Below are 229,284 nucleotides of genomic sequence, written 5' to 3' on the forward strand. Positions count from 1 at the left end.
GCAGGCCCGTTTGTTGCTCCAGTTTTTTTAGCTGCGCACTGACCGCAGAGGTCGAGCGGTTCAGGCGTTCGGCTGCCTGGGCAAAACTCCCCAGTTCAATACCGAGGACAAACGTGCGTAACGCGTCCATGTCGAACGTCATTCGTTTAAACGGCTGCATTTACCATCCTGATTTTCGGGATTATTAATACCAATCTATGCGATTTTATAAACTATTTTTAGGCTTTATGCTGCTGACTTCTTCTCTGATAAAGGAACTCCGGCATGACGACCTCCCTCGACCGTGACAGCCTGGCCAGCGTAGCCCCTGCCCTTGCCGCTATTACCGAACACACTCTGTTTGGCACTATCTGGCAGCGTGAAGAACTGAACAAGCGTGAACGCAGCCTGATTACCGTGGCGGCGTTAATCGCCATGGGCCGCCAACAGCAGTTACCCTGGCACCTGGATTTTGCCCGACAGCACGGCCTGACGAACACCGAGCTGGCCGAAGTGATGACGCACCTGGCGTTTTACTGCGGCTGGCCTGCCGCCGTTTCTGCCCTGAGCCTGCTGCCGCAACCCAACCACGATACCCAGGAGTAACCGATGCCTTTTAGCCGTATTGCCCTGCCCGCCGGAACCACACCCGATTTCAAAAAAACACTGTCTGAGATTCTGCACCGCACGCTGGTCGATTATTTCGATGTGCCACCGGATGACTGTTTCCAGCTGCTGGATGAATATGCACCAGGCCAGCGGGTATTCTCGCGCGATTACCTCGGCGGCCCGCGCTCTGAGGGTTTTATCTGGTTTCATATCACCGCAGGCAGACCTCGTTCTGCGCAGCAAAAAGAACAGTTCTATTATCATCTGTCACAGCGACTGGCCTCTGAACTGACAGTACGCCCGGAAGATGTGATGGTCACACTGAGTTTTACCCAGCCTGAGGACTGGTCTTTCGCCAGCGGGCAACCCTTTCACTGGCCGGTGTAGAACGGTGAACGATCGCGCGGCAGCCGCTGGCATGGGCGGTATAAACACGCTAGCATGTCAGCCTCTGTTATCCGACCTTTCGGAGTTTGATCATGACATCCCGCCGTTACGATCCGGACAGCCGCCGCGCTGAATTAATGGGCCGTATTGAGGACGATATTCCCCCTGGCGTCGCCCAGGCACTGCGTGAAGACCTGGGGGGTGAAATCGACCCCTGCCAGGACATTACCGCCAGCCTGCTGGCCGCCGACACCCCGTCCCATGCGGTGGTGATTACCCGTGAAGCGGGTATCTTTTGCGGCAAACGCTGGGTCGAAGAGGTCTTTATCCAGTTGGGTAATAAAACGCAGATTGTCTGGCACGTTGATGACGGTGATGCCATCGTCGCCGATCAAACCCTGTTCGAGGTGACTGGCCCGGCACCGCTGATCCTTACGGCTGAACGTACCGCCCTGAACTTTGTGCAGACGCTTTCCGGCGTGGCAACAGAAGTCAGCCGCTACGTCGCTCTGCTGGAAGGCACCGGGACGCAGTTGCTCGATACCCGTAAGACGCTGCCAGGGCTGCGTACGGCGCTGAAATATGCGGTGCTGTGCGGTGGCGGTGCTAATCACCGTCTGGGTTTGTCCGATGCCTTTCTGATTAAAGAGAACCACATTATTGCCTGCGGATCGGTTGCCAAAGCGGTTGAAAAAGCCCTCTGGCTGCACCCGGATGTGCCGGTAGAAGTGGAAGTCGAGTCGCTGGATGAACTCGAACAGGCGCTGAAGGCCGGGGCCGACATCGTGATGCTGGACAACTTCACCGTTGAACAGATGCGTGAAGCCGTCAGAGTGAGTGATGGCCGCGCGCTGCTTGAGGTATCGGGTAACGTCACCGACCAAACTCTGCGAACTTTTGCCGAGACCGGAGTGGACTATATTTCCGTGGGTGCCCTGACCAAACATGTGCGTGCCCTCGACCTGTCGATGCGCTTTCGTTAAGAGGAACGACGCTCAGGTGACATAGCGTCTGCCAGTGACCCCGTTGTACTCCAGGCCAGCCGACCGTGCTGGCCTTTTTTCTGCCCGCGTTCTGATTTTGCGAGGCATTTTCCAGACATTATCTTCCCCGCTGCAACGTGCAAAAACGCTTTACGGCCTGCCTCTGAAAACGGCAGTTTGCCGCTGGCGTACCCTTAGCCGCCCCCGTTATGTTGCCAGCCTCACTACACAAGGAGGTTTGCCATGATCCCACAGCAGGGCTTTACCCTGATCGAACTGATGATTGTTATTGCCATCATTGCCATTCTCAGCGCCATTGGCCTGCCCGCTTACCAGGGCTATCTGCAAAAAGCGGCGCTGACGGATATGCTGCAGACGGCAATGCCGTATAAAACCGCCGTCGAACTGTGCAGCCTTGAACACGGGGGGAGCGGTAATTGCAGTGCGGGAAGTCACGGTGTCCCTGCTGAACGGACCTCGCGCTATGTTTCCGCACTGACCACAAATGCAGGCGTGATTACCCTTACCGGTCAGGAGAGCCTGCAGGGGTTAAGCGTCAAACTGACCCCGCAGTGGGACAGCAATGACGGTCAGTTAAGCTGGCAACGCAGTTGCAGCAGCGGAAATATCAGCCTGAAGGAGGCCTGTCAGGAGGTGTTCCGTTTTGATGAGGAACAGGTCCCATGATGCCAGAAACTCAGCGGGCAATAGAGACGATCTGCCAGCGGTACGGGGCGATCGTTCTTGAGTGCAGCGCACACCGGCTGCATATTGCCATGGCGGAGGCACCCGGCCACGAGATGATGGCCGCGCTGCGCTTCACCACCCAAAGCACCATCGACGTCGAATGCTGGCCCCAGGCAAGGCTTGAGCAATTTTCACGCCAGACGAACCCCGCCCCTCCTGCCACGCCTGACGGTCTGGAAGAACCGACGGGCAGCGCGGTGGAAAAAATAGATGCCCTGCTGAATCAGGCCCTGCAAAAACGGGCCTCTGACATTCACATTGAGCCGCAGGAAAACGCTGTGCGTATTCGGCTGCGCGTCGATGGTGTACTCCAGGTGCTGCCCGTCGCAGGGTTTGAACACAGCGCGTCGTTGATTGCCCGCTTAAAGATCCTTGCAGGTCTGGATATTGCTGAACGCAGAGTGCCACAGGACGGGCAGTTTTCGCGGTCACTCAATCATAAAAATGAGTCATTCCGCCTGTCGACTCTGCCGACACGTTTTGGTGAAAAAGCCGTCGTGCGCCTGCTGCAAAGCGATATCCGGGCTATTGCTCTGGAAAACCTCGGCATGTCCCCGCCGCTCCTGAAGCGTTATCGCGAGGCGCTTTCCCGCCCACAGGGCATGATTCTGGTCACCGGACCTACCGGTAGCGGGAAAACCTTTACTCTTTACAGCGGACTCAGCTGGCTGAATGTCGCCACGCGCAATTTATGCAGCGTCGAAGATCCCGTCGAGATCCCGATGGCTGGCGTTAATCAGACACAGATTCACCCCCGTTCGGGCCTGGACTTCCATCGGGTATTGCGCGCACTGCTGCGCCAGGATCCGGACGTCATTATGATCGGCGAGATCCGCGACGGTGAAACTGCTGAGATCGCCGTGAAAGCCGCTCAGACCGGCCATCTGGTCCTCTCAACGCTGCACACTAATTCGACGACTGAAACACTGGTACGTCTGGGTCAGATGGGAGTACCGGGATACCTGCTGGCCTCTGCACTTAAACTGGTGGTGGCGCAACGCCTGGTGCGTAAGCTTTGTCCGCACTGCCGCCAGACCGCAGAGGCGACAGCCCACTTTCCTCCTCATGTCTGGCCAGGCACCGTACAGAACTGGCGTGCTGTCGGCTGCGAACAGTGCTTCTCTGGCTACTATGGTCGCCTGCCGCTGTTTGAAATGCTGCCGATCTCCGCCCGGTTACAAAATGCGCTGGCAAAATCAGCACGCCCGGAAGAGCTGGCAGAAATTGCCCGGCAGCAGGGCATGAATTCCCTGTTTGTTGAGGGACTTCACTGTGTGAACCGCGGTGACACCACGCTGGAAGAGTTAAACCGGGTAACAGGGGGCAGTGATGAATGAACGCACTCTTTATCGCTGGCAGGCTATCGATGATGAGGGAAAACTGCACCAGGGTGCTGGTTTTGCCACCAGTGCGGGCCAGATTGCTGACGATCTGGCAGCATTGCATCAGTACCCTTTAAAGGTCTCTCGTGCCCGCCGTTACGGCTCCCGCCACTGGCAGTGGACTGAAAAAACGGCCTTTGTTCGCCAGCTGGCCACGCTGCTGAAAGCGGGAATGTCGCTGCCGGGCTGCTTACAGCTCCTGGGGGAAGATCATCCTGACCCTGCCTGGCAGGCCCTGCTCTTTCACTTGCAGCAGCGCATCTCAACCGGGGAGCCTTTTTCGCAGGCTTTAGCACAGTGGCCGGACGTATTTCCGGCACTGTATCCGGCGCTGATTCACATTGGTGAACTGACCGGTGAGCTGGACGAATGCTGCCAGCAGCTGGCAGATCAGCAGGAGCGGCAGCAACAATTGCAGCTGAAAGTAAAAAAAGCCCTGCGCTATCCGCTATTTATTCTGGCGGTAGCACTGTTGGTCAGTGCCGGAATGCTGGTCTTTGTCCTGCCAGAATTCGTCGCTATTTATGACACCTTCAACGCCCCGCTGCCCGCCTTTACCGCCGCAGTCATCGCCCTCTCTCAGATGCTACAGCAGCAGGCTATATGGCTGATGGCGCTGATAATTACTGTCGGGATATTGTGGAAAACTCAGCACAGGAGGTCTCCGAACTGGCAGCGCTGCGAACAGCGTCTTTTACTTCGTTTACCGCTGATTGCTGCCTTATATAAGGGCAGCCTGCTCGGCCAGATTTTCACGACGCTCGCGCTGACGCATCATGCCGGGCTGACGCTTTTGCAAAGCCTGCAGGCCGTGGAAAAAACCCTGTCTCCGCTGCTCTGGCGCGAAGCCATCGCACAGCTCCAGCGGCATATTGAGACCGGTCACCCTCTTCATCAGGCGATGAAGTCACACGCGTTATTTACACCGCTGTGTTATCAGTTAGTCAAAGTCGGGGAAGAGTCAGGCTCGCTGGATACGCTGCTGGTCAGGCTGGCAAACTGGCATGAGCAACAAACTCACCAGTTAGCCGATACGCTGGCAGCCGCGCTGGAGCCATTGATGATGCTGGTGATCGGGGGAATTGTCGGTACGCTGGTGGTGGCAATGTACCTGCCCGTATTCCGCCTGGGGGACGCACTGGGTTAACGATGGATCCCCCGACCGGCAGGACGGGGGAACAGGAGCGCCACGGGCATTTTAGCGGTTAAAAATTCGGTTTTCCTGCTCATTGACACGGATAAACGTCGTGCGCTTGGTCAGTTCTTTCAGCCTTTCGGCCCCGACGTAGGTGCAGGCTGAACGCAGACCGCCGAGAATGTCGCGCGCGGTGAGTTCAACAGGACCGCGCAGCGGCAGCCTCACGGTTTTGCCTTCTGCGGCACGGTACTGCGCCACGCCGCCCACATGCCGTTTCATCGCTGACTCTGAACTCATACCGTAGAACAGCATAAACTGCTCGCCATTCTCTTCAACCAGCGTTCCCTCACACTCGTCGTGAGCGGCCAGCATGCCGCCCAGCATGACAAAATCTGCGCCGCCGCCAAAGGCTTTTGCGACATCGCCAGGCACCGAACAGCCACCGTCGCTGACGATCTGTCCGCCGAGTCCGTGCGCCGCATCAGCACACTCAATGACGGCGGACAGTTGGGGATAGCCAACCCCCGTTTTTACGCGAGTTGTACAGACAGAACCTGGACCGATACCCACCTTAACGATATCCGCGCCGGAGAGGATCAGCTCCTCAACCATTTCCCCGGTCACGACATTACCGGCACAAATTGTTTTCCCCGGACAGGCCTCGCGAGCGCGGCGCAGGAAGGCGACAAAGTGTTCAGAGTAGCCATTAGCCACGTCGATGCAGATAAAGTTAAGCGCAGGCGACAGCGCGAGGATCTGCTGGAGCTTGAGGAAGTCGGCCTCAGAAGTGCCGGTGGACACCATGACGTGCTGAAGTACAGCAGGTGATGCGCGATCGACAAATGCCCGCCACTGTTCAAAGCTGTAATGTTTATGGACTGCGGTAAGAATGTCAAATGAAGCCAGTGCTTCCGCCATGCTGAACGTGCCGACGGTATCCATATTCGCAGCAATGATCGGTATGCCAGACCAGGCGATGCCAGAATGCTTGAAGGTGAACTGACGTTCAAGTTCAACCTGAGAACGGCTCTGTAACGTAGAACGCTTTGGCCGGATAAGAACATCTTTAAAGCCTAACTTAATGTCTTCTTCAATACGCATGACTGGTTTCCTGGTTGATGGCGTGGGTGCAAGGATGCACCTTACAAGCTACGCTTGTGGTCACAAGCTGAATGCCAGCTCCAGTGACGCTATCATACGCGCTAAAAACGCGCCGACAAGACTGCGAAACTGACTTTATTTACGTTACAATCTGGGAAATTTACCTGTGAATTTGTCTTGTGATCTGCGCCACATATTTGTGTCAACGCCGCAAAAGACAGTGCAGCAAGGCAGCGAGAGTCAGACCTATGCGCTATATCGTGGCGCTGACCGGTGGTATCGGCAGCGGAAAAAGCACCATTGCAAACGCCTTTGCCGGGCTGGGCGTTGATGTTGTCGACGCCGATGTGATCGCCCGTCAGGTTGTCGGGAAGGGGCAGCCCGTCCTGGCCAACATTCATGACCACTTTGGCAATGACGTCCTGCACCAGGATGGCTCATTAAACCGTGCCGTTTTGCGTCAAAAGATTTTCAGTTCACCGCAGGAGAAGCGCTGGATTGATAATTTGTTACATCCTCTTATCCACGCGGCTACGCAACAGCAGTTAGCATTAACGCGTTCAGCCTGGTGTTTGTGGGTGGTACCGCTGCTGGTAGAAAATAATTTGCAGCATCTGGCTAACCGCGTACTCGTGGTAGATGTGGATCGTGAAACGCAGCTGATCCGCACCATGCGCCGTGACAATATCAGTCGCGAGCAGGCCGAACACATTCTTGCTGCCCAGGCGACGCGTGAAGCTCGTCTGGCCGTTGCAGATGACATTATTGATAACTGTGGGTCACCTGATACGGTGATCGCACATGTTGCCGAACTCCATCAGCGTTATCTGGCGCTGGCGACGGCAGCCTTTCGGGATTAACAGTATGAGCACAACCGTTCTATTTGAGCACCCTCTGAATGAAAAAATGCGTACCTGGCTGCGTATCGAATTTTTATTAAAACAGCTTATCGCCAGTCAGAAAATTGTTGACCATCTTGGTGCCCTGACGTTTTTCCGCAATGCAGCCGAACTGCTGGATGTTTTTGAACGTGGTGAGTTGCGCACTGAGGTGTTAAAAGAGCTGGAGCGCCAGCAGCAAAAACTGCTTGGCTGGGCTGAAGTCCCCGGCGTTGATATGGCACGCATTGACACGCTGAGAAGTGACTTGAAGAGCTGTGGTACCGCGCTGATGGCCGCACCGCGTATGGGCCAACTGTTACGCGAAGAGCGCCTTATCGGTCTGGTGCGTCAGCGTCTGAGTATCCCTGGTGGCTGCTGCAGTTTCGACCTGCCGACGCTGCACATCTGGTTACATATTGAACAGCACCTGCGTGACCAGCAGGTGACAAACTGGCTAAACTCCCTCACCCCGATGCATAAGGCGCTGACGATGATCCTCGATCTCATCCGTCAGTCTGGTATTTTCCGCAACCATACCAGCCTGAATGGATTCTTCCAGGATAACGCGGAAGGAGCAGACCTGTTGCGTATGCAGCTGCGGCTGGATGATGCGTTATACCCTCAGATTTCCGGCCACAAGAGCCGCTATGCCATCCGTTTTCTGCCGCTGGACAGTGAACGTGGTGAAGTTCCTGCCCGCTTCGATTTCGAGCTGGCCTGTTGTTAAGGTAATCGTATGAATGATGTAACCATGGTGAACTGCCCGACCTGCGGCAAGCAGGTGATCTGGGATGAACTCAGCAGCTGGCGACCCTTCTGCAGCAAGCGCTGCCAGATTATCGACCTCGGCGAATGGGCCGCTGAAGAGAAGCGTATTCCCAGCAGCGACGGCCTGAATGATAATGAAAGCTGGAGCGAGCAGCTGCTGGATCGCGACTAAATAACACGGGTTAAGGCTGGGTCTGTTGCGCTTCGGCTTTCAGGCGCACGACCAGCTCAGCATTGGCGGGTGGAAACTCATCGGCCTGCAACTCAGCCTGTGCGACCCAGCGTGAAGGCTGGCCTTCACGCCCGTACGGTTCTCCGTTCCACTGCTCAACCATAAAGAAGTGCAGCGTCACGCGCAGATCGTCATAAGTATGATCGGCGCTGCCCCAGGCGCTGGCGCTCAGCACCTCAATGCCCGTCTCTTCCTGCAATTCGCGTTTTAACGCCTGTTCTGGTGTTTCACCGCTCTCAATTTTCCCGCCGGGGAATTCCCACATGTTTGCCATATGCGAGCTGGCAGCACGCTGTGCCAGAAAAATTTGCTGATGGCTGTTACGGATAACGCCCACCGCGACCTGGAGATGTTTCATCGTCTTCACTCTGCAAAAAAATTGAATGTTAGCCGCGCTACTTTAACACCGATAGCAGAGACTGTCCTGCGTTGGTCAGCACCCGGACTGACAGAATAAAACTTAAAGCCCCTTAGCCCGTAAGAAGATTAAGGCCGATTCTGTTTACCATCAGAAGGTATTTTCTTAGGGTGTGTCGCCAACCGCACGTGCAGTATTAATAGGAATAGTCACAGCCTGTTAATTAAAGGAGGAAAATGGAAAGGTATTCCCCGCCACAGATTTTTTGCACTGGCTTTCAGGCATGGTCAGCCTGATAACAAAGACGGGGAAATAAACATAGTGTACTGGCAATCCTGATACATATTGTCATTTACATTAACACGGTCACTGTTCTTTTTAGCGGAGTATCAATGATGACACGAGATATTAATATATTTAATCGATGGAGAATTTCAGCGCTGTCAGATGACAGAGCTCTTACCAGTTCATGCCACCAGGTACATAGTGTTTTCTGTCTAACCTTTTCCATCCTGATTACCCTTGGTGTTTTAGCCATTGTAAAACATCTCTGCTCAGGTAATAACATTCAAAAAAGAATGTGCTGGTAATGGAAAAAATCCTTTTTTTTTACATTTGCAACAAGTGTCAAGAAATCAAACGCCTTACTTGCTTCAGCCAAAATGCTTTAATGCCTTATTAATTCGTTAAGAAAAAAAATAAATTTTATAAAAATCATGGTAATGAGACAACGTAATGAAATTAACCCTCCCTGTCGTATTGCAGAAAACCGCTGGTGTTCTATATCCTGCGATTCCGACGAGGATGCAGGTCCACCCCATTACAAAACATGATGCACATTGCATGGGATATTTTTTCATAGACATTTACCTCTGTCAGAATCACTAAAAATTCATCAGGTGACGTGGAAATTAACAAGGAATATCTACAATGTTAAGCGTTGAACAATGCGAAAAGATTCTCGATATTGATCACGTCAATTTCGAGAGCATTTTAGTCGTAGATTGTCAGATCAATGTACTAAATATCCCCTGTAAAAAACTCATCATTCCTTTGAGTGAAACACAAAAAAGACTACTCAGCTGCCTGTTAAGAAAGATAAATAACAAAAGAGATCTTATTAATATTGTCTGGTATGAAAACCATCAATGCATTCGTGACAACAACTACCATCAACTTATATTTCAACTTCGGGCACTTCTTCAGAGACATCAACTTCCCGGTGACATATTGATAACCATCCCTTATTACGGATTAAAAATCAATGAACCATTACTCAGAAAAATATCCAGTGAAGCCGCTTGCCACGAGCGGCATGAAGTCACTCAGGAAAAAGTCCCGTTAAAAACAGAAAAAACCAGCTGGCCCTCCCTGCGAAAATGGTTATTAAATGCTATCCGTTAATTATTTTTGATTAATTCCATCTGCATGATGACCGAAAAAATTAGCCCGGCGGTTAACTTTATTTTTCGCCGAATGATGACGCCTGTCCGGCTGAAAGTGACCGGCGTGATATTACCTGTCGCGGCGTTTACTGCCGCGTTTAATGATCCGATACCTGCGCTGCCAGTGCCGCAATATCAGGCAATCAATACAGTCCAGGCATTAACACCACAGCGCTATGCAGCGCTGAGTGCGCTGCGCTGGTTTACCGCACCTGAGCAGCTTAGCGCGCCAGAGGACGGCGAACCTGTTGACGCGGTGCTGCTGCAGGCGCCGCCAAGCACCCTGCCGTTTGTCATAAGCGGGCTGCTGAGCAACAGCCAGCCCTCACTCTCCATGGCGGTGTTGCAGGCCGGGAGTCAGCAGGTCATCGTGACGAAAGGCAACACGCTGCCGTCAACGGATGCTGTCGTGGTACGTATTTTCCCCGACCGCGTGGTGATTAGGCATCAGGGGCGCTATGAATCCCTGTTCATTAAATAAGCGGGTTTACCAAGGAATCTTTATGAAGTTCATCGTCCCCGGCTATTGCCTCACAGGCATCAGCCCGCTGTTTTACTTACTGATTAGCCTGCTGTTTTCTCACACAGCGCAGGCAGAAGGTTACCAGGCAAACTTCCAGAATACCGATATTGACGCGTTTATCACCACCGTTAGCAAGGCGCTGAATAAAACCGTAATTATCGATCCGGCGGTGAAAGGAAAAATCAGCGTGCGCAGCTATGAAACGCTGACCGCGCCGCAGTATTACCAGTTCTTCCTCAGCGTGCTCGACGTGTACGGTTTTGCCGCTATCAGCATGGAAAATGGCGTGGTAAAGGTCATCCCGGCGAAAAATGCAAAAAGTGCAGCGATACCGTTTATCTCCGGTGACAGTCAGGCCAGCGGTGATGAAATGGTGACCCGCGTGGTGAAACTGCACTATGTCACAGCGAAAGATCTGGCGCCGCTGCTGCGCCAGCTTAACGATGCGGCGGCAGGCAGCGTGGTGCATTACGACCCTGCCAATGTACTGCTGATGACGGGCAGAGCCGCCGTTGTCCAGCAGCTGGTATCGATGGTTGAAAGCATCGATCGGCCGCAGGATAACACCATTGATAACGTGAAACTTCAGTGGGCCTCCGCAGCTCAGATCGCCGACATTCTCAATCAACTCGCCGGTGAACACCGATTTAGCGAGGGTAACAAAACCTACGCCAGAGCGGTGGCAGACCCACGGACAAATGCCGTGTTAATCACCGGAGAAGCGCTGGCGCGCCAGCGGATGATCGAGGCCGCACACAATCTGGATACCCGAAATGACAGCCACAGCCACTCGCGGGTGTTCTACCTGCAACATGCCAAGGCTGAAAACCTGCTGGAAGTGTTAAGCGGGGTTGGCAGTTCTTTGCAGGATAAGGGGGAAGGAAAAACCAGCAATGCCGTCAGCGTAATGAAAGATATTGTCGTCAAGGCGGATGCGTACACCAATGCGTTGATCATCAACGCTCCGCCTGACGTGATGGGCGATCTGGCGGAGATTATCCAGCGGCTGGATATCAGCCGTCCGCAGGTCCAGGTAGAGGCGATTATCGTGGAAGTGCAGGACGCTGACGGTCTGGCGCTGGGGGTACAGTGGTTTAATACCCGTGGAGGCGGCACACAGTTCCCCGCCACGGATACGCCCGTCAGTACGCTGCCGGGCAGCAGTTTCGCTGAAGCGATAAGTAAAACTAACGGGCTGACCGCCGGATTTTATCGCGGCAACTGGGCTGGATTATTCAGCGCTCTGCAAACAAATGGTCAGAATAATATCCTCGCCACCCCCAGCATCGTGACGCTGGACAACACGGAGGCGGAATTCACCGTCGGCCAGGATGTGCCCATCCTTACCGGTTCACAAACCACCACGGGCGATGGCGTATTCAACGCGGTGGCGCGGAAAAGTGTCGGCATCAAGCTGAAGGTCAAGCCGCAGATCAATACCGGAGACTCGGTACTGATGGAAATTGAACAGGAGGTTTCCAGCGTGGCGGAGCAGAGCAACGGGGATCCGCTCGGCGCGACCTTTAATACCCGTCTGGTGAAAAACGCCGTGCTGGTCGACAGCGGCAGCACGGTGGTGGTCGGCGGGCTGCTTGACACCTCGCACAATCGTGCCGAGAGCAGAGTCCCGCTGCTGGGCAGTATTCCCCTGATTGGCCGGCTGTTTCGCTACAGCTCCGATAAGCAGAGCAAGCGTAATCTGATGCTGTTTATCCGCCCGACGATCATCCGTCAGCAGCAGGGATTTGACCGCGCCAGTAACGATAAACGGGATAAGTTCCGCTCACACCTTGATGAAGCTGGCGAGGATCGGCCGCTAAAGCAGGCGCTGAAAGCCCAGCTGCAAACTCAGACAAGTAACCACGCACTGCTACAGATGCAGCGTGATATCACTGCTTTTTATCGGGGTGAGTGATGGATCAGCCCCTGTTACCCTTTCACTGGGTGCAGCAATATCAGGTACTGCTGCTGCCCGATGCAACGATCTGCTTTCACCGCGCCAGCCCGCTATCGGCGATCGTCGAAGCCCGGCGTTATCTGCCACAAAGTACGCTGCTGTCCCTCAGCGAAGCGCAGTTCAGGCACAGGGTGGCCGAGGTGTACCAGCAAAACAGCGCCTCCGCCGGGCTGTTTGAATCACTGGGCAGTGAATTCGACCTCGACGACCTGGTGGATCATCTGCCGCAGGATAGCGATCTGCTGGACAGCGAGGATGGTGCCCCGGTGATCCGTCTGATCAATGCCATTCTCACCGAGGCGATCAGGATGGGGGCGTCCGATATTCATATCGAACCCTTTGAAAAAACAGTGTCGGTACGTTTTCGCATTGACGGCATGCTGCGCCCGATTTTATCTCCCCCGGTTCAGCTCAGTCGCTATCTGCTGTCACGAATTAAAGTGATGGCGCGGCTGGATATTGCGGAAAAACGTGTGCCGCAGGACGGACGTATTTCACTGCGTCTCGGCGGCAGAAATATTGATGTGCGCGTCTCTACCCTGCCTGCTCAGCACGGCGAGCGCATTGTGCTGCGCGTGCTGGATAAAAACGGCCTGGCGCTGAATTTCACCGATATCGGTATGGCGTCTCATGTTCAGCAGGGTATGGCACGCCTGCTGAGTCATCCACACGGCATTTTACTGGTCACCGGCCCTACCGGTTCGGGTAAAAGCACCACGCTGTACGCCGGTCTGAAGCTGATTCATGGCGATGACAAGAACATTATGACCATCGAAGACCCGGTCGAGTACGAGCTGGAGGGCATCGGCCAGACACAGGTGAACAATAAAGTCGGTATGACCTTTGCCCGTGGGCTGCGCGCCATTCTGCGGCAGGACCCGGATGTGGTGATGATTGGTGAAATTCGCGACAGTGAAACGGCGCAGATTGCGGTTCAGGCTTCGCTGACCGGCCACCTGGTGCTGTCCACCCTGCACACCAACAGCGCCTTTGGTGCTATTGAACGCCTGCGCGATATGGGCGTAGAACCCTTTTTGCTTGCCAGCTCGCTTATGGGTGTCCTTTCCCAGCGTCTGGTACGCCGCCTGTGTGATGCCTGCCGCCAGCCGGCTGCCGCCACGCCTGCCGAGTTAAGACATTTTTCCCCCCGCTTATCCGTGGCCCGACTGTGGCGCGCGGTCGGCTGCGAACAGTGCCACCACAGCGGTTACCGCGGGCGTACCGGGATCCACGAACTGCTCACTATTGACGACAGGTTGCGCCAGGCGATAAGCGATCCTCAGCGCGAACAGCCGCTCAGCAAACTGGTGGCAGAGGATTACCTGACTCTGCATCAGCACGGATTACAGAAAGTCCTCGAGGGCATGACCACGCTGGAAGAGATCCTGCGGGTAACACGGGAGGGCGGCTGAGATGCTTTTTCGCTATCAGGCCAGTAATCGTCAGGGAGAGCGGCTCAAAGGTGAGATTGAAGCCGACAGCCCGCTACAGGCGCGCCAGCGTCTGCGCGAGCAGCAGCTACAGCCGCTCTCCTTGCAGCTAATGGGGTCGGGTCAGGGACGATTTTTCCGGCGACGGCCGCTGTCTGCGGCGGAATGTACGCTGCTGACGCGACAGCTGGCTACGCTGGTCAGCGCCGCGCTACCGCTGGAACAGGCCCTGCTGGCGCTGGAAAATCAAACCACCCGGCCCGCAGGCCGCACCATGCTGCACGCCATCCGCCAGAAAGTGCTGGAAGGTGCTGCGCTGGCTGATGCGGTGGCTCTGTGGCCTGCCATTTTCCCGCCGCTGTACCAGGCGATGATTGCCGCCGGGGAAACCTCCGGCAGGCTCGGCAGCGTGCTGGAACAGCTGGCCGACTACAGCGAGAAAACGCAGAACATAAAAAGCAAACTGACCCAGGCCCTGATCTATCCGCTGCTGCTGACGCTGGTCGCCCTGGGGGTGATCGCCCTGCTGCTGCTGACCGTGGTGCCTACCGTCGTCGAACAGTTCGTCCATATGAAACAGGTGCTGCCGCTCTCTACCCGCCTGCTGATGAGCATCAGCGACAAGGTACGTCTTTGCGCACTTCCGCTGCTGCTGGTACTGCTGCTGGCAGCGGCCTGCGCTCATAAATTACTGCAACAGCCAGCATACCGCCTGCGCTGGCACCGGGCGAAACTGCGTCTGCCGGTCGCGGGTCGCATCGTGCTCGATCTCAATCTGGCGCGTTACGCGCGCACCCTGAGCATCCTCAGCAACAGCGCGGTGCCCCTCCTTGAGGGGATGCATATTGGCGCCACGGTGCTGAGCAATCAGTTTATTCGCCAGCAGCTGCAACACGCCGCTGAACGGGTACGCGAAGGCAGCAGCCTCACGCTGGCGCTGGAGCAGACGCAGCTGCTGTCACCGATGATGCGCCATATGATCGCCAGCGGCGAAAGCAGCGGCGAAATTGACAGTATGTTAACGCGCAGCGCGGATATTCAGGACAACGCGTTTATCAGCCAGATGACGCTGGCGGTCAGCCTGTTTGAACCGCTGGTGGTGATCGTCATGGCGGCAGTGGTGCTGTTTATCGTACTGGCGATTCTGCAACCGATTCTACAACTTAACAATCTGACAGGGTAAATCATTATGGAACAATACATTACCGTGAATCGCTCACATCAACGCGGCTTTACCTTACTCGAAATGATGGTGGTTATCGTCATCCTTGGCATCCTCGCCAGCCTGGTGATCCCCAGCCTGATGGGTAACAAAGATCGCGCCGAGCGGCAAAAAGCGATTAGCGATATCGTCACGCTGGAAAATGCTCTGGATATGTACCGACTGGATAACAACCGCTACCCGACCAGCGAACAGGGATTACGGGCGCTGGTACTGAAACCGACGCAGGCCCCGGTGCCGCGCAATTACCGCAGTGATGGCTATATTCGCCGCCTGCCGCAGGACCCCTGGGGTAACGACTACCAGTTGATCAGCCCGGGAACACAGAGCAGCATCGATATTTTTTCCGCAGGCCCCGACGGTGTGCCAGGTAACAGCGACGATATTACCAACTGGCAGTCTGGCAGCGATACGCACTGATGTCGCGCGAGGCCGGATTTACCCTGCTGGAAATGATGCTGGTACTGGTGCTGATGGGCATCACGGCGCTGGCCGTCATCGCCACATTACCCCACGCCAGCACCCGTCAGCAGGCAGAAAAACTGCTGATAATGGTACGTCATGCGGCGGCTCAGCCCCTGCTGGACGGCGGTGTTATGCGGCTGAAAATCAGTGAACGCCAGGTCAGACTCGCTCGCCTGGCTCCGGGCAGCACTGGCCCTGATACGCCGTTTACCGGCTATCACTGGCAGGGGCTGAGTAACCGCCTGGCGCAGCTGGACCTGCCGGAGGGCATGCAGTTAAGTGCGTGGGTACGTGGCAGAGTGCAGCCCCTGCCCGCCACACTGCTGTTTGTACCCGACGGCAGCCAGCCCGGTTTTACCCTGCGCGTCAGCGGTGCCGGCATGACGGCCAGCGAAATCGTCAGCCGGGACGGTGAAACCCTGCTGATGGAGGCACCGTGAAGCAGCAGCGGGGTATGACACTGCTGGAGGTCATGGTGGCGTTGGCGCTGCTGGCGATTGCCGGTCTTGCGCTGATCGACAGCAGCAGCGAACAGGTGCGTAACCTTTCCCGCCTGGAACAAAAACAGGTGGCTTATCTGGTCGCGGATAATAAGCTGACACGGTTGCAGCTTCAGCAACGCTGGCCGCCACAAAGCTGGCAGCATGGCAGCAGTCTGATGGCACGGCAGCGCTGGTACTGGCGCTGGCGCGGTGCCAGCACCAGCGATCCCGCCATCCGCATGCTGGAGATCGAGGTATACCGCGATCCCTCGCGTCGCGACACGCTGGCGACGCTGCACAGCTGGCAGGTGAAACCCTGATGCAACAGCAGCGCGGTTTTACACTGATTGAAATGATGCTGACGCTGGCGATCTTTGCCCTGCTGAGTCTGTCAGGCTACTCGCTGTTACAGGGCATGATGCGTAACGGCGAGCAGACCCGTCAGCATGTTACCCGGCTGGAGGAGACCGGTCGTCTGTTCGCCCTGCTGGAACGCGACCTGGCGCAGGCAATGATCCCGGCCCGGAACCCGATGATGGCGGCGGTACACCCGGCATTTCTCAGCGACATGCCACCGACCGTGTTGCAGTTCACCCGACGCAACGGCACGTTGCCCGCAGAAGCCGGGCACCGATCCTCGTTACAGCGGGTACGCTGGCGGCTGGAAGACGACATCCTGCTGCGTGAGCTCCCGGATGACAACGAGATCACCGCACGCTTTCACGCCATTGATCGGCTGACGCTACGCTACTGGTCAGCTGGCGGCTGGCGCGATAGCTGGCCTGCCGCGTTTACCCTGCCGCAGGCGATAGAGGTGACGCTGCACACCGCCGATAAGGGTGAACTGGTGAAGGTTATTCTGCTGAGCGGGGGCCAGTAATGTTACAGCGACAACGCGGTATGGCGCTGCTGGTGATCCTGCTGATTATCGCCATGATGACGCTGCTGATCGCCACCAGCACGCAGTATGCCAGGCAGGCACTGACGCTGACTGACAGCAGCCAGGCAATGCTGCAGGTAAAGTGGGATCTGCTGGGCGCCGAGCGCTGGTTTCTCGCCACGCAGCCGCTGGACAGGCCCGCTGATGTGGTACATCAACGCCAGTTCGGCAGCCAGCCGCTGCGCTTTGCGCTGCGCGATCGCCAGGCCTGTTTCAATCTGAATGCCCTGTTACCGCAAAGCGCGCCTGACGCGGAAGGCCGGGTGACGCCTTCCGTTGCCCGCCAGGTGTTCCTGCACATGCTGGAGAACCTTGATCTGCCCGCTGCTCAGGCTAACACCCTGATGCAGCAGATGATCGCCGTGGGCAAACCGGATCCTGGGGTAAATCAGTGGCGACTGTTTGATGAAATCAGCCAGCTGCGCGTCCTGCCTGCCGTCACGCCCGATCTGTGGCGGCGGTTACAGCCGCTGCTGTGCGTAACCCCGGAAACCCGGCTGGCGATCAATGTCAACGGCCTGAAGCCGGAGCAGATGCCGTTATTCAGCGCACTGTTTGCCGGGCAGCTCTCTTCCTTTCAGCTGAGAGAAATGCTGGCTGCGCGCCCCGCTGCTGGCTGGGTGGACAGCGGTGAAATGGTGAAAAACATCAGCCATCAGGCGCTCGAACCCGCGCTGCCCACTCTGCAAAGCATCGTGGTCACCCACAGTCGCTATTTCGAGCTGCTGATCCGGGGCGACCATCCGACAATTTTCAGCGCCCTGCGCAGCCGTGTTGAGCGGCAGGATAGCGGCTATCGGGTTAGCGCCCGCCTGTACGGACTCAGTGAGTAAGATAAATGGTCAGATTCTCGCGTAAGCAACACGGATTGTTATGTTTCTATTTCAGTGGACACGGGCGCAGCCAGCTGTGCTGGCGCTATGTCAGCGCAACAGGTGAACAGCGGCAGGGTACTGAATTGAGCGCTATTCCGGCTGTTCCTGGCGACAGGAGATGGCTGGCCATTCCCGCTGAGCGCTGCCTGTTTTACCACCTCAACGGCGTTAAGATCCCCCGGCAGGCGCTGCGCTGGCAGCTGGAAGACGTGGCGCTGGGCGACATCGGGTCGCTGCATATCACCACGCTGGCAAAAGAGGCGCAGCAGCAGCATCTGGTCGCTGTCGACAGCGGCTGGCTGAGCTCCGCGCTGGCGAGTCTCGCAGCCAGCGGCTTTGCGGTGGAGTATGCGCTACCGGATGTTCTGCTGCTACCTGTCGGCCATGCCGCGCTGCTGGGGGAACAGTGGCTGGCGCGCACGCTGCCGTATGCCGGGCTGAGCCTGCCGGTTGCCGACCTGCCGCTGCTGCAAACCCACGATGCCTCACTGGCCGGTTTACCTCAGGTGGAATGGACGGCAATCGCGCTAAAAAAACCACCCTTTCCTTCTCTGCTGCACGGTAAGTTCGCCCCCTCTGTCGCCTGGGGTAACAGTCTACACCGGCTGGCGGCAGGGCTGCTGCTGTCTGCTGCTGCCCTGGTACTGGTGCCCTTGTGGCAGGGCTGGCAGCTGCAACGCGCCAGCGATCGGCTCAGTGAGCAGACGTTGCAGCACTATCACTCTTTTTTTCCGGGGCAGCCCCCCGCAGACCCGCCAGCGGCTTTCCTTCACCAGCTGCACCAGCGGGAATCCTTCCCGGCAAACACGGGGCTGCTGTCGCTGATGGCTGACTCTCAGGCGCTGCTGGTCGGTCTGAATGCCCTCCCACTGCAAACCCTGGAGTGGAATGCCGGGCATCAGCAGCTGCGCTTGCAGTTCTCAACCCCGATACCGGCAGAGCGTCTGCGGGCAGAAATCCCCGGTATTCAGCTTATTCGCCAGGGGCCGGACAGCATAACCATAGGCAGGAAACCATGAAACAAAGCGAGCATCATTTCTGGCACAGCCGGCAGCGGCGCGAAAAGATATTGCTGGTACTGTGTCTGATCGTCATGCTGACGGCTCTCCTGGGCTACGCGCGCTATTTCGCTGTTGCCTGGCAGCAGCAGGCGGCCGGACAACTGCAGCGACGCCAGCAGGCCTGGCAACAGATGCAGCAGTTGGAAGAACGCATGAAAATGACGTGGCCGGAGATTCCCGACGACCGGACGTTGCAGCGCATGACCGGCCTGCCGCTGCGGCACACTCCGGACGGAGTGCTGATAGCTGAGCCGGCAATCGTGCAGTTTCAACCTTTGCTTAACGCCATGATAGCGCTTGAGCAGCACTACCGCTTGCAGGCCTACCGACTGAGGCTGGAACAGGATGACACTACGCTGCGGCTTACCTGCCTGGAACTGCGCAACGATCGCTGACAGGGCTTATTCGCCGGGTGGCTATCCTTCATTTTTCAGGCAGCACAGGCGGATTAAGAGACCCTTTTTACGCCTTACTGGCAGTAACAAAAGCATTTTAAGCGGCAATAAGTCACGCCCTTCCTCTGTTTTTTCTTAGACTGCACCTGCCTGTCTCCACTGAAACGGACGGGCACTTACCACCTGTTATTTAATGAATTTTTGTAATTATGGAAGATTTTAAATGATGAAATTCAATAAGGTAGCGCTGACAGTTTCCTCTCTGTTAGTCAGCAGTGGCGTCTTCGCCCATGGTTATCTCACCGAACCGCTGTCGCGTGACTATATGTGCCAGAAAGGCATCAATACCCAGTGCGGTAATGCGCAATATGAACCGCAAAGCGTGGGCGAATCGCCGAAGGGTTATCCAAAAGCGAACCTGCCGCCAGAGGGCTTACTGGTCAGCGGCAATGGGCCGTCGAAATATATCGGCGTGAAGCTGAATGAACAGACCAGCGATCGCTGGGCAAAAAATAAAATGCACGCGGGTGAGAACACCTTCTCATGGCACTTTACCGCCGTACACGCCACCCAGAACTGGAAGTACTACATCACGAAACAGGACTGGGATCCGAACATGCCGCTGACCCGCGCCTCTTTTGAGTCAGAACCCTTCTGCCAGGTCGATGGCAAAGAAACTGTCCCGCCGGTCAACATCACGCATACCTGCCAGGTCCCTGAGCGCAGCGGCTATCAGGTGATTTACGCCAACTGGGAAATATCCAATACCGGGAACACCTTCTATAAGGTGATTGATGCCGAATTTGAAGATGCCGCGCCTTCCGAATGGAATAAAAGTATCGGTTATATTTCGCCTAAGCTGACGTTAAAAGCGGGCGATAGTGTGAAAACCCGCGTTTTTGGGCCGGATGAACGCCCGGAGCTGAGTACCACACTGGCTATCAACAGCGACAGCGAAGGGGATATCAACGTCTGGTCGAAAGCGCTGGCAACAAAGATCAACGCTGAGCAGCCGGAACTGCATGCCGGTCTGAAAAATAACAAGGGTGAGGTTAATCCGGTAGAGGGGATGAATACTCTCTACACCCGCTCTGGCAGCGGACTGACCCGCGTTGAGATTGAGCTGGATACGCAACAGCAGGAGCTGCCCACCATGACGGTCAGCGGACTGGAGAAAAATTACACTATCGTCAATGGTATGGCACCTGTCAGCATCAATGTGACCACCACCGGCAGCATGGTGGTCAACGCCAAGCTGTTCGACGCGTCGCAGACGCTGGTTGGATTCGGCAGCAAGCTGATTGAAGATGTGACGGACAAAATTGAGCTAGAAGCGACGCATATGAAAGCAGGAAAACACCGGCTGGTGGTGGTGGGGATCACCAAAGACCAGAAAACCTTGCAGCAGTCGTTTGATATTCAGCTTAATGAAAACACCGGCGGTGCAGATTATCAGTACACCTACCCGGATCGCCTGAAGCAATATGCCGGTGGTACCCGCGTGTTGCAGCCGAAAAATGGCAAGGTGTATGAGTGTAATAAAGGCCCAACCAGCGGCTGGTGTACGATTTACAGCACAGGGGCAAATCAGTATGAGCCGGGTGTAGGCGGCTTCTGGCAGGATGCCTGGAGCGAAACCGGAACGACCCGCTAAGTCTTCATGTTGACGTCCATGTAGCATAAATCCCTTACCGGGTAATACCAGTCAGTTAAGTCTGACTGGTATTTTCCCCTCGTCATCAGTTCCGATCCCCTCTTACTGATTGAGATACCCGCCATTACGTTTAACCGCCGCCGGATCAAAGTGCGGCGCGGCGCGTAAAACGCAATAAAACATAGCTGAAAATATGGCAACAGGATGCCGTCAGGCAACTGCTTCATTTAGGCTACACAGCAGGAATATTCACGCATGACACCGGGATGGAAACCATGAAAAAAAGAGTGAATCATGGCGGGCACTCACGCCAGCCACAGACATATTTGCAGCAACCGCTGGCGGAGTTGACCCATGCCAGATGAAGCCGCCTACTGGTTCCTGCTGGCCTGCGCCGGGCTGGCAGCAGGCAGCCTGCTAAATGTGGTTATCCTGCGTCTGCCGCTGATGGTGCGCGGGGAAGCGCCGCCGGGCTTTAACCTCTGGCTACCGGCCTCCCACTGCCCGCAGTGTAAACACAGGCTACGCTGGCAGGACAATATTCCGCTGTTCAGCTGGCTGTGTCTGCACGGTCGCTGCTTTCACTGCCGCCAGCGTATCCCGTGGCGCTACCCGCTCACTGAAGGTGTCACCCTGTTACTGACGCTGCTGGCTGGGGTGCTTTTCCCCGCCGGCACCCTGCTGCTGGCCGTATTGCTGTTTAGCTGGATAGTGCTGGCGCTGGGAGTGATTGATGCGCAGCATCAGCTGCTGCCCGATGCGCTAACGCTACTGCTGTTATGGCTTGGGCTACTGGTGACGCTGGCTGGCTGGAAGCCTGGCGTTGACCTGCATGACAGCGTGGCAGGCGCCATCGCTGGCTATCTGGTCCTGGCGCTGCTGGCACACGGGTACCGGCTGTGCCGGGGCAAAGAAGCCCTGGGGATGGGGGATGCCAAGCTGCTGGCCGCCTGTGGTGCCTGGCTCGGCTGGCAACCGCTGCCCCATGTGCTGCTGATCGCCTCGCTGAGCGGCATCTTCTGGGCACTGCTGACGCGTGTTTTTTACCGCCGCCCGCTGCAGAAACCGCTGCCGTTTGGTCCTTTTCTCGCCGCCGCCGCCTGGCTGTTGCTGATCTCAGCCAGCCTTCAGACGTCCTGACGCGAATAGTTGATAAACTCTGAAGCTGACCGGTTCAGCACCGCACACTTTTCGGCGACAGTTGGCGTATCAGCGTCCAGCGCACGGGTGCGTTCACTCACCTGACGCGCCAGCTGCTGGCGGAACGCGGAGTCGGTCGGCCATCCGCGCTGTGCGGCAATCGCCAGCGCTTTCGACGTCAGTACGTCATCAGCGGGAATATCAGTACGGTTGCAATGCTGTCTTAGCCAGCTGGCGGAGGCTACCAGCGATGAGAGCTGGGAAAGCTGGGTTGGCACACCGGCAGGACGGGGAGCTCGCTGACAGCCGGTAAACATCAGTGCAGCAAGCAGTAAAGGAAACAGCGGGAGAATACGCATCTTGATCACCTGTTTTACAAAGCCGATGATTATACCGTTGCCTGCTCTTACCGCTGGCTAATTAAGAGCGAATAAGCGTATTTGGCCTTATTTCGCATACAAAAAAGGACGGGCAAGCCCGTCCTTTTTTTCCAGTACGCTTAATTAAGCCAGACGGCCATGGCACTGTTTGTATTTTTTACCGGAACCACACGGACAGAGATCGTTGCGGCCCACTTTACGCTCGCCGGTCTGTTCGGAGAGAGACTGCGCCGCTTCGGTGTCAGCATCCACGTGGCTCAGCTGTTGCTGCTGTGCCAGGTGTTCAGCTTCCTGACGACGCTGCTCTTCCATCTGCTCAATCTCTTCCGGCATACGCACCTGCACTTTGCTCAGGGTGCTGATCACTTCATACTTCAGTGACTCCAGCATCGCGGCAAACATCGCAAAGGACTCGCGCTTGTACTCCTGCTTAGGATCTTTCTGCGCGTAACCACGCAGGTGGATGCCCTGGCGCAGGTAATCCATGGCGGCAAGGTGCTCTTTCCACAGGGAGTCCAGCGTCTGCAGCATCACGCCTTTTTCGAAGTTGCGCATCATCTCCACGCCAACCACTTCTTCTTTGCGCTGATACTGCTGTTTCGCCTCATCCATAATGCGGTCACGCAGCGTTTCTTCATGCAGATCCGGCTCTTTATCCAGCCACTCTTTGATCGGCAGATTGAGGTCGAAATCGTTGCTCAGTCGCTCCTGCAGCCCTTCAACATCCCACATTTCTTCCAGCGACTGCGGCGGAATGTAGTTGTCGATAGTCGCTTTGAAAACGTCATCGCGAATGCTGGTGATGGTGTCTGACACGTCAGACACGTCGAGCAGTTCATTACGCTGTGTATAGATCGCACGGCGCTGGTCGCTGGCAACGTCATCGTATTCCAGCAGCTGCTTACGGATATCGAAGTTGCGGCTTTCCACTTTACGCTGCGCGTTTGCGATCGCTTTGGTCACCCAAGGGTGCTCAATCGCCTCGCCCGGTTTCATACCCAGTTTACGCATCATATTGGTAACGCGGTCCGAGGCGAAAATACGCATCAGCGCATCTTCCATCGACAGATAGAAACGGGATGAACCGTTATCGCCCTGACGGCCTGAACGGCCACGCAGCTGGTTATCAATACGGCGTGATTCATGACGCTCGGTACCAATGATGTGCAGACCGCCGGAAGCCAGCACCGCGTCGTGGCGAATTTTCCACGCGCTTTTGATCGACTCGATCTGCTCAGCGGTTGGCTCTTCAATAGCGGCAATTTCTGCCTGCCAGCTGCCGCCCAGCACGATATCGGTACCACGACCGGCCATGTTGGTGGCGATGGTCACCGCTGACGGCTGACCTGCCTGAGCCACGATGTCCGCTTCGCGGGCGTGGAATTTGGCGTTCAGCACTTCGTGTTTGATGCCGGCTTTATTCAGTTCATCGGATACCACTTCGGATTTTTCAATCGAGATAGTCCCGACCAGCACCGGCTGACCGTTAGCCGTACGCTCGCGGATATCTTCAATGATCGCACCGATCTTCTCCATTTCGGTCATGTAGACCAGATCCGGCAGATCTTTACGCACCATCGGACGGTTAGTTGGCACCACGATAGTGTCCAGCTTGTAGATTGAGCTGAATTCAAACGCTTCGGTATCGGCAGTACCGGTCATCCCGGCCAGCTTGTTATACAGGCGGAAGTAGTTCTGGAAGGTGATCGAGGCCAGCGTCTGGTTCTCGTTCTGAATTTCCACGCCCTCTTTCGCTTCCACCGCCTGGTGCAGACCATCAGACCAGCGACGGCCCTGCATGGTACGACCGGTGTGTTCATCAACGATGATAACCTCACCGTCTTTCACGATGTAGTCAACGTCACGGGTAAACAGCACGTGCGCACGCAGTGCCGCCGTCACGTGGTGCATCATCATGATGTTGCCCGGCGAATAGAGAGACTCACCCTCTGCCATAATCCCTTCGCTGACCATCAGTTCTTCAACCGCAACCAGGCCGCGTTCGGTCAGGTGAACCTGACGTGATTTCTCATCAACGGAGAAGTGGCCTTCACCCTGGAAGCTGTCGGAATCTTCTTTTTCCTGACGGATCAGGTTTGGAATGATTTTGTTAACCTGGATATACAGCTCAGAGCTGTCTTCCGCCGGTCCGGAGATAATCAGTGGGGTACGCGCTTCATCGATCAGAATGGAGTCAACCTCATCCACCAGCGCATAGTTCAGCTTGCGCTGTACGCGGTCTTCCGGGCTGAATGCCATGTTGTCGCGCAGGTAGTCAAAGCCGTATTCATTGTTGGTGCCGTAGGTGATATCGGCGGCATACGCGGCGCGCTTGGCCGGAGCCGGCATGCCCGGCAGGTTAATACCAATGCTTAAGCCGAGGAACTCAAACAGCGCACGGTTGTTTTCGGCGTCACGCTGGGCCAGGTAGTCATTGACGGTAACCACGTGAACGCCCTGCCCGCTCAGGGCATTAAGGTAGGCTGGCAGGGTTGCGGTCAGGGTTTTACCTTCACCGGTACGCATTTCCGCGATGCAGCGATCGTTCAGCACCATACCACCCAGCAGCTGCACGTCGAAGTGACGCATGCCGAACACACGTTTACTGGCTTCGCGCACGGTAGCAAAAGCTTCCGGGATCAGGCTTTCCAGCTCTTCACCCTTCTCCAGACGCGCACGGAACTCAACGGTTTTTGCTTTCAGCTCATCGTCAGACAGCTTTTCGAAATCAGGTTCCATCTTGTTGATGGCTTCAACAGATTTGCGCATGCGGCGCAGTGTGCGGTCATTACTGCTACCAAAAACTTTGGTTAATAATTTAGTTAACATAATAAATAATTTCTCTCTGCCACCGTCTGCAACGATGGACGCTTAATGTTTGATTTTATACAGACTGTCTTTTATGAATTAAGAGATGAGAACGGCCCGGCACGAATGCCCTGAACCTGAGCCAGCCACAGGCCGGTTTGATAACGCGGAGCGGCTTCAACCTGACGTTGTGCCGTATAACGAATAATAACCGGGGGTTTCGCCTCGTGAGTCAGCAAGGCATTCAGAGTGTCGAGCAGCGCCAGCTTGTGAGCCTGTAGCGGCTGTGCGGCTTCAGCCGCAGGCGAAACCGATGGCGTCAAAGTAAAGGACAGATGGCGAATCACCGTGCGAATCGCATGCTGATGCCAGTAGTCAACGCTGAAAGAGGATCGGCGGGCTGTGTCGAGCAGCGCCAGGCTGTCAAAGCGAGCTACGCTGCCAATATCCAGGCTTCGCGCAGAGGTTTCTGCTAAGGTAGTGCGATCGTGTGCTGACGCCTGCGGCAGGCCAAGACTCGCCGCGACCATCCCCAACAGGAGATGCGGCCAGAAATAGCGTCTGCCAAATTGTCGCCAACGATTTAGAATACCGATCACTGTGTTCCGCCGGAGCTTGTTATGCGAGATAGTCGCCCACAATCAATTGAAATTTTTTTCGATATGGCTCAGGACAAGAGCGTACTGCAAAACGTGCAGCAGCGTGCTATTGCTCTGAACAAGCTGAATCGCGCAGTGCAGGGGATTCTTCCCGCTCAGCTGCATCCCTGGTGCCGTGTGGCAAACTTCCGTCAGGGGATTCTGGTTATCGAAACGGCTAACGCCAGCTGGTTGATGCGCTTACGCTATGAACAATCCAGCCTGCTGTCAGCTTTGCGTGCGCAAATATTACCATCATTGACGTCAATCGACATCAGGATAAATCCGTCGCTGGCCGCAAAAGGTCAGGAATCTGTGCAAGAAAACAACACTCAGGCAAAAGACGCAGAGAAACCGCCGTTAAGACAGCTTAGTGAACACAGTGCAGAGATTTTACGAAGCGTCGCGAGCCAGAGCCCGGAAAAACTGAAGAAGATATTAGAACGACTGGCCTCGCTGGCCGGAGAGGGTACCAGCTCAACCAGTCGTAATAAGTAGGTTCAGGCTTACGCCAGAACCAGATTGGGTGCCTTGAATTTCACCGGGAGTGCAGCTTCGTCTTCAAACGTTGCCCATTCCCAGGCTTCCTGTTTCGCCAGAACAGCCTGTAACAGCTTGTTGTTCAGCGCATGACCGGATTTGAATGCGGTAAACGCACCAATAATGTTATGGCCACACATGTACAGGTCACCGATAGCATCCAGCATTTTGTGACGAACGAACTCGTCTTCAAAGCGCAGGCCATCTTCGTTCAACACCCGATAGTCATCGACTACGATGGCACAGTCAAAGCTGCCGCCGAGGCATAAGCCACGGGACTGCAATGCTTCGATGTCACGCATGAAGCCAAACGTACGTGCACGGCTAATCTGACGCGCAAAAGCATCGGCAGAGAAGTCCATGCTGTAGCGCTGAGAGCTTGAGTCGATTGCCGGATGGTTAAAATCAATGGTGAAGTCGAGAGTAAAACCATTATGCGGCGAAAGCTCAGCCCATTTGTCACCATCTTCAACCCGGACAGGCTGTTTGATGCGCACAAATTTCTTAGCGCTGTTCAGTTCTTCGATGCCTGCGTCCATCAGCAGATAGATAAAGGGTGCGGCGCTGCCATCCATAATAGGAATTTCAGGCGCGTTCACTTCCACCACGATATTATCAATACCAAGGCCCGCAAGGGCTGCGTTCAGGTGTTCAACTGTTGAAATACGTACGTCATGCTCGTTAACCAGGCAAGTACAGAGCATAGTATCACGCACGGATTTGGCATCAGCCGGGAAATCGACCGGTGGATTCAAGTCAGTGCGACGATAGATGACCCCGGTATTAGCCGACGCAGGGCGTAACGTCAGCGTGACTTTTTTGCCGGTATGTAAACCGACGCCAGTCGTCTGAACTATACGTTTTAGTGTCCGTTGTTTGATCATCACATTATCTCGCAAAAATTATCCGTCCGACCATCAGTTTACTCCACTGACGGGCGAACAGTTTAACACAAAGAGCGAAGAATCCCAATTTCTCGGGTTATTCTTAGTCTGCCTGCTTACGCAGGAAGGCTGGAATATCCAGATAGTCAGGCTCTTTGTTAGTTTGTGCACCCGGATCGTTGACCACTTTAGCGGCAGGTTTTTGTTCCTGCGGCAGCGGGGCCATACCGTGCTGCTGATAGCGGTTGTCAATCAATGGCTGAGTAGTCTGCTTGCTGGTCACCAAAGTTATCTCAGGACGCTTATCCATGCCGATGCCGGTTGCCACCACGGTGACGCGCAGTTCATCGTTCATCTCCGGATCGAGCGAAGTACCGATAACCACAGTAGCGTTGTCTGAAGCGAAAGCACGGATAGTGTTACCCACGGTTTCAAACTCATCCAGACGCAGGTCAAAGCCAGCGGTGATGTTAACCAGAACGCCACGCGCGCCTGACAGGTCGATATCTTCCAGCAGTGGGCTGGAGATTGCCATTTCAGCGGCTTCTTCCGCACGGTCTTCACCGCATGCCACGCCTGAACCCATCATCGCGTAGCCCATTTCGGACATTACGGTGCGCACGTCAGCAAAGTCGACGTTCATCAGGCCCGGACGGGTAATCAGTTCTGCAATACCCTGCACCGCGCCTTTCAGCACGTCGTTAGCCGCGCCGAACGCGTCCAGCAGGGAGATACCGCGACCCAGCACTTTCAGCAGCTTGTCGTTTGGGATCGTGATCAGTGAATCGACGTGCTTGGACAGCTCGGCAATTCCCTGCTCGGCAAACGCCATGCGCTTTTTGCCTTCGAAGTTAAAGGGCTTTGTCACTACGGCAACGGTCAGGATGCCCAGCTCTTTCGCCACTTCCGCCACAACAGGCGCAGCGCCGGTACCGGTACCGCCACCCATACCTGCGGCAATGAACACCATGTCTGCACCTTCCAGTGCCTGACGCAGTGCTTCGCGATCTTCTTCTGCAGAGTTACGGCCCACTTCCGGGTTTGCACCCGCACCAAGGCCTTTAGTAATGCCATTACCAATCTGAATGGTCTGGCCTACGGCAGTTTTGCGCAGTGCCTGGGCGTCAGTGTTTACGGCAAAGAACTCAACGCCTTCAATACGCTCACGCACCATATGCTCAACCGCGTTACCGCCGCCGCCACCGACGCCGATGACTTTAATCACCGCGTCGTTGGTTAATTCCATAGGTTCAAACATAATTTCTCTCCGTTATGTGCCTGTTCGCCTGGAGATCACTAAAGTAAGTCTAGCATGATCCCCTGAGGTAAAAATTAAAACTCTTTTCTCAGCCAGCTGTTGATTTTCTTGAACCAATTACCCACTGAGGCTCTTTTTTCTACTTCTGCCTCACCGTTAAGGTGAGATTCTTTTCCGTAGTGCAGTAAGCCCACCGCCGTTGAGTAGTACGGCTCCTGCGCGTAGTCCGTTAATCCAGTAATATTCAGCGGCTGTCCGATACGGACCTGCGTGTGGAACACACGCTGGGCGCAAGCCGCTAATCCTTCAATTTGTGCCGCGCCGCCGGTCAGTACAATACCGGCCGCGAGGTGATGTTTAACGCCCTGCTGGCGTAACTGCTCCTGCAACTGCAGGATTTCGTCGTTCACCAGATTCAGCAGCTCGGTATAACGAGGCTCAATCACTTCAGCCAGCGTCTGACGCTGCAGGCTGCGCGGTGGACGACCGCCTACGCTTGGCACTTCCACGTTCTCGTCTTTACCGACAATCGAACCCAGTGCGCAACCGTGACGTACTTTTATTGCTTCAGCATCTGTCGGCGGTGTGCCGAAGGCGTAAGCGATATCGCTGGTGACCACGTTACCCGCATACGGGATCACTTTGGTGTGACGCAGCGCACCGCCGGTGTACACGGCGATATCCATGGTACCGCCACCGACGTCGACCACACAGACGCCCAGCTCACGCTCATCTTCGGTCAGCACGGCAAAACTCGATGCCAGCCCGGCGAAAATCAACTGGTCAACTTTCAGGCCACAGCGCTCAACCGCTTTGACGATGTTCTTCGCCATATCGTTGTGACAGGTAATCAGGTGTACTTTGGCCTGCATACGCACACCGGATAAACCGACCGGGTTTTTAATCCCTTCCTGATAGTCGATCGCATATTCTTGCGGAATAACATGGAGGATGCGGTGCTCATCACGAACACGGACGGATTTAGCGGTGTGTACCACATTCTCCACATCTTCCTGTGTCACTTCCTCTTCGGAAATAGGAACCATCCCTATTTCGTTCTGACAACTGATATGTTTGCCCGATAATGCAAGGTAAACCGACGAAATCTGGCAGTCAGCCATCAGTTCGGCCTGATCGATAGCGCGCTGTACGCATTTCACTACCGACTCAAGGTCGTTGACGCCGCCTTTATCCATCCCACGCGACGGGCAACTGCCCACCCCGATAATATTAACCATGCCATCAGGCAGAACTTCCCCTACCAGGGCGGCGACCTTCGCGGTGCCTATCTCGAGTCCAACTACCAGTTTTCTGTCCGTCGACTTGATCATTGTTGTTTAGCCTGTGCCTGAGTCTGTTGCTGTTGCTGATTACTGTCAGCGGCCGCTACGGGTGCTGGTGCCCATCCTACTGCCGCGCCTGAGTCGTAACGCAGGTCAACATAGGTGATCAGTTTGTTTTCCGCCTGCGCCTGCTGTTGCAGAGTGGGGTATAACTCGATGAAGCGCTGTAAACGCTTCATGTCTTCGTTACGCCCCAGCTCAAGGCGGATGTCATTGTCTAACACCAACTGCCACGAACGCCGTGCGGTCATAGACGCCGCTTTCAATTTCAATTTACTGGCCGCCAGTGCGGAACTCATCTGGTGGAAACCGGTTAACACTTCAGACTCGCTGCCCTCCGGGCCGTACAACATCGGCATCACTTCTTTGCCGAGATGACTGGCCGGGACGCTGAACGATTTTCCATCCGCGTCAACCATATGCACATCATTCCAGCGTGCAACCGGGACATACTCAACCAGATGAATTTTTAATTCGTCTGGCCACTGCTTACGTACGCTCACCTGTTGGATCCACGGCAAACGCTCAATCTGCTGCTGAATAATATCGACATCCTGCGACATAAACGTGCCCGGCTCTCCGAGCGATAAAATCGCCTGGCGGATATCATCGTTGGTGGTGAAGTGCGTCTGCCCGGTGACCACCAGCTTTGACAGCGGCAGCCGCGAGGCATCATTCATCCACTTCAGCACCACTAAGCCCCCGGCCACCATCACACCGATCACCATCAGCAGAAAGACGATCCCTGCCAGGCGAGAGCCGTTACTACGCCCGGTACGCGCTTTTTCCTGCGCTTCACGGTTACGGACATTCAAAGCAGCCTGAGACATATCAGTCGGCCAGTTCCAGAATGCGCGCTACTAACTGAGAGAAGCTCATACCCGCCTGTTTTGCCCCCATCGGCACCAGGCTGTGGCTGGTCATTCCAGGGGAGGTATTCACCTCCAGCAGATAGAAGCGTCCATCGCCACCCATCATGACGTCAACACGGCCCCAGCCGCTGCAACCCAGCGCACGCCAGGCGGCAATCGTCAGTTCGCTTAATTCGGCTTCCTGTTCAGCGCTCAGTCCTGACGGGCAGAAGTACTGAGTGTCGTCAGAAATGTATTTCGCCTGATAGTCATAGAACTCACTGGCGCTCTGGATACGGATCGACGGCAGAATTTCGTCGCCAATCACACCCACGGTGTACTCTGGCCCGCTGAGAAACGCTTCCACCAGCACTTCATCGTCGTGACGGAACGCTTCATCCAGTGCCGCCGGGAACTGATAGGCTTCATTAACCCGCGAAATACCGACGCTGGAACCTTCACGGCTCGGCTTGACGAATAACGGCAGCCCGAGCGCGTCAATACTTGCCAGTTCTTCCGCCGTCAGGCCCGCATCCATCTGCGCACGTGTCAGCGCGACAAATGGCGCAACCGGTAAGCCACAGCCCTGCCACAGATACTTGCTGCGCAGTTTATCCATGGTGATCGCCGAGGCCATCACGCCGCTGCCGGTATAAGGGATGTCCAGATATTCCAGCACCCCCTGTAACGTACCGTCTTCACCCCCGCGACCGTGCAGGGCGATAAAGGCTTTATCAAAGCCCTCGTCTTTCAGGCGCATCACCGGGAAATCACGAATATCCACCGGATGTGCATCAATACCCGCTTCCTGCAGGCCTTGCAGTACCGCAGCACCCGATAACAGTGATACGTCACGTTCTGCGGAGGTTCCACCCAGCAATACCGCTACTTTCTCAGCCATGATGTTCCTCTTTAATCATCTGCAGTTGTAACTTTTGGTCAGCCAGAGTGCGGGCAATACGCCCGACGTTGCCAGCACCCTGTACCAGAATCAGATCGTTGCCGGAAAGTTTCGGCAACAACATTTCCAGTACCGCATCGTGGTCAGAGACCAGAATAGGGTCAACTTTGCCGCGACCTCGAATGGTACGGCACAGGGAGCGGCTGTCGGCACCGGGGATCGGTGACTCACCGGCGGCGTAAACATCCAGCATCAGTAACACATCGACCTGCGACAGGACGTTAGCGAAATCGTCATACAAATCGCGGGTACGGGTATAGCGGTGCGGCTGGAAAATCATCACCAGATTTTTATCCGGCCAGCCTGCACGTGCAGCTTTAATTGTGACATCCACTTCGGTCGGATGATGGCCGTAATCGTCGACCAGCATCGCGGTGCCCGCCTTGCCGTTCACTTCCGCCAGCGGATATTCGCCGAGGAAATCAAAGCGGCGCCCGGTGCCCTGGAAACTCAGCAGCGCACTGAGGATATCTTCATCGTCGATATTCTCTTCGGTGGCCACTGCCACGGCGGCTGCGGCATTCAGCGCGTTATGGCGACCCGGTGCATTCAGCGTAACGTGCATCAGCGGTTTGTCGTGACGCACCAGAGTAAAGTGCCCCTGCGCACCGCGCTGTTCGTAATTCTCTACGCGTACGTCTGCATCTTCGCTGAAGCCGTAAGTGGTAATCTGGCGACCTACGCGTGGGATCAGGTCACGGATCACCGCATCATCGACGCACAGCACGGCACGGCCATAAAACGGCAGGTTGTGCAGAAAGTTGATAAACGTCTGCTTTAAATTTTCGAAGTCACCTTGGTAGGTATCCATGTGGTCAGCTTCAATATTGGTGACAATCGCCACCATCGGTTGCAGATGCAGGAACGACGCGTCGCTCTCATCGGCTTCTGCAATCAGGTAGCGGCTGCTGCCCAGTCGTGCATGGGTGCCCGCCGCTTTCACCAGGCCACCGTTAACGAAAGTCGGGTCGAGACCGCCCTCAGCATAAATGCTCGACACCATGGCCGTGGTGGTGGTTTTGCCATGCGTACCGGCAATGGCGATGCCATGACGGAAGCGCATCAGTTCAGCCAGCATTTCGGCACGGCGGATCACCGGGATACGCGCTTCGCGCGCGGCCACCACTTCCGGGTTGTCCTGTGATACCGCGGTGGAGACAACCACAACGCTGGCATCACTGACGTTCTCAGGGCGATGGTTAAAATAAATGGTCGCCCCCAGCGCGCTCAGATGCTGCGTCACCGCGTTCGGTGCCAGGTCTGAACCACTGATTTCATAACCTTCGTTCGCTAACACTTCGGCAATACCGCCCATGCCAGCACCACCGATGCCAACAAAGTGAATGTGCCGGACGCGACGCATCTCGGGCACGATAGAACGCAGTTTTGCCAGTTGCTGTGTATTCATTTCTTACCTGTGTTGCTGCGGGTCAGGCATGCCTGACCCCGACAGTTTTAGGCCAGGCGTACCTGACCCCTGAAAATCATTTTGCCGCTTTGCTCACTTCCGCCGCGACACGCTCTGTTGCATCCGGGATAGCCACCGCGCGGGCTTTTTCTGCCATCTGCATTAACGTTGCGCGATCCCAACGGGTCAGCGTGGCAGCGACCACCTCAGCGGTGAACTGCGGCTGCTCATAAATTTTTGCTGCACCGGCCTGTTCCAGCGGGAGCGCATTCCAGTACTGCTGACGATCTTTATGCTGGAAAGGCACAAAGATTGCCGGTAAACCGGCCGCCGCCACTTCACTTACGGTCAGTGCGCCAGAACGACAGACCACGACATCGGCCCAGGCGTAGGCACTTGCCATATCGTCGATAAACTCCGACACCCGATGCTGCGTCTGGTTCACCCGCGCGTAATGCTGATTCACCGCATCCAGCGCACCCTTGCCGACCTGATGCCACAGTTCGATGTTCTCACCGAGCAGCTCTGCCACCTGGGGCATCGTCTGATTGAGCACGCGAGCACCCTGGCTGCCGCCGATCACCAGGATACGTGTCGGCCCCTGACGCCCTGCCAGACGCACTGCCGGCAACGGCAGCGCCAGCACATCGGTACGAACCGGGTTACCCACCACCTCAGCTTCAGGAAAGGCCCCCGGAAAGGCCTGCATCACTTTAGTGGCAATCTTCGCCAGCCATTTATTCGTTAAGCCGGCAATCCCGTTCTGTTCGTGCAGCACCACCGGAATGCCACAGCTCCATGCTGCCAGGCCACCCGGCCCGGAAACATAACCGCCCATCCCCAGCACCACATCCGGCTTCCAGGCTTTCATAATCGCCCGCGCCTGACGCCAGGCGTTAAAGATACGCAGTGGCGCAGCCACCAACGCTTTCAATCCTTTGCCGCGCAGCCCGCTGATGCGGATAAAATCAATGTCGATACCGTGCTTAGGAACCAGATCCGCTTCCATACGATCGGCGGTTCCAAGCCAGCGTACCTGCCAGCCCTGTGCCATCAGATGGTGTGCCACCGCCAGACCGGGGAAAACATGCCCACCGGTTCCGCCAGCCATCACCATCAGTCGCTTTCCACTCATCGACTATCCCCTGCTGAACGCCTGGGCTTTCGCCAGGCGCGTCTCGTAATCTATGCGCAACAAAAATACCAGGGCGGTCGACATAATGATCAGACTCGACCCGCCATAACTGATCAGCGGCAGCGTCAGACCCTTGGTCGGTAACATGCCCGCTGCGGCCCCGACGTTCACCAACGCCTGGAAGCTAAACCAGACGCCGATTGAACAGGCCAGGAAGCCCGAAAAACGCTGATCGAGCTCTAATGCACGACGTCCGATGGACATGGCGCGAAAAGCGACGAAGAATACCATTAACAGCGCTAAAACCACACCGATATAACCCAGTTCTTCACCGATAATCGAGAAGATAAAATCGGTATGTGCTTCCGGTAAATATTCCAGTTTTTGCACAGAATTTCCCAATCCCTGCCCCCAGAATTCGCCACGCCCGAAAGCCATCAACGACTGAGTTAACTGGTAACCACTCCCAAAGGGATCTTCCCACGGATTCCAGAAAGACGTGACGCGGCGCATACGGTAAGGTTCAGCAACAATAAGCAAACAGACGGCGAAAATACCGGAGCCGATAATCGCCAGAAACTGCCACAGCTTGGCGCCGGCAAGAAACAGCATTGCCAGCGTCGTCACAAACAGTACGACAACGGTACCGAGGTCAGGCTGGGCCAGCAGTAATACCGCCAGAACCACCATCACGCCCATCGGCTTACAGAAGCCCCAGAAGTTGTTGCGCACTTCCTCTACCTTGCGCACCAGATAACTGGCGAGATAGCAAAACAGCGAGAGCTTAGACAGTTCAGCAGGCTGGATACGCAACGGCCCCAGGGCAATCCAGCGCGATGCTCCGTTCACCGAGCTGCCGACCACCAGCACGATCAGCAGCATGGCGATGGTCGCCATCAGCATAACGTTGCTGTAACGCTGCCAGAAATCCATCGGCACACGCAGGGTCACCAGCGCCATGCCCACCGCCAGCAGGATGTAAAAAGCATCACGCTTGGCAAAATAGAACGGATCATCGTTCAGACGCTGACCTACCGGCATTGAGGCCGAGGTCACCATCACAAAACCGAGAATTGCCAGGCCAAAGGTGAGCCACAGCAGCGTACGGTCATACAGTACGATCGAACTGGTATCGCTTTCGCGTGACCCCATCACCCACGACTTCAGGCGGTCGGAAAGGCCACCCGCAAGGCTCAGACCCGGTAGACGCATCATTCAGCCTCCCGCGCCAGCTGAGCAAACGCGTCACCGCGCTGCTCGAAATTTTTAAACTGATCGAGACTGGCGCAGGCAGGCGACAGCAGAACCATGTCGCCAGGCTTCACCTGAGCGGCGATCTGCTGCACCGCTTCAGCCATCGTTTCTGTCTGCACGGCGATGTCCGGGCGTAATGCCGCCAGCGCTTCGCCATCGCGGCCAAAGCAGTAAGTGCGGATACGATCGCCCTGCAGATACGGGGCCAACGAGCTGAAGTCGGCTGATTTGCCGTCTCCGCCCAACAGCAGCCACAGCGTACCCTGCACCTGTAACCCTTTCAGCGCGGCTTCTGTGCTGCCGACATTGGTGGCCTTGGAATCATTAATCCAGCGTACGCCGTTCTGCTCATGGACCAGCTGGAAACGGTGTGGCAGGCCGCCAAAGGTAGTGAGCGCTTTCAGGCTGCTGGCACGCGGCAGACCAACGGCATCGGCCAGCGCCAGCGCCGCCAGCGCATTGGTATAGTTATGCTGACCAACCAGATTCATTTCGCCGGTATTCAGCACCCGCTCCCCCTTCACCCGCAGCCAGGTACTGCCCTGTTGCTGAGTGAGGTGATATTCGCCCACGTTGACACCAAAACTGACGCAGCGTTTATCTGCGCCACGAACCGGCATCGTCATGGCATCATCGGCGTTGACCACGCAGACGGCGGCGTTTTCGTAGATTCGCAGTTTAGCGGCGCGATACTGCTGCATTCCCAGCGGATAACGATCCATATGATCTTCAGTCACGTTGAGGATAGTCGCCGCAGCGGCCTGCAGGCTGTCGGTCGTTTCCAGCTGGAAGCTGGAAAGTTCCAGGACATAAAGCTGTGCAGGATTTTCCAGCAGCATCAGCGCTGGCAGACCAATATTGCCGCCAACACCGACCTGCCAGCCGGCAGACTTCGCCATTTCACCCACCAGCGTAGTGACCGTGCTTTTTCCGTTGGAACCGGTGATCGCCACGATCGGTGCCTGCGCTTCCCGGCAGAACAGTTCAATGTCACCGACGATGTCAACGCCAGCGTCTGCGGCTGCCATCAGTGACGGATGCGCCAGCGCCATACCCGGGCTGGCAACAATTAAATCGGCGCTTTGCAACCAGTCGTCGTTTAACGACCCCAGCCAGCATTCAACCGTTTCCGGCAGCTTTTCCAGCCCCGGCGGCACGACACGGGTATCCATCACGCGAGGCGTAACGCCGCGCGCGACAAAGAAATCAACACAGGAGAGGCCGGTCAGCCCCAGGCCGATGATGACCACTTTTTTACCCTGATAGTCAGCCATGATTAACGCACCTTCAGTGTTGCCAGGCCAATCAGCACCAGCATCAGTGAAATAATCCAGAAGCGCACGATGACGCGTGGTTCTGGCCAGCCTTTCAATTCATAGTGGTGGTGGATAGGTGCCATGCGGAAAATGCGCTGCCCGCGCAGTTTGAACGACCCTACCTGAAGGATCACCGACAGGGTTTCCACCACAAACACACCGCCCATAATCACCAGCAGGAACTCCTGGCGCAGCAGCACGGCAATAGTGCCCAACGCACCGCCCAGTGCCAGCGAGCCAACGTCACCCATAAAGACCTGTGCCGGATAGGTGTTAAACCACAGGAACCCTAAGCCCGCACCGACGATGGCCGTACAGACGATGACCAGCTCGCCGGCATGGCGCAGATACGGAATATGCAGATATTCAGCAAATTTGACGTTACCCGTCGCCCAGGCGACCAGAGCAAAACCGGCGGCAACAAACACAGTCGGCATAATCGCCAGACCGTCCAGGCCATCGGTCAGGTTAACCGCGTTGCTGGTTCCGACAATGACAAAGTAAGCCAGCAGCAGATAAAGCAGCCCCAGCTGTGGCATCACATCTTTAAAGAACGGCACCACCAGCTCGGTCGCCGGGGTGTCTTTACCAATCATGTACATCACAAAAGCCACGCCGAGCGCGATCACTGACTGCCAGAAATATTTCCAGCGGGCAATCAGCCCCTTAGTGTCTTTGCGCACCACTTTGCGGTAGTCATCAACAAAACCGACGATGCCGTAACCCACCAGTACAAACAGCACGCACCAGACATAAGGGTTAGAAGGATACGCCCACAGCAGCACCGAAATGGTGATCGAGGTGAGGATCATAATCCCCCCCATCGTCGGGGTGCCGCGCTTGCTGAAGTGCGACTCAGGGCCATCGTTACGTACAACCTGACCAAATGACATTTCCTGCAGACGGGCAATCATTCGCGGCCCCATCCACAGAGAGATGAACAGCGCGGTCAAAAGGCTGACAATGGCGCGAAACGTCAGATACGAAAAGACGTTAAAGCCAGAATAAAATGTGACCAGATGTTCGGCCAGCCAAACTAACATGTGCCTTTCTCCTGTAAAGTGTGCACTACCTGCTCCATGCTGGCACTGCGCGACCCTTTAACCAATACGGTAATCTTTTGATGTTGCGAGAGAAGCTCCAGCGCACGTGCGCTGAGCGCTGTCTTATCGGGGAAGTGCTCACCGACGCCGCTGGCATCAGAGATCCCCTGACTCAGTGAACCCACACTCAGAACTTTATCGATGCCGGCTGCATGAATCGCCGCGCCAACCTGGCGATGGCACTCAGCGGCTTCGGCGCCCAGTTCTCCCATATCGCCAACAATCATCACGCGATAGCCCGGCATCTCCGCCAGCACCTGTGCCGCTGCCGTCATCGATCCAACGTTAGCGTTGTAGCTGTCGTCCAGCAGCAGCTGTTCCGCGCCCAGCACGACCGGGAACAGACGCCCCGGTACGGCTTTAAGCGTGCTCAACCCTTTCTGTACCGCACTCAGCGGAGCACCAACGGATAACGCCAGCGCGCTGGCAGCCAGTGCATTGGCAATATTGTGACGTCCTGGCAACGGCAGCGTTACCGCCACATCGCCCTGCGGAGAATGCAGGATAAAGTGCGTTCCCTGGGTATTGAAGGCCACACCGGTGGCATAAAAATCACTCTCGGCCTGCTGCTCTGGCGAAAAACGCCAGACGGTTTTACCGTGCAGCGCCTGCTGCCAGTGCGGCCAGTCGTTACTGTCGCTGTTAATAATGGCGGTACCGTGCAGCGGCAGACCGTTAAAAATTTCGCCTTTGGCTTTCGCCACGCCAGCCAGCGATCCGAAACCTTCCAGATGTGCTGCCGCGAGGTTATTGACCAGCGCCGTTTCCGGGCAGGTCAGCCCGGTGGTATAGGCGATTTCACCCTGGTGGTTAGCCCCCAGTTCGATGACGGCATACTGGTGTTCTGCCGTCAGACGCAGCAGCGTTAATGGCACACCGATATCGTTATTCAGGTTACCGGCGGTATACAGCGTTTCGCCGCACTCACGCAGGATGGCAGCCGTCATCTCTTTCACTGAGGTTTTACCGGATGACCCGGTCAGCGCGACGACGCGCGCGCCGGACTGCTGACGAACCCAGCCAGCCAGCTGCCCCAACGCGATTCGCGTATCGGCCACCACCACCTGCGGTACGGCAACAGGTAAGTGCTTACTAACCAAAAGAGCAAGAGAACCGGCGCTGAGCGCATCAGCGACAAAGTCATGTGCATCGAAACGCTCGCCTTTCAGCGCGATAAACAGACAGCCTGCGGTAACTTTACGCGTATCCGTAGTGACTGCCTCAATCGTCAGGTCACCGCCGAACAGCGTACCGCCGGTGATCTCAGCCAGTTGCTGTAGTGTGAATGGCATCATGCGATCACCCCCAGCAGGCGGGCAACGGTAACCCGGTCGGAGTAGTCAAAGCGCTGATTACCGATAATCTGGTAGTCCTCATGGCCTTTTCCTGCCACTAAAACAATGTCGCCTTCCTGCGCCTGCATCACAGCGTTAGTGACCGCTTGCGCACGTCCCAACACCACGCGGGCACGTCCGGCATCAAGCAGGCCGCTCAGCACGTCAGCAACAATCGCCGCCGGATCTTCACTGCGCGGGTTGTCGTCGGTAATGACGACCACATCGGCAAACTGTTCAGCAATCGCGCCCATCAGCGGTCGCTTACCTTTGTCACGGTCACCGCCGCAGCCAAACACGCACCACAGCTGGCCTTTGCAATGCAGGCGCGCCGCAGCCAGCGCTTTTTCCAGCGCATCTGGCGTATGGGCATAGTCCACGACCACGGTGGGTTTACCCGGTGCGGTAAAGACTTCCATACGCCCGGTCACCGGCAGCAGTTGACTGGCCGTCGCCGTCAGGGCAGCCAGCGGATAATTGAGCGACAGCAGTGTGGCCAGCGCGACCAGCAGATTGCTGACGTTAAAGGCCCCCATCAGACGGCTGTCGATTTCACCCGGCCCCCAGCTGGAGTCAAAGCGTACCGAGGCTCCACCGTCGTGATAGCGCACTTCTGTCGCATTCAGCCAGCGCCCGCGACAGGCCGGATTAATGTTGTTTTCCATGCTGACGGCCACGGCGTCCGGCAATTTTTGCAGCCAGCGACGCCCCACTTCGTCATCCGCATTAATAATGGCCTGACCGACCTGATGCTCAGAGAACAGCAGCCATTTCGCGGCTTCATAACGCGCCATATCACCGTGGTAGTCGAGATGATCGCGGCTGAGATTAGTAAAGGCGGCAGCAGCAAACGGCAGGGCAGCCACGCGGTGTTGTACCAGACCGTGGGAAGAGACTTCCATCGCAGCCAGCGTAGCTCCCTTGTTGACCAGCGAGGCCAGCAGGTGCTGCACATCAACCGCAGAGCCGGTGGTGTTCTCAGCAGGGGTCAGATGGCCATAAACGCCGTTTCCTACCGTGCCCATCACCGCGCCGGTCTCGCCCAGCAGCTGCGCCCACTGCGCCAGCAGTTGGGTAATGGTGGTTTTGCCGTTCGTTCCCGTCACGCCAATCAGCTTTAGTTTCTCACCCGGCTGCTGATAAAAACGTCCGGCCAGCGCCGATAAGCGCTGGGACAGCTGCGCGAGGTAAATCACCGGCACACCGTGCATCAGCACAATCTGCCCGTCTTCCGCTTCACCTTCTGCTTCAGCAATCACTGCCGCAACGCCCTGAGCAATCGCCTGGGGAATAAAGCGGCGCCCGTCAGCCGCATGGCCTTTAATCGCCACAAACAGATCGCCAGACGCCGCAATACGGCTGTCCAGCGTCATGTCACGCAGCGGAAGCTCCGGTGCACCTGGCACCCAGGGTGCCAACAGGTCGCGCAGATTACGATCGGTCACTCGATCCCTCTTTCTTGTTAGTTACCATGTCGTTCTTGTCAGTGGTGGGTAACGCATCCGGCTCAACATTCATGGTGCGTAACACGCCGCCCATAATGGCGCCAAACACGGGCGCGGAAACCGCACCACCGTAATATTTACCGGCCTGAGGGTCGTTAATGACCACCACCAGCGCAAAGCGAGGGTTGCTTGCCGGTGCAACACCTGCGGTGTAAGCAATGTATTTATTGACGTATTTGCCATCCGGCCCAACTTTCTTCGCCGTACCGGTTTTAATCGCAATGCGGTAACCCTTGATCGCCGCTTTCACGCCGCCGCCACCGGGCAGCGCAACGCTCTCCATCATGTGCAGCACCGTACGGACCTGCGCTTCAGGGAAAATGCGCTGACCCGCTACCGGCGGGTCAACTTTGGTAATGGACAGCGGGCGATAGACGCCATAGCTGCCCATCGTTGCATAGACTCGCGCTAGCTGTAACGGCGTTACCATTAGCCCGTAGCCGAAAGAGAAGGTGGCCCTCTCTATGTCAGACCACCGTTGTTTTTGAGGATATAAGCCACTACTTTCTCCGACCAACCCCAAATTGGTCGCTTTGCCTAACCCAAAACGAGAGTAAGTATCTACTAACGCACTGGACGGCATCGCTAACGCCAGTCTGGAAACACCGACGTTTGACGACTTCTGTAGTACCCCGGTCAGGGTTAATTCGCTGTAACGTGCCACGTCTTTAATTTCATGGCCGTTAATCCGGTAAGGCACGGTATTCAGTACGCTGCCTTCACGCACCACGCCGCGTTGCAGAGCCGTCATCACCACCATCGGTTTAACGGTTGAACCCGGTTCGAAAATATCGGTGATGGCGCGGTTACGCATCACATCTTTCGTGGTGCCGCTGAGATTGTTCGGGTTATAGGCCGGGCTGTTTGCCATCGCCAGCACTTCACCGGTATTAACATCCACCAGCACCGCGGTCCCGGATTCCGCCTTGTTAAAGGCCACGGCGTTATTCAGCTCACGATAGACCTGCGCCTGCAGACGTTCATCGATGCTCAGCGCGAGGTTATGTGCAGCCTGACTGTCAACCGAGGAGATATCTTCAATCACGCGGCCGAAACGATCTTTACGCACCGTCCGTTCGCCCGGCTGGCCGGTGAGCCACTTATCAAAACTTTTCTCAACCCCTTCAATGCCCTGCCCGTCGATATTGGTAAAACCGATCAGATGCGAGGTGACCTGCCCGGCCGGATAGTAACGGCGCGACTCTTCACGCAGGAAGATGCCTGGCAGTTTGAGTTTCTTGATGTAATCGCCAATCGCCGGGTTAACCTGACGAGCAAGATAGACAAAGCGACCATTCGGGTTGGCATTAACACGGGCCGCCAGCTGATCGAGAGGGATGGAAAGCGCGTCCGAGAGCGCTTTCCAGCGGCTGTCGAGCGTGATGCCGCCCTTGTCATGCAGTTCTTTCGGATCGGCCCAGATCGCATTCACCGGCACACTCACCGCTAGCGGGCGGCCGGCACGGTCGCTGATCATCCCGCGTGAGGTGGGGATCGCCTGAACGCGCAGCGAGCGCATGTCGCCTTCACGTACCAGACGGTCAGGGTTGATCACCTGCAGATAGGCGACCCGCAGCAGCAGGCCGACCAGCGCCAGAAAAATACAGCCACACAGCAACGCAAAACGCCAGCTGACAAAGCTGGCTTGATCTTCCGTGCGTTTCGACTTCTGCGTCTTTGTTGCGGCTCTCATTGAGTCCGTGTGTCCTTATTGCTGTACCACAATATTTTCCTGCGAAGGATCAACATGCTGCATCTGTAGTTTCTCCGTTGCTGTACGCTCCACCCGGCTATGGTCGCCCAGGGCATTCTCTTCCAGAATCAGGTTGCGCCACTCGATGTCGAGCGCGTCACGTTCCAGCACCATCTGCTCGCGCTGGGCGGTGAGCAGACGCGTTTTGTGCGCCGTCGTCACCACCAGTACCGCTGAAACCAGTGACGCAATCAGCAGGATCAGCGGGATCTTGCCGTGTCGCAGCAGATCGCCGCCAATCACACCCGGCAGGCTGTGGCGCTCATTGCCGATCATGACGCGGTGCGCTCCGCAATACGCAGCACTGAACTGCGCGCGCGCGGGTTGTCGCCCACTTCAGCCTCACCCGGCATCATCTTGCCCAGGGCTTTCAGACGGCGACCGCCAAGGCTGTTAAGCTGCGCTTCGGTCATCGGGATACCGTGTGGCACCTGCGGCCCGCGGCTTTGTTCCCGCATAAAACGCTTCACAATGCGGTCTTCCAGCGAGTGGAAGCTGATGACCGAGAGTCGTCCGCCCGGCGACAGCGCGCTTAGCGCCCCTTTCAGAGCCTGTTCAATCTCTTCCAGTTCGCTGTTCACCCAGATACGGATTGCCTGGAAACTGCGCGTAGCCGGATGTTTAAACTTATCTTTCACCGGCGTTGCCGCGTAGATGACGTCGGCCAGCTCTTTGGTACGTGTCATCGGCTGTTCGCGGTTGCGCTCAACGATGGCGCGGGCGATACGTTTGGCGAAACGCTCTTCACCAAAGGTTTTCAGCACAAAAACAATGTCCGTTTCTTCCGCTTTCAGCAGCCATTCCGCCGCTGACTGGCCGCGCGTGGGATCCATACGCATATCCAGCGGCCCGTCGCGCATAAAGGAGAAACCGCGCTCGGCATCATCCAGCTGCGGTGAAGAGACACCGAGATCCAGCAGGATGCCATCAATTTTTCCACTCAGGCCGCGCTCTTCGACATATTCTGCCAGCGCAGAAAAGGGACCATGAATGATATTGAAACGTGGATCGGTGATCTCAGCAGCGGCTGCAATCGCCTGCGGATCGCGGTCGATGGCATACAAACGTCCCTGCTCACCCAGTTGGGAAAGGATCAGGCGTGAATGTCCACCGCGCCCAAAGGTGCCATCAATGTAGATGCCGTCAGAGTGAATATTGAGGCCGTTTACCGCCTCATCTAACAACACCGTGGTGTGTTTAAAAGTATCCTGCATAGCTATAACGACAAATCCTGCAATCGCTCAGACAAAGGTTCCTGAGAGGACTGCTCTGCGTCTATATCTTCCTTGACTTGTTGATACCAGGTCTGTTCATCCCACAGTTCAAACTTGTTGAACTGCCCAACCAGCATCACTTCTTTGGTCAGGTTCGCATGCTGACGAAGGGTATTCGCCAGCAGTAAACGACCCGCATTATCCATCTGACATTCACTGGCGTGCCCCAGCAACAGGCGTTGTACACGGCGCTCTGCGGGGTTCATGCTGGATAAACGAGACAGCTTTTGTTCAATGATTTCCCATTCGGGCAGGGTGTAAAGCAACAGGCATGTCTGGTGGAGGTCAATGGTACAAACCATTTGCCCCTGAGATTCCCCGATCAGCGTTTCGCGGTAGCGCGTTGGCACGGCAAGCCGGCCTTTGCTGTCGAGATTGACTAACGTTGCTCCCCGGAACATGTCAGCCTCACCCCCCAGTTACCCAATATCACCACTTTACTCCACAAATTCCCACCAAAAGAGTGTACGGAGCGGAGGAAAACATTGTCAAGCCGCAGTCATGGCCGATTGACATTATTTCTTCGGGAAATAAAACGCGGGGGAGTTAAAACCAAACCATCTGAAGAGGGAATTTAAAAATAAACTAATGAATAATGGCAGGAAATTTGCAAAAACCTGCCAGCTGCTCAAAAACTTACCACCATTCCATCGCAAAAAAATAAGCTGCCCGCTTTGCGACACGGGCGGCATTTTAAGTTATTTCTTAAAAGTTTCCCAGCACAACTGGGCTGAGCCTCAGCCACGCGCAGGCCGGGAAGGTAACAGGATATTTATAAACGTCAGTCTTTATAATCATCTGCTGACATTAAACCGCGCTTTTTACTTTTATTTACCTGATGTATTGCCCGACATGTGGCTAAATTCTACTCAGCGGGTTCACAGGATATGAAAAGGGCAGCTTTCGCTGCCCTGTGATTCAGTTTGATTTACGGTTCAGACGACCGCGCCGATAAAGATTGCGGCGAATGCGCGTCAGGCCGGGTTTCGGTTTACGCGGCTCATCAAGACTGGCGAGCACCAGCTCCAGAACGCGCTCGGCAACATCGCGGTGACGTTGACCGACCGCCAGCACCGGGCAGTCCAGGAAATCGAGCAGCTCATGATCGCCGAAGGTGGCAATCGCCAGATCCTGCGGCAGCCGACCTTCGCGACGCAGCGTGACATCCATAACGCCCTGCAGCAAACCGAACGAGGTGGTGAACAACGCCTCCGGCATCTCATGCGTTTCGAGGTACTTTTCAAATAGCGTAGCGGCCGCACTACGCTCAAAGCTGTTGGCATAGATGAAGTCAATCGGACGCTCATCGCCTTTCCATGCATCGCGGAACCCCAGCTCACGCAGGAAACTCACGGACAGTTCCGGCAGTGCGCCGAGAAACAGTACAGATTTCGACGGCAGCTTGCGTAACTCAGCGCCCAGCGCCTCGGCATCATCCTGGTCAGCCCCGACCACACTGGTAAAGTGCTCGCGGTCCAGCGCACGATCCAGCGCAATGATCGGTAGCGGATCGTTAACCCAGCGCTGATAGAACGGATGCTCCGGTGGCAGAGAGGTTGAGACAATAATGGCATCAACCTGGCGTTGCAGCAGATGCTCCACGCAGCGCATTTCATTATCAGGCTGATCTTCCGAGCAGGCGATCAGCAGTTGATAGCCGCGCTGACGCGCCTGACGCTCCAGGTAGTTTGCAATCCTTGTGTAGCTGGTATTCTCAAGATCGGGAATAACCAGTCCTATCGAACGGGTTCGTCCGGCGCGCAGTCCGGCCGCCACCGCGTTCGGATGGTAATTATGCTCACGCACCACCGCCATGACTTTCTCGACGGTTTTATCGCTGACACGATACTGCTTGGCCTTGCCGTTAATGACATAGCTGGCCGTCGTGCGCGAAACACCCGCGAGGCGCGCAATTTCATCCAGTTTCACAATAACCCCACACTTCGCTATGGATTAGTCTTTGCCACATCTAACCGCAGAATAGTTTAGCGAGCAACCGCTTTTCACCGGCAGAAGGGACTTTATGACAAAAATAAAAAAACCCGGCATTACGCCGGGTTAGCTGACAATCTGCATTATCACGCCAGGATATTAGCGCATAATCCGCTCGCCACGCGCCACGCCGACGATCCCGGAGCGGGCGACTTCAACGATTTCCGCAACTTCGCGCACCGCGCTGAGGAAGGCGTCCAGCTTATCGCTGGCCCCTGCAAGCTGAACCGTATAAAGCGACGGGGTCACATCGACGATCTGACCACGGAAGATGTCAGCGCAGCGCTTCACTTCCTCACGCCCGTAACCGTTGGCCTGAATTTTCACCAGCATGATTTCACGCTCGACAAAAGCCCCCTGCCCGAGTTCGCTGACGCGCAGAACGTCAACCAGCTTGTGCAGCTGCTTCTCGATCTGTTCGATCACCTTCTCATCACCGACGGTCTGAATGGTCATGCGCGACAGCGTAGGATCATCTGTCGGTGCCACGGTCAGGCTTTCGATGTTGTAGCCGCGCTGGGAGAACAGGCCTACCACGCGGGACAATGCGCCGGATTCGTTTTCCAGCAGAACCGATAATACACGACGCATAGTTACGTCCTCTCCGTTTTGCTCAACCACATTTCGTCCATACCGCCACCGCGAATATGCATCGGGTAAACGTGCTCCGTGCCGTCTACGTTAACGTCAACAAACACCAGGCGCTCTTTCGCCAGATGTTCCAGCGCTTCCGTCAGTTTCGACTCCAGCTCATCCGGGCGGTTAATCGAAATGCCAACGTGGCCATAAGCTTCCGCCAGGCGCACAAAATCAGGCAGCGATTCCATGTAAGACTGGGAGTGACGGCCTGAATAAATCATATCCTGCCACTGCTTCACCATTCCCAGGAAACGGTTGTTGAGATTAAGCACCAGCACCGGGATACCGTACTGCAACGCCGTTGACAGCTCCTGAATATTCATCTGAATGCTGCCATCACCGGTCACACACACCACCGTTTCCTGCGGCAGCGCCAGCTTCACGCCGAGGGCAGCAGGCAGGCCGAAGCCCATGGTGCCCAGACCGCCAGAGTTGATCCAGCGGCGTGGTTTATCAAACTGATAATAGAGCGCCGCAAACATCTGGTGCTGACCAACGTCTGACGTGACATAGGCATCGCCGTGCGTCAGACGACAGATGGTTTCAATCACCGCCTGAGGTTTGATTTTATCGCTGGTGCGGTCGAATTCGAGACACTGGCGTGAACGCCACTGGTCGATGCTCTGCCACCAGTCGCGCAGGCTGTCGTAATTCTGCTGCACACTGGTCTGTGCCAGCATTTCCAGCATCTGTTGCAACACCTGTTTTGCATCACCGACGATCGGCACATCCGCCGCGACGGTTTTAGAAATCGACGTCGGGTCAATATCAATATGCAGTACGGTGGCATTCGGGCAGTATTTTGCCAGGTTGTTGGTGGTGCGGTCATCAAAACGCACGCCGACAGCAAAGATGACGTCAGAATGGTGCATTGTCATATTCGCTTCATAGGTGCCATGCATACCCAGCATCCCCACGCACTGGCGGTGCGTACCGGGGAAGGCACCCAGCCCCATCAGTGAGGTCGTGACCGGAACATTGAGCTTTTCAGCCAGCTGCAGCAGCTCTTCATGACAGGCCGCGTTGATCACCCCGCCACCGGCATAAATGACCGGTTTTTTTGCCGCCAGCAGCGTCTGGAACGCACGCTTAATCTGGCCCTTATGGCCCTGCGTGGTGGGGTTGTAGGAACGCATACTGACTTCATCAGGCCAGACATACGGCAGTTTATTTGCCGGACTCATCATATCTTTTGGCAGGTCAACCACCACCGGGCCAGGACGACCGCTGGCCGCCAGCCAGAAGGCTTTTTTCATGATGGTCGGGATATCTTCAACCCGCTTCACCATAAAGCTGTGTTTCACGACCGGGCGGGAAATGCCCACCATGTCGCACTCCTGGAAGGCGTCATAACCGATCAGGGAAGACATCACCTGGCCGGACAGCACCACCATCGGAATCGAGTCCATGTAAGCCGTCGCGATACCGGTAATGGCATTGGTCGCTCCCGGACCGGACGTGACCAGCACAACGCCCACATCACCGGTGGCTCGGGCGTAACCATCCGCCATATGTACCGCACCCTGTTCGTGACGAACGAGGATGTGATCCACGCCGCCGACGGTTTGCAGAGCGTCATAAATATCGAGGACCGCTCCACCGGGATAGCCGAATACATGTTTTACGCCCTGATCGATTAACGATCGGACCACCATCTCGGCTCCTGACAACATCTCCATTTTTGCCTCCAGGCTTTAAGGTGCTGATTTATCTGGCTCAGACGCGCACAGAGAACATGCTGCGGTGGCAGATAAGGTCAAAACCTGTTTTTTTATGCTCAGATAGTGGAAGTCATTTCCAGAATCCAGGTACAGGGCGAAGCCCCAGTTTTTTGAGGTTATGGCAAATACCATAACCGTAGAAAAGTTGGCAGGCAAACGGCAAACCGTACGACAAGTGCGGAAAGGGACAATTAAGGCTCTGCCGCCCTGCCCCTGCAATCGAGTATTACACTGACGATTTAATCTTCTAAAGACAGAATATACTGCAGCAGTGAAATTTACATTGTGATCGTTTTGTTATTAAAACCGCCGGGCCTTTAATGCCCGGTTAGCCAAATAATGCCCCTGCCGGGAGGATTGTTATTGAAGGTTGACAGCCCTGGTCTTTATCGGGTATCAATAAAGTCACACACAGAATTCAATGAGGTCTGATTCAATGATTCGCACTCACCGCCTACTCGGTCTACTACTAAACGCATCCCCTTTGCGCGGTAGACTTGTGGGCGGAATCAGTCACTGATTCAGGCCTGTAAAACCTAAGAAACCCGCGCCGATGCGCGGGTTTTTTTATGCTCGCAGCACCCGGCGACGTAAACCAGACAAGGAACTATTCCATGAGCGACCAAGTCATTATTTTCGATACCACACTGCGCGATGGTGAGCAGGCATTACAGGCCAGCCTGAGTGTGAAAGAAAAGCTGCAGATTGCCCTGGCTCTCGAACGTATGGGCGTTGACGTGATGGAAGTTGGTTTCCCGGTTTCATCCCCTGGTGATTTTGAGTCAGTGCAGACCATTGCCCGTCAGATCAAAAACAGCCGGGTGTGCGGACTGGCGCGCTGTGTAGAAAAAGATATCGACGCAGCCTGGGAAGCGCTGCGCGTGGCTGACGCTTTCCGCATCCATACCTTCCTGGCAACCTCTCCGATGCACATCGCCACCAAGCTGCGCAGTACGCTGCCCGAAGTGATTGAGCGCGCGGTCAGAATGGTGAAACGCGCACGCAACTATACCGATGACGTGGAGTTCTCCTGTGAAGACGGCGGCCGTACCCCGATTGACGACCTGTGTCGCGTCGTGGAGGCTGCAATCAATGCCGGTGCCACCACCATTAATATTCCTGATACCGTCGGCTACACCCTGCCGTACGAGTACGCCAACATCTTCAGCGCGCTGCGCGACCGCGTACCGAATATCGACAAAGCGATCCTGTCGGTTCACACCCACGACGACCTGGGGATGGCCGTAGGTAATGCGCTGGCCGCCGTTAACGCCGGAGCGCGTCAGATTGAAGGGGCGATGAATGGCCTGGGCGAGCGCGCCGGAAACTGTGCGCTGGAAGAGGTCATCATGGCGATTAAAACCCGCGGTCAGCTGATGAACGTTCAGACACGGATTAATCATCAGGAGATCTATCGTACCTGCCAGACCGTCAGCAAAATCTGCAATATGCCGATCCCGGCACATAAAGCGATTATCGGCTCCAACGCTTTTGCTCACTCCTCCGGTATTCACCAGGACGGCGTGCTGAAAAATCGTGAAAACTACGAAATCCTGACGCCAGAATCTATCGGCCTGAAACAGGTTCAGTTGAACCTGACCTCACGCTCCGGACGCGCTGCGGTCAAGCACCGCATGGAAGAGATGGGCTATACCGACGCTGAGTACAACATGGATACGCTGTACGACGCCTTCAAAGCGCTGGCCGATAAGAAAGGTCAGGTGTTCGATTACGATCTGGAAGCGCTGGCGTTTATCAACAAACAGTCTGAAGAACCGGAATACTTCACGCTGGATACCTTCAACGTGCAGTCCGGTTCGACCGTGATTGCTACCGCAACCGTCCAGCTGGGCTGCGGTGACGAACAAAAAACGGAAGCAGCCACCGGCAACGGCCCGGTAGATGCCGTTTATCAGGCGATTAACCGCATCACCGACTTTGACGCCGAGCTGATTAACTACCAGTTGACGGCCAAAGGGCACGGTAAAGACGCTCTGGGTCAGGTGGACATTGTGGTGCAGTACAACGGACGTAAATTCCACGGCATTGGTCTGGCGACCGACATCGTTGAATCCTCCGCCAAAGCGATGGTGAACGCGCTGAATACCATCTGGCGCGCACGTCAGGTGGAGCAGGAGTTGCAGCGTAAGTCTCAGATTAAAGATCAGAAGGAAGCCGTATAAATGTCCCGCACTTATCATATTGCAGTGTTACCCGGTGATGGCATCGGCCCGGAAGTGATGGCGCAGGCCAGCAAAGTGCTGGACGCCATTCGTCAGCGTTTTAATCTGCGTATCTCCACCAGCGAATATGACGTTGGCGGCATTGCCATCGACCGCCACGGCGTACCGCTGCCTGAAGCAACGATAAAAGGCTGTGAGCAGGCTGACGCGATTCTGTTTGGTTCGGTTGGCGGCCCAAAATGGGAACACCTTCCACCTACGGAGCAACCTGAGCGCGGTGCCCTGCTGCCGCTGCGTAAACATTTCCAGCTGTTCAGCAACCTGCGCCCGGCCAGCCTGTATCAGGGGCTGGAAGATTTCTGCCCGCTGCGCCGCGATATTGCCGATCGGGGCTTCGACATTCTGGTGGTACGCGAACTGACCGGCGGCATCTATTTTGGTCAGCCTAAAGGACGTGAAGGCAGCGGCATGCACGAGCGCGCCTTCGACACCGAGGTGTATCACCGTTTTGAGATCGAGCGTATTGCGCGTATTGCCTTTGAATCTGCCCGCAAGCGCCGTCATAAAGTGACTTCCATCGATAAAGCCAACGTGTTGCAGTCCTCTATCCTCTGGCGTCAGATTGTCAATGAAGTGGCGCAGGACTACCCGGACGTTGAGCTGAGCCATATGTATATTGATAACGCCACCATGCAGCTGATCAAAGCCCCGTCGCAGTTCGACGTGATGCTGTGTTCCAACCTGTTTGGTGACATCCTGTCTGATGAATGCGCCATGATTACCGGCTCAATGGGCATGTTGCCTTCTGCCAGCCTGAACGATAAAGGCTTCGGCCTGTTCGAACCGGCAGGCGGTTCCGCCCCGGATATTGCGGGCAAAAATGTGGCTAACCCGGTGGCGCAGATCCTGTCGCTGGCGCTGCTGCTGCGCTACAGCCTGAACGAGGTTGAAGCCGCTGAGGCGATTGAACAGGCCATTAACCGCGCGCTGGAAGAGGGTCACCGCACCGGCGATCTGGCGGGGAGCGGCACGTCGATCGGCACCGATGAAATGGGCAGCGTCATTGCCCGATTTATTCGCGAAGCATAATTATGAAAACACTGTACGAAAAGCTGTTTGATGCGCATGTCGTGCACGAAGCCCCCCATGAAACGCCGCTGATCTACATCGATCGTCACCTCGTCCATGAGGTGACGTCAGCCCAGGCGTTTGACGGTCTGCGCGCGCACGGTCGCCCGGTGCGCCAGCCGTCAAAAACCTTTGCCACGATGGATCACAACGTCTCGACCCAGTCGCGCGATATCAACGCCAGCGGCGAGATGGCACGTATTCAGATGTCGATGCTGATGAAGAACTGCGAAGCGTTTGGCGTGCAGCTGTTTGACCTCAGCCATCAGTTCCAGGGCATTGTCCACGTAATGGGTCCGGAGCAGGGATTATCCCTGCCGGGGATGACTATCGTTTGCGGCGACTCCCATACCTCGACGCACGGCGCGCTGGGTGCGCTGGCCTTTGGCATCGGAACGTCAGAAGTGGAGCACGTGCTGGCAACGCAGACGCTGAAACAGTCGCGGGCGAAAACCATGAAGGTCGAAGTGCGCGGCAGGACGGCACCGGGTATCACGGCGAAAGATATCGCGCTGGCGATTATCGGTAAAACCGGTAGCGGCGGGGGGAATGGTCACGTGGTGGAGTTCTGCGGCGAAGCGGTTGCGGCACTGAGCATGGAAGGCCGCATGACGCTGTGCAATATGGCTATCGAACTCGGCGCTAAGGCCGGCCTGATTGCCCCGGACGACACCACCTTCAGCTATGTTCACGGTCGCCGTTTTGCCCCAAAAGACGCGGACTGGCAGCAGGCGGTTGACTACTGGCGCACGCTGAAAACCGACGAGGGTGCGCACTTCGATAAAGTCGTGACGCTGGACGCGGCAGAGATTGCCCCGCAGGTGACCTGGGGAACTAACCCCGGCCAGGTGATCGCCGTCAGCGATCCGATCCCCGATCCGTCATCGTTCAGCGATCCGGTCGAGCGCGCCTCGGCAGAGAAAGCGCTGGCTTATATGGATCTGAAGCCGGGTATTCGCCTGACCGAGGTGCCGATAGATAAAGTCTTTATCGGTTCCTGCACCAACTCACGCATTGAAGATTTACGTGCAGCGGCGGCGGTGGTGAAAGGCCATAAAATTGCGGCGGGCGTACAGGGTTACGTGGTGCCTGGCTCAGGCCCGGTCAAAGCGCAGGCCGAAGAGGAAGGTCTGGATAAGATCTTTACCGATGCAGGATTTGAATGGCGGCTGCCCGGCTGCTCGATGTGCCTGGCGATGAACAACGATCGCCTCAGCCCCGGAGAGCGCTGTGCGTCAACCAGCAACCGCAACTTCGAAGGTCGCCAGGGGCGCGGCGGGCGTACCCATCTGGTCAGCCCGGCGATGGCCGCCGCCGCCGCGGTAGCCGGTCACTTTGCCGATATTCGCGAGCTGATTTAAGGAACTCTTATGGCGAAAAAATTTACTCAACATAGCGGCATCGTGGTGCCGCTGGATGCTGCCAACGTCGATACTGATGCGATTATCCCTAAGCAGTTCCTGCAGATGGTGACGCGCACCGGCTTTGGCCGCAATCTGTTTTATGACTGGCGCTACAGCGATGTCGAAGGGCAAATCCCTGACCCGGAGTTTATCCTTAACCAGCCGGCGTTCAGCGGTGCCAGCATTATGCTGACGCGGGAGAACTTTGGCTGCGGCTCTTCACGTGAACACGCACCGTGGGCACTGACCGACTACGGCATTCAGGCCATTGTCGGTTCCGGCTTTGCCGATATCTTTGCCAATAACTCGTTTAACAACCAGCTGCTGCTGGTGACACTAAGCGAAGAAGAGATCGATGAGATGTTCCGGCTGGTCGCGGCTCAGCCAGGCATTCACTTTACCGTCGACCTGGAAAATCAGCAGGTACTGGCCGGGGACAAAGCGTATCCGTTCGTTATCGACAGCTTCCGCCGCCACTGCCTGATCAACGGGCTGGATGCCATTGGACTGACGTTGCAGCACGATGCGGATATCAGCCGTTACGAACAGCAACAGCCCGCGTTTTTACGCTAATGCCCGTAGGGGTCGATCATTTTTTTCGATCGACCCTTTTTCCGGTCGACCCGTAACAATCACACCGATCTCTTCTCCCGCACCCGCCACGACAGCGCAAAGGCCGCCAGCGCCAGCCCTGACGCCACCCAGTACACCGAGTGATGTCCAAAGCTTTCAGCCAGCGCCCCTTGTACCACCCCGGCCAGGATCACGCCGGTCGAAATGCTGTTAGTGAACAATGTAGTGGCAGCACCCGGTCGCGATGGCATTAAATCCTGGAACCAGATCATGCCAATCCCGGCGATGATGCCGATATACACCGCATTGAACAGCTGCAACACCATCAGTGCCGTTCGGCTCTGGAACAGCACCAGGCCGAGATAGAACAGCACTCCGCAGGCGATCGCCAGCAGCATCATATTGCGTTTGCCAAAGCGTTTCACATAATGTCCGGCCAGCAGCATCACCGGAATTTCCAGCCCTGCCGCCGTCCCCATCAGCAGCCCCGCCAGCGCATCCGGCATCCCCAGTACGCTGCTGATATACAGCGGCATATCAATGATATACATGGTATTGCAGGTCCACATCAGCACCGACCCGACGAACAGCATGCGCACATCACGGCTTTTCCAGCCGCTGATATCGGTAATCGGGACTTCAGCAGACACCGGTGCACGCGGCACCGACGGCAGGGTAAACCAGATTAACGCCACGCAGACCACAAACAGCCCCGCTGCGACCAGAAACATGGCGGTAAAACCGTAGTTCAGTGCAATAGCGAAGGAGAGCGGCGGTCCGATCACCCACGCCAGTGACAGCTGGGCACGCATCACCGAGCTGAACATCACCGCTTCACGGGCAGAGCTGTCGGCATATTCCCGTGCGAGGGCGAAAATCTGCGGCATTGCCACGCTGGCCATCGCCGACAGAAATACCCCGGCGGTGATCAGCGTCAGATAGTGGCGATTGAAAGCGAAAAGTAATGCATTCCCCACCGCCATCACGCAGCAAAACAGGATCAGCATACGCCGGTCACCCTGGCTGTCGGAGCGTTTTGCCAGCAGCAGGCTGACGACGATCCCCGCCACCGCATTGACCGTATAGAACAACCCGACCCAGAACGGCCTGACCGCCACTTCACGGCTGAGGAACAGACTCAGGGTCGGAGCCTGTAACGCCCCGGCGATGCCGACCATAAATGAAACCGCCATAAATGCGAGATACACCGGATGGATACGACGGCTAAGGAGCGATTTCATGACTGATGCCTCAATGACGGGAATAAGCGAATAACCTGACCAGAGCTTAGAAGAAAACCCACGAAAAAAGCCAGCTATGCCGAAGCCAGCTGGCTGGTGAAAAGCACCATACTCAGCATACCCATCTGTTAGGTATGAATAACGATGATCAAGTGCCATTCAGATTTGAATGCCTCCCACTCTTTCATCTGCGGCCATTATCGCCGTAATATAAGGCAGGAAAAACAGACAGCTTTTAACACAGGGTTCCCCTTTTATGTCCTCACCCCGTTTACAGCAGCAATTTATCCGGCTCTGGCAGTGCTGCGAAGGTCAGACACAGGAAACCACGCTCAGCGATCTGGCAGTACAGCTTAGCTGTTCCCGTCGCCATATGCGTAACCTGCTGAATGCGATGCAGGATCAGGGTTGGCTGGAGTGGCAGGCCGAAGCCGGGCGTGGCAAGCGTTCGCGCCTCACCTTCCGCTACACCGGCCTAGCGCTACAGCAGCAGCGGGCTGAGGATTTACTGGAACAGGACCGCATCGACCAGCTGGTACAGCTGGTGGGCGATAAAAACCGTGTGCGCCAGATGCTGCTCTCTCATTTAGGCCGCAGTTTCCGCCAGGGCAAACATATATTGCGCGTGCTTTACTACCGCCCGCTGCTCAATCTGCTGCCCGGCACGCCGCTGCGCCGCTCGGAAACGCACCTGGCGCGGCAGATTTTCAACGGGCTGGCGCGGATAAATGAGGAAAACGGGGAAATCGAGCCGGATATTGCCCATCACTGGCAGCAGATTACCCCGCTGCACTGGCGCTTCTTTTTGCGCCCGGCCATCCACTTCCATCACGGACGCGAACTGGAGGTTGAGGATGTCATCACCTCACTGGAACGGCTGACAACTCAGCCGCTGTTCAGCCACTTAGCGCGCATTGAGTGCCAGACGCCGTGGACGCTGGATATCCATCTGAGTCACCCGGACAGCTGGCTGCCATGGCTGCTGGGCAGCGTCAGTGCGATGATCCTGCCAAAAGAGTGGCCGCATATGCGCAACTTTAGCCGCCAGCCGGTCGGCACCGGAGCCTACGCCGTAGAACGTAATCAGCACAGCCAGCTGCGCATCTCCGCCTTTGATGACTACTTTGGCTATCGCGCTCTGATTGATGAAGTGAATATCTGGGTGCTGCCGGAAATCAGCGACGAACTGGTTTACTCCGGGGTGAAGCTTCAAAGCGAAAACACCGATGAAAAATCGGAAGAGAGCCGTCTGGAAGAGGGCTGCTATTTTCTGATGTTTGACCAGCGTTCTGAGCAGGGTCGTAATGAACAACTGCGCCGCTGGATCAGCACCATTTTTAACCCTATCGCCCTGCTGAACCACAGCGGTATCGCCTATCAGCGCTACTGGTTCCCGGCCTATGGCCTGCTGCCGCGCTGGCATCATCGCCGCGATATGGCGACCGCAGAAAAACCCGCAGGGCTGACGTCACTGACCATTACCTGGTACAGCGATCATATTGAGCATCAGGGCATCGCCAATGCGCTCGGCCCAATCCTCGCGGCACACGGCGTGGAGTTGATCACGCAGGAAATTGATTATGAAAGCTGGTATCGCGGCGATGCCGAAAGCGATATCTGGCTGGGCAGCGCTAACTTTACTCTGCCGCTGGAGTTCTCGCTGTTCGCCCTGCTGTACGAGATCCCGCTGATGCACCACTGCGTCCCCACCGACTGGGAAAACGACGCGCGACAGTGGCGCGAACAGAAACTGCCGCTGGCTGACTGGAGCAAACAGCTGATCGACAGTAACTACCTGCATCCGCTGTTCCACCACTGGCTGCTGCTGCACGGTCAGCGCAGTATGCGTGGCGTTCGCATGAATACCCTCGGCTGGTTTGACTTTAAATCCGCCTGGTTTGCCCCGCCCGAATCATGACGCTTTCGTAACAAAGACGAAACCACTAGAATAAGCCGTTCTCAACGGGGTGCGAAAACCTTGCCAGCCTCTGCTTTCACCCAGGCACAGCCCGTTTTCGCTGAGAAAAACCCGTCGAACCTGATCCGGCTCATACCGGCGTAGGGATTTGAGAGTGTCACTGACTCAGATCCTTTGCGCATTTTCCCTTTAAAGGAACGCAAAGTGTTGAAAAAATATATCCCCCTGCTGGTGCTGTTCTCCCTGCCTGCCCTGGCGGCCAAAGAAACCCTGACGGTTTACACCTACGACTCTTTCTCCGCTGAGTGGGGGCCGGGGCCGGCGATCAAAAAAGCCTTCGAAGCGCAGTGCAACTGTGAACTGAAATTCGTGGCGCTGGAAGACGGCGTGTCGCTGCTCAACCGTCTGCGCATGGAGGGCAAAAACAGTAAAGCCGACGTGGTGCTGGGGCTGGACAACAACCTGCTGGACGCCGCAGAGAAAACCGGACTGTTCGCCGCCTCCAACGTGGACACGACTCACAGCACGGTACCCGGCGGCTGGAAGAACACCACCTTTGTGCCCTACGACTACGGCTGGTTTGCCTTCGTTTACGACAAAACTAAACTGCAAAACCCACCGAAAAGTCTGAAAGAACTGGTCGAGAGCGACCGCCCTCTGAAGGTGATCTATGAAGATCCCCGCACCAGCACCCCAGGCCTGGGCCTGCTGCTGTGGATGCAGCAGGTCTTCGGCGAGCAGAGCCCCGAAGCCTGGCAGAAGCTGGCGAAGAAGACCGTCACCGTAACCAAAGGCTGGAGCGAAGCCTACGGTCTGTTTCTGAAAGGTGAAAGCGATATGGTGCTCAGCTACACCACCTCCCCTGCTTATCATCTGATTGAAGAGAAGAAAGATCGCTACGCCGCCGCCAACTTCAGCGAAGGCCACTACCTGCAGGTAGAAGTGGCAGGTCAGCTGCGCGCCAGCAAGCAGCCAAAACTGGCGCAGCAGTTTATGCAGTTCGTCATGACTCACCCCTTCCAGAACACCATTGCCACCGGCAACTGGATGTATCCGGCCATCAACATACCGCTGCCTGCCGGTTTCAATACTCTGACCGTGCCGGCAAAAACATTGCAGTACAGCCCACAGGACGTGGCAAATCAGCGCAGCAACTGGATTAGTGCATGGCAACGCGCCGTCAGCCGCTAATTCCCGCCTGGTTAATCCCTGGCGGACTGGCTGCTCTGCTGCTGGTCAGCGTAGCTCTGCTGGCGTTTTTCGCCCTGTGGCAAAATGCACCCGCTACCGACTGGCGCGGTCTGTGGCAGGACAGCTATCTGTGGCACGTGCTGCGCTTCTCCTTCTGGCAGGCGCTGCTGTCGGCATTGCTATCGGTGCTGCCGGCGATTCCGCTGGCGCGCGCCCTTTACCGACGCCGTTTTCCGGGGCGCACCACGCTGCTGCGGCTGTGTGCCATGACGCTGGTGCTGCCCGTGCTGGTGGCGGTCTTTGGTATTCTCAGCGTCTATGGCCGCAGCGGCTGGCTGGCACAGATCTGCGCCCTGCTCGGCATTGACTATGCCTTCACACCGTACGGCCTGCAGGGCATCCTGCTGGCCCACGTTTTTTTCAATCTGCCGCTGGCTACCCGCCTGCTGTTACAGGCGTTACAGCAGATCCCCGGTGAACAGCGACAGATCGCCGCCCAGCTTGGGCTGGACGGCTGGGCGCATTTTCGTCTGGTCGAATGGCCGTGGCTGCGGCGACAGATTCTGCCCGCCGCTGCCCTGATCTTTATGCTGTGCTTTGCCAGCTTCGCCACCGTGCTGTCGCTGGGCGGTGGCCCACAGGCCACGACCATTGAACTGGCGATCTTCCAGGCGCTGAGCTTCGACTACGATCCCGGACGGGCCGCTCTGCTGGCGTTGCTACAGATGCTGTGCTGCCTGGGGCTGGTCATGCTCAGCCAGCGCCTGAGCAAAGTCCTGCCGACGGGCAGCGACAGCCTGGGCGGCTGGCGTAATCCACAGGACAGCCGCCGCGCGCGCCTGCTTGACGGGCTGTTTATCACCGCCGCACTGCTGCTGATCCTGCCGCCGCTGCTGGCGGTAGTGGCCGACGGACTGAATCAGGGGTTCAGCGCAGTGCTTCATCAGCCCGCGCTGTGGCAGGCGATGCTGACCTCACTGCGCATCGCGCTCGGCGCGGGGGTGTTAAGCGTATTGCTCACCCTGATGCTGCTGTGGAGCAGCCGCGAACTGCGGCTGCGTCAGCAGGTACTGTGGGGTCAGGCGCTGGAACTGAGCGGGATGCTGATTCTGGCCATGCCGGGCATCGTGCTGGCTACCGGCTTTTTCCTGTTGCTGAACCAGACTATCGGGCTGCCGGACTCGGCAGAGGGGATTGTCATTGTCACCAATGCGCTGATGGCCGTTCCTTATGCAATGAAAGTGCTGGAAAACCCGCTGCGCGATATCGCCGGGCGTTATAACAACCTCTGTCTTTCGCTGGATATTCGCGGCTGGAACCGCCTGCGGCTGATTGAGCTGAGTGCCCTGAGGCGCCCGCTGGCCCAGGCGCTGGCATTCGCCTGCGTGCTGTCGATTGGCGATTTTGGCGTGGTCGCGCTGTTCGGCAATGAAAACTTCCGTACTCTGCCGTTTTATCTTTATCAACAGATCGGTTCCTACCGCAGCAGTGATGGCGCGGTGACCGCCCTGCTGCTGCTGCTGCTCTGTTTCCTGCTGTTCACCCTGATTGAAAAACTGCCGGGACGCCATGTTAAATCTGACTAATCTGACCTATGTCTATCACCATCTGCCGATGCGCTTTACGTTCAGCGTGCAGACCGGGGAACGTGTCGCCATTCTCGGCCCCAGCGGGGCAGGGAAAAGTACCCTGCTCAGCCTGATCGCCGGTTTTTTGCCGGTTAACGGCGGTGATTTACAGCTAAACGGTACGGCACACCGCGACAGCGCACCGGCGCAGCGTCCGGTGTCGATGCTGTTTCAGGAAAATAACCTGTTTCCCCATCTTAGCGTGGCGCAAAATATCGGACTGGGGTTACACCCCGGACTGAAGCTCAACCACCAGCAAAAACATGAGTTGCAGAACATTGCGCAGCGCGTGGGGCTGGCAGAGCATTTACAACGCCTGCCGCATCAGCTTTCCGGCGGCCAGCGCCAGCGTGCGGCCCTCGCGCGCTGTCTGGTGCGTAAGCAGCCGATCCTGCTGCTCGACGAGCCGTTTTCCGCCCTCGACCCGGCGCTGCGTAAAGAGATGCTCTGTCTGGTAGATGAGGTGTGTCTTGAGCGCAATATGACCCTGCTGATGGTCTCGCACAGTATTGAGGATGCTGCGACTATTGCGCCACGCAGCCTGTTGATTGTTGACGGCAGGGTGTACTGGGATGGCGACACCGCGCAGTTACAGCGCGGTGCCGTGCCGGAGTCGGCCGTGCTGGGGATTGCGTCAGAAGAACACATCCCACAGTAGGTGACGGAAAATCGGCATCATCGGGTGGAACTGAATCGCGGTGAAGCTGGCTACCGCCAGCAGCAGCATCAGCGGTGCCAGCCAGTTCAGTCGTGCGCGCGGCAGCATAGCCGTGGCCCAGTCGTTTTGCTTCTTTGAGCGCAACCAGCGCCAGCACAGCCAGCCGCCCAGCCAGACCAGTATCGCCACGCCCAGCAGCAGCCACTTAAACAGGCCGCTACTGGCCTCTTTTGGCACGTCAATTGCCACACCGGCGAGGATACCCGGCAGTAAATAAAGCGGCGGCCAGAGAATACAGCCGATGATATTCGGTGGGATAAACTTCTTCACCGGCAGTTCCAGCATCCCGGCCACCAGCGGGATCAGCGGACGCGTCGGTCCGACAAAGCGCCCGACGATAATGGTAAACATGCTGTGTGCATGCAGCGCATGTTCGGTTTTATTCATCAGCGTCTGGTGCTTTTTAATAAACGACCAGCGATGCAGCGGCCCTTTAAACTGCCAGCCAATAAAGTAGGAGATCCAGTCACCAAGCAGGCAACCGATCGTTCCAACGGCCCAGGCAGGATACAGCCCAATCTGCCCGCTACCTATCAGGGCACCAAACGACGCCATCAGTACCGTACCCGGTAACAGCAACCCGACCAGTGCCAGCGATTCAAAGAACGTCACCAGCCCAATGGCAAGCAGTGACCAGGCCAGCGATTGGGTGATTAAATGTTGTAGCCAGGCTTCCATAACATTCCAAACTGATTAACAGAATCCTGGATTCTCCAGAGGCTTCTGTAAAGCGTCAAGGTCTGTTTTGTATACGAACGTAGCCTGAGAGAACAACCGCCCGAACACTGTATAAATAAACATGCTATTATTAGCACTTAATCGCCGGGGGGAAGAGTGTGAACGACGCACGCGCAGGATTTTTATTAACTCGCCACTGGCGGGATACGCCGGCAGGCAGCGAAATCACGCTGTGGCTGGCAACCGATACGGGACCTCAGCAGGTAATACTGCCCCCGCAGGAATCCGTGGCGTTTATTCCTGCCGAACAGCAGGCTGCCGCTGCCGCGCTGTTAACGTCTGAACGCCACTGGCGTTTCGCCCCGCTTGAAATGAAAGATTTCCGCCAGCGCCCGGTGGTGGGCCTCTATTGCCGTCAGCAGCGCCAGCTCCAGCGGCTGGAAAAACTGCTGCGCGAAAATGGCCTGACGGTCTACGAAGCGGATGTTCGCCCACCTGATCGTTTCCTGATGGAGCGCTTTATTACCGCACCGGTGTGGTTCAGCGGCCAGCCCGCCGGAGACCGCCTGATCAACACACGCCTTAAACCTCACCCTGACTACCGTCCCCCGCTGAAATGGGTTTCGCTCGATATTGAAACCACACGCCACGGTGAGCTTTACTGCATCGGGCTGGAGGGCTGCGGTCAGCGCGATGTCTATATGCTCGGCCCGGAAAACGGTAATGCCAGCACGCTCGATTTCAATCTGGAATATGTCGCCAGCCGGCCACAGCTGCTGGAAAAACTCAACGACTGGTTCAGCCGCCACGATCCTGACGTGCTGATCGGCTGGAACGTAGTGCAGTTCGACCTGCGCGTGCTGCAAAAACACGCCGATCGCTACGGCATTCCGCTGAAACTGGGGCGCGGCCACAGCCCGGCCCTGGAGTGGCGTGAACACGGGTTTAAACCGGGGGTCTTTTTTGCCCAGGCCAGCGGGCGTCTAATCGTCGACGGTATCGATGCCCTGAAGTCCGCATTCTGGAACTTTGAGTCGTTCAGTCTGGAAGCGGTATCGCGAGAGCTGCTGGGAGAAGGGAAAGCCATCAATAATCCCTGGCAGCGCATGGAGGAGATCGACCAGCGCTTTGCCGAAGACAAACCCGCCCTTGCCCACTACAACCTCAAAGACTGTGAACTGGTGACCCGCATTTTCCAGCATACCGAACTGATGCCGTTCCTGCTGGAACGGGCTTCGGTCAATGGTCTGGCAGTCGACAGGCACGGCGGATCCGTCGCCGCATTCAGCCATCTTTATCTGCCGCGTATGCACCGGGCGGGGTTTGTTGCGCCGAACATGGGGGATGTGGCACCGGAAGCCAGTCCGGGTGGCTACGTGATGGACTCACGCCCCGGCCTGTATGACTCGGTGCTGGTGCTGGACTATAAAAGCCTGTACCCGTCGATCATCCGCACTTTCCTGATTGATCCGGTGGGGCTGGTCGAGGGGATGGCGCAGCCGGATGACGCCCATGCCGTCGCCGGGTATCGCGGCGCCTTCTTTTCACGCACCAACCACTGCCTGCCCGCCATTGTTAACCAGATCTGGCAGGGGCGTGAAGAGGCAAAAAAACAGGGCAACAAACCGCTGTCGCAGGCGCTGAAAATCATTATGAACGCCTTCTATGGCGTGCTGGGCACCAGTGCCTGCCGCTTCTTCGATCCCCGCCTGGCCTCATCGATCACCATGCGCGGCCACGATATTATGCGCCAGACGCGTGAGCTGATTGAAGCTGAGGGATATGACGTGATTTACGGTGATACCGACTCCACCTTCGTCTGGCTGAAGTCGGCACAGGATGAGACCCGGGCCGCAGAGATTGGCCATCAGCTGATCGAAAAAGTGAATCACTGGTGGCAGCAGCATCTGCGCGCTGAATTCGGGGTCGACAGCGCGCTGGAGCTGGAGTACGAAACGCACTTCAGCCGCTTTTTAATGCCGACTATTCGCGGGGCTGAACAGGGCAGCAAAAAACGCTACGCGGGGCTGATCCGCAGCGGTGATAATCAGCGCATGGTATTTAAGGGTCTGGAAACCGTTCGTACTGACTGGACGCCGCTGGCGCAGAAATTTCAGCAGGAACTCTATCTGCGTATTTTCACCGGGCAGCCCTATCAGGACTATATTCGCGAAACCGTGCGCCAGCTGCTGGACGGTGAGCTGGACGATCAGCTCACTTACAGTAAGCGTCTGCGCCGGCCGCTGGGTGAATATCAGCGAAATGTTCCCCCGCATGTCCGTGCCGCACGTATTGCTGATGAACAAAACCAGAAGCTTGACCGACCGTTGCTGTACCAGAAAGGGGGGAAAATTCGCTATGTCATGGCCACCTCAGGCCCGGAACCGCTGGAGGCCCGTCTTACCCCGCTGGACTACGATCACTACCTCACACGCCAGCTTCAGCCGGTGGCTGATGGCATTCTGCCCTTCATGCAGGATGACTTTGCTACACTGGTGACGGGACAGTTGGGGCTTTTTTGACAGGTGACGAATGGACGGCCTTCCAGTACCATACGTTTCTTCCTAAGTATCAATCGTTCTGAATTCACCGCCAGGTACTTTTTCTACCGGGCTGCAGTGCTATTGCCTGAAACAAACTAGACGAGAATCGAGCCGAATATTTATGCCTTTTACACTTGGTCAACGCTGGATAAGCGATACGGAAAGCGAACTGGGACTGGGAACGGTGGTTGCCGTAGATACACGTATGGTCACCCTTCTTTTTCCTGCTACGGGCGAAAACCGTCTCTACGCCAGAAATGATTCTCCGATCACCCGCGTGGTGTTCAATCCCGGTGACACCATCACCAGTCACGAAGGCTGGCAGATGGAGGTTGACGAGGTAAAAACCGACAATGGCGTGGTCAGCTACGTCGGAACCCGGCTTGATAACCAGGAAGCAGACGTTGTTCTGCGTGAAGTGATGCTCGACAGTAAGCTGGTGTTTGGTAAGCCACAGGACCGCCTGTTTGCCGGGCAGCTCGACCGTATGGACCGCTTTGCGCTGCGTTTTCGCGCGCGTAAATATCAGAGCGAGCAGTATCGCCTGGCGACCAGCGGACTGCGCGGGATGCGTACCAGCCTGATCCCTCATCAGCTGCACATTGCACACGATGTGGGCCGCCGCCACGCGCCACGCGTGCTGCTGGCGGATGAAGTGGGCTTAGGGAAAACGATTGAAGCCGGGATGATCATTCACCAGCAGCTGCTGGCAGGCCGCGCCGAACGTATTCTGATTGTGGTTCCGGAAACCCTGCAACATCAGTGGCTGGTCGAAATGCTGCGTCGTTTTAACCTGCGCTTTGCGCTGTTTGACGATGACCGCTACGCCGAAGCCCAGCACGACAGCGACAACCCCTTCGAAACCGAGCAGATGATTATCTGTTCGCTGGACTTTGTCCGCCGTAACAAGCAGCGTCTGGAAAAGCTGGCCGATGCCGAATGGGACCTGATGGTGGTGGATGAAGCCCATCACCTCGTCTGGTCGGAAGAGGCACCGAGCCGTGAGTACCAGGTGATTGAACAACTGGCCGAACAGATCCCCGGCATTCTGCTGCTGACCGCTACCCCGGAACAGCTGGGGATGGAAAGCCACTTCGCCCGTCTGCGCCTGCTGGATCCAAACCGCTTCCACGACTTTGCGCAGTTTGTTGAAGAGCAGAAACACTTCCGTCCGATTGCCGACGCCGTGGCGATGCTGCTGGCGGATAAGACGATCAGTAATGACGAGCTGAACCGGCTCAACGATCTGATGGGTGAGCAGGATATTGAGCCGCTGCTGCAAACGGCCAACAGCGACCGCGAAGGCAAGCTGGAGGCGCGTCAGGAGCTGATCAGCATGCTGATGGACCGCCACGGCACCAGTCGCGTGCTGTTCCGTAACACCCGTAACGGGGTGAAAGGCTTCCCGAAACGCGAACTGCATCAGATCCGCCTGCCGCTGCCCACGCAGTATCAGACCGCGATTAAAGTCTCCGGCATTATGAGCGCACGTAAATCGGCCGATGAGCGCGCCCGCGATATGCTCTACCCGGAGCAGATTTATCAGGAATTTGAAGGCGACAGCGGTACCTGGTGGAACTTCGACCCGCGCGTCGAGTGGCTGATGGGCTTCCTGACCAGCAACCGCGACAAGAAAGTGCTGGTCATCTGTGCCAAGGCCGCTACGGCGCTGCAGTTGGAACAGGTTCTGCGCGAACGCGAAGGCATCCGTGCCGCCGTGTTCCATGAAGGCCTGTCGATTATTGAACGCGACCGTGCAGCCGCCTGGTTTGCCTCCGAAGAGGACGGTGCCCAGGTTCTGCTGTGCTCTGAAATCGGTTCTGAAGGCCGTAACTTCCAGTTCGCCAGCCAGATGGTGATGTTCGACCTGCCGTTCAACCCGGACCTGCTGGAACAGCGTATTGGCCGTCTTGACCGTATCGGTCAGGCGCATGATATTCAGATCCACGTGCCTTACCTGGAAAAAACCGCCCAGTCGGTGCTGGTGCAGTGGTATCACCAGGGGCTGGATGCGTTCGAACACACCTGCCCGACCGGGCGCACGGTTTACGACAGTGTTTACGCACCGCTGATTGAATATCTTGCCTCACCGGAAAATACCGAAGGGCTGGATGACTTTATCCACGAGTGTCGCAAACAGCATGATGCCCTGAAAGCCCAGCTGGAACAGGGGCGTGACCGTCTGCTGGAGCTGAACTCCAACGGCGGAGAGAAAGCACAGGCGCTGGCGAATAAAATATCCGAACAGGATAACGATATTGAGCTGGTCAACTTCGCACTCAATCTGTTTGATATCGTCGGTATCAACCAGGAAGACCGCAGCGATAACCTGATTATTCTCACACCGGGCGACCATATGCTGGTGCCGGACTTCCCTGGACTGCCAGAAGATGGCTGTACGATCACCTTTGACCGTAACCAGGCGCTGTCGCGTGAAGATGCGCAGTACGTCAGCTGGGAACATCCGATTATTCGCAACGGTCTGGACCTGATCCTCTCCGGCGATACCGGCAGCTGTGCGATTTCGCTGCTGAAGAACAAGTCTCTGCCGGTGGGAACGCTGCTGGTCGAGCTGATCTACGTGGTTGAGGCCCAGGCACCGAAGCATCTGCAACTGACCCGCTTCCTGCCGCCGACCCCGGTACGCATGCTGGTTGACCGTAAGGGGACAAACCTGGCGGCCAAAGTTGAATTTGAAAGCTTTAACCGTCAGCTTAACGCGGTTAATCGCCACACTGGCAGCAAGCTGGTGAATGCGGTACAGCAGGACGTGCATGAAATTATCAAGCTGTCGGAAGATCAGGCCGCTGTCGAAGCCCGCAAGCTGATCGATGCCGCGCGGGTGGAAGCCAACGAAAAGCTGAGCAGTGAGCTGTCGCGTCTGCAGGCACTCAGCGCCGTCAACCCAAACATCCGTCAGGATGAGATTGAGGCGCTGGAAAGCAATCGTGAGCAGGTGCTGGCCAATCTCGACGAAGCGGGCTGGCGTCTTGATGCGCTGCGTCTGATTGTTGTGACGCATCAGTAAATGATGATGGCACCCTACAATCCGCCGCTGGAGCCGTGGCTGCATATTCTGTATCAGGATGAGCACATCATGGTGGTCAACAAACCCAGCGGGCTGTTGTCCGTTCCCGGCCGCCTGGAGGATCACAAGGACAGCGTCATGACGCGCGTTCAGCGTGATTATCCGGCGGCGGAATCGGTGCACCGGCTGGATATGGCCACCAGCGGTGTCATTGTGGTGGCGCTGACCAAAGCGGCTGAGCGCGAGTTAAAGCGCCAGTTCCGCGAACGTGAGCCGCAGAAAACCTATGTGGCGCGCGTCTGGGGGCACCCGCAGCCGGAGAAAGGCGTGGTAGATTTACCGCTGATTTGCGACTGGCCGAACCGGCCAAAGCAGAAGGTGTGTTTTGAAACCGGGAAGTCAGCGCAGACGGAGTATCAGGTGCTGGATTATGCCAGTGATAACAGCGCCCGCGTACAGCTGAAGCCGATTACCGGTCGTTCACATCAGCTGCGCGTTCACATGCTGGCGCTGGGGCATCCGATACTCGGCGATAACTTCTATGCGCACGACGAAGCAAAAGCGATGGCGACACGGCTGCAGCTGCATGCCGAAAGCCTGAGCATTACCCATCCGCAGTTCGGTACGCCGATGACGTTTCGCCAGCCGGCGGAATTTTAATCAGGTAGGGGCGACCGGAAAAAGGGTCGCCCCTACGTAGGGCCGCCCTTTTCCACCGATTATTTAAAACCTTTCTCGCGTTTAATCAGATCGTACGCGCCCTGAATTTCCTGCGCTTTCTGCTTCGCCATCTCCATCATCTCCGGTGGCAGACCCTTCGCGACCAGTTTATCCGGGTGGTGCTCACCCATCAGCTTACGGTAGGCACGCTTAATCGTGGTGGCATCATCGCTGCTCTTCACGCCCAGCACGCTGCAGGCATCTTCCAGCGTCGGGCCTCGCTGTGCCCCGGCAAAGCCGCCCTGTGAAGAGCCGCCGTAGTGGGCACCGCCGCCAAACTGCTGGCCGCTTTCCATCATGCGCAGGAATTGATCAAACTGCGTGCGGGAAATGCCCAGCTCTTCGGCGATCACATACAGCACCTGACGCTCATTGGGATGCAGTGAACCATCAGCGAACGCCGCCTGAATCTGAATTTCCAGAAACATACGGATCAGGTCAAAACGGCCAAAACAGGCGCTGCGCAGCTCGCGCAGTTTATCTCGCAGGGGATAATCCCCCTGTTTGCCTTCACGAAAGGCCTGCTGCGCTGCGGTACGTCCCGCCGCATCCAGCCGCATACGGTCCATTAACAGCGAAGCCATCTGGATATCGGCGTCCGTAACCCGGCCTTTCGATTTCGTCAGATGCCCCATGACCTGGAACGTGGTGCGGAAAAACAGCGCCTGACGTGTCTGCTGGTTGGCAAAATAGCCCTGACGAGCAGGAGACCGCGCTTTATCAACCAGATGCCCGACCAGCAGGCCAATGACAACGCCCCAGAAGCCTGCGCCGGAGAATAAACCCAGAACAAGACCCAATACTTTTCCCCAATAGCGCATATACTCCTCAATTCGCCATGCTGAAGGCTAAAAATTGCATTATCATACCTGTCATTTATCTCACAGCCTATTGGTACGCGGCCAAACAACCAGAAGTATACCCGAATGATTTCAAGAAGCAGAAGGCCGTTCCGGGCGTTTCCAGAGACTGACTTCCCTCAGTTGACCAGGGCCGGGGCTGCTGCCAGACTCGCTTTAAACTTGAAAGATACCGTGTATGACTAGCGCAATGCCGTTGAGTACGTTAGTCTCTGACCGTTTGTCGGCATGATGCCAGTGATTACGGAATTCTCTAAACCGCGTATGAATAAAAGACTACCTACGTTGCTGGCCACATTGATTGGCACAGCGCTTTACAGCCAGCAAGGGCTGGCCGATGACCTCGCATCACAATGTATGCTTGGGGTGCCCAGTTACGACCGTCCTTTAGTGCAGGGAAAGGCCACAAACCAGCTACCCGTAACCATTGATGCGGATCAGGCCAAAGGCAACTATCCGGATAACGCCGTATTTACCGGCAATGTCGATATCCGTCAGGGCAACGGCCGTCTGCAGTCTGATGAAGTCCAGCTCCATCAGAAGACACTCAACGGTCAGACTACCCCCACCCGAACGGTTGATGCACTCGGTAATGTGCACTATGACGACAATCAGGTCATCCTGAAAGGTCCGAAAGCCTGGTCCAACCTGAACACCAAAGACACCAACGTGTGGAACGGTAACTATCAGATGGTAGGCCGCCAGGGGCGTGGTGACGCAGATCAGATGAAGCTGCGCGATGATAACCGCTACACCATCCTGGAAAACGGCACCTTTACGTCCTGCCTGCCAGGCCAGAACAGCTGGAGCGTCGCCGGTTCTGAAATTATTCACGACCGCGATGAGCAGCTGGCCGAAATCTGGAATGCGCGTTTCAAACTGGGCCCGGTGCCGGTGTTTTACAGCCCGTACCTGCAGATCCCGGTGGGTGATAAACGCCGTTCAGGTTTCCTGATCCCAAATGCTAAATACGGCAGCACCAGCGGCTTCGAGTTTATGCTGCCGTACTACTGGAACATCGCGCCGCAGGCCGATGCCACGCTGACGCCGCACTATATCAGCCGTCGCGGCACCCAGTTCCAGAACGAATTCCGCTACCTGACCGATGCCGGATCCGGTCTGATGGAGTTCGATTACCTCGGTTCCGATCGCGTTTACAACAATGAACACCCGGACGATAAAGACGCGCACCGCTGGCTGTTCTACTGGAACCACTCAGGCGTTTACGATCAGCACTGGCGCTTCAGCGCTGATTATCTGAAAGTCAGCGACCCGTATTACTTTACCGATCTCGATTCGGTATACGGTTCAACGACCGACGGCTACGTCACGCAGAAATTCAGCGTTGGTTACGCGGACACCAACTGGGATGCCACGCTGTCAACCAAGCAGTTCCAGATCTTCTCGACTAACGCCAATAACGACGTTTATCGCGCTGAACCGCAGTTTGATTTCAACTACTACCAAAATGACGTCGGCCCGTTTGATACCCACCTGTATGCGCAGGCGGTGAAGTTTACCAACGTCAATGAGCGCATGCCGGACGCCACGCGTCTGCACCTTGAGCCAACTATTGATCTGCCGCTGTCCAACCGCTGGGGTAGCCTGAACACGGAAGCGAAACTGCTTGCTACCCATTATCAGCAGGACGACATCGAGTATTACAATCAGAACATTGATACCACAAAAACCAACCAGTTGAAGGGCACCGTTAACCGCGTAATGCCGCAGTTCAAGGTTGATGGCAAGATGGTGTTCGACCGCGATATGGACTGGGCACAGGGATATACGCAGACGCTGGAACCGCGTATGCAGTACCTCTACACCCCCTATCGTGACCAAAGCGATATCCGTGCTTACGACTCCACGCTGCTGCAAAGTGACTATACGGGCCTGTTCCGCGACCGCACTTACAGCGGTCTGGATCGCATCGCATCGGCTAACCAGGTTACGACCGGGGTGACCACGCGAATTTTTGATAACGATCTGGTTGAACGTTTTAACGCTTCCATTGGTCAAATCTACTCGTTCACTCCAGCGCGTACCGGGTTGAACACCACCGGCGACGACGATCGTGGCAGCCTGGTGTGGGCTGGCGACAGCTACTGGAAGATTAGTGACCGTTGGGCCGCGCGCGGTGGACTGCAGTACGACACCCGCCTGGATGATATTTCTCAGGGTAATGCCGTGCTGGAATGGCGTCGTGATGCTGACCGCATGGTTCAGCTGAACTACCGCTATACCAGCCCGGAGTATATTCAGCAGACGCTGACGCAGTTAAACAATCAGCTGTATCAGAAAGGGATTTCACAGGTTGGCGCAACGGCCAGCTGGCCTATCGCCGATGCGTGGTCCGTGGTTGGAGCCTGGTATTACGATACCAAAGCCAATCAGGCAGCCGATCAGCTGCTGGGCGTGCAGTACAGCTCCTGTTGCTATGCGATCCGCCTGGGCTACGAACGTAAAATCAAGGCCTGGGAAAACGACAACAGTAAGTACGACAATAAAATCTCGTTCAACATTGAACTGCGTGGCCTCAGCCCAAGTTATGGCTTAGGTACCGGTCAGATGCTGCGTCAGGGCATCCTGCCTTACCAACGCGCTTTCTGATGTTGTCATGTTTGGTATGCAAACCCGCAGTGCGGATAGAAGAATGGAAAAAGTATGAAGAACTGGAGAATGCTGATCCTCGGTGCAGCCCTGACAGCCAGCACTGCGTTCGCAGCCCCGCAAGTTGTTGATAAAGTTGCCGCTATCGTGAATAACGGCGTAGTTTTAGAAAGTGACGTGGATGGCATGATGCAGTCCGTGAAAGGCCAGGCGCAGCAAGCTGGTCAGCAGCTACCGGATGACAAAACCCTGCGTCATCAGATCGTTGAACGTCTGGTGATGGACAACATTCTGCTACAGATGGCTAAACAGGCGGGCATTCAGATCACTGATGCCCAGCTGGATCAGGCCATTGCCAATATCGCCGCGCAGAACAAAATGAGCGTCGATCAGCTGCGTAGCCGCCTGGCGTACGATGGCATGAACTATGCCACCTACCGTGAGCAGATCCGCAAGGAGATGACCAGCTCGGAAATTCGTAATAACGAAGTTCGCCGCCGCGTCACCATTCTGCCGCAGGAAGTGGATCAGCTGGCAACGCAGATGGCCTCTCAGAATGATGCAGGTACTGAGCTGAACCTCAGCCACATCCTGCTGCCACTGCCGGAAAACCCAACGCAGCAGCAGGTTGATGACCAGGAAAGTCTGGCCAAACAGCTGGTCAGCGAAGCGAAATCGGGTTCTGACTTCGGTAAACTGGCCATCACCTACTCTGCCGACCCACAGGCGCTGAAAGGCGGCAACATGGGCTGGGGCCGTATTCAGGAGCTGCCATCTCTGTTCGCTCAGGCGCTGGTGACGGCGAAAAAAGGCGATATCATTGGTCCGATTCGTTCCGGTGTTGGCTTCCATATTCTGAAAGTTAACGATATGCGCGGTGACAATCAGAGCATTTCAGTCACCGAAGTCCATGCCCGCCATATCCTGCTGAAGCCATCACCGATTATGACCGACGATCAGGCGCGCCAGAAACTGCAGGAAGTCGCCGCAGAGATCAAAAGCGGTAAGCTGACCTTCGCCGACGCCGCGAAACAGCTGTCGCAGGATCCCGGTTCAGCGAACCAGGGCGGCGATCTGGGCTGGAGTTCACCGGAAGTGTTTGATCCTGCGTTCCGTGATGCCCTGCTGCGTCTGCAGAAAGGCCAGATGAGCGGCCCGGTTCACTCGTCCTTCGGCTGGCACCTGATCCAGCTGATCGATACCCGCAAGGTCGATAAGACCGACGCGGCGAAAAAAGAGCGCGCTTACCGCCTGCTGTTCAACCGTAAGTTCTCAGAAGAAGCGCAAACCTGGATGCAGGAGCAGCGCGCGGCCGCCTATGTGAAGATTCTGGATGCGAATGCTCAGTAATCAACGCGTCGTTATCACTCCCGGCGAACCCGCCGGGATTGGTCCTGACTTAATCGTTCAACTCGCCCAGCAAGACTGGCCGGTTGAACTGGTTATCTGTGCCGACCCCGAGCTGCTGCGCACCCGCGCGGCAGCTTTGCATTTACCCCTGACGCTGCTCGGGTATCACCCGGAAAGCACTGCGCAACCGCAGCGGGCGGGAACGTTAACCGTGCTCCCTGTGCCACTGGCACAACCTGCCGTTGCCGGTGAACTCTGCGTGGATAACGGCCACTATGTGCTGGCCACGCTGGCGCGAGCCAGCGATGGCTGCCTGAGCGGAGAGTTTGCGGCACTGATTACCGGGCCGGTGCACAAGGGCGTGATTAACGAGGCCGGGATCCCTTTTAGCGGTCATACTGAATTCTTCGCCGAACGCGCTGAGTGTGAGCGCGTGGTGATGATGCTGGCAACGGAAGAGCTGCGTGTTGCGCTGGCGACCACCCACCTGCCGCTGAAAGATGTTGCCGCCGCCATCACCCGCGAAAGCCTGCATGAGGTGATTACCATCCTGCATGCCGACCTGCAACGTCAGTTTGGCCGGGCTGATCCGCATATCTTTGTTTGCGGTCTGAACCCGCATGCGGGTGAAGGCGGTCATATGGGCCGCGAAGAGATCGATGTCATTATCCCGGCGCTGGATGAACTGCGCCAGCGTGGGATAAAACTGACCGGGCCACTGCCTGCTGATACACTGTTCCAGCCCAAATATCTGCAACATGCCGATGCCGTGCTGGCGATGTATCATGACCAGGGGCTTCCGGTGCTAAAATATCAGGGCTTTGGTCGGGCGGTGAATATCACCCTCGGTCTGCCATTTATCCGCACGTCTGTTGACCACGGCACAGCGCTTGAGCTGGCTGGAAGCGGTCAGGCTGATGCGGGCAGCTTTAAGACGGCGCTTAACCTCGCCATTACCATGATTAAGAGCAGTAATGAATAGTCGCGTTCACCAGGGCCATTTTGCCCGCAAACGTTTTGGACAGAACTTCCTTAACGATCCGTACATTATCGAAAGCATCGTCAACGCCATTCACCCGCAAAAAGGTGAAGCCGTTGTCGAAATCGGCCCAGGCCTTGCCGCTCTTACCGAGCCGGTAGGAGAACGTCTGGATGCCATGACGGTTATTGAAATTGACCGCGATCTGGCTGCACGCCTGCAGACTCACCCGTTCCTGGGCCCCAAGCTGACGATTTTCCAGCAGGATGCAATGGCGTTTGACTTCGCCGCCTATGCACAGGAAAAAGGTCAGAAACTGCGCGTGTTTGGTAACCTGCCGTATAATATTTCTACTCCCCTGATGTTCCACCTGTTCAGCTATACGGGTGCCATTCAGGACATGCACTTTATGTTGCAAAAAGAAGTGGTGAATCGCCTGGTTGCCGGTCCTGGCAGTAAAGCCTATGGCCGCCTGACCGTGATGGCACAGTATTACTGCCAGGTGATCCCGGTACTGGAAGTGCCACCCGAATCCTTTACCCCGGCCCCGAAAGTCGACTCTGCCGTGGTGCGCCTGATGCCTTATGCGCAAATTCCGCACCCGGTAGACGATATTCGTGCCCTGAGCCGCATCACCACGGAAGCCTTCGGTAAACGCCGTAAAACCCTGCGTAACAGCCTGGGTCACCTGTTCTCTGCTGAAGCCCTGGCAGAAATGGATATCGACCCGACGCTGCGCGCAGAGAATATCAGCGTTGCACAATATTGCCGTATGGCCAACTGGTTGACTGCGCATCCTCAGCCGCAGGAGAACTGAGTATGAACGATACGCCCAAAGTCTGTGTTCAGGTACAAAGCGCTTATATCGCGTCGCAGTCTGCACCTGATGAAGAACGTTACGTGTTTGCTTATACCATCACGATACGTAACCTCGGGCGTATCCCGGTTCAGCTCATCGGTCGTTACTGGTTGATCACCAACGGTAACGGCCGCGAAACTGAAGTTCAGGGCGAAGGTGTGGTCGGCGAACAGCCGCACATTGAGCCCGGCGGCGAGTTTCAGTACACCAGCGGCGCGATTCTTGAAACGCCAATGGGAACTATGCAGGGCCACTATCAGATGATCGACGCCGGGGGTAACCCCTTTGACGTTGATATCCCGGTCTTCCGTCTGGCGATTGCCACTCATATCCACTAAATCCGGCCTTTTTGCATGAGCACTTATTTAATCGGCGACGTTCACGGTTGCTACGACGAGCTGCGTTTGCTGCTCGATCAGGTAGCCTTCGACCCTCAGGTTGATCAGCTATGGCTGACCGGTGACCTGGTCGCGCGCGGACCGGCTTCGCTGGAAGTTCTACGTTTTGTGCGCTATCTCGGCGACTGCGTAAAAATGGTGCTGGGTAACCATGACCTGCACCTGCTGGCGGTCTATGCCGGTATCAGCCGCAATAAACCGAAAGACCGTATCAGCCCACTGCTGGAAGCGCCTGACGCTGACCTGCTGATCAACTGGCTGCGTCGTCAGCCGCTGCTGCAGGTGGATGAAGAGAAAAAACTGGTGATGGCGCACGCGGGTATCACCCCTCAGTGGGATATTGAAACCGCGATTAGCTGTGCGCGCGAAGTGGAGGCGGTACTGAGTAGCGACACCTACCCGCTGTTCCTTGATGCCATGTACGGCGATATGCCGAACAACTGGATACCGGAACTGAGCGGTCTGGCACGTCTGCGCTTCAGCACCAACGCCCTGACGCGTATGCGTTTCTGCTTCCCGAACGGTCAGCTGGATATGATTGCTAAAGAAGCGCCTGACAGCGCTCCACCGCCGTTGAAACCGTGGTTCACCCTTCCCGGTCCGGTATCACGCGAATACACGATTGCTTTTGGTCACTGGGCGTCGCTGGAAGGTAAAGGCACACCGGAAGGTATTATTGCGCTGGACACCGGCTGTTGCTGGGGTGGCACCCTGACGATGCTGCGCTGGGAAGATAAGCAGGTATTTGTACAGAAATCCAACCGTAAAAACGAAACCGTATAGCGGGTCGGGCATGCCCGGCCCGGGTGTTTTTAGCGGCGGTCTAAAATTTCAAAGCAGAAGCTGTGCGAGTTTTTCTCATCCGCATCGTGGAACTCGCTAAAGGTGGACTGCCACTCATCCGGCTCGTAGTCAGGGAAATGAGTATCCCCTTCCACTTCTGCATCAATGTGCGTCAGATACAGTCGATCAGCGCGCGCCAGCAGCTGTTCATATACCCGGCCGCCGCCAATCACCATTAACTCTTCCACATCGCCCGCCGTTTTCAGCGCTTCGTCCACGGAAGTCACCCACGTCACGCCTTCTGCATCGCCTTTATGGCTGCTGATGACGATATTCAGACGGCCCGGCAGCGGGCGACCGATTGATTCCCAGGTACGACGCCCCATAACCACCGGTTTGTTCAGGGTGTGCTTTTTAAACCACGCCAGGTCAGCCGGCAGATGCCACGGCATGGCGTTTTCCATCCCAATGACGCGGTCGGCCGCAAGGGCTGCAATCAGGCTAATCATCATATAAAACTCAGCAGGGGGTAAAATTGGCGCCATCATACGGAAAGGCGAAACTTTCGTCGATAGCTAAGCGGAGGATATTCAGTAAAGGTTGATCAGGTTATCGGTTGCGTCACCTTCCCACCGTTTTTCACCATGCAAAAAAGCGCGGACATGGTAGAATCCGCCGTTCATTCAGCCACAGACTGCCGCCATGTTAGAAACCAGTTTATTTGTCGCCACGATCGCGGCGCTCGGGATGCTCTCCCCCGGCCCTGACTTTTTCCTGATCATTAAAAATGCCGCACGTTACCGCCGCAGCGCCGCGATGATGAGCGCGCTGGGGGTCAACTGTGCCGTCGCCACGCATATGGCTTACTGCGTCGCCGGGCTGGCCGTTGTGATTACCACCACCCCGTGGCTGTTTATGCTGCTGAAATATGCCGGTGCCGGTTACCTGATCTACATCGGTATTCAGGCACTGCGATCGCGCGGCAGCAGCAAAATGGATCTCAGCAATGTCGTACAGGAAAAGACCTCACTGAAAAAAGCCTTTTTACAGGGCTACCTGTGCAACCTGCTGAATCCGAAAGCGACGCTGTTTTTCCTGTCGATCTTCACGCAGGTACTGAACGTGAACTCTGGCGTACACGAAAAACTGCTGTATGCGGGCATTATTCTTGGCCTGTCCACGCTGTGGTGGCCGCTGCTGGTGGTGCTGATCCAGAGCGGTCCGGTGCGTCGCGGGCTGGCTAAAGCTCAGCGCATTGTGGATAAGCTGCTGGGCGGGGTATTGATCGCGCTGGGTATTAAGGTCGCGCTGTCCTGATACACGCTACGGGCCGACCGGAAGAAATGGTCGGCCCCGGAAGAACGTTGTTATTCACTGCACTACAGGGGCGCTTATTACTTTTTGTTATTCAGTCGGTTAAATTCGTCTTTGGCTTTTTGTAACTGAGTAACGAAAGTCGGTTCCGCATGCAGGCGCGCGACAATAGCAGAGGCCACGACCCGTGCGGCCGTCACATCACTCTGCCAGTGATAACCACAAATCACCCGGCTCTGCCCCATCTCATAGCCCCGTTGTAAAATCTGCCCCTGCCGTTCGCTATTGATTTCCGCCAGCACCAGCGCGGTTGCCCAGCCAATCGTGGTATGCCCGGAAGGGTATGAGCCGTTGGTGGAAAGCTTACCCTCTTCATCCGCGCGACAGGTGGCTTCATGATAGAAGGCAAACGGCCGGATGCGCATGTAATGCTCTTTGGCGCTGCGGGTGGCAAGATCGCCCGCATCTTCACGCATTTTCTTCACCAGCCGATATTGTTCAGGCGTTTTCTCAGGCGAGATCGTCATGCCATAGGCCTCTGAAAACGCTTCCGGCACGCCATCACCCTCTACATTGGCATCCTTCCAGGCCTGCTTTCCTCGCGGCGTATTGCGCAGCATTTTACCCACATCGTACTGGGCTTTATCATTCAGGAATTCGATGCTGTCCATGGCCGGAGGAGGAGGAAGCAGTGCCAGGCTGTCGATAGCCTGTGACTCTTTCAGGAAGTAAACGTCAGGTTTTGTCGTGACATCCTTAGCTGCCCAGGCAAACTGCGATATCACTGCACCGATCAGCGTGGCCAGTACGATTTTTTTCATGCTTAATTTCCCTATATTCATTGGTATCAAATGGACTGTTCTTCAGCCCAAAATGTAAAAAATCCAGCCAGGACAATACTATAGAACACGATAGATGCTGCAACAGCACAGATCACAAAACCGGCAATCCCTGTCATAAATCAGTCATAAAAAAGGCCGATCGTAAGATCGGCCTGGCAGGGTCAGCGGGATGAGCCATTGACTGGCCCATCTGAACGAGGTGATTACGCGTTAATTTGCGCGTGCATCTCCTGCACGGAGATCACCTGATCGGTTGCACTCGAGTTCAGCGAGGTGGTGGTGGCAAATGCCCCGTTCAGCGTCGTGTCGTAGTGCACCTTGTACTGCAGCGCACTGCGGCGGATGAGCTTGGAATCCTCAATCGCCTGGCGGCCTGCGGTAGTATTAACGATGTAAGCGTACTCACCGTTTTTCACCCGGTCCTGGATATGCGGACGCCCTTCATGCACCTTGTTGACCTGACGAACCTCAATCCCGGCGGCTTTCAACACGTCGGCAGTACCGGCGGTAGCATCCAGCTCAAAGCCGAAGCTTTGCAGGCGCTGAGCCAGCTCAACGATGCGCTTTTTGTCGCCTTCGCGCACTGACAGCAGTGCCCGACCGGTTTTCTTCATGTTGCTCTGGGCGCCGAGCATCGCTTTGCAGAACGCTTCAGCAAAGGTACGACCCACGCCCATCACTTCACCGGTAGAACGCATTTCCGGGCCGAGGATCGGATCCACACCCTGGAACTTGTTAAACGGCAGCACCACTTCTTTTACCGAGTAGTACGGTGGGATGATCTCACTGGTGACACCCTGGGCAGCCAGCGTTTTACCTGCCATCACGCGTGCCGCCACTTTCGCCAGCGGCATGCCGGTCGCTTTAGAGACAAATGGGACGGTACGCGCGGCACGTGGGTTAACCTCAATCAGGTAGACTTCATTGTCCTTAACCGCGAACTGCACGTTCATCAGGCCACGTACGCCCAGCTCAAAGGCCAGCTTCTTCACCTGGTCGCGCATCACATCCTGAATCTCCTGGCTCAGCGTGTAGGCTGGCAGGGAGCAGGCAGAGTCACCGGAGTGAACGCCCGCCTGTTCGATGTGTTCCATAATGCCGCCGATCAGCACCTGCTCACCGTCACAAATCGCATCCACATCCACTTCAACCGCATCGTCGAGGAAGCGGTCGAGCAGCACTGGCGCATCGTTAGAGACGGAAACAGCGGTGTTGAAGTAGCGCTTCAGATCGATTTCGTCATAGACGATTTCCATGGCACGACCGCCCAGCACGTAAGAAGGACGCACCACCAGCGGATAACCGATCAGCGCTGCTTTTTCCACCGCCATATCAATCGCGGTCACGGTGGCGTTAGCTGGCTGTTTCAGGCCCAGACGGTCAACCGCCTGCTGGAAACGCTCGCGATCTTCTGCACGGTCGATGGCATCCGGACTGGTACCGATAACCGGCACGCCTGCCGCTTCCAGCGCACGCGCCAGCTTCAGTGGGGTCTGGCCACCGTACTGCACGATGACGCCTTTAGGCTTCTCGATACGCACGATTTCCAGCACGTCTTCCAGGGTCACCGGCTCGAAGTACAGGCGGTCAGAGGTGTCGTAGTCGGTCGATACGGTTTCCGGGTTGCAGTTGACCATGATGGTTTCGAAACCATCTTCGCGCAGCGCCAGCGAGGCGTGTACGCAGCAGTAGTCGAACTCAATGCCCTGGCCAATACGGTTAGGACCGCCGCCCAGCACCATTATTTTGTCACGGTCATTGTTCGGGTTGGCTTCGCACTCTTCTTCATATGTTGAGTACATGTAGGCGGTATTGGTGGAGAACTCCGCCGCACAGGTATCCACGCGCTTGTAGACCGGGTGCAGGTTGTGCTGCTCGCGCAGGGCACGGATTTCAGCCTCAGACACGCCCGCCACATCGGCCAGACGCGCATCAGCAAAGCCTTTACGCTTCAGGGTGCGCAGGAAGTCATAGCTCAGGCCGTTAACGCCCTGCTCCGCCACCTGCTGCTCCAGCTGGACCAGCTCTTCAATCTGCACCAGGAACCAGCGGTCAACGTTGGTCAGCGCGAACACATCTTCTACGCTCATTCCGGCGCGGAAAGCGTCAGCGATATACCAGATACGGTCACAGCCGGCGTCTTTCAGCTCGCGGCGAATGGTCGTCAGCGCTTCCGGATCATTCAGGTCAACTTTCGGGTCGAAGCCGTGTGCGCCCACTTCCAGGCCGCGCAGTGCTTTCTGCATTGATTCCTGCAGGGTACGGCCAATGGCCATCACTTCGCCCACCGATTTCATCTGCGTGGTCAGGCGGTCGTTCGCCCCGGCAAACTTCTCGAAGTTGAAACGTGGAATTTTTGTCACTACGTAGTCGATGGACGGTTCGAACGACGCCGGAGTCAGACCGCCGGTGATGTCGTTGGTCAGTTCATCGAGGGTAAAGCCAACCGCCAGCTTGGCGGCAATTTTGGCAATCGGGAAGCCCGTCGCTTTCGAGGCCAGCGCGGAAGAACGCGACACGCGCGGATTCATCTCGATGACGATCAGACGGCCGTTTTCCGGATTGACCGAGAACTGCACGTTAGATCCCCCGGTTTCCACGCCGATTTCACGCAGCACCGCCAGCGAGGCGTTACGCATGATCTGGTACTCTTTGTCGGTCAGCGTCTGCGCTGGCGCAACGGTAATGGAGTCACCGGTGTGAATGCCCATAGCATCAAAGTTTTCAATCGAGCAGACGATGATGCAGTTGTCGTTTTTATCACGCACCACTTCCATCTCGTACTCTTTCCAGCCAATCAGCGACTCGTCAATCAGCAGCTCATTGGTTGGCGACAGGTCGAGACCGCGTTCGCAGATCTCTTCGAACTCTTCACGGTTGTAAGCGATGCCGCCGCCGGTGCCGCCCATGGTAAAGGATGGACGAATGATGCACGGGAAGCCGACGTCGGCCGCAACCGCCAGCGCTTCTTCCATGGTATGTGCGATACCGGAACGTGCGGTATCAAGGCCGATTTTCTTCATCGCCACGTCGAAACGGCGGCGGTCTTCGGCTTTATCAATGGCATCGGCGGTGGCACCGATCATCGTGACGCCAAACTCAGCCAGCACGCCCTGACGTTCCAGCTCCAGCGCACAGTTCAGCGCCGTCTGGCCACCCATCGTTGGCAGCACCGCATCCGGGCGCTCCTTCTCGATAATTTTGCGCACCACTTCCCAGTTAATCGGCTCGATATAGGTGGCATCGGCCATGTCCGGGTCGGTCATAATGGTTGCCGGGTTAGAGTTCACCAGGATAACGCGGTAACCCTCTTCACGCAGTGCTTTACACGCCTGCGCACCGGAGTAATCGAATTCACAGGCCTGGCCGATGACAATCGGGCCAGCACCAAGGATCAGGATACTTTTTATGTCTGTACGTTTTGGCATTTTCTTTCTCTCCCGATCTTATTTCGCGGCTTTAATCAGTTCGATAAAGTGATCGAACAACGGGGCGGCATCGTGCGGGCCAGGGCTCGCTTCCGGGTGCCCCTGGAAGCTGAAGGCGGCTTTATCGGTGCGGTGGATGCCCTGTACCGTGTGGTCAAACAGCGAAGTATGAGTCACGCGCAGACAGGCTGGCAGGTTGCCGTCATCAACGGCAAAACCGTGGTTCTGGGCGGTGATCATCACGGTGTTATTGTCGTGATCTTTCACCGGGTGGTTGCCACCGTGGTGGCCCAGCTTCATCTTCACGGTTTTTGCCCCGCTGGCCAGCGCCAGCAGCTGATGGCCCAGACAGATACCAAATACCGGGGTGTTGGTTTCCAGCAGGCGTTTAATCGCGGTAATCGCGTAGTCACACGGCTCCGGGTCGCCCGGTCCGTTAGAGAGGAACACGCCATCCGGATTCAGCTTCAGGACCTCTTCTGCAGAGGTCTGCGCCGGTACAACCGTCAGGCGGCAGCCGCGATCCACCAGCATACGCAGGATATTGCGTTTCACACCGTAGTCATAAGCCACCACGTGGAATGGCAGGTCAGCATCCGCTGCCGGCGCTGGCAGGTCACCTTCCAGCGTCCAGCTGCCCTGCTGCCATTGATAAGACTCCGGCGTCGTCACTTCTTTCGCCAGGTCCATCCCCTTCAGGCCAGGGAAGGCTTTGGCTTTTGCCAGTGCATCTGCGGCGTCCAGTGCGTCTCCGGCGATAATGCAGCCGTTCTGTGCCCCTTTTTCACGCAGCAGACGCGTCAGCTTACGTGTATCGATATCGGCAATAGCGACAATGTTGTGGCGCGTCAGATAGTCTGACAGCCCTTCTTCATTGCGGTAGTTGCTGGCAATCAGCGGCAGGTCACGAATAACTAAACCCTGTGCGTGTACCTGAGACGATTCTTGGTCAGCGGCGTTGGTGCCGACATTGCCGATATGGGGATAAGTGAGAGTAACGATCTGGCGGGAATAGGAAGGATCAGTGAGGATTTCTTGATAACCGGTCATTGAAGTGTTGAAAACAACTTCTCCCACTGCCGACCCGGTTGCCCCGATGGCCCGACCGTGGAATTGGGTTCCGTCTTCCAGAACCAATAGCGCTGACTTAATCAAAACATCCTCCAGGGGAATAAACAGTCACAATATCTGCATATTAATTCAGGAATGACCCTAAAATCAATGCAAAAACTGCCTGACTGCTCAGTTTTTGGCAAATTGCGCGCATTCTAATGATAGCCCCCGCGATTGTCTACCCTGCGAGGCGCTTTTTCTGCACTTTTTAGCTAACTGAACGTAAAACCGGAAGATTTACCCTGAAACAACCACATATCCTGGCGATAAAAACGGTTGCCTGACCTTGTGAGCATAAATTTAAGGTAAAGGGAGTAGAAAAGTGGACCAAATGGTCAAAATTCGCATTCAGCCACACAATTACATAGCTGAAAACATCACTTATAACAAATACAAAGAAAAATATTAATGAAGACGCTGTTTATCACAAAATAAAAAGGGCAATAAAATTATTGCCCAACCAATCAAAACGTTATGATTGAAATAACCACATCACGATGGTACACAACACTTACAAATCATCAAGATTCAGGACGCTGCGCATATCATAAAGACCTGATTTATGCGCCTTTAACCATATTGCAGCACGAACTGCGCCACTGGCGAAGGTCATACGGCTTGAAGCCTTATGGGTTATCTCTACACGTTCGCCCACATCTGCAAACATCGCGGTGTGCTCACCGATAATGTCTCCGGCACGTACTGTGGCAAAACCGATGGTCTGCGCTTCACGCTCGCCGGTGTAACCTTCACGGGCATAGACCGCATGCTCATTCAGGTTCCAGTTCATTGCCCCCGCAATGGCCTCCCCCATTGCCAGCGCCGTACCTGAAGGCGCATCCACCTTATGACGATGATGCGCTTCGATAATTTCGATATCCGCATAGTCGCCCATCACTTTGGCGGCTTTTTCCAGCAGCTTCAGCATCAGGTTGACGCCAACGCTGAAGTTGGCGGCAAATACGATGCCGATCTCTTCTGCGGCGGATTGGATGGCCGCTTTACCCGCATCGTCAAAGCCGGTGGTGCCGATCACCATGGTTTTTTTATGCTGACGGCAAAATTCCAGATAGTGCAGCGTCCCTTCCGGACGGGTAAAGTCGATCAGCACGTCGAAGTCATTGACCACAGCATCCAGACTGTCGCTGACGTTGATACCCAGCGCGCCGCACCCCGCGAGCTCACCGGCATCAGTCCCTGCCAGCGATGAACCTTTACGCACAATCGCTGCGCCCAGGCGCGCCCCTTCAGCCTGAACAGTTGCCTGAATCAGCTGACGTCCCATACGCCCTGCGGCTCCCACAATGGCGATACGGATTTCTGCATTACTCATAATTATTCATTCCTGACAGATTTCTATGCATGCACAGCGCATACAGATTAACCAGCGGTTAACTTCTGCGCCACAACTAAAACCAGATAATAAGAATTTTACGCCAGCGCGTGAGGATTATCAGTAAAACAGATTTGGTCAGGATTGGGGAAGGGAAAATGGGCTGAGGGTGAGTGGGAAAAGGGTCTTGATGACGGCTGGTGCACATCTGTGGCACGGGGCGACCGGAAAAAATGGTCTTCATGACAGCTGGTGCACATCCGTGGCACGGGGCGACCGGAAAAAATGGTCTTCATGACGGCTGGTGCACATCCGTGGCACGGGGCGACCGGAAAAAATGGTCGCCCCCTACGGATTTTACTCGACCTGACGAACCTCGACGCGCAGCTCTTTCGGCACTTCAAAGACAATATTCTCTTCGCGGCCAATCAGTTCAACGGCATCGACGCCACCCAGCTCATTAAGACGCTGGATCACCTGCTGCACCAGAATATCCGGCGCAGAGGCTCCGGCGGTCACGCCAACGCAGCCTACACCTCTGACCCACTCTTCCTGAATATCATCAGCGGAGTCGATCAGCCGCGCCAGCTTGCCGGCACGCTGTGCCAGTTCCGCCAGGCGGTTGGAGTTGGAAGAGTTCTTCGAGCCGACCACCAGCACCACGTCAGCATCGCGTGCCAGCGTGCGCACCGCTTCCTGACGGTTGGTGGTGGCATAACAGATGTCGTCTTTACGCGGGCCAACGATTTTCGGAAAGCGGGCGCGAAGGGCGTCGATCACTTCATAAGTGTCGTCCACCGACAGCGTGGTCTGGGTCATAAAGCTCAGGTTGTTTTCATCCTTCACCTGCAGGCTCCAGACGTCCGCCGGCGCTTCCACCAGATACATGCCCCCTTTCGGGTTATTGTACTGGCCCATGGTGCCTTCCACCTCAGGATGGCCTGCGTGGCCAATCAGGATCGCTTCCGTTCCCTTACGACTGGCTCGCGCCACTTCCATATGTACCTTGGTGACCAGCGGGCAGGTGGCATCAAACAGCATGGTCAGATCGCGCGCTTTCGCCTCTGCGCGCACCGCCTGGGAAACGCCGTGAGCAGAGAAGATCAGGATAGAGCCATCCGGCACTTCCGCGATCTCCTCGATAAAGATCGCACCGCGTTCACGCAGGCTGTTGACCACGTAGCGATTGTGCACCACCTCATGTCGCACGTAGATCGGTGCGCCATACATCTCCAGCGCACGCTCGACAATACTGATAGCGCGATCAACGCCCGCGCAGAAACCGCGCGGGTTAGCCAACAGGATCTGCATTGCTGGTCTCCCGTGCCGGATCAATCTCCAGCACTTCTACGTCAAAATGGATGGTCTGCCCGGCCAGCGGATGGTTGAAATCAACGGTGATTGAATCCCCGGAGATCTCACGGATCACCCCTGGCATCTCATTGCCGTCCATGCCGCTAAACAGCATGATGGCACCGATTTCTGGTTCTCCCGCCTCGACAAAATCGCGGCGCGAGAAATACTGAACCAGATCCGGGCTGATGCCGCCGAAGGCGTCTTCCGCTTCCAGCGCGAAGGCACATTTATCACCCGCTTTCAGCCCAATCAGATGGCTTTCCAGCCCTTCGGACAGGCTGCCGTCGCCCAGGCAGAACAGCGCCGGTTTACCGTTGCTGCGCGTCGATTCCGCCGTGGAACCGTCCGCCAGCTTTAAGGTGAAATGCACCAGCACTGCGCTGTCACGCTGTACAGAATCGGTCATGCCTTACCCTTTATTCTTAGCCTGTTTACCGGCCGGGTTCAGGAACCCTTCCAGCACGATCAATGCGGCACCAATACAGATGCCGCAGTCGGCAATATTAAACGTGGCGAAGTGCCAGTCACCGACATAGAAGTCGATGAAGTCCACCACAAAGCCATGATATGACCGGTCAAACAGGTTGCCTACTGCGCCACCGACGATCAGCGCATAGGCGATGTTATTCAGTTTATTGCTCGCTTTGGTGCGGTACATCATCACCAGCAGCACCACCACGATGGCAATGGCGATGCCGGCAAAGAACCAGCGCTGCCAGCCACCTTTGTCGGCGAGGAAGCTGAACGCCGCACCGTAGTTGTGAGCATAAAAGAAGTTAAAATACGGCATTACCGGCATCGACTCGTGCAGCATCAGATTATCCATAATCCACTGCTTGCTGGCGAAATCGATGCCAATCACCAATACCACCAGCCACAGCCAGCGCAATCCGGTTGAGAGAACAGGTGTCTTCATCATGCAAACTTACGCTGTTCGCCGCTGCCGGCGACGTTCGAGGCGCAGCGGCCACAGACATCAGCGTGTTCGGCATTCTGGCCGATATCGCTAGTGTAATGCCAGCAGCGTGGGCATTTCTCACCTTCTGCTTTGTGCAGGGCAATTTTCAGACCTTTTACCCCTTCACTCTGCTGCGCGTCGTCAGTTGCCTGCGCGTAATCCGCCACCTGAGCCCCGGAGGTCAGCAGCACAAAGCGCAGCTCTTCACCCAGGCTGGTCAGTTTCGCGGCCAGACCGGCATCAGCATACAGCGTAACGCTGGCTTCCAGAGAACCCCCGATACGCTTATCAGCACGCGCCTGCTCAATCACCTTATTGACTTCACCGCGTACTTTCAGCAGCTCGGCCCAGTAAGCGTCGTTCATTGGCTGGTTGTCTTCCAGGCTGAACAGCCCGTCGAACCACTCTTCGGTAAACACATACTGGCTGCGTTTACCCGGCAGGTAACCCCAGATTTCATCTGCGGTAAAGGACATGATCGGTGCCATCCAGCGCACCAGCGCTTCCACGATGTACCACAGTGCGGTCTGGCAGCTGCGACGCGCCAGGCCATCTGCTTTCGCGGTGTACTGACGATCTTTGATGATATCCAGGTAGAAGGAACCCATCTCAACCGAGCAGAACTGCATCAGACGCTGCACCACTTCATGGAAATCATAGGCTTCATAAGAGGCCACGATATCATTCTGTGCAGCCAGCGCACGGCCAACGGCCCAGCGATCCACCACCACCATCTCTTCCGGTTTCACCATATCGGTTTCCGGGTTGAAACCGGCAAGGTTCGCCAGCAGGAAACGCGCGGTGTTACGGATGCGGCGATAGCTGTCGGCAGAACGCTTGAGGATCTCGTCGGAAACCGCGATCTCACCGGAGTAGTCTGTTGATGCCACCCACAGGCGCAGAATATCGGCGCCCAGTTTGTTCATCACATCCTGCGGGCTGACGGTGTTGCCCAGTGACTTGGACATCTTGCGGCCCTGACCATCGACGGTGAAGCCGTGCGTCAGTACCTGGCGGTAGGGCGCTTTGCCTTTCATCGCGGTCGAGATCATCAGCGAGGACATAAACCAGCCCCGGTGCTGATCCGATCCTTCCAGATACAGGTCTGGCGCATTGCCGTCAAACTCAGGGCGGGCATCCACTACCGAGTAGCTGGTTGATCCGGAGTCAAACCAGACGTCCAGAGTATCCGGCACTTTGACGTAGTTATCGGCATCGGCACCCATCAGATCGCGGGCATCAAGATCCCACCATGCCTGAATACCATCCTGCTCAACGCGTTGTGCCACCTTCTCCATCAGTTCCAGAGAATCCGGGTGCAGCTGCTCGGTATCTTTATGCACGAACAGCGCCATCGGCACGCCCCAGGTACGCTGGCGGGAAATACACCAGTCGGGACGGTTCGCTACCATTGATTCAATACGTGCCTGGCCCCAGTCCGGGATCCACTGCACGCCTTTGATCTCTTTCAACGACTGCGCGCGCAGGCCTTTCTGATCCATGCTGATAAACCACTGTGGCGTGGCACGGAAGATGATCGGCGTTTTGTGACGCCAGCAGTGCGGGTAGCTGTGATGCAGTTTCTCAACGTGCAGCAGAGCGCTCTTGTCACGCAGCAGCTCAACGATCATATCGTTGGCTTTAAACACGTTTACGCCATCCAGCGTCGGGTAGGTTCCCGGCAGGTAGCAGCCGTCCGGGCCGACCGGGTTAGCCACTTCAATACCGTATTTCTGACCGATAACATAGTCGTCCGGGCCGTGGCCTGGCGCTGTGTGTACCGCACCGGTACCGGCTTCCAGGGTCACATGCTCACCCAGCACAACCGGAGAGGTATGGCCGAGGAACGGATGCTGGAAGCCCATCAGCTCAAGGTCAGCACCTTTCGCTTCACCCAGCACGGTCCATGCGGCGATACCGACGCGCTTCATCACGCTCTCAACCATGTCTTTGGCGAGGATAAGAGCACGGCCCTCGATCTGCACCAGCTGATAGTCGAACTCAGGGTGCAGAGAGATAGCGCGGTTAGCCGGCATGGTCCACGGAGTCGTTGTCCAGATCACCAGGGAGATCGGGCCGTCCACGCTGCCAGCTGCAAATTTGGCCTGCACCGCGTCTTTATCGACGGCGTTAAACATGACGTCGATTGATGGGGAGGTTTTGTCGTAATACTCTACTTCCGCTTCTGCCAGCGCAGAACGGCAGTCCAGGCACCAGTGCACCGGCTTAGCGCCTTTGTGCAGGTGACCGTTACCGATGATTTTACCCAGCGCACGGATAATGTTCGCTTCGGTTTTGAAGTTCATCGTCAGATACGGACGATCCCAGTCACCCAGCACACCCAGACGGATGAAGTCGGCTTTCTGACCTTCCACCTGCTCGGCGGCATAGTTACGGCAGGCTGCGCGGAATTCAGACGCGCTGACTTTCTCGCCTGGCTTACCGATCATCTGCTCGACTTTATGCTCGATAGGCAGACCGTGGCAGTCCCAGCCCGGTACATAAGGCGAGTCATAGCCCGCCATGCCTTTCGACTTAACGATAATGTCTTTCAGAATCTTGTTAACTGAGTGACCGATATGAATGCTGCCGTTAGCGTAAGGAGGGCCATCGTGCAGAATAAAGGTTTTTTTCCCTTTCTTGGCTTCGCGGATGATGCTGTACAGCTTGTCATCATACCAACGTTGCAGCATGCCAGGTTCGCGTTTGGCCAGATCGCCACGCATCGGGAACCCCGTTTCCGGCAAATTCAGGGTAGATTTATAGTCACTCATCAGATTCTCGGTTCCGTATGTCGGTTCTGTTTACACTTAAACCGATGTGTTCAGCCCAAAAAAGCGTCGGGCAGTCACGACATCGTTAGCAATTTGTTCTTTCAGCGCATCGAGCGAAGCAAAACGCTGCTCGTTACGTAATTTATCGCGCAGCACCACTTCAATATGACGGCCATACAAGTTCATCGTCACGTCCAGCAGATGCACTTCCAGCTGCTGACGCAAACCGGCCACCGTCGGTCGGGTGCCGATATTGGCGACGCCAGGAAGCGGATGTTCGCCTAATCCCAGCACCTCAACGGCGTACACCCCTTTTACCGGGGAGACCGTACGCTTAAGCGGCAGGTTAGCGGTGGGAAAACCAATCGTGCGGCCCAGGGCATCGCCATGCACCACCCGGCCGGAAATGCTGAAGGGGCGCCCCAGCAGCGTTTTCGCCAGCGGCAGATTGTCTTCTGCCAGCGCCTGGCGCACTGCCGTGCTGCTGATGCGCTTCCCATCATCGCAGAATGTCTGGGTGCTGATGACATCAAAGCCATATTCAACGCCAGCATTCTGTAATAACAGGAAATCGCCCTGGCGACCAGCGCCAAAACGGAAATCATCCCCGACGGCCAGGAACTTAACGTCCAGTTTATCCACCAGAAGATCGGCAACAAAACTTTGCGCAGTAAAGGCCGCGAAACGGCGGTCAAAACGGACGCAAAGTACCGCATCAACGCCTGCCTGCTCGAGGTAACGCACTTTCTCCCGCAGACGCGTCAGCCGTGCCGGGGCTTTTTCTGCCGCGAACAGTTCCAGCGGCTGGGGTTCAAACAGCATCACCATCACGGGCAGATTGCGCTGACGCCCCTCTTTGCACAACTGTGCCAGCAGCGCCTGGTGACCGCGATGTACACCATCGAAGTTACCGATAGTCAGAACGCAGCCGCGGTGCTGCTCTCTCAGGTTATGTATGCCGCTTATAAACTTCATGGCTGGCTCAAATTTGTGGAAATCGGCGGATTATACCTTGTACAGCTCTGAAGGTTAACCCACGAATACTGGCTTTCATGCTTTCTTCATGCCATTTCGTTCTGTATGGTGCTGATCCAGCGCGGGATGTTATTTTTCTTGTGAATAAGCTGTATTCGCCTGACCGAAGCTGATAGAATCTTGCGCCATCGAAACGTAATCAAGTGCCATTGTTTGACCGGCGCTTATTTGCACAAATCCATTGACAACCGAAGGCGAAAAGGGCATATTCCTCGGCCTTTGAATTGTCCTCATAGAACTATTTGGGAGTTGGACCTTGGCTAATATCAAATCAGCTAAGAAACGCGCCGTAACGTCTGAGAAGCGTCGTAAGCACAACGCTAGCCGTCGTTCAATGTTGCGTACTTTTATCAAGAAAGTTTACGCGGCTATCGCTACTGGCGATAAAGCGGCTGCGCAGAATGCATTTAATGACATGCAACCAATTGTGGACCGTCAGGCAGCTAAAGGCCTGATCCACAAGAACAAAGCTGCACGTCATAAAGCAAATCTGGCTGCACAGATCAGCAAACTGGCGTAATGTCAGTCTGTTAATCGAGCTTTGATAAAGAAACCGCCTTCTGGCGGTTTTTTTATGTCTTTTTTTTGCAGAGTGCAGAAAAAATCCGGGTCGCCCGGAAAAAAGCGTTGCCCCCTGCCGTTGTTGCGCCCTGCACTATCCGGTGAAAAGTTGGCTAAAATCGCTGTTGCAGATGCGCTGCACCGCCGGGTGCTGAATCATCCTTTCGGCAAAAATCACGTGATATTCCTCCATCACGGAGTCAATACTTCCCAGTTCAACAATCCCCTCACGCGAAAAATGTTCCTGGCCGTATAACGTCGGGGCGACAAAAATGGCCTGATTCGCCACACCAAAGGCCTTCATCAGCGCGGCGTCATCAAACTCACCGAGAATATCCACCGCCAGGTCCTGTGACTGTAACCAGTTCAGCACTTTTCTTCCCAGCATAGAGCGGCGGCCGGGGATCAGCAGCTTATGGTGGCGCAGACATTCGGGAAACGGCATCAGGGACGGCGGCGCACAGCACCAGAAGCTGACGGCACACTCTCCCAGCTTGACAGAGAACAGCCCCTCCTGCAGCGAGGAGCCGACCGGACAGTCAGAGAGGATCATATCCAGCTTGTGCTGACTGAGCTGCTCAAGCAGCAGCTCATGGGTGGATTCAAAACAGCGCAGGTGAACAGGCTCGCCGGACACCACCGCCGTTTCCAGCACTCTGCTGACCAGCGTTTTGGAGAGCGCATCCGCGACCCCAACGTCGAACAGCAGGCTCGCCTCCTTGCGATAGTTAACAATATCCAGCATTTCCTGACTGAGGGTGAACATGCGATCGGCATAGCGAAACACCAGTTGCCCAAGCTCCGACGGCACCAGCCCACGCCCCTGGCGTTTGAACAGATTACCGCGCAGACGCTCTTCCAGCGCTTTTAGCTGGCCGGTAACGGTCTGTGGCGTGAGATTAAGCACCTCTGCCGCCCTGACCACCGACCCGCTTTTACACACCTGCCAGAAATAGTAGAGATGGTTGTAATTGAGCTTCGCCATGTTCCGACCTCCCGACCACCGGCACTATCGCAGCTTAACCCGCAGCAGCGTGTAACCGACCAGCGCAGAAATCACTGACCCGCTGAGAATACCCAGTTTGGCCAGCGTGACCATCTCTTCATGTGCGGCATCAAAGGCCAGAGAGGCAATAAATATCGACATGGTAAAACCGATACCGCACAGCACACCGACGGCAGCAATATCCTGCATACGGGTGTTTTCCGGCATCGCGGCAATTTTCAGTTTCACCGACAGCCAGCAAATCAGCGTAATCCCCAGCGGTTTACCCACAAACAGACCGAGAATGATCCCCAGCGGTACCGCCGAGAACAGACCATCCACGGAAACACCGCTCAGCGAGACGCCGGCGTTGGCAAAAGCAAACAGTGGCAGGATCAGCCAGCTCACCCACGGATGCAGACCGTGCGCCAGTTCAATCGCCGGAGAGTGCCCCTCCTGCTTTTTCAGCGGAATAAGCAGGCCGACAATGACGCCCGCCAGCGTGGCGTGTACGCCGGACTTCAGCACGGCAACCCACAGCACCATCCCCACGGCCAGATAGACGGAGGTTTTACGCACCCCGCACAGGTTCAGCACCACCAGCACCGCGATAGAGGCAGCAGCCACGCCGAGCGAAGTCAGCGACAGGTCATTGGTATAGAAGAAAGCAATAATGATAATCGCGCCGAGATCGTCGATAACGGCCAGCGCCATCAGGAACATCTTCAGCGCCACCGGCACCCGGCTGCCCAGCAGGGCCAGAATACCCAGCGCAAAAGCAATATCCGTCGCCGCAGGGATCGCCCAGCCGTGAATGGCCAGCGGATCATTGTGGTTCAGCGCCGCGTAAATCAGTCCTGGAGCCAGCATGCCCCCCAGCGCAGCAATCAGCGGGAACATCGCGCGCTCGCGGCCTTTCAGCGACCCCATCATCAGCTCACGCTTCACTTCCAGACCGATCATCAGGAAAAACAGCGCCATCAGCGCATCATTAATCCACAGTAACAGGTCTTTATTGATATCCAGCGCGCCGAAACGGAACTGGACGGGCATGGAAAGTATTGACTGATAATCCTGCTGAGTGCTGGCGTTATTAGCCAGAAACATGGCAATGGCGGCGGCGACAATCAGCACGACGCCGCTGGTCGCATCATTTTTTAGCAGCTTTTTGAAAAAGAGGTTCATTACAGACTCCGCTGAAGATCTCAGATGACAGTGTTCAGGTGAGCAATAGCATACGTGTTTCAACCGTTCGAAAAAAACAGTTTATTCCCGCTTCAAACATCGGTATTTCCGACCTGTGACAGGCGGGCCATCAAAACAACCCAGGTAGTGCAGTTAACGCAGGATGAGAAACATAAAAAAAGCCGCAGAGTGCGGCTTTCTTATCACACGGATATTCGCTTACAGAGAGCAGTAAACGCGCGCTTCACGTGGGGTATAAATACCGAAAGTCACGATGCTCAGCAGAATATTGGGGAAAGTCTGCTGAACTTCAACGCGATCGACTTTATCCGCATTACCGCAGATTGCCGCTGCATCCAGCGTTTTTTTCTGGCCAATACCAGAAACGAAGAAGTGGTGAGTGGTCGCCTGCTTAGGCGTCGCCACCTGGTTGTGTTTCAGCTGGAAGGTTTGTTGAGCACAGCCGGAGAGTAAAACAGCGAAAGCAGCAATTGCCAGAATCTTTTTCATGAAATCCAATTCCATTAGATAAATTGAAGCGTCATCTAATAATAATCAGATACATAATGCAACATTAAGCAACAACAGATTCAACTTTGCCTGAATCGCACTAAAAATTTCCGTAATGAGAGAGTAAAAAAACAGGAAGAGGGACAGGTACAGCAGATTCAGCGGGTAAAACGGCTCCCTGTTTTATCAGGGAGCCGCATTGATTAACGAGTCAAATCGTCAAAGAACTTCTTCACGCCATCAAAGAAGCTTTTAGAACGCGGGCTGTTCTGCTCACCGGAAGGACCGCCAAAGCTCTCCTCCAGTTCACGCAGCAGCGACTTCTGCTTCTCGCTCAGGCTGACCGGGGTTTCCACCACGACGCGGCACAGCAGATCGCCCTGCGCACCACCTCGTACCGATTTCACCCCTTTGCCACGCATGCGGAACAGCTTGCCGGTCTGCGTTTCCGCAGGAACTTTCAGCTTCACGCGGCCATCCAGCGTCGGCACTTCAATTTCCCCACCCAGCGCGGCCATAACAAAGTTAATTGGCACTTCGCAGTAGAGGTTATTCTCTTCACGCTCAAAGATATTGTGCTTACGCACCTGCACCTGAACGTACAGATCGCCTGCTGGAGCACCCTGCTCGCCAGCTTCACCTTCGCCGGTCAGACGAATACGGTCACCGGTATCGACACCCGCCGGAATCTTCACTGACAGCGTTTTTGAACGCTCTACCCGGCCGTGGCCGTGGCAGGCATTGCACGGGTCTTTAATCACTGAACCGCGACCGTGACAGGTCGGACACGCCTGCTGCACGGTAAAGAAGCCCTGACGCATCTGCACCTGGCCCGCACCGTGACAGGTTGAACAGGTCTGCGGTTTGGTGCCGGCTTTTGCGCCACTGCCGTGGCAGACATCACACTCTTCCAGCGTAGGAATGCGGATCTCTTTGGTCACGCCGCGTACCGCTTCTTCCAGCGACAGCTCCATGTTGTAGCGTAAATCAGCGCCGCGTGCCGCACGCTGCTGACGACGGCCTCCGCCAAAGATATCGCCGAATACGTCGCCAAAGATATCGCTGAAGTCAGCTCCACCGCCGCCGCCAAAGCCACCGTGGCCACCGCCCATTCCGCCCTGCTCAAAGGCGGCATGACCGTACTGATCGTAGGCCGCACGTTTCTGCGCATCGGTCAGAATTTCGTAGGCTTCTTTGACCTCTTTAAACTGCTCTTCGGCACCTTCACCCTGGTTACGGTCGGGGTGAAATTTCATTGCCAGGCGTTTATAAGCCTTTTTGATCTCACGCTCATCCGCAGATTTGGATACGCCTAAAACCTCGTAATAGTCTCTTTTCGCCATTGTTATTGATCCTGCCCTTAACATGCGTGCACGGGCGTAGGATTTCTCCGACGCCCGTGCTGGTGATCAATGGCGCGTCACACGCCACCGTGCCCGCTCAAGGGCGATTATTTTTTGTTGTCTTTCACTTCTTCGAATTCAGCGTCAACAACATCATCGTCTTTCTTCGCACCGTCGGTGGCATCTGCTGCGCCGCCAGCGGCCTGCTGCTGCTGAGCGAATTCCATCAGCTTGCTGGACACTTCCATCAGAGCCTGGATCTTAGCTTCGATTTCCGCTTTATCCTCGCCTTTCAGCGCGGTGTTCAGCTCAGCCAGTGCCGCTTCGATTGGCGCTTTATCGTCGGCAGGCAGTTTATCGCCTGCTTCGTCCAGCTGCTTACGCGTGCTGTGTGACACCTGGTCACCCTGGTTACGGGTCTGAACCAGCTCTTCAAACTTACGGTCAGACTCGGCGTTTGCTTCAGCATCACGCACCATTTTTTCGATCTCTTCTTCATTCAGACCGGAAGAGGCCTTGATGGTGATCTTCTGCTCTTTACCACTGTTTTTGTCTTTCGCAGACACATGCAGAATACCGTCAGCATCGATGTCGAAGGTCACTTCGATCTGCGGCATACCGCGCGGTGCATTCTGAATACCGTCCAGGTTGAACTGACCCAGAGATTTGTTATCCGCAGCACGTTTACGCTCACCCTGCACAACATGGATGGTTACCGCAGACTGGTTGTCTTCTGCAGTAGAGAACACCTGGCTGTGCTTGGTTGGGATGGTGGTGTTTTTGCTGATCAGTGACGTCATCACGCCGCCCATGGTTTCGATACCCAGCGACAGCGGGGTAACGTCCAGCAGCAGAACGTCTTTCACTTCACCAGCCAACACACCGCCCTGAACCGCAGCACCTACTGCTACCGCTTCGTCCGGGTTGACGTCTTTACGTGGTTCTTTACCAAAGAACTCAGCAACTTTCGCCTGCACCATTGGCATACGCGTCTGACCACCGACCAGGATCACGTCGTTGATATCAGACACAGACAGGCCGGCATCCTGCAGCGCCACTTTCAGTGGATCGATAGAGCGCGCCACCAGGTCTTCAACCAGTGATTCCAGTTTAGAGCGCGTCACTTTGATGTTCAGGTGTTTAGGACCTGTAGCATCAGCCGTGATGTACGGCAGGTTAACGTCGGTCTGCTGTGCAGAAGACAGTTCGATCTTCGCTTTCTCTGCGGCTTCTTTCAGACGCTGCATTGCCAGTGGATCGTTGTGCAGATCGATACCCTGATCTTTCTTAAACTCAGCCACCAGATAGTTAATCATACGGCTGTCGAAGTCTTCACCACCCAGGTGGGTATCACCGTTGGTAGCCAGAACTTCGAAGGTTTTTTCGCCATCAACTTCATCGATTTCGATGATAGAGATATCGAAAGTACCACCGCCCAGGTCATAAACCGCGATAGTGCGGTTGCCCTGACCTTTATCCAGACCGTAGGCCAGTGCCGCTGCGGTCGGTTCGTTGATGATACGTTTTACTTCCAGACCGGCGATACGACCGGCATCTTTCGTTGCCTGACGCTGCGCATCGTTGAAGTAAGCCGGTACAGTGATAACCGCTTCAGTGACTGGCTCACCCAGATAATCTTCAGCCGTTTTCTTCATCTTTTTCAGCACTTCTGCTGAAATCTGTGGCGGAGCCACGCGCTGACCTTTCACGTCCAGCCATGCATCACCGTTGTCAGCGCCAACGATTTTAAACGGCATGATTTTCAGGTCACGCTGAACTTCTTCATCCTGGAAGCGACGGCCAATCAGGCGCTTGATCGCAAACAGTGTATTCTGCGGGTTGGTAACCGCCTGACGTTTAGCAGGCTGACCTACCAGCGTTTCGCCGTCCTGGGTGTAAGCAATAATTGAAGGAGTGGTACGGTCCCCTTCTGCATTCTCCAGTACACGCGCTTTGCCGCCATCCATAATGGCAACACAAGAGTTCGTTGTACCCAGGTCAATACCAATAATCTTACCCATTTAAACATCTCCCACTTAAATTCAATTCAAATCAGCTTATGAACCATTAATGTGGGCAATTTTTACAGTTTCAACTGCTCGCCCTACGCTTTTTTTCCAGGTCCGAAGCCTCGGATGCCAACTAAGATGGGGCCGTGCAGCGCGGCATCAAGGGGGGAAGAGAAAAAAATTTTCACTTTGCCTTTAAAAGTGAACGGGCCAGCCTGAGCTGACCCGTTTAACCACCGGCACTGCGGCTACAGCGCACTGACCTGTTTCAGTATTGCCTGCCGCCCGGCGGCACCCCGCAGCCAGCAGCCAACCAGTACGCCAATAGCCGCCAGCACCAGTACATAATAGGCTGGTGCCATTGGCGTCAGCTTCATCATCAACGTCAGGGCAATCGGCGTCAGCCCGCCAAAAATCGCGTAGGCGATATTGTAAGAGAAGGAGATCCCGGTGAAACGGACCTCCGCCGGAAACGCACTCACCATGACAAACGGCACCACGCCCACCACACCGACACACAGGCCGGCCAGCGCATACGCTGCAAACAGATACTCAGGTGCCTGTGCAGCGACGTGGAAGAACGCCCAGCTGGCGACGGCCATTAACAGACTGCCGACAATCAGGGTGGTCGATGCACCGATACGGTCCACCAGCGCTCCGGCAATAATACAGCCGAAGATCAGCATCACGGTCGCCAGGCTGTTCGCCTGCAGCGTCAGTGCGGCAGGCAAACCGTGTAACTTCTGCAACAGCGCCGGAGCCATCAACAGCACCACAACAATACAGGCCGACAGCAGCCAGGTGAGCAGCATCGACACCACCACACCGTGCGTATGCCGCAGCACTACGGTTTTCAACGGCAGCTCGACAGATAACGCTTTACGCTGCTGCATCCGGGTAAATACCGGAGTTTCATGCAGCCAGCGTCGCAGATACATTGCCAGCAGGCCAAAACCGCCCCCCAGCAGGAAGGGGATACGCCAGCCCGTTTCAGCGATAGTCTGCGCGCTCATGGTGGTGGTAATCAGCGTAGCCACCAGCGATCCCAGCAGAATGCCGAAAGTCAGCCCTGCTGTCAGCGTCCCGCAGGCGAAACCGATGCGTTTTTCCGGTACATGCTCCGCGACAAACACCCACGCCCCCGGCACTTCACCGCCAATCGCCGCACCCTGTAGCATTCGTAACAGCAGCAGCAGTAGCGGAGCCGCTATGCCAATAGAGGCATAGGTGGGCAGCAGCCCCATTGCCAGGGTAGGCACGGCCATCAGCAGAATACTCAGACTGAACATTTTCTTGCGCCCCTGGCTGTCACCGAAGTGCGCCATGATCAGTCCGCCTAAAGGACGAGCCAGATAACCGGCAGCAAAAATCCCAAAGGTCTGCAGCTGGCGCAGCCATTCGGGAATATCAGCGGGGAAGAACAGATCGCCAATCACGGCAGCGAAAAAGACGAAGATAATAAAGTCGTAGAACTCCAGTGCACCGCCGAGGGCGGCGAGAGCAAGAGTTTTGTAATCCTGTCGGTTAAGGCGGCGCGATTGATCGATTTGCATATTTTTTCAGGCTGGTCCACAGGTAGAAGAAAACGGTATAGTTTGCACTGTAAAGCTGAGCTTACTATACCGTCACTTTCCTGCTACAGCAGTGACCTCTGGATCTTATGCCTGAAAAAATGAATTTTTAGCTATTTGTGTCGCGGCGGGCGCTTTTAGGGCGAAATGCTGCTACTACCTGCGGATCAGTCTCGATATACGGTCCTTCAAGAAGCTGGATGCAATACGGCACGCTGGCGAATATGCCGTGTACCTGCGCCTGGCCTTCAGCGTCTTTCAGGCCTTCCAGCGTTTCCTTAATAGACTTTGGCTGACCCGGCAGGTTAATGACCAGCGACTGCTTACGAATCACGCCGACCTGGCGCGACAAAATCGCAGTCGGCACGAAATTCAGGCTGATCTGACGCATCTGCTCGCCAAAGCCTGGCATCTCGCGGTCGGCGATCGCCAGCGTGGCATCCGGCGTCACATCGCGCCGGGCCGGGCCGGTTCCCCCGGTCGTCAGCACCAGATGGCAAAATAGCTCATCGACTAATTCACAGATCGCCTGCTCAATCATCGGCTGCTCATCCGGCACCAGACGTTTTTCGATCTCATACGGCGTTGTCAGTGCCTTTCCGAGCCACTCTTCCAGTGCCGGCAGGCCCTGATCCTGATAAATGCCGTTGGCCGCACGATCGGAAACGGAGATCAATCCAATGCGTAGTGTGTTCATAGGGTATTTACCGTCGGAGAAAAGGAGATGAAGAAAGGATAAACCATAGTAAAGAAGGAAGTATAGCGAAGGAGGACCTATTCGAATTCAGGAATAGCCAAAACAACTGGAACGGTAGCAAGGCGGTAAGTGGATACATCCCCGGCCACCTAAAGAAGTCAGTGACCGGGATGAACGCGCGGCCAACGCCGCTACAGCTTCAAGAACGCAGGCTATTACAGCAGGTCAGCAATCATCTTATCGAGTTTGCCCTGGTCGATGGCAAAGTTACGGATGCCTTCAGCCAGTTTCTGTACGGCCATCGGATCCTGGTTGTGCTGCCACAGGAACTCCGACTCGGTCATCTTCGCCGGACGCGCTTTCACTTCGCCGCTGTAAGACAGCTTACGCTCAACCGTGCCTTCGGTTTCTGCCAGTTCTTTCAGCAGGCCAGGGGAGATGGTCAGGCGATCGCAGCCGGCCAGTTCGATGATTTCACCCACGTTACGGAAGCTGGCACCCATCACCACAGTCTCGTAACCGTGCTGCTTGTAGTATTCGTAGATTTCGGTCACGGAAACCACGCCTGGATCTTCGTTCGGTGCGTACTCTTTCTTATCGGTGTTCGCCTTGTACCAGTCGAGGATACGGCCAACAAACGGAGAGATCAGGAACACGCCCGCTTCAGCGCAAGAACGTGCCTGTGCGAAGGAGAACAGCAGCGTCAGGTTACAGTTGATGCCTTCTTTTTCCAGCTGCTCAGCAGCGCGGATACCCTGCCAGGTCGAAGCCAGCTTGATCAGGATGCGGTCATTGCTGATGCCGGCATCGTTATACAGTTTGATCAGGCTGCGGGCTTTGGCGATGCTGCCTTCGGTGTCGTAAGACAGACGGGCATCGACTTCGGTAGAGATGCGGCCAGGGACCAGCTTCAGAATTTCCAGGCCAATGTTTACAGCCAGCTTGTCGGCAGCGTAAGACACCTGCTCTTCTTTGTTGCTGGTCTGCTCACGCGCCCAGACCACCGCTTCGTCGATCAGCTTACGGTATTCCGGGATCTGTGCCGCGCTGAGAATAAGAGAAGGGTTAGTGGTGGCATCCTGAGGTTTGTAGAGTTTCATTGCCGCAATGTCGCCGGTATCAGCAACAACGGTAGTGAGTTGACGCAGGGAAGATAATTTGTCCGTCATAGTTGTCATTCTCATCAAAGTTGATTTGTCAGGGTGTTGAAAATGTCTGCCCCGGATGATAGCACGCGTACCCCACCATGCAAGGGGCGTAAACTTTCGTGCCTCAACAGGATAATTTCGCCGCAGAAATACCGCATTTACCCGGCAATCACCGCGGTCATCTTCGGTCACCAATGGCAGCGATTCGTCACTCCCCCTCACTTTTTTGCTACAGTAGGCGCTGATAATTTTCCCGGACACTGCAAGAAGGACGCGTTCATGTTAATGGTAATTTCCCCGGCCAAGACCCTGGACTTTGAAAGCCCGCTGGCGACCCAACGTTATACCCAGCCCGCCCTGCTGAAAGAGTCACAGCAGCTGATTGACGTGGCGCGCACGCTCTCACCGGCGGATATCGCGTCCCTGATGCATATCAGCGACAAACTGGCCGTACTGAACGCCGAACGCTTCAACGACTGGCAGCCCGACTTCACCCCGGATAACGCCCGTCAGGCGATCCTCGCCTTTAAAGGGGATGTCTACACTGGCCTGCAGGCAGAAACCTTCAGCGATAAAGAGTTCGATTTTGCCCAGCAGCATCTGCGGATGCTGTCCGGCCTTTACGGGCTGCTGCGCCCGCTGGACCTGATGCAGGCGTATCGCCTGGAGATGGGCATCAGGCTGGCAAACCCGGCAGGCAAAGATCTCTACAGCTTCTGGGGGGATAAACTGACCCACGCGCTGAATGCCGCGCTGGCGGAACAGGGCGATGACGTTCTGATTAATCTCGCCTCGGACGAATATTTTAAAGCGGTGAAACCGAAACTGCTCAACGGCAGGGTGATTAAGCCGGTCTTTTTAGATGAGAAAAACGGCAAGTTTAAGGTCATCAGCTTCTATGCAAAAAAAGCGCGCGGGCTGATGAGCCGCTATATCATTGAGCACCGCCTGAGCAAGCCAGAGCAGCTTAAAAAGTTCGACGTGGACGGCTATGCCTTTGATGCAGATGCGAGTGCGGGGAATGAGCTGGTGTTTAAACGCAGCGAAGCAGTTTAAGCGCAGGGGGCGACCCTTTTTTTGGTCGTCCCGTGTCGATACGCTGACGCGGCGGGCTGACCGCAAAAGAGGGTCAGCCCCGACGTAATAGTTTATTTCTTCAGTAAAAACTCACGCAGGTCAGCAAACTCAGCCTTCATGGTATGCGACAGCAGCGGCAGGTCTGCACGTTCAGCCAGGGCTTCCGGTAACGGCAGCTTGCGGTCGAGAATCTCTTCCACGCTCTCTTTAAACTTCGCCGGGTGTGCCGTGCCCAGGAACAGGCCAAACTCTCCTTCCTGCAGCTGATCGCGCAGCAAGCGGTAAGCAATAGCCGCGTGAGGTTCAGACAGATAGCCGATATCAGCCAGTTCGCGCATGGTGGCTTTGGTGGTTTCATCATCCACAGCGCCGTAGCCAAGATCCTGCAGACGCCAGGTTTTACGGCGGAACAGCTCTTCCACGCGCGGCCAGTTGTTCGGCTGTGACACATCCATCGCATTCGACAGCGTTGCAACCGTGACCTTCGGTGACCACTCGCCATTCACCAGGAAGCGCGGCACGGTATCGTTAGCGTTGGTTGCGGCGATAAAGCGCTTCACCGGCAGACCGAGCGATTTCGCCAGCAGGCCAGCCGTCAGATCGCCAAAGTTACCGCTTGGCACTGAGATCACCAGCTGATTACGTTTTTCCTGCGGCAGCTGCGCCACGGCTTCGAAGTAATAGCAGATCTGCGCCAGCAGGCGGCTGATGTTGATAGAGTTCGCCGAGTTCAGGCCGATGGCCTTCTTCAGCTCTTCATCGTCAAACGCCTGTTTTACCAGCGACTGACAGACATCGAAATCGCCATCGATGGCAATCGTCTGAATATTCCCGCCCAGGGTGCAGAACAACTTCTCCTGCAGCGGGCTGATTTTGCCCTGTGGGTAGAGGATCACCACGCGCACGTTTTCCATACCGTAGAAGGCGTGGGCCACGGCGGCACCGGTATCCCCGGAGGTCGCGGTCAGGATAGTGATCTTCTCATCAGCATCGCTGACGTAAGCCAGCATCTGCGCCATAAAACGGCCGCCGAAGTCTTTAAATGCCAGCGTCGGGCCGTGGAACAGCTCCAGCGCAGCGATATCGTCAGTGACGTTAACGACGGGTGCGGGGAAGGTGAACGCCGTTTTCAGCCGCTCGCTCAGCTGATGCGCGTCAATCTCATCACCAATAAAGGCCGACAGGATTTTGCTGCTGCGGGTCACGAAATCCATCTCCAGCATCGCATCGATGTCGGTCAGTTCGAATTCAGGTAACTCCAGTGGAAAGAACAGGCCCTGCTGTTTACCCAGCCCCTGCTTCACCGCCTGGGCGAAGCTAACCTGCTCGTTGTGATCCTTAAGATTATACAGTTTCATGCGTTATCCCAGTTTACGTGCGCCTGCCGTATCTAAACGGCAAATATGGACGAAGCCTTCATCATTTTGCAGATAGTGCTGGCGGAGCCAGTCTGCCATACGTTGTGCGGTATCCAGCTGATTACAGACGGCAAACAGCGTCGGGCCGGAGCCTGAGATACCACAGGCCAGCGCACCGATATCGGCAGCGGCCTGGCGGGCTTCGCTGAAGCCCGGTAACAATTTGGTGCGGTAAGGTTCCGCAATCACATCCTGCATCAGCTTTGCCGCCAGCAGCGGCTGCTGCGTGTGGCAGGCATGGATAAAGCCACCCAGATAGCGACCGTGGCGAATAATATCCTCTTTGCGGTACTGCGCAGGCAGGATCGCACGGGCTTCGGCGGTAGACACCTTAATACCCGGATAAGCCATTACCCACAGCCAGTCATCAAAGCCTGGCACCTGCTGGCTGATAATGCCGTTCTCTTCCAGCATCAGCTGCATGCCGCCGAGGAAACAGGGCGCCACATTATCAAAATGGACGCTGCCGGAGATGCGCCCTTCCAGTTCCCCCATCAGCGCCAGCAGCTCCGTATCATTCAACGGCTTGCCACAGTGTTCGTTCATTGCCATCAGGCCAGCGACCACCGAGCAGGCGCTGGATCCCAGCCCGGAACCGATCGGCATATTTTTTTCCAGCGTCATCTTCACCGGCACGCGCTGGCCAATCGCTTCACAGAAGCGGTCCCAGCACTGATAAACAATATTCTCTTTCGGGTCAGCGGGCAGTTTGCTGACAAAACTGCCTTCGTTATGCAGGCTGAACGTGTCGGCCGCTTCCACGGTTACGCAGTCCCCCAGCAGGGTGCCATCCACCGGCGACACCGCCGCCCCAAGCACGTCAAAACCAACGCTGACGTTGCCAATTGAGGCAGGGGCATGAATTTTAACCATGATTAAACTCCCAACTTCCACGACAGAGTACGTAACAGATCGGCAAATACGCCCGCCGCGGTCACATCATTACCGGCACCGTAACCGCGCAGCACCAGTGGGATTGGCTGATAATAACGGCTGTAGAACGCCAGCGCATTTTCACCATTTTTCACTTTATATAACGGATCGTTGCCATCGACGGCATCGATTTTCACTTTGCAGATACCGCCCTCTTCGATGGCACCGACAAAGCGTAATACTTTATCCGCTTCGCGTGCGCTGGCAACCCGCTGAGCAAAGGCTTCATCCAGCTCCGGCAGACGCGCCATAAACGTTTCAACATCGGCAATTGCGGTCAACTCTGGCGGCAGAACGGCTTCAATCTCAATATCGCTCAGCTCCAGCTGATAGCCGGCCTCACGGGCGAGGATCAGCAGCTTACGCGCGACGTCCAGCCCTGACAGGTCTTCACGCGGGTCCGGCTCGGTAAAGCCCATCTCGCGCGCCATTTTCGTCGCTTCAGACAGCGACACACCCTCGTCCAGTTTGCCAAAAATAAACGACAGCGACCCGGAGAGAATACCGGAGAAGCTGATCATCTCATCCCCGGCATTCAGCAGATTTTGCAGGTTCTCAATCACCGGCAGGCCCGCCCCGACGTTAGTATCATAAAGGAACTTACGGCGTGATTTCGCTGCGGCTGCGCGCATCTGCTGGTAGTAGTTGATTGACGACGTGTTGGCCTTTTTGTTCGGCGTCACCACGTGGAAACCGTCAGTAAGGAAATCGGCATACTGATCGGCGACCTGCTGGCTGGAAGTACAGTCGACAATCACCGGATTCAGCAGATGATACTCTTTCACCAGGCGATTGAGACGCCCCAGGTCAAACGGCTCTTTTGCCGCTTTTAGCTGATCCTGCCAGTTCTCCAGCGGGATACCGTGGACATTGGTCAGCAGCGCCCGCGAATTGGCGATGCCACAGACGCGCAGATCGATATGTTTGTTCTTCAGCCAGGTCTGCTGGCGATGCAGCTGCTCGATCAGGGCCGCCCCCACACCACCGACGCCGATAACAAACACTTCAATCACCTGGTCTGTGGCAAACAGCATCTGATGCACCACGCGCACACCGGTGGTCGCTTCATCATTGCTGACCACAACGGAGATAGAGCGCTCAGAAGAGCCCTGAGCAATGGCCACGATGTTGATATTGGCACGGGCCAGCGCCGAGAAGAACTTGGCTGAAATCCCGCGCAGGGTGCGCATACCGTCACCGACGACGGAGATCACCGCCAGGTGCTCCATCACGTCCAGCGGCTCCAGCAGGCCATCTTTCAGCTCCAGATAGAATTCATCTTCCAGCACGCGGCGCGCCCGCGCCAGGTCGCTCTGCGATACGCAGAAGCTGATACTGTATTCCGAAGAGGACTGGGTGATCAGCACCACGGAAATACCGCTGCGCGACATCGCCGCAAAGACACGCGCCGCCATACCGACCATGCCTTTCATCCCCGGACCAGAGACGTTAAACATCGCCATATTATTCAGGTTGGTGATGCCTTTTACCGGATTATCTTCGTCGCTGCCGTCGCCGCCGATCAGCGTGCCGGGAGCCTGCGGGTTGGCGGTATTTTTAATCAGGCAAGGGATCTGGAACTGTGCAATAGGGGCGATAGTGCGCGGATGCAGAACTTTTGCCCCGAAGTAGGAGAGCTCCATCGCCTCCTGATAGGACATCGATTTCAGCAGACGCGCATCCGGCACCTGGCGCGGATCGCAGGTATAGACCCCGTCCACGTCGGTCCAGATTTCACAACAGTCGGCGCGCAGACAGGCGGCGAGCACCGCCGCTGAATAGTCAGAGCCGTTACGCCCCAGCACGACCAGCTCACCGCGTTCATTACCGGCGGTAAAGCCCGCCATCAGCACCATATTGCTCGCCGGGATCTGGCTGGCAGCAATGCGGCGGGTGGACTCGGCAATATCCACGGTGGATTCAAGATAATGGCCGACGGCCAGCAGCTGTTCCACAGGATTGATCACGCTGACGCCGTGGCCGCGCGCCTGCAACAGCGCTTCCATAATGGCGATTGAGAGCTTTTCACCACGACAGATTATCGCGGCGTTGACGCTGTCCGGGCACTGCCCCAACAGGGCGATACCGTGTAAGACCTGCTTTAGCTGCGCGAACTCCCGATCAACTACCGTTTTCAGCTGGTCGAAAGCAAAGCCCGGCTGTGCCTCAGCCAGCCCCTGAAGCAGTTCAGCAAAGATACGCTCCGCATCGCTGATGTTTGGCGTAGCATCCTGACCGCTGATGGTTTTTTCAATCATCGCCACCAGATGGTTGGTAATCTTCGCTGGCGCGGACAATACGGTAGCAACCTGTCCCTGCTTTGCATTACTTTCCAGAATGTCAGCCACACGCAGAAAGCGTTCCGCATTGGCTACTGAGGTTCCACCGAATTTCAGCACTCGCATGTTCAAGATCTCCTGAATTTTTGCCGAAAAAAAAGCCCGCACTGGTTAGGTGCGGGCTTATTTTTTATTTTTCCTGTATGCGTCAGCCCGCACCGTTACCTGTGGTAATGGTGGTGGTAATAATGATTGTGGTAATCAGGCTGTTTTTGCGCATTGAGATTTATCTTTTATCTGTCTGTAAAATCTGTCGGCTTTCAGAATTAAAGCAAACAGCCGATCATGTCAATTTTTTTATCAAAGGGCACCTGCCACTGGCGCGATGCCGCCGGCCCCTTTTCCGCGTCTCCGCCCAGCTGTTCTGTTACACAGGAAAAAAATGGCAGTAAATCACACTGCTTTTTATCGATTGAGCAGTGTTTACCTCTGGAGGTTTTTTTCAATGTCATGCAGCAACCGATGCAGCATGGCGGTATCTCGCTGCTGCAACAGGCCCATGCGCTGCCGAAGCCAGTCAGCCATTTTTTCATCCCCGGCGACGTCAAGACGCAGCAGCAGCTTGTCCACACGCAGACGCAATGCCGCCAGCTGATCGGCTTCCGCCGCTGCCTCAGCCAGGGCACTCACCTGACGCAGCGCCGAGAGCTGATAGCAGTAAACCATCACCGCCTGGCCGAGGTTAAGCGACGGATAGTCCCCTGCCATAGGGATCCCGGTCAGCAGATCAACCTGTGCCAGTTCCTCATTGGTTAAGCCGCTGTCTTCACGGCCGAATACCAGAGCTGCGCTGCCAATCCACTGCTGTTTCTCTTCCAGTACGCCCTGCACCTGCTGAGGCGTGGCGTAGTAGCGGAATTTAGCCCGTGAACGCGCCGTGGTGGCAATGCTGAAATCAATATCCGCCAGCGCGTCTTCAAACGATGTCCAGTGACTGGCATTTTCCAGTATCTCACCGGCACCGTGGGCCACGCGCTGTGCGGCCGGATCGCGATGTACCAGGCTGTTAACGATACGTAACTCGCTAAACCCCATGGTTTTCATGGCACGGGCCGCTGCACCGACATTTTCCGCGCGAGCGGGAGAAACAAGGATCAAAGGAAACCGCATAACCACCTACATGTAATGAAAAAGAGAAATACCACTACCACTAACGTGGCCCTGGGCAACGGCTCCGGCTTTACCGCACCCCGCCCGTGCGTCAGCGGCGATGTAAATCATCGTAATAAGATGATAACCTTATTTTTTATGGATAAATCAGCAAAAAACAGACTCTCAAATAATAATCTCTATTTTATCAAATATTTAACATTTATTAAAACACACTCAAACTTACTGTTAACTCACTTCGTGGAATAGTGAAATTCTACACGTATTTGTGAGCTAACCTGGCATTCCGGGAAGAGTTTTTCACAAAAGTGTTAACGTGCTACACTTGGTTTGATATAAGTCAACTAAGCGTTGTTTTATTGCGTAATGGATGTTGCCTGTGCTGTTATGTTGCTGTTAATACAGTTAGGATATACGCCGTTTTGGCACTACCGGGGCATGCAGGATACAGCCTGATGGCTGCGCAAAACCCAATAAAACTGGCGTTTCAGCAGCGCTGAATCTTCATGTATATAGGGTTAGCCACGTTGTTGACGGTACATGGAACGTGTATCAAGAACATAATTCTGTACGGCTGTTGTTTTGCTTCTGACTCTGAACACCAGGTGTAGTCAGCGCCAATGGCCGTATGTCCTGTTTTCGATTTTGTTAGCAATTTTAGGTAGCAAACACATGCAGACCCCGCACATACTTATCGTTGAAGACGAATTAGTCACTCGTAATACGCTCAAAAGTATTTTTGAAGCCGAAGGCTACATGGTTTATGAAGCTACGGACGGCGCAGAAATGCACCAGATTTTGACCGAGAATGACGTCAATCTGGTGATTATGGACATCAACCTGCCGGGCAAAAATGGCCTGCTGCTGGCACGTGAACTGCGCGAGCAGGCTAACGTTGCCCTGATGTTCCTGACGGGCCGTGATAACGAAGTCGATAAGATCCTCGGCCTGGAAATCGGCGCTGATGACTATATCACCAAGCCATTTAACCCGCGTGAACTCACCATTCGCGCCCGTAACCTGCTGTCACGCACCATGAATCTGGCTGCCGTTAGCGAAGAGCGTAAGCTGGTGGAATCCTACCGTTTTAACGGCTGGGAGCTGGACATCAATAGTCGTTCACTGGTCAGCCCGCAGGGCGAGCAGTACAAACTGCCTCGCAGTGAATTCCGTGCCATGCTGCACTTCTGCGAAAATCCGGGCAAGATCCAGACCCGTGCAGACCTGCTGAAGAAAATGACCGGACGCGAATTAAAACCGCACGACCGTACTGTTGATGTGACCATCCGCCGCATCCGTAAGCATTTTGAATCCACACCGGACACCCCGGAAATTATCGCCACCATTCACGGCGAAGGTTACCGCTTCTGTGGCGATCTGCAGGATTAATGCTTGCAGGGGTCGACCTTTTTCCGGTCGACCCACGCATTCTGCTACTGATGGCCCCACGGCATAATCGGCACCGCACTCAGGGCATTTTTTGGCGACCCGTCCACGACCTTATCCGAATAGCTTAGATAAATTAAAGCATTACGCTTTTTATCATAGAAGCGCACCACCTGAAGCTTTTTGAATACCAGCGATGTCCTTTTCCTGAACACCACTTCGCCCTCTGCTTTCCCCTGAGCAATTTTATCGCTCAGTTCAACCGGACCTACCTGCTGACAGGAAATCGCGGCATCAGAGGTATCCTCAGCCAGCCCCAGCCCACCTTTAATTCCACCGGTTTTTGCCCGGCTGAGATAACAGGTCACGTTTTTTACATCAGGATCGTCGAATGCCTCGACAACGATTTTATGATCGGGACCAAATACCTTAAATACGGTATCCACCGATCCCACCTGCTCCGCGTGTAAAACCCCGGAGCACAGTAATACTGAAGTGACTATTAACACTTTTTTTATTGTCATGACGTTACCATTTCAAAGAAAATAGATGACATTGTAAGGTACACAGCAACCGCAGTGACCTTGTAATTTATAACGCTATTTGTCGCTAATTAGCCATTTTAGGCACATTTTTACAGTTAAAGCTGAAACCTGGCTTTTGCAATTAATGCTACTATTCGTCGACTTTGCTTATCTTGCACCAATTCTGAGTAACATGAGGACGATTTATGGACCAAGCCGGTATCATTCGAGATTTGCTTGTCTGGCTGGAGAGCCACCTTGACCAACCGTTATCACTGGATAATGTCGCGGCAAAGGCAGGTTATTCAAAATGGCATTTGCAAAGAATGTTCAAGGACGTCACTGGTCATGCGATTGGCGCTTATATTCGTGCTCGTCGTTTGTCAAAGGCTGCCGTAGCTTTACGGCTGACAAGTCGCCCGATTCTGGATATTGCTTTACAGTATCGCTTCGACTCACAGCAAACCTTCACCAGGGCTTTTAAAAAACAGTTTGCACAGACGCCAGCCTGGTATCGCCGGTCCTCGGACTGGAATGCCTATGGGCTGCGCCCACCTATCCGCCTCAATGACGTCAGATTACCGGAACCTACATGGGTCAGTCTGCCGGAAATCGTGCTGACAGGGCAAACTCAGACTTACACCTGCACACTGGAACAGATTTCCCGCTTCCGTAATGAAATGCGCACGCATTTCTGGCGCCAGTTTCTGACGGAAACGGACACCGTTCCCCCCGTGCTGTATGGCCTCCATCAGTCGCGTCCAAGCACTGAAAAAGATGATGAACAGGAGATCCTTTACACCACTGCCGTACCGTCTGACCAGATGTCTCATCACCTGAGCTCGGCTCAGACCGTACTGCTGGAAGGCGGGGATTACGTACAGTTTACTTATGAAGGGCCACGTACCGGGTTTCAGGAGTTCATCCTGCAAATTTATGGTACCTGCATGCCTAACCTGAATCTCACGCGTCGTCACGGTCAGGATATTGAGCGCTTCTATACCCACGGCGGTAAGATGCGTCCTGAGCCACCTACTGACATACACTGTGAATATCTGATCCCTATCCGACACTCGTCGTAAACGGGCTACCCGATAACAAAGAAAGGGCCGATAATATCGGCCTTTTTTTATGATTAACGTTGCAGCTCGTCGAGCGCGGTCTCCTCAAGGTGAGCAACGTCCCCAGCGGTTTCAACTACCCATCCCGAAGCCAGCCAGGCGCTTTGCTGGTGATCGACGCGCGATATCGAGCAGTTACGCAGACGCAGACGGCGTTCCGCATTGGCGGGCAGACCAAGGATAGTGCTCAGCAGCACCCCCAGCGCCATGCCGTGGCTGACGATCAGCGGACGGCACCCTTTCGGCAGTTCAAGGCAGGCATTCAGCGCCTGGTGCATACGCTGCGCCATTTCGCTCATCGACTCGCCCTGTGGGATACGCCCGTTCTCCGTTCCGTCGACCAGCGTTTTACGCCAGCCTTCTTCCTCTGCGCTCAGTGAATCCAGCAGGCGCTCTTCCAGCACCCCCATATTCAGCTCACGCAGACGCGGGTCGAGGACAACCTCAACACCACAGGCATCGGCAATAATCTCCGCCGTGCGGCGGGTACGCCCCAAATCACTGGCAATCACGTGGGTGATGCCAAGCTGTTTGACGCGTTGCCCTACCTGATGAGCCTGCTGCTCTCCTTTATCAGTCAGCGCGCTGTCTGACTGCCCCTGAATGCGGCGTGCTGCATTCCAAAGCGTTTCTCCGTGGCGAACAAGATAGACCTGTAACATGCGATTTTCCGTTATACTGCGACAAATTTGCGTAGAAGGTTCAAACAATTATGTACCATGTTGTCGCTGCTACCACCAATCCAGCCAAAATTAAGGCAATTTCTCAAGCGTTCAGCGATATCTTCGGGGAAGGATCCTGCCATATAGAGGGTGTCGGGGTCGACAGCGGCGTCGCTGCACAACCGATCACAAACACAGAAACGCGAACTGGCGCACGTCAGCGCGTGATGAATGCCCGCCAGGTCAGACCCGAAGCTGATTTCTGGGTCGCTATCGAAGCCGGTATTGAAGACAATACGGCCTTCGCCTGGATGGTGGTAGAAAACCACAAACTGCGCGGAGAGTCACGCTCTGCCAGCTTTACCCTGCCAGCCATTGTGATGAAAGGCATTCACGCCGGACGTGAACTCGGAGACGAGATGGCTCGCCTGACGGGTATTGATAATATCAAGCATAAAGGCGGCGCAATCGGGGCGTTTACTGCCGGCCACCTGACACGCACCAGCGTTTACCATCAGGCGCTGATTCTGGCACTGTGCCCGTTCCATAACGAAATTTATCAGCGCAAAGACGACGAAGACGACACTTCAGACCTTGTCTGACCCCTTCAGAAGTTGAGTCTCCAGCCACGCCTTGAGGGCTGGAGGCGCGCTTTTCAGGCTGTTCGATCCGCGCGTAATGGTCGCAATCCCGGCCCCCAGCTCATTTTTCAGCTCACGCTGGCTCATTTCACCACGCATCAGCTCTTCAATAATCCGCAGTCGGGTGCCCAGCGCTTCGCGCTCATCCGGGGTCAGCATCAGCTGTAACAGCGGAAGATGCAGCTCACTCTGATAGGCACGCTGTAACAGCGTAACAAAGCGCAGCCAGTCTTCGCTTGCCGGGTCAGCCGTGATGGGAACAGAGATGTGATCAGTCATGATATGCCGCCATACTATTTAACTAGTACAGTAGCATATCATCATCGCCTTGATACTTGAAGCCACAGCGGCGCTGGCAGCGTTCTTTCAATCAGTAGCGCTGCTTCCACTCACTGTCAGAAAATAGCTTGTCGGACTGACTCAGGAAGTGCCGATAGTAGGCATCATAGGCCAGCACGTTCTTCACGTAACCACGCGTTTCCGAGAACGGAATCGTCTCGACAAAGGCCACGGCATCCAGTTTCCCGGCGCTGTTTCCCTGCCATGTGCGAACGCGTGACGGACCGGCGTTATAGGCGGCAGAAGCGAAGATACGGTTCTCACCAAACTGCTGATATACCGACTCCAGGTACTGTGTGCCGATCTGAATATTGGTTTCCGCATCCAGTAGCTGGCTGCTGTTGCTGTAGCCCGGAATACCAAATTTGGTCACGGTATGCTGAGCAGTCGCCGGCATCACCTGCATCAGGCCGGATGCGCCGACCGGGGAACGGGCTTTCGGGTTCCATGCGCTCTCCTGGCGGGCAATCGCCATCGCATAGCTCATCGGGATGCTCTTGCCGCTGATATTACGTTCAAACTGCGGCTGCCAGGCCAGCGGGAAACGCTCCTGCAGGCTGTTCCACAGTTTGCCGGTAATCGTCGCCTGGACGCTGAGATCCCACCAGTTTTGCTGACGGGCGTAGCTGGCCAGCATCTGCTGCTGCGACGTGGTGCGGCTGGACACCAGATAGCTCCACTCGCTGCGCGCCAGGTTATCCATACCCCAGTACATCAGCTCGCGCACGCGGGCAATTTCCGGCCCGCTGGTGAGAGTGGTGTCCACCGCCGGGGCTTTATCGACCTGCAGCGGATAATCCACGCCGAGCTTCTGCGCGGCCACCATCGGATAGAAACCGCGCTCCTGCATCAGCTTACGCAGGATCCCTTCCGCTTCCTCCCTGCGCCCCTGCTCCATCAACAGGTCGGCCTGCCAGTATTGCCATTCGTCTTTCGCTTTCGCTTCAACCGGCAGGCGGGCGATCCAGGTGTTCATCCCCCGGCGGTCATTGTTACCGAGCGACATACGTACCCGGCGTTCAATCAGTGAGGTGGAATCGCTGCGCATCACCACATCGTCGCGCCAGCGTGCCTGATCGCTGGTGATGTCGTTGCCCATCAGACGCCAGGCCACGCTTTCCTTCAGCTCCTGCGTCTGCTGCTCATCCAGCTTCTGCAGCTGCACCAGCGACGGGATCATCTGACGTGCGCCTTCAGCATCGGTTCGTGCCAGGCTGGCAAAGGCGATCGCCGTGGCCTGGCGGGTAAAGTCCGTGGCTCCGACGTTACGCGCAAAGTTTTCCACGGTGCCTGGATTGTTTTGCAAATCCATCACCGCATTGGCAATGGTCTGATAATCCTCAGGCAGCTGCTTAGCCAGGAAATTCACCAGATTGCCGTTGCCCGCTTTCATTGCCAGGCGAATGCGCTCCAGGGTGGTAATAGGATTCTGCTGCCCGGCTGCCTGCCAGGCGCTGAACAGCTTGTCGCAGGTCGCCGGCAGTGAACTGCCGGTCAGCCAGATGGATTTCGCCCCGTCCCACGCCACCTGCTGCTGGCCGGTAGCCCATTTGGCGTAATACCAGTTACAGCGTGCAGCCACTGGCTTCGGCGCTTCCGGGCTGAAGACCAGCAGGCCGCGCCAGTCCTGACGCCGTGCCAGCTCATTCACAAAGCGCGAGGAGAGCGAACGTACCGGCGGCAGCGTGGGATAGCGTTTAATAAACTCACTCACCGCCAGCCCGGTTTCCTGATCAAGGTTCTGTGCCAGCTGGCGGTACTCCAGGTACGGATAAAGAGGATAATCGCGCAGCGTCGGCATCAGCTGGTCGACGGTGTCCATCTGCCTGCTGTCCCAGGCCTGTTTGATTTGCAGATAACGGGTACGCTGTTCATCCAGTGAATCCGCCCAGGCACTGCCGGTGGCTGCCGTTAAGCACGCCGCTACTACCCATAACTGCCACTTGTCCGCCATGACTTTCCCCACGTTACCGCCTTATGTTTCCTGAACCGCGAAATTTATCTTCTTCATGCTAACCAGTTGCGGCCCATCGTGCCATGAACTGAACAAATATTTACGGAATGACAAACATCGGGTCTCCGCCTACCTGTTCCATTGTAGGGGCGATCCTCTTTTTCGATCGACCCGCTGCGCCATAATTGGTCAAACCCTGCGCGCTGACTGTGCACGCTGCAAACTCGCGATAATTAATATCGTTTTAAATCAGTCAATTAAAAACTGGCACGCAGCTTGCTCTGTTGAATTCCATCTTGTATACCAGACGGAATTCAACATATGGCTTTTACCACCGGGTTCACGATCCAGGACTGGCAGCATCACTATCAGCAGCATCCGCAGGAGGTTCTCTCCACGCTGGAAACGCTTCTCGCCTCGCTTTCCACCGCTGACAACGCCTGGCTGTACCTCGCGACACCGGCGCAGCTGCGCGCGCAGCTGGAACCACTGCTGGCAGCCTGGCAGCAGGATCCCGCCTCGCTGCCGCTGTTTGGCGTGCCCTTCGCGGTAAAAGACAACATTGATATCGCGGGCTGGCCCACCAGCGCCGCCTGCCCGGCATTCACCTATACGGCAGAAAGCGATGCGGTGGCCGTCGCCAACCTGAAAGGCAAAGGGGCGATCGCAATCGGCAAGACCAATCTCGACCAGTACGCTACCGGGCTGGTCGGCACGCGCTCACCGTTTGGCGCCGTCTGTAACACCTTCAACCCTGACTATGTCAGCGGCGGCTCCAGCTCCGGCTCTGCCTCCGTCACGGCTCGCGGCCTGGTGTGCTTTGCTCTGGGCACCGATACCGCCGGTTCCGGGCGCGTCCCCGCCGGGTTTAACAATATTGTCGGCCTGAAGCCGACCAAGGGCTGGCTCTCTGCCAGCGGCGTGGTGCCCGCCTGCCGCCTGAATGACACCATCTCGGTCTTCGCGCTGACCGTCGAAGATGCTTACCTCGTTGCCAGCTGTGCCGGGGGCTACGACAGCCTGGATGCTTACTCGCGCATGAACCCCGGCCTTGCCCCGGCGGCACTGTCCGTCACGCCGCGCCTGGCGGTCCCGGCCAGCCCGGAATTCTTCGGTGACGCCCAGGCGCAGGCCGCCTGGGAAGCCGCCTGCCACCAACTTATCGCGGGCGGCGCCACGCTGCACCCGATCGACTTCACGCCGTTCTCACAGCTCGCCGAACAGCTCTACTCCGGTCCGTGGGTGGCGGAGCGCACGGTGGCCGTGGGCGAGATGCTGTCGCGCCCGCAAGAGATGGACCCGGTGGTATACGGCATTGTCGCCAGCGGCAACGGCTACAGCGCGGTCGATGCCTATAAAGCCGAGTACCTGCGCGCCGGGCTGACGCGTCAGATCCAGCAGACGCTCAGCCAGTTTGATGCCCTGGTGGTGCCGACCTCGCCGACCATTCACACCCTGGAAGAGATGAAACAGGAACCGGTGCGCTACAACTCGCAGTTCGGCACCTACACCAACTTCACCAACCTTGCCGATCTTAGCGCTCTGGCGCTGCCTGCCCCGTTCCGCGCCGACGGTCTGCCTGCGGGCATCACGCTGATCGCCCCGGCCTGGTATGACCGCGCGCTGGCGACCTTCGGCAGCCGCTGGCAGCAGCAGCAGGCTCTGAGCCTGGGCGCGACGGGGAAATCTCAGCCTGCCTCCACTTTCCTGCCCGCCTCCGCGCTGCACGTGCGCGTGGCGGTGGTCGGTGCCCACCTGACCGGTATGCCGCTCAACCACCAGCTGACGCGCCGCAATGCCGTGCTGGTTGAAGAGACCACCACCGCCGCCTGCTATCGCCTGTATGCGCTGGCGAACACCACGCCGGCCAAGCCCGGCCTGGCGAGAGATGAGGCGGGGGCCGCCATCATCGTTGAGCTGTGGGACATCCCGCTGGCGCGCTTTGGCGAGTTTGTCGCGGAGATCCCCGCTCCGCTCGGCATCGGCACGCTGGAGCTGGCAGATGGCCGCTGCGTGAAAGGCTTTATCTGCGAACCTGCAGCTCTGACGCAGGCCACTGATATCACCGAATTCGGCGGCTGGCGCCGCTGGCTGAGCCGCGAGGAGAAGTCCGATGTTTAATACCGTTCTGATTGCCAACCGTGGTGAAATTGCCTGCCGCGCCATCCGCACCCTGAAGCGCCTCGGCGTCACCAGCGTGGCGGTTTACTCCGATGCCGATAAAAATGCGCAGCACGTTAAAGATGCCGATATCGCCATCGCGCTCGGCGGTGATAAAGCCAGCGACAGCTATCTGGTCATCGATAAAATCCTCGCCGCCGCAATGGAAAGCGGTGCCGAAGCCATCTGGCCGGGCTACGGCTTCCTGTCGGAAAGCCTGGCGTTCGCTGCCGCCTGCGAAGCCGCTGGCATTGCGTTTGTGGGGCCGACCGCCCATCAAATCGGCGAGTTTGGCCTGAAGCACCGCGCTCGCGAGCTGGCCGCCGCCGCCGGCGTGCCGATGACGCCGGGCACTCCGCTGCTCGCCTCGCTGGAAGACGCCATCGCTGCCGCCACGCACATTGGCTACCCGGTGATGCTGAAAAGCACCGCGGGCGGCGGCGGTATCGGGCTGACGCGCTGTGCCGATGAAGCCACGCTGATCAATGCCTGGGAGAGCGTGCGCCGCCTCGGAGAACAGTTCTTCAGCGACGCAGGCGTGTTCCTTGAGCGCTGTATCGATCGGGCGCGTCACGTCGAAGTGCAGATTTTCGGTGACGGCAGGGGCAACGTGGTGGCCCTGGGCGAGCGCGACTGCTCGCTTCAGCGCCGCAATCAGAAAGTCGTGGAAGAGACCCCGGCCCCGAACCTGCCCGACGCAACCCGCGCTGCACTGCTGGAATCCGCCGTGAAACTCGGCGAGCTGGTCAACTACCGCAGCGCCGGAACGGTGGAATATATCTATGATGCCGCCCGCGACGAATTTTTCTTCCTCGAAGTGAATACCCGTTTACAGGTAGAGCACCCGGTCACCGAGTGCGTCACCGGGCTGGACCTGGTGGAGTGCATGTTGCAGGTCGCCGCCGGAGAACAGCCGGACTGGGATAAAATGGCACAGGCTCCGCAGGGTGCCTCGATTGAAGTGCGTATTTATGCCGAAGATCCGCTGAAAAACTTCCAGCCGAGCCCCGGCGTACTGACCGAAGTCTGCTTCCCGGATAACGTGCGCATCGACAGTGGGATCGGCACCGGCAGCGAAGTGTCGGCATTCTACGACCCGATGATCGCCAAGCTGATCGTCCATGGGAAAAACCGCGCGGCAGCGCTGGAAAAAATGCAGACGGCGCTGAATGAAACCCGCCTGCACGGCATCGCCACCAACCTCGACTATCTGCGCCAGATCGTCGCAACAGAAGCCTTCCGCAGCGGTAACGTCTGGACGCGCCTGCTCGACGGCTTCACGCCTGCCGCCCCGGTGATTGAAGTGCTCCAGCCCGGCACCTGGAGCAGCATTCAGGATTACCCCGGCCGCCTCGGCTACTGGGACATCGGCGTACCGCCGTCCGGGCCGATGGATGATTACGCGTTCCGCCTCGCCAACCGCATCGTCGGCAACGCCGAAGAGGCCGCCGGGCTGGAATTTACCCTGCAAGGCCCTACCCTGCGTTTTCACAGCGATGCGCTGATCGCCCTGACCGGAGCCGCCTGCCCGGCCACGCTGGACGGAACAGAGGTGGCTTACTGGCAGCCGCTGGCGGTCAAAGCCGGACAGACGCTGACGCTGGGCCGCGCGCAGCAGGGCTGCCGTACCTATCTGGCGGTGCGTAACGGTTTCGACGTGCCGGAATATCTCGGCAGCCGTTCAACCTTTGCACTGGGGCAGTTCGGCGGCCACGCCGGGCGCACCCTGCGCGTCGCCGATATGCTGGCGATCTCCCAGCCAGAGCTCGCCGCCTGCACCACGCCGGCCCCGGTTAGCGAGCCCGCTGCGCTGGCCGCGTCGCAGCAGCCCGTGTATGGCGACGAGTGGCGCATTGGCGTGCTGTATGGCCCGCACGGCGCACCGGATTTCTTCACCCGGCAGTCAATTGACGAGTTCTTCGCCGCCGAGTGGCAGGTGCACTACAACTCCAACCGCCTCGGCGTGCGTTTAGTCGGGCCGAAACCAGGCTGGACCCGCGCCAACGGCGGTGAAGCCGGGCTGCACCCGTCCAACGTTCACGACTGCGAATACGCCATCGGCGCGGTCAACTTCACCGGTGACTTCCCGGTGATCCTCACCCGCGACGGGCCGAGCCTCGGCGGCTTCGTCTGCCCGGTCACCATCGCCAAAGCTGAACTGTGGAAAGTCGGCCAGGTGAAGCCGGGAGACCGCATCCGCTTCCACCCCATCAGCGTGGAAGAGGCGCACGCGCTGGAGCAGGCGCAGAGCCGCAGCGTTAACAGCCTGAGCGCCCTGCATGCTCCAGACTTTGACATGCCGTCGCTGGCGGAAACCGCGCACGGTTCCGCCACGGTGCTGGCGGCCATCAAAGCAACCAGCAGCACACCAACCGCTATCTATCGCCAGGCGGGGGATAACTACATCCTGCTGGAGTACGGCGATAACGTGCTGGACCTGGCGCTGCGCCTGCGTGTCCACCTGCTGATGACGGCAATCCGCGAAGTCGGCCAGCCCGGCGTCGAAGAGCTGTCGCCGGGGGTGCGTTCACTGCAAATCCGTTACGACAGCCAGATCCTCAGCCAGAAGCAGCTGATGACCCTGCTGCTTCAGCTTGAGAAAAACCTCGGTGACGTGACGCAGATGAAAGTGCCCTCGCGCATCGTCCATCTGCCGATGGCCTTCGAGGACAGCGCCACCCTCGGCGCGGTGGAACGCTACGCCGAAACCGTGCGTGCCAGCGCACCGTGGCTGCCAAATAACGTCGATTTCATCCAGCGGATCAACGGCCTTAATCATCGTGAAGAGGTCAGCAGCACGATTTTTGACGCCAGCTATCTGATCCTCGGCCTCGGCGATGTCTACCTTGGCGCACCGTGCGCCGTGCCGATCGACCCGCGCCACCGCCTGCTCAGCTCCAAATACAACCCGGCACGCACCTTCACCGCCGAAGGCACCGTCGGCATCGGCGGCATGTATATGTGCATCTACGGCATGGACTCGCCGGGCGGCTACCAGCTGGTCGGACGCACGCTGCCGATCTGGAACAAGTTCCTGAAAAACGAACAGTTTGCCGCTGGCGAGCCGTGGCTGCTGCGCTTCTTCGACCAGGTGCGCTTCTACCCGGTGAGCGAAGCCAGGCTGGACGTTCTGCGCGATGACTTCCGCGAGGGGCGCGCCAGCGTGCGCATTGAACAGTCGGTATTCGACTTCGCCGAACACACGCAGTTCCTCAGCGAAAATGCCGACTCCATCGCCGAATTCCGCCGCAATCAGACCCGCGCTTTTGAGGCTGAAGTGGCGCTGTGGGCGCAGGAAGAGGAAGGCGCACCGCTGACTGGCGAAGAAACACTGTGCCCGGCGGAAGAAGAAGACGGTGCGTTACAGGTCAGCGCCGATATGAACGGCAATATCTGGAAAGTGCTGGTACAGCCGGGCGATGAGGTGGAAGCCGGACAGCCGCTGATTATCGTAGAGGCGATGAAAATGGAGCTGGCGATCAACGCTCCGCAGGCCGGGCGCGTGAAGCGCATCGGCTGCCAGCCCGGCCGCCCGGTCAGCCCCGGCGATGCGCTGCTGTGGCTGGAATAATCATGGACGGCAAACGCAGTAAAGATCGGCCGGAAGCGCTGGCCGATCGCGTTTATCAGCAGCTGAAAAACGACATTTTTGATTTTCGCCTGATGCCGGGTGACCGTTTCAGCGAAAGCGAAGTGGCGGAGCGCATGGCGGTCAGCCGCACCCCGGTGCGTCAGGCGCTGTTTCGCCTGGAGCGCGAAGGCTATGTCGATGTGTGGTTCCGGAGCGGCTGGCAGGTGCGGCAGTTCGACTTCGAATATTTCGAACAGCTGTACGACCTGCGCATCGTGCTGGAGTGCGAGGCGGTGAAGCGCCTGTGCCGCCTGCCTGCCGCTGATTGTGCAGCACTGCTGACCCGACTGACCTGTTTCTGGATTAACGAACCACGGCTGGACGACGGTACTGCCGTGTCGCTGCACGACGAGGCGTTTCATCTGGCGCTGGTCGCCAGCGCAGGCAACAGCGAAATGGCGCGTATTCACACCGAACTGACGGAGAAGATCCGCATTATTCGCCGCCTCGACTTTACCCGCGAGGACCGCATCAGCGCGACCTATGACGAACACGCGCGCATCCTGCACGCGATATTACACCAGCACAGCGAGGAGGCTCAGCGCACCCTGACCGACCACATTGCCGTCAGCAAAGCCGAGGTCAGAAAAATCACCCTTCATATGTTACAGCAGGCAAAACACCATACCGTTTCATCCAACTAAATTTCAGGGGTTTACTGATGAAGAGACGTTCGTTGATCAAAGCATTCGCGCTGTCTGCCAGCGTAGTGGCCATGGGGTTATCCTGGAGTGCTCAGGCCGCTGACACCATCAAAGTGGGGATTATGCATTCGCTGTCCGGCACCATGGCGATTTCCGAATCACCGCTGAAGGAAGTGGCGCTGATGACCATTGACGAGATCAACGCTAAAGGCGGTGTGCTGGGCAAAAAGCTGGAGCCGGTGGTGGTTGACCCGGCTTCCAACTGGCCGCTGTTTGCCGAAAAAGCCCGCCAGCTGCTGACGCAGGATAAAGCTGCCGTGGTGTTTGGCTGCTGGACCTCGGTCTCACGCAAGTCCGTGCTGCCGGTGTTCGAAGAGCTGAACGGCCTGCTGTTCTATCCGGTGCAGTATGAAGGCGAAGAGATGTCCCCGAACGTGTTCTACACCGGCGCGGCACCTAATCAGCAGGCGATCCCGGCGGTGGAATATCTGATGAGCGAAGACGGCGGCAGCGCGAAACGCTTCTTCCTGCTCGGCACCGACTACGTCTATCCCCGCACCACCAACAAAATCCTGCGCGCCTTCCTGCACTCGAAGGGCGTGAAGGACAGCGATATCGAAGAGGTCTACACGCCGTTCGGCTACAGCGATTATCAGACCATCGTTTCTAATATTAAGAAATTCTCTGCCGGGGGCAAAACGGCGGTGGTCTCCACCATCAACGGCGACTCCAACGTACCGTTCTACAAGGAGCTGGCTAACCAGGGGATAAAAGCAACCGATGTGCCGGTTGTCGCCTTCTCGGTCGGTGAAGAAGAGCTGCGCGGCATCGACACCAAACCGCTGGTCGGTAACCTGGCCGCGTGGAACTACTTCGAATCGGTGGATAACCCTGCCAATGCGAAATTCGTCGCCGCGTACCGCGCCTATGCCAAAGCGCACAAGCTGCCGAACGCCGATACCGTGGTCACCAATGACCCGATGGAGGCGACTTACGTCGGTATCCATATGTGGGCGCAGGCGGTCGAGAAAGCCGGGACGACCGACGTGGATAAAGTCCGCGCTGCGATGGCCGGACAGACCTTTGCCGCGCCGGATGGCTTTACCCTGACCATGGATCAGACCAACCACCACCTGCACAAGCCGGTGATGATTGGCGAAATCGAAGATAACGGTCAGTTCAACGTGGTCTGGCAGACCGACAAACCGGTACGCGCCCAGCCGTGGAGCCCGTATATCGCCGGTAACGATAAAAAGCCGGACAGCCCGGTGAAAACCACCCATTAACCCAACGGTTCCTTCCAGGGGGTCGGGTATACCCGCCCCTGTTCCCGATACGTTATTTTCTGGAGCACATGATGATGCGATTCCTGCTGTTACTGCTGCTCAGCCTGCCCTGGCTTGCCCAGGCCGGACCGGCCGCCGATTTTGCCGCAGCCAGCCGCAGCGATCAGCTGAAACTGTTGCAGCAGTGGGCCGCTGCACCGGATGCCGCACGCCTGCCGCTGTTGCAGGCCCTGCACAACGAAAATGTGGTGCTGGACAGCAACAAACAGCCGTTCAGCCAGATCAACGGCCAGCTGACACCGCTGGAAGGCAGCGCTGTGCCCGCAGGCAGTACCAAAAAGCTGTTTATGAACAACCGGCTGCGCGTGACGATCGCCTCCGCGCTGGCCGCCCATCAGCTGGTCAGTCCGCTCACCGACGTGCGCCTGCAGGCCGCCCGCGCGTTGCAGAATGACGCCTCAGACGACCAGCTACCGCTGCTGAAACAGCGCCTGGCGGCCGAAGAAGATCCCGCCGTCCGCGCCGTACTGGCACAGGCCGTCGCCGGGCTACAGCTGGCCGATGCCAACCCGCTGGTACGCCTTGATGCCGTCAGACTGCTGGGTGAAACCAGCGATCCGCAGACCCAGGCCAGCCTGGAGCGGCTGCTACAGCCGCAGAATGAAACAGACGCCCGCGTGCGCGCCGCTGCCGCCGACAGTCTGAAACAGATCCGCTATCGCCTGCTGCCCGGTGACCTGCTGGGCCAGGCCTTCACCGGCCTGTCGCTGGGATCGGTCCTGCTGCTGGCGGCGCTTGGCCTTGCCATCACCTACGGGCTGCTTGGGGTGATCAATATGGCGCACGGTGAGATGCTGATGCTCGGGGCGTACGCCACCTGGATCGTGCAGAACCTGTTCCAGCGCTTTGCCCCGGAGTGGCTGGCCTTTTATCCGCTGCTGGCGCTACCGGTGGCCTTCTTTATTACTGCCGCCATCGGTATGGCGCTGGAGCGCACCATCATCCGCCACCTGTACGGCCGCCCGCTGGAAACGCTGCTGGCGACCTGGGGCATCAGCCTGATGCTGATCCAGTTGGTGCGCGTTGTGTTTGGTACGCAGAACCTTGAAGTGGCGAACCCACCGTGGCTGTCCGGCGGATTGCAGGTGCTGCCCAACCTGGTGCTGCCGTACAACCGCCTGGCGGTGATCCTGTTTGTCAGCGGCGTGCTGGTGCTGACCTGGCTGCTGCTGAATAAAACCCGCCTGGGAATGAACGTGCGGGCGGTGACGCAAAACCGCGCCATGGCCGACTGCTGCGGCGTGCCGACCGGTCGCGTCGATATGCTGGCGTTTGGTCTGGGTTCCGGTATTGCCGGGCTGGGCGGCGTGGCGCTGTCGCAGCTCGGCAACGTCGGGCCGGAACTGGGCCAGGGCTATATTATCGACTCCTTCCTGGTGGTGGTGACCGGCGGCGTCGGCCAGCTGGCCGGGACCATAGTGGCCGCGCTCGGACTCGGCATTCTTAACAAAGTGCTGGAGCCGCAGATCGGTGCGGTGCTCGGTAAGATTCTGATCCTCGTGCTGATCGTGCTGTTTATTCAGAAACGACCGCAGGGGCTGTTCGCGGTTAAAGGCAGGGTGACTGACTGATGACACAACCTATTACACTGACCCTGGTAAAGCGATCCCCGCGCCTGGCCACAGGGCTGGGGGCGATACTGCTGCTGGCGCTGCTGCTGCTACCCTTCTGTGCGCTGCTGCCGGCCGATCACCCGCTGGCAATCTCAACCTGGAGCCTGACGCTGATCGGTAAAATCCTCTGCTATGCGATTGTCGCGGTGGCGCTCGACCTCGTGTGGGGTTATGCCGGGATGCTGTCGCTGGGTCACGGGCTGTTCTTTGCCCTTGGCGGCTACGCGATGGGCATGTACCTGATGCGCCAGGCAGCCGGAGACGGCCTGCCCGCGTTTATGTCGTTTCTCTCCTGGAGCGAGCTGCCGTGGTTCTGGACGGGCACACAGCACTTTGCCTGGGCGCTGTGCCTGATCGTGCTGGTACCGGGTGTGCTGGCGCTGATCTTCGGCTGGTTCGCTTTTCGCTCCAAAATCAAAGGCGTCTACTTCTCCATCATGACCCAGGCGCTGACTTACGCCGGCATGCTGCTGTTCTTTCGCAACGAAACCGGCTTCGGCGGTAATAACGGTTTTACCGGCTTTACCACCCTGCTCGGTTTTCCGGTGACCGCCACCGGCACGCGCATCGGGCTGTTCATCGCTACCGTTCTGCTGCTGGCCGCCAGCCTCGGCATCGGTTTCGCGTTAGCGCGCAGCAAGTTTGGCCGCGTGCTGACGGCGGTGCGCGACGCGGAGAACCGCCTGATGTTCTGCGGCTATGACCCGAAAGGCTTCAAGCTGTTTGTCTGGACGCTCTCCGCCGTCCTGTGCGGGCTGGCCGGAGCGCTGTATGTGCCGCAGGTGGGAATTATCAACCCCGGCGAGATGTCGCCAACCAACTCCATTGAGGCCGCCATCTGGGTAGCGCTGGGCGGGCGCGGCACGCTGATTGGCCCGCTGCTGGGCGCCGGCATCGTCAACGGAGCAAAAAGCTGGTTCACCGTCGCCTTCCCGGAATACTGGCTGTTTTTCTTAGGACTGATGTTTATCCTCGTCACGCTGTTTCTGCCGCGTGGCGTCATTGGCCTGCTACGCCGGAGGAAGCATGACTGATCAACTCTTTACCCAGCCCCATCCGGCCGACCGCCATCGCCAGCAGACCGACCCGGTGTTACAGCTGGAGAACATCAGCGTGACGTTTGACGGTTTTAAGGCGCTGACCGACCTGTCGTTACAGATTGGCGTCGGCGAGCTGCGCTGCGTGATCGGCCCGAACGGCGCGGGAAAAACCACGCTGATGGACGTGATCACCGGCAAAACTCGCCCGGACAGCGGCCGGGCGATCTACGACCAGAACACCGATCTCATCCCCCTCGCTCCGGTGGAAATTGCACGCATCGGTATTGGCCGTAAATTCCAGAAGCCGACGGTGTTCGAAGCGCTGACGGTGGCGGAAAATCTGGAAATTGCGTTAAAAACGGAGAAATCGGTATGGGCCTGCCTGCGCGCGCGTCTGAACAGCGAGCAGCAGGATCGTATCAGCGAGGTACTGAAGCTGCTGCGGCTCAGTGCTGAACGCCAGCGCCCCGCCGGGCTGCTGTCGCACGGGCAGAAACAGTTTCTGGAAATCGGCATGTTACTGGTGCAGGACCCGCATCTGCTGCTGCTGGATGAACCCGCCGCCGGGATGACCGATGCGGAAACCGACTACACCGCCGAGCTGTTCCGCACGCTGGCCGGTCAGCACTCGCTGATGGTGGTGGAGCACGATATGGGCTTTGTGGAAACCATTGCCGATCGCGTGACGGTGCTGCACCAGGGTCAGGTGCTGGCAGAAGGATCGCTGCGCGACGTGCAGGCGAATGAACAGGTCATTGAAGTCTATCTGGGGCGATAATATGTTACAGGTTTCTGAACTCCATCAATATTATGGCGGCAGTCATATTCTGCGCGGCCTGTCCTTTGAAACGAAACCCGGCGAGATCACCTGTCTGCTGGGACGCAACGGCGTGGGGAAAACCACGCTGCTGAAGTGCCTGATGGGGCTGATTCCGGCAAAATCCGGCACCATCAGCTGGCACGATAAGTCGATCAACCACCGCAAGCCACACCAGCGCGTGCAGGCCGGGATCGCCTACGTGCCGCAGGGACGGGAGATCTTTCCGCGCCTGACGGTGGAAGAGAATTTGCTGATGGGGCTGGCACGTTTTTCCGCAGCCCAGGCGACGCAGGTGCCGGAAGAGATCTGGCAGCTGTTTCCGGTGCTGTGGCAGATGAAGCAGCGGCGCGGCGGCGATCTCTCCGGCGGACAGCAGCAGCAGTTAGCCATTGGCCGGGCGCTGGCCTGCAAACCGCAGCTGCTGATCCTCGATGAACCAACCGAAGGTATTCAGCCCTCGGTGATCAAGGAGATCGGCGCAGTGATCCGCCAGCTGGCGGCTCGCGGGGATATGGCGATCCTGCTGGTGGAACAGTTTTACGACTTTGCCGCCGCGCTCGCCGACCACTATCTGGTGATGTCGCGCGGTGAGATCGTGCAGCGCGGGCTGGGGATCGACATGGAAGCCGACGGCGTGCGCGGACTGGTGACGATATGATCCAGTGGGCCGAGCGGAAAAGCAGGTCGGCCTCTACAAATGTTTATTGTCATGATTAACCTTCTTCCCCGTCAGGGCCGTGTCGTTTGCAGCACTATCTTATTGAAGGTAAACTGCAAATTCCGCGATAACTGGAATAAAATTCATGGAAACCCGGCGCGACGAGCGTATTAATAAGCTGGTCCAGGCACTGAAACGCACCGACAAAATCCATCTGAAAGAAGCGGCCCACCTGCTTGGGGTGTCTGAAATGACTATCCGCCGCGATCTGAACGAGGGTCCGGGCGCGGTGCTGCTGCTCGGGGGCTATATTGTCAGCGATCCGATACGCCATCAGCTTCACTATTTTGTTTCCGATCAGCAGGAACAGAACGTCGATCGTAAACGCCTGCTGGGGCAGCGTGCGGCCGCACTGATCAACGCCGAAGAGACGGTCTGGTTCGACTGCGGCACCAGCGTGCCGTGGATCATCGATGCGATTGATGAAGATCTGCCGTTCACCGCCGTCTGCTGTGCCATGAATACCTTCCTGGCACTGAAGGAGAAAACGGCCTGCCGCGTGATCCTCAGCGGCGGCGAGTTCCACCCGGATAATGCCATTTTCACCCCTCTCGGGCCGCTGTCAGTCATGGACAGCCTGTGCCCGGATAAGGCCTTTATCTCTGCGGCGGGCGTCGATATCCGCCAGGGGGCGAGCTGCTACAACCTGAATGAACTGCCGATGAAGCATCTGGCGTTACAGCGCACCCGCACCCGATTGCTGGTGGCAGACAGCAGCAAATTTGGCAAAGTGCTGCCCGCACGGATTGCGGATCTCAGCGCCTTCGATGCTCTCATCAGCGATGCTGCGCCCGCATACGATATCGGTATTGAGGTAATCACCCCGTAACCGGTGCCAGCCACCGGTTACGGGCGACCGGTTACCAGCGATTTAAAATCTCTTCGCCATCGCGCAGGCGACGCAGATTTTCACAGACGCCAGCCACATTCCCCTCCAGAGAAATATCGGTTACCCCGCCAATATGCGGGGTTGCGATGACATTGTGGCGGAACAGCGGATCCTGTGGGTCAGGCGGCTCCTGCCAGAACACATCCAGCCCGGCACCGGCCAGCGGCCCGTTCGCCAGCGCCGCCAGCAGCGCAGATTTCTCAATCAGCCCGCCGCGCCCGAGGTTAATCAGGAAGCTGCCCGGCTTCATCTTCGCCAGCGCCGGTTCATCGATAATATGATGCGTAGCCGGGTTGTCCGGCAGGCTCAGCACCACAAAATCAGACTCGCGCAGTAGGTGCGGCAGACGATCCATACCGCCTGCCCAGTCCAGACGATGCTGGCGGGCGAAGTCAGCAGACGCCTGGCGTTTTACGCCGATCAGGCGCATCTCAAACGCCGACAGCCGCTGTGCCAGCGCCTTGCCAATACCGCCCAGGCCCACCAGCCCGACCGTTTTCCCTTTCAGCCCCATGCCCACCGGCAGACCCAGCTGACGGGTGGCCAGCATCTGCGGCACCTCACTGACTTTACGCGCCAGTCCTGTCATCATCCAGATACCGAGTTCCGCCACTGAATCCGCATTACCGGAGCGGTCGGAAGGCACGTTTGCTACCGCCACGCCGCGCGCCCGCGCCGTTTCAATATCCACCCCTTCCAGCCCGGCCCCCGCCTGCTGAATCAGCCTCAGGCGATCGGCCGTCTGTAACAGTCTCTGATTGACCTTTGCCATACCGGGGATCAGGGCATCAAACCCCGCCAGGCTCTCTGCTGCGTGTCCGGCAGAGGCAATAAATTCGACATCGGGTAGTCTCTGACGGAACTGCTGGATCATCCCACCCCAGGCATTTTCTTCCGCCGCTATCAGAACTCGCATCGATATCTCCATAATTTATAAGACAAAAAATTAGCATAGTCGCCAATGGTCATAAATCAAACAGAAATCAGGCCGTTGCGCTGATATCGGGATAATCGTCTGCCTCGCGGCTGTGATTAAGTGGGGAAAACAGCTAAACTCCGCTATCTGAGTGGGCACATCCTTTGCCCCAATTAAAACCCAGACTCTAAGAGGCTCAACCCAACGTGGCTCAATTCGTCTATAGCATGCATCGCGTCGGCAAAGTCGTTCCGCCGAAGCGTCATATTTTAAAGAACATCTCCCTCAGCTTCTTCCCTGGCGCCAAGATCGGCGTACTGGGTCTGAACGGGGCGGGTAAATCCACTCTGCTGCGCATCATGGCCGGTATCGATAAAGATATCGAAGGGGAAGCGCGCCCGCAGCCTGGCCTGAAAATCGGCTACCTGGAACAGGAACCGAAGCTCAACCTGGAACACACCGTGCGTGAATCGGTAGAAGAAGCCGTTTCCGAAGTGGTCAACGCGCTGAAAGGTCTGGACGAGGTTTACGCTAAGTACGCCGAGCCGGATGCAGACTTCGACAAACTCGCCGCACAACAGGGCCGCTTTGAAGAGATTATTCAGGCGCACGACGGCCACAACCTGAACACCCAGCTGGAACGTGCTGCCGATGCGCTGCGCCTGCCGGACTGGGATGCGAAGATTAGTAACCTGTCCGGTGGTGAGCGCCGCCGCGTTGCGCTGTGCCGTCTGCTGCTGGAAAAACCAGACATGCTGCTGCTCGACGAACCGACGAACCACCTGGATGCCGAATCCGTGGCCTGGCTGGAGCGTTTCCTGCACGACTTCGAAGGCACCGTCGTAGCGATTACGCACGACCGTTACTTCCTGGATAACGTGGCTGGCTGGATCCTGGAGCTGGACCGCGGTGAAGGTATCCCATGGGAAGGTAACTACTCTTCCTGGCTGGAGCAGAAAGATGCGCGTCTGGCGCAGGAAGCCTCCTCTGAAGCCGCTCGTCGTAAGTCGATTGAGAAAGAGCTGGAGTGGGTGCGCAAAGGCGCTAAAGGCCAGCAGTCGAAAGGTAAGGCGCGTCTTAACCGCTTTGAAGAGCTGAACAACGCCGAATACCAGAAGCGTAACGAGACCAACGAACTGTTTATTCCACCGGGCGCACGTCTGGGCGATAAAGTGGTTGAGGTCAATAACCTGAGCAAGTCTTACGGCGACCGTCTGCTGATTGACGATCTCTCCTTCTCCGTGCCGAAGGGTGCGATTGTCGGCATCATCGGCCCGAACGGCGCGGGTAAATCCACCCTGTTCCGCATGATGTCCGGTCAGGAGCAGCCTGATTCCGGCAGCATCGTGCTGGGCGAGACCGTGAAGCTGGCGTCGGTTGATCAGTTCCGTGACAGCATGGACGGCTCGAAAACCGTGTGGGAAGAAGTCTCCGGTGGTCAGGACATCATGCGCATCGGCAACACCGAAATGCCAAGCCGTGCCTACGTTGGCCGCTTTAACTTTAAAGGGGTTGATCAGGGCAAACGCGTCGGCGAGCTGTCCGGTGGTGAGCGCGGTCGTCTGCACCTGGCGAAGCTGTTACAGGTGGGCGGCAACATGCTGCTGCTGGATGAACCGACCAACGACCTGGACATCGAAACCCTGCGCGCGCTGGAAAACGCCCTGCTGGAGTTCCCTGGCTGCGCGATGGTGATCTCGCATGACCGCTGGTTCCTCGACCGTATTGCCACGCATATTCTGGACTACCAGGATGAAGGCAAGATCGAGTTCTTCGAAGGTAACTTCACCGAATACGAAGAGTACAAGAAACGCACGCTGGGCGCTGAAGCGCTGGAGCCAAAACGTATCAAGTACAAACGTATGATCAAATAGGGACGGACCTTCCGTTCCGGTATGCCCTACATCGGGCGGACCTTCTTTTCCGGTCCGCCCGTAACGGGGCAACCGAAAAAGAGGGTCGCCCCCTACGGATAGAATTCCCGGAATATCGGGGACTGCATCGCAAAATCAATAAACCGCATCAGCGCTGGCGAATTCAGTTTACGGCCTGGATACACCAGCCACAGCTCATTGCCCTCCACTTCCCACTCCGGCAGCACCTCAACCAGCCCTCCCTTTGTCATTACCTCATCGGCAAGAAAACGCGGCAGCAGCGTGATCCCGGCATGGCCGAGCGCGCACTCACGCGCATACACCAGGTTATCCGTCATATGCGTCGGCGGTAGCAGCCAGCGGTAATACTCCTCATCGCGTTTCAACACCCACTCAGTCCAGGCGCGATGCGCAATACAGCGGTGCTCTGAGAGCTGCCCCGGATGGGTCAGCGGGTCACGGGTTGCCAGATAGTCAGGTGAGGCCACCAGCAGGCGCTGACAGTAACCGATACGGCGGCCAATCAGGGAGGAATCCTGCGGCCTGCCGGTGCGTAATGCCACGTCAAACCCCTCCTGCACCAGGTCGCGCATCGCATCGGAAACCGAGACATCCAGCGTCACATCAGGATATTCGCGCTGAAAAGCCGTATTAAAACGCGCCAGCAGTGTGGCACCAATTCCGGCCGGAGAGGTAATACGCAGGCGACCGCTGGGATTATCGCGCAGCCGTTCAATCGCAATTCCGGCCCGCTCGCTGGCCTGTAACATCTCCTGGCAGTGCACCAGATAGCGCTCTCCGGCGAAAGTCAGATTAAGCTGCCGCGTGGTGCGATTGATCAGCCGCAGTCCCAGCGCCTGCTCCAGCTGGCTGATGCGCTGACTGACGCTGGATTTCGGCAATCCTGCACGATTGGCCGCAGCGGTAAAGCTGCCGCATTCGGCAACCAGCGCAAACAGCGCCATATCCTGCAACTGTTTAAACATATTGTTCACCCCAGACGAACACTCAGTGCGTTATTGTGCGGCTTATCATTAGCCTGCTTATTACCTACACTGAATACCACATCATTCAGGAGAAGTGCCATGACTATCAAAGCGATTGCAATCAATCCAGAAAATCCGCAGCAGTTCATTGCCATCCAGCAGCCTCAGCCCGTTGCCGGGGCATACGACCTGCTGGTCGAGGTGAAGGCCGTTTCCGTTAATCCGGTCGACACCAAAGTTCATAAAGGCGCACAGAAGAGTGGCCTGCAGCAGCCGCGCGTACTTGGCTGGGATGCCAGCGGCGTGGTGCTGGCGGTGGGCAGCCAGGTCAGCGGGTTTAAAGCGGGAGACGAAGTCTACTACGCCGGTGATATCACCCGTCCGGGCAGCAATGCCAGCCAGCATCTGGTCGATGCGCGGATTACCGGCCACAAACCCCGCTCACTCGACTGGGCGGAGGCCGCCGCCATTCCCCTGACCGCCCTCACCGCGTGGGAAGGCCTGTTCGATCGTCTGCAGCTGGACCGCGCCGCAGAAGGCAAAACCCTGCTGATCGTCGGCGGTGCTGGCGGCGTCGGATCGCTGGCGATCCCGCTGGCGAAGCTGCACAGTCAGGTGACGGTGATTGCCACTGCCTCACGCCCGGACTCGGCACAATGGTGTAAAGATCGCGGTGCCGATCTGGTGATCGACTACCGTGATATGGCCGGCGAGCTGGAGAAGCACGGTATCAAGCAGGTGGACTATATTTTCTGCCTGAACGACACCGACGGGCACTGGGATGCCATGAGCCAGCTGATTGCACCGCAGGGCCATATCTGCACCATCGTTGAAAACGAAAAACCACTCAGTATGGATCAGCTGAAACTGAAAAGTGCCGCGCTGCACTTCGAGTTTATGTACACCCGCAGCATGTTTACCACGCCGGATATTGCGCGCCAGGGAGAAATCCTCGATGCGACGGCATCCCTGCTGGACGAGGGTAAGCTGAGCGGCTCGCTGAGCAAGACGCTGCACGGCCTGAGCGTTGAAACGCTGACGGAAGCTCACCGCTTAGTGCTTGAAGGCCATATGCGTGGCAAAGTGGTTATCGTTTATTAATTTTCACCACCACAGCGTCAGAAGCGCACCCCGGTGGTAATCCAGCCGGTCGCTTTGTTTTGGGGCCCGAGCAGTTTGTCGTGCCCCTGCCGCCAGGCATAGCTGCCGTTGATAAAGCCCCAGCGACTGTAGTTCCAGCTCAGCCCGATCCCATACCCTTTCAGCACCACCCGCTGTGAAACCGGGGCAAACTTCTGCATTTTCCCGCGCGCATAGTCATAGAAAAATTGCAGGCTGGCATTTTCAACGCCGGGGACGGGCAGGTTCAGCGAGGGCGATATCACCCAGCCGCTATCGACGCTGGCGGCGGAGTTACCGTAAGCCCGCACGGCGTAGGCGCCTCCCAGCGACATTTTTTCAGCGCCGTCTAAATTTTTACTGGCGTGCTGGCCGCTGTAACTCAGCCCGACGCTGATCCCCGGATACAGCCCCTGCATGTAGCTGAAGCTCTCCACCGTTTTGAAAAAGCGTCCCCGGCTGTGGCTACCGTTCCACTCCTCCGAATTACTCAGATAGCCGAGGTAAGGCGTGAGCTGATATTGCAGTATGTAGGGCTTATCGAAGAGACTCCCCTGATAGTCGCCCGCCGCCTGAACACTGAATAACGAGGCTTTGCGGCTGTTTTTCATCCCCCAGAATTTGTCCTGAATATGTTTAAAATCGAGGTTTGTTGAAAGACTCAGGTTGTGGGTGTCGGTGCGCAGTAAATAATTGCTGGCGTACAGCGTGGCAATATCGGCATAACCGTCACCCAGCCCGCGCAGGACCGGCCCCCCCAGCTTATAGCTGACCCGCGACAGCGCAGCCCCAAGCCGCCATGCCGTGGTCGGCACTGGCTCATCATAGGCCAGGCGGCCAATCAGGGTATTACCGTGCTTACTGTCGTTAGTGGTTTGCAGAAAATCTGGCGCAACATAGGCCAGCAGCTGCAGGCGGTCCCCGACGCCCAGCGGGCTGTTGACATTGAGCTGTATACCCAGCCTGTCACGACCGCTGGACAACGACCCAAGATTGTCAAAGACCACCGTTCCGTCAACTCTGGGAGAGGCGGTGAGTGCCAGATTCAGCGTACTGCCTCCCGGTTCCTCACCCGCCTCAAGATAGGAGGTGAGATTGCCAACGCCCGGTAAATCCGAAATGCGTGACATGAATGTCTCAAGCGCGGTGATATCCCCTTTATCTTTATCCGCACGGGCCAGATAACGCTGCAATAATCCCTCACTAAGCAACGAGTGGTTCTCGCGCAGTTTCAGGGACTCAATATGGCCCTGCATAATCGCGAGGGTAACGATCCCATCGGTGATTTTCTGTGGGGGAATATAGGCATAGCTGAGACGTACTCCCTTTTTCTGCAAGACCCCGGTAATGTCGACAGCCACATTGCGTAATCCATTAAACGTCATTTTTTTATCGTGATATTGATTAACCAGCTTTTCAATTTCATCAAATGCAACGTCAGGCACATTCTTCACCTGAATTTTCTTTACCCATAATGTCGGACCGCTATCTTCCGCCCTTTTTTCCCCGGCTGCGGGTTCATTTAGTTTTTCGGTCTTTCGCGACCTGGGAGCAACATTATGATTTAACTCAGGGTTACTTTGCAGGATCTGCCCCGATACCGACCCCACCGCTGGCATGACGGTGGCATACAGAGGGAAAGAGATGACGCCGTGAGTGAGGAAAACAATCCCCGGAAGCAGCAAAGTATGATGCTTAAATCGCAGGCGTTTTATCATTAAATTCTAATTCCGTTTAAAAAACCTCCTCAGCCAGATGCTGAGGAGGTTGAGCATAATTTCACTGACTCCAGTGGAGACATTCAGAAAAGGGAAATGCCCTTAATAATTAAAAGCCGTTTGACCCGCGTTATTACCTGCCGGGGCAAAGGGATTTTGATAGTAGTCCCATCCACGATCCACATCGACACCCAGGGATTTCGCGTAGGCTCTGAAATCACTCCAATCCATCACACCCCACATATATTTGCCGAGCGCCCTTGCATAAAGATCAAACTTCGCCTGATCGACAGGTTTTGTCGGATCGGTTGGGTTAACCGGATCGGTTGGATTGACCGGGTCGGTTGGATTGACCGGATCGGTCGGTTTGCCCGGACCACTGACCACCTTATCGTTAACGATCACGTTGCGGCCGGCGGTCATTTTGCTCACGTTCACATTGTTCGCACTCAGGATGAGATCGGCATCATGATTCAGCGACCAGTGAGAATCACTCTTACCGGCAACAACAGAGCCGACTGCAATCTCATTTTTTGCACTGAGTTCAGTATTGTCGCCAGAGGTGATCGCATCCCGATAAGACATCCCGGTCTGGCGGATGTTATTGGCTTTAATGGTCACATTTTTCTCTGCGGCCAGAGAATCACTGAAGGTCATATCCTTGCCTGCGGAGATGTTCAGATCGCCGCTGGAATAAGCATAACCCAGCGTGGTATCACCAGCAGCAGAGAGCGTCAAATCGTGACCGCTCAGCTGGCTGATACTGATGTTGCCCGTGCGGCTGGTGATGTGGCCATCTTTTGCACTCAGGGTGTTGAGATTAATATCGCGGTTGGCCGTCAGCGTGGCATTCCCCTGCACGGACAGCGCGCTCTCAGTCGTCTGTGGCTGCGACCACCATCCCCCTGAGGACAGGCTCTGATGTCCTTTGATGGCATCAGCGGTAACAGCAGCATTACCGTAAACGCTATTTTTGCCATACAGGTTAAAATCGGACTGCGCGTTGATATCGAGATCGCCATACACGCGGGTATCGGTCATTTTCACGCTGCCGCCGCTGGTGACCTTCAGACCTCTTTTCAGTTCTGACCCTGATAAAATTTCAGTATCAGCCTTGTTGACCAGATTTAACGCATTCGCATCGGCCAGTATCGCGCCGATATTATTATTCTTCGCACTGAGGTTGAAATCCCCACCGTTAAGATGGGCGGTTTGCGCCTTGATTGAGGAACGATCGCCCTGGTTAACCGCCTGCTTCACGTTGAGCGACAGATCCTGTGCGCTGAGGTCACCCTTCACATCAAAGGTGTCTGCGGAAATAGCGAGTTGATTTTTCGCGCTGATGCGGGTGCCCTGCTGCTGTACCAGTTTCCCGGTCGTATAGAGACTGGCATTACCGTTGCTCACGATGTCAGCCTTCTGAATAAGCCCCCGCTCTGCAGATAAACTCACGCTTTTTGCCATGTTAATACCGGCACCCGCAGACTGGTTAATACTGCCATGCAAAGCCGTGGCGTTTAGCGCATCGCCCTTCATGCTGCTGTGAATATTGATATCACCGCGATCGCTACTCAGCTCAACATTGCCATAGTTCTGGCGGGCATTATTGACGTTGATATTCCCTGCACGTGTATGCACGCCCAGCTTATTTCCGCTGTTAGCGACGGCCTCCACAAAACCACTGCTCACCACGCCTTTACCAGCGGTGATTTTACCCGCCCCGGTCACGCGGTTATCAGCAAGATTAAGTTCGTTATTTCCGCTCAGCGTGTTGATCCTCACATCCTTAGCGAAGCGGGACTGCTTGCCGGACTCAGAGGTCATCACGTTATCGGCCGTAATTAACGTCTCACCCTGATTAATGGTGGCACGACCAAATTTAACATAGCCATCCTGGGCCGTACTCTTCAGGCTAACGCCACCCTGAGCAGCAAGCTCAGCGCCGTCGTTAACGTTGATGCTGCGTCCTTCAGCCGCAATCTGATTAAATCCGGCAGTGCTGACTTTCCCTCCCAGATTGACATCACCGTTCCCCATGCTGCCCAGGTAGACGGCCCCGTTGCCGCCATAGGCCATATCACTGGCTTCAATCACGCCGGTGTTATTGATGACGCCGCGCGTGAGCTTATCTGTCGCCCATGCAGTCAGTGCGACAGAACCATTTTTATTAACAATTAAACCGCCGTTATTCACCAGTGCCTTCAGGCTGCCCTTATTCACCTTAACGCTCATTTTACCCATGGAAGGGAACGATAAGGTGATATCGCTTCCTGAGGCCAGGTGAACGTTGCCGCTGCGTGCCGCAGAACCGCTGCGGATGGTGCCGGAGTTAGACACTTCAGCAGCGCCGATCAGGCCGACCGAATCCGTAGCATTAATGGTCCCTTCGTTCACTACCTTACCGTTGCTGGTGCCGGAGAAATGCAGGTTGTCCTTCATGAAGTCATCATTTTTAATCTCTAAAGATGATGCAATCAGGCTGCCGACATTGACCGTAGCGCCATTACTGATTAATACCCCATTAGGGTTAACGATAAACACCTTCCCGGTGGCGTTTAACACCCCCTGAATCAGGGTGGGGTCAAGACTGCTGATCTTATTAAGCACCGCGCTATTTTGCGACAGCTGATTGAAGGTTAATTTTTCATTTTTACCCACATTCATGTTATCCCAGTTAACGATCATTTTATCGCTATTCTGTTTAACAATAACTTCATTGGGATTTTTAGAAATACTCCCCGCACCGCTGACAATGGTACCTGTACCGACAGCATATGCCTGGTGAGCACAGACAAGCGCTACAGCGATCGCCAATGGCTTGATGACTACTTTTATGTTTTCCATAACAAATTGACCTTATTAAATTGTAAAACAAGACCCTCCAGCGACAAATTTCCCGCCGACCAGAAGATTGCCAGGCAATGAAAATAAAGACTATATTTACAAGGCATAGCAAAAACAAAATAAAGACCACAGGGTAAAAAGTCAATTCATCAGAATGGCATAATTATAAAATCGAAAAAAACAAGCCAACATGTTACAAATAATGATAAATACCGCGAAATTTAACGAATAAATACCCATTACGAGTTAGGAATTATTTAACCACTACGTAGACCCACACAGTAAAAAAAGACATTTAAAAAAAATAGAATAGAAACACGAATAAATAATGGCGAAATAAAATAATAATAAATGATGAGGAGGGGCAAAGAGAACATAAAACACAAAGTAAATAAAATACGTTCAAATGATATAAAATTAATTAAAGCCCATTAATTAATATAGCCCTGATAATAGCATCGAGGTGGCAGGTATCGCACTGCCACCTCAATCATCATTAGCGATATTTCGCATTAGCACGTTAATTTCAGGAGACGGTTTGCCCAAGCTCGCCTAACATTTCGCGCACCAGTTCCACGCAGCGCAGAAAACGCTGATCGTAATTATCCTGCTCAACGTGAACATAGCTGATGTTGTTCTCCTCCAGCATGGCGATAAGCAGCGACTGGAATTCTTTGCGATCCACCGAGCTCCCCAGGCTGCGCAGGCCATCCGCGACCCACGGCACATTGTTCTCCACCAGGATCACCAGGTCAAAGCGATACTCGTCAATCAGCGCCTGAACAAACGGGTGCTCACGCCCCTCGTACTTTTTACAGAACGCCTGAGTGGTGACGAAATCCGTGTCGATAAACGCGACTTTATTGGCGTACTTCACCGCGAAATCAATGTACTGTGCCTGGCCCAGCGCGATCTTATCGTAGTCGGAATATTGCAACGCCATCTCATCGCCGCCGAGGTGTGAGAAGACGTAATCGCGACCAAACTCCCACGCACTGGTGGTGTTGAAGATGTTGGCCAGCTTGTTGACCAGCGTCGACTTACCGCTCGACTCGCCGCCGAGGATCGCCACGGTGCGCACAAAAAACGGCTTCACTTCGGTCGGGATATATTCCCAGTAGCGGAACGGATCCTGACGGATCTGCCCGCCGCTGATGCTCATAAAGGAACGCTTAGGATCGATAACGATGGTTTCAACGCCAAGGTGGGTGCTGAACTGCTCGGCATCCGCCTCTTCGCTGGTGTAGATGCAGTTAGGCACGATGCCGTGGTCATCCATAAACGACTGGACCCCGTGGCTCCAGACATCCCAGCCGTGCGGGTACGGCTCCATTCCCTCTTCGTTAAACGAGTGAATGCGAATGTTTTTCTGATATTTGAAAGTCTGTAACAGCCAGCGTAAGCGGTCGCTGACCGTCGGCTGCTGCGACATGGCGCTGGCTTCAAACAGCTCGCGGTCGCGCGGCTCATCATAGCCCATGATGATATGCAGCTCGTCCACCTGGCTACAGGCGCGCTGGATCAGATAAATATGGCCGGTATGCAGCGGATAGAACTTGCCAAACACCACGCCGATGGTTTTCTCACGGCGGGGAAACTCCAGCCCGAGAAAGCGATGCAGCGCCTCCAGTTTCTGAGCGCTGGGGCTTTTGATTTTCGCATTCAGCAGCTGACTGAGGTAACCCTTGGTCATGCCGCTGGCATCAGAGACCTGCTGCAGAGTACAGCCCTGCTGGCGAATAGCGTTTTTCAGGTAGTCAAACGATGACATGGGCTAACTCCATTTATAGTTCGTCAAGTATAGACAATGCGTCAGCCAGCTTTTTCACCCCGTACACTTTCATATTTTCCGGCGGCTTCTTCGGTACATTGGCAATCGGCACAATAGCGCGGCGGAAACCATGCTTGGCAGCTTCCGAGATACGCTCCTGGCCGCTTGGCACCGGACGAATCTCTCCCGCCAGCCCCACTTCACCAAACACCACCAGATCGTGGGGTAACGGGCGGTCGCGCAGGCTGGAGACCATCGACAGCATCAGCGCGAGGTCGGCGCTGGTTTCCGTCACCTTCACGCCGCCCACGACATTGACGAACACGTCCTGATCGGCCATCTGCAGGCCGCCGTGGCGGTGCAACACCGCCAGCAGGATCGCCAGACGATTCTGCTCCAGCCCGACGGCCACGCGGCGGGGATTGCCCATCATGGAATGGTCCACCAGCGCCTGAATCTCTACCAGCAGCGGGCGCGTTCCTTCCCATAACACCATGACCGAGCTACCGGAGGTGACTTCATCGCCACGGCTGAGGAAAATGGCCGACGGATTGCTGACTTCACGCAGCCCCTGTTCAGTCATGGCAAACACGCCCAGCTCATTCACCGCGCCAAAGCGGTTTTTATGGCTGCGCAGCGTGCGGAAGCGGGAATCGGCGTCGCCGTCCAGCAGCACCGAACAGTCAATACAGTGTTCCAGCACCTTCGGGCCAGCCAGCGATCCGTCTTTAGTGACATGACCGACCATGACGATAGCCACGCCTTTGGTTTTGGCAAAGCGGGTGAGATAAGCGGCGGTTTCACGCACCTGCGCCACGCTGCCGGGTGAGGACTGAATATCAGCCATGTGCATCACCTGAATGGAGTCGATCACCATCAGCTTCGGCTGCTCCTGCTCGGCGATCAGGCAGATCTGCTCGATGCTGGTTTCAGACAGCATATTGAGGTTTTCCGTCGGTAACCCCAGGCGATGAGCACGCATAGCCACCTGCTGCAGCGACTCTTCCCCGGTGACGTAGAGGGTTTTCATTCCTTCCGACAGCTTGCACAGCGTTTGCAGCAGCAGGGTACTTTTGCCCGCACCGGGATTCCCCCCGATCAGGATCGCACTGCCCGGCACCACGCCGCCGCCGAGCACGCGGTCAAACTCTTTAAAGCCGGTGGAGAAACGCGGCAGCTCATCGAGACTGATGTCCGACAGTTTCTGCACGCGGCTCGGCCCGGCGCTGCCGGCGTAGCCCGTCAGGCGCTCGTTACGCGCCACCGTGGGCGAGGCCGCCAGGCGAACCTCCGTAATGGTGTTCCAGGCGTGACAGGCGCTACATTGGCCCTGCCAGCGAGGATAATCTGCGCCGCACTCGTTACAAACAAAGGCGCGCTTAACCGCTTTAGCCAAATCGTCCCCTTAACGCTCTTCGTGGATCAGGCTGCCGCTGAGAATACAGAACACGCCCATCAGGTCAGCATGACGAATAATGATTTCGGTCTGCTCGTTCACTTTCGGCTTGGCATGGTAGGCGATACCCAGCGCCGAGGCTTTGATCATCGGCAGGTCGTTCGCCCCGTCACCCACGGCGACCGTCTGCGCCGGGTCAATCTCAAAGCGCGCGGCCAGCTTGCGCAGCGTATCCGCCTTGTACTGTGCATCAACGATATCGCCCAGCACTTCGCCGGTCAGCTTGCCGTCGCGGATTTCCAGCACATTGGCTGCAATCGCGGAAAGGTGCAGCGTATCGCGCAGATATTCCGCAAAGTAGGTGAAGCCGCCGGAAGCGATAGCCACCTGCCAGCCCAGCGCCTGCAGTCTGGCCACCAGCGAAGTCAGGCCCGGCATCAGCGGCAGTTGATCGCGAACTGTTTTCAGGATCGCAGCGTCGGCACCTTTCAGCGTGGCCACGCGCTGGCGCAGACTGGCGGCAAAGTCCAGTTCACCGCGCATTGCCCGCTCGGTGACTTCCGCCACCTGCTCACCGCTGCCGGCCAGTTTCGCAATTTCATCGATGCATTCGATCTCAATCGCGGTGGAATCCATGTCCATCACCAGCAGGCCCGGGGTTTTCAGATGCGGAATGCGCCCCAGCGGAGCCACATCCATTCCGGCATCATGCGCCAGCTTTGTGGCGCGCGGCGTCAGGGAACCCGCCAGACGCACCACCTGGTAATCCTCAACGACCCAGGCGCTGACGATCACCATCGCCGCCCCCAGCTGACGCTGAAATTCAGTCAGGCTGGCTTTATCGAGTTGACGTCCATACAGTAACCAGCCGGTGCGGCCAGCGCGATAGTCCAGCGGCATCACTTCATCACCGCTTAAAGAGAGTGGCAACCCCGGCCAGAGAGGGACTTCGGCAGGCAGGTCGCACCAGGTGAGGCTATTTGGCATTACAGCTCCTGTAGGAACATTCAACACGCAATTCTGCGCAAAATAATGCAAGAGGCTACCTTGTTACAGCGTGTTCTGGCAACATAAAGCTCAGGGCCGGGAGCCGGTTCGTTCACCAAGTCTGAAGGGTCAAGATGGCTAAAGCCAAACTAAAATTTCGCCTGCACCGGACCGCCATCGTTCTGATCTGTCTGACGCTGCTGGTTATGTTGATGCAGGGAGCGTCGTGGTTCAGTCTTGGTCACCAGATGGCGCGTTCCGAACAGGTCGAAGAGCTGGCGCATACGCTGACGCGTCAGGTCGCCTGGAATCTGACGCCGCTGATGGATAATCCCGATGATAATCATCAGAAAATTATCGACTCACTGAACCAGATGACCCATGAAAGCCGTATCCTGGACGCCTCCCTGTATGACAGCTCCGGCAGTCTGGTCGCCCACAGCGGGGAGAATATTAACGTCCGCGATCGCCTGGCACTCGACGGCCAGCGTGCCGGCAGCTTCTTCAATCATCAGATTGTACAACCGCTGGCCACCCAGGAGGGTCCGCGCGGTTTTCTGCGCGTGACGCTGGACACCCACGTGCTGGTGACAGAGGCCAAGCAGGTGGATAACACCACCAACATCCTGCGCCTGATGATGCTGCTGGCGCTGGCGATTGGTATTATTCTCTCGCGTACCCTGCTGCGCTCCCGCCGCACCCGCTGGCAACAGTCGCCGTTCCTGCTGACCGCAAACAACCCGGTCAAAGAGGACGATGAAGAAGACGAAGAAAAAAGCCTGCACGCTGTGCCCGTGACTGACGCGGCAAAAAAAACCGACTAAGCCCTTAAAACAATTAGAGCTATTCATCAGGAATAGCTCTGGATGATCTGTACGTTGCCCCTTATCCCCTGCATTTTGTTTATTCGCGAGGCGCAAAAATGCGCTTTCTGGATGTATAGAACTAAGGAGCTTATTATGAAACGGAACTCTCTTTTCGCCGCGATTGTTGCGGCAAGCCTGGGTTTTTCAGCCACGGTCCTGGCGGCCGATGTTTCAGGGGTTACCGTCTACGCCACGCAGAAAGAGATGAAATCGAGATCGGCTGGCGATCTGAGTAATTTCGGTAAAACCTTTGATATCACGCTGAAAAATACCACGGACAAATCCGTCGACCTGAAGGACTTCTGTCTGAAAGGGTACTCAAGCGACGGTAAAGAGTTTCCAGTGGACCGCGTTGCCGCACGCCTGATGAGTGAGAAATTAAAACCACTGGGTAAAGTGCGTGGTCTGGTGATTTTCTCTGCCGCTGATGACAGCGTATTCAGCATTAATCAGGTAAAAATCACCGATACCTGTAAATAAGACCGTTCTCTGATAACGGCGACAGGCGGCGTGGAAAGCCGCCTCCGCGCCGCCTTTAACATAAAAAAGGATACGACGCCGCTGACGCCGTATCCTGATAATCACAGGCTCTGGATAAGCTGACCGGCATGCCGGTCAGATGCCTGATTACTCTTTATCGCCCAGCAGCACAGATTCCAGCGCGATGACAATCATCTCGCTGAAGGTGGTCTGGCGCTCGGCTGCGGTCGTCTGCTCACCGGAACGGATATGGTCAGACACGGTGCAGATCGCCAGTGCTTTCGCACCAAACTCTGCCGCCACGCCGTAGATACCCGCAGCTTCCATCTCCACGCCGAGGATGCCGTATTTTTCCATCACGTCGAACATCTGCGGGTCCGGGGTGTAGAACAGATCGGCAGAGAAGATGTTACCCACGCGGGCATCAACCCCCAGCGCTTTCGCTGCGTCAACCGCGTTGCGCACCATGTCGAAGTCAGCAATGGCGGCAAAGTCATGGTCTTTAAAACGCATGCGGTTCACTTTGGAATCGGTGCTGGCACCCATGCCGATCACCACGTCACGCAGTTTCACATCGGCACGAACCGCACCGCAGGAACCCACACGGATGATTTTTTTCACGCCGAAATCGGTGATCAGCTCTTTCGCATAGATCGAACAGGATGGGATCCCCATACCGTGACCCATCACCGAAATTTTACGGCCTTTATAGGTACCGGTGTAGCCCAGCATACCGCGCACGTTGTTCACTTCTACCGCATCCTGCAGGAAGGTTTCCGCGATGTGCTTAGCACGCAGCGGGTCGCCCGGCATCAGTACGACGTCAGCGAAATCACCCATCTCAGCGTTAATATGTGGCGTAGCCATGTTAAATCCTTAATCTAAATAAAGAGTGTCACTTTAACCTCAGAATATCGGCTTGCCGTATTCCATCGGTGAAAGACCAAAATAGTGAGCGACGGTCTGGCCGATGTCGGCGAACGTCTCGCGATAGCCGTAGTCACCCGGCTTCACGCCCGGCCCGTAAATCAGTACCGGAATATGCTCGCGGGTGTGTTCCGTGCCCGGCCAGCTTGGGTCGCAGCCGTGGTCAGCGGTAAGGATCAGGATATCGCCCTCTTTCACCTGCGCCATCAGCTCTGGCAGGCGGCGGTCAAACAGCTCCAGCCCACCGGCGTAACCCGGAATATCACGGCGGTGTCCCCAGGTTGAGTCGAAATCAACAAAGTTGGTGAACACGATGCTGTTATCCGGCGCGGTTTTCATTTCCGCTACCGTGGCATCAAACAGCGCATCGAGGCCCGTTGCCTTCACCTTTTTCGTGATGCCAACGTGCGCATAGATATCTGCAATTTTACCGACGGAAATCACTTCCCCGCCCTGCTCGTCCACCAGCTTTTTCAGCACGGTCGGCGCCGGAGGCTCAACCGCCAGGTCGTGACGGTTACCGGTACGCTCAAAGCTGCCCGGCTTATCGCCAATAAACGGACGCGCAATCACGCGGCCGATATTGTACCCGCCTTCCGTCAGCGCTTCGCGCGCAATTTCACACAGTTCATAGAGACGATCAAGACCGAACGTCTCCTCATGGCAGGCAATCTGGAACACCGAGTCCGCAGAGGTATAGAAAATCGGCTTACCGGTTTTCATATGCTCTTCACCCAGCTGGTCAAGGATCACCGTGCCGGAAGAGTGGCAGTTACCGAGGTAACCCGGCAGGTTGGCTTTTTCCACCAGCAGATCGAGCAGCTCCTGTGGGAAACTGTTTTCCAGATCGCTGAAATAGCCCCAGTCAAACAGCACCGGAACACCGGCGATTTCCCAGTGACCGGATGGCGTATCTTTACCAGAAGAGAGTTCGCTGGCATAGGCATAGGCCCCGATAATCTCCGCGTCTTTGTCCAGACCCAGCGGGAACTTACCGCTGGAGGCTTCCGCCGCTTTACCTAACCCCAGCGCCGTCAGATTCGGCAAATGGAGAGGGCCTTTACGCCCTTTGTCTGCTTCACCCCTGAAGCACGCCTCGGCAATGTGTCCGAGGGTATCCGAGCCTTTATCGCCGAACTTGTCGGCGTCTTTGCTGTGCCCGATCCCAAAGGAATCAAGCACCATGATAAATGCACGTTTCATCCTGATCTCCTGCGCGATTTTCGCGATGAGCGTTAAAAAAATGCGATCAGAACAGAATACCCCTAATTACGATATTCTGCGATAAATAACTGGCGTCGATTCGGGTTTCACGTCGCTGAGCACCACCGCCTTTCTCACAGCGGCGGCCGCTTCCTGCCAGTGGGCTTCGGTGGCGGCATGGATCATCGCCAGCGGGCGCTGACTATCTACCGCGTCGCCTAACTGCGCCATCTCGCTGAAGCCCACGCTGTAGTCAATGCTGTCGCTGGCACGGCGGCGACCTCCGCCCATCGATACGACGGCCATACCCAGCGCACGGGTGTCCATGGCGCTGACGATGCCAGGCTGGTCGGCGTAAACTGCTTTACTCAGCACCGGCGCTGGCAGATAGCTGTCCATACGTTCGATAAAGTCCGTCGGGCCTTTCTGCGCGGCAACCATGCGGGCAAAGACTTCTGCGGCACGGCCGTTATCCAGCACGGCCTGCAGGCGGGAATGCGCGTCTTCAGCCGACTGCGCCAGGCCACCGGACAGCAGCATTTCGCTGCACAGCGCCATGGTCACTTCCAGCAGACGCGGGTTGCGGTACTCCCCGGTGAGGAACCGGACGGCCTCACGCACTTCCAGCGCATTGCCCGCGCTGGAGGCCAGCACCTGATTCATATCGGTTAACAGCGCGGTGGTTTTACATCCGGCACCGTTAGCCACGCCGACAATCGCCTGCGCCAGCGCTTCAGACTGTTCGAAGGTTGGCATAAATGCGCCAGAACCCACTTTTACATCCATCACCAGCGCATCAAGACCTTCAGCCAGTTTTTTGGCAAGGATAGAGGCGGTAATCAGCGGAATCGAATCGACCGTCGCGGTAATATCGCGCGTAGCGTAGAAGCGCTTATCTGCGGGAGCAAGCGAACTGGTCTGGCCGATGATCGCTACGCCGACCTCTTTGATAATCTGCCGGAAGCGATCGTCCTGCGGGAAAATATCAAACCCCGGGATCGCTTCAAGTTTATCCAGCGTACCGCCCGTATGGCCAAGGCCACGGCCGGAAATCATCGGTACATAACCGCCACAGGCTGCGACCATCGGGCCAAGCATCAGGGAGGTAACATCGCCCACGCCGCCGGTGGAGTGTTTATCCACTACCGGGCCATTCAGATTCAGTGCCTGCCAGTTCAGCACCGAGCCGGAATCCCGCATTGCCATCGTCAGGGCGACGCGTTCAGGCAGCGACATATCGTGGAAATAGATGGTCATCGCCAGCGCGGCAATCTGTCCTTCAGAGACCGTGTTGTCGCGCACACCGTTGATAAAAAAGCGAATTTCTTCTTCACTCAACGCCTGTCCATCACGTTTTTTTCGAATAATTTCTTGTGGCAGGAACACGGTAACCCCCTGTATGAATAGCGAAATGGTTCAACGGGTCAGGCATGCCTGACCCGTCATCCTTTAGTATTTGCTGTCGCTGGTGGCACCGCTGAAGCCCGCAGTATTCAGCAGGCTGGCAAGCAGGCTGGATGCACCAAAACGGAAATGACGGGCATCTGCCCAGTCGCTGCCCAGGATGTCATCGGCCAGTTTCAGATAGATCGCCGCATCGTCTGCGGTGCGCACGCCACCCGCAGGCTTAAAACCAACCTGCGCTTTAACGCCTTTATCGGCGATAACGCGCATCATGATTTCCGCCACGTCGGGGGTCGCATTGACAGGCACTTTACCGGTCGAGGTTTTAATAAAATCGGCACCGGCATCAATGGCGATCTCAGAAGCCTTGCGGATCAGCGCTTCTTCTTTTAACTCACCGGTTTCAATAATCACTTTTAGCAGCACCCCGGCCTCTGAACACGCCGCTTTACACGCTTTGACCAGCTCAAAGCCGACGGTTTCATTGCCGGCAATCAGCGCACGGTACGGGAATACAACATCCACTTCATCTGCGCCGTAAGCAATCGCCGCACGGGTTTCTGCCAGCGCAATATCAATGTCGTCATTGCCGTGTGGGAAGTTGGTCACCGTGGCAATACGGATATCCGGGGTGCCCTGTTCGCGCAGCGTCTTACGCGCAATCGGGATGAAACGTGGATAGATACAGATAGCGGCGGTGTGACCGGCCGGGGATTTCGCCTGATGGCACAGGGCGATCACCTTAGCATCGGTATCGTCGTCATTCAGCGTGGTGAGATCCATCAGTTGCAGCGCACGCAGCGCCTGAGTTTTTACATCGGACATGGTTAATCTCCAGATCATGATCGGTGAGGACACGATTATCACACTGATAACCGCTGGCGCCCTGCAATGTTAGAATTATAACAGCGAAACAGGCTCTTTTTTGTGGTAAGTCTCACAATTAAAAGACGGTAGTTTCATAATTATCACATTTAAGGTGAGAGAGATCACCTTAAACAGGCTTCTTTGCGGCAAATACCCCGTCGGCTGCGACTTTACGACAATGTTATAATAATAACATTTTAAACGCAGTGGCGGCAGGGAAAAGCATCATGGTGTTACAAACCAAACAGCGTACGGCTATTTTCGCGCAGGGTGTCAGCTATCTGCTGGGGGGATTCAGGACGAAGTTCACACAGAGCCTGCCAGACATTGCGCACCCGCTCCGGGCGATTAGGCTGCCCCTGAAAACCGCTTAACGGCATATCAGGAGAGTCTGTTTCCAGCAGCAGCGAAGAGAGCGGCAGACGGGACATGACGTGCCGGGTTTTACGGGCACGCTCCCAGGTGATGGTGCCCCCCACGCCAATCGCGTATCCGGCACGAATAAAGGCCAGCGCCTGCTGCTCACTGCCGGCAAAACCGTGAACCACGCCGCGGCGCGGCAGATTGCTACGGCGCAGGTGCAGCGCCAGCTTATCGTGAGTGCGCCGCGAGTGCAGGATCACCGGCAGATCGTAATCACGCGCCAGCCGCAGCTGCGCGTCCAGCAGCGCCTGCTGACGCTCAAACTGCGGGTTTTCAATATAAAGATCGAGGCCAATTTCCCCGATCGCCACCAGCTTCGGATGCCGCTGCTGCAGATGCTGCTCCAGCCGTTCCAGATCCTGTGGCTGATGTTCAGCAATCGCCATCGGATGCACACCCAGCGCGGCATAGACCGCATCATACTGTGTGGCCAGCGCCAGCACGCCGTCGAAGCGCGTAGCCGCAACGCCAACCGCAATGATCTTCTCCACGCCGGCAGCCGCAGCGCGTTCCAGGCTGGCGGCTTCATCCCCGACAAACGGGGGGAAGTCAAAATGGCAGTGAGTATCAACGAAGTGCTGCGTCATGCCAGCGATCCTTTATCATAATCGGCATCATTGCCCGGCAGGGGATCGCCAACGATCCCCTGCCGGTGGGACTCATTCGCCACCGGCGCGGGCGGCACCACCGTGCGCTGAACGCCAGCACTGGCCGCTCCGTCACTCAGCCACTGGCCCAGCGTGGCGAGGAAATAGTGGCCGCAGCGTCTGCCCAGATGATAATCCTGATTGAGCGACGCCACGCGGCTGCCTAGCGCGGAGCTGGCGAGCGGGCGTGGCGGATAGATTTCAATTATCCGCAGCTTACCGGGTGGCTGGTCGATAAAACGCTGGATCTCGCCATAGCTCTCTTCATGTACCTGCAAAATATTGATTAACGGTTGCAGAGCGCCTTCACTCAGCCAGCGCTCCACGCGCTTCAGCCACAGAGGAGTATAGGTCATCTGCGACGGCACAGTGCGGATCACCACAATGGTTTCCGCGCCGCGTCGCGCGGCTTCACGCACCGGAATCGCATCGCGGATGCCGCCATCAAGATAGCTGACGCCGGACAGATCGACGCCCGGCCGGTAAAAACCCGGAATAGCGCTGGAGGCTTTAATAATGTCATGCCAGGTATCGGCGGTAGGCGAAAAATAGTCCGGGGTATAGTCATCGCTGCGGCAGGCGCACATGTAGAACTCGCGCCCGCTGGAAAACAGCTTCGCTCCGGCATCCATCGCCAGCGGAAACTCCTGACGGGTAATATCCATCAGCCAGTCAAGATCGATGAGATGCCCCCCGCGTACAAACCGCAGCGGATCAAAAAACTGTTTACTGGTGGTATAGCGGGTGATGACCCGACGGGCGTAGCCAGGCTGCGCACAGACAAAAGCAGAGAGGTTTTGCGCCCCGGCAGAGGTGCCAAGCAGCAGATGAAAGGGGTTGAAGTGAGTATGCTGAAAAGCATCAAGCACACCGGCAGTAAAGATACCGCGCTGCCCACCGCCTTCACAGACCAGAGCCATTTTGCCTGGACGGAAGGGTTGTAACGCCAGCGGTGCAATGTTGCCGACGGTGATCGGGATGCGTATGCCCAAGTCAGGTATCCTCTCAAGGTAAAGAAGAGAGGATACCTGTTCTCAGTCACATGCGTGAGTCGCTAATGGCTTAATTAACGGCCCGGCGATTTGCGCTAAAGTTTTTTACGTCCGGTAAACAGGCTGATAAGGAAAATAATGATACCGACGACAAAGACGATTTTAGCAGCCCATGCCGCTGTACCCGCCAGACCTCCGAAACCTAATGCAGCTGCAATCAGCGCAATAATCAGAAAAATAATACCCCAACGAAACATAGCCTCTCCTTACCAGTAGTGAAATCGAACTCATTTTTATCATTCACATCACCTGCTATGCAGGGGTGAACGTTTTTTCTTTGCAGGTGAAAACGCTGGCAGCCCGTGTTAGCGGGCCGCCGGGCCATTACGATTTAACGGTCAGATCGTTTTTGACGCTTTTAACACCTTCAATAGCTTTGGCAATGCCTTCAGCGCGTTCGGACTGCGCCTGCGTCTTCACCGTACCGGAAAGCTGAACCACACCGTTGGTGGTTTCCACTTTCACATTACGCGACGGTACGATGTCGTCAGCTAACAGTTTAGCCTTAATTTCGCTGGTCGTTGCTGTATCACCGGCATAACCGCTCATTGTCTGTTTTGTGCTGTCTTTTACGTGCAGTTTATCGCTAACGGATTTTACGCCTTCCACTTTCTTGGTGGCGGCTACGGCCAGTTCAGCCTGATCCTGCGAAGTCACGAAACCGTTCAACGTCACCACACCGCTGTGCGTCTCAACGGAAATGTCGGTACTCTTGATAGCATCATTGTCCACCAGCGCGGCTTTCACTTTCGCCGTTACGCTGCTGTCATCCATGTAGCCACCGACTTTTTTCATAGAGCTATCGATTTTTGAACCCGCGCTGTCTGCCGCAGACTCCGCTTTACCGGTCATGGTGCCTTCCGCCAGAGCAGAACCACTCACCAGTGCAGAACCAACCATCAGCGCCATCAGCGTTTTTGCCATCTTAGTCTTCATCATCGATTCATTCCTTTTGTCTTGTTACCACTCACAACGGTGAGCTTTTCAGTCACAAACGGCGTGACTGTAGTTGTCGGCAAGATCGGGCTTTTGCCATTGAACGTTGCAGCCATCGCGCCGCGTATTTTTCGTCCTGTAGAAATGAATATAGTCGGTAATCAGGATTTCACCGGGGATGGTGGAAGATATGATGGATAAATCAGCAAAAAAGAGATTCTTTAGGAGGAGTCTGTAGATTGCAGGGGCCGATCATTTTTTTCGATCGGCCCCTATTACTTAATGCTCGCGGGTTTTACGGAACACCACGTCAGGATAACGTTCCTGAGTGATATTCAGGTTCACCATGGTCGGTGCAATGTAGGTGAGGTTGTCACCGCCATCAAGCGCCAGGTTAACCTCATTCTTGCGCTGGAATTCATCAAACTTTTTAGCGTCACTGCACTCTACCCAGCGGGCGGTAGAGACGTTGATAGCCTCGTAGATGGCTTCCACGTTGTATTCACTTTTCAGACGCGCGACCACCACATCGAACTGCAGCACACCGACAGCCCCAACGATCAGGTCGTTGTTGTGTACCGGACGGAACACCTGCACGGCACCCTCTTCCGACAGCTGCACCAGCCCTTTCAGCAGCTGTTTCTGCTTCAGCGGATCGCGCAGGCGGATGCGGCGGAACAGTTCCGGGGCAAAGTTTGGAATGCCCGTGAACTTCATGTTCTCGCCCTGGGTAAAGGTGTCACCAATCTGGATGGTGCCGTGGTTATGCAGGCCGATAATATCGCCCGGATACGCCTCTTCCACGTGCGAACGGTCACCGGCCATAAAGGTCAGTGCATCGGCAATGGTCACGTCTTTGCCGGTTCGCACCTGGCGCAGCTTCATGCCCTTTTCATACTTGCCGGACACGACGCGCATAAAGGCCACGCGGTCACGGTGTTTCGGGTCCATGTTCGCCTGAATCTTAAACACGAAGCCGGTAAATTTCTCATCGGTGGCGGTCACGGTGCGCTGGTCGGTATCGCGTGGCATCGGAGACGGTGCCCACTCAACCAGACCGTCGAGCATATGGTCAACGCCGAAGTTACCCAACGCCGTACCAAAGAATACCGGGCTTAACTTGCCGTTGAGGAAAGCTTCACGGTCAAATTCGTGGGAGGCCCCCTGCACCAGCTCCAGCTCGTCACGCAGCTGAGCGGCCAGATCTTCACCAATCGCCGCATCCAGTTCCGGGTTATCCAGCCCCTTTACAATGCGCACTTCCTGGATGGTATGGCCCTTACCGGTCTGGTAGAGGTAGATTTCGTTTTTGTACAGGTGGTAAACGCCCTTAAACAGCTTGCCGCAGCCAATCGGCCAGGTGATTGGCGCACAGGCGATTTTCAGCTCGCTTTCCACTTCGTCCATCACTTCCATCGGGTCACGGATGTCACGGTCGAGTTTATTCATAAAGGTCAGGATCGGCGTGTCGCGCAGACGGGTGACTTCCATCAGCTTGCGGGTACGATCCTCAACGCCCTTGGCGGCGTCGATCACCATCAGACAGCAGTCTACCGCCGTCAGGGTACGGTAAGTATCTTCTGAGAAGTCTTCGTGCCCCGGTGTATCCAGCAGGTTGACCAGGCTGTTGCGGTAAGGGAACTGCATTACCGAGGTGGTAATAGAGATCCCACGCTGTTTTTCCATCTCCATCCAGTCTGATTTAGCATGCTGATTGGAGCCACGGCCTTTTACCGTACCGGCGGTCTGAATAGCCTGTCCGAACAGCAACACTTTTTCAGTGATGGTGGTTTTACCGGCATCCGGGTGAGAAATGATGGCAAAAGTGCGGCGACGGGCCACCTCTTGCATAAACGATGGATTTGACATGAAGCTTCTTCTGGTTTGGCGCTGCGCCGCCGTGCGGCAGAGCGCGCGCAACGGGATTCACAGCCGATTAATCAATAATGGTCGGCATTTTCGCTTATCCCGGCCCCATACACAATGATCGACCGGCGCTTATTCGAACGAAAGTACAACAGCCGGCCGCTCCTTCTGTTCAGCGAGGCCTGATTAACTGCGCCCGTTCCGCTTCACATTCTGCGCGGCAGCAGCAGCCTTCAAGGTGATCGTTAACCAGCCCCAGCGCCTGCATTAGTGAATAGGTCGCTACCGGACCGACCCAGGTCCAGCCGCGTTTTTTCAGGGCTTTTGACATCGCTTGCGCTTGCGGACAGGTCTTCACCGTTTGCCAGAATGACAGGTCAATGCTGGCCGGACGCTGATCCGGGGCAGGCTCAAACTGCCAGAACCACGCCGCCAGCGACCCGGCTTCATTCACCAGTTCGATAGCACGCTGCGCGTTATTGATCGTGGAGACGATTTTAGCGCGGTTGCGCACAATGCCTTTATCCGCCATCAGCCGGGCAATATCGTCATCGTTGAAACGCGCCACGGTGCGAAAATCAAACCCGGCAAAGGCACGGCGGAAATTTGCGCGTTTATTGTAAATCATCTTCCACGACATGCCGGAGAGGAACCCTTCCAGGCACACTTTCTCAAACAGCATGATGTCATCTACCACCACCCGCCCCCACTCGCGGTCGTGATACTCCGGCATCCCGGGCTGCCAGGCGCAGCAGATGCGCCCCGCATCGCTAAGGGTAAGCCCGGCGGCCTGCAGTTCCGTTTGATCCATTCTATGCCCTTCTTGTTTAATTGTGCTCTTTGCGGATAAGCGCCGTCGCACGTGCAATGCTATACCTAATCGCGTTTCGCGACGAATGCCACTACGTTTAGTGCGTTACTTCACATTTATGACTGGAAAATGGGGCGTTAAGTTATGAGCGATAAAGAGTATCAACCAGCAAAAGTCTGGAGCGAAAACAAGGGCCTCGGCGGCACCTGGGGCAGCATCAACCGCCCGACGGCTGGCGCACGTTTTGACGCAGACCTGCCGGTGGGCAAACACCCGCTACAGCTCTATTCGATGGGCACACCCAACGGGCAGAAGGTCACTATTCTGCTGGAAGAGCTGCTGGCGCTGAACGTGCAGGAAGCGGAGTACGATGCGCATCTGATCCGCATCGGCGACAGCGAGCAGTTCTCCTCCGGTTTTGTTGCGGTTAACCCGAACTCGAAGATCCCGGCGCTGCTCGACACCAGCACCGTTCCCGGCACGCGCGTATTTGAGTCCGGCGCGATCCTGCTTTATCTGGCCGAGAAATTTGGTCACTTCCTGCCAAAAGAGCCGGCAGCGCGCACCGAGACGCTGAACTGGCTGTTCTGGCTTCAGGGCGCAGCACCGTATCTGGGCGGCGGCTTTGGTCACTTCTACCACTATGCGCCGGTGAAAATCGAATACGCCATCGACCGCTTTACCATGGAAGCCAAGCGACAGCTCGACCTGCTCGACCAGCAGCTGGCGAAACATCGTTACATAGCCGGAGAGAATTACACCATTGCCGATATGGCGGTGTGGCCGTGGTACGGCATGCTGGTGAAGGGGCTGGCCTATGAGGCGGCAGAATTCCTGGATGCCGGTTCCTATAAAAATCTACTGCGCTGGACCGATGAAGTGGCAGCCCGCCCGGCGGTAAAACGCGGTCGCATCGTCAACCGCACCTGGGGGCCGGAGAACGAGCAGCTGCCAGAGCGCCACGACGCGGCGGATTTTGCTAAGCTGGGACTGTAACCTGAACCGGGGGCGGACCGTTTGTTGCGGTCCGCCCTTCCGGCAGACTCTGCCAGCCGCAGTGGCGGATCCTGTATTGCGGTCAGCCCAACAGCTTATCCTGTAACTCCTTCAGAGACGTCACCTGCCAGGTCGGCTTAATGCCTTCCGGCTGCGCACGCCCGTCGGCATTCAGCCAGCAGGTCGCCATACCGGCATTGATGCCGCCCAGAATGTCCGAATCGGGGTTATCTCCCACCATCATCACGCGCTCGCGCGCCGGGTTGCCCATCTGGTTTAACGCATAGTCAAAGATCGCCGGATGAGGTTTGGCATAACCCACCTGCTCAGAAATCACCAGCAGATCGAACACGCCCAGGAAGCCGGTATGTTCCAGACGCGCCTGCTGCAGCGCCGTAAAGCCATTGGTGATAATGCCCATTTTCACCCTGCCCTTCAGCGCGTTAAGCAGCCCGACGGCCCCGGCCAGCGGCGTACAGATCTCCGACATCGCCTCCAGAAAACCCTTATTCAGATCGTGAGCCGTCACGTCAAGCTTCGCCGCCCAGCTCTCAAAGCGCTGATGCTGAAGCTGCAACGCGCTGATAGCCCCGTTCTGATAATCCACCCACAGCGGCTGGTTAATGGCCTGATACTCTTCGTAATCGGTGCGGCTGAATGGCACATCGTACCGCTGAAACAGACGCTGCAAACCGGCAAACGCATCGAAGTGGAACAGCGTTTCGTCAGCGTCAAATAAAATCCAGTCCCAGTTTTTAAGCATCGGTCAGTTCCCTGTTAAATAGTTAACGCCATCATGATCGCGTCTTCTTTACCGCCATCTGCCGCCGGGTAATAGTTACGACGGACAGAGACCTCATTGAAATCCAGCTGTTCATACAGCGCTATCGCGGCATGATTGGAGGCACGCACCTCCAGCCACAGCGTCAGTACGCCGCGCTGTTCCAGCTCGCTAATCAGGTGCTGCAACAGCTGTCGCCCCAGGCCACGGCGTTGATACGCCGGATCCACCGCCAGATTAAACAGCGTGGCTTCATCCAGCACCGTCTGCGTTATGGCAAATGCCGCCATCTCCCCTGCCACCGTCAGGCGGAAATTGAGATAGCGCTCCCCCTGATTGCTGGTGAAGGTTTTTTCAGACCAGGGAAAAGCGTGACTGCGCTGCTCAATGGCAAACGCCTGTTCAAGATCGTGCGTTGTGAGTAAAGAAATCTGATTCATGTTGGCAAATCTGCAGCCAGAGCGCCCGTTTGGCGTCGGCATTGTGATAGAGCTCCGCCAGCAGTGGCGAAGCCAGTTGGGTTCCGGCCAGTGGCACCGGGGCATCAAGTCCTAAACGCCAGCTGTGGCAGCAGGCATCGTCCGGCAGCATCGCCAGCCGATCGGGGGTGAGCACCTGCACCTGCGCGTCCTGCAATTCCAGGGCGCGCAGCACATCTTTTACCAGCGGATCGTCCAGCGCCGGGGGCGTTTCCGCCACAATCACCAGCCGGGTCTCTGCGGGTAACGTCACCGCAATCTCGCCCTGCAGGGCACGCGGACGCCGCAGCGTATACTGCGTTATGCCCATTTGCTGTAATAACCAGTCACGTCTGGAAGACATCTTTTTTTCCTGTCTGGTCGCCTGATTGCGCCGTCATGCTAGCAAATCCCTCGAAACTGCGCCAACAAACGACGCGGCTAACGCAGTTGCAGCTTCAGGCATGCAGGGTATAATCGCGGCTCTGATTTATAAGGAGCCATCGATGTCCGCATTTACCCCGGCCAGTGAAGTGATACTGCGCCATAGTGATGAGTTTACTGAACGCCGCGTGCTGTTTGCTGGTGACCTGCAGGATGACCTGCCCGCCCAGCTGGAAACGGCGCTGAGCCGGGTACATACCCAGCAATACCATCACTGGCAGATCCTCAGCCGTGCCCTTGGGGAAAACGCCCATTATGGCCTGGCTGCCACTGCTGAGGTGGCCGCCGACTGCGACACCCTGGTCTATTACTGGCCAAAAAACAAACCGGAAGCGCAGTTCCAGCTGCAAAACCTGCTGTCCCTGCTGCCGGTAGGTTGCGATATTTTCGTCATCGGTGAAAACCGCAGCGGCGTGCGCAGCGCAGAGCAGATGCTGGAAGGCTGGGCGACCGTCACCAAAATCGACAGCGCCCGCCGCTGTGGACTTTATCATGGCCGTCTTGATAAACAGCCCACTTTCGATGTGGACAGCTTCTGGGACGAATACCCGCTGGGCGATCTCACCATCAAAACGCTGCCGGGTGTCTTCAGTCGCGATGCGCTGGATATCGGCAGCCAGCTGCTGCTTTCCACCCTCAAGCCGCACACCAAGGGTAAAGTGCTGGATATGGGCTGTGGCGCAGGCGTGATTGGGGCGCTGCTCGCCACACACTCACCGAAGGTACGCCTGACGCTGACCGACGTGAACGCGGCAGCGATTGAAGCGAGTAAAGCCACGCTGGCGGCCAACCAGCTGGAAGGGGAGGTGTTCGCCAGTAATGTCTATTCCGACATTCCAGGGCGCTTTGACATGATCCTGTCTAACCCACCGTTCCATGATGGTGTTCAGACCAGCCTTGATGCGGCACAGACGCTGATCCGTGGGGCAATCACGCACCTGAATACCGGCGGAGAGCTGCGTATCGTCGCCAATGCCTTCCTGCCTTATCCGCAGGTGCTGGATGAAACCTTCGGCAGCCATGAAGTGCTGTTACAGAACGGCCGCTTCAAGGTGTACCGCGCCGTTAAGAGCCGCCCACCGAAGAAATAAGCTCTCTTTCTGTCGGGGTCGGCCTTTTTTCGGTCGCCCCGCAGGCCAAACCGGTTCTTTTCCAGGCTGTTGTTTCAACAATAAGAAATAACTGTTGACGTCCCTGGTAAAACCTCTAGAATGCGCCTCCGTGGTTGCGATATAACGTTGTTATGTTGCGGGTATGCGAAGGTGGCGGAATTGGTAGACGCGCTAGCTTCAGGTGTTAGTGTCTTAACGGACGTGAGGGTTCAAGTCCCTCTCTTCGCACCAAAAACCACGTTGTTCATATTACGCAGCATCTGCGCGAAGGTGGCGGAATTGGTAGACGCGCTAGCTTCAGGTGTTAGTGTCCTAACGGACGTGAGGGTTCAAGTCCCTCTCTTCGCACCAAATGCGGTGATATGAATAGACAGTTCAACAGGACGCGAAGGTGGCGGAATTGGTAGACGCGCTAGCTTCAGGTGTTAGTGTCTTAACGGACGTGAGGGTTCAAGTCCCTCTCTTCGCACCATGTTGAATCCCTCTGCAGTAAGCTCATACCGACTCCCTCTTTTCAGCCCGTCCTTCTCTGATAACAAAACACGCCCTGTTATGCCGTTTAATTCTGCACGTCTTTATTGATCACAGCCGCGTAAAATTCACTGAGATTGCCGTCAGCGCACCGACCAGCGCAATACCGGAAGGCAGCAGCATATAATGGCGCAGACGTTTATGGTACAGCATCACCACGGTCGCCAGGAACGCCACGACCATCAGCACGCGCCACTCACTGAAAGACAGCTCCATCAGAGCCACCAGCGGCATCATCATGCAGGGCACCAGTGCGCCCCAGCCACTCTCCAGCCTTATCCCTCTCATTCTGCCACCCCCAGAAGATGTATCCACACAGTCTCAAATGATAATGATTACCAATAGCATATGATAGTTTTTATCACTTTGCAGCAACATTGTTGAAAATTTATGCCTGCGGATGACAGCCTCACCTTAAAGTGGTAGATTGGCAGCGAACACTATTCAGAAAAATCTAATAATAACAGCTCTAAACTATTCCAATTACGAAATATCTGCCATTTCAATATGGTAGTTCTTTGATATTTCAGGGCGGTCACGAGTAACTATAATGAAATTACAAAGCTACGATGAATTGCTTCACAGCAAGCATCGGCTGTCGCTGATGCTATTTCTTTTTTTAAACACAGCTAGCGCAGCATTTTGCATGCTTAACGTTAATAGTCTTACCATGACAATGGTCACTGCCCCTACGGCAATCATTATAGTATTGAGCTTAATGTTATTAACATGGATGGTTTTAAAACCTTTAGGTAAATTTCCCCTATTAAATATTGCGGCCCTGCTGACCGGATTACTTTGGGCATGGCAAATTGTGGTGAAGTATCACCAGAATTTTTATTTTGATGGCAGCTATCTGCTGATAGCGCTGGTCAGCGTCTTCTTCATCAGTGCCATTGCGCTGGGCGACCATCTGCTCGCATTTTGCCTGCATACCACCCCGGCATCGGTGGCAGTGCTGACGCTCGATCACGGTCATAACACGCTGGTGCTGCTGTTTACCATCACCCTGCCGCTGTTTGGTTTTACGCTGCACCACCTGATGCAACGGCGGCGAGATAACTTCACCCGCCGCCTGGTGAGCCAGCTGTACGAAGAGAAAGAGACCTACAGCGACCTGAGTATGCTCGACCCGCTAACCGGTTTATATAATCGTCGCGGGTTGAAGAACCGGCTGGAAAATATTCTGGATAATCATGCAGGCAGCCACTTTGTGCTGCTGCTGGATATTGATCATTTTAAAGCCTACAACGACAACTATGGGCATGCGATGGGTGACCAGGCGCTGGCGCGGGTATCCGTGGCGATTCGCGACGCGGTACGCTCACGCGATATTGTCACGCGTTACGGCGGCGAGGAGTTCCTGGTATTACTGACCAACGTGAATGAGTCGATCGCCATGAAACTGGCCGAGCGTATTCGTCAGTACGTGTTGGATCTGGAGATCCCACACCGCTTTAATGAAAGGGTAGCGACTCATGTCACCATTAGCGCCGGTATTGCTCCGCTGATTGAAGACGATTTTGACAATGCGCTGGCCAATGCCGACCGTGCATTATATCTGGCAAAAAGTCAGGGCCGTAATACCATCCTCTCTCATCAGGACCGGCTTAAACATCCGCTCAGCCAGGCGGCCGACGCGCTGTAAAAATGAAATGGCCTTTCTGAGGGCCATTCATTTTAAAAACTTAAGCATTTATTTAATACAAATTCGCGGCAGGTCAGCCATAAATAAGGCCCTGTCTTAAAAAGCCGTTTGCGACCGATTAATAATCTAGTTTATTTCTTTATAAAAAGGACTATTCGCGTTTACAGATTGCTAACAATGTGGCAGGTTTATCTCCTCAAATCGCAGGAGATAAGCATGAGTCTGGAGTCAGTACGGCAGTTTTTTGCCGATCGCGCACCCGAAATTGACATCATTGAACTGTCAGAAAGCACCGCCACCGTGGCCCTTGCCGCTGCGGCTCATCAGGTTGAACCGGGTCAGATAGCCAAAACCCTGTCGTTGAAAGTCAAAGACCGCGTGGTATTGATTGTCACGCGCGGCGATGCCCGGCTGGACAACCGCAAGCTGAAAGAAACCCTCGGGGCGAAAGCCCGCATGCTGAACACAGATGAAGTGGTGAGCTGGACCGGACACCCGGTGGGCGGCGTCTGCCCGTTTGGTCTGGAAAACCCGCTCACGGTCTACTGCGACGTTTCGCTCAAAAGCTATCAGGAAGTGCTGCCTGCCGCTGGCGCAATCCACAGCGCGGTCCGGATCTCCCCGGAACAGCTGGCGCAGCTGACCGATGCCGAGTGGGTCGATGTCTGCCAACCGCCCATGAACCTGTAGGGGGCGAGCGCTTTTCTGATCGTTACGCCTGGCAACCTCAACATCAACGGGTGGACCGGAAAAGAGAGTCCCTCCTACGCATGATTACGGTTCCCCGGAAATTTTGACGCCACGCGTTTCGCGGCCAAAAGCCACAATCAGGCAGATCAGTACCGCCACCGTACCGGCAACTATCGCCATCGCCAGGCCATAGTTATTGCCATGGGCTGAGGCGATTCTGGATTGCAGCGTGGCGTTGACCGAAGCCACCAGGTTGCCCAGCTGATAGACAAACCCCGGCAGCACCGCACGCGCACTGGCCGGAACCAGCTCGGTCAGCCATCCCGGCACCACGCCCCATGCGCCCTGCACCATAAACTGCATCAGAAACGCCCCGACACCCACCATCCATGCACCGCTGGAAAACGTCCACAGCGGCAGCACCAGTAACGCCAGAAAGGCCGCAATCATAATCGCCTTCTTACGGCCTGTTTTCTCAGACAGCGTCCCGAAGAGGATCCCCCCCAGAATCGCCGCAATATTGTAGAAGATGGCGATAATGCTGATGGTATGCGGATCAAAGCCGTGCTGCACTTTCAGGTAGGTCGGATAGAGGTCCTGCGTGCCGTGGCTGAAGAAGTTGAAGCAGGCCATCAGCAGCACCAGATAAACGCAGAGCTTCCAGTGAGTTTTCAGCACCGGCAGCAGTGCCGTCGTCTCCCTGCGCTCACGGGCTGCCAGCCACACCGGCGACTCCGGCACCTTAAAATAGATAAACGGCAGCAGCAGCACCGGCAGCGCGCCAATCAGGAACATGCCGCGCCAGCCCACCAGGGTGTAGCACAGACCGAACACTACTGAAGCCAGCAGATAACCAAACGGGTACCCCGCCTGGAACACCCCGGACATCAGCCCGCGCGAACGGTCGGGGATCGTTTCCATCGCCAGCGAGGAGGCTACCCCCCAGACACCGCCCATTGCCACCCCGTATATCACGCGGAAAACCAGGAACCATACCAGCGTCGGAGACCAGGCAGAGAGCAGTTCAAATAGGGTGAAAGCGATGATGTTGACCATCAGAACAGGACGGCGACCGTACTTTTCCGCCAGACGGCCAAACAGCAGCGCGCCCAGAGGCCGCACCGCCAGCGTCAGCATAATCGCCAGTGACACCTCCGTGATGCTGACGTGGAAATTCGCCGCAATATCGCTGAGCACAAAGACCAGAATAAAGAAGTCAAAGGCGTCCAGTGTCCAGCTGCCAAAACAGGCAAAGGCCACGTTGCGCTGAGTAGAGGTCCAGTTAAACATAGGGAAGGTTCCTGTCTTAGAGGCAAACAAATATGTTAATTATTTGTTTATAGCATGTAAGACAGAGGTTGATTGCGGCGCTTTTGTCAGGCTTCTCATCAGACTGTAAAGGAGGGTGTCATTGTGTTACCAGACTAATAATTAGCCTGGTAACACCTGCCTGTGGCCGCTAAAGCCCGCGGGCGATGGTCGCCTGCAAACCGACCTGCTGACCATACGACAATTCCAGGGTATTGCCGTCCGGGTCGGCAAAGAAGGCCCAGTAGCCAACCGGCTCAGGGAACTGGACGGGCGCCTTGCGCAGCACCCCTTCCTCTTCGGCCATCGCCACTTTCACGTCAATCTCCTCACGCGTGGCGCAGGCAACGCCCAGGTGGCCGAACGGACCGAGGGGCGTGTCCCTTCTGACGGCCGTCTGCACCAGCACCAGCGCGAAGGGCCGGGTAAGGTCAGAAAGCCAGGCGACCTCTTCCGCTTCCGGCACGCCCGGCTGGCGCCGGTGCACAACCTGCATCCCGGCATAGCGCTGGTAGAAATCGATACTCTTTTGTAAGTCCTGCACTTCAAACGCTACGTGGGTGAACCCCACATCCACTGCACTACTCATCGCCCGCTCCTTGATTTATCGTCAGAGCCGTTATCATGGCGCGTTCGCGGTAAGGCAGGTGATCGTCAGTGCGAACGGCGGGCGCCAGGGCACAGATTGTGCTATTTTTGTTCAGTACGTGACCAGCGGCACCATCGCCTGCCAGCCGCCATCCTGCGGCAGATATTTATTGCCGTAAGTGACACTGGCAATGGGTTTCAGTACCCACTGGCCGCGGGCGTCCTGGACCAGCTCATTCGGCCAGGCGCGGCAGCGGTACATTTTCAGGTCGACGGCCTGGCTCAGCTGATAATAGTGACCCTTTTCAGGGACAAAGCTGACAATATTCATGCAGCGGTTTTTACCGCGCTGGTAGCTGTGGTAAACCGTGGTCTTTCTTCCCGCGTAAACCGGCGTTTCGAAATAATCACTGGTGTAGGTCTCTTCCTTTCCGCTGACTTTTGGCATTCCCTGGTCCTGGGTATTGCGCAGTATCAGGCTGCTTTTGCGGATCAGGCCGCCATGCAGTTTGCCATTCTCCATCTGATACAGGGCGCTGCTCTCTGTGCTACCCATAATGCGCAGCCCGGCAACCTCAGCGTCTGCCGGGGGCGGGGTAAAAAACTCCTGCTGTGGCAGCAGGTTACAGCCACTGAGCCACAGTGCGCTCAGCGCGAACATCCAGCGATAGTGCATAGGTCAGCCGTTATCAGGTCCAGACTTCCTGCCCTTCCGGGGTGATCCATACCAGCCCGGCGGGCGCTTTCGCCAGAAACCAGAGGCCGGTGTCATCAACATCGTCTGACTCATCGTCTGAATCAGGCGAAGGCCAGGCGTCAGCCAGGCGCTGTAACTGCTCCTCAACCGACCCGGTCAGAAAGTGGCCATTGCCTGCCAGGCGGATCTGCCCGCCCTTCAGCTGCTGGCGTAACAGCGCAAAGAAGATCGCTTTTCTCAGGCTGCTGTTATCCGGGATCGTGCGGCACTCGACCTCTATATGCTGCCAGAGCGCGCCGAGTGACAGGCCACGGGCACTTTGCAGCACCGATTGTTTGATGGTCTCCGGGCTCATCGCAGGTCAACAGGGGGGGACGGGGGCACCAGCCTGTCCGGCATCTTTTTCCAGTTTGCATCTTCATGGCCATATTGCCCTCCCCAGGTGACATCACTGATGCGCTCCAGCTGCCACTGCCCTGCAGCGTTCTGCTTCAGCTCGTAAGGCAAACCGCGACACTGGCGCAGACGCACGTCAACCTGCAAGCCGAACTGATAGTAGTGCCCCTTCTTCGGCACAAAGCTCATGGTACTGCTGCACTGGTTGTTGCCGCCGTCATAGGCCAGGCCAATGATGGTTTTCTGGCCTGCCACTACCGGGGTTTCGTAATAGTCGCTCCAGGACGATTTGTCCTGATCGCTGGCCACCGGCATCCCGCGATCCTGAGTATGGGTCAGGATAAGCTCACTGCTGCGCACCAGCCCTCCCGTCCTCTGGCCGTTGACCTCCTGCTCAATGGAGGCCTGCTCGGTGCCGCCGACAATACGCACCGAGGCGGTATTCTCACCCGCGGCAGGCGGCGTGAAAAAGGAATTATGCGGAAACTGGCTACAGCCGCTGACTGAGGTCAGCAGCAGGAACAGGGTGGTTTTACGCAACATCGGTCGTTCTCCTCATCGGGGATCAGGCAGTCAGTGCCAGGAGTTCAGCGGCCAGCTCGCGGGCATCCTGCTGATAGTTTTCACGCCAGCTTGCCGACCAGTCGGCGGGACGTCCCTGCTCTTCCCACTCCGCCAGCGCCAGACCATTGACGATCTCCAGTTCAAACCACAGGCTTTGCCAGGCGTCCGCGTCCGTGACCAGCGCACTGTCCTGCCACAAAAATTCGGTGTGTGCGACAAAGCTGGCCCAGGCAAACAGATCCTCTGAAGCCCGCTCTGCCCGTTCGATCAACTGCGCCTTATTTACCATATTTCACCGTCACCACTTTTCCAGAACTGTTCGTTACGACCGAAACATTGTTGGTGGCATCATAGTACGACGTTGTATTTCCCCGGCTTGGGGTCGCAACGCCCGTCTTAATGGTGTTTTCCACCACCGACGGCATGATGCCGCGATCCTGCATTCTATCTAAAGAGTGACCTGAATACTCGCGGTTGCTGATGGTGCCAGCCTCGTTTCTTACCGGTTGATAAGACGGGTTTTTAGGCTGATTCATCTGATTTTGTTTACTGCCCAGCGGCAGGGCCGGGTCGCGCACGCTGCCGTTGACCGGTGGCGTCGCCGTAGCGCTGCTGCCTTTGCCGCTGCTCACCGGACTGCGCGTGCCTTTGATTCCGCCACTCAGCGCCCCCAGCGCTGCACCCGCCAGAAGCTGCGCGCGATCGGCATCCATACCGTAACGGCTTTGCAGCTGCTGTGCGAACTGCGTGCTGGACACCACGCCTTCGGCCTCCATCTGCTGGGCAAAAAGTGCAGACATGTCGTTCTTCATCTTCCACGGCACATCATCCGAACCCAGCACCCGATCGATCGCCTCACGGACCAGCATACCGTTAGCGGTAACATCACCAAAGTTGGCCTTACAGGCTGCCGCATCGGTCGCACAGACGGCAATCAGCTCATCCTGCTGTTTCAGGCTGAGTTGCTGCATCTCTTTTCTGACCGTCGCGCAGTCACCGCGCGCCTCACACCCCTGCGCCTTCGCGGCAAACTTGTCGATCTGCTCAGGCTTGAGGTAGTTATTGGTCATGGCATTATCGCCGGCTTTATAGGCATCCACCGCGCCCGCCGTATCGCCGGACACCAGTGCACCGGTCAGACTGGTGGCAATCAGCGCCAGGTTCTTAATGGTGTTTTTCTGCTGATTATCCAGCTGGTCCGTTGCGACGTCCGGGTACAGTGCATTATGAATGGCACGGATAGCCAGCTCGCCGCCCGCGCCACCCGCGGCACCTGCCAGCGCGTTCTGCCCGCTCATCTCCGCCACAACCCCGCCGAGGATGGCGTGGGCGAAGGCATTGGTGGCAATCTCCTGAGCAGTCGGGTTTTTCGGATCGTTATAGGTGACGTCTTTAATCACCCCGGCCAGATAAGGCGTTGAGGCCTGCGCCAGCGCTTTCGCCGGGTCGCCTCCCGCCAGCGCACCGATCGCCGTCACCGCCGCATTCCCCGCTTTAACCCAGGTATCATCCGGGCCGTAGCCTTCCATTGCTTTCTTGTAGGCGCTGCTGCTTGTCACCGCATTCCAGTACTCCTTGCGCTGATCCGGTGACGCATTGGCCCCCGGCTTTTCACCCACCTCCTCGATGCCCTGCTGGTTGGCATACAGCTGGCGCTCGGTAAGGATAGTGGTCATGGTGGAAGACGCAATCGAGCCGATCAGCTGTGCTTTCTGCAGACGCTTCTGTTCCGCCGCCTTATCAAAGATCGGGCTGAGCGTCTGATTCGCGTGTTCCACATCCCGGCTCAGGGTGCTGACATCCTGCTGCTGGTCAGCGTTGCGGACAATCAGCGTACCGTCAGATACGGCCGAACGGGTGGTGCTGGAACCGTCGCCGGAGGTCTGTACCGCCGACATCGAGGTTGGCGCAATATTCTGCCCCAGCTGAGTCAGTTTCGGCGTGTAGGGGGTCTTTTCTGTATTCTGATCCTCGCCCGATGACCCGGGGCTTTTTTCCAGTTTGAACTGGCTGGTCAGCCCGACGCTCACGCCAGAGGTGGCATAGTCGGCACGGTTTTCAATATCGCTGAAGCCGAGGGTGCCGGTGTCGAGACGATTGTTCGCCGCCTCAGAGGTGCTGCCAATCACCGCCCCGTTAAGCTGGGTGTGATTGCCGACCGTGACATCATAGCCCCCGTCTCCGGCGAAAATGCCGCTCTGTTCCTGCACGCTGTCATAGTTGCTCTTCAGCTTGTCGTTGCTGACCGACAGGCTGCCGCTGGCGGTCATCGTCCCAAAGGTGAAGCTCAGCCCACCGCTGACTTTCTGATCTTTTGACTTGAAGTTATTGCTGTCCTGCTCGCTGGTGATGGTCAGGTCGCGCCCGACATCCGCCACGATGCGGTCCGCGCTGACCTGTGCTCCGGTCAGGGTGGTATCGCGGCCGCTGAGCAGCGTCACCTTGTTACCCGCGTCCAGCGTGGTTTCGCTGTGGGTCAGACCGTCGCCGTCTTCACTGCCTTTACCTTTGTTGGCTTTGGCAAAGATGCTCAGCCCGACACCGCCGGAACCCGCGCCAATGCTGGCGCCCACAGAACCCCCTCCGCTGCTCTTATCGCTGCTGGAGACCTGGCTGTTTTCTGCCGACAGCAGGTTGATATCGCGCGCAGCGGATAACAGCATCTCATTCCCCGCCTGCAGCTGGCTGCCCTGCACCAGGATGTCGCCATCCTGCGTCGCGCCGTCGCTGCCGTTCGCGAAGATATTCAGATTGTGGGCGGCCTGAATGGCGCTGCCCGCCGAAGTCATCTGCTCGCTCTGGCTCTCACTGCGTTCTTTCTGCATGCCCAGCGACAGGCTGATGCCGACAAAACTGTCATTTGTCGGATCCTGCAGTGCCCCGCGGATGGCCTGCGTAGCCTGATAGCCATCCAGGCCCGCTTTCACCAGCTGCAGGCGCGCCACGCGGTCGTCCTGCTTATCGGTTTCCATCTCAGAAATGGTGTTGGCCGTATTCAGTGCGTCACCGACCGCGCCGGACAGGGCCAGGGTCAGGCCGCTGGAGCGCGTTTCCGACGTGCTGTGCGTGCTGGCGCTGTTTTCCACCGAGCCAATTTCCACGTTTTTGCCGATCAGATTGATATCGTTACCGGCGATCACCTCTGAACCCTTAACCTTCAGATCGTTACCGGCAATCATCGTGGTATCGCCGCTGACCGAACCGATCTGGCTGCCCTGGGCCGTCAGACTGACGGTTTCATTGGTGGATTTGGTGAAGTTAGTTCCGATGTTGACACCCAGCCCGCCGTTGCTCATCAGGCCGGACTTGGTTTTCTGCTTCATCGCCCAGGCGTCGCGGCTCTCCTGAGCCGTGTCCACCGTCAGATTGTTACCTGCTTTCATCGTCAGTGAATCATCTGCGGCAACATTACTGCCGCTGACACCGAGATCGTGCCCGGCCATCAGGGTGATATTTTTTCCACCCAGGCTGCTGGCAACCGCGTTCTCTTCGGTAAACCCGGCGCGGGTTTTGGTGGTATTGCTGGACAGGAAGCCTGACCCCTTAACCTTCGACGCCATATCCAGAGAGGCGTCCTCACCGGCGGTGCCGATGTTGATGTCGTTACCGGCGGTCAGGTTAAGCGCGTTGCCCGCATTCAGCTTAGCCGCCGCCGTGGTGATATTATTTGCCGCCTGCACCAGCACATTGCCAGCGCCGGTGATCTCACTGCCCTGCGCGGTGGTGGTACTCTGGCTCAGATGGTTGTCTTTATCCCACACTACCCTGTCACTGCTGCCGGAATGCACCGCCGTCAGGTTGACATCACGCCCGGCAAGCACGGTGGTCTGGCTGTTTTCGCCGGAATTCACCACCTGCGCGCCCTGCATATTGACGTCGCGCCCCGCCTGCAGGGCCAGCTTGCCGTCATCCTGCTGCACATACATGCCCGCCACGCGGGACACGCTGTCGCGGCTGAAGCTGTTGCTGCCGTTGCTGCTTTCGCTATGGGTGGTCTGCGACACCACGTTAAGATCACGCCCGGCGCTGGCTACCAGCGAATTCTGCGCCTGGATCAGGCCGCCATTGTTGGTCAGGTCATTACTGGCCAGCAGCTGCACCTTGCCGCCGCTGATGATGCCGCCGACGTTGGTAATGGTATCGCCGCTGATACTCAGCATCTGGCTGGCATTGACCCGGCCCGAGTTGAGCATATTACCGCTGACGCCGATGGCGATATTGCGCCCGGCGAGCAGGGCCCCGCTGCCGTCGATGTCGCCCTTTTTCACCTGGGCATAAACCTGTGGCACCAGCACACTCTGACGGCTGCCGTCGGCCAGCGTCACGTCACGCGCCACCAGCCACACCATATCACTGGTGATGTTGGCCATCTGGCTGGCAGTCAGCGCCACGCCCGGCACCAGGTCGAAGGTTTTGCCGAAGGCAACCCCGGCTTCCATCAGCGCTTTGTACTGCTCTTCATCGCTCTGATATCCGGCCAGGTAGCGGTCTCCGGTCAGTTCCACCAGCTGTTCACGCACCAGGCGCTGCTCGTAGAAACCGTCGCCCAGACGTTTCTGGGTGATATCGGGATCGGACTGGAGCTGAGACAGCATAAAGTCAGAGCTGAGCCAGGTTTTCTGGTTGGTGTAACGCGGATCGGTTTCGATCAGGTAGCTGCCGGAAACTGACGGCAGGGTGCTGAACAGGCTGTTTTCCGGCAGGGTGGTGTCCGGCACCTGGGAGCGGATCACCGTGGCGTCGGTATTACCGGCGATCTCAATACGCTGGCCACCGGGCAGTGAAGCCAGATCGCCACTGTTCAGCAGCGCAAGGTTGCTGCCGCTGAGCGTCGGTGCGCTGCCGGTGACCTGAGTATTGCCCTTCGCCACGCTCGGCGACAGGGCAATCGCGTGGATTTCATCCGGCGGCGTATACGGTGAAGCATCGGCCTTCTGCTTATCATGGCCTTTTTTGTGGATGCGATCCCACTCGATCACCTGGCCCACTTTCTGCACCAGCAGCGTCCCGGCGACTTCAACGTTATTCAGGTTGGCATTGCTGACCAGCAGATCGCCCCCGGCGATGATGCGGCTCTTATCGTTCAGCGTGTTGTCGGCATTAATCCCCAGGCTACCGCCCGCAATAATCTGCGCCGGGTCGGATTCGGTGATCTGCTCCTGCCAGGTGCTCTGCATGTATTCATACTGGTAGTAGTGATCCTGATTACACACCACGCCGCTGATGCAGATGTGCTGCACTTCATCATGATTAAAGCTGATGTCGTAATCGTCGGTGCCGTAATGCACGCCGTTGTTCAGCGACACCACCATGTATTCGTTTTTCTGCTCGTCCGAGAGATGCACCATCTCAGTAGCAAAATGGTCGTTGATGTTGTTCAGCGTGCCGGTGTTGATCAGCATATTCCCGGCGGATTCGATGGTCGCACTGTGGTTATTGATGGTGCTGGCGCGCCCGGTGGCGGCGTAATTCTCATCCAGCTGGCCGCCAATCGACATATCACCGCCGCTGTAGATCAGGCTGTGGGCACGGTTGTTCAGCGTTCCCACGCCGAGATCGAGGCGCTGACGCGCTGCGAGAGTGGCCGCACTGCCGCCTTCATCGAGGTTATTCAGCTCGCCCGCCTGGATCGCCAGATGATCGCCATAGATGCGCCCGCTGCCGATGTTGGTCAGCGTGGCCGCACGCAGCACCGTTTCCACACCGTCAATGATGCCACGGTTGGTCAGGCCGCCGGTGGTCGTCAGGTGGGTGCTCTGCCCGCTGATATCCCCACTCTGCTGATTGTTGAGGCTGGCCGCCGTCACGTCTAACTGCTGACCGGCCCCCAGCACACCGCTGTTATCCAGCGCGCCCTGCACCGCGAGGTCGAGGTTGCCATTCGCCAGCGTGCTGCCGCTGTTGCTGAAATCACCGTTAACGCCCAGCTGCATATCGCCCAGCGACAGCAGCTGACCGTTGCCGTTCACAGACTGCACGGTGGCATTGAGGTTTTTCCCGGCAATCACTTTGCCGCCCTCATTGTTGAGCGCGCCCGCATTGAGCGTTGCGCCTTCCACAGCGGCAATACCGCCGTTCTGATTATTCAGCGCCAGGCCGCCGCTATCCAGTGACAGCGTCTGTCCTACCACCGTCCCGCCGACGTTGTTCAGCCCGGCGCTGCGCACCTGGACGTTCCCCGCCGACTCCAGCCGTCCGCCGTTGTTGTCCAGCTGCGCGCTGGTCACGGAGAGATCGCCGTTCAGCGCGGAGATCATCCCGCGCTCGTTATTCAGCGCCCCGGCCGACGTGACCACCACCGCCGATCCCGCGCTGCGGCTGTCGCTCAGGTCAATCTCTGCGGCCTGTACATCCAGTCTGCCAGCGGCCAGGTTCTGCCCGTGGCTGGCCAGTTTACCGCTGCTGGTCAGGGTCAGGTTCCCGCTGCTCCCCACGCTGCCGTCGGCGTTGATCCCGCCGCCGAACACCGAATCTTTACTGCTGTTCAGCTCACCGGCGCTGGCGCGGGCGTCGCGCCCGGCGGCAATCAGCCCGTCGTTGCTGAGCTGGCCGCTGACGCTGGCGTTAACATCGCGCCCGGCATACAGCGTCCCGCCGCTGTTGCTCAGCTGGCCGCTGGTCAGGGTCAGATCACCACGCTGTGCCGAGACGCTGCCGCGATCGTTATTCAGCATACCGCCGCTGGTCAGCGCGACTTCCGCCCCGCTGCTCTGGCTGTCGCTGAGGTCGATATCTGCCGCCTGCACGTCGAGTTTGCCGGCCGCCAGATTCTGGCCGTGACCGGCGAGTTTGCCGCTGCTGCTGAGCGTCAGATTACCGCTTTCTCCCAGCGTACCGTCACTGTTCACCCCCGCCCCCAGCACGCTGGTTTTACCGCTGTCGATGGCAGCGGCGCGCACCTGAGTATCGCGTGCGGCAACGATCATACCGGTATTATTCAGCTGACCGCTGACGGTGGCGTTGGTATCGCGGCGCGCATGCAGCGTACCGCTGTTGTCCAGCCCGCGGCCGCTGACCTGCACATCTTCACTGGCGCTGATGGTGCCGCTGTTTTCGATACGCCCGTCGGCGCTGATCGTCACGCTGCCCGCCTGGGCGCCCAGCGCACCGGCATTACGCACACCGACGCCGTTTTCGGTGCCGATCAGGCGGATTTTCCCGGCATACATGCCGCCAAGCTGTGCCACATCCAGCGCCACAGCGGGCTTTGCCTCGTTATTGCTGTCTGCATCAGCGTTTTTGCTGATGCTATCCCCGTCGGCGCTGACCTGGTTTTTCCCGGTGGTGACCTTCAGGTCATTGGCCCAGATACCGCTGTTCACTTTCACCGTGTGGGCGATCAGGTCGGTGTAGTCCTGACGGCTGCTGTCCATCCCGGTGCCCTGCACCACAATTTCGCCGCCGTCCACCTTATAGCCCGTAATCTGGCCGTCCTGCATGATGGCTTTACCGGTGGTCAGCGTGGCGCGGTTGGCATTGATAAAACCACAGCCTGCACAGGTGATCCCGGCGGGGTTAGCAATCACCACCTGGGCTTTCTGACCGGCGACTTCGACATAACCGTTCAGCTTGCTGGGGTCGCGTGAGTTCACCTCATTCAGGATCACCTTGGCCTCACCGCGTGCCAGGTAAGGGTTGCCGGAAACCCAGCCGCCCTGCTGCGTCTGAACGTTACGGTGGGAGTTATTGAGGATCGCGCCTTTCTGATCGACATCGAACTGGCTGTAGGTATTGCGCGACACGCCGCCCGCGCTTGGAGCCTGAATATTGACCTGCGGCGTACCGTTGGCGGTCTGGCCGATCATCGGCTGCTGGCCTGCCGGCGCGCTGCCGTCGGCTACAATCCCTGCCGCCAGTGCCTGCGGCATCAGCGCCACCATGCCCAGTGCGCCCAGAGTGAAGAACGCCAGCGGTGACAGCTGGCCAATCAGCTGACTGAGCGTGTGCCCTTCGCCGCTGACCGCCGGACCTTTGCCATGACCACGGCCGTTTTCAGCCACCACCATCAACAGGCCACGCGCCTTGTTGAAAATAACGCGATAAAGATTCTTATTCACCTGGGTTCATCCCTTCCAGTTAACGGCTTGCCAGCGGCGTGTCGCGCTGCCAGCGTGCAAAATCCTGATGCGTTACCGCATCGCCACGGAAATTCATTACGCGCAGACCGCGCTGCTCGCCCCGGTGATACAGCGAACGGATACAGTGGTGCGGGAACAGCGTGCCCCCCACCACGCGGCGCAGCGCCTGCTGCCCGCCAAACGGCGCAATCCAGTCGCGGATCCACAGGCGGTCACCGCTGTTCCAGTCGCGTTCCTGCACGTGAATGCCGGACTGCGTGAGATAGCGCTGCTCGGCTTCTTCATCCATCCACGCCCAGCTGAGGAAAAACACCGGCTTGTCGTCACGCATCGCCAGCGCAAACTGCTGATGCTTAATCGCTGGCAGCAGCAGCGTCGGCAGCGCGCTGAGCGGAATATCGCGATGCTGTGCCGAATGCATCCACAGCCAGACGCTGGCACCGAGCACTTCAGACTCGCTGAACGCACTGCTCAGCAGCGGAGAAATCACCTGAAAACCGTTTACCGGGATCGTCATATCAGTATTGCCAGCTGAGGTTGAAGCCAAGAGAGACGGGGCTGGTACTGAACCCGTCCGGTTTGGAAAACGGTACGCCCGCAAACAGGTCGTAGCCGGTATTCAGCACGTTACCGCGCAGGCCAACCACGCCCCCGGCCAGATGGTGACCGACCTGATAATCGATACCGCCTTTAACTTCGCCGTAGTCCGCGCCGAGATAGAGTTCCTGATTCGGCAGCGGGGTACGCCAGGCAATGTCATTGCGCACATACCAGCCTTCGTTGCCGTTCAGGGTGTATTCGCCGTCGAAGCCGCGCACCGTCCAGCGGTTACCGATGGAGATCTGATCCTGCGGCGTCAGCGGAGAGTGAGTCATCTGGCGCTGGAACTGCCCGTTATAGCGGAAGGACTGCCCCCACAGCTGGAATGGCGCATCCAGCTGCAGCGAGAGCTGAACAATCTTCGCCAGCCCGGTGCCTTCACCGAAATTCTCTTCCGGCGCAGGCTGCGCGCCAAACCAGCGGGTTCCGCGCTGATAGCTCACCCCGGCATCCAGCGTGGCCTGGCCGATATAGTGGCGATGCTGTAAGCCCAGACGCCAGGCGGCAGTCTGACGGCGCTGCTGCGTAATCTCGGTGTCGTTAATGTAGTTGCTGGATTCGCGCGTCATCACCTCATAGCTGAACGAGGTTTTCTGGCTGCTGCTGCGGTGCAGCACGCGGCCAAGCTGGAAATTAAGGTTCTTACTCTTGCCGCTGTAGCGGTAGTCGAACCCGGTTCCCTGGCCGGACTGCTGATAGTCGTAGTCGCTGAAGGTGACGCCGGTGGTCCAGTACCCAAACGGCACGGAGTAGTGGATCAGGGTATTTTTGCTGTCCCTGTCGCCTTTCGGCTGCAAGGCCTGCCCCGCCGAGACGTAGAACAGGTCGCTGAGCGACAGCGGGTTATCGACATAGAGTGTCAGCCCCCCCTGATAGCGCCCGGTGCTTTTGCTGCCGGAGTCATCCAGCGTGGCGCCCAGGCGCCAGTGGCGCGACTGTTTCCAGCTGACGTCGATATCACTTTCGCCGGGCTGTTCGCCGGGAACAATCTGCATATCGGCCTGCACGGTCGGCAGGCGCTGCAGGTTTTCCAGCCCCTGCTCAATATCCCGCAGGTCCAGCAACGCCCCGGCGTGGGCAGGCATGGCGGTATACAGCTGGACGTAGCGGTCGCTGTCCGGCGTCAGACGCACATTGCTGACTTTACCGGGTACCAGCATCAGCTTCAGCGTACCGCTGTTGATATCCTGCGGCGGTGCCAGCACGCGGGCGGTGACATAGCCGTGGTCCACTAAGCGGTTTTGCAGCGCACTCATCAGCAGGTTGATACCCTTGCCGCCCAGACATTTCCCCTGCGCCTGGTCGGCCAGCTTTTGCAGCGGCATCCAGAGCGGGAACGCATCTCGCCCCTGTAACTCAATGTGTTGCAGAGCAAAACAGGGTTGTTCGGTCGGAAACGCGATGCGGCCGAAGAAGCTGCCCGGTTCCTGCAGACGCACGTCCGGCGTCGGCGGAGCCAGCTGGCGCTCAACGGCACGCTGACGTTCCTGCTGATTAATTAACTGCTGATCGCCGGGTGTGGCAGCGGCCACGTCAACGGCGTGAAATAAGCTGATAATAACGGCCAAACTACTGAGACGTGCAGGAGTTACCCCGTCTTTTCCAGACGCAATCCGTAGCATAGTTATGCCCTGAGCAAGGTTTATTATTTATACGATGTTGATGCCACGTACTTTAACGATTTCTTATCCAGGATTGTTCCTAAACTTACATAACACTTACACTTGCACGACGAATTTAAAAACAATGACACAAGGAAAATCTTAATTTTCCTCAAAAAAGAGTATAAATAAACCAATCAAATTCAATGAATTAAACAATATTTAAGAAAAAATACATAAATACTCATAAGTCAAATTAATAGCCCTGAATTAACTGGTAATAAGTAGAAATAGTTAAGATAACACCTTAAATCTAAAGTGCCGTCTGGTACGGAAATAAGTACAAGTAAGTCATTACTTTTCCCCTTCAGCAGCAAATTCAAGTACACTTCCGCCGGGTTTTCCTGTGTGAAGAAAGACGTGTCGCTGATCTCATTTTCTGCCACCCGCAGTCGCCTTGCCGCATGGCTTGCTCTGCTGGCCATCTTGCTGCTGTTTGTTGCACCGGTGATCTCGAAATCACTGGCGCAGGCGCGTGGCAGTCACAGCGTGATGATGATGCATCATGGGGTGATGATGGAGATGGCTGAGATGCCGGAAATGCATCACGACATGGCGAACATGCAGAAGCCTGACGACACGCTGGGCGACCATCATCCGATGTCGATGATGGATGACAGCGCCTGCGGCTACTGCGTGCTGCTGGTCCACCTGCCGCTCGACTTAATGACGCTGCCGCTGCTGTGGTCCTCGTTACAGGCGGCCACGCTGCCGGACGTCCCGCTATTCCAGCCGGTCGTCGCCCGCTTTGTTCCCCACTTCTTCCATCCCCGCGCCCCGCCGCTCGCCATCGCTTCACGTTAATTTTCCCTGCGGAATCTCCGCAGCCCCCGTGAATACCTGTACAGACAGGTGGATGGAAGAGACTATGTCAGAGAATATCCGGCGTGCGACTGCGCACGCCACCCACAGCCGTAGCGCGCTGCTCCCGCTGCTGCGTCGCCTGCATTTCTATATCGGGCTGTTTATTGCCCCGTTTATCTTTGTCGCGGCGCTGACCGGCACGCTGTATGTGCTGACGCCCCAGCTGGAAAACTGGCTGTATCAACCGCAGCTGTTTACCACCTCAACCGGTCCGGATCGGCCACTCGCGGCGCAGATAGCCAAAGCCAGCAGCGTGATGGTGCCGGATGCAAAAATCGCCGCCGTGCGCCCGGCCCCGCAGGCGGGGGAAACCACCCGCGTGATGTTCTCCAGTGCCGATCTCGGCGCGTCGGAGACCCGTGCGGTCTTTGTTGACCCGAAAACGCTTGAAATCAAGGGCGTGATGACGGTGTATGGCACCAGCGGTGTGCTGCCGTTACGCACCTGGCTGGACTATCTGCACCGCAACCTGCTGCTCGGCGACTTCGGCCGCAACTACAGCGAACTGGCGGCAAGCTGGCTGTGGATTGCCGCGCTGGGCGGTGCGCTGCTGTGGGCCACCAGCCGTGCCCCCAGGCGCCCCCCCGCGCAGGATAAACTCACCCGCGCCCGGCGCCTTGCCGGTCAGCGTCGCTGGCACACCACCCTCGGCCTGGCGCTGCTGCTGGGCCTGGTGTTCTTCTCCGCCACCGGCCTGACATGGTCACGCTGGGCCGGGGATAACATCTCCCTGATGCGCAACCACTTTGGCTGGATGACCCCGGCGTTAAATACGGCGCTGCACCCTGAACCGGCCGCGATGGAGATGCCGGTGGACGAACATGCGGAACATTCCGGCCATATGGAGATGTCTCACCACGCCGCCTCATCCGCCGTCAGCCAGGCCAGCGTCACGCCCGCGCAGTTTGATGCGGTACTGAGCGCGGCGCGTGCGGCGGGGATTGATGCCGCTAAGCTGGAAATCCGGCCGTCGTATCTGGCGGATAAAGCCTGGACGGTCAGCGAGATCGACCGCCGCTGGCCGACGCAGGTGGACAGCGTGGCGGTGGACCCGCAGAGCAACGCGGTGAAGGATAAGGTGGAGTTTGCCAGCTTTGGCCTGCTGGCCAAACTGACGCGCTGGGGGGTGGATGCGCATATGGGCGTGCTGTTTGGCGTGGCAAATCAGCTGGTGCTGGCGCTGTTCGGCGCGGGTCTGTGCGTGATGATTGTCATGGGTTACCGCATGTGGTGGCTGCGCCGCCCGCAGAACGGGCAGATATCTCCGCTGGATACGCTGCTGGGCTGCTGGCAGCCGCTGTCGCTGAGCGCACGTTTTCTGCTGCTGGTGGTGACGGCGGTGCTGGCGGTGTGTTTACCGGTGATGGGGGTCAGTCTGCTGGTGCTGCTGGGCATTGATATCTGGCGCTGGCGGCGGGCCGTCGCCTGACCTGAACACGGGACGACCGGAAAAAAAGGTCGTCCCCTACGGATAGGGACATCCGTTCATCATCCCAAACGGATAACGGTCATCCTGTCGTCGTTCCCATGAATCGCGGGTATCCGTTCGTCGTCCCCAACGGATAGGGACATCTGTTCATCATCCCAACGGATAAGGGACATCCTTTCGTCGTTCCCATGAATCACGGGTATCCGTTCGTCGTCCCCAACGGATAGGGACATCTGTTCATCATCCCAACGGATAACGGGTATCCGTTTGTCGTCCCCACGCCTAATGGATATGCGATCGCTGTAGGGGTTGACCTTCTTTTCCGGTCAACCCGCTTCCGGTCAACCCGCTGCTGAACCCAATGGCTGCGCCAGATAATGCGTCAGCATCGCCAGCAGTTGCTGATTATCCACCGACTGCAACACATGCACCTGTCCACCCGGCGGCTGACCAATGCCCACGTCCACGCGCAGCGGCTGGCGGAAACGCCATGACTTACCGCGCGTCATTCCCGGACGCAGCTCGACATCGACAAAATAATCCGCCGCCGTCCCGACCCGCTGATTCAGCAACCACGCCACCACCAGCGCGTCATGGATCCAGCATCCCGGCAGGTGACGGGTCTGAATCGAATAGTCAATCCACGGACGCAGCGTCTCGGTGACAAAACGCGCCAGCGGCGTATCGATCTGCGCAATCTGGTTGAGATCCTGATGGGTCATCAGCGTCTGGCTGGTGACATCCATCGGCACCAGCGTAATATTCGCCCCGCTGGTCAGCACCTGGTGCGCCGCCTCCGGATCGATACCAAAATTGGTGTCTTTAATAAAATCATCCAGCGCAAACACCCCGCCCATGATGGCGATTTCCTGCACCGCATCAGCCATCTCCGGGTAGCGTTGCAGCGCCAGAGCCACGTTGGTCAGCGGACCCAGGGCCACCAGGGTGATTTTCCCCGGATTGGCGCAGATCAGCTGCCCTATCGCATCCGCCGCTTCCTGGGGAGGCGCACTAAACGACTGCGGCTGACGCACACCGCGCCACAGGTGGGCCAGCTGGTTACTGTGTACGCGCTGGTCTAACGCCTCACGCCACGGCGCCGTGGGCTCACACAGCGCGGCCTCAGCCCCCTGCACCACCGCCACCGGCTGTCCGATACGCGTCAGCAGATCTTTCACGACGCTGTAGCCCACGTGGCTTGGGGTGTTGCCCGCCACGGTGGTGATCAGCTCCAGCGATATTTCCGGCGCGGCGAGCGCAAGGGCAAGAGCCAGCCCGTCATCAACGTTGGCGCCGGTAATACCATTCCCAGGATCACAATCAATAATTAATCTTTTCATATTGTTATCTTATTATCGGGCCAGTTTACAGCCGCAGGATTCGCCAATTTCAAGCTGATGAGAGAACTCGCTCAGGGTGTCCTCCCCTTTCCATGCCGTCAGCATTCTGATGGCGGTACTGGCCATCTCGCGCACGGGCTGGCGCACCGTGGTCAGTGAGGGAACGTGATAAGCAGACTGATCCGTACCGTTAAAACAGACCAGGGACAGATCGTGCGGCACGCGGATGCCCTGTTCCGATACGGCGCGAATGCAGCCGACGGCCTGCGCTTCGTTAGAGACAAACAGCGCTCGCGGGCGCGTTGCCCCCTGCAACATACGCTGCGCCGCCTGATAACCGCCATCGCGGGTATAAGGCGTATGGAAAATCCACTCCGGGCGCTCTTCCACGCCGTGTGCCAGCAGCGCATCACGCCAGCCGCACAGACGGTCCTGCGAATTCAGTCTTTCCGCCGGACCGCAGATAATCCCCACCTCCTGATAACCGTGACTCAGTAGATGGGCCGTCACCTGACGCGAGGCCTCGCGCTCATCAACGCGGATCACATTCACCTTCAACGCAGGGTCAACCCGGTCGAGCATGACAAAGGGTGTGCCGCTGGCCTGTAAAACATCAATGTAAGGGTGGCGATCGACGCTGATATAAAACAGGCCGTTAACCTGCTGCCCCAGCAGATTGTTAATCAGCTGCAGTTCGCGCTTGCGGCTGTCACCGGCATCGCCCAGCAGCATCACCATGTCATTCGCCAGCGCCTGCTGTTGCAGTTCATGCGCCAGCGAAGCGATAAATGCATTGCCGATATTCGGCACCACCAGACCGTAGGTTTTGGTGGTGCCCGAAGCCAGCGCACGCGCCACGCTATTCGGACGGTAGCCGGTCCTTTTGATGGCGGCCAGAACCCGCTCCCGCGTGGCGGGTGCCACGGGACGCGGCCCGTTATTGACAACATAGCTCACCACGGCAACCGAGGTTCCGGCTTCTTTTGCCACATCTGCACGGGTCGTTCGATGATGAATAGGCTTTTTCATTGGCCTGCTTCCTCACTGTTAAAACGGATTCAGGCCGGATAAAAATCCGGCCCGCGTGTCCCTGTCGGTGGTGCCTGTTACGTACTGGTTTACGTTATCATCCGATGTTAAATCGCATCTTCTGGTGCGTTCAGATCGCGCCCCCTGGTTTCCGGTGCCACAAACGTGGTCAGGAAACCAATCCCCGCCATCACGGCGAAATAGGTCGCAATCGGCCACCAGTGACCGGTCCAGGCCAGCAGCGCAGAGGCCACCAGCGGCGCGGTCCCGCCGGAAAGAATCGAACCCAGCTCTTTCGCCGTCGCCATTTTAGTGTAGCGATGGTGTACGCCGAACATCTCCACGCCCCACGCAGCCTGTACGCCAAAGATGCCGAGCGATGCCAGCCCCATACCTGTCACTATAGTTGCTATGACGATCGCCGGTTCACGCGAGTCCAGTAGCATAAAGGCCGGGAAGGCATAGATAATCAACAGCAGGCAGAAGCAGCGATAGGTAATACGGCGACCAAAACGGTCTGACAGCCAGCCGGCCAGCGGAATAATCAGGAAGCCCAGCAGCGAAGCGATAAACACCGCCGTAGTGGCGACAGATTTATCCACCGCCAGCACTTTCACCACGTAACCGATGATAAAGCCCTGGGCCAGATAGGAGGGGCCATTCTCGCCGATACGCAGGCCAACCATGGTCAGGAAGGCGCGGCTGCGACGCCAGAATCCACGGGTATCCGGCACCACCGGCTCTGCGGCCAGCACCTGCTCACGCGCGGCTAACAGCTCGGCTTTTTTACGCTCAAAAACCGGGGTTTCCCGCAGATTACGGCGGATCCACAGAGCCACCAGCGCAATCAGCGAGCTGCACAGGAACGGAATACGCCAGCCCCACTCCTGCAGCGACTGCTGATCCATCTGCACCACGGCCAGCCACACCAGGGACGCCAGCAGCGTGCCGCTGTTAGAACCCAGGGCAATAATCGATGAGACCAGGCCACGACGCTGAGCCGGGGCGTATTCGCCCAGCATCACCGTACCGCCAGAGAGTTCAGCACCCGCACCAAAACCCTGGCTGAAGCGGAGCAGCACCAGACACGCCGGTGCCCACACGCCAATCGAGGCATAGCTGGGGATAAGACCGATAAGCGTGGTAGAGGCCCCCATCAGAATGATGGTAGAGACCATGACGACTTTCCGACCTTTACGGTCGCCCAGCCAGCCAAAGAACAGCGCACCAATCGGGCGGGCAATAAAGCCCACCGACCAGGTAGCAAACGTAGAGAGTAACGCCATCGCCGGGGTGGCTTCGGGGAAGAACACATCACCGAAAATAATCCCGGCGGCCAGACCATACAGCGCAAAATCGGCGTATTCCATTGCCGTGCCGAGCCAGCATGAGAGCGTGGCGCGCACAAAATCTTTACGTCCTTCGGGGGTGGCTAAGCGTTCATCTGCCGCGGAGTCAACTGGCGTTGCAGTTCCCTGTGCGGCGCTTGCAGGTGTAGACATGAAAAATTCCCTGATGTGAGGAGATCTGTTCGGCACCCTCCCTGGCGCGCACTCCTTCTGTGAGGAAAATTCGCCAGTGAAGATGCTGTGTTAAAAAGCATGACGAAAGGTCGTCTACCCGCCAGTGACGGGCAGTAAGGTTCCCTGGTGTTGGAACGCTCTATTCGCTTTGCGCCGACGGTCTAAAATTGACCAGTCGTATAAGTAACGCGAAACAAACTTTAACCTTCAGGTAGCTGATAACCATCAAGCACCGTGAATTTTCACTACGCAGCTATTGTATCTACCCGCGTAGATAAATCAAGGTGACGAAACGGAATTCGTTAGATTTTCTTGACATTCAGTGCGCTTCCCTTGTCAGAAAATCAAATAAAATCAACGAAGTAATTCGTTTGAAAAATAGGCTATTTATTTTTATGCCGTTGAAACATTGTTCAACCTTAAGACAAATGAGCCATTTTACGCACCGACACCGACGTTTTAACGCCTGAGTGTTGCGGGGAGATGACAGGCTGACAGTTTGTATTTAGCCGGGGCGCTGGGTAAGCTGAAAAACGAATCCACCAGGCGGAACACAATGACCATTACACTGATGCGCCACGGTAAACCCGACCACTTCCAGCCCGGCCGCCGCTCTGCGCTGGCGATGGCCGAGTGGTGCGAGGCTTACGATCTGGCCGAGATCTGCGACCTGCCGCCCGAACGCAGCCTGCGGCTGGCCGCTGAAGCGCAGATTATCGTCACCAGTACGCTGCCGCGTGCGCGCTCGTCGCTGGCGAAGCTGGGCAAAGCCCCCAGCCAGGTCGATGCGCTGTACTGCGAAGTGGCGATGCCGGTGATGTCGCTGAACTTCCCTTCCCTGCCGCCGCTGCTGTGGCTGCCGCTGCTGCGCGCAATGTGGCTGTGCGGCTATGCCGGACAGGTGGAGTCTTATACCCAGGCCCGTCAGCGGGCAATACTGGCCGCCGAGCGGCTGATTCAACTCTCTGCCGAAGGCAATGTGCTGCTGGTGGGGCACGGTATTATGAATAAACTGATTGCGCGACGCCTGCGCAAGCTGGGCTGGCTGGGAGAAAAGCACGCCAGCAGCCGCTACTGGAGCAGCGCTATTTATCATCCGCCGGTGATTTAAATCCCGCCGTTCAGCGACGGCAGGCAACGCATTCAGGCTGGCCTTTGTGCTGGCCGTGCTACGCCGATCCCTCACCTGTCACTGAGTCAGTCGGCGTCCTGCGGCCGTTAAAGCCGCATGACAGGCGGACCGGGGAAGATAATGGTTATGATTCAACCAGTTCCCGACAATACTATTTTGCCTGGAAAAACAGCAGACACATGTTAAGCGCTGGATCCAGCCGCGCAGTTACATTATAATCCTGCGCCTCAGGCCCCATAGCTCAGTTGGTTAGAGCACGCGACTCATAATCGCTTGGTCGCTGGTTCAAGTCCAGCTGGGGCCACCAGATTTTAGCTTTAAAACCAGTTAGTTAAGCCATCCTGCGAAGGGTGGCTTTTTTGTTTCTACCACACCATTGGCAGCAAAATGGCAGCAGATTTTTGCCGCCTCTTGCTGGTAGAGTCCCTGCCTCAACAATTCGAAGGATTCGGAATGAACCGTTTAAGTGTGACTTTACTCTGCACCACTTTAATTTTTGCAACGTCTGTGATGGCTCAAGAGTCAGACACCTCCATATTGAAAAGCAAACTCAAGTCGTGGCAACCAGCTGAAGTCACTCACAACGGCGATCAGATTACGGTAGTCATAACCAGCGCGAACATAACCTCAGAAATCTACAGCTCCATAATTTCCAGCGGAGTTTGTTCGCCAATTTGGACAAAAGCCGTTCCGGCCAATTACCTAAAAAACATCAAGCAGATTAACGTCACTAACAAATTCAAAAATACGGGTTACTCATTTGAGAGCCCGTTTAGCGTCTGCAAAGAAATGGGTAATTTGATGGAGAGGCCTGCAACTGCTGTGATGCTCGGTAACACTCGTACCTTTAACGGTAAATAGCCCTAGCAAAAAGCCCGCATTCGCGGGCTTCATATGGAATTATTTATCAGTGCAGTAGTGAGGGCTGGCTTTCATGATGTGCATGAAGCGGGACCTTATTAATTGCACCAGGAGTGACGATCACCGCTGCTATCGATTCATGAGTCTTAAAGGTGCAGCTGCAATTGATGTTCTGACATTGGTGATAGCGTTCTTTAGTCTCTTTAGAAAGGTAGCGACTACTTTTGGCATGGGCGGCTGTAAGGCAGATCGGACAATGCATCATTTTTGGTGTTCCTTCGTTGAGCGCATAACGTTAAATACACCAAAATCACAAAACGAGCAATTTAATTCACGATTCGTTATTTCCAGCGATTTCATAATCAACCCCCGATAGCAATACTTCGAACTCCAGCGCGGTGGTAAAGCCATTACTACTCAGGCTGTGAGTGACTTTACTGATAATCCAATGCTGCTGGTCTATAACCGACTTAAACCCGCTCACCTTTACCGGAGTTTCCGGGAACAGGTCGGCGCGCCCCATCGCCAGGGTAACTGAGAATTCAGCAACGCCGCGCTGCAGCTTCGACCACTTAGCCTGAGCGGCGCGCATTGCTGCGGCTTTTGTCGCATAGACCGTGGTGATGGCAAAAACGTTATCCTCACTCCCGGCCATATACTCACCCTCTTTGGCCTCGACGGGCTTTGTCGCTGCTGCTTTGGCTTTGGTTTTCTTGGCCGCCGGATGCTGTAGCGCACGCAGGTTCTTCACCTTCGGCGTGCGCTGGATCTTAATCTTATTGGTTTTCGGCTTCGGGTCTTTGGTATGCAGCCAGCTTGCGGTAACCCCGGTATACGCACCGCGATCCGCAATGCTGAAACTGTGTCGATCACCGTCCTGCCGGGTAATGGTCATCTGCGGGATAGGCTTACCGCCTGCGGTAACGCCGCCACCCGGTTTGATGAACAGCAGCCGCCCGGTCTTAATGGCGGCCACGGCACCGTTTAACGTGGCGATGCGCGTCAGGAAAGCGGCGTCCGTCTCCTGTGTCTGGTCGATGTGGCTCACTTTTACTGATGCCAGCCCGTCACCCATCATCGGTATGAGGTCATTGCGCGTGGCGACCTGAGTGATCACCTCACCCAGGGTTGTGTCATGATAGGACACCTCACGCCGGGAATTGAGCGAGCCGCGAAAATCCGCACTGCGCGCCCGGATGGTCATTGCATCCGGCGCACCGTGATGCTCAATCTCGTCAACTGTAAAGTCGCCCTTACCGATCAGCGGCTGGCCTTTCCAGCCGAGAAACAGTGAGATCACCGCGCCGCGTGGCGGCATGGCCAGTTGCCCGTCGGTATCATCCAGCTCGATATCAAGCTGATCCGCATCAAATCCCCGGTTATCGGTCATCGTCAGTGATATCAGTCGCGGGCTGATATCGGCGGTCACGTCCTCTGAATTAACCTTAACCATAAATGCCGGACTGAGCACGGCACCGGCAGGCATGGCAATACTGCTGATCCCGGTCATCCGATTAACCCCCCGGCCTGACTGATAAGGTTGCCCGCTGCCGTTTTGACGCTCGCCATTGCCGATGTTACCTGGCCCGGCAGCGAACCTGCTCCGCTAATCAGCCCGTCAGCCTGCTTTTTCAGGTCGCCGAACATAGACGTCAGTGACTCGTCAACACGCAGCAGGTTCAGCGAGAACATGATTTTGCTGGCCGAGCCATCAGAATAAAACTCACTGCTGGTAGACGAGTAATTTTCAATCACGTACATCCCGTAAATTGTTCCGTTCCCACCAATCAGCGGCCAGGCGCGCCCCTCATCGGCCAGCAGCTTGATGGTCAGCATGGAGATGGCCCCGCCGGTGATTTCCGGGCGCAGCTCGCCCGACAGCGTAATTTTCTCATCACCCACGCCGATAAACTGCGCCGAGGCGCGCTGACCGACGCGACTGTTTGTCGGCCAGCGGTAATCAATGGTCTGCTGCATTTCACTGTAGGGCAGCGTCTGGCGCATAAACGGAATCAACCCGTAAATCATCATCATCGGTTAATCACTCCCATCCCATTTTTGTACGCTGCTGTGCCTGCTTTCTGCGTGCTTCACGTTCGCGATCCTGCGCTATGAGTGCCAGCGCATCATCTTTCGACATTCCCTGATGCATATTGATCTCATAACTGCTGTGGTTCTGGCTGTTATCGGTATAACCGCCGCCAGCCGCTGCGGTAACAGGGCGGTATCCTGCGCCTCCGCTGGCAAGGCTGTACTGCATACCCGGATACTGAAACCCGACGTCACCACCGGCGGGGGCATCAGTCGGGATGTTGTCTTTAAGTTTTTTCGACTTATCGTCAACCATGCCGAGCTTTTCCAGCACCCAGTCAATGCCCCTCTGCAGTTCCGTCAGCGGTGAAAGTACAAACTTAATCCCGGCGGCCAGCAGCTCACCAAACTGCTTGCCCATATCACCCGCCGCTTTCAGTTCATCCTGGGTTAACTTGACCGGTTCAAGCAGCCCTTTGAACTTGTCCCATACCCAGCCGAGCTTATCCCCCAGCCAGTCAAAGGCGGGCTTGAGCGGTGCAAAGGCGTCAGCAATTGGCCCCATTGCGGCGGTAAACCCTGCGGCCATCCCGGCCAAAAATGCGCTGATAGGCTCCCAGTATTTACGGATAAGTAGCGCGCCGCCCACGATCAGTGCAGCCACTGCGACAACCGGCAAAGAGATGGCGCCAAGGGCGGCAACAATCGTTTCCCCGGCCACGCTGAAAGCAACGCCCATTTTGCTGCCGAGTGAGATGATCGTATTAATACCCGAGATCACCGGCCACGACGCCAGGCCAATCGAACCGAGCGCACCGAGCAGAGCCACGCCAGCGACGGCGGCTTTTGCCATGCCGTTTGCCAGCGCGGGATTAGCTTTAATCCAGTTATCCACTTTCAGCAGGAACTTCGTCGCGCTCTGCGTCAGTGACCGCAGCGAGCTGTCCAGCCCGTCGAACAGGTCAGTACCGACCGCCTCCCACGCCGACTGCAGTTCTTTGAAATCACCGCCGAGGTTGTCCTGCTGGATTTTGACCAGCTTCGACGTGCTGCCGTCCGAACCCTGAAACGTTTTGGTCAGCTCGTCCAGCTTTCCGCTTGATGCGGCTTTCATCAGCGTCACGGCAGACGATGCCGCTTCTTCGCCAAAGATGGTCTTCATGTACTCAGCCTGCTGCGCAGTACCGAGACGGTTTTTTTCGAATGACCGCTGCATCTCTTTCAGGATGGTGAAGAAGGGCCGCATGTTTCCTTTGCTGTCAGCGGTTTTAACGCCCAGTTCCTGAATGGCTGCGCCTGCCTGTCCGGTCGGAGCCTGCAGGCGCAGCAGCGCACCGCGCACGCCCGTTCCCGCCATGCTGCCGGTGATGCCTTCGGTTGCCAGTGCGCCGATCATGGCGGTGGTCTGCTCGACGCTGACGCCTGCGTTTTTCGCCACCGGTGCGATGTAGGTCAGTGCATCGCTCAGGCCGTCAAAGTTGGCGGCTGTTTTGTTCAGCGTTGAGCTGATCACGTCGCCGAGGTGGGCCACTTCGCTGTTAGCCAGGCCAAAGGCGTTTTTGGTACTCATCAGCAGCGAGGCGCTTTCTTCCATGCTGCGGTTGTTTGCCAGCGACATATCCAGCGTGACCGGCGTCGCCGCCTTGATGTCGTCAACGCTGCCGCCTGATTTGGCGATAATGATCTGCGCCTGCGCGGCATCGTTGGCCGATGCGGCGGTGTTATCACCGATGCTGCGCGCCTGCGTGCGCAGGGACTGAAACTCTGCCGAGTCTTTATCAAGGCCGAGCGTCGCCTGCAGCGTGGAGTTGGCCTGTGCGAACTCATAGCCCGGCTTGAGCACGGCAGCACCGGCCACCGCGCCTACCGTAGCGGCACCCAGCGCGGCGGCGCTGCCGTTGCGTACCTTCGCCGAAAGCTCCTGGCCCTTACGGTAGCGCTCGCTGACGCGGTTTAGCTGCTCCTGTTTCTGACTGAGGCGCTGCAGCTCCTGCTTTTGACGGCTCAGGCCGAGCGTTGCCTGCGCCGAGCTGCTTTTCAGGCGCTGCTGCTCGCTGCTCAGGCTTTTGGTTGAGATGCCCGCGGCGTTGAGCGCTTCGCGCTGCTGCTGCACCGACAGGCGCAGGGCGTTACTTTTGGTCTGCAGGTCAGACGCCGCCTTGCGGGCGCTTTCCAGCGCACGGGCCTGCTGCGTGGTCGGGCGTTCGGTGTTGCGAAACTGGACGGCCAGCGCCTGCGCCTCGTCCTTTGCCGCTTTCAGCGCCCGCTGCGTGACGGCAAGCTGTGCGCTGCTCTTGCGGAAACCGTCAATCTTCGCGGCCTGCGCATCCAGCGCCTTGATGCTGGCCTGCGTTTCGCGGATGTCGCCCGAGAGTTTTTTGGTTTCGGCCTGAATGGCTTTGAAGGGGCGGGACGCCTGGTCGACAGCTTTCAGCAACACCTGCAGCCTGAGGTTATTACTCATCCGGGTTTACTCCGCTGCGGATCAAGGCCTGATGCCGCCAGTCGAGCAGTTCGGCCAGCGGCATGATGTACATTTCAGAGGGGGGCCAGTGAAAAATCGTGGCAATGTCGGCCATCAGGTCATTGACGGTCAGCTTTGCTGGCCAGTCTACTCGTCCGATTTCGGCGACAAAAAACCAATCACCGTCCCGGCCATTGAGATCAGGTCTTCCGGGGCCAGATTCAGGCACTCCGCTTTCGTCAGCGCTGGCTGGCTGATGCGGGGCAGTACGACAAGCAGCGCATCAACATCAGAACCGGCAAGGTCTGACAGACGCACGCCGCGCAGCGCGCCCGCGTTAGGCTTAATCAGCTCAACCTGGCTGATTTCAGTTTCCCCGCGTTTAACCGGGCTGGCCAGCACAACTACATTTTCTTTCTGTTCCATTTTTTGTCTCTTTTCAAAGGGGAAATAAAGGCCAGCGCCGGGCGCTGGCTGTGTTATCAAATCAGACCGAGGTTTTTGCGGCGCTGTTCGAGCCGGTCAATGCCGTTCACTTTTTCAACCATGTTCACGGTGTCGATCTCGATCAGCTCTTTCCCGTTCCAGGTGAGCTTGAAATAGGTGTTTTTGGTAGTGATTTTGGTTTCGGTGTCTTCGCCCTGTTTTGCCTCGCCAAAATCGAAGGCCTGGTGACGACCGCGCACCTCGATCTCGACGGCAATTTCCTCCTCGGTGTCGTCGCGCTGATAGGAGCCGGTAAAGCGCAGCGGTACGGCGCTGCCGCCCCACTGTGACAGCACCAGATCGTCAACGCCGCCGATGGTCCATTCCATATCCAGCGCGTCATCGTCCAGGCCGTTATCGATAAAGCCCGCACCGTTCATGCCGCCGCCGCGATAGGTGTCCAGCTTGCGCGACAGCTTCGGCAGCGTGACGGCGGTGACAACGCCCTGATAGCTGTTGGAATCATTGAAGAGGTTCAGCCCCTTCAGTTTGCGAGGTAGTGCCATTTATCCGGCTCCTTAGCTGTTAACGGACGCGGCGAAGTTCGCCAGATAGCTGTCGGTGATACGCTGGCGCAGGGTTAAATCCTCCAGCGGCGGCACCGGCGTATAGTCATAATCGATAAAGAGCTTGCCCGCTTTCAGGGTGTCTTTATCGTTGGCGGCATCGTCGTACCAGGCCGTTGCACCCAGCAGATAACCGGCATTGACCAGTTCACGGAATTTGGCATTGATACCCGCAATGATGTCTTTCACCAGCACCGGCGTCAGGGGCTTATCGTTGGCCCACATGTGCGCCTCGGCCATCGTATCGGCCAGCACCTGCGCGGTACGGGTGTAGTTTTCAAAGGCGAACAGCGGATCGTCACTGCAGGTACGGTTTCCCCAGAAGCGAAAGCCGTCTTTGCGGATAAGCGTGGTGACACACGCTTGGTTAAGCAGGTCAGCATCAGTGCCGACCTGCTGCAGATCCCAGAACACTGACGCTGAAACCCCGGTCACGCCGTTTACGCCAACGTTCGACAGGGTTTTATGCCAGCCGGTGTCATTGTCGATTTTGGCGCGCAGGCCCAGCGCACGCGCCGTGGCATAAGCAATATCAGAGGCATTGGCGGTGGTGTTCCAGGCGATAAAATCAGGCCAGATAACCATCAGCTCACGCTGGCTGAAATTCTCGCGATAGAGCATCGCCTCTGAGATGGTTTTGCAGCCGTGCGCCGACACGTAACCGAAAGCGCGGAGCTGCTGACAGATGTTGGCAAGCGCCGTCGCCACTTCCAGCGAGTCGAGGCCCGGCACGCCAAGAATGCGCGGCTTAACGTCTAGCTGAGTCTGCGCGCTGAGCAAGGCTTTCATGCCGGTGTAGCGACCGTTTTCGTCGGTGGTGCCGATGATATTTGAAATGGTTTCGGCATCCGTCGCACCCTCAGTCACGCGCACAACCACGGTGACGGGTTTTGACTGATCGGCAATGGCCTGCAGAGAAGCCGCCAGGGTGCCTTTTTTACCGGCTTTGGCAATAGCACCCTGCACGTTGGTCAGCAGGACCGGGGTGTTAAGGGGAAAGGTCGCGGCGTCGGCGTCTTCTGCAGTGCAGACCATGCCGACAATCGCGGTTGAAACGGTGGAGATGGTGCGCGTGCCGTCGTTTATTTCGACGACACGGACACCGTGATGATAATCTGCCATCTGTAGCACTCCAAATTAAGGGTGCGCTCAGATTGCCATCCTGGCAGATTGTGTGCTCGCTGTCCGGGCTTGCTGGCCTGTGAACAAACAATCAGGATCGATCCGGTTTTGTAGGGAAATCCACGGGTAGTGATGAAATATCGACTTTCGTCAGATCGTAGCGGTATTTCTGCCAGGCTGTCAGTCTCGGCATGTCAGCTTCATCAATATAACCGCCGTCCAGTGCATCTTTTAAAGGCTCAATAACTGCTGTAGCCTCATTTTTTAAAGCCTGTACTGTGGCTTTTGCCGTCGTAACCATCTCTTCCTGTGACATGGCCGGTGCATCAGACCAGGCAGGAAGATTATCTTGACCTGCAACGCAAACCTTTCCTTTAACACTGGAAGTGAATTCGTTAAATACTTCATCCGAAACATCAATAACGTCATCAGGCCATGAACCCGCTGAAATATAATCCTCTTTCCATTGAATCATTAAGAAAACATTTTGAGAGGGACTGTACGCATATTTCATTTTCATATTACCGCCCCACTGCTAGCAAAGTTACGACTGAAAACCCGACCACTGGCGAGTCCAGCGGCATCGTCACAACATCACAAGACGTCCTGGTTACACTTTCCGCAGATGCAACAACGTTAACGTATGATGTTTTACAAACAAATACAGCAAAACATTCAGATGGAAATGCTACAGGAAAATTCACCGTCGTCGCTCTTGAAGCATTAGGCGTCGTGGCATTTGAGGCTGTAGGTTTAAGGATTTGAAAAATAATACCGTTGGGTAACTTCCATGACCATTTATTGTTAGAGGTATCTACTCCGGTTAGGTCCTGCAATCCGAGATACTGCAATAATGCCGGAACATTTCTCCCACTTAATGCTGTCAGAGTAGCGTCAAGCTGTTGCTTTTGAGACAGTTTATTCAGCATGGTCGCTGCAAAATTCTCATCGCCACCCAGTGCATTAGCAAGTTCTTTTAGCGTGTCCAGTGCGGCCGGAGAACCTGCGACCAGTGCTGCAATAGCTGCCTGCACAAAAGCAGTATTCGCCATCTGCTGTGAGTTATTACCCGCTGCGGCCGTCGGTGCAGTCGGGGTGCCGGAAAACACGGGGCTGTTGAGCAGGGCATAATCACCCACCACGCTTTTAACGTGTGCGGTTGTCGCCAGCTGCAGGCTGTTATCTGCTTTAGCCGCAGTGGGGGCGATTGGCCTCCCGGTCAGCCCCGGACTGTCGAGTGGAGCATAAGCACCGACGACCAGTTTAACGTGCGCAGTTGTCGCTAACTGCGCACTGTCATCCAGCCTTGCAGCTGTAGGCGCGATCGGCCTGCCGGTGAATGCCGGACTCGCTTTCGGGGCGTATTGTGTATGCGGGTCAGCGGCGGCGAGATGTTTAGCCATCAGAGAGTCGGCGTAAGCTTTCACCTCAATCGCGTTGTCATCGACATATTTTCGCGTTGCAAGCACAACCGACGGGTCAATTTTCAGCGTCACTGCCTCAGTGCTGTTAACGATCAGAATCATACGCACCGTCTGCGTTCTGCCGCTTCCCTCCTGCAGTTGCGGCTTATACGTCTCCGGGCAGTTGGCCACGGCAATCATCACGCCGTCGGCATCAAACAGGCCAATTTCGCGGATCCAGAAACCGCCGTCACCCTCCGGGATAATCTGTTCGGCAATAATCTGGCTGCTGTTCGCCGCATCCACGCTAAGGCCATTGAGTGCGGCCCGGCGTTTTTCAGCAACCAGCGCCGTCTGGCTGGCGTTCGGCGTGGGCAGCGTGCCGCCGCCATCACCAACGGCCATCTGAGTAATCTGCAGTTTAGTGCCGAGCGCGGCGGCGTTAGCCAGCTTTGCCGCGCCCAGGTTGGTTAACAGGGCATAGTATTTGGTCATGCGCTCACTTCCATTCTGTCGATGATGTGGATTGCCGCGCCGGAATAACCAGGCCCGGACACGGTTATAATTTCAGGGGTGTAGGGGTAAACCGTCAGCTCGTCGCCGTCATAGCTCGCTGCAGCAACAGGCAGACCGCCCGTAACGTCAAGATTGATGGAAAGCCCGATGAGGTGGCGACTGCAGGGTTTGGCATCGGCTATCAGCCGCTCCAGCTCGTTGTACATTTCATCCGTAATGCCCGTTTCCAGCACGCCGACGTCAAGCCGGAACGTGCCCGGCACATCGCCGGTTTTCCACCACTCCGTAATTCTGATCAGATAACCCAGCGGCTCGACCACGCGCCGGATAGCGCCGATGGTACCTTTATGACGGTGAACATAGACTGAGGCCGCGACGACGCTCCGCTTTGTGGCTTCTGGCCAGTTCGCATCCCAGCGGTCAACCGACCACGCCCAGGCGAGATAGGGCAGCAGGTCCACCGGGCAGGTCGCCGGGTTCCACAGCTTGCGCAGCGGTACGGGGGTTTTCTCAATCACGGCGCAGGCTTCTGCCGCCGCCACCTCGAGCACTGAGGACCCCGTGGGCAACAGGCGATCACTCATCGGAACCCCCGAAGGTGATGGTGTAGCCGGTGCAGTAACCGGCCTGAGTTTTATCCAGTATCACATCCTGCGCCGGTGCGTTCAGTTGCACCCGCTGCACGCCCTCAACGTGAAGCGCGGCATACAGCGCCGACTGGCGAATGTCGCGACCAAGCCGACGCTGTGCAGAGACAAAGGCCGCAAGCCGGGCCTCTGCCGCTGCACGGATGGGTTCAGCCTCCGGCCCCGGATAGATAAACAGCGTTGCGTCCACGCGGTAATCAACGATGGCCGCAGACTGCACCGTCACCCTGTCTGCGACCGGGCGCACGTTCTCATCATTCAGCGCCGCGTCGACCACGGCCAGCAGGTCAGCCGGTGCAGTACCGTTTCCCTCACGCGACAGCACGGTAACGGTAACCACCGCAGGGGACGGGCTGATCGCGGAAGCGTCAGCGACGCGCCCGTCAGCGCTTTTCGCGTGGTACTCATACGCACCCGTCGGCCCGGCCACGCTCAGGCCTTCAAAGGCCCCGGCCACGCGCAGGCGAAAGTCATCGTCGCTCTCCATCACTGCGGCAACCGGCGGGATCGCCCCGTCGTCAGCCGGAGTGATGGTCAGACGCGACACGCCATTGTTGACACCCAACTGGTCGAGATCACCGCCGGTGGCAAAAGCGACCATGTTTGCCCTGGCGGCTTCGTTGACACGCTGACGCAGGATGATTTCGCGGTATGCGTTTTCCTGCAGCAGCTTCACGATGGGTTCCGATTCCAGCGTCAGCGTGCGCGCAATCGCAGCCTGCTGGTCTGCCGGATAGAGAGAAATCAACGTGGCTTTGCGTTCAGCCAGCAGGGTTTCATAGTCCAGCGCCTCGACAACATCAGGCGCGGGGAGCTGGCTCAGGTCAATGGTTGCCATAGTTCAACTCACAGGGATGTTAAGGGAAAAATCCTGAATTGAATCAGTGCGCGAGCCGGTAATCTCAACCACCATCCCGCCGTTAAAGTCCGGATCAAAACTGATGGCGGTGAGTTTTATCCGTGGCTCCCACTTCAGGATCGCCATATAGCACGCCGACATGACTTGCAGGTGCAGCGCGCCGTTATTCGGCATATCAATCAGCGCTGACAGCAGCGAGCCGTATTCCCGCCGCATTACCCTGGTGCCGACCGGCGTTGTCAGGATGTCGCGCACTGACTGCCGTATATGCTCAATGTCATCAGCCGTCGTGCCGGTGTCGCGGTTCATTCCGCTGTATTTAGCCACCGTCATTTCGGCCCGTCCGTATTACTGCCGCCGCGCTCAATTCCGCCGTGTGTGTGGCTGTGTGACACAACACCGTTTGATGTGAGGCTGCCGCCGCTGTGGGTAATATTCCCTTTCATGGAGCCGCCCCCGGTCAGTTCAAACGTGGCCGCTTTGAGCTTACGGGTGCATTCAACCAGGGGGGTATCGAGGGTGATTTTTTCACTGGCATTGATCAGCACCGTCGTGGTTTTCACCGTGACGGAATCCGCTGCCTCAACCGTGGCGGTTTTCATCCCGGTAGCGGTCAGCGCGCCGGTGGCGGGTTCGTACTCGATCACCGCGCCGTCAGGAAATGACCAGTGCAGGGCATCAGCCGAGGCAGACGGGGCGGGACGGTCGTCAGAATAGATGCCCGGCAGGATAAAGCCGGTATTCAGCTCGCCGCCGAGGCACAAAACGAGCACCTGCTCGCCTACGGAGGGGGCATTCCAGGTGCGTGTTTTACCTGCGCGGGCGGTCAGCCAGTGCAGCCAGGCGGTGGTATTGTTTCCGGTATCCACGCGACAGGTGCCGTCGTCAAGATTGACGGCGGCAACGGTGCCGATTCGGATCAGGTTGCGCAGCAGGCGCAGGGTATCGCTGATATTTTCATTCATTATGCAATACTATTTCCCTCCCATTTTGTGAGCAAACCTTGGTAGCATGTTGGTCCATGAACAAACTTAGAAGCTCAGTGAGGCTCAAATGGAAGAAGAGTTTTTTTCAAGAAACGATGTGCAGCATTCGTTAAAGAAGTATTTAGAGCTATTAAAAACATTACACATTCAAGATAATGAAATTTTCAACTCCAAAAGAGAATATCTGAAAGATATTATAAGCAGCTTTATTCATGCTCCTGACATCTGGGACGAAAAGTCAAAAATGAATATTAATTTCATTTCAGAGAGATTCTTGATGGAAATTAATAATGAGGTTATGGATGAAGATTCATTAAGCTTAACCTATTCATCTTGCTTGCGGTTCGCTTTAGAAAGAGGCACCAATACTCTGGGTAGGATGCCTCGCGAAATTGCAAGATTTCAGAGCTATGCAATATATAATATCAACTATTTTTGCGGGGAGGCTAAAGAACAAATTGAATACGCACTGCGTGAGATGCCGTTTTCACTTATACATCACTTGATTCACTCGCGACGATTCAAGGATTATGAAAACTTCCCAAGCTTAGTTGATAGAGCAGAAAAGGTCACAGCGGAATGGGATGAGGAGCTTAGACAAAAAATTGATAATGTAGATAATCTTAAAACAACGCTTGACAAACATGAAGGTGCTTATAACTTCGTTGGTTTGTATGCTGGTTTCTCTAAGTTAGGGAGAATTAAAAAAGAAGAGTATAAGTGGGCTAAAATAGCTATGTTTACTCTTGGCTGTATACTTCCAATCCCTCTTTTCGCAGAGCTCATATACCTGTTAATTGCTTCGCCAGAAACAATTGCATCCTATTCGTATTTAATAAAAACCGTGCCAATAATTTCACTAACTCTTATTTTTATTTATTATTTTAGAATAGCCTTGAATAACTATAATTCTATACGTGCGCAGATTGTGCAGATTGAGTTAAGGAAAAGTTTATGCAGGTTTATACAAAGCTACGCTGAATATATCAAGGACATTAAATCCGGCGGAAATGAAAATTTACTTGCAAAGTTTGAAGAGATTATCTTTTCAAACATAATGACATCAGAGGAGAAGGTCCCATCAACTTTTGACGGGCTTGAACAATTGGCAGGTTTGATTGGCGCAGTAAAAGGTAGTAAAGGTAAGTAGATTATTCTAACTTTTTAATTATTTCGTGGGTGATGATTTCGTATGTGGTCGAGTCATATCCCAGAAGAGGTCTTTTATCATAATTGACCTCTTTGCTAGTTTTTGATGGTCTATCTCTTAAGCCGTAATGGTGCACCCTGGCCATGCGCTGCACCCGCCCGGTAAACTCAACCACAGCGTCATCCCCAGTGCCTTTCGCTTTCATGTATTTTGCAGTGCGCAGTTTGGCAAACATTTCCCGTTTGATGCGGCCCTTTCTGCCCCGCAGCGGCTGCGCCTTGCGGGGTTTAAACGGCGTGCCGTCCGGGGCTTTCTGGCTTTTGATATTCCGCTGCTGGCTGGCGCGCAGCTTTCGAGCAATACCTGACGCCATCTGCTTACGTGCTGCCGGGGACAAATTAGCAATCAGCGCAGCAAGCCGGGTTTCAACGGGCTCCAGTGGGTTCATCGCTGCCACTCGCTCACCAGCTCATCTTTAACGTAAAGCTGCCACGGGCGGGAATTGTTTTCCGGCAGCGGCGGCTCGCCAAGGTGGTTAACGTGCAGCGCGCCGTCCAGGTCTTTAACGAGCACGCGCTCAGTAAGCTGCAGGTTCATGCTGATATCAATGAGCGTATCGCTGATCACATCAGCGCTGAAGGTAAAGCCGGTGCGGCGCTTTTCTTCGTTAGCCATAATGTCGGGCTGGTTCTCACGCAGCCAGGCCAGCACCGGCACAACCAGCAAATCCAGATCGCCGTCATAGTCGGTTACCACCAGGTTAAGCTGATACTGATATTCAAACGACAGCGAACTGGCGAGCGTGGAAACCATTCGCCCGTTATCAATAAACATATTCAGGCTGTCAGGGTTTCGCTGCAGCAGCGGTACGCTTTTTGTCAGCACTTCGCGGAGTTGCTTCGGTTTCAACATCGTGCTGCTCCTGGCATTCTTTGATGATTTCCACCTGCAACCCGCATGATGCGAGCGCAGCCTCTAACTGCCGGTTGTCAGCCGCCAGATCGCCCTGCGCCTGCAGGTTGTTTGACGGGAACGGGCAGCTTGTCACGCGTGGACAGCCAATCCAGATAATCTCGGGCGCTGGCAAAGGCGGGGCGGCTGTGCAGCCGGATAACGTCATCAGGCAAAGCAGCGGCAGACCAGCCGCGTAATGTCGGGTTAGCATCGGTTTCCCTCTGGATGGTTAGCTCACGATTGAGCGCGCCGGTACTGGCCCGCCCCTGAAGCAGGCGCAGCGCCGCCTCTCGTTTCTGGCCGTCACGCGCTTCGGCATTCAGCCGCGTGATAGCTTTATCCCGGCTCTCAATGCCCGCCGACAGGGTGCCGATGATGCGCTGCGCATCGCCCAAATCAGCCTTAGCCCCCGAAAGCTGCCAGCAGGTGAAAGCCAGCGCCGCCAGCAATGCGACTAACAGCACAGACAGCAGGCGCGTCATGCAGCCCCCTTCATGCACCAGGCGATTTCCCGCGCCCGGCGGTTCTCAATGCCCTTATTTTTGACGCCTTTCACGTATACCCATCGCAGCAACTGCTGGCAGGCGCTGCGCCACTCACCGCGATTGATAAACCCGGCAAGGGTGGACGTGCAGGCGGCGCGCAAGCCTACATTGAAGGTGAACGACACCACGGCGTCATAAACCTGCGACGGCATGGCAACCGGCATACAGGCTGCAATGCCGCGTTCAACGCGCATCACGTCGTACACCAGGTTAATCGCGACCTGCCGATCGCTGACAACACTTTGCGGTGTTACCCCCTCGGTATGCCCGATGCCGTTAGTCCAGACGTTCGCGCTGCACTGATACGGCGTGGTGCGGCAACCTTCCGCATCGGCAATCAGCCGCAGCCCTTCCTCTGATGTTTTCAGCGTGCTGAACTGCGGCAGCAACGCGGCGATAGCCAGTACGGCAACCACGGTGCAGCGTTTAGCGATCTGGCTCAAAGGTCACCCCCTGCAAAGACTGACGCGCCAGCTCATACGTTTTCCGGCGGTAGTGCCAGTTAATGAAAAAGTTAGCCACGTTGATAATCAGCGTGACCACCGCCACAAAAGCCCCGACCATAAAGGCGATGTCCTGCACCGTATGGCGGCTGAACCACATCATAAAAAGCCCGACCACATAGCTGATAATTGAGCTGTTTTTCTCCATGATTAACTCCAGAGGTTCACTGTTTCACCCGCTGCCGGTGAGTCAGGCAGATCGGGCAGCGTGACCTCGCACCCGTGCGGCAGTACCGGCCCGCTTTCGGCAAGGCCGGGATTGGCCGCATAGACCAGCTCAACGACCTGATCCGTGCGCCCGTAATGGCGATAGCAGATGTCGTCAACGGTATCGCCCTGTTGCGCTAAGACGTTCATCACAGCAATCCGATGATGCAGGCACGTTTACCTGCGATTTTGCTGATACTGAAACGGGCGTCGCGCCAGTATTCGTCAGCGCTGGTCTTGATTTCATCGGTCTTTTTGGTGCCGCTGGCGTCATAGCCACGATAACGCTCAACGATGGTTGCTGCAGTCAGGTGACTGACTGCATCAAAGTAGTTCGACAGCTTTTCACTCTCGCCGTCGAGCTGATCGGCGGGAACATCGGCAAGAACTTTAAACCCTGCCGCCATCTTTTCGGCCCGGTAGTCATACAGTTCGGCGTTCACCTCAGAGATCGCCGTTTTTACTGCCTGACGCAGCCGGGCAGCTGGCACGGTTCCCTCATATCGCAGGGTTTCGCGCAGGCGCTGAAGGTCGATATCCGGCCAGAAAAAGGTATTAACAATCGGCGGCTCGGCGGCGTCAGCCGGTCGCGGTGCGGGAATTACCAGCGTGCTCATAGTGGGCCTCTGAATAGGTGGGCGGTGGAAGGTGGCGCAGAAACCTGAAAGGCTCATTACCACCCTGCCGCCCGGCGCGGGGCGCGTTCTGTTAACGGCTGGCAAGAGCCTGCTTTTTTAGCTCAGTCCCCAGCCGTTCAATGTCCTTTTTAACGCCGCAGCCCTGATGAAGCTGCAGCGCACGTTTGAGGTGTTCCATCGCATCCAAACCCCTGCCCACATCACGAAGAACATAGCCAGTGATTTTGTGCAGCTTGGCGCGCACCTGATCGGGCATGTCTTCGGATTTCGTCAGTTCCAGCGTTGCCAGCAGCGGGTCAATATCGACCGGCTCTTTAGCCGTCCACGTCCGGGTCGCCGCGTCGGCAACCTCTTCAGCCAGAAGATAGGCAGTGCTGTTGCGCGAAAAAGTATCAGGCGGCACCAGCCCGTACTGCAGGGCATAGCGGGCAATCTCCAGCGCGCCGGGAATATCCCCGGCATCCAGCCGCCAGATCATGACGGTCATCAGGATCGCATCCTGTGCCCCTTTGCCCTGGCTCAGTACGCCAGCCACCCACGGTAAATAGCCGGGCAGCATGTCGCGTTTCATCTGTGCCTTACTTTCATTCGAGCGCACCTTTTTCAGTCGGCGCTTATCTTCATTCAGCTTTATGAGCATTCGCTCATAGCCGTTGGCATGGCGCAGCGGACCGTCAGCCTGCTGCGATGCTTCGACGGCCTGCTGGCGCATAACGTGACGCTGGGCAGGGCTTGTCATGCTTATTTGCTCGCTTTAGTCGTGTTTTCGGTGGTACTGGCGACCTCCTGGCCTGCGCCGTTAGCAGCTACCACCGCCTGTTCTTCGCCGGCTTTCGAAGCGCTAACGCCCTTTGCCACAGCCTCTGCCAGTGCCTCATAGTCAAAAGCAGTCGCGGCAGCATCAGTTTTGCTTTCCGTGGTCTCCCCTTCTTTTTTAACCGGCTCCGGTAGCATCTCGATGTTTTCCACCAGGCAACCGGCGGCGTAATCCTCAATGACGAAATCTTCATTGATAGATTCGTAATTCTCGATGCGGTCACGCTTTGCCACCTCAACAATCAGTCGGCGGTGCGTCCCTTCCTGCCAGTAGATTGAGAGGTTGTCGAGGCGGGTGATAAACAGGGCGTTGGCCGGGAAGTAAGGCACGCGGATCGCCGGCAGGTTACCGATGCGCTTCTGACTGACGATGACGTCAGCCGCCAGCTGATCGGTGGCAGACTGCGACTGATTGACCAGCGGGAAGTATTTGTCGGCCAGCAGCTGTCGACCGCAGATAACAACCAGCTCCGGGTCTTCCTGATACCACGGCTCGATCATGGTGTTTGTGGCGTCCATCACCAAGGCGTCCAGGTTGGCATAATCGCCGTTTTTACCGACGCGGATTTTTGCTGAAATAACCGCACCATCTTCACCGATGATTTTGCTCATGACCCGTTTCGGCGCATGGTTGCGGTACTTCTGCAGCCAGCCCACCGCAACGTCCTGCAGCAGCGGGTTGTTCTGGCGGTTGGAGGTTTTCGCACGGGCGATACCGTTGAAACCGGCCATGATGCGATCCAGCCCCTGGCGCTTGATAATTGCGTCGCGCAGACGGGTCTGGAAATCTTCATAACGCGCCCACAGGTCAAGCTGGTTATAGCGGATGTGGAAATCGTAGTTGGTCTGGGCGCACTCATATCCGTCAGCGCTGAGGTCAGAGAAATCAGCGGTTTCGCGCTCGTCACCGCCTGCTGTATCGGTGGTGCTGGCAATCGAGCCGGTCACGCCGATCCCGATTTTCTCGCCCTTCATATCCACGACAGGGGTGATATTGATACGGGTCAGAAAGTCGGACGACTCCTGCACGCGTGTCATCAGGCTCTGGCTGACCGATGGCTCTACGGAGAATTTCTTATCCATATCACCGGTTTCTACGCCGTTAAGCTCAGCCAGGCGGGTGAGGTAGGCGTTAAATTTAAAGCGGGTAGTCTGGCGCATTAGTCTTCCTGTAATCAGTGTTTGGTTTTCAGTGGCGCTTGTGCCGTTCAGGACTGTCGTTAACAGTCGGTTTGCGCGGAGGTTTTATCACCGCCGTTTGCACGCGGACGATGGTTGAAATTGCCGTCCGTTTTTTCCAGCTTGCTGGTGAGGCTTTCCAGCTCACTGCGCCCTGCGGTGGTTTCCAACTGCAGCGCATCAAGGCGCTCAGAGAATTTTCTGTCCAGCGCGGACAATGCTTCTGCGGCTTCCTGACCAGTGGCGGTCAGTTGCTCGGCAACCAGGGTTACGGCGGCGTGCACGTCTGTGCTCTGCACGTCATCCGCTTTCTTTTTTGCGGAGAACAGCGCAGCGATACGGTCACGTAATGACGGGCCGGGGTCGGCTTCTTCATAAAATTCGATCAGGGTTTCTTCTGCGGCGGTAAACAAGTTGCCTGGGTGCTGCTTACGCGAGGCCAGCGGGTTAGCAGAGGCACCCGCGCTAAAGCTCAGAATCTCAGTGCCGAGGCTGGCCGGATCATCAGTGACAGCCAAGCCGACAAGGTAGGCTTCGCCGGTGTCAGCAAATTCGGGCCTTACTTCGACTGAGGTATAGATTTTCTGACGCGCTTTGGTCATCGCGATCAGTTCGTCGGTGGGGTCGATGTAGCCATAAAGAGCAAGTTTGCCTTTCAGCGGGCCATCTGCGATTTCTTCTGCCTCAACGGCAGTCACATCACCAAAGCGACGGAATTGGCTGTCAGGTGCATAACCTTTGATGTGCTCCATGTTGATGCGCGCCCCGTACATCGATGGGTCATAGTTTTTCGCCATCTGCGAGATCCAGTCGCGGGAAATCACGCGCCCGTCGGTGGTAGCGCCCTCAACTGCGATACGAAAACGCTTTGCTTTAGTTGCCATTAATCAGGCTCCGGTCAGTGGGTTGGTTCAGGTCACGGCCAGTTTCACCACGATCACAACCCCGCTCAACGAAACCCGGCTTGCTGGCTTATGAGCAAGCAGGGACAACGGGCGCGCATCGCTGCTGCCCCGGTAGCCTTGTTGCCATGAATATGACACCCGGCACTATCATCAGCGATCCCCGCCGTCAGGCCGCTCTGCTTTACTGGCAGGGCTTCTCCGTGCGCCAGATTGCGGAAACGCTCAGCATCAAAACGCCGACCGTCCAGAGCTGGAAGCTGCGCGATGCGTGGGAAGATATCGCCCCCATCAGTCGCGTTGAGGCCAGCATGGAAGCGCGGTTAATTCAGATCATCATGAAGGAGGTAAAGGGGAATGCTGATTACAAGGAGATAGAGGCGTTAGGACGTCAGATTGAGCGCCTGGCCCGCGTCGAGCGTTACCGCAGCACGGGCAACGAGGCCGATCTCAATCCGAATGTGCGAAACCGCAACAAGGGCGAGCGCCAGCCGCCGTCTAAAAATGTGTTCAGTGAAGAGCAGACGGACAAACTGACCTCATTGTTTAAAAAGTTCTGCTTTAAATATCAACTGCATTGGTACGAAGCAGGGTTAACACACCGTATCCGCAACATCCTTAAATCACGCCAGATCGGCGCGACGTTCTATTTTGCCCGCGAAGCCCTGATCGACGCCCTCGTGACCGGGCGCAATCAGATTTTCCTGTCGGCCAGCAAGGCGCAGGCCCACGTCTTTAAAAACTACATTATCGACTTTGCCCGTGAGGTTGATGTGGACCTTAAGGGCGATCCAATTGTCCTGCCGAACGGCGCACGCCTGATTTTCCTGGGGACCAACGTCAGGACCGCGCAGAGCTACACGGGCAATCTCTATCTCGATGAATATTTCTGGATACCAAAATTCCAGGAGCTGCGCAAAGTCGCCAGCGGCATGTCGCTACATAAAAAATGGCGTACCACCTACTTCTCCACGCCGTCGAGCCTGTCGCACAGCGCCTATCCGTTCTGGTCTGGCGAACTGTTCAACAAGGGCCGCCGCAATCGCGCCGACCGCATTGAGCTGGATCTCAGTCATTCTCACCTGGCCAACGGCGCGTTATGTGCTGACGGCCAGTGGCGGCAGATTGTCACCGTTGAGGATGCACTGACCGGCGGCTGCAACCTGTTCGATCTGGATCAGCTGTCGCTGGAATACAGCCCGTCTGAGTACCAGAACCTGCTGATGTGTGAGTTTGTCGACGACGAGGCAAGCGTATTCCCGTTTGCCGAGCTGCAGACCTGCATGATCGACAGCATGGAAGAGTGGAATGACTTTAACGTGTTCCTGCTGCGTCCCTTCGACTATCGCCCCGTTTGGATTGGTTACGACCCGTCACACACGGGCGACAGCGCAGGCTGTGCCGTCATCGCACCGCCTCTGGTTCCCGGTGGTAAGTTCCGCGTGCTGGAGCGCCATCAGTGGCGCGGTATGGACTTTGCCGCGCAGGCCGCATCCATCAAGGAGCTGACGGAGAAATATCTCGTCGAGTACATCGGGATTGATGCCACCGGCATCGGTCAGGGTGTTTTCCAGCTTGTGCGCCAGTTCTTCCCCGCAGCCCGTGAAATCCGTTACACGCCAGAGGTGAAAACCGCGATGGTGCTGAAAGCGAAGGACACGATCACCAGCGGCCGCCTTGAGTATGACGCCGGACATACCGATATCACGCAATCCTTTATGGCTATCCGCAAAACGATGACCGCCAGCGGGAACCGCTCAACCTATGAAGCCAGCCGCAGCGAAGAGGCCAGCCACGCCGACGTCGCTTGGGCAATCATGCACGCACTTTTAAACGAACCGCTTACCGCCGCCGCCGGTGGTCAGAGTCAAAACTTTGTGGAGTTTTATTAATGAGCAAGCGTAAAGGCCGCAAGTCTTTTCAGGAAAAATCCGCACCAGCGATGGCGGCCACATCGAACCAGCAGGCCGAGGCGTTCAGCTTTGGTGAGCCAATCCCGGTACTGGATAAACGCGATATTCTGGATTACGCCGAGTGCATCAGTAACGGGCGCTGGTATGAACCGCCGGTAAGCTTTCACGGCCTGGCGAAAAGTCTGCGCGCCGCCGTACATCACAGCTCACCGATTTACGTTAAGCGCAACATCCTGCTGTCCACTTACATCCCGCACCCGATGCTTAGTCAACAGGACTTTAGCCGCATTGTCTTGGACTATCTGACATTCGGTAACGGCTTCGCGGAGCTGCGCAAAAATGCATTAGGGAAGGGATTCCGCGTCGAGTGCTCGCCAGCCAAATACACCCGACGTGGCGTTGAGGATGGCACGTTCTGGTTTATCAATGACTGGAAAGACGCGCATCGGTTTGAGACAGGAAGCGTGTTCCAGCTACTGGAACCGGATGTTAACCAGGAGATTTACGGCCTGCCGGAATACCTGAGCGCGCTTAACTCAGCCTGGCTGAATGAAGCGGCCACCTTGTACCGGCGCAAATATTATCAGAACGGCGCGCACGCAGGTTACATCCTGTATATGACGGACGCCGCGCAGAGCAGCAGCGACATTGACGCCATGCGCAAAGCCATGCGCGACACAAAAGGCGTAGGTAATTTTCGCAACCTGTTCATGTATGCGCCGAACGGTAAGCCGGACGGGATTAAGATCCTGCCGCTGAGTGAGGTCGCCACCAAAGATGACTTTTTCAATATCAAAAAGGCCAGCCGTGACGACCTGCTGGCCGCGCACAGGGTACCGCCTCAGATGATGGGTATTATCCCGGACAACGCGGGCGGCTTCGGTGATGTGGTGAAAGCGGCACAGGTGTTTGTTCGCAACGAGCTGACGCCACTGCAGGAGCGAATGAAAGAAATTAACACCTGGCTGGGAAATGAAGTGATCACATTCAAGCCTTACACCCTCGACAGAGAAAGCTGATCTAAACGACTGGCCCGGCCACGGGTCAGTCACTTTTCACCAGACCGCCCCCTCAAAAAAACCGCCCCCACCCTCCCAGCCTGTGACGAGCTCAGAGGCCCGCTGCCGCGTTTTGCCGTGCGACCTCACACAGATTCACCCTGTCCCCTCACGACCGCCTGCGTACGCCCTGCTTCGCCTGCGCCATACATCCAGAGGGGCCAGCGCGCAATGCTATCCCCGCCTCGCCTGCCCGCTTTATAGAGCGCTTTTCATGCAGTTGCATGCACAAACGAAAAGAACGCCGGTACAGGCGCTCTTGAGGTTTTTTTGTGTGTAATTTTCAATGCAAATCCATGCACTCAGTGCATGCATGACTGGAATTTACTTTGAACCACCCTTCGGCGAAGCTTTGAAAAGCCCACTTACAACGAACCCAACCAAACCGATAATACTAATAGTACAAGTTCCCAGAAGGCCGAGCATAAAGTTTAGAGGTGGTTTTCCTTCATAGGCAATGACATAACTGGCTATAAGCATAGCGATAAAAAAGCACCATATGACCATAAAGCCATATGTTTTATCGGCCATCTCTTTTCTCAAAACATTATCGGCAAGCACCCCATCAGCCTCTGCGTGCTTAACTCTCGCCTCAGCCTCAAGACTATTAACATTCTTTGATAGTGTCCTTAATGAGCTTTGAATCTGTTTTAAGCAAATATTCAAATCATTAGTTTTTTTATCAAGGCTGGCCAGCCACGCATCTTGGATTTCGTTAGTATCAGACTCAGCACCATCTTGCTTTTCCGAATCAGGATTCTCAGGGTGATCATGTACCGCAGTTGCAGGAGAAGGTACAGGCATGGAGTATGCCGCAGGAGGGATTTTTTTATCACCTAAGACTTCAACAACACCACTTATGGCCCGCTCTGTTTGTTTTATTTTCTGTGGAAGGTCGGAGCTTTGAGTGTTAGCCATAGATAAATCCCGTAGTAGATACGGGATTTATCTTAATTTAACTTTATAAACCAATGCAACTAGGATCTCGCGCCATTAGCCGCTGGTAATAATGCTGGATAAGATCATTATCAATAATCGTATTTCCAGCATCATAGGTCTGCCTCCACGGAGTACCTTCCCGATGAGTGAATTCGGATAGGGTTTCAGCACTATATTTACCATAAGTATCAAATACATTTGTAATCAACTGATTAACGTAACCATCCAGAGCCTGAGGATGGACCGTAGATGTGTATGAGTTTACCGTATGGACAATGCGCTTAGAGCCAAAATGCTTAAGCGTATGATATAGCGAGGGTACAACCGGCCCATACCTCCACGCACACACCGGATCCGTGAGTACTGACTGACCTCTATGACCCAGTGAAATACCTTGAGCGATGTAAGTAAGCTTTTGAGCTTGCATTTGGGTAATAGGAGCACCGTTCGCTATCCCAAGCTCAATGAACTTGTTAGCAATCTGAACTGGATTATACATTCTCCCCCCTTAAAACCACGCGCATTTCGCGTATAACATGCTTGACCACGCTAACCCAGGTAATCTAGCGCGTCAATACAAAAGCGCGCGAATTATAAGGACAACCCCTTGACCGAGCAATAGCTATTTTATCGCCCCTACACTTCAACTTTTCGTTAAGAACCATGAATCAAGCGGTTGTGTTCATAGTTTCTCAACTTTGCCAACAACTCATCAGTAAGCTCTGAAACCCACTGGATTGCCATATGCTTTTCCTCGTCATCACAGTCACTAGCCGCAACAAGTTTCATAAAAAAATCAATACGCTGGAGCTTGATGGACTCCATAAGATAATCATGCATGTTTCCTCCCTCATGCAAAACAACTGGTTATATATACAGTATATAAATATTTTAGAAATGTGAACTTTTTTTTTACCTTTCACATGGATCAGTCCGAAAAAATGCACACACACTAAGCTTACTAACCCTTTGACGTACAAGGCATGTATGCAGCGATTAGCATGTACGCTCAGCGGTAACTGTCACCACTACACGCCGCAACCGCTCAAACTTGTCTAATAACTTCTCGCCAGTAACAGGCTCCTTACCTCTGAAAATCTCACCGCTACCCGCACCTCGGTACCATTCACCGAATATTTTGGTATTAAAACCACGGATAAGGCGCACAGCCAGGCCACGGCTAATCGTCTGGCCAGTTAGATCCCTGATTTCTCCAATCGCCCTGGCACAGGCCGCCTCAACTTTTTCGCTGCGCCTGAACTCTTTAGCTGTCTTTTTCGGCTGTTCTGCCCGCACCCTCTGCAACAATCTTCGGTGCTCCGTTCGGTTCATCTCTTTAAAGTCTTTAACAGGCATTATTTCCGGGTTCGGCGCATCCTCAGATCCCGATCTCCCCGTACAGTTATTGACAGAACTCCGAGAGGACGCGGGCGCGCCCTCAGGGTCAAAAACAAAATCAAAGGCAGAATCAACGGACAAAACAGATCTCTTAACTTCACTTTCGGCAACCATCTCAGCCGACTTTTTAGGAACGATTTTCCATTGTATGAGGCGGGTTACAACAGGAGTGTCATCACCAACAGAGGTGGCGTAAACACCCTTAATACGCACGGTTTCCTCACCGTATTCATTCAGTTCATCCCCGGACTGATACCAGGTGCGCACGGCCAGATCGTCACGGCGCACAAACGGCCCGCCCTGGGCGTTGACGTACTCAGCCCAATGCCCCTGATCCGCTGCATCATGAACAGCGGCGAACTCAACACTCAGGCCGTGCGCTGTTTCGCTGTCGGCCATGCGGCGCAGCTCGCGGTAAACCGTTACCGGCGCGCCTCCGACAAACTGAAACTGTCTTATATGCCAGCGCGCCGCCCATGCAGAGACTGCTGGGGCGGTTTCTTTCAGCTCTTTTCCGCTTTCGTCGTCCAGTTCCCCGTCCAGCGCGTAACCATCAATATTTTTAGAGATATATTTAGCGACGTATCCGGTGGCGCTACCTTTCTCAGGTTCGATAGCTTCGGCATGAAAGCGGGCCTTTCTGGCTTTGGGGGTTGTCAGCTCGCCACTGTCTTCCTGATATGCGTAATCACGGATGATCTGACGCACACGATCAACATTTTCAGGCAACATAAACATCAACATATGCCAGTGAGGCGTACCGTCGTGGTGCGGCTCAGCAACGCGGATACCGAAAATGCGGATATCTTCACGATGGAGCTTTGCGCGTACCTTTTGCCATACATTGCAAAGATAGCGCTGCGTCTCAGAAGGATTTGCACCGTTCCATTTACGGTTACGGTGACCGGTTTTGATAGTTGCGTGATAACGCGATGGCGCGGTGATGGTGTAGAACTCACCTACGAACCCCATCTCATTACAGATATTCTCAAAGCCCCGTATACGGGTCATCAGTTCGCAGCGACGAATTGCTGGGTTAGCCACGCTGCCGTCATATTTATCAATCAGGTTTATACGATTCCCGGCTTCGTCCTCCAGTTCCATCCCTTTCAGGAATTCACGGGTGCGGCGCTTTTGCTCGCGCCACTCGATCACATTCATCGTGCTGGCGTAAGGTGTGTGTTTTTTGCTGACGTTAGCCAGGGCGATCTGCAGGTGTTCGCGCCACGACGCCGCAACACGGCGCAGGCGGTTTTTCCACCATCTTTCAGCACTCATGCGAGAAATCGCGGAGGCAACTTTTTCCGGCTCAAAGATTTTAGTTGTTACTTTGTCCCACAGCGGCGGCGTCTGCTTTAACTGGCGGGTGATAGCGGCCGCAACGGTATAGAGTTGGTGCGTATATTTATAATCTGATGCATCAGTGACAACGGTGTGAGCCTGCGCCATTTCAGCGGAGATGAAACTTGCCACATCACCGGCCAGCATATCTACATCGGCACGGGACATATCTGCCAGGCGGTTGAATCTGCGGTTTAGCTCCCACAAATTTCCTACAGCAGCCACACCGCGATCACCCACTGGCGCGTGTGCTGACAGCATTCCAAATAATTCGGGATGCACATCACTGGTCTTATACTGAGTATTTACGCACTCAACGCGTGGCAATGTACGCTCGACGAAAGTTTTCGTTAAATAAACATTGGCATGGGTTAAACCCTCTGTCTTTTCCAGATCATTAAGACGGCGCTTAACGTCCATCTGAATAATTAACGGCTGCTCTTCCAGCAGATCACGCGCACGCATAAGCGCCGCGAACATCTGTGCGCGGCGGTCGATATTGACGGTTGCAAGGTAGGGTTTGCTGATGGCATCCCGTGGTGCGTTCCACGGGTATACAAATTTCTGACTCACTCACACACTCCGGCATAAACGCTATTGCAGACACTGCTTTCATTCATTCCTGCAAATAGGTCAAACTGCGAACCTCCACGCGTTGTAAGAGCCCAGTCCCGATAGGTCTGAATGCCATGAGAATCAAGCGTGACGCATTCGATGCGGCGTTCTGATTTGCGCGGGTCCTGAGTAGAGGGGAAAAAAGTAGAGTTGCCACGACGAGAACACGCCGCAACAATTTTTTCCCACTCCGCCACCCTCTGGACTTCTTCTGGCCAGCGACTAAAAATTTCTGCCAGCTCTGATTTACGCGCATGAATACACGGCATGCACCCAACGCGACTGCAGCCCTGCTGGTAAAGCGGGTTAGGCTTAATGCCGTGCTTTTTTGCCAGCGCAAACACCTCGTCATGCGTCCACTGAAGGATCGGTCGATATACAGCGAGGCGCGGCCCGATATCCAAACCTTCCTCCCACTTAACCAATGCTGCCCTTGCAGGAGACTCCTGCGCGCGAACCCCCTGCCATGACACAACCTTCCCCCCAGCATTGATGATTGGATCAACCACCTGCACCTTGATTGGCTCATGTTTAAGTTCAAAGGTGCAAAAGCGAGCTTTCGTGGATGGGAATCTCCCCTTCCACATGCACAGGTCCAGAAAGGGATTTCCGGTTGGATGAAGCGTTTTCAATGCACGCTTTATTGCCTCATTGGTTTGAGTCGAGGCGCTTTCGTATGACATGCCGGGCCTTGCAGGCACCCACTGAAGAAATTTGGTTACTGCCGGGTTGTAAACATCAAGCGGAGGATTTGGAATTACAAGCGTTTCTATCACGGTCCCATCAGGCAAAAGAACACCCGGCGCGAGTTGCTCGCCGCCTTCTCCCTTTGATTCAACCAGTTTGTATCCTGGAGCTAAAACCCATTCCCCTGGAACATCGGCCATTAGTGCGGCCAAAAGAGTTGTAGGCCACTTCTCTTCAATGAACTTTCGCTTACCTTCAATGCGCGCACTGAAATCAGCTTTAACCCGCTGTATTGGGCCAAGCTTGCTCTCTAGATAATCCAGATATTCCATAGTTTGCGGATGCTCATGACCAGTGTCTGCTATGACAGGCGTGAAGTTAACCCCCCCTTCAATTGCTAGCAGCCACTGAGCCAGACTATCTTTACCGCCAGAGATACTGACGATGTTCATAACAGAGCTATCAAAGCAGCGACGGTCAATCATTGGACCACCTCCACGGACGCGTGAGTGCCAGAGCCTGACGCAGGGTCATAACCAAAGAAGCATCGATCTGTCGGTGTTGACACCGCAATGATTTCAGAAGCGCTCTTTCCATCACCGGCCGCAACGCCAATACTGCGAGGGGCTTTAATCCGGGTGATATTGAAACCGCAGTACAGGCTTTTAACTAACGTGGTATCGCTGTTTGAAACGATGACAGGGTGACGCTCAGCAATCTCAGTAAGTAGCGCGGCCAGCAGGCTTTGCTGATCGTCATTGAACCCGCCAGTGTGGTAATCGCTAAAAGTTCCCTGATATGGCGAATCTGAATAAATCACATCACCCGCTTTAACCATCTGTAGGGTTTCAGTGAAGTCAGCGCAGATGAAAGTTGCACGCTGCGCTTTCTCAGCGAATGCTTTTATTTCACCCAATGGGAAATAAACTTTTTTGTAGTGCCCGAAAGGAATATTGAAATCACCCTTGCGGTTATAGCGGCACGAACCGCGATACCCGTTCCGGTTCAGATAAAGAAAATAAACAGCGCGTTCCAGCAGCGGCAGTCCGATGTGTTCATTAAACTCTTTGCGGATAGCGTAGTAACTTTCCTCACTGATATTTGAAGAAAAAACCTGAGCAGCAATAATAACGAATTGCTGGGGGTATTCTTTAATCTGACGATACATGTTAATCAAATCAGGATTAATGTCAGCGACCAGATATTCCGGGTAGTCGGTATTCATCATAACGGAACAGGAGCCTGCAAAAGGCTCCACCAGACGATGGCCTGCTGGCAGGTGTTTTACCAGTTCCGGCATAATGCGCGATTTGCTTCCAACCCATTTTAAGATGGTATTCATACGGCACCGCCGCTGTAATGAGTGAGTTTCATTTCATCCAATTCCTTGCAGTTCACGCAGAGGGTTACCCCGTCCAGCGCCTTGCGGCGTGCTTCGGGAATAGCCTCGTCGCAGCACTCGCAGAAAAATGCGCTTGGCGTGATCGGACGTTTGATTGTGCTAGCCAAAGCGTGCGCGAGATTTTCTTCAACGCGCTGCTGCACCAAATCCATAGAGTCGGCCATTAGTGCAGCTCCTGTGCAGATGCCTCAAAGCGGCCAGCTTCCTGCCGCAATAATTCGATAATCTCGACTGCAGACAATTCGCCACGCTGTGCATAGATAGCAATTGCCTCAAGACGGATTGAAACGGCCAGAGCCTGGTCTTTCTTCTGTTCAGCGCGAGCTTTATTTAGCAGTACGAGCACGGCATCAGCCGCAGCAACCATTGTTTTGTTCTCAATATTCTGCATAGTCAGTCTCCAGATTCAGGCAAAGGAATGCCCGGCGGGTTTACGCCATTAGTTTAATTATTTGGTTATTCGGTCAGAGCGCAGTCAGCCAAAGATAAATAGCGTGGAAGCATTTTTCCCCAACGGGAAATTTTATTCATTGCCTCAATAATGTACAGGCGGTGGGTTTCGTCAAACTCTTCGAAAGTTTTACCAACTTCATCAGCCTTAAATGCCGCTGGGCATGTGCGATTAGCCAGAGTTAAGACTACAAACTTAAAATCATTATCCAGACGATTAAAATAACGCAGTGCAGGGTTGTCATTATTCTGACGCAACTGACGGCGGCGTGCCTGAAACTGTTCAAACGGCATTGGCTCTTTAACCGCCTCAAGGTGAGAGTGAACATTAACAGCCATTATTTCCCCCATACTTTTGAAATACGCTGAATAAAATTGGGCTTCACAGATGAAAGCTCACGCAAAAGCACTTTCTGATCGTTGCTTGGATGCCAGCGTTTACCTTCACAACCCATTATCCAGCCATGGCCGAATGACGGAGAAGGACACTGACGCTTTAACATTGGAGCCACAGAAATTGGCATGGTCACCTCAACTCAGGCCGACTGATGCGCTGATACCACTGAGCACATCAACGGTGTTTGCAAGAGCAGGATTAGACTGAACGCGGGCATGTACGCTTAAACCGATCAGGGACAGGCAGCGAATACCGGCGTTGATGTTTTCCACAAAAGCGCTTTTGCATGATGGCGTCATTTTCTTACCCGATACTGCTGCAGCCGCCACCTTGCCGATCTCTGCAGTCGCCTGGAGAACGTAGGTAGTCATGCGCTCTGCCTTTACTTCATTCAGCGGTACTGACGGGCCACACTTCATCTGAGCCAGCAGGCCGTCAATCAGCGTCGGGTCTTCTGTCACATCAGTAATCACGGTGATTTCCATCGCGGTGAGCTGGTGAACCTGATCCGGGTTCAGCTTGTTGCGCAGCGTCTGCTCATTCATCCCGACCTGTCGCGCCAGTTGCGCGATGTTGTGACGCAAACCAAAAGCACGGCAGGCGTTATCGAAATGCGGTTGTTTAGATACCTGATAATCAAACATGACGAAATGCCTCAATAATCCCAATATGGAACACATTAAGCCTGCATCGTGATTTCGCAGCCTGCAGCCGCTTCGATCGTCAATGCAACCATGTTGATTTCAATCAGGCCGTTTACTCCCTCTTTCTTTCTGATAGGCAGGCGATTTTCACGGTACATCTGCCGCACGGTTCCCTCCTTGTAACCTGTGCGGCGACAGAACTCTTCCACTGTTACATAAGGCTCGGAGATAACGAGATTGATAGACGGTCGCATTGTAAGTTTACGGGTCATGATGCAAAATCCTCTGTTGAGTTAGGGGTAACTCTATTTATCACTATTCATCACACTTGATCACTTTTAGTGATATTAGGATCGCAAATTGGAAAGGTCAACAAAAGATTTTACGAATCGTAAGGCCCCAGTATTGCCGGAAGGTGGTAAAGAACCGATTGAGCGCATGCTCCAGGCATATGGGTTTAGCTCTAGGCAGGTGCTCTGCAGGCATCTTGATGTATCGCAAAGCACGATGGCTAACCGCATTATGCGTGGTAACTTTCCTGCTGACTGGGTACTTATCTGTTCAATGGAAACAGGCGCCTCACTTGAGTGGCTCACCTATGGGCGAGGCGCCCCCCAAACTGATGGCCAGACCGAGGCTGCATCATGGATTGAGTGCATAAAAATCACAAACGGGGTTAAATCACAACCCAAATGGGTTGTTTATGATGCGGCTCTGTTGCCTGATGATGTCATAGCTCCACAATTGATCATGAACGAACGTATTACCTACATCGTAGATGCAAGCAAAACAGATATTAATGATGGGTTTTGGCTGATAGAGATCGACGATGTTGTCAGCATAAGGGAGCTTTATCGTTTTCCCGGAAATCGTATTCGGGTTGAGAATGGCAAGGCATCTTTCGATTGCCAATTGGATGATATTAAAGCTCTTGGAAAAGTAATTCTCCGCACGGAGCAAGTGTAACAACAATGGCAGTTAATAAACTCCCATCAGGAAAATGGCAGGCTCAGGTTTTTCCTAATGGTCGTGACGGTAAGCGGATTCGCCGCCAGTTCGCCACTAAAGGTGAAGCTTTATCTTTCGAGAAGTTTTTAAAGGAAGAGGCTCAGGACAAGCCCTGGCTGGGTGAGAAAACTGATAAGCGGCGTGTAATCGACTTAGTAGACCTGTGGTTTAATGCGCACGGCATAACCCTGGCAGATGGAGAAAGGCGTCAAAGCACAATGAAGTTTGCCTGCGAAGCGATGGGAAACCCACTCGCTACTGAATTTAACGCAAAAATATTTTCTTCATACCGAGAGAAGCGCCTGAGCGGCAAGCTTACCCGATCGAGCAGAGTGAAAACCGTAACGCCTCGCACAGTCAATCTTGAACTAGCCTATTTCAGGGCGATGTTTAACGAACTACGTAGACTTGATGAATGGATGGCCCCCAACCCATTAGAGAACGTCAGAGAATTTAAGATTGGTGAGTCTGAGATGTCTTATCTTACTCACGATGATATTCGCACTCTTCTCGCTGAATGTGAGAAAAGCCGCGCAAGTGATCTCACTGCTATTGTAAAAATTTGCCTCGCGACAGGGGCGCGCTGGAGTGAAGCGGAAGGGCTGATGGGAAATCAAATTCGTGCAGGCCAAATTATTTACGTCAAGACTAAGGGCAAAAAAAACCGGGCCGTCCCTGTTAGTGAATCACTACTTGCAGAACTTCCAACAAGCCGTCGTGCAAAACCACTATTCACAGCCTGCTATTCAGCTTTTCGAAAAGCGATACAACGAGCTGGCATTGAGACCCCACCAGGGCAATTGACGCATGTTTTGAGACATACCTTTGCATCACACTTCATGATGAATGGTGGAAATATTTTAGTGCTGCAGCGCATTCTGGGACATACCGATATTAAGGTTACTATGCGCTATGCTCACTTCGCTCCTGACCACCTTGCAGAGGCAATCACCTTAAATCCTTTAAATGGTCTTTGATTGGCAGCAAAATGGCAGCAGAGCGCAACGCTATTTATCGCTATTCATCGCCATACGGTCTGATGCTGCGATTAAAATCAGTAACTTACTGATTAACTTACTTTCCAGTTCGGACTCATAATCGCTTGGTCGCTGGTTCAAGTCCAGCTGGGGCCACCAGATTTTACCTGTTAAATCAGGACACTAAGCCACTTCGAAAGGAGTGGCTTTTTGTTTTCTAGTGGTCGACGCCCCCTTTTTGTCCCCCGGTGAAATCTTCGGACTTTATACTTTTCTTTTTACAACAGTAATCAAACGCCGCTTCCATGGCTGATTTTTTATCTGGGAAAGCCTGCTCGGCACTGGCAAACAAACCTCACCCACAATCACAGACCGCTATATCGCTCCAAATACCGCCACTGGTTTGATCATCCCCGAACTCATTGGCACGTTTAGCTAAATTTAGGGACTTGGTGCTGAACGAAGTGAGAGTTAAAAGTATGCAAAACCACCTAACATCATAAAATATTCTTTTATATTTCAATTATTTAAAAAATCATAATATGAATTAGCGACAAAGGGTCGGCAGCCATATAGATTCACTGCGTTCCTACATAAAATCATAGTTAACTTATAGATAAAATTGCAGTTTATAATCATGGTTTGCCTGCAAAAGCGTTTTATTGCATTTATAAATTTGGAAAAGGCGGCTAGCCATAATCACATCAATCCACACATCGCACTATCAGCCTTTAACAAACACAAAGAGGATTAAAAAGTGACAGCACAAAATTTGATTGCAATTGGTGGGTTGTTAGCTGCAGTATTTTCAGCCCTTGCTGCTGCGTTTGCGGTCAAACAATCAAAGTTACAAAGAACAACTTTAACCAAACCACAAGTTATCGTGACTAGTATTACTATACTTGTTGATAGTAAGTCAGATGAAATATTTTTAGTCTCACCTAAGGATGAAGAATCCATAGGTAATTTTAAAGTCCCTATAAAAAACGTTGGTTTAGGCACTGCATTGAATTTGAAATACAGCTGGCATTTCGATTACCTAGATGCATTAGATACTTGCGGGTTTTTGCGTACTGACATACATCAAATGGACATTCTTAGCTCAATTGTAAATACTGAAAAATTAAACAACTCGGTATACATTGAAGAAAGTAGTAACAATGAATATTCTTATTTTTCATTTTTCAAAAACCACACTTACAAAGCATTTTCAGTTAGTAGATTTTACACTGAAATTGAATATATCATACCGATTACTCAGGATGAAACCCTTACAACCCTCACACTACCTTACCTTATCCCAATATTAACTATCAACAAGTTTGAAAATCTCAATTCGATTACTGATATGATGCTTACGAAAATGGACGCTGGCATCCTTAAATTAGAATATGAAGATATATCAGGACACAGATTTTTTATTAAATTCGCCTGTTCCATTAGATTAGTCAGATATACTAGCAATATCAAGCGTGGATCTGAAGCACTTTATGAGTTAAAACTCCACCGGATTCAAAAGTCTTATCATGTTAAAAGTATGCTAGATGGAATTTCTTCAAAATTCCATTTTTTAACAAAGCGGTTTTAATTTTCCGCAAAAATCTGATTACAGGCAGGTTGCTTTTCCCAATGTTAAAATGCAGCCTGCCATACTGATTTTTCGTCAGGAAAAAGCTGATCCCCTCCTTTTTTTCAGATGACTTATTTACAAGGTAAAATATGAAGAATGAACGTTACTCATTAGACTTAGCTATTTCATTACAAGATTTCAATACATCAGACTGGAAGGATTCAATAGCTCAAGTTACTAGCGAAGGATATTCCGCTATGTGGGGAGCCTTTTCGAGTTCAGCGCGTATTGCGATCGAGCAAAACCGTCCTGAACACAGCAAGGTACTATGGTTGCTAGCTGATGCCTGCTCAATGATGCTTTCGCCATCAAGTCCAAATGAACCTTTCAAACCCTTTGCCGTATTCCACGATCGTCGTTCAGTAATTCCTGAGGATTTTTCTAAATCAGATATTCAGTTCTTCGCTGAAATTGCAGATAAAGTAGATAATAACTGGTTGAAAGCACGATTAAACGACTTGGTATGGCTGAAAGGTAAACCACGTAATACCAAATTTGCTTTAGAGGCTATTGACGCTTACTGCTGCCTTCCCCTAGATAAAGATACATGGATACATGGAGGCCGAGACTGCTGGCCTCGTGCAATCACCTTGGCTCGAATGCTCAAAAATGGTGCTGGAGATAGACTTCAGAAAATCGAGAAAGCTATCGTCACTGCATTTAATAATTCCAGTAATGATGATGGTTTTCTCGGGCTTTGGTTATCAGACCTTCTCAAATCAAATCGTCTGGGATTGTCAAACCGAGAGGATATAGCCATAAAGCTCGAATCATTAGCCCGAAAGTTTAATCATGAAGGTGATTTGCATAGTGCTCGAGCATACTTTGAAAGCTCATCGGAGTGGTATAAGTCAATTCCTAATGTAGTTAAAGCTGCAGAAATGACAGTATTGGTCGCCGAAGGTTGGGCCAAAGAAGCCCTAACGCGTTCTGCTTCACAGGACCCTAGCTACATGATAGCAGCTAGCTTTTACGAAAATGCAATTCAGATCTACAGATCAGTTCCTCGAGCTGAACGATCTAAATATCAGGTCGATAAGCGAATTGCTGAGTTGAGAGTTCATTTGAACAATTCGGGTGAGCGCGCGTTAGGGGAGATGGGAATAATTCAATTCCCTGGAGTAGATATCACTCAACTAATTGCACATGCCAGAGAATCAGTATCTGGAAAATCTATTCAAAATGCTTTACTAGAATTTGTTCAACTACATCGGGGTGTTGACGCAGAAAAACTACGCGAAGATTCTCTTAAAAAAATGCGTCAATATCCTTTGCAATCAATGTTTGCTTCAACAATGATGAGCCGTGATGGAAGAGTAATAGCTAAGCGCCCTGCAATGAGTCTTAGTGGAGAATTGACTGACGACGATGAAATATCAATTAACGCTGAAATGATTAGAGACTATGGCATACTGGTTAATATTATAGTACAAGCTGAAATTTTGCCAGCTTTGGAAGTACTATTAGTTGAGCATCAAATGCGTGAAATTGACTTCATCGAATTAGCTGGACAGTCTGCTTTCATTCCAAAGGAACGCGTCAGACTTTTCGGTAAGGCGCTTTTTGCCGGGTATGAGCGGGATTTTGTCACAGCACTTCATTTGCTTATCCCTCAAATTGAGCACTTAGTACGCATGCATCTTAAGCAAGCAGGTGCAAAAACTTCCAACCTCGACAAGGATGGAATTCAGAATGAGAATGGAATGAGTACGTTAATGACGTTACCAGAAGCAGAGCAAGTTTTTGGTAAAAATCTCGCTTTTGAATTCCAATCGCTATTTTGTAACGCTTTTGGCCCAAATCTGCGAAATGAAATGGCTCATGGACTACTTGATGAGACTGATTGCAACTCTCCTTTCGCTATTTATGCTTGGTGGCTTGCTTTAAAACTTACATACATAGCATGGTGGAATTCAGCAAATTCAACCCATGAATCCGAAAACGATAGCGATGAACAAAAAGTAGCCCAATAGAGCTCACCTTAGACTAATAGATTATACCTGAGTAAAAGTGGCAGCAGAGCACAACGGTATTCATCGCTAATCATCTCTATATAGTCTTCTGCTGCGATAAAAATCAGTAACTTACTGATTTCATTACTTGCTGGTTCGGACTCATAATCGCTTGGTCGCTGGTTCAAGTCCAGCTGGGGCCACCAGATAAAACAAGGAGTTAGATGAGAAATCGTCTGACTCCTTTTTCTTTGGATGCAATCCGGGTCAGGGTTAATCCAGATTGATAACAGCCTTGCGGACAGTTCTCATCCAAACCAGAATCAGTTCAGCAAAACGAGGCTTTCCACATGACAAAAAAATGGCACATAGCCGGATAATCATAACGATCGTGATAGCGTTTCCTGCCGCACAAAATCCCCCTCCATCCCCCTTTCCCTCCCCGATATGGCGACAGCAGCCAGGCAGCCCTGCTCGCTGCGGATAAAGCCCGTGCGCCGGTAAACCGGGAGGTCTTAATCGCAGAATTTATGTCTGCGGGCGGGCAACTCAGCCACGATGCCATCGTTGAGCGTAACCGGGCCGTCACGGCATAGCGGAGTCCTCAAACCCGCGGCGCGATCCTCCGCCGCCGGGTCTGTCGGTATTATGCGCGTTGCGCGCGCAGGCTATGTGCATCCCAGGCTTGCATTGCGGATGATACCGCAGCATCAAGATCATGCCAGGTCGCACCATCACGCGCTTCCGTCGACAGACCGATCTCGAAGCTGTGAAGCGACAGGGCCAGCGCCCGCGCGTGAGTGTCTGCGCTGAGCTCTCCCTGCTCTATCGCCCTGATAACATTTCTCATGAACCCCTCACGCGTATGTGAGCGCCGCGTTGCCAGCAGCGTGTGTATGTGGTCGTGTTCCGGCGCACAGGTGCTGATGGACAAAACGATAAGGCAGCCTTTGGGATGATCCTGTTCAGTCTGCATTCTGGCTGAACGGCGTAGCGCCAGTTCTACCGCCTCTCGCGGGCTGAGCGTATCGTCCCACAGACAATCATTGACCTGGCCGTGAGTCGCCAGATAGCAATCGACGACTTCCGCAAACAGGGCTTCCTTGGATCCAAACGCCGCATAGAAACTGGGCGCGGTGATACCACTACCCATATTCGCTTTGAGCAGGGAGAGTGACGTTGACTCGTAGCCGTACTGCCAGAACAGATACATAGCCTGTCGAATTGCCTCGTCACGGTCAAAGGATCGTGGGCGTCCCATCTGAGCCATCGCGGATTTCCTCTTTTCAGCCAGACATCAATACTAATCGATACATATCTGCTTGACAACTGCGCAAGCGATCTCTAGCTTTTAATATCTATACCAGTCGGTATATATATCGATTACGCGCCAGCCTGTTGACGCTTTCGTTCATTTCATCAATACCTTAACAAGGAATCCCCGTGCATCCCGATACCCAAACTCGCGAAAAACTCACGCCGCAAAAACTCCCTCTGGCGGCCCTGCTCGCCTTCGCCATGACCGGATTTATTGCGATCCTGACTGAGACGCTGCCTGCCGGTTTGCTACCGGAGATCGGTGAAGGCCTGGGCGTTTCTCAGGTGCTGGCGGGTCAGCTGGTGAGTCTGTATGCCCTGGGTTCGCTGCTGGCGGCCATCCCGCTAACCGTGCTGACCAGCGGATGGCGCCGCAAGCGGGTGTTGCTACTGACTATCGGGATTTTCCTGGTGTTTAACACCATCACCACCGTATCCACCTCTTACCCGTTAACGCTGATAGCGCGCTTCATGTCCGGCGTGGCCGCAGGGCTGGCATGGGGAATACTGGCTGGCTACGCGCGTCGCCTTGTTTCGCCTCATCTGCAGGGGCGGGCGCTGGCTATCGCGATGGTGGGCATCCCTGTCGCGCTGTCACTGGGAACCCCGGCAGGAGCCTGGCTGGGTAGCTTAATGGGATGGCGGGTGCCGTTTGGGCTGATGGCGCTGCTGGCGGTTATTCTCTTCGTCTGGACGTGGGTGGCGGTGCCTGACCTGCCAGGACAAAAGGCGGAAAAGCGTCTTCCCGTAGGGAAGGTTTTTCAGATCCCTGGCGTGCGCCCGGTGCTGGCAGTTATCTTTCTGTGGATGACGGCGCACAACATTCTTTATACCTACATCGGTCCCTTTCTGCAGCTGTCGGGCCTGGCGGCCGATGTCGGACTGATCCTTCTTGCTTTTGGGATCTCTGCCCTTGCCGGTATAGGGATCACCGGGACACTGGTCGATCGCTACTTACGTCGCCTGGTACTGCTCAGCCTGGCGGCACTGGCCGTCGTCTCGCTGGCGCTGGTGACAGGGATGCATGAACCGGCTGTCGTCCTGCTGGCCGTCATCGTATGGGGAGGGTCATTTGGCGGCGCTTCAACGCAGATGCAGACGGCGGCGGCCGACGCCGCAGGCGATAACGTGGACGTAGTGCAGGCCATGGTTACCACCGCATGGAATCTGGCTATCGCAAGCGGCGGAGTGATAGGGGGTGTGCTTCTCAACCATGCCGGAGCAGCGTCATTCCCCTGGGCGATCCTCGCCCTGATGGCCATCGCGTTCGTCACCGCTTACAGGGCAAAAAAATATGCGTTCCGGCCCGGAGGCAGAGACAGCGCCCTCGACAAAAACCCTCAGCCTTAAAACGCGGAACAAACCCCGTCACTCATTCTCTCCTGATCCCTGCATGCTCTGCCCACCAGGGTAGGCGTTCAGGGCTTTTTTTTGTATCATCACCGCGCCCTGTCACACTCAATGGAACGCCGTCGCGGAGTCAACGTTAATGCTAAAAGATCGACAGAACTATAATAAGTCCATTACGCCGGACAGCGCCTTTCTGACAGAACTGCATGAGAAGCTTCCCGCGTTCTTTACCGCTGACAAATACGATGATGAGGGCAATCTGGTTGCTCAGGGCGGGTTCGACGTGGCTAAATTTCAGCAGGCCCTGAAAGAGAAGAACATTCAGGAACTCTCCAGCGGCTACCAGCTCGACTTCATCGGGAAAGATTACGCCAGAAAGCAGGCCGGGGAAAAATCCGTCACCGTGATCGTGCCGGACGTTGAGCATAACGCGCTGCCGGAAAACACCCTCAGCCGTAATCTGTTTCTGACCGGGGATAACCTGGAAGTGCTGCGCCATTTGCAGAGTAACTATGCGGACTCAGTCGATATGATCTACATCGACCCGCCCTACAACACCGGTTCGGACGGGTTTGTCTACCCGGATACCTTTGAATACAGCGACCAGACCTTACAGGATATGTTTGGCTTAAATGAGTCAGAACTCCAGCGTCTGAAATCCATCCAGGGTAAAGCAACGCACTCCGCGTGGCTCACCTTCATCTATCCACGCCTGTACCTGGCGAAAAAAACCTTAAAAGAGACCGGGCTGATTTTTATCTCGATCGGCGATGATGAGCAGGCCAACCTGAAGCTACTCTGCGATGAAATTTTCGGTGAGAGCAACTTTATCGTCGGGTTCAGCCGCATCACCAAAAAAGGCGGGAAATCCTCAGATGCCACCGCGAAAAACCACGATTACATCCTGCTTTACTCCAAAACCAACAACCCCGACATCGCAGGCATCGCCCATACTGACGCCGCCTTTAAGCATCAGGATGAGCACTATGAAACGCGTGGCTGTTATAAATTAAACCAGACGCTGGACTACGACAGCCTGGGGTACTCCAAATCGCTCGACTATCCAATCGAGCTGGACGGCCATGTGCTGTATCCCGGCGGGTCGGAGCAAAAGTTCAGAGAACGTCACCAGGGCCACCACAGTCGTGCCGACTGGGCCTGGCGCTGGAGCCGGGACCTGTTTAACTTCGGGCTGGAAAATGGCTTTATTGAACTGCGTACCGGTGGGGAACGGCCGAGGATTTACACCAAAACCTATCAGAACGCCAAAATAGAGAAAAAAAACAACCAGTACGAAATCGCCACCTTTGACCGCACCAAGCCGCTATCGACCTTAGAGTTTACCGAAAACGAATACTCCAATGATAATGCCACCAAGGTCATTGAACAGCTGTTTGGCCGCAGCGTGTTTGAGTACACCAAACCGCCCAGACTGATCCAGAAACTGGCCGCACTGCATAAAAATAAAAACGCGGTCGTGATGGACTTTTTCGCCGGATCCGGCACCACGGCGCAGGCAGTATTTGAGCAGAATCAGGCCGATAACGGCCAGCGCAGTTTCATCCTGGTGCAGCTGCCGGAACCCTGTGCAAGAAATACCACCGCCAGTCAGATGGGGTATAAAACCATTGATGAAATCAGCCGCGACCGCATCAGACTCGCGGCCAGAAAAATGCGCGCAGAGAAGCCGGAGACCGACGCCGACCTCGGCTTTAAGCACTATCGCTTCGTCACACCGCAGCAGCAGACCCTGGATGATTTAGAACACTTCGACATCGCCAGCGGCCATTTCGTCACCACCGGCGGGCAGCTCACCGCCTTCGACGAAAGCGGCTTCGACGATATGATCGCCCCCTTCTCCGCCGCAGGATTAGGCGTTGCCGGTCACGCCACGGGAGAAGACACCATTCTCACCACGTGGCTGATGGCCGATGGTTACAAAATGGACGTCACCGTCCGCACGCTGACCTTCGCAGGCTATCAGGCCACCTGGGTTGACGGCACCCGCCTCTATTTAATTCAGGAGCAGTGGCACAGCGCACAAACGCGTGAGCTGCTCAATCAGATTGGCACCCACCAGCTGGCGCTGCAGACGGTGGTGATTTACGGCTACTCCTTCGGCCTGGAATCGATTCGTGAACTGGAGATGGGCTTAAAGCAGCTCGATCAGAAAGTGAACCTTGTGAAGCGTTACTGAGGCGGGCGGAATGAAAATTTTACTGGAAGAACTTCCGCATCAGGAAGCCGCGCTGAGCGCGATCCTCAATCACTTTTCCGGGGTGGATACCTCGGTAGCGGATGAGGACCTCTTCGCCAACCCGCTGATTAACGGGCGCTATCAGGATGAAAACCATATTGATGTGAAGATGGAGACGGGCACGGGCAAAACCTACGTCTACACCCGCCTGATGTATGAGCTGCACCAGAAATACGGCCTGTTTAAGTTTGTGCTGGTGGTGCCCACGCCCGCCATCAAAGAAGGGGCGCGCAGCTTTATCACCAGCGACTATGCGCGCCAGCACTTCTCACAGTTTTATGAAAACACGCGCATCGAGCTTTCCACCGTTAACGCCGGGGATTTTAAAGCCAGGTCGGGCCGAAAAAACTTCCCCGTGCAGCTGCTGAACTTTACCGATGCCAGCCGCCGCAACGGCCACACCATTCAGGTACTGCTGATCAACGCGCAGATGCTGAATTCGGCCAGCATGACCCGCAGCGACTACGACCAGACGTTAATGGGCGGGCTGACCTCCCCCCTCAAAGGCCTGCAGATGACCCGCCCGGTGGTGATTATGGATGAGCCCCATCGCTTCGCGCGCGACAATAAATTCTACCAGGCCATTGAAGCGATTAAGCCACAGCTGATCGTGCGCTTCGGGGCCACCTTCCCGCTGATTGAAGAAGGGAAAGGGAAGAACAAAATCGTGCGCAGAGACTATTACCGCCGCCAACCGCAGTTCGATCTAAACGCGGTGGACAGTTTCAACGGCGGCCTGGTGAAAGGCATTGATATTTATTACCCCAGCCTGAGCGAAGAACAGGCGGCAAACCGCTATATCGTCAGCGGCGTCACGGCGAAAAAACTGACCCTGAAGCAGGGTAACCGCTACTTTGAGGTCGGCGTCGGGGAAAACCTGGCCGACGTGGATGCCGGATTTGAAGGCAGCGTGGAGTATGCCGGCAGCAAGATGCTCTCTAACGATCTGGCGCTGGAAGCGGGGATGGCGCTGGTGCCCGGCACGTTTAACGCCAGCTATCAGGAGCTGATCGTGCGGGATGCCATCGACAGGCATTTTGACACCGAGCAGGCCAACTTCCTGCGCGACAATGCCCGTGAACATAACGCCCCACGTATTAAATCGCTCAGCCTGTTCTTTATCGACAGTATCAAGAGCTATCGCGACCCGCAGGGCTGGTTAAAGCTGACGTTTGAACGCCTGCTGCGCAGTAAGCTGGTGCAGCTTATCGCTGACTATGAGCAGAAGCTGCTGCCGCGCGAAGTCGATTATCTGTCATTCCTGCGCGCCACTCTCGCCAGCCTGAACAGCGCCGATCAGAACGTCCACGCCGGTTATTTTGGCGAAGACCGGGGCAGCGGCGACGAAGCGATCCAGGCAGAGGTGGACGACATTCTCAGGAACAAAGAGAAGCTGCTCAGCTTTAAAGATGACCGGGGCAACTGGGAAGTTCGCCGCTTTCTGTTTTCCAAATGGACGCTGCGCGAAGGCTGGGATAACCCTAACGTCTTTGTTATCGCCAAGCTGCGCACCTCCGGCAGTGAGTCCAGTAAAATACAGGAAGTGGGCCGTGGTTTACGCCTGCCGGTGGATGAAAACGGCCATCGCGTGCAGCAGGAAGAGTGGCCCTCACGGCTGGCGTTCCTGATTGGCTATGACGAAAAAACCTTTGCCCGCCAGCTGGTCGAGGAGATCAACAGCGACAGCAGGATCCCGCTCAACGAGCTGAAACTCGATGAAAGGACGATCGGGCTGATCGTGACCGCACGTCAGAAGATAGACCCCAACTGGACGGAAGAGACACTGCTGGAGGAGCTGGATGAGAAAGGGATTATCCGGCGCAATAACGACTTTAAACCGGAAGTCACCCTCGATGGCGTGACGAAAAGCGGCTTTGAGTGGCTGCTGCACTTCTATAGCGAACTGGATCCTGCGCGCGTGCGTGCGGACCGCATTCGTGAAAATAAACCGGTCGCGAAACTGCGCGTGAAGCTGCGTAAAGCCAACTGGGAGCGGCTGAAAGACGTCTGGCTGCACTTCTCCCGCCGCTACATGCTGGCGTTCGAGCGTATTCCCGACTCTCTGGCAACGATTGCCGAAGAGGTGATGGGCAACCGCGCGCTGTATGCCCGCCAGAAGCCGGGCCAGGTTCATCAGACGCTGAAGCTCAGTGACGGCAACACGATGTCGGTAGCAGAGCGCGACGGCGAATATACCACCCGCGAGTTCCTGCCGGGGATGCGCTACGGGCAGTTCCTGAAGCAGCTGGTGCTGCACACCAGCCTGTCGGTCAGCGTGATTCATCCGCTACTGCTGGCGATGCTGCGCGATAATTTCCACGGAGACGCCCGCTACCTGAGCCAGCTGTCGCTGGATAACCTGGTGCGCGAATTCAGACAGCGCTTCGATCGTCGCTTTGCGCAAAGCTACGTTTATCACCCGCTGGAGTTCCAGGCATCCACCTCGGTGTTTGACAGCGAGCGCCAGCAATTTAAAGATGACGTGACGGCTGAAACCCTCGGTAAATCTGTCGATGACAGCCCCATTGATGACGCCCGCTACCTCTACGAGCTGCCACCGCTGCGCTACGACAGCGCCGACCCGGAGCTGGCCCTGCTGAAGCACTGCTATCCGGCAAAAGTGACCGTGTTTGGCAAGCTGCCGAAACGGGCCATTCAGGTGCCGAAATACACCGGAGGCACCACCACGCCGGACTTCATATATATGATTGAGCGTGCTGATGCCACCCTCGTTTACCTGCTGGTGGAAACCAAAGCCGAAAACATGCGCGTGGGCGACAAAGCCACGGTTGACGTGCAGCGCAATTTCTTCCAGATGCTGCGCGATCGGCAGATCAATGTTGAATTTGCAGAAGCCACCCGTGCGCAGGACGTCTACAGCAAAATTAACGCCCTGCTGGACGGTGAGGCGGAGCACATCCGGCGGTAAAAAGTCTTTTACTGTCAGCGGGCTTCAGGGGGCTGATTAACCAATTGCCAGGCGTTCGGACTGTCGGCCAGCAGGCGCTGATGATAGTGGCGCAACCGGGCGGGCGTCAGCGCCTGAAAATCGGCGATCTCCGGCGGGGCAACGGCCTGCTGCGCCTGCTGCCAGCGGTAGTGGCTGGCTTCCAGCGGCCCCGGTGGCAGCTGCTGCTGTTCTGCCAGCAGCGCCTGGCATTTATCCCACAGCGATGCCGCGCTGATAGCGGCCAGCACGCTGTCCATCTCGTGTAAGAAGCGGTCAATACCGCCGGACAGCCCGGCGGCGCTGAGGTGCGGAGATTGCAGGGCAAACAGGATCCCCGCCTGTCCCGCCGCCTGATAAAAACGGCAGCTCACCACATAGCCAATATTCTGCTCCACGCGCAGCCGCTGGAAAAACAGCGGCGCATAGACCCTCGCCAGCAGCTGCCACGCGGCCAGGCAGGCGGGACTCTCGTCCACCAGCGGACAGAAGCGCAGCAGCGCCGCCTCCCGGCTGGCAGTGGCCACCCGGTATTGCGCCTGCGCTGGCCGCGGTTCTGGCTGCACCTGCACCACCGGGTTAATGTCACCGGGAAAGTCACTCAGCAGGCAGGCCAGCTGCTGATGCAGCTGTGCGTCACCGCCCTCCAGCCACGCCCGCCACGGCTGCGCCAGCGGGTGACCCTCGCCTGCGGGATAGCGTTCCGACAGCAAGCGCTCAGGCAGCGTCGCCAGCAGGGCGCGCACGGCAATATCATCGCGTCGCGTCTGCTGCTGGCGCTGATATTCACGTTCGCCCTGCGCAATAACGGCAGGCGAAATATCGCGCAAAAGCGTATTCAGCGCCGCCAGGGTGCTGACCATCAGCGCCGCGCCGCCATGAAGCTGGATCAGCCAGCGCCCCTGCTGGCAGCTGACCCGCAGTTCTCCTCCCTGATGAATGCAGCCCGCCGCCAGCGCCCGCAGCCGGGCCTGCAAAATCTGCCCCCACGGAGCGGGCAGGTCGCATTGCGGACTGAGCAGCAGCACCGCCTGCGTTCGATCCTCACGATGATGCGCCAGCCGGACCTGCCGGGAGGGGAGTACCGTTAACGCACTCGCCTGCCGCCGGGGGTAAAAAGCCAGCGCCACCCCCGACGCATCGGGCGCCACGGCGGCCCGCGCCTGCGGCTGACAGGCCAGCGACACGCCCTGCATCACAAGCCGCCCGGCCAGCGGCGCATCGCTGATCCACAGCCGCGCCAGCGGGGCCGCAGCCAGCGGAGCAAACCGTGTCGCCCCGCCCCCCTCTCCGTCCGCCGCCGGAGCAAAGCCGAAGGCGCTTTCGCGCAGCTGGTCCATCACCGCCAGCCGGGAAAACTGGCGGCGGGCCAGCCGCGCCGCGTGCGCACGCTGTCCGGCCGTTAACTTTGCCAGCCGAGCCAGCCAGTGATGCACCCGCGCCTCGGCACGCTCAGCGTGGCAGGCCGCCACCAGCACCAGTTCAATCGTTACCACCGTCTGCTGCGGGCTGCGATACGTCAGCAGCAGGCGGATATCGTCGCACAGCTGTTGTTCGCGCAGCGCCGCCATCAGGCTGCCCGGCGCCTCATCGAGCAGCAGCTGGCGCAGCAGGGCTAATTCACCGTAAACCGGCTCAGTCAGCCAGGAAAGGCGCAGGCGCGGCGCGCCGCTCAGTTGCAGGGCGATATCACGCTCGCGGTTCAGCGCCAGCGCAGGCAGTACGGGCGGCCTGTCCCCCTGCGGCGGGAACACCGCCCCATAGCGCTGAGCCAGCTGCCAGAGCTGCCCGACAGGCTGCGGCCCCTGTAACCACAGGGTAAGGTTAGCGGCGTGATAGTAGCGCTGGTGGAACTGCTGTAGCGCGGTGCGCAGCGCGCGGTCATCGCTGCCGAAAACGGCGGCATTGCCCGTGCAGAAGCGCTGCCAGGGATGAGGAGCAAAGGCGCTGCTCAGCGCCGCCTCGCACAAAGTGTCCTGATGGTCAGCCAGCAGGCGACACTCGGCGTCAATAGTGGCAACTTCCTGACGCATCGCCGTGGCAGACAGCAGGGGTGCCGCCAGCATATCCGTCAGTCGGGCCAGCGCCTCTGCCAGCTGTTCAGGGGAACATTCGAAGAAGTAAGCGGTGCTGCTGCCCTGCGTGGTGGCATTCAGCCGCCCGCCCTGGGCGGGCAGCCAGGCCATCAGCCGCTGCTCGTCCTGAAAGGCTTCGCTGCCGGCAAACAACAGATGTTCCAGCAGGTGCGCCAGCCCCGGCCAGTCATCCGGTTCGTGATGGCTGCCGATATCCACCTGCAACAGTGCCGCAGCGCGGGTCGCCTGCGGATCGTGGATCACTTCAACTCGTAAACCGTTGCTCAGGCGGCGCTGCTGCATACGTCAGCCTTTAAATATCAGCTGAGCGTTCACCCGCTCAGAGTTAGCACGGTTGCGGAACTGCAATTGGCTCACCTGAATATTGGTGCAGCTGGCCTGCTCTCGCGCTTCCAGGATCATGCCGTGATGTTCAGACTTGCTGCACACCGGGTCGGCATTATCCGCATTGCCGGTCAGCATAAACGCCTGGCAGCGACAGCCGCCGAAGTCCTTCTCTTTTTCTGAGCAGGAGCGACAGGGTTCCGGCATCCAGTCGAAGCCGCGATAGCGGTTAAAGCCGAAGGAGTTAAACCAGATATCCTCCAGGCTCTGCTCCAGCACCGACGGGAACTGCACCGGCAGCTGGCGTGCGCTGTGGCACGGCAGCGCCATCCCTTCCGGCGTCACGCTGAGGAAAATGGCTCCCCAGCCGCCCATGCAGGGCTTTGGCCGCTCTTCATAGTAGTCCGGGGTGACAAACAGCAGGTTGGCGAGGTTATCGCTGGCGGCCATCTTTTCGCGATAGCGGTGCACCACGGCTTCTGCCCGTTCAATCTGCTCACGCGTGGGCAGCAGCCCTTCGCGGTTGAGCTGCGCCCAGCCGTAGAACTGACAGGTCGCCAGCTCAACGTCGTCGGCTTCCAGCTCAATGCACAGCTCGATAATGCGGTCGATCTGGTCGATATTGTGGCGGTGCAGCACAAAGTTCAGCACCATCGGATAGCCGTGGGCTTTCACCGCGCGCGCCATCTCCAGCTTCTGCTGGAACGCTTTCTTCGACCCGGCCAGCGCCGCGTTCAGCACTTCATCGCTGGCCTGGAAGCTGATCTGAATATGATCCAGCCCGGCTTCGGCGAAGGCGTCGATCTTCTTCTGCGTCAGGCCGATGCCGGAGGTGATCAGATTGGTGTAAAAACCCAGATCGCGCGCGGCCTTGATCAGCTCAGGCAGATCCTTACGCACCAGCGGCTCACCGCCGGAGAAACCGATCTGCACCGCGCCCATCGCCCGCGCCTGTTTGAACACCGCGATCCACTGTTCGGTGGTCAGCTCCTTTTCCTGCTGAGCAAAGTCCAGCGGATTCGAGCAGTACGGGCACTGCAGCGGACAGCGGTAGGTCAGCTCGGCCAGCAGCCACAGCGGCGGCTTAACCGCAGGGTTAAGCGGGTTCACGGAAAAGGATCCACTTCTGTTCACGCGCGGCGGCGAAGAACGCTTTCACATCGTCATCCACGCCGCCCGCTTCCGGGAAACGGGTGTTCAGCGCCAGGACGATCTCTGCCAGCGTGCGCTGGCCGTCCACCAGTTCGAGGATCATGGTGGCGCTGTCATTCAGTTTTGCCATGCCTTCCGGGTAGAGGATCACGTGGCAGCCCTGTACTTCTTCCCACTGCAGGCGGTAGCCACGGCGGAACATCGGGATGGTTTGATCATTGATCACAGCAGTTTTCCTTTATGCCAGACCGGCTGGTCCGTCACGGTGTGGTACGGGGGGCGGTTAAGGGTGTAGGCCATGGTCATGGCGTCCAGCATGGTCCACAGAATATCCAGTTTGAACTGCAAAATTTCCAGCATCCGCTGCTGCTTCTCCACGGTGTCGCAGTACTCCAGCGCCAGCTGTAAACCATGCTCCACGTCGCGTCGCGCCTGGCTGAGGCGGCCGCGGAAATAGCCGTAGCCCTCTTCTTCAATCCAGGTGTAGTGCTGCGGCCAGCTGTCGAGGCGCGACTGGTGGATCTGCGGAGCAAACAGTTCGGTCAGCGAGCTACAGGCGGCTTCCTGCCACACTGCGCGGCGGGCAAAACTGACGTAGGCATCCACCGCGAAGCGCACGCCCGGCAGCACCATTTGTTCAGAAAGCAGCACTTCGCGATCCAGCCCGACCGCTTCACCCAGCCGCAGCCAGGCTTCGATACCGCCGTCGCTGTCGCCCTGACCGTCGTGGTCGAGAATGCGCTGCACCCACTTACGACGCGTCAGAGGATCCGGGCAGTTAGCCATGATCGCCGCGTCTTTCAGCGGGATGCGGGTCTGATAGTAGAAGCGGTTTGCCACCCAGCCCTGGATCTGCTCACGCGTCGCCTCGCCGTTGTGCATGGCGATATGGAACGGATGATAAATATGGTAGTAGGCGCCGCGATCGCGCAGCGCCTGTTCAAACTGTGGCGGAGTCATCAGGGTTGCAGTGGTCATAGTTCAATACTCATGCCGTCATAACTGACCTCGATGCCGCGTGCAGTCAGCGCCTGGCGCTCGGCAGAGGATTCATCGAGGATCGGATTGGTGTTGTTAATGTGGATCAGGATCTTGCGCTTCGCCGGCAGACGGCTGAGCACCGCCATCAGGCCCTGCTCTTCGCCGAGCGCCAGGTGGCCCATATCGCGGCCGGTATTGCGCCCGACGCCGGTGTTCGCCAGCTCATTGTCCTGCCACAGCGTGCCGTCAATCAGCAGGCAGTCGGCCTGCGCCATTAGCGCCAGCAGCGCCGCATCGGGTTCACCCAGGCCTGGCGCGTACAGCAGCCTGCTGCCGCTGGCGCTGTTTTCGATCATCAGCGCGATGTTATGGCCGGGCAGCGGTCGCCCGCGATACGGCGAATAAGGGGGCGCATTGCTGAGGATGGCAATCGGGGTAAATCTCAGTGCCGGGCAGACCGCTACGGAGAACGGCTCGCCGGGCTGGATAGCGTGATGCTGTAGCCCGCCGTTCCAGTGCTTCAACATGGTGAAGATCGGGAAGCCACTGGTCAGGTCCGCGTGCACTTCCGGCGTACACCATACCTGGTGCGGGCAGCCTTCGCGCAGATTGAGCAGCCCGGTGCAGTGGTCGATCTGGCTGTCGGTAAGGATGATCGAGCCGATCGCCGTGCCGCGCAGCGCGCCGTGCTGATTGAGTTCGGGATTGGCGGCGATCTGGTGGCAGATATCGGGCGACGCGTTACACAGCACCCAGTCGCTGCCGTTATCACTGACGGCTATCGAAGACTGGGTACGCGGCGTGGCCGGGATGCTGCCATCGCGCACGCCCTGGCAGTTGCGGCAGTTACAGTTCCACTGCGGGAAGCCGCCACCGGCCGCAGAGCCGAGAACTTTGATTTTCATGGGGAAACCGGGAAAGTAAAATTAAAATGCCCATCAGAAACTATGGGCACAATTCCAGATACTGGCCTAAATAATTCGAGTTGCAGCAAGGCGGCAAGTGTGAGAATCCCCGGGAGCTTACTAAAGTAAGTGACCGGGGTGAGCACACGCAGCCAACACAGCTGCAGCTTGAAGTATGACGGCTAGCGGTTGGAAATATAGAGAGTAACTTCTAAGCCCAGACGCATATCGATGAAAGTTGGTTTAGTCCACATAGTCATATCCTCATGGTGTTCAAAAAACAGGCGGCTCACTCTCCAGTGTTGGTAAGCGATCGCATGTTGTCAAATTGCAGAAATTTGGCGGCACAGATGTTGCGCCTATGATAAATCGATATCAACCCTAAAATCTGCGCGGTTTATGCTTTTATGAACTATTTGGTTCAAAAATCAGGCGTTATTCACCCCAGGTTTTTTTCAGCACCCGCAGCCAGTTCGCACGACAGAGCTTGTTAAGCAGCGCCTCACCGTAGCCTGCCTCACGCAGTGCGGCCAGCAGGCGCGGCAGTCCGGTGACATCACCGATCGCTTCAGGCAGGTTGATGCCGTCAAAGTCGGAGCCGAAAGCGACGCGGTCTTCGCCCAGCTTTTCCAGCAGGGAGTCGAGGTGCTGCACCATCACGCTCAGCGGCATGTTGCCATCGCGCTTGCCGTCACTGCGCAAAAACGCGGTGCCGAAGTTCAGCCCGACCAGCCCGTCACTGTCGGCTATCGCGGCCAGCTGATGGTCGGTGAGGTTGCGCGGCTGGGCGCACAGGGCGTGTACGTTGGAGTGGCTGGCGACCAGCGGGGCATCGCTCAGGCGCGCTGTATCCCAGAACGCTTTCTCATTCATATGCGACAGGTCGATCATCAGGCGGCGCTGATTGCAGGCGCGGATTAGCCGCTCTCCGGCAGCGGTCAGCCCTGCTCCGGTGTCCGGCGAACCGGGAAAACTGCCGCTAACCCCCTCGCCAAAACGGTTAGGCAGGTTCCAGAACGGCCCGATGCTGCGCAGCCCGGCCTGCTGCCAGCGGTCTAACTGGCTGAGGTCCTCGTCCAGCGCTTCCGCCCCTTCTATATGCATCACCATCGCCAGCACGCCGTCTGCCATGCACTGCTCAATGTCGCTGACGCTGCGGCAGATCTTCGCCTGGCCTGCCGACTGCGCGGCCAGCAGCTGCAGGATGGCGATCTGCTGTTCAGTAATGCGCAGCGCATCGAACGGCTCTGTCTGACGGGCGGGGAATTTCGCCACATAATCTGCGGGCGGAACAAAAACGGCAAACAGGCCGCCCGCAAAGCCGCCCTCGCGCATGCGCGCCAGGTCGAGATGACCGTCAAGCCGCTGGTGCAGAAAGGCCTGCGCGGGCTGCTCCGCATGGTGCAGCCAGAGGTGCAGGAGCAGATCGTTATGACCGTCGAAGATGGGAGTGTTCGGGGAAGCGTTTTTCATGATTGCGCCAGCATTCGCCTGAGAAGCAGAAGATGATAGCGCAGTTTAGCAGGGTGAAGGGGAGGTAAAAACCAGGGCGGGTATGAACCCGCCGCTGGCGGTCAGCTGCCAAGACGACTGGTCCGGGCTTTCACCGCCGCAGGCGGCGGTGGCGGGGTCGCCTCCTGCGGACGGGCGACAATCCCGGTAATCGTCTCCATCGATTTAAAGGTGCAGCTGCAGTTCAGATTCTGGCACTGGTGATAGCGCTCCTTGGTTTCACTGCTGAGAATACGGCTGGAACGGGCATGGCTGTTATGCTGGCAAATCGGGCAAGGCATCATAGGTGACCTCCTGTGGTCATTAATTTACTCACACTTTGTGAATTAAACTAATTATATTCACTTTAAGTGAATCATCAAGTGTATTTTTCACTTTTTGGGATTTAATCAGGTTCGATTACCACCTGCCCGTCGTTACCCGCCATTTCAAACGCCACCTTAGACCTGAAACCTCCCGCCGCATCAATGGTGTGGGCCACGCTGGTCACGACCCATATCTGCCGATCGATCAGCTGCTTAAAGCCAGATACGCTGACCTTCATGTCCGGCAGCAGGTCAGGCCGTCCCATTGCCAGCAGAAAATCGAGCGTCACGCCCACCCGAATATTCTTTTGCCATTCAGCCTTTACCGCCTGCATCGCCTCTTCCTGCGAGGCGTACAGCG

General features: G+C 56.0%; 212 protein-coding genes, 4 tRNA genes, 1 pseudogene, 1 riboswitch and 1 other annotated feature (2 of these 219 running past the window's edge). Of the genes and pseudogenes, 82 read left to right on the forward strand and 135 right to left on the reverse strand.

Annotated features, from left to right (window positions below):
- Positions 1-160, reverse strand: the start of a protein-coding gene (locus ABEH87_RS10445; protein ID WP_346576316.1) for a LysR substrate-binding domain-containing protein. 755 nt of this gene lie to the left of the window's left edge; only the first 160 of its 915 coding nucleotides appear in the window; it begins with the start codon at positions 158-160; its stop codon lies beyond the left edge, outside the window.
- Between the two features lie 104 nt (positions 161-264).
- Between ABEH87_RS10445 and ABEH87_RS10450 the strand changes: the two genes are divergently transcribed.
- The 6 genes from ABEH87_RS10450 (at position 265) to hofC (ending at position 5,234) form a co-directional block, all read left to right on the forward strand.
- Positions 265-585 (forward strand): carboxymuconolactone decarboxylase family protein, encoded by a 321-nt coding sequence (locus ABEH87_RS10450; RefSeq protein ID WP_346576317.1) that lies wholly within the window; start codon positions 265-267, stop codon positions 583-585.
- A 3-nt stretch (positions 586-588) separates the two neighbouring features.
- Complete coding sequence (locus tag ABEH87_RS10455; RefSeq protein ID WP_346576318.1) at positions 589-975, forward strand: tautomerase family protein; 387 nt, start codon at positions 589-591, stop codon at positions 973-975.
- Positions 976-1,067: 92 nt separating this feature from the next.
- Entirely contained in the window at positions 1,068-1,958 is an 891-nt protein-coding gene (nadC, locus tag ABEH87_RS10460) for a carboxylating nicotinate-nucleotide diphosphorylase (protein WP_346576319.1), read from the forward strand.
- A gap of 243 nt (positions 1,959-2,201) precedes the next feature.
- Entirely contained in the window at positions 2,202-2,645 is a 444-nt protein-coding gene (gene ppdD / locus ABEH87_RS10465) for a prepilin peptidase-dependent pilin (protein WP_346576320.1), read from the forward strand.
- A complete protein-coding gene (gene gspE / locus ABEH87_RS10470) occupies positions 2,642-4,042 on the forward strand; it encodes a type II secretion system protein GspE (RefSeq protein ID WP_346576321.1) in 1,401 nt (466 codons plus the stop codon). Before ppdD ends, gspE (ABEH87_RS10470) begins: the two co-directional genes overlap by 4 nt.
- Positions 4,035-5,234: a protein transport protein HofC gene (gene hofC, locus ABEH87_RS10475; protein ID WP_346576322.1), complete on the forward strand. Its 1,200-nt coding sequence runs from the start codon at positions 4,035-4,037 to the stop codon at positions 5,232-5,234. Before gspE (ABEH87_RS10470) ends, hofC begins: the two co-directional genes overlap by 8 nt.
- A 51-nt stretch (positions 5,235-5,285) precedes the next feature.
- On the opposite strand, the gene ABEH87_RS10480 is transcribed toward hofC, so the two are convergent.
- On the reverse strand, positions 5,286-6,326 hold the full coding sequence (locus ABEH87_RS10480; RefSeq protein ID WP_346576323.1) for a GMP reductase: 1,041 nt from the start codon (positions 6,324-6,326) through the stop codon (positions 5,286-5,288).
- Between the two features lie 248 nt (positions 6,327-6,574).
- Here ABEH87_RS10480 and coaE point away from each other — a divergent pair, with 248 nt between their 5' ends.
- Genes coaE through yacG form a run of 3 tightly spaced genes read left to right on the forward strand, consistent with a single transcriptional unit; the run spans position 6,575 to position 8,147 of the window.
- Complete coding sequence (gene coaE / locus ABEH87_RS10485) at positions 6,575-7,186, forward strand: dephospho-CoA kinase (RefSeq protein WP_346576324.1); 612 nt, start codon at positions 6,575-6,577, stop codon at positions 7,184-7,186.
- Positions 7,187-7,190: 4 nt separating this feature from the next.
- Positions 7,191-7,934, forward strand: coding sequence for a cell division protein ZapD (gene zapD / locus ABEH87_RS10490; protein ID WP_346576325.1), 744 nt, complete (start codon positions 7,191-7,193; stop codon positions 7,932-7,934).
- A gap of 9 nt (positions 7,935-7,943) precedes the next feature.
- On the forward strand, positions 7,944-8,147 hold the full coding sequence (gene yacG, locus ABEH87_RS10495) for a DNA gyrase inhibitor YacG (RefSeq protein ID WP_346576326.1): 204 nt from the start codon (positions 7,944-7,946) through the stop codon (positions 8,145-8,147).
- A gap of 10 nt (positions 8,148-8,157) precedes the next feature.
- Here yacG and mutT read toward each other — a convergent pair whose 3' ends face one another.
- On the reverse strand, positions 8,158-8,565 hold the full coding sequence (mutT, locus tag ABEH87_RS10500) for an 8-oxo-dGTP diphosphatase MutT (protein ID WP_346576327.1): 408 nt from the start codon (positions 8,563-8,565) through the stop codon (positions 8,158-8,160).
- Positions 8,566-9,495: 930 nt separating this feature from the next.
- Here mutT and ABEH87_RS10505 point away from each other — a divergent pair.
- The 14 genes from ABEH87_RS10505 to ABEH87_RS10570 all read left to right on the forward strand — a co-directional run bounded on the left by ABEH87_RS10505 (position 9,496) and on the right by ABEH87_RS10570 (position 22,154).
- The gene (locus ABEH87_RS10505) at positions 9,496-9,969 is read left to right on the forward strand and encodes a hypothetical protein (RefSeq protein WP_346576328.1); all 474 of its coding nucleotides are present in this window, start codon (positions 9,496-9,498) and stop codon (positions 9,967-9,969) included.
- 24 nt (positions 9,970-9,993) lie between these two features.
- The gene (locus ABEH87_RS10510; protein WP_346576329.1) at positions 9,994-10,491 is read left to right on the forward strand and encodes a type II secretion system protein N; all 498 of its coding nucleotides are present in this window, start codon (positions 9,994-9,996) and stop codon (positions 10,489-10,491) included.
- A gap of 22 nt (positions 10,492-10,513) precedes the next feature.
- Entirely contained in the window at positions 10,514-12,448 is a 1,935-nt protein-coding gene (gene gspD, locus ABEH87_RS10515; protein WP_346576330.1) for a type II secretion system secretin GspD, read from the forward strand.
- Positions 12,448-13,902, forward strand: coding sequence for a type II secretion system ATPase GspE (gspE, locus tag ABEH87_RS10520; protein WP_346576331.1), 1,455 nt, complete (start codon positions 12,448-12,450; stop codon positions 13,900-13,902). The genes gspD and gspE (ABEH87_RS10520) overlap by 1 nt, the downstream gene beginning before the upstream one ends.
- A gap of 1 nt (position 13,903) precedes the next feature.
- Entirely contained in the window at positions 13,904-15,103 is a 1,200-nt protein-coding gene (gene gspF / locus ABEH87_RS10525) for a type II secretion system inner membrane protein GspF (RefSeq protein WP_346576332.1), read from the forward strand.
- A gap of 24 nt (positions 15,104-15,127) precedes the next feature.
- Complete coding sequence (gene gspG, locus ABEH87_RS10530) at positions 15,128-15,562, forward strand: type II secretion system major pseudopilin GspG (RefSeq protein WP_346576690.1); 435 nt, start codon at positions 15,128-15,130, stop codon at positions 15,560-15,562.
- Positions 15,562-16,047: a prepilin-type N-terminal cleavage/methylation domain-containing protein gene (locus ABEH87_RS10535; protein WP_346576333.1), complete on the forward strand. Its 486-nt coding sequence runs from the start codon at positions 15,562-15,564 to the stop codon at positions 16,045-16,047. The genes gspG and ABEH87_RS10535 overlap by 1 nt, the downstream gene beginning before the upstream one ends.
- Entirely contained in the window at positions 16,044-16,409 is a 366-nt protein-coding gene (gene gspI / locus ABEH87_RS10540; protein ID WP_346576334.1) for a type II secretion system minor pseudopilin GspI, read from the forward strand. The genes ABEH87_RS10535 and gspI overlap by 4 nt, the downstream gene beginning before the upstream one ends.
- Complete coding sequence (gene gspJ / locus ABEH87_RS10545; protein ID WP_346576335.1) at positions 16,409-16,969, forward strand: type II secretion system minor pseudopilin GspJ; 561 nt, start codon at positions 16,409-16,411, stop codon at positions 16,967-16,969. The genes gspI and gspJ overlap by 1 nt, the downstream gene beginning before the upstream one ends.
- On the forward strand, positions 16,969-17,862 hold the full coding sequence (gspK, locus tag ABEH87_RS10550) for a type II secretion system minor pseudopilin GspK (protein WP_346576336.1): 894 nt from the start codon (positions 16,969-16,971) through the stop codon (positions 17,860-17,862). Before gspJ ends, gspK begins: the two co-directional genes overlap by 1 nt.
- Before the next feature lie 5 nt (positions 17,863-17,867).
- Positions 17,868-18,923: a type II secretion system protein GspL gene (gene gspL / locus ABEH87_RS10555; RefSeq protein WP_346576337.1), complete on the forward strand. Its 1,056-nt coding sequence runs from the start codon at positions 17,868-17,870 to the stop codon at positions 18,921-18,923.
- Positions 18,920-19,360 (forward strand): type II secretion system protein, encoded by a 441-nt coding sequence (locus ABEH87_RS10560; protein WP_346576338.1) that lies wholly within the window; start codon positions 18,920-18,922, stop codon positions 19,358-19,360. The genes gspL and ABEH87_RS10560 overlap by 4 nt, the downstream gene beginning before the upstream one ends.
- Positions 19,361-19,583: 223 nt before the next feature.
- Complete coding sequence (gene gbpA / locus ABEH87_RS10565) at positions 19,584-21,014, forward strand: N-acetylglucosamine-binding protein GbpA (protein WP_346576339.1); 1,431 nt, start codon at positions 19,584-19,586, stop codon at positions 21,012-21,014.
- A 354-nt stretch (positions 21,015-21,368) separates the two neighbouring features.
- Positions 21,369-22,154 carry an A24 family peptidase gene (locus ABEH87_RS10570; RefSeq protein WP_346576340.1) on the forward strand — a complete coding sequence of 262 codons (786 nt, stop codon included), beginning with the start codon at positions 21,369-21,371 and terminating at the stop codon, positions 22,152-22,154.
- Here the strand turns inward: ABEH87_RS10570 and gspS are convergent.
- From gspS to secM, 3 genes are all read right to left on the reverse strand, one after another.
- On the reverse strand, positions 22,142-22,513 hold the full coding sequence (gene gspS, locus ABEH87_RS10575; RefSeq protein WP_346576341.1) for a type II secretion system pilot lipoprotein GspS: 372 nt from the start codon (positions 22,511-22,513) through the stop codon (positions 22,142-22,144). The genes ABEH87_RS10570 and gspS overlap by 13 nt on opposite strands.
- A 144-nt stretch (positions 22,514-22,657) precedes the next feature.
- Complete coding sequence (gene secA, locus ABEH87_RS10580; RefSeq protein WP_346576342.1) at positions 22,658-25,363, reverse strand: preprotein translocase subunit SecA; 2,706 nt, start codon at positions 25,361-25,363, stop codon at positions 22,658-22,660.
- A gap of 71 nt (positions 25,364-25,434) precedes the next feature.
- On the reverse strand, positions 25,435-25,941 hold the full coding sequence (secM, locus tag ABEH87_RS10585; protein WP_346576343.1) for a secA translation cis-regulator SecM: 507 nt from the start codon (positions 25,939-25,941) through the stop codon (positions 25,435-25,437).
- Positions 25,942-25,962: 21 nt separating this feature from the next.
- On the opposite strand from secM, the gene ABEH87_RS10590 reads away from it, so the two are divergent.
- Complete coding sequence (locus ABEH87_RS10590) at positions 25,963-26,478, forward strand: DciA family protein (RefSeq protein ID WP_346576344.1); 516 nt, start codon at positions 25,963-25,965, stop codon at positions 26,476-26,478.
- 8 nt (positions 26,479-26,486) lie between these two features.
- Here ABEH87_RS10590 and lpxC read toward each other — a convergent pair whose 3' ends face one another.
- The 19 genes from lpxC to ilvI form a co-directional block, all read right to left on the reverse strand.
- The gene (gene lpxC, locus ABEH87_RS10595; protein ID WP_346576345.1) at positions 26,487-27,404 is read right to left on the reverse strand and encodes a UDP-3-O-acyl-N-acetylglucosamine deacetylase; all 918 of its coding nucleotides are present in this window, start codon (positions 27,402-27,404) and stop codon (positions 26,487-26,489) included.
- 103 nt (positions 27,405-27,507) lie between these two features.
- Entirely contained in the window at positions 27,508-28,662 is a 1,155-nt protein-coding gene (gene ftsZ, locus ABEH87_RS10600) for a cell division protein FtsZ (protein ID WP_346576346.1), read from the reverse strand.
- 74 nt (positions 28,663-28,736) lie between these two features.
- The gene (ftsA, locus tag ABEH87_RS10605; RefSeq protein ID WP_048914885.1) at positions 28,737-29,993 is read right to left on the reverse strand and encodes a cell division protein FtsA; all 1,257 of its coding nucleotides are present in this window, start codon (positions 29,991-29,993) and stop codon (positions 28,737-28,739) included.
- On the reverse strand, positions 29,990-30,835 hold the full coding sequence (gene ftsQ, locus ABEH87_RS10610; protein WP_346576347.1) for a cell division protein FtsQ: 846 nt from the start codon (positions 30,833-30,835) through the stop codon (positions 29,990-29,992). Before ftsQ ends, ftsA begins: the two co-directional genes overlap by 4 nt.
- Position 30,836: 1 nt before the next feature.
- Positions 30,837-31,757: a D-alanine--D-alanine ligase gene (locus ABEH87_RS10615; RefSeq protein ID WP_346576348.1), complete on the reverse strand. Its 921-nt coding sequence runs from the start codon at positions 31,755-31,757 to the stop codon at positions 30,837-30,839.
- Positions 31,750-33,225: a UDP-N-acetylmuramate--L-alanine ligase gene (gene murC, locus ABEH87_RS10620; protein ID WP_346576349.1), complete on the reverse strand. Its 1,476-nt coding sequence runs from the start codon at positions 33,223-33,225 to the stop codon at positions 31,750-31,752. The genes ABEH87_RS10615 and murC overlap by 8 nt, the downstream gene beginning before the upstream one ends.
- 76 nt (positions 33,226-33,301) lie before the next feature.
- On the reverse strand, positions 33,302-34,360 hold the full coding sequence (murG, locus tag ABEH87_RS10625; RefSeq protein ID WP_346576350.1) for an undecaprenyldiphospho-muramoylpentapeptide beta-N-acetylglucosaminyltransferase: 1,059 nt from the start codon (positions 34,358-34,360) through the stop codon (positions 33,302-33,304).
- Between the two features lie 3 nt (positions 34,361-34,363).
- Complete coding sequence (gene ftsW / locus ABEH87_RS10630) at positions 34,364-35,572, reverse strand: cell division protein FtsW (protein WP_346576691.1); 1,209 nt, start codon at positions 35,570-35,572, stop codon at positions 34,364-34,366.
- Positions 35,572-36,888: a UDP-N-acetylmuramoyl-L-alanine--D-glutamate ligase gene (murD, locus tag ABEH87_RS10635; protein WP_346576351.1), complete on the reverse strand. Its 1,317-nt coding sequence runs from the start codon at positions 36,886-36,888 to the stop codon at positions 35,572-35,574. The genes ftsW and murD overlap by 1 nt, the downstream gene beginning before the upstream one ends.
- Before the next feature lie 2 nt (positions 36,889-36,890).
- A complete protein-coding gene (gene mraY / locus ABEH87_RS10640) occupies positions 36,891-37,973 on the reverse strand; it encodes a phospho-N-acetylmuramoyl-pentapeptide-transferase (protein WP_346576352.1) in 1,083 nt (360 codons plus the stop codon).
- A complete protein-coding gene (murF, locus tag ABEH87_RS10645) occupies positions 37,967-39,328 on the reverse strand; it encodes a UDP-N-acetylmuramoyl-tripeptide--D-alanyl-D-alanine ligase (RefSeq protein ID WP_346576353.1) in 1,362 nt (453 codons plus the stop codon). Before murF ends, mraY begins: the two co-directional genes overlap by 7 nt.
- A complete protein-coding gene (gene murE, locus ABEH87_RS10650; protein ID WP_346576354.1) occupies positions 39,325-40,812 on the reverse strand; it encodes a UDP-N-acetylmuramoyl-L-alanyl-D-glutamate--2,6-diaminopimelate ligase in 1,488 nt (495 codons plus the stop codon). The genes murF and murE overlap by 4 nt, the downstream gene beginning before the upstream one ends.
- Positions 40,799-42,565, reverse strand: coding sequence for a peptidoglycan glycosyltransferase FtsI (locus ABEH87_RS10655; RefSeq protein WP_346576355.1), 1,767 nt, complete (start codon positions 42,563-42,565; stop codon positions 40,799-40,801). The genes murE and ABEH87_RS10655 overlap by 14 nt, the downstream gene beginning before the upstream one ends.
- A 15-nt stretch (positions 42,566-42,580) precedes the next feature.
- A complete protein-coding gene (ftsL, locus tag ABEH87_RS10660; RefSeq protein WP_346576356.1) occupies positions 42,581-42,901 on the reverse strand; it encodes a cell division protein FtsL in 321 nt (106 codons plus the stop codon).
- Positions 42,898-43,839: a 16S rRNA (cytosine(1402)-N(4))-methyltransferase RsmH gene (gene rsmH, locus ABEH87_RS10665; RefSeq protein ID WP_346576357.1), complete on the reverse strand. Its 942-nt coding sequence runs from the start codon at positions 43,837-43,839 to the stop codon at positions 42,898-42,900. Before rsmH ends, ftsL begins: the two co-directional genes overlap by 4 nt.
- Before the next feature lie 2 nt (positions 43,840-43,841).
- Positions 43,842-44,300, reverse strand: coding sequence for a division/cell wall cluster transcriptional repressor MraZ (gene mraZ, locus ABEH87_RS10670; RefSeq protein ID WP_346576358.1), 459 nt, complete (start codon positions 44,298-44,300; stop codon positions 43,842-43,844).
- 517 nt (positions 44,301-44,817) lie between these two features.
- The gene (cra, locus tag ABEH87_RS10675) at positions 44,818-45,828 is read right to left on the reverse strand and encodes a catabolite repressor/activator (protein WP_346576359.1); all 1,011 of its coding nucleotides are present in this window, start codon (positions 45,826-45,828) and stop codon (positions 44,818-44,820) included.
- A 162-nt stretch (positions 45,829-45,990) separates the two neighbouring features.
- Entirely contained in the window at positions 45,991-46,482 is a 492-nt protein-coding gene (gene ilvN, locus ABEH87_RS10680) for an acetolactate synthase small subunit (RefSeq protein WP_346576360.1), read from the reverse strand.
- 2 nt (positions 46,483-46,484) lie between these two features.
- The gene (ilvI, locus tag ABEH87_RS10685; protein WP_346576361.1) at positions 46,485-48,209 is read right to left on the reverse strand and encodes an acetolactate synthase 3 large subunit; all 1,725 of its coding nucleotides are present in this window, start codon (positions 48,207-48,209) and stop codon (positions 46,485-46,487) included.
- Positions 48,210-48,865: 656 nt separating this feature from the next.
- Between ilvI and leuA the strand changes: the two genes are divergently transcribed.
- Genes leuA through leuD form a run of 4 tightly spaced genes read left to right on the forward strand, consistent with a single transcriptional unit; the run spans position 48,866 to position 53,538 of the window.
- Positions 48,866-50,434: a 2-isopropylmalate synthase gene (gene leuA, locus ABEH87_RS10690; protein ID WP_346576362.1), complete on the forward strand. Its 1,569-nt coding sequence runs from the start codon at positions 48,866-48,868 to the stop codon at positions 50,432-50,434.
- Positions 50,435-51,523, forward strand: a complete 1,089-nt coding sequence (gene leuB, locus ABEH87_RS10695) for a 3-isopropylmalate dehydrogenase (protein WP_346576363.1) — start codon at positions 50,435-50,437, stop codon at positions 51,521-51,523.
- Positions 51,523-52,923: a 3-isopropylmalate dehydratase large subunit gene (gene leuC, locus ABEH87_RS10700; protein WP_346576692.1), complete on the forward strand. Its 1,401-nt coding sequence runs from the start codon at positions 51,523-51,525 to the stop codon at positions 52,921-52,923. Before leuB ends, leuC begins: the two co-directional genes overlap by 1 nt.
- Positions 52,924-52,932: 9 nt before the next feature.
- A complete protein-coding gene (leuD, locus tag ABEH87_RS10705) occupies positions 52,933-53,538 on the forward strand; it encodes a 3-isopropylmalate dehydratase small subunit (protein ID WP_346576364.1) in 606 nt (201 codons plus the stop codon).
- Positions 53,539-53,597: 59 nt separating this feature from the next.
- Here the strand turns inward: leuD and ABEH87_RS10710 are convergent, their stop codons facing one another.
- Positions 53,598-54,779: a sugar efflux transporter gene (locus tag ABEH87_RS10710; protein ID WP_346576365.1), complete on the reverse strand. Its 1,182-nt coding sequence runs from the start codon at positions 54,777-54,779 to the stop codon at positions 53,598-53,600.
- A 256-nt stretch (positions 54,780-55,035) separates the two neighbouring features.
- Here ABEH87_RS10710 and sgrR point away from each other — a divergent pair, with 256 nt between their 5' ends.
- The 4 genes from sgrR (at position 55,036) to thiQ (ending at position 60,174) form a co-directional block, all read left to right on the forward strand.
- Positions 55,036-56,697, forward strand: a complete 1,662-nt coding sequence (sgrR, locus tag ABEH87_RS10715) for an HTH-type transcriptional regulator SgrR (RefSeq protein WP_346576366.1) — start codon at positions 55,036-55,038, stop codon at positions 56,695-56,697.
- A 35-nt stretch (positions 56,698-56,732) separates the two neighbouring features.
- A riboswitch (TPP riboswitch) is annotated at positions 56,733-56,862 on the forward strand.
- Between the two features lie 39 nt (positions 56,863-56,901).
- On the forward strand, positions 56,902-57,888 hold the full coding sequence (gene thiB / locus ABEH87_RS10720; protein WP_346576367.1) for a thiamine ABC transporter substrate binding subunit: 987 nt from the start codon (positions 56,902-56,904) through the stop codon (positions 57,886-57,888).
- The gene (thiP, locus tag ABEH87_RS10725; protein ID WP_346576368.1) at positions 57,864-59,474 is read left to right on the forward strand and encodes a thiamine/thiamine pyrophosphate ABC transporter permease ThiP; all 1,611 of its coding nucleotides are present in this window, start codon (positions 57,864-57,866) and stop codon (positions 59,472-59,474) included. The genes thiB and thiP overlap by 25 nt, the downstream gene beginning before the upstream one ends.
- Positions 59,458-60,174 (forward strand): thiamine ABC transporter ATP-binding protein ThiQ, encoded by a 717-nt coding sequence (gene thiQ, locus ABEH87_RS10730; RefSeq protein WP_346576369.1) that lies wholly within the window; start codon positions 59,458-59,460, stop codon positions 60,172-60,174. The genes thiP and thiQ overlap by 17 nt, the downstream gene beginning before the upstream one ends.
- On the opposite strand, the gene ABEH87_RS10735 is transcribed toward thiQ, so the two are convergent.
- Positions 60,151-60,912, reverse strand: coding sequence for a DedA family protein (locus ABEH87_RS10735; RefSeq protein WP_346576370.1), 762 nt, complete (start codon positions 60,910-60,912; stop codon positions 60,151-60,153). The two genes, thiQ and ABEH87_RS10735, sit on opposite strands and share 24 nt — an antisense overlap.
- Positions 60,913-61,070: 158 nt before the next feature.
- Here ABEH87_RS10735 and polB point away from each other — a divergent pair, with 158 nt between their 5' ends.
- The 3 genes from polB to rluA all read left to right on the forward strand — a co-directional run bounded on the left by polB (position 61,071) and on the right by rluA (position 67,143).
- On the forward strand, positions 61,071-63,434 hold the full coding sequence (polB, locus tag ABEH87_RS10740) for a DNA polymerase II (RefSeq protein WP_346576371.1): 2,364 nt from the start codon (positions 61,071-61,073) through the stop codon (positions 63,432-63,434).
- Positions 63,435-63,576: 142 nt separating this feature from the next.
- Positions 63,577-66,483 (forward strand): RNA polymerase-associated protein RapA, encoded by a 2,907-nt coding sequence (rapA, locus tag ABEH87_RS10745; protein ID WP_346576372.1) that lies wholly within the window; start codon positions 63,577-63,579, stop codon positions 66,481-66,483.
- Positions 66,484-67,143, forward strand: coding sequence for a bifunctional tRNA pseudouridine(32) synthase/23S rRNA pseudouridine(746) synthase RluA (rluA, locus tag ABEH87_RS10750; RefSeq protein ID WP_346576373.1), 660 nt, complete (start codon positions 66,484-66,486; stop codon positions 67,141-67,143).
- 59 nt (positions 67,144-67,202) lie between these two features.
- Here the strand turns inward: rluA and djlA are convergent, their stop codons facing one another.
- The gene (gene djlA / locus ABEH87_RS10755; protein WP_346576374.1) at positions 67,203-68,024 is read right to left on the reverse strand and encodes a co-chaperone DjlA; all 822 of its coding nucleotides are present in this window, start codon (positions 68,022-68,024) and stop codon (positions 67,203-67,205) included.
- Between the two features lie 267 nt (positions 68,025-68,291).
- Between djlA and lptD the strand changes: the two genes are divergently transcribed.
- Genes lptD through apaH form a run of 6 tightly spaced genes read left to right on the forward strand, consistent with a single transcriptional unit; the run spans position 68,292 to position 75,042 of the window.
- On the forward strand, positions 68,292-70,673 hold the full coding sequence (gene lptD / locus ABEH87_RS10760) for an LPS assembly protein LptD (RefSeq protein ID WP_346576375.1): 2,382 nt from the start codon (positions 68,292-68,294) through the stop codon (positions 70,671-70,673).
- Between the two features lie 54 nt (positions 70,674-70,727).
- On the forward strand, positions 70,728-72,023 hold the full coding sequence (gene surA / locus ABEH87_RS10765; protein ID WP_346576376.1) for a peptidylprolyl isomerase SurA: 1,296 nt from the start codon (positions 70,728-70,730) through the stop codon (positions 72,021-72,023).
- Positions 72,013-73,005: a 4-hydroxythreonine-4-phosphate dehydrogenase PdxA gene (pdxA, locus tag ABEH87_RS10770; RefSeq protein WP_346576377.1), complete on the forward strand. Its 993-nt coding sequence runs from the start codon at positions 72,013-72,015 to the stop codon at positions 73,003-73,005. The genes surA and pdxA overlap by 11 nt, the downstream gene beginning before the upstream one ends.
- Positions 72,998-73,819 (forward strand): 16S rRNA (adenine(1518)-N(6)/adenine(1519)-N(6))-dimethyltransferase RsmA, encoded by an 822-nt coding sequence (gene rsmA / locus ABEH87_RS10775; protein ID WP_346576378.1) that lies wholly within the window; start codon positions 72,998-73,000, stop codon positions 73,817-73,819. Before pdxA ends, rsmA begins: the two co-directional genes overlap by 8 nt.
- 2 nt (positions 73,820-73,821) lie before the next feature.
- The gene (gene apaG / locus ABEH87_RS10780) at positions 73,822-74,199 is read left to right on the forward strand and encodes a Co2+/Mg2+ efflux protein ApaG (RefSeq protein WP_346576379.1); all 378 of its coding nucleotides are present in this window, start codon (positions 73,822-73,824) and stop codon (positions 74,197-74,199) included.
- Between the two features lie 15 nt (positions 74,200-74,214).
- Positions 74,215-75,042 (forward strand): bis(5'-nucleosyl)-tetraphosphatase (symmetrical) ApaH, encoded by an 828-nt coding sequence (apaH, locus tag ABEH87_RS10785; RefSeq protein ID WP_346576380.1) that lies wholly within the window; start codon positions 74,215-74,217, stop codon positions 75,040-75,042.
- Positions 75,043-75,071: 29 nt separating this feature from the next.
- On the opposite strand, the gene folA is transcribed toward apaH, so the two are convergent.
- Positions 75,072-75,554, reverse strand: a complete 483-nt coding sequence (gene folA / locus ABEH87_RS10790) for a type 3 dihydrofolate reductase (protein WP_346576381.1) — start codon at positions 75,552-75,554, stop codon at positions 75,072-75,074.
- Between the two features lie 190 nt (positions 75,555-75,744).
- On the opposite strand from folA, the gene ABEH87_RS10795 reads away from it, so the two are divergent.
- Positions 75,745-76,359, forward strand: a complete 615-nt coding sequence (locus tag ABEH87_RS10795; protein WP_346576382.1) for a LysE family translocator — start codon at positions 75,745-75,747, stop codon at positions 76,357-76,359.
- Positions 76,360-76,436: 77 nt separating this feature from the next.
- On the opposite strand, the gene ABEH87_RS10800 is transcribed toward ABEH87_RS10795, so the two are convergent.
- The 9 genes from ABEH87_RS10800 to ribF form a co-directional block, all read right to left on the reverse strand.
- Positions 76,437-77,177 (reverse strand): phosphatase PAP2 family protein, encoded by a 741-nt coding sequence (locus tag ABEH87_RS10800; protein ID WP_346576383.1) that lies wholly within the window; start codon positions 77,175-77,177, stop codon positions 76,437-76,439.
- Between the two features lie 224 nt (positions 77,178-77,401).
- A complete protein-coding gene (carB, locus tag ABEH87_RS10805; protein WP_346576384.1) occupies positions 77,402-80,626 on the reverse strand; it encodes a carbamoyl-phosphate synthase large subunit in 3,225 nt (1,074 codons plus the stop codon).
- Positions 80,627-80,644: 18 nt separating this feature from the next.
- Entirely contained in the window at positions 80,645-81,781 is a 1,137-nt protein-coding gene (gene carA / locus ABEH87_RS10810; RefSeq protein WP_346576385.1) for a glutamine-hydrolyzing carbamoyl-phosphate synthase small subunit, read from the reverse strand.
- Between the two features lie 469 nt (positions 81,782-82,250).
- Positions 82,251-83,072: a 4-hydroxy-tetrahydrodipicolinate reductase gene (gene dapB / locus ABEH87_RS10815; protein WP_346576386.1), complete on the reverse strand. Its 822-nt coding sequence runs from the start codon at positions 83,070-83,072 to the stop codon at positions 82,251-82,253.
- A gap of 357 nt (positions 83,073-83,429) precedes the next feature.
- Positions 83,430-84,383, reverse strand: coding sequence for a 4-hydroxy-3-methylbut-2-enyl diphosphate reductase (ispH, locus tag ABEH87_RS10820; RefSeq protein ID WP_346576387.1), 954 nt, complete (start codon positions 84,381-84,383; stop codon positions 83,430-83,432).
- The gene (gene fkpB / locus ABEH87_RS10825; protein ID WP_346576388.1) at positions 84,364-84,834 is read right to left on the reverse strand and encodes an FKBP-type peptidyl-prolyl cis-trans isomerase; all 471 of its coding nucleotides are present in this window, start codon (positions 84,832-84,834) and stop codon (positions 84,364-84,366) included. Before fkpB ends, ispH begins: the two co-directional genes overlap by 20 nt.
- A gap of 3 nt (positions 84,835-84,837) precedes the next feature.
- Positions 84,838-85,347, reverse strand: coding sequence for a signal peptidase II (gene lspA, locus ABEH87_RS10830; RefSeq protein WP_346576389.1), 510 nt, complete (start codon positions 85,345-85,347; stop codon positions 84,838-84,840).
- On the reverse strand, positions 85,344-88,160 hold the full coding sequence (gene ileS / locus ABEH87_RS10835) for an isoleucine--tRNA ligase (RefSeq protein WP_346576390.1): 2,817 nt from the start codon (positions 88,158-88,160) through the stop codon (positions 85,344-85,346). The genes lspA and ileS overlap by 4 nt, the downstream gene beginning before the upstream one ends.
- Before the next feature lie 36 nt (positions 88,161-88,196).
- Positions 88,197-89,135, reverse strand: a complete 939-nt coding sequence (ribF, locus tag ABEH87_RS10840) for a bifunctional riboflavin kinase/FAD synthetase (protein ID WP_346576391.1) — start codon at positions 89,133-89,135, stop codon at positions 88,197-88,199.
- A 316-nt stretch (positions 89,136-89,451) separates the two neighbouring features.
- On the opposite strand from ribF, the gene rpsT reads away from it, so the two are divergent.
- A complete protein-coding gene (gene rpsT, locus ABEH87_RS10845; protein WP_048914793.1) occupies positions 89,452-89,715 on the forward strand; it encodes a 30S ribosomal protein S20 in 264 nt (87 codons plus the stop codon).
- A gap of 135 nt (positions 89,716-89,850) precedes the next feature.
- Here the strand turns inward: rpsT and nhaR are convergent, their stop codons facing one another.
- The 8 genes from nhaR to tal all read right to left on the reverse strand — a co-directional run bounded on the left by nhaR (position 89,851) and on the right by tal (position 99,225).
- Entirely contained in the window at positions 89,851-90,741 is an 891-nt protein-coding gene (gene nhaR, locus ABEH87_RS10850; protein WP_346576392.1) for a transcriptional activator NhaR, read from the reverse strand.
- 24 nt (positions 90,742-90,765) lie between these two features.
- On the reverse strand, positions 90,766-91,926 hold the full coding sequence (gene nhaA, locus ABEH87_RS10855; RefSeq protein WP_346576394.1) for a Na+/H+ antiporter NhaA: 1,161 nt from the start codon (positions 91,924-91,926) through the stop codon (positions 90,766-90,768).
- 219 nt (positions 91,927-92,145) lie between these two features.
- The gene (locus ABEH87_RS10860; RefSeq protein WP_346576395.1) at positions 92,146-92,436 is read right to left on the reverse strand and encodes a Bor family protein; all 291 of its coding nucleotides are present in this window, start codon (positions 92,434-92,436) and stop codon (positions 92,146-92,148) included.
- A 203-nt stretch (positions 92,437-92,639) separates the two neighbouring features.
- Positions 92,640-93,779: a molecular chaperone DnaJ gene (gene dnaJ / locus ABEH87_RS10865; protein ID WP_346576396.1), complete on the reverse strand. Its 1,140-nt coding sequence runs from the start codon at positions 93,777-93,779 to the stop codon at positions 92,640-92,642.
- A gap of 107 nt (positions 93,780-93,886) precedes the next feature.
- Positions 93,887-95,800 carry a molecular chaperone DnaK gene (gene dnaK / locus ABEH87_RS10870; RefSeq protein WP_346576397.1) on the reverse strand — a complete coding sequence of 638 codons (1,914 nt, stop codon included), beginning with the start codon at positions 95,798-95,800 and terminating at the stop codon, positions 93,887-93,889.
- 236 nt (positions 95,801-96,036) lie between these two features.
- A complete protein-coding gene (locus ABEH87_RS10875) occupies positions 96,037-97,341 on the reverse strand; it encodes an MFS transporter (protein ID WP_346576398.1) in 1,305 nt (434 codons plus the stop codon).
- Positions 97,342-97,468: 127 nt separating this feature from the next.
- A complete protein-coding gene (gene mog, locus ABEH87_RS10880; RefSeq protein WP_346576399.1) occupies positions 97,469-98,056 on the reverse strand; it encodes a molybdopterin adenylyltransferase in 588 nt (195 codons plus the stop codon).
- 215 nt (positions 98,057-98,271) lie between these two features.
- Positions 98,272-99,225, reverse strand: coding sequence for a transaldolase (gene tal, locus ABEH87_RS10885; protein WP_346576400.1), 954 nt, complete (start codon positions 99,223-99,225; stop codon positions 98,272-98,274).
- Between the two features lie 258 nt (positions 99,226-99,483).
- Between tal and yaaA the strand changes: the two genes are divergently transcribed.
- A complete protein-coding gene (yaaA, locus tag ABEH87_RS10890) occupies positions 99,484-100,260 on the forward strand; it encodes a peroxide stress protein YaaA (RefSeq protein WP_346576401.1) in 777 nt (258 codons plus the stop codon).
- A gap of 92 nt (positions 100,261-100,352) precedes the next feature.
- On the opposite strand, the gene thrC is transcribed toward yaaA, so the two are convergent.
- The 5 genes from thrC to ABEH87_RS10915 all read right to left on the reverse strand — a co-directional run bounded on the left by thrC (position 100,353) and on the right by ABEH87_RS10915 (position 106,081).
- Positions 100,353-101,639 (reverse strand): threonine synthase, encoded by a 1,287-nt coding sequence (gene thrC / locus ABEH87_RS10895; RefSeq protein ID WP_346576402.1) that lies wholly within the window; start codon positions 101,637-101,639, stop codon positions 100,353-100,355.
- 3 nt (positions 101,640-101,642) lie between these two features.
- Positions 101,643-102,572: a homoserine kinase gene (gene thrB, locus ABEH87_RS10900; RefSeq protein ID WP_346576403.1), complete on the reverse strand. Its 930-nt coding sequence runs from the start codon at positions 102,570-102,572 to the stop codon at positions 101,643-101,645.
- Between the two features lie 2 nt (positions 102,573-102,574).
- Positions 102,575-105,037 carry a bifunctional aspartate kinase/homoserine dehydrogenase I gene (gene thrA, locus ABEH87_RS10905; RefSeq protein ID WP_346576404.1) on the reverse strand — a complete coding sequence of 821 codons (2,463 nt, stop codon included), beginning with the start codon at positions 105,035-105,037 and terminating at the stop codon, positions 102,575-102,577.
- Between the two features lie 25 nt (positions 105,038-105,062).
- Positions 105,063-105,184: a sequence feature (Thr leader region), on the reverse strand.
- Positions 105,120-105,191, reverse strand: a complete 72-nt coding sequence (gene thrL, locus ABEH87_RS10910) for a thr operon leader peptide (protein WP_105594825.1) — start codon at positions 105,189-105,191, stop codon at positions 105,120-105,122. It overlaps the preceding feature by 65 nt.
- Positions 105,192-105,394: 203 nt before the next feature.
- Positions 105,395-106,081: a tRNA/rRNA methyltransferase gene (locus ABEH87_RS10915; protein WP_346576405.1), complete on the reverse strand. Its 687-nt coding sequence runs from the start codon at positions 106,079-106,081 to the stop codon at positions 105,395-105,397.
- 672 nt (positions 106,082-106,753) lie between these two features.
- Between ABEH87_RS10915 and arcA the strand changes: the two genes are divergently transcribed.
- Complete coding sequence (gene arcA, locus ABEH87_RS10920) at positions 106,754-107,470, forward strand: two-component system response regulator ArcA (RefSeq protein WP_133842373.1); 717 nt, start codon at positions 106,754-106,756, stop codon at positions 107,468-107,470.
- A 44-nt stretch (positions 107,471-107,514) separates the two neighbouring features.
- Here the strand turns inward: arcA and creA are convergent, their stop codons facing one another.
- Entirely contained in the window at positions 107,515-107,991 is a 477-nt protein-coding gene (gene creA, locus ABEH87_RS10925) for a protein CreA (protein WP_346576406.1), read from the reverse strand.
- A gap of 206 nt (positions 107,992-108,197) precedes the next feature.
- Between creA and robA the strand changes: the two genes are divergently transcribed.
- Positions 108,198-109,073 (forward strand): MDR efflux pump AcrAB transcriptional activator RobA, encoded by an 876-nt coding sequence (robA, locus tag ABEH87_RS10930; protein ID WP_346576407.1) that lies wholly within the window; start codon positions 108,198-108,200, stop codon positions 109,071-109,073.
- 53 nt (positions 109,074-109,126) lie between these two features.
- Here the strand turns inward: robA and gpmB are convergent, their stop codons facing one another.
- Positions 109,127-109,774, reverse strand: coding sequence for a 2,3-diphosphoglycerate-dependent phosphoglycerate mutase GpmB (gene gpmB / locus ABEH87_RS10935; RefSeq protein WP_346576408.1), 648 nt, complete (start codon positions 109,772-109,774; stop codon positions 109,127-109,129).
- 50 nt (positions 109,775-109,824) lie between these two features.
- On the opposite strand from gpmB, the gene yjjX reads away from it, so the two are divergent.
- Positions 109,825-110,376 (forward strand): inosine/xanthosine triphosphatase, encoded by a 552-nt coding sequence (gene yjjX / locus ABEH87_RS10940; protein ID WP_346576409.1) that lies wholly within the window; start codon positions 109,825-109,827, stop codon positions 110,374-110,376.
- Here yjjX and trpR read toward each other — a convergent pair.
- Entirely contained in the window at positions 110,362-110,694 is a 333-nt protein-coding gene (gene trpR / locus ABEH87_RS10945) for a trp operon repressor (RefSeq protein ID WP_346576410.1), read from the reverse strand. The two genes, yjjX and trpR, sit on opposite strands and share 15 nt — an antisense overlap.
- Before the next feature lie 91 nt (positions 110,695-110,785).
- Complete coding sequence (gene sltY / locus ABEH87_RS10950) at positions 110,786-112,708, reverse strand: murein transglycosylase (protein ID WP_346576411.1); 1,923 nt, start codon at positions 112,706-112,708, stop codon at positions 110,786-110,788.
- 321 nt (positions 112,709-113,029) lie between these two features.
- Here sltY and atzF point away from each other — a divergent pair, with 321 nt between their 5' ends.
- From atzF to deoR, 9 genes are all read left to right on the forward strand, one after another.
- Positions 113,030-114,829: an allophanate hydrolase gene (gene atzF, locus ABEH87_RS10955; RefSeq protein ID WP_346576412.1), complete on the forward strand. Its 1,800-nt coding sequence runs from the start codon at positions 113,030-113,032 to the stop codon at positions 114,827-114,829.
- Positions 114,822-118,439: an urea carboxylase gene (gene uca / locus ABEH87_RS10960; protein ID WP_346576413.1), complete on the forward strand. Its 3,618-nt coding sequence runs from the start codon at positions 114,822-114,824 to the stop codon at positions 118,437-118,439. The genes atzF and uca overlap by 8 nt, the downstream gene beginning before the upstream one ends.
- A 2-nt stretch (positions 118,440-118,441) precedes the next feature.
- Positions 118,442-119,143: a GntR family transcriptional regulator gene (locus ABEH87_RS10965; protein WP_346576414.1), complete on the forward strand. Its 702-nt coding sequence runs from the start codon at positions 118,442-118,444 to the stop codon at positions 119,141-119,143.
- Between the two features lie 17 nt (positions 119,144-119,160).
- On the forward strand, positions 119,161-120,429 hold the full coding sequence (gene urtA / locus ABEH87_RS10970) for an urea ABC transporter substrate-binding protein (protein WP_346576415.1): 1,269 nt from the start codon (positions 119,161-119,163) through the stop codon (positions 120,427-120,429).
- Between the two features lie 68 nt (positions 120,430-120,497).
- Entirely contained in the window at positions 120,498-122,060 is a 1,563-nt protein-coding gene (gene urtB, locus ABEH87_RS10975) for an urea ABC transporter permease subunit UrtB (RefSeq protein WP_346576416.1), read from the forward strand.
- Positions 122,060-123,136: an urea ABC transporter permease subunit UrtC gene (urtC, locus tag ABEH87_RS10980; protein WP_346576417.1), complete on the forward strand. Its 1,077-nt coding sequence runs from the start codon at positions 122,060-122,062 to the stop codon at positions 123,134-123,136. The genes urtB and urtC overlap by 1 nt, the downstream gene beginning before the upstream one ends.
- Positions 123,129-123,920, forward strand: coding sequence for an urea ABC transporter ATP-binding protein UrtD (urtD, locus tag ABEH87_RS10985; protein ID WP_346576418.1), 792 nt, complete (start codon positions 123,129-123,131; stop codon positions 123,918-123,920). The genes urtC and urtD overlap by 8 nt, the downstream gene beginning before the upstream one ends.
- A 1-nt stretch (position 123,921) precedes the next feature.
- A complete protein-coding gene (urtE, locus tag ABEH87_RS10990; RefSeq protein WP_346576419.1) occupies positions 123,922-124,620 on the forward strand; it encodes an urea ABC transporter ATP-binding subunit UrtE in 699 nt (232 codons plus the stop codon).
- Positions 124,621-124,765: 145 nt separating this feature from the next.
- Positions 124,766-125,509, forward strand: a complete 744-nt coding sequence (deoR, locus tag ABEH87_RS10995) for a DNA-binding transcriptional repressor DeoR (protein WP_346576420.1) — start codon at positions 124,766-124,768, stop codon at positions 125,507-125,509.
- A gap of 31 nt (positions 125,510-125,540) precedes the next feature.
- Here deoR and ABEH87_RS11000 read toward each other — a convergent pair whose 3' ends face one another.
- A complete protein-coding gene (locus ABEH87_RS11000; protein ID WP_346576421.1) occupies positions 125,541-126,485 on the reverse strand; it encodes a 2-hydroxyacid dehydrogenase in 945 nt (314 codons plus the stop codon).
- Positions 126,486-126,691: 206 nt separating this feature from the next.
- On the opposite strand from ABEH87_RS11000, the gene ettA reads away from it, so the two are divergent.
- Positions 126,692-128,359 carry an energy-dependent translational throttle protein EttA gene (ettA, locus tag ABEH87_RS11005; protein WP_346576422.1) on the forward strand — a complete coding sequence of 556 codons (1,668 nt, stop codon included), beginning with the start codon at positions 126,692-126,694 and terminating at the stop codon, positions 128,357-128,359.
- Positions 128,360-128,451: 92 nt separating this feature from the next.
- Here the strand turns inward: ettA and ABEH87_RS11010 are convergent, their stop codons facing one another.
- A complete protein-coding gene (locus ABEH87_RS11010; protein WP_346576423.1) occupies positions 128,452-129,345 on the reverse strand; it encodes a LysR family transcriptional regulator in 894 nt (297 codons plus the stop codon).
- 99 nt (positions 129,346-129,444) lie between these two features.
- Between ABEH87_RS11010 and ABEH87_RS11015 the strand changes: the two genes are divergently transcribed.
- Positions 129,445-130,446: a zinc-binding alcohol dehydrogenase family protein gene (locus tag ABEH87_RS11015; protein WP_346576424.1), complete on the forward strand. Its 1,002-nt coding sequence runs from the start codon at positions 129,445-129,447 to the stop codon at positions 130,444-130,446.
- A gap of 17 nt (positions 130,447-130,463) precedes the next feature.
- Here the strand turns inward: ABEH87_RS11015 and ABEH87_RS11020 are convergent, their stop codons facing one another.
- The 5 genes from ABEH87_RS11020 to serB form a co-directional block, all read right to left on the reverse strand.
- Positions 130,464-132,182 carry a ShlB/FhaC/HecB family hemolysin secretion/activation protein gene (locus ABEH87_RS11020; protein WP_346576425.1) on the reverse strand — a complete coding sequence of 573 codons (1,719 nt, stop codon included), beginning with the start codon at positions 132,180-132,182 and terminating at the stop codon, positions 130,464-130,466.
- 102 nt (positions 132,183-132,284) lie between these two features.
- Complete coding sequence (locus ABEH87_RS11025) at positions 132,285-135,026, reverse strand: filamentous hemagglutinin N-terminal domain-containing protein (RefSeq protein ID WP_346576426.1); 2,742 nt, start codon at positions 135,024-135,026, stop codon at positions 132,285-132,287.
- A 526-nt stretch (positions 135,027-135,552) separates the two neighbouring features.
- Positions 135,553-136,797 carry a multifunctional transcriptional regulator/nicotinamide-nucleotide adenylyltransferase/ribosylnicotinamide kinase NadR gene (gene nadR, locus ABEH87_RS11030; protein ID WP_346576427.1) on the reverse strand — a complete coding sequence of 415 codons (1,245 nt, stop codon included), beginning with the start codon at positions 136,795-136,797 and terminating at the stop codon, positions 135,553-135,555.
- Between the two features lie 13 nt (positions 136,798-136,810).
- Positions 136,811-138,193 carry a DNA repair protein RadA gene (gene radA / locus ABEH87_RS11035; protein ID WP_346576428.1) on the reverse strand — a complete coding sequence of 461 codons (1,383 nt, stop codon included), beginning with the start codon at positions 138,191-138,193 and terminating at the stop codon, positions 136,811-136,813.
- 9 nt (positions 138,194-138,202) lie between these two features.
- A complete protein-coding gene (gene serB / locus ABEH87_RS11040) occupies positions 138,203-139,180 on the reverse strand; it encodes a phosphoserine phosphatase (RefSeq protein WP_346576429.1) in 978 nt (325 codons plus the stop codon).
- A 134-nt stretch (positions 139,181-139,314) separates the two neighbouring features.
- Here serB and ABEH87_RS11045 point away from each other — a divergent pair, with 134 nt between their 5' ends.
- Both ABEH87_RS11045 and ABEH87_RS11050 read left to right on the forward strand, forming a co-directional pair.
- Complete coding sequence (locus tag ABEH87_RS11045; RefSeq protein ID WP_346576430.1) at positions 139,315-140,004, forward strand: YtjB family periplasmic protein; 690 nt, start codon at positions 139,315-139,317, stop codon at positions 140,002-140,004.
- Positions 140,005-140,139: 135 nt separating this feature from the next.
- Complete coding sequence (locus ABEH87_RS11050; protein ID WP_346576431.1) at positions 140,140-140,526, forward strand: DUF4354 family protein; 387 nt, start codon at positions 140,140-140,142, stop codon at positions 140,524-140,526.
- Positions 140,527-140,673: 147 nt separating this feature from the next.
- Here ABEH87_RS11050 and deoD read toward each other — a convergent pair whose 3' ends face one another.
- From deoD to ABEH87_RS11100, 10 genes are all read right to left on the reverse strand, one after another.
- Positions 140,674-141,393, reverse strand: a complete 720-nt coding sequence (gene deoD / locus ABEH87_RS11055; protein WP_346576432.1) for a purine-nucleoside phosphorylase — start codon at positions 141,391-141,393, stop codon at positions 140,674-140,676.
- A gap of 39 nt (positions 141,394-141,432) precedes the next feature.
- Entirely contained in the window at positions 141,433-142,656 is a 1,224-nt protein-coding gene (gene deoB, locus ABEH87_RS11060; protein ID WP_346576433.1) for a phosphopentomutase, read from the reverse strand.
- Positions 142,657-142,722: 66 nt separating this feature from the next.
- Positions 142,723-144,042, reverse strand: coding sequence for a thymidine phosphorylase (gene deoA / locus ABEH87_RS11065; protein WP_346576434.1), 1,320 nt, complete (start codon positions 144,040-144,042; stop codon positions 142,723-142,725).
- A 63-nt stretch (positions 144,043-144,105) separates the two neighbouring features.
- The gene (gene deoC, locus ABEH87_RS11070) at positions 144,106-144,885 is read right to left on the reverse strand and encodes a deoxyribose-phosphate aldolase (protein WP_346576435.1); all 780 of its coding nucleotides are present in this window, start codon (positions 144,883-144,885) and stop codon (positions 144,106-144,108) included.
- A gap of 275 nt (positions 144,886-145,160) precedes the next feature.
- On the reverse strand, positions 145,161-145,937 hold the full coding sequence (locus ABEH87_RS11075) for a TatD family hydrolase (RefSeq protein ID WP_346576436.1): 777 nt from the start codon (positions 145,935-145,937) through the stop codon (positions 145,161-145,163).
- Positions 145,934-146,989 (reverse strand): patatin family protein, encoded by a 1,056-nt coding sequence (locus ABEH87_RS11080; RefSeq protein WP_346576437.1) that lies wholly within the window; start codon positions 146,987-146,989, stop codon positions 145,934-145,936. Before ABEH87_RS11080 ends, ABEH87_RS11075 begins: the two co-directional genes overlap by 4 nt.
- 95 nt (positions 146,990-147,084) lie before the next feature.
- On the reverse strand, positions 147,085-147,246 hold the full coding sequence (locus tag ABEH87_RS11085; protein ID WP_013200641.1) for a DUF1328 domain-containing protein: 162 nt from the start codon (positions 147,244-147,246) through the stop codon (positions 147,085-147,087).
- 127 nt (positions 147,247-147,373) lie between these two features.
- Positions 147,374-147,988: a molecular chaperone OsmY gene (osmY, locus tag ABEH87_RS11090; RefSeq protein WP_346576438.1), complete on the reverse strand. Its 615-nt coding sequence runs from the start codon at positions 147,986-147,988 to the stop codon at positions 147,374-147,376.
- Between the two features lie 276 nt (positions 147,989-148,264).
- Positions 148,265-149,854: a peptide chain release factor 3 gene (gene prfC / locus ABEH87_RS11095; protein ID WP_346576439.1), complete on the reverse strand. Its 1,590-nt coding sequence runs from the start codon at positions 149,852-149,854 to the stop codon at positions 148,265-148,267.
- Between the two features lie 169 nt (positions 149,855-150,023).
- A complete protein-coding gene (locus tag ABEH87_RS11100; RefSeq protein ID WP_346576440.1) occupies positions 150,024-150,662 on the reverse strand; it encodes a DNA-3-methyladenine glycosylase I in 639 nt (212 codons plus the stop codon).
- Positions 150,663-150,806: 144 nt separating this feature from the next.
- Between ABEH87_RS11100 and yghU the strand changes: the two genes are divergently transcribed.
- Positions 150,807-151,658, forward strand: a complete 852-nt coding sequence (yghU, locus tag ABEH87_RS11105) for a glutathione-dependent disulfide-bond oxidoreductase (RefSeq protein WP_346576441.1) — start codon at positions 150,807-150,809, stop codon at positions 151,656-151,658.
- Between the two features lie 82 nt (positions 151,659-151,740).
- On the opposite strand, the gene yjjG is transcribed toward yghU, so the two are convergent.
- Genes yjjG through ABEH87_RS11120 form a run of 3 tightly spaced genes read right to left on the reverse strand, consistent with a single transcriptional unit; the run spans position 151,741 to position 153,261 of the window.
- Positions 151,741-152,421, reverse strand: coding sequence for a pyrimidine 5'-nucleotidase (gene yjjG / locus ABEH87_RS11110; RefSeq protein WP_346576442.1), 681 nt, complete (start codon positions 152,419-152,421; stop codon positions 151,741-151,743).
- Positions 152,422-152,435: 14 nt separating this feature from the next.
- Positions 152,436-152,879, reverse strand: a complete 444-nt coding sequence (rimI, locus tag ABEH87_RS11115; RefSeq protein ID WP_346576443.1) for a ribosomal protein S18-alanine N-acetyltransferase — start codon at positions 152,877-152,879, stop codon at positions 152,436-152,438.
- Complete coding sequence (locus ABEH87_RS11120; RefSeq protein ID WP_346576444.1) at positions 152,842-153,261, reverse strand: DNA polymerase III subunit psi; 420 nt, start codon at positions 153,259-153,261, stop codon at positions 152,842-152,844. The genes rimI and ABEH87_RS11120 overlap by 38 nt, the downstream gene beginning before the upstream one ends.
- Before the next feature lie 142 nt (positions 153,262-153,403).
- Here ABEH87_RS11120 and rsmC point away from each other — a divergent pair, with 142 nt between their 5' ends.
- From rsmC to ABEH87_RS11140, 4 genes are all read left to right on the forward strand, one after another.
- Complete coding sequence (gene rsmC, locus ABEH87_RS11125; protein WP_346576445.1) at positions 153,404-154,432, forward strand: 16S rRNA (guanine(1207)-N(2))-methyltransferase RsmC; 1,029 nt, start codon at positions 153,404-153,406, stop codon at positions 154,430-154,432.
- 165 nt (positions 154,433-154,597) lie between these two features.
- Positions 154,598-154,684: transfer RNA gene (locus tag ABEH87_RS11130), tRNA-Leu, on the forward strand.
- 33 nt (positions 154,685-154,717) lie between these two features.
- Positions 154,718-154,804, forward strand: a tRNA-Leu gene (locus tag ABEH87_RS11135).
- A 34-nt stretch (positions 154,805-154,838) separates the two neighbouring features.
- Positions 154,839-154,925: transfer RNA gene (locus tag ABEH87_RS11140), tRNA-Leu, on the forward strand.
- A 110-nt stretch (positions 154,926-155,035) separates the two neighbouring features.
- Here the strand turns inward: ABEH87_RS11140 and ABEH87_RS11145 are convergent.
- Positions 155,036-155,272: a DUF1435 domain-containing protein gene (locus ABEH87_RS11145; protein WP_346576446.1), complete on the reverse strand. Its 237-nt coding sequence runs from the start codon at positions 155,270-155,272 to the stop codon at positions 155,036-155,038.
- A 262-nt stretch (positions 155,273-155,534) separates the two neighbouring features.
- Here ABEH87_RS11145 and ABEH87_RS11150 point away from each other — a divergent pair, with 262 nt between their 5' ends.
- Positions 155,535-156,632: a diguanylate cyclase gene (locus ABEH87_RS11150; RefSeq protein ID WP_346576447.1), complete on the forward strand. Its 1,098-nt coding sequence runs from the start codon at positions 155,535-155,537 to the stop codon at positions 156,630-156,632.
- 216 nt (positions 156,633-156,848) lie between these two features.
- Positions 156,849-157,322: a YbaK/EbsC family protein gene (locus tag ABEH87_RS11155; protein WP_346576448.1), complete on the forward strand. Its 474-nt coding sequence runs from the start codon at positions 156,849-156,851 to the stop codon at positions 157,320-157,322.
- 84 nt (positions 157,323-157,406) lie between these two features.
- Here the strand turns inward: ABEH87_RS11155 and ABEH87_RS11160 are convergent, their stop codons facing one another.
- The 9 genes from ABEH87_RS11160 to ABEH87_RS11200 all read right to left on the reverse strand — a co-directional run bounded on the left by ABEH87_RS11160 (position 157,407) and on the right by ABEH87_RS11200 (position 171,175).
- Positions 157,407-158,612 carry an MFS transporter gene (locus ABEH87_RS11160; protein WP_346576449.1) on the reverse strand — a complete coding sequence of 402 codons (1,206 nt, stop codon included), beginning with the start codon at positions 158,610-158,612 and terminating at the stop codon, positions 157,407-157,409.
- Positions 158,613-158,781: 169 nt separating this feature from the next.
- Positions 158,782-159,219 (reverse strand): VOC family protein, encoded by a 438-nt coding sequence (locus ABEH87_RS11165; protein ID WP_346576450.1) that lies wholly within the window; start codon positions 159,217-159,219, stop codon positions 158,782-158,784.
- A gap of 111 nt (positions 159,220-159,330) precedes the next feature.
- Positions 159,331-159,894 (reverse strand): hypothetical protein, encoded by a 564-nt coding sequence (locus tag ABEH87_RS11170; protein ID WP_346576451.1) that lies wholly within the window; start codon positions 159,892-159,894, stop codon positions 159,331-159,333.
- A gap of 13 nt (positions 159,895-159,907) precedes the next feature.
- Entirely contained in the window at positions 159,908-160,270 is a 363-nt protein-coding gene (locus ABEH87_RS11175; protein WP_346576452.1) for a DUF596 domain-containing protein, read from the reverse strand.
- A complete protein-coding gene (locus ABEH87_RS11180) occupies positions 160,267-160,854 on the reverse strand; it encodes a hypothetical protein (protein ID WP_346576453.1) in 588 nt (195 codons plus the stop codon). The genes ABEH87_RS11175 and ABEH87_RS11180 overlap by 4 nt, the downstream gene beginning before the upstream one ends.
- A gap of 22 nt (positions 160,855-160,876) precedes the next feature.
- The gene (locus ABEH87_RS11185; RefSeq protein WP_346576454.1) at positions 160,877-161,164 is read right to left on the reverse strand and encodes a hypothetical protein; all 288 of its coding nucleotides are present in this window, start codon (positions 161,162-161,164) and stop codon (positions 160,877-160,879) included.
- Positions 161,154-168,932 carry a hemagglutinin repeat-containing protein gene (locus ABEH87_RS11190; RefSeq protein ID WP_346576455.1) on the reverse strand — a complete coding sequence of 2,593 codons (7,779 nt, stop codon included), beginning with the start codon at positions 168,930-168,932 and terminating at the stop codon, positions 161,154-161,156. Before ABEH87_RS11190 ends, ABEH87_RS11185 begins: the two co-directional genes overlap by 11 nt.
- A gap of 19 nt (positions 168,933-168,951) precedes the next feature.
- Positions 168,952-169,470, reverse strand: a complete 519-nt coding sequence (locus ABEH87_RS11195; RefSeq protein WP_346576456.1) for a toxin-activating lysine-acyltransferase — start codon at positions 169,468-169,470, stop codon at positions 168,952-168,954.
- A 1-nt stretch (position 169,471) separates the two neighbouring features.
- Complete coding sequence (locus ABEH87_RS11200) at positions 169,472-171,175, reverse strand: ShlB/FhaC/HecB family hemolysin secretion/activation protein (protein ID WP_346576457.1); 1,704 nt, start codon at positions 171,173-171,175, stop codon at positions 169,472-169,474.
- A 387-nt stretch (positions 171,176-171,562) separates the two neighbouring features.
- On the opposite strand from ABEH87_RS11200, the gene ABEH87_RS11205 reads away from it, so the two are divergent.
- Positions 171,563-172,018, forward strand: a complete 456-nt coding sequence (locus ABEH87_RS11205) for a DUF2946 domain-containing protein (protein WP_346576458.1) — start codon at positions 171,563-171,565, stop codon at positions 172,016-172,018.
- 52 nt (positions 172,019-172,070) lie between these two features.
- Positions 172,071-173,507 (forward strand): PepSY domain-containing protein, encoded by a 1,437-nt coding sequence (locus tag ABEH87_RS11210; protein WP_346576459.1) that lies wholly within the window; start codon positions 172,071-172,073, stop codon positions 173,505-173,507.
- A gap of 341 nt (positions 173,508-173,848) precedes the next feature.
- On the opposite strand, the gene ABEH87_RS11215 is transcribed toward ABEH87_RS11210, so the two are convergent.
- The 3 genes from ABEH87_RS11215 to ABEH87_RS11225 all read right to left on the reverse strand — a co-directional run bounded on the left by ABEH87_RS11215 (position 173,849) and on the right by ABEH87_RS11225 (position 177,378).
- Positions 173,849-174,847, reverse strand: a complete 999-nt coding sequence (locus ABEH87_RS11215; protein WP_346576460.1) for a nucleoside hydrolase — start codon at positions 174,845-174,847, stop codon at positions 173,849-173,851.
- Between the two features lie 12 nt (positions 174,848-174,859).
- A complete protein-coding gene (locus tag ABEH87_RS11220) occupies positions 174,860-175,876 on the reverse strand; it encodes a LacI family DNA-binding transcriptional regulator (RefSeq protein ID WP_346576461.1) in 1,017 nt (338 codons plus the stop codon).
- A 107-nt stretch (positions 175,877-175,983) separates the two neighbouring features.
- Entirely contained in the window at positions 175,984-177,378 is a 1,395-nt protein-coding gene (locus ABEH87_RS11225) for an MFS transporter (protein WP_346576462.1), read from the reverse strand.
- Positions 177,379-177,955: 577 nt separating this feature from the next.
- On the opposite strand from ABEH87_RS11225, the gene ABEH87_RS11230 reads away from it, so the two are divergent.
- The 3 genes from ABEH87_RS11230 to ABEH87_RS11240 all read left to right on the forward strand — a co-directional run bounded on the left by ABEH87_RS11230 (position 177,956) and on the right by ABEH87_RS11240 (position 179,392).
- A complete protein-coding gene (locus ABEH87_RS11230; RefSeq protein ID WP_346576463.1) occupies positions 177,956-178,510 on the forward strand; it encodes a histidine phosphatase family protein in 555 nt (184 codons plus the stop codon).
- Between the two features lie 251 nt (positions 178,511-178,761).
- A tRNA-Ile gene (locus ABEH87_RS11235) sits at positions 178,762-178,838 on the forward strand.
- 146 nt (positions 178,839-178,984) lie between these two features.
- Positions 178,985-179,392, forward strand: a complete 408-nt coding sequence (locus ABEH87_RS11240; RefSeq protein ID WP_346576464.1) for a hypothetical protein — start codon at positions 178,985-178,987, stop codon at positions 179,390-179,392.
- A gap of 46 nt (positions 179,393-179,438) precedes the next feature.
- On the opposite strand, the gene ABEH87_RS11245 is transcribed toward ABEH87_RS11240, so the two are convergent.
- From ABEH87_RS11245 to ABEH87_RS11310, 14 genes are all read right to left on the reverse strand, one after another.
- Entirely contained in the window at positions 179,439-179,657 is a 219-nt protein-coding gene (locus ABEH87_RS11245) for an ogr/Delta-like zinc finger family protein (protein WP_346576465.1), read from the reverse strand.
- A 66-nt stretch (positions 179,658-179,723) separates the two neighbouring features.
- Positions 179,724-180,902 (reverse strand): phage late control D family protein, encoded by a 1,179-nt coding sequence (locus ABEH87_RS11250; RefSeq protein ID WP_346576466.1) that lies wholly within the window; start codon positions 180,900-180,902, stop codon positions 179,724-179,726.
- Complete coding sequence (locus tag ABEH87_RS11255; protein WP_346576467.1) at positions 180,899-181,426, reverse strand: phage tail protein; 528 nt, start codon at positions 181,424-181,426, stop codon at positions 180,899-180,901. Before ABEH87_RS11255 ends, ABEH87_RS11250 begins: the two co-directional genes overlap by 4 nt.
- Before the next feature lie 7 nt (positions 181,427-181,433).
- Complete coding sequence (locus ABEH87_RS11260; protein ID WP_346576468.1) at positions 181,434-183,887, reverse strand: phage tail tape measure protein; 2,454 nt, start codon at positions 183,885-183,887, stop codon at positions 181,434-181,436.
- The gene (locus ABEH87_RS11265; RefSeq protein ID WP_346576469.1) at positions 183,880-184,002 is read right to left on the reverse strand and encodes a GpE family phage tail protein; all 123 of its coding nucleotides are present in this window, start codon (positions 184,000-184,002) and stop codon (positions 183,880-183,882) included. Before ABEH87_RS11265 ends, ABEH87_RS11260 begins: the two co-directional genes overlap by 8 nt.
- Positions 184,003-184,034: 32 nt before the next feature.
- A complete protein-coding gene (locus ABEH87_RS11270) occupies positions 184,035-184,313 on the reverse strand; it encodes a phage tail assembly protein (RefSeq protein WP_346576470.1) in 279 nt (92 codons plus the stop codon).
- A 56-nt stretch (positions 184,314-184,369) separates the two neighbouring features.
- Positions 184,370-184,879: a phage major tail tube protein gene (locus ABEH87_RS11275; protein ID WP_346576471.1), complete on the reverse strand. Its 510-nt coding sequence runs from the start codon at positions 184,877-184,879 to the stop codon at positions 184,370-184,372.
- Positions 184,880-184,891: 12 nt separating this feature from the next.
- Positions 184,892-186,061: a phage tail sheath protein gene (locus ABEH87_RS11280; RefSeq protein WP_346576472.1), complete on the reverse strand. Its 1,170-nt coding sequence runs from the start codon at positions 186,059-186,061 to the stop codon at positions 184,892-184,894.
- Between the two features lie 91 nt (positions 186,062-186,152).
- The gene (locus tag ABEH87_RS11285) at positions 186,153-186,581 is read right to left on the reverse strand and encodes a tail fiber assembly protein (RefSeq protein WP_346576473.1); all 429 of its coding nucleotides are present in this window, start codon (positions 186,579-186,581) and stop codon (positions 186,153-186,155) included.
- Between the two features lies 1 nt (position 186,582).
- Positions 186,583-187,959: a phage tail protein gene (locus tag ABEH87_RS11290; RefSeq protein ID WP_346576474.1), complete on the reverse strand. Its 1,377-nt coding sequence runs from the start codon at positions 187,957-187,959 to the stop codon at positions 186,583-186,585.
- Entirely contained in the window at positions 187,956-188,564 is a 609-nt protein-coding gene (locus ABEH87_RS11295) for a phage tail protein I (RefSeq protein WP_346576475.1), read from the reverse strand. The genes ABEH87_RS11290 and ABEH87_RS11295 overlap by 4 nt, the downstream gene beginning before the upstream one ends.
- Entirely contained in the window at positions 188,557-189,465 is a 909-nt protein-coding gene (locus ABEH87_RS11300; protein WP_346576476.1) for a baseplate assembly protein, read from the reverse strand. Before ABEH87_RS11300 ends, ABEH87_RS11295 begins: the two co-directional genes overlap by 8 nt.
- 3 nt (positions 189,466-189,468) lie before the next feature.
- Positions 189,469-189,819 carry a GPW/gp25 family protein gene (locus ABEH87_RS11305; protein ID WP_346576477.1) on the reverse strand — a complete coding sequence of 117 codons (351 nt, stop codon included), beginning with the start codon at positions 189,817-189,819 and terminating at the stop codon, positions 189,469-189,471.
- A complete protein-coding gene (locus tag ABEH87_RS11310) occupies positions 189,816-190,451 on the reverse strand; it encodes a phage baseplate assembly protein V (RefSeq protein WP_346576478.1) in 636 nt (211 codons plus the stop codon). The genes ABEH87_RS11305 and ABEH87_RS11310 overlap by 4 nt, the downstream gene beginning before the upstream one ends.
- A gap of 88 nt (positions 190,452-190,539) precedes the next feature.
- Between ABEH87_RS11310 and ABEH87_RS11315 the strand changes: the two genes are divergently transcribed.
- On the forward strand, positions 190,540-191,622 hold the full coding sequence (locus tag ABEH87_RS11315; protein ID WP_346576479.1) for a hypothetical protein: 1,083 nt from the start codon (positions 190,540-190,542) through the stop codon (positions 191,620-191,622).
- Between the two features lies 1 nt (position 191,623).
- On the opposite strand, the gene ABEH87_RS11320 is transcribed toward ABEH87_RS11315, so the two are convergent.
- From ABEH87_RS11320 to ABEH87_RS11370, 11 genes and pseudogenes are all read right to left on the reverse strand, one after another.
- Positions 191,624-192,070 (reverse strand): phage virion morphogenesis protein, encoded by a 447-nt coding sequence (locus tag ABEH87_RS11320; RefSeq protein ID WP_346576693.1) that lies wholly within the window; start codon positions 192,068-192,070, stop codon positions 191,624-191,626.
- Positions 192,067-192,534: a phage tail protein gene (locus ABEH87_RS11325; RefSeq protein ID WP_255851778.1), complete on the reverse strand. Its 468-nt coding sequence runs from the start codon at positions 192,532-192,534 to the stop codon at positions 192,067-192,069. Before ABEH87_RS11325 ends, ABEH87_RS11320 begins: the two co-directional genes overlap by 4 nt.
- A complete protein-coding gene (lysC, locus tag ABEH87_RS11330) occupies positions 192,467-192,787 on the reverse strand; it encodes an Rz1-like lysis system protein LysC (protein ID WP_346576480.1) in 321 nt (106 codons plus the stop codon). Before lysC ends, ABEH87_RS11325 begins: the two co-directional genes overlap by 68 nt.
- A pseudogene (locus tag ABEH87_RS11335) lies at positions 192,711-193,058 on the reverse strand (LysB family phage lysis regulatory protein); the annotation flags it as partial. The pseudogene ABEH87_RS11335 and the gene lysC, both read right to left, overlap by 77 nt.
- Complete coding sequence (locus ABEH87_RS11340) at positions 193,055-193,564, reverse strand: lysozyme (RefSeq protein ID WP_346576481.1); 510 nt, start codon at positions 193,562-193,564, stop codon at positions 193,055-193,057. The pseudogene ABEH87_RS11335 and the gene ABEH87_RS11340, both read right to left, overlap by 4 nt.
- Positions 193,548-193,772 (reverse strand): hypothetical protein, encoded by a 225-nt coding sequence (locus ABEH87_RS11345; protein ID WP_346576482.1) that lies wholly within the window; start codon positions 193,770-193,772, stop codon positions 193,548-193,550. The genes ABEH87_RS11340 and ABEH87_RS11345 overlap by 17 nt, the downstream gene beginning before the upstream one ends.
- Positions 193,773-193,774: 2 nt before the next feature.
- Positions 193,775-193,981 (reverse strand): tail protein X, encoded by a 207-nt coding sequence (locus tag ABEH87_RS11350; protein WP_187509054.1) that lies wholly within the window; start codon positions 193,979-193,981, stop codon positions 193,775-193,777.
- Positions 193,981-194,448: a head completion/stabilization protein gene (locus tag ABEH87_RS11355; RefSeq protein ID WP_346576483.1), complete on the reverse strand. Its 468-nt coding sequence runs from the start codon at positions 194,446-194,448 to the stop codon at positions 193,981-193,983. Before ABEH87_RS11355 ends, ABEH87_RS11350 begins: the two co-directional genes overlap by 1 nt.
- A gap of 91 nt (positions 194,449-194,539) precedes the next feature.
- The gene (locus tag ABEH87_RS11360; protein ID WP_346576484.1) at positions 194,540-195,208 is read right to left on the reverse strand and encodes a terminase endonuclease subunit; all 669 of its coding nucleotides are present in this window, start codon (positions 195,206-195,208) and stop codon (positions 194,540-194,542) included.
- A 2-nt stretch (positions 195,209-195,210) separates the two neighbouring features.
- Complete coding sequence (locus ABEH87_RS11365; RefSeq protein ID WP_346576485.1) at positions 195,211-196,446, reverse strand: phage major capsid protein, P2 family; 1,236 nt, start codon at positions 196,444-196,446, stop codon at positions 195,211-195,213.
- A 59-nt stretch (positions 196,447-196,505) separates the two neighbouring features.
- Entirely contained in the window at positions 196,506-197,348 is an 843-nt protein-coding gene (locus ABEH87_RS11370) for a GPO family capsid scaffolding protein (protein ID WP_346576486.1), read from the reverse strand.
- A 146-nt stretch (positions 197,349-197,494) separates the two neighbouring features.
- Here ABEH87_RS11370 and ABEH87_RS11375 point away from each other — a divergent pair, with 146 nt between their 5' ends.
- Positions 197,495-199,258 (forward strand): terminase ATPase subunit family protein, encoded by a 1,764-nt coding sequence (locus ABEH87_RS11375; protein WP_346576487.1) that lies wholly within the window; start codon positions 197,495-197,497, stop codon positions 199,256-199,258.
- Positions 199,258-200,298: a phage portal protein gene (locus tag ABEH87_RS11380; RefSeq protein ID WP_346576488.1), complete on the forward strand. Its 1,041-nt coding sequence runs from the start codon at positions 199,258-199,260 to the stop codon at positions 200,296-200,298. Before ABEH87_RS11375 ends, ABEH87_RS11380 begins: the two co-directional genes overlap by 1 nt.
- A 363-nt stretch (positions 200,299-200,661) precedes the next feature.
- Here ABEH87_RS11380 and ABEH87_RS11385 read toward each other — a convergent pair whose 3' ends face one another.
- The 12 genes from ABEH87_RS11385 to ABEH87_RS11440 all read right to left on the reverse strand — a co-directional run bounded on the left by ABEH87_RS11385 (position 200,662) and on the right by ABEH87_RS11440 (position 208,482).
- Positions 200,662-201,255: a hypothetical protein gene (locus tag ABEH87_RS11385; protein ID WP_346576489.1), complete on the reverse strand. Its 594-nt coding sequence runs from the start codon at positions 201,253-201,255 to the stop codon at positions 200,662-200,664.
- 43 nt (positions 201,256-201,298) lie between these two features.
- Positions 201,299-201,775, reverse strand: coding sequence for a type II toxin-antitoxin system antitoxin SocA domain-containing protein (locus ABEH87_RS11390; RefSeq protein ID WP_346576490.1), 477 nt, complete (start codon positions 201,773-201,775; stop codon positions 201,299-201,301).
- 155 nt (positions 201,776-201,930) lie between these two features.
- Complete coding sequence (locus tag ABEH87_RS11395) at positions 201,931-202,116, reverse strand: hypothetical protein (RefSeq protein WP_346576491.1); 186 nt, start codon at positions 202,114-202,116, stop codon at positions 201,931-201,933.
- A 156-nt stretch (positions 202,117-202,272) separates the two neighbouring features.
- A complete protein-coding gene (locus ABEH87_RS11400; RefSeq protein WP_346576492.1) occupies positions 202,273-204,588 on the reverse strand; it encodes a replication endonuclease in 2,316 nt (771 codons plus the stop codon).
- Entirely contained in the window at positions 204,585-205,802 is a 1,218-nt protein-coding gene (locus ABEH87_RS11405; protein ID WP_346576493.1) for a phosphoadenosine phosphosulfate reductase family protein, read from the reverse strand. Before ABEH87_RS11405 ends, ABEH87_RS11400 begins: the two co-directional genes overlap by 4 nt.
- Positions 205,799-206,659 (reverse strand): DNA adenine methylase, encoded by an 861-nt coding sequence (locus ABEH87_RS11410; protein ID WP_346576494.1) that lies wholly within the window; start codon positions 206,657-206,659, stop codon positions 205,799-205,801. Before ABEH87_RS11410 ends, ABEH87_RS11405 begins: the two co-directional genes overlap by 4 nt.
- Positions 206,656-206,883, reverse strand: a complete 228-nt coding sequence (locus ABEH87_RS11415) for a TraR/DksA C4-type zinc finger protein (RefSeq protein WP_346576495.1) — start codon at positions 206,881-206,883, stop codon at positions 206,656-206,658. The genes ABEH87_RS11410 and ABEH87_RS11415 overlap by 4 nt, the downstream gene beginning before the upstream one ends.
- A complete protein-coding gene (locus ABEH87_RS11420) occupies positions 206,883-207,110 on the reverse strand; it encodes a DUF2732 family protein (protein WP_346576496.1) in 228 nt (75 codons plus the stop codon). Before ABEH87_RS11420 ends, ABEH87_RS11415 begins: the two co-directional genes overlap by 1 nt.
- Positions 207,111-207,175: 65 nt before the next feature.
- Positions 207,176-207,508 (reverse strand): hypothetical protein, encoded by a 333-nt coding sequence (locus ABEH87_RS11425; RefSeq protein WP_346576497.1) that lies wholly within the window; start codon positions 207,506-207,508, stop codon positions 207,176-207,178.
- Entirely contained in the window at positions 207,508-207,693 is a 186-nt protein-coding gene (locus tag ABEH87_RS11430) for a phage filamentation protein Fil family protein (protein ID WP_346576498.1), read from the reverse strand. The genes ABEH87_RS11425 and ABEH87_RS11430 overlap by 1 nt, the downstream gene beginning before the upstream one ends.
- Before the next feature lie 7 nt (positions 207,694-207,700).
- Positions 207,701-208,210: a phage regulatory CII family protein gene (locus tag ABEH87_RS11435; RefSeq protein ID WP_346576499.1), complete on the reverse strand. Its 510-nt coding sequence runs from the start codon at positions 208,208-208,210 to the stop codon at positions 207,701-207,703.
- Between the two features lie 35 nt (positions 208,211-208,245).
- A complete protein-coding gene (locus tag ABEH87_RS11440) occupies positions 208,246-208,482 on the reverse strand; it encodes a regulator (protein WP_133624790.1) in 237 nt (78 codons plus the stop codon).
- A gap of 88 nt (positions 208,483-208,570) precedes the next feature.
- On the opposite strand from ABEH87_RS11440, the gene ABEH87_RS11445 reads away from it, so the two are divergent.
- From ABEH87_RS11445 to ABEH87_RS11460, 4 genes are all read left to right on the forward strand, one after another.
- Positions 208,571-209,176 carry a phage repressor protein CI gene (locus ABEH87_RS11445; RefSeq protein ID WP_346576500.1) on the forward strand — a complete coding sequence of 202 codons (606 nt, stop codon included), beginning with the start codon at positions 208,571-208,573 and terminating at the stop codon, positions 209,174-209,176.
- Positions 209,177-209,181: 5 nt separating this feature from the next.
- Positions 209,182-210,195, forward strand: coding sequence for a tyrosine-type recombinase/integrase (locus tag ABEH87_RS11450; protein ID WP_346576501.1), 1,014 nt, complete (start codon positions 209,182-209,184; stop codon positions 210,193-210,195).
- Between the two features lie 757 nt (positions 210,196-210,952).
- Entirely contained in the window at positions 210,953-211,783 is an 831-nt protein-coding gene (locus tag ABEH87_RS11455) for a hypothetical protein (protein WP_346576502.1), read from the forward strand.
- 131 nt (positions 211,784-211,914) lie between these two features.
- Positions 211,915-213,798 (forward strand): DUF4209 domain-containing protein, encoded by a 1,884-nt coding sequence (locus ABEH87_RS11460; protein WP_346576503.1) that lies wholly within the window; start codon positions 211,915-211,917, stop codon positions 213,796-213,798.
- A 625-nt stretch (positions 213,799-214,423) separates the two neighbouring features.
- Here ABEH87_RS11460 and ABEH87_RS11465 read toward each other — a convergent pair.
- Complete coding sequence (locus tag ABEH87_RS11465) at positions 214,424-215,047, reverse strand: TetR/AcrR family transcriptional regulator (RefSeq protein ID WP_346576504.1); 624 nt, start codon at positions 215,045-215,047, stop codon at positions 214,424-214,426.
- Between the two features lie 248 nt (positions 215,048-215,295).
- Here ABEH87_RS11465 and ABEH87_RS11470 point away from each other — a divergent pair, with 248 nt between their 5' ends.
- The 3 genes from ABEH87_RS11470 (at position 215,296) to ABEH87_RS11480 (ending at position 221,630) form a co-directional block, all read left to right on the forward strand.
- The gene (locus ABEH87_RS11470; protein WP_346576694.1) at positions 215,296-216,444 is read left to right on the forward strand and encodes an MFS transporter; all 1,149 of its coding nucleotides are present in this window, start codon (positions 215,296-215,298) and stop codon (positions 216,442-216,444) included.
- Positions 216,445-216,583: 139 nt separating this feature from the next.
- A complete protein-coding gene (locus tag ABEH87_RS11475; RefSeq protein WP_346576505.1) occupies positions 216,584-218,641 on the forward strand; it encodes a site-specific DNA-methyltransferase in 2,058 nt (685 codons plus the stop codon).
- A gap of 10 nt (positions 218,642-218,651) precedes the next feature.
- Positions 218,652-221,630 (forward strand): type III restriction-modification system endonuclease, encoded by a 2,979-nt coding sequence (locus tag ABEH87_RS11480; RefSeq protein ID WP_346576506.1) that lies wholly within the window; start codon positions 218,652-218,654, stop codon positions 221,628-221,630.
- A 14-nt stretch (positions 221,631-221,644) separates the two neighbouring features.
- Here ABEH87_RS11480 and pqqF read toward each other — a convergent pair whose 3' ends face one another.
- From pqqF to ABEH87_RS11525, 9 genes are all read right to left on the reverse strand, one after another.
- Positions 221,645-224,026 (reverse strand): pyrroloquinoline quinone biosynthesis protein PqqF, encoded by a 2,382-nt coding sequence (gene pqqF, locus ABEH87_RS11485; RefSeq protein WP_346576507.1) that lies wholly within the window; start codon positions 224,024-224,026, stop codon positions 221,645-221,647.
- A 3-nt stretch (positions 224,027-224,029) separates the two neighbouring features.
- Entirely contained in the window at positions 224,030-225,178 is a 1,149-nt protein-coding gene (gene pqqE / locus ABEH87_RS11490; RefSeq protein ID WP_346576508.1) for a pyrroloquinoline quinone biosynthesis protein PqqE, read from the reverse strand.
- Positions 225,165-225,422, reverse strand: a complete 258-nt coding sequence (gene pqqD / locus ABEH87_RS11495; protein ID WP_346576695.1) for a pyrroloquinoline quinone biosynthesis peptide chaperone PqqD — start codon at positions 225,420-225,422, stop codon at positions 225,165-225,167. Before pqqD ends, pqqE begins: the two co-directional genes overlap by 14 nt.
- A 20-nt stretch (positions 225,423-225,442) precedes the next feature.
- A complete protein-coding gene (gene pqqC / locus ABEH87_RS11500) occupies positions 225,443-226,198 on the reverse strand; it encodes a pyrroloquinoline-quinone synthase PqqC (RefSeq protein WP_346576509.1) in 756 nt (251 codons plus the stop codon).
- Positions 226,195-227,106 (reverse strand): pyrroloquinoline quinone biosynthesis protein PqqB, encoded by a 912-nt coding sequence (pqqB, locus tag ABEH87_RS11505; RefSeq protein ID WP_346576510.1) that lies wholly within the window; start codon positions 227,104-227,106, stop codon positions 226,195-226,197. The genes pqqC and pqqB overlap by 4 nt, the downstream gene beginning before the upstream one ends.
- A gap of 182 nt (positions 227,107-227,288) precedes the next feature.
- On the reverse strand, positions 227,289-227,360 hold the full coding sequence (gene pqqA, locus ABEH87_RS11510; protein WP_072166356.1) for a pyrroloquinoline quinone precursor peptide PqqA: 72 nt from the start codon (positions 227,358-227,360) through the stop codon (positions 227,289-227,291).
- 181 nt (positions 227,361-227,541) lie between these two features.
- Positions 227,542-228,579, reverse strand: coding sequence for a dipeptidase (locus ABEH87_RS11515; protein ID WP_346576511.1), 1,038 nt, complete (start codon positions 228,577-228,579; stop codon positions 227,542-227,544).
- A gap of 101 nt (positions 228,580-228,680) precedes the next feature.
- On the reverse strand, positions 228,681-228,902 hold the full coding sequence (locus ABEH87_RS11520; protein ID WP_346576512.1) for an ogr/Delta-like zinc finger family protein: 222 nt from the start codon (positions 228,900-228,902) through the stop codon (positions 228,681-228,683).
- A gap of 101 nt (positions 228,903-229,003) precedes the next feature.
- On the reverse strand, positions 229,004-229,284 hold the 3' end of the coding sequence (locus ABEH87_RS11525; RefSeq protein WP_346576513.1) for a contractile injection system protein, VgrG/Pvc8 family. The gene runs 790 nt beyond the window's last position; 281 of the gene's 1,071 nt are visible here — the last part of the coding sequence; its start codon lies off the right edge, out of view; its stop codon occupies positions 229,004-229,006.

Source organism: Erwinia sp. Eh17-17 (assembly GCF_039675725.1).
Classification (GTDB): Bacteria; Pseudomonadota; Gammaproteobacteria; order Enterobacterales; family Enterobacteriaceae; genus Erwinia.

What these genes read in the sequence shown, in the direction of transcription:
- ABEH87_RS10450 (WP_346576317.1), top strand. Translation starts at nt 265, where the DNA reads ATGACGACCTCCCTCGACCGTGACAGCCTGGCCAGCGTAGCCCCTGCC.
- ABEH87_RS10455 (WP_346576318.1), top strand. Translation starts at nt 589, where the DNA reads ATGCCTTTTAGCCGTATTGCCCTGCCCGCCGGAACCACACCCGATTTC.
- nadC (WP_346576319.1), top strand. Translation starts at nt 1,068, where the DNA reads ATGACATCCCGCCGTTACGATCCGGACAGCCGCCGCGCTGAATTAATG.
- ppdD (WP_346576320.1), top strand. Translation starts at nt 2,202, where the DNA reads ATGATCCCACAGCAGGGCTTTACCCTGATCGAACTGATGATTGTTATT.
- gspE (WP_346576321.1), top strand. Translation starts at nt 2,642, where the DNA reads ATGATGCCAGAAACTCAGCGGGCAATAGAGACGATCTGCCAGCGGTAC.
- hofC (WP_346576322.1), top strand. Translation starts at nt 4,035, where the DNA reads ATGAATGAACGCACTCTTTATCGCTGGCAGGCTATCGATGATGAGGGA.
- ABEH87_RS10480 (WP_346576323.1), bottom strand. Translation starts at nt 6,326, where the DNA reads ATGCGTATTGAAGAAGACATTAAGTTAGGCTTTAAAGATGTTCTTATC.
- coaE (WP_346576324.1), top strand. Translation starts at nt 6,575, where the DNA reads ATGCGCTATATCGTGGCGCTGACCGGTGGTATCGGCAGCGGAAAAAGC.
- zapD (WP_346576325.1), top strand. Translation starts at nt 7,191, where the DNA reads ATGAGCACAACCGTTCTATTTGAGCACCCTCTGAATGAAAAAATGCGT.
- yacG (WP_346576326.1), top strand. Translation starts at nt 7,944, where the DNA reads ATGAATGATGTAACCATGGTGAACTGCCCGACCTGCGGCAAGCAGGTG.
- mutT (WP_346576327.1), bottom strand. Translation starts at nt 8,565, where the DNA reads ATGAAACATCTCCAGGTCGCGGTGGGCGTTATCCGTAACAGCCATCAG.
- ABEH87_RS10505 (WP_346576328.1), top strand. Translation starts at nt 9,496, where the DNA reads ATGTTAAGCGTTGAACAATGCGAAAAGATTCTCGATATTGATCACGTC.
- ABEH87_RS10510 (WP_346576329.1), top strand. Translation starts at nt 9,994, where the DNA reads ATGATGACCGAAAAAATTAGCCCGGCGGTTAACTTTATTTTTCGCCGA.
- gspD (WP_346576330.1), top strand. Translation starts at nt 10,514, where the DNA reads ATGAAGTTCATCGTCCCCGGCTATTGCCTCACAGGCATCAGCCCGCTG.
- gspE (WP_346576331.1), top strand. Translation starts at nt 12,448, where the DNA reads ATGGATCAGCCCCTGTTACCCTTTCACTGGGTGCAGCAATATCAGGTA.
- gspF (WP_346576332.1), top strand. Translation starts at nt 13,904, where the DNA reads ATGCTTTTTCGCTATCAGGCCAGTAATCGTCAGGGAGAGCGGCTCAAA.
- ABEH87_RS10535 (WP_346576333.1), top strand. Translation starts at nt 15,562, where the DNA reads ATGTCGCGCGAGGCCGGATTTACCCTGCTGGAAATGATGCTGGTACTG.
- gspJ (WP_346576335.1), top strand. Translation starts at nt 16,409, where the DNA reads ATGCAACAGCAGCGCGGTTTTACACTGATTGAAATGATGCTGACGCTG.
- gspK (WP_346576336.1), top strand. Translation starts at nt 16,969, where the DNA reads ATGTTACAGCGACAACGCGGTATGGCGCTGCTGGTGATCCTGCTGATT.
- gspL (WP_346576337.1), top strand. Translation starts at nt 17,868, where the DNA reads ATGGTCAGATTCTCGCGTAAGCAACACGGATTGTTATGTTTCTATTTC.
- ABEH87_RS10560 (WP_346576338.1), top strand. Translation starts at nt 18,920, where the DNA reads ATGAAACAAAGCGAGCATCATTTCTGGCACAGCCGGCAGCGGCGCGAA.
- gbpA (WP_346576339.1), top strand. Translation starts at nt 19,584, where the DNA reads ATGATGAAATTCAATAAGGTAGCGCTGACAGTTTCCTCTCTGTTAGTC.
- ABEH87_RS10570 (WP_346576340.1), top strand. Translation starts at nt 21,369, where the DNA reads ATGCCAGATGAAGCCGCCTACTGGTTCCTGCTGGCCTGCGCCGGGCTG.
- gspS (WP_346576341.1), bottom strand. Translation starts at nt 22,513, where the DNA reads ATGCGTATTCTCCCGCTGTTTCCTTTACTGCTTGCTGCACTGATGTTT.
- secA (WP_346576342.1), bottom strand. Translation starts at nt 25,363, where the DNA reads ATGTTAACTAAATTATTAACCAAAGTTTTTGGTAGCAGTAATGACCGC.
- ABEH87_RS10590 (WP_346576344.1), top strand. Translation starts at nt 25,963, where the DNA reads ATGCGAGATAGTCGCCCACAATCAATTGAAATTTTTTTCGATATGGCT.
- lpxC (WP_346576345.1), bottom strand. Translation starts at nt 27,404, where the DNA reads ATGATCAAACAACGGACACTAAAACGTATAGTTCAGACGACTGGCGTC.
- ftsZ (WP_346576346.1), bottom strand. Translation starts at nt 28,662, where the DNA reads ATGTTTGAACCTATGGAATTAACCAACGACGCGGTGATTAAAGTCATC.
- ftsA (WP_048914885.1), bottom strand. Translation starts at nt 29,993, where the DNA reads ATGATCAAGTCGACGGACAGAAAACTGGTAGTTGGACTCGAGATAGGC.
- ftsQ (WP_346576347.1), bottom strand. Translation starts at nt 30,835, where the DNA reads ATGTCTCAGGCTGCTTTGAATGTCCGTAACCGTGAAGCGCAGGAAAAA.
- ABEH87_RS10615 (WP_346576348.1), bottom strand. Translation starts at nt 31,757, where the DNA reads ATGGCTGAGAAAGTAGCGGTATTGCTGGGTGGAACCTCCGCAGAACGT.
- murC (WP_346576349.1), bottom strand. Translation starts at nt 33,225, where the DNA reads ATGAATACACAGCAACTGGCAAAACTGCGTTCTATCGTGCCCGAGATG.
- murG (WP_346576350.1), bottom strand. Translation starts at nt 34,360, where the DNA reads ATGAGTGGAAAGCGACTGATGGTGATGGCTGGCGGAACCGGTGGGCAT.
- ftsW (WP_346576691.1), bottom strand. Translation starts at nt 35,572, where the DNA reads ATGCGTCTACCGGGTCTGAGCCTTGCGGGTGGCCTTTCCGACCGCCTG.
- murD (WP_346576351.1), bottom strand. Translation starts at nt 36,888, where the DNA reads ATGGCTGACTATCAGGGTAAAAAAGTGGTCATCATCGGCCTGGGGCTG.
- mraY (WP_346576352.1), bottom strand. Translation starts at nt 37,973, where the DNA reads ATGTTAGTTTGGCTGGCCGAACATCTGGTCACATTTTATTCTGGCTTT.
- murF (WP_346576353.1), bottom strand. Translation starts at nt 39,328, where the DNA reads ATGATGCCATTCACACTACAGCAACTGGCTGAGATCACCGGCGGTACG.
- ABEH87_RS10655 (WP_346576355.1), bottom strand. Translation starts at nt 42,565, where the DNA reads ATGAGAGCCGCAACAAAGACGCAGAAGTCGAAACGCACGGAAGATCAA.
- ftsL (WP_346576356.1), bottom strand. Translation starts at nt 42,901, where the DNA reads ATGATCGGCAATGAGCGCCACAGCCTGCCGGGTGTGATTGGCGGCGAT.
- rsmH (WP_346576357.1), bottom strand. Translation starts at nt 43,839, where the DNA reads ATGCAGGATACTTTTAAACACACCACGGTGTTGTTAGATGAGGCGGTA.
- mraZ (WP_346576358.1), bottom strand. Translation starts at nt 44,300, where the DNA reads ATGTTCCGGGGAGCAACGTTAGTCAATCTCGACAGCAAAGGCCGGCTT.
- ilvN (WP_346576360.1), bottom strand. Translation starts at nt 46,482, where the DNA reads ATGCGTCGTGTATTATCGGTTCTGCTGGAAAACGAATCCGGCGCATTG.
- ilvI (WP_346576361.1), bottom strand. Translation starts at nt 48,209, where the DNA reads ATGGAGATGTTGTCAGGAGCCGAGATGGTGGTCCGATCGTTAATCGAT.
- leuA (WP_346576362.1), top strand. Translation starts at nt 48,866, where the DNA reads ATGAGCGACCAAGTCATTATTTTCGATACCACACTGCGCGATGGTGAG.
- leuB (WP_346576363.1), top strand. Translation starts at nt 50,435, where the DNA reads ATGTCCCGCACTTATCATATTGCAGTGTTACCCGGTGATGGCATCGGC.
- leuD (WP_346576364.1), top strand. Translation starts at nt 52,933, where the DNA reads ATGGCGAAAAAATTTACTCAACATAGCGGCATCGTGGTGCCGCTGGAT.
- ABEH87_RS10710 (WP_346576365.1), bottom strand. Translation starts at nt 54,779, where the DNA reads ATGAAATCGCTCCTTAGCCGTCGTATCCATCCGGTGTATCTCGCATTT.
- sgrR (WP_346576366.1), top strand. Translation starts at nt 55,036, where the DNA reads ATGTCCTCACCCCGTTTACAGCAGCAATTTATCCGGCTCTGGCAGTGC.
- thiP (WP_346576368.1), top strand. Translation starts at nt 57,864, where the DNA reads ATGGCAACGCGCCGTCAGCCGCTAATTCCCGCCTGGTTAATCCCTGGC.
- thiQ (WP_346576369.1), top strand. Translation starts at nt 59,458, where the DNA reads ATGTTAAATCTGACTAATCTGACCTATGTCTATCACCATCTGCCGATG.
- ABEH87_RS10735 (WP_346576370.1), bottom strand. Translation starts at nt 60,912, where the DNA reads ATGGAAGCCTGGCTACAACATTTAATCACCCAATCGCTGGCCTGGTCA.
- rapA (WP_346576372.1), top strand. Translation starts at nt 63,577, where the DNA reads ATGCCTTTTACACTTGGTCAACGCTGGATAAGCGATACGGAAAGCGAA.
- rluA (WP_346576373.1), top strand. Translation starts at nt 66,484, where the DNA reads ATGATGATGGCACCCTACAATCCGCCGCTGGAGCCGTGGCTGCATATT.
- djlA (WP_346576374.1), bottom strand. Translation starts at nt 68,024, where the DNA reads ATGCGCTATTGGGGAAAAGTATTGGGTCTTGTTCTGGGTTTATTCTCC.
- lptD (WP_346576375.1), top strand. Translation starts at nt 68,292, where the DNA reads ATGATGCCAGTGATTACGGAATTCTCTAAACCGCGTATGAATAAAAGA.
- surA (WP_346576376.1), top strand. Translation starts at nt 70,728, where the DNA reads ATGAAGAACTGGAGAATGCTGATCCTCGGTGCAGCCCTGACAGCCAGC.
- pdxA (WP_346576377.1), top strand. Translation starts at nt 72,013, where the DNA reads ATGCTCAGTAATCAACGCGTCGTTATCACTCCCGGCGAACCCGCCGGG.
- rsmA (WP_346576378.1), top strand. Translation starts at nt 72,998, where the DNA reads ATGAATAGTCGCGTTCACCAGGGCCATTTTGCCCGCAAACGTTTTGGA.
- apaG (WP_346576379.1), top strand. Translation starts at nt 73,822, where the DNA reads ATGAACGATACGCCCAAAGTCTGTGTTCAGGTACAAAGCGCTTATATC.
- apaH (WP_346576380.1), top strand. Translation starts at nt 74,215, where the DNA reads ATGAGCACTTATTTAATCGGCGACGTTCACGGTTGCTACGACGAGCTG.
- folA (WP_346576381.1), bottom strand. Translation starts at nt 75,554, where the DNA reads ATGATGATTAGCCTGATTGCAGCCCTTGCGGCCGACCGCGTCATTGGG.
- ABEH87_RS10795 (WP_346576382.1), top strand. Translation starts at nt 75,745, where the DNA reads ATGTTAGAAACCAGTTTATTTGTCGCCACGATCGCGGCGCTCGGGATG.
- ABEH87_RS10800 (WP_346576383.1), bottom strand. Translation starts at nt 77,177, where the DNA reads ATGAAAAAAATCGTACTGGCCACGCTGATCGGTGCAGTGATATCGCAG.
- carB (WP_346576384.1), bottom strand. Translation starts at nt 80,626, where the DNA reads ATGCCAAAACGTACAGACATAAAAAGTATCCTGATCCTTGGTGCTGGC.
- dapB (WP_346576386.1), bottom strand. Translation starts at nt 83,072, where the DNA reads ATGAGTAATGCAGAAATCCGTATCGCCATTGTGGGAGCCGCAGGGCGT.
- ispH (WP_346576387.1), bottom strand. Translation starts at nt 84,383, where the DNA reads ATGCAGATCCTGTTGGCTAACCCGCGCGGTTTCTGCGCGGGCGTTGAT.
- fkpB (WP_346576388.1), bottom strand. Translation starts at nt 84,834, where the DNA reads ATGACCGATTCTGTACAGCGTGACAGCGCAGTGCTGGTGCATTTCACC.
- lspA (WP_346576389.1), bottom strand. Translation starts at nt 85,347, where the DNA reads ATGATGAAGACACCTGTTCTCTCAACCGGATTGCGCTGGCTGTGGCTG.
- ileS (WP_346576390.1), bottom strand. Translation starts at nt 88,160, where the DNA reads ATGAGTGACTATAAATCTACCCTGAATTTGCCGGAAACGGGGTTCCCG.
- ribF (WP_346576391.1), bottom strand. Translation starts at nt 89,135, where the DNA reads ATGAAGTTTATAAGCGGCATACATAACCTGAGAGAGCAGCACCGCGGC.
- nhaR (WP_346576392.1), bottom strand. Translation starts at nt 90,741, where the DNA reads ATGGCGAAGCTCAATTACAACCATCTCTACTATTTCTGGCAGGTGTGT.
- nhaA (WP_346576394.1), bottom strand. Translation starts at nt 91,926, where the DNA reads ATGAACCTCTTTTTCAAAAAGCTGCTAAAAAATGATGCGACCAGCGGC.
- ABEH87_RS10860 (WP_346576395.1), bottom strand. Translation starts at nt 92,436, where the DNA reads ATGAAAAAGATTCTGGCAATTGCTGCTTTCGCTGTTTTACTCTCCGGC.
- dnaJ (WP_346576396.1), bottom strand. Translation starts at nt 93,779, where the DNA reads ATGGCGAAAAGAGACTATTACGAGGTTTTAGGCGTATCCAAATCTGCG.
- dnaK (WP_346576397.1), bottom strand. Translation starts at nt 95,800, where the DNA reads ATGGGTAAGATTATTGGTATTGACCTGGGTACAACGAACTCTTGTGTT.
- ABEH87_RS10875 (WP_346576398.1), bottom strand. Translation starts at nt 97,341, where the DNA reads ATGCAAATCGATCAATCGCGCCGCCTTAACCGACAGGATTACAAAACT.
- mog (WP_346576399.1), bottom strand. Translation starts at nt 98,056, where the DNA reads ATGAACACACTACGCATTGGATTGATCTCCGTTTCCGATCGTGCGGCC.
- tal (WP_346576400.1), bottom strand. Translation starts at nt 99,225, where the DNA reads ATGACGGACAAATTATCTTCCCTGCGTCAACTCACTACCGTTGTTGCT.
- yaaA (WP_346576401.1), top strand. Translation starts at nt 99,484, where the DNA reads ATGTTAATGGTAATTTCCCCGGCCAAGACCCTGGACTTTGAAAGCCCG.
- thrC (WP_346576402.1), bottom strand. Translation starts at nt 101,639, where the DNA reads ATGAAACTGTATAATCTTAAGGATCACAACGAGCAGGTTAGCTTCGCC.
- thrB (WP_346576403.1), bottom strand. Translation starts at nt 102,572, where the DNA reads ATGGTTAAAATTCATGCCCCTGCCTCAATTGGCAACGTCAGCGTTGGT.
- thrA (WP_346576404.1), bottom strand. Translation starts at nt 105,037, where the DNA reads ATGCGAGTGCTGAAATTCGGTGGAACCTCAGTAGCCAATGCGGAACGC.
- ABEH87_RS10915 (WP_346576405.1), bottom strand. Translation starts at nt 106,081, where the DNA reads ATGCGGTTTCCTTTGATCCTTGTTTCTCCCGCTCGCGCGGAAAATGTC.
- arcA (WP_133842373.1), top strand. Translation starts at nt 106,754, where the DNA reads ATGCAGACCCCGCACATACTTATCGTTGAAGACGAATTAGTCACTCGT.
- creA (WP_346576406.1), bottom strand. Translation starts at nt 107,991, where the DNA reads ATGACAATAAAAAAAGTGTTAATAGTCACTTCAGTATTACTGTGCTCC.
- robA (WP_346576407.1), top strand. Translation starts at nt 108,198, where the DNA reads ATGGACCAAGCCGGTATCATTCGAGATTTGCTTGTCTGGCTGGAGAGC.
- gpmB (WP_346576408.1), bottom strand. Translation starts at nt 109,774, where the DNA reads ATGTTACAGGTCTATCTTGTTCGCCACGGAGAAACGCTTTGGAATGCA.
- yjjX (WP_346576409.1), top strand. Translation starts at nt 109,825, where the DNA reads ATGTACCATGTTGTCGCTGCTACCACCAATCCAGCCAAAATTAAGGCA.
- trpR (WP_346576410.1), bottom strand. Translation starts at nt 110,694, where the DNA reads ATGACTGATCACATCTCTGTTCCCATCACGGCTGACCCGGCAAGCGAA.
- sltY (WP_346576411.1), bottom strand. Translation starts at nt 112,708, where the DNA reads ATGGCGGACAAGTGGCAGTTATGGGTAGTAGCGGCGTGCTTAACGGCA.
- atzF (WP_346576412.1), top strand. Translation starts at nt 113,030, where the DNA reads ATGGCTTTTACCACCGGGTTCACGATCCAGGACTGGCAGCATCACTAT.
- uca (WP_346576413.1), top strand. Translation starts at nt 114,822, where the DNA reads ATGTTTAATACCGTTCTGATTGCCAACCGTGGTGAAATTGCCTGCCGC.
- ABEH87_RS10965 (WP_346576414.1), top strand. Translation starts at nt 118,442, where the DNA reads ATGGACGGCAAACGCAGTAAAGATCGGCCGGAAGCGCTGGCCGATCGC.
- urtA (WP_346576415.1), top strand. Translation starts at nt 119,161, where the DNA reads ATGAAGAGACGTTCGTTGATCAAAGCATTCGCGCTGTCTGCCAGCGTA.
- urtB (WP_346576416.1), top strand. Translation starts at nt 120,498, where the DNA reads ATGATGATGCGATTCCTGCTGTTACTGCTGCTCAGCCTGCCCTGGCTT.
- urtC (WP_346576417.1), top strand. Translation starts at nt 122,060, where the DNA reads ATGACACAACCTATTACACTGACCCTGGTAAAGCGATCCCCGCGCCTG.
- urtD (WP_346576418.1), top strand. Translation starts at nt 123,129, where the DNA reads ATGACTGATCAACTCTTTACCCAGCCCCATCCGGCCGACCGCCATCGC.
- urtE (WP_346576419.1), top strand. Translation starts at nt 123,922, where the DNA reads ATGTTACAGGTTTCTGAACTCCATCAATATTATGGCGGCAGTCATATT.
- deoR (WP_346576420.1), top strand. Translation starts at nt 124,766, where the DNA reads ATGGAAACCCGGCGCGACGAGCGTATTAATAAGCTGGTCCAGGCACTG.
- ABEH87_RS11000 (WP_346576421.1), bottom strand. Translation starts at nt 126,485, where the DNA reads ATGCGAGTTCTGATAGCGGCGGAAGAAAATGCCTGGGGTGGGATGATC.
- ABEH87_RS11010 (WP_346576423.1), bottom strand. Translation starts at nt 129,345, where the DNA reads ATGTTTAAACAGTTGCAGGATATGGCGCTGTTTGCGCTGGTTGCCGAA.
- ABEH87_RS11015 (WP_346576424.1), top strand. Translation starts at nt 129,445, where the DNA reads ATGACTATCAAAGCGATTGCAATCAATCCAGAAAATCCGCAGCAGTTC.
- ABEH87_RS11020 (WP_346576425.1), bottom strand. Translation starts at nt 132,182, where the DNA reads ATGATAAAACGCCTGCGATTTAAGCATCATACTTTGCTGCTTCCGGGG.
- ABEH87_RS11025 (WP_346576426.1), bottom strand. Translation starts at nt 135,026, where the DNA reads ATGGAAAACATAAAAGTAGTCATCAAGCCATTGGCGATCGCTGTAGCG.
- nadR (WP_346576427.1), bottom strand. Translation starts at nt 136,797, where the DNA reads ATGTCATCGTTTGACTACCTGAAAAACGCTATTCGCCAGCAGGGCTGT.
- serB (WP_346576429.1), bottom strand. Translation starts at nt 139,180, where the DNA reads ATGCCAAATAGCCTCACCTGGTGCGACCTGCCTGCCGAAGTCCCTCTC.
- ABEH87_RS11045 (WP_346576430.1), top strand. Translation starts at nt 139,315, where the DNA reads ATGGCTAAAGCCAAACTAAAATTTCGCCTGCACCGGACCGCCATCGTT.
- ABEH87_RS11050 (WP_346576431.1), top strand. Translation starts at nt 140,140, where the DNA reads ATGAAACGGAACTCTCTTTTCGCCGCGATTGTTGCGGCAAGCCTGGGT.
- deoD (WP_346576432.1), bottom strand. Translation starts at nt 141,393, where the DNA reads ATGGCTACGCCACATATTAACGCTGAGATGGGTGATTTCGCTGACGTC.
- deoB (WP_346576433.1), bottom strand. Translation starts at nt 142,656, where the DNA reads ATGAAACGTGCATTTATCATGGTGCTTGATTCCTTTGGGATCGGGCAC.
- deoC (WP_346576435.1), bottom strand. Translation starts at nt 144,885, where the DNA reads ATGTCCGATGTAAAAACTCAGGCGCTGCGTGCGCTGCAACTGATGGAT.
- ABEH87_RS11075 (WP_346576436.1), bottom strand. Translation starts at nt 145,937, where the DNA reads ATGACGCAGCACTTCGTTGATACTCACTGCCATTTTGACTTCCCCCCG.
- ABEH87_RS11085 (WP_013200641.1), bottom strand. Translation starts at nt 147,246, where the DNA reads ATGTTTCGTTGGGGTATTATTTTTCTGATTATTGCGCTGATTGCAGCT.
- osmY (WP_346576438.1), bottom strand. Translation starts at nt 147,988, where the DNA reads ATGATGAAGACTAAGATGGCAAAAACGCTGATGGCGCTGATGGTTGGT.
- prfC (WP_346576439.1), bottom strand. Translation starts at nt 149,854, where the DNA reads ATGTCAAATCCATCGTTTATGCAAGAGGTGGCCCGTCGCCGCACTTTT.
- ABEH87_RS11100 (WP_346576440.1), bottom strand. Translation starts at nt 150,662, where the DNA reads ATGGATCAAACGGAACTGCAGGCCGCCGGGCTTACCCTTAGCGATGCG.
- yghU (WP_346576441.1), top strand. Translation starts at nt 150,807, where the DNA reads ATGAGCGATAAAGAGTATCAACCAGCAAAAGTCTGGAGCGAAAACAAG.
- yjjG (WP_346576442.1), bottom strand. Translation starts at nt 152,421, where the DNA reads ATGCTTAAAAACTGGGACTGGATTTTATTTGACGCTGACGAAACGCTG.
- rimI (WP_346576443.1), bottom strand. Translation starts at nt 152,879, where the DNA reads ATGAATCAGATTTCTTTACTCACAACGCACGATCTTGAACAGGCGTTT.
- ABEH87_RS11120 (WP_346576444.1), bottom strand. Translation starts at nt 153,261, where the DNA reads ATGTCTTCCAGACGTGACTGGTTATTACAGCAAATGGGCATAACGCAG.
- rsmC (WP_346576445.1), top strand. Translation starts at nt 153,404, where the DNA reads ATGTCCGCATTTACCCCGGCCAGTGAAGTGATACTGCGCCATAGTGAT.
- ABEH87_RS11145 (WP_346576446.1), bottom strand. Translation starts at nt 155,272, where the DNA reads ATGAGAGGGATAAGGCTGGAGAGTGGCTGGGGCGCACTGGTGCCCTGC.
- ABEH87_RS11150 (WP_346576447.1), top strand. Translation starts at nt 155,535, where the DNA reads ATGAAATTACAAAGCTACGATGAATTGCTTCACAGCAAGCATCGGCTG.
- ABEH87_RS11155 (WP_346576448.1), top strand. Translation starts at nt 156,849, where the DNA reads ATGAGTCTGGAGTCAGTACGGCAGTTTTTTGCCGATCGCGCACCCGAA.
- ABEH87_RS11160 (WP_346576449.1), bottom strand. Translation starts at nt 158,612, where the DNA reads ATGTTTAACTGGACCTCTACTCAGCGCAACGTGGCCTTTGCCTGTTTT.
- ABEH87_RS11165 (WP_346576450.1), bottom strand. Translation starts at nt 159,219, where the DNA reads ATGAGTAGTGCAGTGGATGTGGGGTTCACCCACGTAGCGTTTGAAGTG.
- ABEH87_RS11170 (WP_346576451.1), bottom strand. Translation starts at nt 159,894, where the DNA reads ATGCACTATCGCTGGATGTTCGCGCTGAGCGCACTGTGGCTCAGTGGC.
- ABEH87_RS11175 (WP_346576452.1), bottom strand. Translation starts at nt 160,270, where the DNA reads ATGAGCCCGGAGACCATCAAACAATCGGTGCTGCAAAGTGCCCGTGGC.
- ABEH87_RS11180 (WP_346576453.1), bottom strand. Translation starts at nt 160,854, where the DNA reads ATGTTGCGTAAAACCACCCTGTTCCTGCTGCTGACCTCAGTCAGCGGC.
- ABEH87_RS11185 (WP_346576454.1), bottom strand. Translation starts at nt 161,164, where the DNA reads ATGGTAAATAAGGCGCAGTTGATCGAACGGGCAGAGCGGGCTTCAGAG.
- ABEH87_RS11195 (WP_346576456.1), bottom strand. Translation starts at nt 169,470, where the DNA reads ATGACGATCCCGGTAAACGGTTTTCAGGTGATTTCTCCGCTGCTGAGC.
- ABEH87_RS11200 (WP_346576457.1), bottom strand. Translation starts at nt 171,175, where the DNA reads ATGCTACGGATTGCGTCTGGAAAAGACGGGGTAACTCCTGCACGTCTC.
- ABEH87_RS11210 (WP_346576459.1), top strand. Translation starts at nt 172,071, where the DNA reads ATGGAAGAGACTATGTCAGAGAATATCCGGCGTGCGACTGCGCACGCC.
- ABEH87_RS11215 (WP_346576460.1), bottom strand. Translation starts at nt 174,847, where the DNA reads ATGAAAAGATTAATTATTGATTGTGATCCTGGGAATGGTATTACCGGC.
- ABEH87_RS11220 (WP_346576461.1), bottom strand. Translation starts at nt 175,876, where the DNA reads ATGAAAAAGCCTATTCATCATCGAACGACCCGTGCAGATGTGGCAAAA.
- ABEH87_RS11225 (WP_346576462.1), bottom strand. Translation starts at nt 177,378, where the DNA reads ATGTCTACACCTGCAAGCGCCGCACAGGGAACTGCAACGCCAGTTGAC.
- ABEH87_RS11230 (WP_346576463.1), top strand. Translation starts at nt 177,956, where the DNA reads ATGACCATTACACTGATGCGCCACGGTAAACCCGACCACTTCCAGCCC.
- ABEH87_RS11240 (WP_346576464.1), top strand. Translation starts at nt 178,985, where the DNA reads ATGAACCGTTTAAGTGTGACTTTACTCTGCACCACTTTAATTTTTGCA.
- ABEH87_RS11245 (WP_346576465.1), bottom strand. Translation starts at nt 179,657, where the DNA reads ATGATGCATTGTCCGATCTGCCTTACAGCCGCCCATGCCAAAAGTAGT.
- ABEH87_RS11250 (WP_346576466.1), bottom strand. Translation starts at nt 180,902, where the DNA reads ATGACCGGGATCAGCAGTATTGCCATGCCTGCCGGTGCCGTGCTCAGT.
- ABEH87_RS11255 (WP_346576467.1), bottom strand. Translation starts at nt 181,426, where the DNA reads ATGATGATGATTTACGGGTTGATTCCGTTTATGCGCCAGACGCTGCCC.
- ABEH87_RS11260 (WP_346576468.1), bottom strand. Translation starts at nt 183,887, where the DNA reads ATGAGTAATAACCTCAGGCTGCAGGTGTTGCTGAAAGCTGTCGACCAG.
- ABEH87_RS11265 (WP_346576469.1), bottom strand. Translation starts at nt 184,002, where the DNA reads ATGGCCGACATTGCCACGATTTTTCACTGGCCCCCCTCTGAAATGTAC.
- ABEH87_RS11270 (WP_346576470.1), bottom strand. Translation starts at nt 184,313, where the DNA reads ATGGAACAGAAAGAAAATGTAGTTGTGCTGGCCAGCCCGGTTAAACGC.
- ABEH87_RS11275 (WP_346576471.1), bottom strand. Translation starts at nt 184,879, where the DNA reads ATGGCACTACCTCGCAAACTGAAGGGGCTGAACCTCTTCAATGATTCC.
- ABEH87_RS11280 (WP_346576472.1), bottom strand. Translation starts at nt 186,061, where the DNA reads ATGGCAGATTATCATCACGGTGTCCGTGTCGTCGAAATAAACGACGGC.
- ABEH87_RS11285 (WP_346576473.1), bottom strand. Translation starts at nt 186,581, where the DNA reads ATGAAAATGAAATATGCGTACAGTCCCTCTCAAAATGTTTTCTTAATG.
- ABEH87_RS11290 (WP_346576474.1), bottom strand. Translation starts at nt 187,959, where the DNA reads ATGACCAAATACTATGCCCTGTTAACCAACCTGGGCGCGGCAAAGCTG.
- ABEH87_RS11295 (WP_346576475.1), bottom strand. Translation starts at nt 188,564, where the DNA reads ATGAGTGATCGCCTGTTGCCCACGGGGTCCTCAGTGCTCGAGGTGGCG.
- ABEH87_RS11300 (WP_346576476.1), bottom strand. Translation starts at nt 189,465, where the DNA reads ATGGCAACCATTGACCTGAGCCAGCTCCCCGCGCCTGATGTTGTCGAG.
- ABEH87_RS11305 (WP_346576477.1), bottom strand. Translation starts at nt 189,819, where the DNA reads ATGACGGTGGCTAAATACAGCGGAATGAACCGCGACACCGGCACGACG.
- ABEH87_RS11310 (WP_346576478.1), bottom strand. Translation starts at nt 190,451, where the DNA reads ATGAATGAAAATATCAGCGATACCCTGCGCCTGCTGCGCAACCTGATC.
- ABEH87_RS11315 (WP_346576479.1), top strand. Translation starts at nt 190,540, where the DNA reads ATGGAAGAAGAGTTTTTTTCAAGAAACGATGTGCAGCATTCGTTAAAG.
- ABEH87_RS11320 (WP_346576693.1), bottom strand. Translation starts at nt 192,070, where the DNA reads ATGAACCCACTGGAGCCCGTTGAAACCCGGCTTGCTGCGCTGATTGCT.
- ABEH87_RS11325 (WP_255851778.1), bottom strand. Translation starts at nt 192,534, where the DNA reads ATGTTGAAACCGAAGCAACTCCGCGAAGTGCTGACAAAAAGCGTACCG.
- lysC (WP_346576480.1), bottom strand. Translation starts at nt 192,787, where the DNA reads ATGCTAACCCGACATTACGCGGCTGGTCTGCCGCTGCTTTGCCTGATG.
- ABEH87_RS11345 (WP_346576482.1), bottom strand. Translation starts at nt 193,772, where the DNA reads ATGGAGAAAAACAGCTCAATTATCAGCTATGTGGTCGGGCTTTTTATG.
- ABEH87_RS11350 (WP_187509054.1), bottom strand. Translation starts at nt 193,981, where the DNA reads ATGAACGTCTTAGCGCAACAGGGCGATACCGTTGACGACATCTGCTAT.
- ABEH87_RS11355 (WP_346576483.1), bottom strand. Translation starts at nt 194,448, where the DNA reads ATGAGCACGCTGGTAATTCCCGCACCGCGACCGGCTGACGCCGCCGAG.
- ABEH87_RS11360 (WP_346576484.1), bottom strand. Translation starts at nt 195,208, where the DNA reads ATGACAAGCCCTGCCCAGCGTCACGTTATGCGCCAGCAGGCCGTCGAA.
- ABEH87_RS11365 (WP_346576485.1), bottom strand. Translation starts at nt 196,446, where the DNA reads ATGCGCCAGACTACCCGCTTTAAATTTAACGCCTACCTCACCCGCCTG.
- ABEH87_RS11370 (WP_346576486.1), bottom strand. Translation starts at nt 197,348, where the DNA reads ATGGCAACTAAAGCAAAGCGTTTTCGTATCGCAGTTGAGGGCGCTACC.
- ABEH87_RS11375 (WP_346576487.1), top strand. Translation starts at nt 197,495, where the DNA reads ATGAATATGACACCCGGCACTATCATCAGCGATCCCCGCCGTCAGGCC.
- ABEH87_RS11380 (WP_346576488.1), top strand. Translation starts at nt 199,258, where the DNA reads ATGAGCAAGCGTAAAGGCCGCAAGTCTTTTCAGGAAAAATCCGCACCA.
- ABEH87_RS11385 (WP_346576489.1), bottom strand. Translation starts at nt 201,255, where the DNA reads ATGGCTAACACTCAAAGCTCCGACCTTCCACAGAAAATAAAACAAACA.
- ABEH87_RS11390 (WP_346576490.1), bottom strand. Translation starts at nt 201,775, where the DNA reads ATGTATAATCCAGTTCAGATTGCTAACAAGTTCATTGAGCTTGGGATA.
- ABEH87_RS11395 (WP_346576491.1), bottom strand. Translation starts at nt 202,116, where the DNA reads ATGCATGATTATCTTATGGAGTCCATCAAGCTCCAGCGTATTGATTTT.
- ABEH87_RS11405 (WP_346576493.1), bottom strand. Translation starts at nt 205,802, where the DNA reads ATGATTGACCGTCGCTGCTTTGATAGCTCTGTTATGAACATCGTCAGT.
- ABEH87_RS11410 (WP_346576494.1), bottom strand. Translation starts at nt 206,659, where the DNA reads ATGAATACCATCTTAAAATGGGTTGGAAGCAAATCGCGCATTATGCCG.
- ABEH87_RS11415 (WP_346576495.1), bottom strand. Translation starts at nt 206,883, where the DNA reads ATGGCCGACTCTATGGATTTGGTGCAGCAGCGCGTTGAAGAAAATCTC.
- ABEH87_RS11420 (WP_346576496.1), bottom strand. Translation starts at nt 207,110, where the DNA reads ATGCAGAATATTGAGAACAAAACAATGGTTGCTGCGGCTGATGCCGTG.
- ABEH87_RS11425 (WP_346576497.1), bottom strand. Translation starts at nt 207,508, where the DNA reads ATGGCTGTTAATGTTCACTCTCACCTTGAGGCGGTTAAAGAGCCAATG.
- ABEH87_RS11430 (WP_346576498.1), bottom strand. Translation starts at nt 207,693, where the DNA reads ATGCCAATTTCTGTGGCTCCAATGTTAAAGCGTCAGTGTCCTTCTCCG.
- ABEH87_RS11435 (WP_346576499.1), bottom strand. Translation starts at nt 208,210, where the DNA reads ATGTTTGATTATCAGGTATCTAAACAACCGCATTTCGATAACGCCTGC.
- ABEH87_RS11440 (WP_133624790.1), bottom strand. Translation starts at nt 208,482, where the DNA reads ATGACCCGTAAACTTACAATGCGACCGTCTATCAATCTCGTTATCTCC.
- ABEH87_RS11450 (WP_346576501.1), top strand. Translation starts at nt 209,182, where the DNA reads ATGGCAGTTAATAAACTCCCATCAGGAAAATGGCAGGCTCAGGTTTTT.
- ABEH87_RS11460 (WP_346576503.1), top strand. Translation starts at nt 211,915, where the DNA reads ATGAAGAATGAACGTTACTCATTAGACTTAGCTATTTCATTACAAGAT.
- ABEH87_RS11465 (WP_346576504.1), bottom strand. Translation starts at nt 215,047, where the DNA reads ATGGCTCAGATGGGACGCCCACGATCCTTTGACCGTGACGAGGCAATT.
- ABEH87_RS11470 (WP_346576694.1), top strand. Translation starts at nt 215,296, where the DNA reads ATGACCGGATTTATTGCGATCCTGACTGAGACGCTGCCTGCCGGTTTG.
- ABEH87_RS11475 (WP_346576505.1), top strand. Translation starts at nt 216,584, where the DNA reads ATGCTAAAAGATCGACAGAACTATAATAAGTCCATTACGCCGGACAGC.
- ABEH87_RS11480 (WP_346576506.1), top strand. Translation starts at nt 218,652, where the DNA reads ATGAAAATTTTACTGGAAGAACTTCCGCATCAGGAAGCCGCGCTGAGC.
- pqqF (WP_346576507.1), bottom strand. Translation starts at nt 224,026, where the DNA reads ATGCAGCAGCGCCGCCTGAGCAACGGTTTACGAGTTGAAGTGATCCAC.
- pqqD (WP_346576695.1), bottom strand. Translation starts at nt 225,422, where the DNA reads ATGTTCCGCCGTGGCTACCGCCTGCAGTGGGAAGAAGTACAGGGCTGC.
- pqqC (WP_346576509.1), bottom strand. Translation starts at nt 226,198, where the DNA reads ATGACCACTGCAACCCTGATGACTCCGCCACAGTTTGAACAGGCGCTG.
- pqqB (WP_346576510.1), bottom strand. Translation starts at nt 227,106, where the DNA reads ATGAAAATCAAAGTTCTCGGCTCTGCGGCCGGTGGCGGCTTCCCGCAG.
- ABEH87_RS11515 (WP_346576511.1), bottom strand. Translation starts at nt 228,579, where the DNA reads ATGAAAAACGCTTCCCCGAACACTCCCATCTTCGACGGTCATAACGAT.
- ABEH87_RS11520 (WP_346576512.1), bottom strand. Translation starts at nt 228,902, where the DNA reads ATGATGCCTTGCCCGATTTGCCAGCATAACAGCCATGCCCGTTCCAGC.